The following is a 230686-nucleotide window of genomic DNA, read 5'->3' as shown; positions in this document are numbered from 1 at the left end:
GTGATGAACGGTACCAGACCTTCACTTTTCACCCGGGCCCGCAACTACAGCCTTTCGTCTATCATAATCCAGTTCCCCAGGCCTATGGCTGGGAAAATATTGCTGCCAGCAATTTTGGCTGGGATGCAGTGCTGGTAAAAGGACAGCTTTCTCTCTCTGCGGATTATTTCATTCGCAGGAACAGGGATATGCAAATGCCCAAACTGACCTCTTCCCTTACAGGTGCATGGCCCCTTAGCTACCATGAAGGAGAAATGCGTACAGAAGGATGGGAATTTAATGCAGGATGGAAAAGCCAAGCCAGTAAAGCATTTACCTGGTACCTGAATGCTAATATTTTCCATAGCAAGAATAAAGTATTGCGCAGCGATGGGGTTAGTCCGCAAGCTGGATGGAACCAGGGAGTACCGGGATACGCCTATTCTTCCCTCTTCGGTTACCAGGCAGAAGGCTATTTCCAGACACAGCAGGAAGTAAACCAACATGCGTTTCAAAACGCAGCCACAGGGCCTGGAGATATCAAATACAAGGATATCAACGGCGATCATGTGATCGACAGTAAAGATCTGGTATACCTTGGTACAACCGATCCACTGTATTCTTATGGTATAGATGCCGGGATCAGTTGGAAGGGTATTGAGTTGTCTGTATTCTTCCAGGGAGTGGGCAATCGCAAGGTTATGCCGGACCCGCGTTATAATATTCCTTTCAACAGCGGATGGCAGGAGCCCTGGAGCATCAATCAGGATTACTGGACACCGAATAACCCCAATGCATTATTTCCAAGACTATACTTGGGTGATCAGCAAAACACCGTGCCATCGAGTCAATGGGTGATGAATGGCGCCTATATCCGGCTGAAAAACCTGCAATTAGGATATACCTTACCAGCAGGATTACTGAAAGCTTTCCAGATCAAATTGCTGCGAATATACTTCTCTGGTCAGGATCTCTGGGAAACCAATAATATGAAGATCAAATACTATGATCCGGAGCAAGCCAGTGGCTATAACGGGAATGTATATCCATTTTTCCGGTCTTATACTTTTGGCTTAAATGTTTCCTTCTAATCATCTATTATTTCCAATTTTGCGCATCGGGACAATGGGTTTGTAATGCATTATAGGCGGCCGTTTTTCCAAACATAGCCTTTAATTGCTTTCTGAGCGGGGAAGAATAATTATCTCTCCAATGTTCCTGACTTGCATAACTGCCATGAGCAGCCTCATCACAAAGAGCCGCCATGATAGTTGCTTTTGCCTTTAGTTCCGGATCATTTACCGCATAGAATATGGCTTCGCGATAAAGTCTCGCTGCTTCGGAACAGTCATAATAGGCATTGCCATAACGGACCGTCAATGGCCAGGTGTTATACCAGAACTGGCTTCTCTCCTTGTTGGCATATATTTCACTGTATGATTTACCCCAGTTAATGAGTCCCCAGTTTTTCCCGTCATAGGTGATATTGTAATATGCATTTCCCAATTGCATGGCTGCTACAGCCTTCTCCGCAGCTGTCCTGGCTTCGCTCCTGGCTTTCTGAAGTCGCAATATATGATCCACCACCGCTTGTTTATCTTCTTGCTTATAGTTAGAATAGTGGTTGGTATCAATATGATGTAATGGTGTCACCGCTTCGATATTATTGCAAAGGTTATAATAATCGAATGGGGAGTTCTCCCAGTAGTTTTTCGGGATCTTTGCGAAGGTAGCAGAAGCCGCGGAGAATTGTCTGGCCCGTACCTGGAGGGTTCCTTTTACATCCAGCAATACATTTTCATCCACCAGGTTCATTGAATTGATGAGTTTTTCAAAGGAGGTTTTGGGCAATTTATGGTTAAAGGCAATGAGTGCATCTATATCAGCTGGGGATCCGTATTTTTCAAACCAGGCAATACTCGCGTAGCTGGTAATAGTGTCACTGTCCTCCCAGCCATAGTAGTTATCTACATGTATGCCATAGTGCCGTGCCTTCTGGAATGCAAGTCCGGCCTTCACCAACTCTCCATGTTTCATCAGTTGCTGGGACAGCACCAGGTACAATTGGGGCATCAGATCCAGCATAGGCCCATTGATAAGCTGATCTTTATATGGTGCTTCCCTCATCGTTTCCAAGAGATGAAATTGCTCATATATTTTCTGCTGTACGCGCGGATCGGCGGTATTGGATGCATACATGGTACCTAATACGGCAGCAATGGCTTTCTGACGAATATAACGGGGACGCCCCTTCGTATTTACTCTCTGGAGCCAGCTATCCGCTGTGGAATAATCACGGTCTATCTGACAGAGATGTGCAATAGCTAGGCCCAGCAAATCCTTATGAACAGTAGATTTCCTATAGAGTGAAATTAATTCCTGTTTCACTTCCTCCAGGTATTTAAGGTCTTTAATGCTGTTCTTACTCACAAAACCGCCGGTTCTCCATTGAGCTTCACTGTTGCCAAAGCCCAATAATTCCGGCGTAAGGAGCCAGTCTTCCAGCTTATTGATTTCCCTGCATATTATGAGCGGGAGAAACTGATCATTGGGGTCTATTGCTGCCACTCCATGAATATAAGGCAGTCCCTTATCCGGCGATTTGATACTTAGCACAGTGTAGGCTGTTTTGCGTAACGCTGTATCGGTGGCCGTTTCCAGGAGTTTTTTGATCTTCGCTTTTTCCAGTAAACGAAGTGTGTAATTTTTCTTTTCATCGGAGCGGGCAAAGCATTTCAGCCAGGCTTCTGTCTGACTAAGCTTCTCATTGGGCATCCAACCGTAGTAAAGTAGGCCCCAATCGGCCACTATACTTCTTTTATTGAGTAGTTCCTGCTCATAATAGTCTCCGAACAAGTGCATATCTGGCCATGACAAAGTATCATTTGTAAATATTTGATAGCTCAGTAATTTCAATCCCTGAAAAATATAACGTTGACGGATAAACGTTGGCAGATTGGCGTTGCACCTGGATTTTATCGTATCCATGATGGTTCCGAAATACCCATGATAGGCAGAGCTATCCACCCAGGGATCGTCCAGGTAGCCTGCATCGCCTTCGATATTTTTAGCAAGGATCATATAATCCATGGCCGATTTATGGGACGGTTGCTTCAACCATTTTAGAAAGCTGTTCTGCCGAAAGATGCCCTGCGGCGTATCTTGTACTGCCTGTAGAAAATCATTGGGTTGCATGGCATACTGTACTTCCATCACGTCCTTCCAGGAGGCGACGTTGCCGGTATATTGGCTCCATTCCTGGCAGTTTCTTTTTCTATCGTTTTGCTGAGGATCTGAGTCGAAGGCTGCCGGACCATCTGCATTAAAATACAGTGGTTCAAGATTATCGTGGCCGGCAATAGGTTGTCTGAACAAAAGGATTTGCTCCTGGTTCCGATACCAGTCCGGAGGACAGCTCTGGCTGCTGGTTATAAATAGCAGGCTGGCAGCTACCCCACTAATAATGATCAAAAGTTTCCTGGATGAGATGTGCATATTTTTTTGAGTTGTCCATATCCCAATGATAGAAAGCAATGGCGCCATGGCGCGGGATTTTGTTGGTTACATAGCTGATGATCTCCTGTAAAGCTGCGGGCTCCACATATTCCCTTCTCAACACATCTCCTTCGCGGATATAATGGTTATCGATTACCGTATCAGTTTTTGAAATAAAATTATTTGCCTGAGCCGGGTGGAAAACGCTCGTATCTTCAGTCAGACGCGCGTCTTCATAAACAATCTGTTGGAAATCATTATTTCTGAACCAGGCATACCAACCGAATACCGGAAATGCCAGATCTAACGGTAATGGATATACTATTTTCCCTGTGATATACTTTTGTAATTCTTCTTTGGTAACAATAGAGTTGTCGACTTCCTGCTTACTAATACTATTGATGTTATAGCACATGAGCATGCCTCTGTCGACCGGAGGAACGCCCATTTTCTGCGCATATTTATAGGGATACAGCCGTATGGTAGCAGACAGAACGGAATAGTTTTCATTGGCCCTGAAGGCGCGGATAAATGCGAAGTATTTTTCTTTCGTACGCAACGTCCAGTCGCAGTCAAACTGGATTTCAGAGATATTGCCTTTAATGGATAACTGCCTGGTTAATGTCCTGATTTTGCCACCGACTTTACGTGCAAAAACGGCGCAGGAATCGGCAGACAGCTTTTCAAACACCCGGTTCTCAATGTATATAACGGGCTTGACACTTGTTAACCGGTTCCAGTACCAATATCCGGATTTATCAGGACCAGAAACGGGTATTGGCATCTGGCGTCTTTCATCCCAGACCACATCAAAATAATGGAGGTAGATATGATCCGGTTTATAGTTGTACATGGCACTATGTTCCTCCTCGTTGCAGGTGGATTTCCAGAAATAGAATGCACGACTGGAATGCTGACTGCGCTTGCAGCTCAGGGCTGAAATAGAAATAAAAAGTAGTAGTAGGGAGATGCGGAAACGCATGTAGAATGAAATTACTGCAAAGCTACGAGCAGGGCATTATCCGAAAAAAATATCGTTCGTGTTAGTGATAAGAATAAAAAAAGCGGTAGTCTCCTACCGCTTTCCTGTTATGCGAAAGAACGTTTATAAGGTTTGTTTTCCTGCAAGCAGATAGAGCGCAGCCATACGGACAGCTACTCCATTTTCCACCTGATCGAGGATGATGGACTGACCGGAATCAGCTACATCTGAATTGAGTTCTACACCTCTATTGATGGGGCCCGGGTGCATGATAACGATCTCTTTCTGGAGACTGTCCAGCAGGGCGCGATTGATGCCGTATGCGATAGCGTATTCTCTCAGGGAGGAGAACAGTGGCGTATTCTGGCGTTCCAGCTGAATACGGAGCACATTGGCTACATCCGCCCATTGAAGGGCTTCGCGGATATCATAGGTAACGTTAACGCCTAATGCAGATTCCAGGTATTTAGGAATCAATGTAGGGGGGCCTACTACGGTCACTTCCGCACCAAGTTTTTTAAGACAGTAAATATTAGAAAGGGCCACACGGGAGTGCATGATGTCTCCGCAGATGGCGATTTTCTTTCCTTCTACTGAACCAAGTTTTTCTTTGATAGAAAAAGCATCCAGCAAAGCCTGAGTAGGGTGTTCGTTGATACCGTCGCCGGCGTTGAGGATGGGAACGTCGATGTGTTTAGACAAGAAATGCGGCGCACCGCTGGCGCTGTGACGCATTACCACCATATCCACTTTCATGGAGAGGATGTTATGCACCGTATCTATGAGGGTTTCCCCTTTAGATACAGAAGAACCGGAGGCGGAAAAATTGATAGTATCCGCGCCAAGTCTTTTTTCAGCGAGTTCGAATGAAATACGTGTGCGAGTTGAATTCTCGAAAAACAGATTGACAATAGTAGTATCGCGGAGCGTGGGAACTTTTTTAATTGGCCTTTGTAAAACTTCTTTAAACTGGCTGGCTGTTTGAAAAATAAGTTCTATATCCTGACGCTGCAGATCGCGAATTCCGAGTAAGTGTTTTACAGAAAGTGACATTAATGTGCAAATATAAAGGATGAAACCTGAATTGTAAAATTCAATTTGCTAATCTACCAGAACAACCTCATCTTTTCCATCTCTCTCTTCCCACAAGACCTTTACTTTTTGAGAGATAAATGCATCGATGGTTCTGCCGGTATAATCCGGCTGAATAGGCAACTGACGGCTGAAACGACGGTCAATCAATGCCAGCAGCTCAACAGCAGCAGGGCGGCCAAAATCTAACATAGCATCGAGTGCTGAACGGATCGTTCTACCGGTATACAAAACGTCGTCTATCAGTATGACTTTCTTATTCTCAATAGAAAAATCAATGCTTGTTTCATTGGGAACATGTAACCCCTTCCCTTTGTTGAAATCATCTCTATAAAAAGTGATGTCCAGTTTGCCATAACGGATATTGGCATCTGGCAGCAATTTGCGCAAAGTGCTGTAAATCCTGTCTGACAGAAAAATACCTCTTGGTTGTAGTCCTATCAATACCGTCTCCTCAAACTGAAGGTGATTTTCTATTAACTGGTGACAAAGCCGGTCTATTGTAATAGACAATTGCTTTCCGTTTAGTATGGTTTTCAAAACACGATGTTTTAGGGGCCAAAAATAACAATTAATGAGGCAGATAAAAAGTCAAAATATTCATTTGTCGCCTGGGATCATAAAAAAATACATTCCTCCTTAGTTATATGCAAAAATATTTACATAATTCACAAATCCCGTTACAAGTCTTACATTCGTAGTATAAGATATTGCTATGCGTACACTAAAATTATTTTTGTTTATGGCAATTTTACAGTTCTGGAGTCCTTCAGCGGATGCCCAGATAAAAACCGGAGACAAGGTGCCGGTATTTTCCCTTCAGGATCAGGATGGTAAAACCTTTGATCTGGCGAACTATGTGGGCAAGCAGCCCTTGGTGATATACTTTTATCCTAAGGATGAAACCAGTGTATGTACGAAAGAAGCTTGTTCTTTCCGTGATTCCTATGAGGAATTCAAGAAGCTGGGCGCGCTGGTTATCGGCATTAGTTCTGATAATGTGGCTTCGCATAAGAGTTTCGCGGCGCATCATCAGTTACCGTTTACGTTATTGAGTGATCCTGATCAGAAAGTACGGAAGCTGTTTGGCGTTCCGAAGACCTTCGTGATTCCGGGCAGAGTAACGTATATCGTGGATAAGAAAGGGATTGTGGTACATACGTTCAACTCCATGCGTGATGGAGAAAAGCATGTCACCGAATCGCTGGAAGCGCTGCGTAAGATGCAGTAAAATTAATGCGTTGTAAAAGTTTGCCGGATAAGATCCCGGTATTGATAAGTAACCGGCGGATTCCAATACCAGAAGGCAATCCGCCGGTATTTTATTTTTCCTGTTATATATTTTATGGCAGACGCCAGAACGGCTGGCTGCACCGTTTCTCTACTTAACAAATCATTTATCTTCAACGCAGTACCCTGATAACTGGTATCCTTCCGCACTATATATTGCCCCTCTCCCTGTGCTTTAAATAGCGAGGTATCTTCCCGGAAGAACTCGAACAGATAAGGATATCCTAGCTTCTTTCCATCCCGGTATTGCACCATCCAACCTGCCACAGGAAACGCCAGATCTAACGGTAAGGGATATACGTTATCTTTAAAATATCCTGCCAGGCTCTCTGGGTCAAGATTGACATTATTGCTACTGGTATCATTGCTTCTCCCTATATCATAACATTGCAACATCACCCTGGTTACGGGCGGCACGCCCATGGTTGCTTTTTCTTTGAATGCATAGAGATTGACAGTAGCGGAGAGTTCTTTCTGAGGCTGCAGTTGTTTCAGCTGCAGGAGGAGAACGAAATACTTTTCTTTAGTAGCGGGCGTCCAATTGCAATCTACCTGTATTTCATCCGCAGGTTTCACATTGGATTGTTGCAGAATTTTGGAAGACAACAGCTCCATTTTGCTATTCATTTTCGCTGCCAGTGGGGCCATGGAATCCATGGGTAGTTGCGCTAACACCCTGTTTTCGATATGTATTACTGGAGTAAACGGGTTCTTTCCATAGAAGGCCGAATCTGCAAACTGGTGTCTGAAGGAAGGTTTGGGGAGCGGAATATTATATTCATCGCTCCAGGTGACGTCGAAATAGTGCAGATAGAGGTGATTAAAGGCATCAGACGGTAGTTTAGCTATTGAATCGGCCGGCTGATAGAAGGCGGTCCAGCTATAGAGTGCATGGGTATTTTCCTGTTTCGATTTGCAGGACATACAGCAAAGTAGAACGACAATTGCAATGGGATGACGCATGGTAAAACAATGAAAGAATGAAACAGGAAGTTAATCAATACCGTGGTTTTCAGCAAAAAGAAAGGCGATGGATTTACTCCATCGCCTTTATATAGTGGTATTGTACAATGCTATGATTATGCCTCATTCAGGAATGGGTACCTGTAATCAACAGGAGGAACAAAAGTCTCTTTGATAGCTCTTGCACTCAGCCAGCGATAAAGGTTCAGCATAGAACCTGCTTTATCGTTGGTACCGGAAGCGCGTGCACCACCAAAAGGTTGTTGGCCCACAACTGCGCCGGTAGGTTTATCGTTGATGTAGAAGTTACCAGCAGCGTTCACCAGTTTTCTGGTTGCCAGTTCTACAGCATAACGATCCTGTGCGATGATAGCGCCTGTCAGTGCATATTCGGAAGTATGATCCAGTACTTCCATGATTTCTTCGAATTTCTCTGCATCATATACGTGGATCGTCAGCACTGGGCCGAAGATTTCCTCGCACATGGTTACGTATTTAGGATCTGTTGTTTCGATGACAGTAGGTTCGATGAAGTAGCCTTCTGATTTATTATAGTTACCGCCGGCGATGATTTTAGCAGCAGGATCTTTCTTTGCGTTATCGATGTACTGTGCGATCTTATCGAAAGAACGTTCATCGATTACAGCGTTGATGAAATTGCTGAAATCTTCGGTGGTACCCATTTTCATGGTTTTCAGATCTGCTACCAGTTTAGTTTTGATAGCTTCTGCGATGTTGCTTGGCAGGTAAGCGCGGGAAGCGGCAGAGCATTTCTGACCCTGGTATTCGAACGCGCCGCGAGCCAGTGCAGTGGCAGCGATCTCCACGTTAGCGGATTTATGGATGAGGACAAAGTCCTTACCACCGGTTTCCCCAACGATACGTGGATAGGTTTTGTATTTATGAATGTTTTCGCCGATGGTTTTCCACATGGTCTGGAATACGCCGGTAGAACCGGTGAAGTGAATACCAGCGAAGTGTGGATTTGCGAAGCAGATATCACCGATGAGTGGGCCGCTTGCGTATACCAGGTTGATAACGCCATCAGGCAGGCCTGCTTCGATGAGTATTTTCATAAACATCTCAGCGGCGAATACTTGTGTATTAGCTGGTTTCCAAACTACCACGTTACCGCACATAGCGGCGGAGGTAGGCAGGTTACCGCCGATAGCGGTGAAGTTGAAAGGAGTTACTGCCAGTACGAAACCTTCAAGCGGGCGGTATTCCATACGGTTATGGATACCAGGAGCACTAACAGGTTGTTGGCGGTAGATTTCGCTCAGGTAATGAACATTCCAACGGAGGAAGTCGATCAGTTCGCATGCGCTGTCGATTTCTGCCTGGAAAGCGTTTTTACTCTGTCCCAGCATGGTCGTAGCGTTCATGTGGTAGCGATATTTGGTAGCGATCAGGTCTGCGGCGCGGAGGAAGATACCTGCGCGTGCTTCCCAGTCCATGTTTGCCCATTTTTCACGGGCAGCCAGGGCTGCTGCGATCGCGTCGTTGATGTGGGAAGCATCTCCCTGGTGGAAATGACCCAGTTTGTGTTTATGTTCGTGAGGAGGACGCAGGTCAACAGTTTTGCCGGTGCGTACTTCTTTACCACCAATGTACATTGGGATGTCGGCAGATTCCGCTTTAAAAGCTGCCAGTTGTTTTTTGAGGGCAGCTCTTTCCGGAGAACCCGGCGCATAGCTAAGAACAGGCTCATTGGCTGGCGCTGCGTAATCAAAATATCCTGTATTCATCTGGTAAGATTTTGTTGTTTCGAATAAATAATATGCCTCTTGCAGTTTCCGCTGCAAAGGTACTTGTTGTAACCAGTTGAGGCTTATTAATTATTAGTGGATACTTATTAATTATTGTCCTCTTCCTTTTGCATCATGAGGTATGCCTTGATGAAACCGTTGAGTTCGCCATCCATTACCGGCCCTACGTTACCTACTTCGTATTCGGTACGGTGATCTTTAATCATTTTGTACGGATGGAATACGTACGATCTGATTTGAGATCCCCATTCGATTTTACGTTTGTTGGCGTTGGCGGCATTTTTCAGCTCTTCTCGTTTACGGAGTTCTTCTTCATACAGGCGTGATTTCAACATGGTGAGCGCTTTTTCGCGGTTCTCTCCTTGTGTACGTGCCTGTTGGCATTCGATGATGATTCCTGAAGGGACGTGTTTGAGTCGGACAGCTGTTTCCACTTTGTTTACGTTCTGTCCTCCCTTACCGCCGGAACGATAGAATTCCCATTCCAGGTCAGCAGGGTTTACTGCAATCTCGATGTTATCATCCACTAACGGATATACATATACGGAGGCAAAGGAAGTATGCCTGCGCGCATTGGAATCGAATGGTGAAATACGTACGAGCCTGTGAACGCCGCTTTCGGCTTTCAGGTGCCCATAGGCGAAATCGCCGTCAAACTCAAGGGTAGCGGATTTGATACCAGCGCCATCGCCGTATTGCGTATCAATCTCAGACACTTTCCAGCCTTGTTTCTCACCATACATACGGTACATACGCAGCAGCATTTCAGCCCAATCCTGGCTTTCAGTGCCGCCTGCACCGGAGTTGATAGTAAGTACTGCAGGCATTTCATCTTCAGGCTGGTTTAAGGTAGACTTAAATTCCAGGTCTTCCAATGCTGCCAATGCGGCTTGGTAGGCTTGTGTTACTTCCTCTTCAGTTGCTTCTCCTTCTCTGAAAAAATCGTTGAGCACACTACTGTCTTCTATGGCAGTATGCACATTGTCGTAAAGGTCAACCCAATATTTGTTTACCTTAATTTCTTTCAGGATGGAAGTTGCTCTGGCATTATCATCCCAAAATCCGGGGGCCAGGCTTAATTGTTTGTCATTTTCTATTTTGGCTAATCGGTCAGGGACGTTAAAGAAAACCTCCCAGGACGTGAAGACGATCCCTCATAGCTTTAAGTTGCTCTGCTGTCATAGGTCGCAAATGTAGTAAAAAATGTACAAATCTGCTAATGTAATACCGATTGATATATATACTGCAACAAATCTGCATGGTTAAACATGGTATTTAGCAAAATATTTACGAAATTTATTGATAACCAGGTTCTTCATATATAATCATTTGGTCATTTGTCTTATGCAAGCCCATGATACCCTCTATTACAGGAACAGGTCTATTTTCAACTCTATTGCCTTTTTGATACTGATCGTAGTGCATCTGCTGTCATGGTTATTACCCATTAACGGCATTAGCGCTACAGCGGTATCTGATTTATATCCCAGTTTGTTTGAGCCGGCAGGATTTACTTTTCACATCCGGGAATTACTTGATTTTAGTTTACTGGCATTTACTATTTGCCAGCAAATGATGGCATTTGCTCCTGAGGAAGAAGCGCGCCTGCGATATCACATGCAACGCATGCAGCATTGGTTCATTCTTAGTTGTATTTGTAATGCAGGATGGTTTTTCGCCTGGCATTATGAGTTGATTCCTTTGTCCATGTTACTGAAAGTAATATTGCTATTCTGTTTGATTCGTATTCATCAGAACTTTCAGATTTACGATCCGCAGGCTTCCTGGAAAGAAAAATGGTTTGTACATATTCCTTTTACCATTTATCTGGCCTGGATAACTATCACTACCTTAATGAATTTTGCCACACTGAGCACATATGAACAATGGATGCCCTCTCCTGTTGCGCAGGTGGGACTTGCTGTATGCTTGGTTAGTGTCTCTACTATCATCAGTATGTTAATGATTCTTTTTCGCAACAATATCCTGTTTGCGCTTGTTAATGTGTGGACGCTATACGGTATCTTGTATAAGAGGCAGATGACCGGTGCAGCAGAAGAATATGCCATTGTCCATGCCTGTATTATGGGAATCGGAATTATTGCGGTAACAATTTCATGGTATTTACTCAGGAAACAGAAATCATCCACCTAAAATATTAATTTTGGCGCGCATTAATATACACTACTATGTTCCCATCAATCAATCCTACTACTACCAAGTCGTGGCAGCAGTTACAGCAGCACGCTGAAGAAATGAAGAAGGTGCATATGCGTGCCTTGTTCGCAGAAGATAAAGAAAGGTTTAGTACTTTCTCGATTAAGTTTGAGGACATTCTCTTTGACTATTCCAAGAATATCATCACCGAGGATACGAAGAACATACTTCTGCAACTGGCGGCCGACTGCAAGGTACCTGATGCCATTAAGGCGATGTTCAACGCGGAGAAGATCAACGTTACTGAGAACCGTGCCGTACTTCATACTGCATTGCGTAATATTTCCGGCAAACCGGTCCTGCTGGACGGAAGAGATGTAATGCCGGATGTGGAAGCCGTACTGAACAAGATGGATCATATATGTCGCCAGATACATTCCGGCGAATGGAAAGGATATACGGGCAAGCCTATACGTTATATTGTAAATATTGGTATTGGCGGTTCTGATCTTGGTCCGGTGATGGTTACAGAAGCGCTGAAACCTTACTGGAAGGAAGGTATTCATCCTTTCTTCGTATCCAATGTGGATGGTACTCATATTGCGGAAACCCTCAAACAGATTACGCCAGACGAAACCCTGTTTCTGATAGCCTCCAAGACATTCACCACCCAGGAAACCATGACCAATGCCCTCACTGCGCGTGACTGGTTCCTGCAACATGCCAAGGATGAAAAGATGGTGGCCAAGCATTTTGTGGCGCTTTCTACCAATGAGAAAGCAGTAACCGCATTCGGCATTGACCCTAACAACATGTTTGAATTCTGGGATTGGGTAGGTGGCCGTTATTCTCTCTGGTCTGCGATTGGTTTATCCATTGCGCTGACAGTGGGTTATGACAACTTCACCCAGCTTCTGGCGGGCGCGCATGCGGTAGATAACCACTTCGCACAAACGCCGCTGGAGAACAATATTCCGGCTATCATGGCACTCATCGGCCTATGGTATGGCAATTTCTTCGATACTGCCACAGAGGCAATTTTACCATACGATCAGTACATGCATCGTTTCCCAGCCTATTTCCAGCAGGGAAATATGGAAAGTAATGGTAAACATACGGATCGTACAGGCGTTGACGTTAAATATGAAACTGGCCCTATCGTATGGGGAGAACCAGGGACTAACGGTCAGCATGCCTTTTATCAACTGATTCACCAGGGAACGCATATCATTCCATGCGATTTTATTGCACCTGCTATCAGTCATAATCCTATCGGGGATCATCACGTGAAATTGTTGTCCAATTTCTTTGCGCAGACAGAAGCGCTGATGAATGGTAAAACGGAGGCGGAAGTACTGGCAGAATTGAAGAGCGCCAATGCTTCTGAGGAGGAAATCAAACGGGTACTGCCTTACAAGGTATTCTCCGGCAACCGTCCTACTAATTCCTTCCTGGTGAAAGAGATAACGCCATATACCCTTGGCTCCCTCATTGCATTATATGAGCATAAGATATTTGTGCAGGGCGTTATTTGGAACATTTACAGCTTTGATCAGTGGGGTGTAGAGCTGGGCAAACAACTGGCCAGCAAGATCCTTCCTGAGCTGCAAAATGAAGATTTAGTCATTAACCATGACGCCAGTACGAACGGACTGATTAATGCTTTCAAAAGCATGAGAAAATAATTCAAGTTTAAGGCTTAAGCCTTTCATGGGTTTAAGTTCTGAGGTTGAAAGTTGTCCCGCACTTTTTAGTGCGGGAATTTTTTTTCTCGCAAAGGCGCAGAGGGGGCGCGAAGACGCGGGCGCCTGCGGCGCTGAGCGGAGTTGTTTGCTCGCAGAGCAGCATAGGCAGCAAAGCAGCAGTGAATTATGTTATGCTGTTGTTTATGTAATTAGAGATTGCTGATAGGAACCGTAACAGCATCCGTAAGCCATTTATGTCAATATTTTTATCTTCAACATCTTTGCTGCTTTGCTGCCTATGCTGCTTTGCGAGCTAATCTATCCCGCACCATTCTTTGCCCCTTTGCGTCCACCTTTGCGCCTTTGCGTGAAACCTCCGCGCATAAAAAAACCCCCGGAGAAATCCGGAGGTTGTCAGTGTATGATAAATAAATTCAGTTTACCATTTGTCTACATCATCGGCAGTATGTGAAGAAGGAGCAGCGGCTGCTTCTACCGGAGCTGCAACTGGGGCGCTTGTAATTTCAGCACCTTCTGCATCGTCCTGGTCTTCCTGCACATAATCGTGGTTGTAGGCATCAAAGTCAAAATCGGGCATCAACTCAGTTTTCACGTAGTTGATGGTTTCGGTCAGCGCGTTCAGGAACTTGTTAAAGTCTTCCTTGTACAGGAACACTTTGTGCCTGTCATAACCGTTGTCATTAAAACGTTTCTTACTTTCAGTGATTGTAAGAAAGTAATCATTTCCCCGAGTGGTCTTTACATCAAAGAAGTACGTTCTTCTTTTGCCCGCTTTCAATCGTTTAGAAAAGATGCTATCATTGTTTCTTTCCTGTTGATTGTTGTTTTCGTACGCCACAGTTGATAGATTTAAGTGTTAACGAATCAAATCCTGTTTCAATAAGGAACAAATATACTATTGTTTTACAAATATCAAAATAATTTTAAATGATTTTGAAAAATCATAAAACCGCCGCGTATACTGGCACTGCAGCGTATATGCAAGGACGTGATTCTTACTCAGTTAGTGGTTCTTCTTCCCCTGATTGCTGACGTGCATACAACTCGGCATAATAGCCGTTTAATGACAATAATTCATCATGCGTTCCTGCTTCTGCAATCCTTCCTTCATCCAAAACGATGATCTTATCGAACTCAAATAAGGCGAATATGCGATGGGTGATAATGATAGCAGTTTTATCTTTCAGATAGGCGTAAAGGTTGCCAATGATTTCCTTTTCTGTACGTGCATCTACGGCAGAAAGGCAATCGTCGAACAGGAGGATATGCGGATTTTTGATCAGTGCGCGGGCAATGGATATACGTTGCTTCTGGCCGCCACTGAGCGTAACGCCTCGCTCTCCTATCGTGGTTTCGAAGCCTTCAGAAAAGCCCAGAATATCCTTTTCCACAGAGGCTTGGCGGGCAGCTTGCTGCACCTTATTAATATCTGCGGTAGGGTCTCCAAAACGTATGTTATTGGCAATGGTATCGGAAAACAGGAATACATCCTGTGGTACATAGCTGATCTGTCCGCGCAAATTATCCAGTGGCATAGTGCCGATATTATGGCCATCCATCAGGATTTTACCTTCCTGCGGATCGAACATACGAATCAACAGCTGCGCCAGGGTGGTTTTCCCGGAGCCGGTCCGACCTATCACCGCCACTTTCTCTCCTGGCCGTATATGCAGGTTAAAGTCGCGGATAGCAGTTATACCAGTATGCGGATAAGTGAACGTTACATTTTCCATACGAATTTCGCCAGTAATGTCCACGGCTTTGGCATCCGCGGCATTACGAATCTCCGGCTGAATCTGTAAAAATTCGTTTATGCGTTGCTGTGAGGCAGCCGCTCTTTGAATCATGGACGCGACCATTCCTATAGAGAAGAACGGGAACATCAGCATATTTACATAAATCACAAACTCAGCCAGGTTCCCTACTGTAATATTACCGGCAATCACCTCCATACCGCCAATGAAGATGGTCAGAATTACGCTAAGTCCGATCATCAATGCCATAGTGGGCTGGAAGAGCGCGTCGGTTTTAGCCAGACTGATAGAACTCTGTTTATATTCTTCGCTGGCCTTTTCGAAGTGCCCAGCGCTCGCGTCTTCCTGGACATATGATTTTATAACACGGATACCAGAGTATGATTCCTGCGCAATAGAGGTTATCCCAGATAATTGCGCCTGGATGCGTTCACTTTTCTTATGTATAATCCGGTTGACGTAGTAAATTGTCAATGCCAGGAAAGGCAGTGGAGATAAGGTATATAACGTCAGCATGGGATTGACTTGTATCATCAGGTAGATGATGATAACAATCAGGAATAAAGTTCGGGAAGCATACATAATGGCCGGCCCTACGTACATGCGTACCCGTGATACGTCTTCTGTGATGCGACTCATCAGATCGCCGGTGCGATGCATCTTGAAAAAATTCAGATCCAGCTGCTGATAATGCTGATAGATTTCATTCTTCAGGCCGTATTCTATATGCCGACTCATCACAATCAGGGTTTGGCGCTGTAAGAACAGGAAAAAGCCGCTGAGCAGGGCAAACAGCAGGATACTGATGCCGTAGAATGCAAGTATTTGAGAAAAACTACCTCTGAATATATGACTCAGACCGGTATCTTCCAACAGCCGGTATTCATCCAGGTTATGAGAGAGCAAATCGAAGATCTGCCGGACCATAATGGGTTGGAAAACGCTAAAGACAATGGATATGGCGGTAAATAATAATCCGAGGATTAACCGCCATTTATTTTGGAGGAAATATTTATTCAGTGCCGCTAAATGTTTCAAAGCCTATCTGTTTATGGAACAAAAATAGGACTTTCTGCTATTCCCTATGCAGACAAATTACAGGCGGAAAAAACAGCCTGTAAACAGCAATGCCTCCTTCCTGAAGGAAAGAGGCATTGGCTAAATATTATATCCGGCATTATGCCATTTTCTGCAGCTCAGCATTGATTCTTGCTTCTGCTTCAGCAGGCGTAACGTCTTCTTTCACAAATTTCTGTCCGGTGATGTTTTCGAACAGTTCAATATAACGTTCGCTAACGCTATTGATGAATTCGTCAGTCATAGTTGGTACTTGCTGACCATCTTTACCCTGGAATCCATTTTCCATCAGCCATTCACGAACAAACTCTTTACTGAGCTGACGTTGTTGGATGCCGGCTTTCTGGTTTTCTTCGTAACCTTCTGCGTAGAAGAAACGGGAAGAATCTGGAGTGTGGATCTCATCAATTACATAAATCTGGTCACCGATTTTACCGAACTCGTATTTGGTATCAACGAGGATCAGGCCACGTTCAGCTGCCATTTCTTTACCTCTGGCGAAGAGCGCCAGGGTGAATTTTTCCAGCTGTTCGTAATCTTCCTTGCTTACCAGACCCTGAGCGATAATTTCTTCACGGGAGATATCCTCATCATGACCTTCATGCGCTTTGGTAGTAGGTGTGATGATTGGCTCAGGGAAGAAATCGTTTTCTTTCAGGCCTTCTGGCATAGTAACGCCACAGAGTACACGCTGACCGGTTTTGTAGGTTCTCCACGCATGACCGGTGAGGTTACCGCGTACCACCATTTCTACCGGGAAAGTTTCACATTTCAGACCGATAGTTACACTTGGCAGCGGCGTTGATTTTACCCAGTTAGGGACAATGTCTTTGGTAGCTTCCAGCATGATTGCAGCCACCTGGTTCAGTACCTGACCTTTGTAAGGGATCGGGCGAGGCAGTACTACGTCGAATGCAGAAATACGGTCGCTAACAACCATCACCATCAGTTTATCATTAATGGTGTATACATCACGTACTTTCCCTTTGTAGAAAGCGGTTTGACCTGGCAGGTTGAATTTTGACTCTAACATGAATAAAAATTATAAATTGAAGATGAATGACACTTTTACAGGGTGCAAAAGTAAACACGAAACACATGACTTGCTACACCAAACAAGATTTTTTTCTTATCATTCCCCGGGAATGCCCGTTGCATAAGGCCTCAGCAATCCAATAATCGTATCGTTCTCCGGATACGGCGTCAGAAATGAGCGGATGGCTTCCGGATCACTATGATCTAAATGTTCAGGGAAATACCCCATTCCATAGAATTTGCCCTTTTCCATCAGGATACAACTGCGTTCGCCCGGCTGCAAGCCTTTGTCTACAATAGTTACAGAAGGTTGTTGTTGCTGGAGATAGCGGATAGCTTCCATCACGCGATCATTATAAAGGATCGCATCTTCTTCCTGTTTGCATGCGCCATTGCAGGTTCCTGCCGTAATGCCGGCACATGTCCCCTCTCCTTTCTGCAGGAAACATAATTTTGGACACAGCTTAAACTCCTTTATGAGCGTGCGAAGCACCCGATGCCCATCAACCAGCAGATTAAAACAGTGAACAGGATGGGAATGTTTACGTTTCTTTTCGATGGCTATACGAAGATAGCCCTGCTGGTCTTCAAACAGGTAAAATCCGTATTTATACTCTACATGCTTCTGCGCCGCATTAAACGGAGGCCAGAGTCTTTTGATTTCTACCGATTCCAAAATAGAGGCCATCAGCTCCGTAGCGGTAGGCTGATAGGTAATACTATGAATGGTTCGCAGGAAATTCTGGCGTTGACGACCGGGGTTATTACCCGTGAAATGACTGTTTACGCGTTTTTTCAGATCCAGGGCCTTACCCACATACACTACTTTCCCTTTCTGATCATGAAAATAATATACGCCAGGTGCGCTGGGCAGATCTTTTACTTGCTCTGGTGGCAAGTTTGGCGGCAGAAACTGTTCTTTCGATCCGCCTTTCAACATACCGGCAATCGCCTGCGTATGATCATGCTGCAACATCAGCCCAAACAGCTTCATCGTGGCTTCTGCATCCCCGGAGGCCCTGTGACGGCCATTGATAGGGATTTCAAAATGACGACAAATATTCCCCAGGCTGTAAGAGGGTAATCCAGGGAAAATTTTACGGCCCAGGCGTACTGTACAGAGTTTTTTAGCCTGTAAGTCGTATCCTGCGGCCTCTAAATGATATTTTAAAAAAGAATAATCGAAGTTGACATTGTGGGCGACGAAAATATTGTCTTTCAATAGACTGAAGACCATCGGGGCCACGGCTTCAAAAGGAGGCGCATCGGCCACCATTTCATCGGAGATTCCCGTTAATACGGAGATATAATATGGGATGGGAACACCAGGATTGACCAGCGTTTCGTAATGCTGCACCAATTCTCTGCCATCATACAAATAAATGGCAACTTCTGTTATTCCGCTGGCACTGGCATGACCGCCAGTAGTTTCGATATCTACTATTGCATACATCCTGTAACAAAGATATTGCATTTGAGATTACCTCCGCCTATTCAAAATGGAGAGTCGCCATAAAGCGAGGGAAACATACATTATCCACAGCAACAGCAAATGGATAACGCTGGTCATATTATCGGCCAAACTCGCTCCTGTCTGCACGATCGCCACATAGATTTTCATAAAAGGAGTGGTGGGTAGCAAGGAAGAAAAGAGTTGCATGGACCTCGGCAGGGAATCATAAGGCCAGGCGAGGCCGCTCAACAGAAAAAATGGATAGGTGGAAAATACCATGAGTTGTGCCGTCAGCAGTTGGCCTTTGAAAAGCGTCCCCAGCGTGAACCCCAATGGAATCAAAGTAAATATAAAAATAATAAAAGCCACGGCTACATCCAAGGGATGCCCCCGGAAGGGAATGTCCAGGGTTCGGTAATTGACGGTCATGAAAAAGGCGGCGTATGCACAGAACAAAAGGAAATAAAACAATCCTTTGCCCCAAAGGGTCGTAGAGAGACTATTACCAGCCATTCCCACCAGTTGCGGAATCTGTTTGTTCTGACGATCTAATGCCACACTTTCCGCCAGTCCAATCAACAAGGTTTGCTGAAGGATAAGCGCCAGTAGTCCTGGTAACAGAAAGCCGCCATAGCTGGAACGGGTATTATACAAGGGTCTGTAATCAAAATTCACCGGCATTGTTTCCTGCATAGCAATGGTAGTCGTATTACCTTTCATCTGGTTATACCTGAGTCGTACCCCCGCTCCCACTGTCATTCCGATATTGGTAATAGCCATGGCCAGTTCGCTGGATGGCAGGAACCTGGCTCCATTCACGGCAAGCACCACGTCGGCCTGTTTTAAGTCCAGCAGCTTCTTTTCCATGCCTTTGGGTATTAACAGAAAACCCTGCATTTGTCCATAGTACATACTTTGCTGGGCATCCTCCATACTGGCAGCACGAACCACCTGCGCTACCTGCAGTTTGCTCACCTGTTCCACAAAGGTGCGTGAGAGGTTCGAGTTATCCTCGTCTACCACACCCAGCATTACCTTCTCTTCTACTTTATACATGTATATACTCCCATAAAAAAAAGCGTAGATCAGTGGCGCCAACAAGAGTGTCAGGAGCAGACTATGATCCTTTGCAACGAGCTTCAGTTCCCGCAGGAATAGCTGTCCTATATGTGAAAATACATTAGGCATGTTGTACCAGTGGTTTATTGAGCTTTCGCTGAAAGATGATAATCGCCACAGGATAAGTGACCACAATAAAGAGTAGTAACTGGGTTATTTCATGGTAGCAATATTTCAAAGGAAGATGCATAAAATACACTTTGAAAAACGAATCCAGGAAAGGCGTAAACGGCATCAGTTGCGCGTAGAACTGATCGAACCAGGGCATTCCCCAACGAGGAAAAGTAAATCCGCTAAAAACAAATGCCGGCGAAGTATAGAACAGGCCTATATCACAGGCTACCATCACATCGTTTACAACTGCCGAAACCATCATCCCCACGCCAATGCAGGCAATCGCCAACAAGGTATACATAAAAAACAACGGGTAATTTGACGCGATCAATCCATCGGCGAAGATGGGGAACATCACGCAGGTGACCAGCAAATAATTTACCCAGGCCATTGTCAGATGGGCCAGCATTTTACCGGTGATTACCACCGAAGCGGAACCGTTGGACAATTGCTGCAACTCCGCTATTGTACCGGTTTTGCGCTCATAATTGAGTACGAGAATTGCCACCATGATGATCATCATCTGCAGCGCAACGGCAATTAATCCAGGTACGAGATATGCCTGATAATCATATCTGGGATTGTACAATACCCAGGAATGTAAATTGACAGGGAGTACCAATGACATGGCCTGCGTGGCAGGCATGCCTGTCTTCACCATTTTTTGCAGTATTACGCCGGAACCTGCGGTGATAATTACCTGCGCAGCATCTTTGTAAATCAGCTTAGAAGTGACCATAGATGCAGCGTTCGCGTATAAGGTAACCGTTACAGGATGGCGACTTTTTATATCTTTATCCAGTGTGGCCGGGAAGTGCAGCGCGGCTAGTATCTCCCCGTTTTTCATCATTCTTTCTATTTCTTCATAATTATTTACCTGGTGGGTGATATGTATAGACTCGGTTTCTTCCAGCAGAAAAGTGAATTGGCGGGACAAAGGCGAATGCGCTTCATCCCAGATGGCCACCGGCAAATCTTTTGCGAACTTATTGTTGTAAATGGTAGCATAGATCACGCATACTATGGCAGGCATCACCAGGAGCACCACATAGTGCACCGGGAGGGTCAGTATACGTTTCCATTCCCGAATAAAAATCTTATAGATGGCGGTAATCATGGCAGTATTACTGATGCGGTCATACCTGGGCGCAATCCCTGGATAGCCGCTTCATTTACAGGTTTAAAATCCACTGTAAAAGTGCGCAGTTCAAAATCCCCTTTTGCTTTTACAGGTACCCAGTTGGCGAATGTCAGCGATGGAGCCACTTTATCCAGGCGGGCATCAAACTGTTGGGGTTTACATCCTGGCACTGTCATTTGCAGTACAGTTCCAGGTTTGAGGGTATTCATCTGATCCTGGCGGATATTAAAACGTATATGGTAGGTAGATGGCTTCTGCAATGTAATTAAGGGATATCCGATCGCAACGATTTCGCCTTCTTCAATCACCATCGACGAAATAATACCATCAGTAGGCGCATGGATGTAGGTGTTGTCGGCGAGCGCTTTTGTTAATTCATAACCTTCCCTCGCCTGGCGGAGAATGGCTGCAGCAGCCTGTATCAGCTCAGGGCGATTTCCTTTCTCCAGCATTTCCATATTCAATTTGGCGGTTTCCATTTCCTTTTTCGCTGCTTGCAATTTGAAATAGACCAGGTCTTTTTCTTGTCCGGAAATTACCTCATCATTGAAAAGATTTTCCATGCGCTTGTATGTTTTCTGCATGAGTTCATACTGGTCCTGTGTAATTTTATAGAGGTTATCTGCCGCTTTGATGACTTCCGGCCGAGCGCCTTTTTCCAGTAATGTCAACTGGCTCTGAGCAGCGTCTATGGCAGCCAGCGCCTGATTGCGGATAGCATTAATTTCGGTAGACCTTAGTACGCCGAGTAACTGTCCTTTGTGAACGGTATCGCCTTGTTGTACTAGCAGGCTATCCAGTCGCCCTGGAAATTCCGCAGCTACATCTACATAATCTGCGTCTACCATACCTATCACGCTGTTATCGTTTGCAGCAGGCTTCTTCACGAAGAATATCAGCGCGATGATAATGATGATAATGGGTACGAGTAAAGCCCAGTAGTTTTTAAAGAACGCTCTCATCGGTATGCATTTATTTCATTCCATCAATATAAGCGGCAAACTCTTCCGGAGTGCCCAGTATATTCCAGTATTCCGCCATGGCAAGGTAGTAGCCTAACACAGCGGTATAATATATTTTCTCCATTTCTTCTTCCTGCAATAAAGCCTCATTAACATCTTTAACGGAAGACAACTGATTTTCCATGCGGTCAGTGATCAATGCAGTAGTGAGGCGGGCTTGCTGACGTGCGCTGTCCAGGGATGCCACTTCCCGTTGCATAGCCGCCATTTTGTTTTTTGCGATGGCGAGTTGCAGTTCCAGGCCGGATTTGGTATTGAAGGCAGCCAGCCTGGCTTCTTCCACCAATTGTTCGCTGGCGCGGGTACGTTTCACGCGGGAGAAACCGTCGAAGATATTCCATTGCAGCTCCACTCCTACCAACCATGGCGGAATAGTGACGGGTAAGTCTTTTTGATAGACATTGACATTACCAATGGCGAAAATATTGGGCATGGACAAACTACGTGTAGCCTTCACCGCTACCTTCGCCTGATCAGTGGTATTTTCCACCAGTTGGTAGGTAGCATTATTCTCCAATTGTGTTGCTGGCGTATATGCCGTATCTAAATTGTAGTCATTATATCGAAGCGTATCATTAATCGCGATAGGCGTTCCCAGTGGCTGTCCCAGTAATTTATTCAGTTCCAGCAAAGCATTTTGTTTGTCCAGTTGCAGATTAGCATATCTGTTGGCCGCCTGTGTATAGGCCACATTGGCCCAGTTGAGCAGGTATGGCGGTAGTAATTGATTCTTTTTCAGAGAGGCCGCATATTCTTTGTTTTTGCGGAAAGCGTCTACCATGATGCTTTCATGAGAGAGGATAGTATTGAGATAGAGTATACGCAGGTATTGCGCGCTGATACCGAAGGTCAGTTCTTTTTCCACCAGTTGCTGGTTGAACTGGCCCGCTTTCACATTGGCTTTGGCGAGGTCCTGTGCGGCACTTATTTTCCCGCCCAGGTAGATAGGTTGTTTCACAAAAACGCCGGCGGTAAAATAAGATTGTTTGGCGAGTTGGGGGTTATAGTCGGGATACAAGGTATTGATGATTCCCTTGGTAGCATTATAAATTTTATCCTGTACCGGTTGTGGCAGATCAGCGCCGGTAATTTGATGAAATACTTCATTGGCGGTATTGACGCTTTGAGTAGAGGAGCCATTTACTACGCCATCTTTTACTTGTTGCAGGTTAATTTCCAGCGGTTTCCCGAGATAGTTATAGCCCGCCAGGAGGTCAACTTTTGGGAAATAGGCTCTGTTTTCAGCCTGGAGGGCGTATTCGCGGGCCTGGAGTGAGTGTTGCGCTTGTTGCACCACTGCATTTCCTTGTTTTGCTATGCGGTAACAATCTTTCAGCGACCACTCTTTTCCACCATTCTGGGCTTTTATGTTAACAGTATACAGCAATGTGATAATGATAACTGGAAATGGTTTCATAAGGTTCATATTTCGGTATGGCAGCGCTGAAGGTTACACCGATCAGATAAACAATCAATTATGCATAATGTTTGTAATATTTTTAAAAAAATAATGATTAATAAGGTATAAAGGATATCAGATTGAATTCCTTATCTTTAGTAACGCACAAATTGTACATCATTTTCCTTATTCTGTGCATTTGATCCCTTTTGGTAAAGCTTGACCTTTGTATGGTCTTATGAACAATAAAAAAAGCGGACTTGTTAAGCATTAAAGAGTAACGCAAACTGTTCACGGGCAGCAACTTATTTCAACCACATAAAACATTCACTTATGGCAAAAACAACATGGGTAGCAGACGCTGACCACAGCGAGCTTGGCTTTAAGATCAGACATTTGATGATTACCAACATCAATGGAAAGTTTAACACCTTCTCCGTTGACGCAGAAACAGATGATGAGGATTTCGCGAACGGTAAAGTGACAGCATCAGTGGATATTGATTCCATTAGTACCGGTAATGAGCAGCGGGATGGTCATCTGCGCAGCCCTGATTTTTTTGATGTCGACAAATATCGCTATATAAAATTTGTGGCCACTAAAACGGAAAGTGTGGATCATGATGGATCATGGACGCTTTGGGGAGATCTGACTATCCGGGACATTACAAAAAACATTAAGCTGGATGTGGAATTCGGCGGTGTGGTGAAAGATCCCTGGGGCAATACGAAGGCAGGTTTTACTGTACATGGTAAAATCAACCGTAAGGATTTCGGCCTGAACTGGAATGCGGTAACAGAGGCTGGTGGCGTAATGGTGAGTGAAGAAGTTAAAATTCACTGTGAAGTACAGATGTTAAAGAAATAATATTCCCGGTCCCGCCCCGCTGCGGGGCCTTTTAAAAAAAGAAGGTATATCATGAGCGCAATTACAGGCATACATCACGTAACGGCTATTTCCGGCAGCGCAAAACGTAATTTCGACTTTTATACGCGCGTGATGGGATTACGGTTCGTAAAGAAAACCGTCAACTTTGACGATCCCAATACATATCATTTTTACTATGGCGATGAAACTGGTAGTCCTGGTACTATTCTGACTTTTTTCCCCTGGGAAGATATCATGGCAGGGCGCCGTGGTACGCATATGGCCACAGAAATCGGTTATGCTGTACCCGATGGCAGTCTGGATTTCTGGCTGAAACGTTTCGAAAAAGAGAACATTATTTACAATAAGCCTTCGTCTAAGTTTGGAGAAGTATATCTTACTTTTCTGGACCCGGATGGGTTGAAAATAGAACTGACGGTACCCGAATTTCCGGACAACCGGGAACCATGGGAAACAGCAGAGATCAAAGATGAGCATGCGTTACGCGGCTTTCATCACGTCACCCTTACCCTCGATGACATCCAACCTACCGCAGATTTGCTGGTATCCGTTTTCGGTTATGAATTGAAAAAGAATCATACCAACCGGTATCGTTTTGCAGGTCCTGATGGCGAAAAAGGTGGATATATTGATCTGGTAGAAGCTAAGGGGGAGATGCGTGGTCATGTGGCTGGCGGCTCTGTACACCATGTAGCGTTCAGGGTTCCTGATGAGGCTGCACAGGAACATTTCCGCAAGATCCTGGAAGATCGTGGCTTGCATATCACCTCACAACTGGACCGAAAATATTTCAAATCCGTTTATTTCCGGGAACCAGGCGGCGTACTGTTTGAACTGGCAACAGATACACCCGGATTTACCGTAGACGAGCCTAAAGAGCAGCTGGGACAGCATCTGATGTTACCGCCTCAGTTTGAATCACAGCGTAGTGAAATTGAAAAGAAATTAATAAAGCTCGATTAATATGGACTTCCAACCAATGAAATATATCTGGGAACCTGCTGTTAACAGCAATGGCTATACGCTATTGCTGTTGCATGGTACCGGCGGAGACGAATCTCACTTGCTCCCTATCGGAGCGCGGATAGGCGCAGGTTTCAACATCCTCAGTCTGCGAGGCAACGTACTGGAACATGGCATGTCCCGGTTCTTTCGAAGACTAAGTATGGGCGTATTTGATGAAAAGGACGTTCATTTCCGCACCCATGAGATGGTACATTTCTTACAGGAACTTTCATTGGGACTGGGGTTTGACCCGGACAAACTGATAGCTGTTGGCTATTCCAATGGCGCTAATATTGCCGGTGCTACCTTAATGATTTATCCGGAACTCTTGGCCGGCGCCATATTGTTCAGGCCTATGCAGCCTTTACATGGACTGGAAACGGCCTTTGAAACAGAGAAGTCGCAGCCGGTTTTAATAAGTTCAGGAAAAGAAGATAGCACCGTAAATCCGGACGCTACAGCAGGTTATGCCAGTCTGTTAGAAGCCAATGGTTTTAAAGTAAGCACCGTGCAGGTAGAAGCAGGTCATAACCTTTCGCAACAGGATATCACCCTTGCCGGCAAATGGCTGAAAGATTCATTTTAAAATATTGATAAGGAAGCAGCATTATGACAATGGAAGAATCAGTAAAAGTATCAATTGGTAATATCCCTTACCAGGTATCTGTAGATACCCGCGGACACAGATGGTTATCAGATGAACCGGAAGATATAGGCGGCGGAGACACCGCTCCAAGTCCCGGAGAATTACTGCTCAGCAGTTTGGGTGCATGTACTGCTATCACAGTTAAAATGTATGCCAACCGGAAAAAATGGCCGCTGGAAGATGTAGAAATTGAACTCGCCTTTAATAGCGAATTGAAGCCAGATCCTTTGACCACCATCATAGAACGTAATATCGTCTTTAAAGGAGATCTTACCGATGAGCAAAGGGTGCGACTATTACAAATTGCAGATGCCTGCCCAGTGCATAAGGTATTGAGTAATCCTATTAAAATAATCACCCGTCAAGACTAAAAGGAGGATTTCAAAATGAAAGACATTACTAAGAAATACACTAACGGTGAGGTGACCATTGTATGGAAGCCGAATGTATGTGTGCATTCTGAAGTATGCTTCCATGGTTTACCGGAAGTGTTCAACCCCAATGAAAAGCCCTGGATTAAAGCAGAAGGGGCAGCTACAGACCGTATCATCTCCCAGGTAAAGCAATGCCCTTCCGGGGCGCTCACCTACTATCTGAATGCAGAAGTGGAAGCAGAAGGAGGCGTAGCCCCGGCAATTGATGCCGAGAGCATCGTGGAGCCACTGCCCAATGGCCCTCTGCTGGTGTATGGCAACATCGTCGTAAAGGATGCAGAAGGCCATGAAACGCATAAGAACAAGGTGACTGCTTTTTGCCGCTGTGGCGCTTCCAGCAATAAACCTTATTGCGATGGCACTCATGTAAAAATTCATTTCAGAGATAAACCTGAACAATAATGGAATTAACTATTCATCAAAATACCGCTCAACATCGGTTTGAGACCACCATCAACGGCTTTACCGCATTTATTCAATACCATCTTTTCCAGGGCGGCATCGCCTATGTGCATACAGAAGTTCCGCCAGAACTGGAAGGACAAGGAATTGCATCCCAGCTGGCTAAATATGTACTGGATTATGCCAGGACGGAGCATCTGAAGGTAAAACCATTATGCCCTTACGTGCATGCCTATATGAAAAGGCATCCGGAATACAACGACTTACTCTGATGAAAATAGGACCACCTATTTCACCACGGCTGGCAGGGAGATTTCCTGCCAGCCGTTTTTTTAATTCATTATCTTTATAAAAAACCATAATATGACACTCTTACAAGCCATGCTACAGCCCTGGCATTGGGCTATTGGCGGGTTCCTGATAGGTCTTACTGTTCCGTTGCTATTGTTGTTGGGTAATAAGGCCTTCGGCATCTCCTCTTCACTCCGACATATATGTGCCGCCTGCTTTCCGGCGGATATCTCTTTCTTCAAATACGATTGGAAGGCGCAGAAATGGAATTTATTTTTTGCCGGCGGTATCCTCATTGGCGCATTTATCGCTGCACATTGGATGCAGGGAAATGGTGAAATGGAGATTGCAGCGGCGACAAAAGTTAAACTGGAACAGTATCATTTACATAACTACCAGGGATTATTGCCTCATGAAATATTCAACTGGAGCAACGTGTTCACAGGGAAAGGATTGGTATTCTTTGTAATCGGAGGTTTTCTGGTTGGTTTTGGTACAAGGTATGCTGGTGGCTGTACTTCCGGGCATTCGATTATGGGGTTATCTAATCTGCAATGGCCTTCACTGGTGGCTACTATTTGTTTTATGGCAGGCGGGTTTCTTTCTGCCAATGTGATTGTACCCTGGTTATTTTCTATCCTTAATTAATGTATTATGAAAAATATGAAATACTTGCTGGCAGGGATATACTTTGGAATTGTGTTAGTGAAATCACAGGTCATTAGCTGGTTTCGGATACAGGAAATGTTTCAGCTTACCTCCTTTCATATGTACGGTGTCATTGGAACCGCTGTGATTACCGGAATGATTGCTGTGCAGTTGATTCGTCGGTTCGGGATTAAAACTTTTGAGGGAGCGCCTATTTCCATTGAGCCAAAGCAATTTGATAAGGGGCAGATTTTCGGAGGAATTATTTTCGGATTAGGTTGGGCGATAACAGGCGCTTGTCCGGGTCCTTTGTTTGCGCAGATTGGTAGTGGGTTTACCGTGGTGCTGATCACTTTATTGAGTGCCATTGCCGGCACCTGGGTATATGGTTTGGTGGAGAAGAAATTACCGCATTAAAAAAGGGCTGTCACTACTATGTAGCAACAGCCCTTGCTTTCATATAGCTTAATGTTGTTGTGACATCTGGTAGATGATAACGATGATCGCAAGAATTGCAATCACCAGTCCTGCAATCTTCACCCAGCTGTATGGTCTGTCGCCTGTTACTTCACCGGTAGTAGCATTTACCACGAAATGATATACCTTATCGTTGTATTTGTAGGCGCTGATCCAGACAGGGAGCAGTAAGTATTTCAGGCCAAGGTTGTTATACTGTACATCGTAATGGTCGATGATTTGTTCATCACCTCCGATATCATCGCAGATTTCTCCGCGAATGACAGGGTCCATTCTTTTCTGTGCCAGTACCAGTCCTTGTTCTGCATTCGTTTGATATATTTCCGCCCGGAAGCCGCTCAAATAGCGACCATCATAGCTTTTCAGCAGTTCCAGTTTCCATGGTTCCAGGATCACAGCCATTTTCTGTGGCAGTGAAGGGCTGGCGGAAACCAGTACATCACGGAAATCATTGCTAACGTGACCGGATGTACGATACCAGGCAGTGTGGCGTACCTGGCGGGTACGGGTCTCTTCCCTGCCGTTTACCGTTTCGGTGTAGGTTTCTGTCACGTAATAATATTCACCACGTTGACCAGTATACGAAGTGCTGGTATCTGTATCGTAGCTCCAGTGTGGGATGTAAACTCCTTTCAGTTGCTGGGAAGACCCATCTCTCACTTTTTTCACCAGGTCGGATGGAGCGAACCACAGTTTGCTCATCCAGTTCCGGAAGAATCCTAATGCTTCGCCGTCTTTAATGATAAATGGCAGCACATAATGTGGCTGCAGCATGGAGGTGGTCTGTGCATGGTCTATCACCAGTGGCGATGCACAGAACGGGCAGGAATCGGCCGTTACATTGGGCAGCAAAGTAGTGGATGCGCCGCAGTTGGTACATTTCACTACTACTGCCTCCTGAGTAGCAGAAGTATGTGCCTGTTCGGAGGCGATAAATTCCTGGTAATCGAAGGCATGCACCTCCGTTTCTGTTTCCTGCGAGATTTCGTTTACAGTTCCGCAGTAGTCGCATTTCAGGCTGTTGGTACCGGGTGCGTAGTGCAACACCGCTCCACAGTTCTGACACTTCAGAGAGGAGACCGTTTCACTTGTTTTGTCCTCAAATGACATAGGGCAATATTCAGTCAGTTAGATAGCAGTGCGGCACAAACCGCACTGCCCAATAAATTAAGGTAATGGCGGAGGAACGGTTGCGAGTACCGGCGCCATTTCTGGCACAGTGGAAGCGGCCGACCATGCAGCCATACCAGCTTTCCATACCAGGGTATCGCCTTTCAGCTGACCAGCAGCGGCCAGTTGACGCAACTGATCCAGTTCAAAAGGACCGGATTGTTTACCATCTACAGCCACGTAGAAAGCGACTGCAGCAGGTAATGGCGGAGGAACTGCGCCCGGGGTTGGAGCAGCAGCACCGGTTCCACTCTGGCCGGTTACCGGATTAAAAGTATTCTGCTGGAAAACATTACCTACCTGGCCCATCATTGCTGCGCCCATGCCCAGGCCCAGACCGGCGCCTGCGAGACCGCCGCTGCCTGGATTCTCTGCAGATTTTTCCATGGCATTGGCAGCCTGGAACTGTGCATATGCACCCAGATTACCAACGATACCCATGCTGCTGCGTTTGTCCAGCGCTGCTTCCACTTCTGGTGGCAGGGAAATGTTTTCGATCAGGAATTTAGTCAGTTCCAGACCCAGTTCATTGAACTCAGGGCTGATTTTATCGCCGATAATTTTGGAAACTTCGTCATAGTTTGCCGCCAGGTCCAATACCGGAATTCTTGATTCCGCAATGGCATCCATACCGCGGGAAACGGCCAGGTTACGGAGCTGTTCATTGATACCATCAACGGTAAACTCTGGGTTGGTCGCTGAAATCTCTTTCAGGAACTCGCCAGCATCTTTAATGCGGAATGCATAGCTACCGAATGCGCGTATACGCAGCGGACCAAATTCCGCATCACGCAACATAATCGGATTCTTGGTACCCCATTTCTGGTTGGTAAACTGGCGTGTGCTCACGAAGAAAACATCCGCTTTATAAGGGCTGTTAAAGCCATATTTCCAACCCTGTAAGGTAGCCAGGATAGGTAGGTTCTGTGTATTCAGTGTATACATTCCAGCCGGAAACACATCCGCAATCTTACCCTCATTCATAAACACAGCTACCTGTGATTCACGTACGGTGAGTTTGGCGTTTTGTTTTATCTCATTCTGATAGCGGGGAAATTTCCAAACAATAGTATCCGCGGACGTATCCGTCCATTCAATAATGTCAATAAATTCATTCCTGAGTTTATCTAATAATCCCATAATGACAGGTTTTTAATACGAGTTAATTGTCAGTCAAATCTACAGAAATATTTATTTGAATTGGAACTAATGATTTGTTATAATTTCAACAACTTTGCATTGATGGCAACTACCACAGTACTCACTGTCATTAATACCGCGCCTGCGGCCGGACTAAGTATAATCCCCCAGGGAGCTAAAATACCTGCTGCCAATGGCATGGCAATCAGGTTATAACCCGTTGCCCAGGCCAGGTTCTGGACCATTTTACGATAGGTGGCTTTTCCAAACCGAATGAGACTCACGATATCTGCCGGATTACTGTTTACCAATACAATACCGGCTGTTTCTGCAGCAATATCTGAACCGGAGCCCACGGCAATCCCAATATCCGCCTGGGCCAGGGCTGGCGCATCGTTGATGCCATCTCCGGTCATGGCTACGTATCTCCCCTCCTGTTGCAATTCCTTAATAGCATCCAGTTTCTGGTGCGGTAAAACTTCCGCAATCACCTTATCAAGATGCAGTTGTTCTCCTACTACTGCCGCTACTTTGCGGTTATCGCCAGTAAGCAGCACCGTAGTAATGTGATCCGCTTTGAGCGACTGCACCGCCCCCGCAGATTCGGGACGGACCTGATCAGACAACAGCAAATACCCCGCAGGCTGCCCATTTACAATGACATAAGAAAGCGTACCAGTATCGTCTGTTTGTACAGGCGGTAACTGGAAATGCTCGCGGGCATAAGCCGGAGACGCCACCAGTACTGTATCTTTCCCAACGGTTGCCTGAATCCCTTTTCCAGAAAGAGCTTGTACCTCACTGGCAGCAGGAATCTGCAAATGCAATTCGTTGGCTTTAGCAATAATACCGGTAGCAATTGGATGCTCTGACTGTTGCTCTGCGGATGCCGCCAACGCCAATATCTCCTCTTTACTACGGTCAGGCATATACGATTCCATAGCGGTTACTTCGAATCTGCCAACCGTCAGCGTACCTGTTTTATCAAATACCAGCGTATCTATTTTGCGTGCATTTTCAAAAGCTGTTCTGTTTTTGATAAGGAGTCCATGTTGCGCGGCAATGGTGGTAGATCTCGCTACCACCAATGGAATAGCAAGTCCCAGCGCATGCGGACAACATATCACAATTACTGTTACCATTCTTTCCATCGCGAAGGCCAAACTACTTCCAGTGAACCACCAGATGAAGAAAGTGACGATACCGGCAACAATCGCCACCAGCGTTAGCCAGCGGGCGGCTTTATCTGCCAGCAGTTGCGTACCGGATTTGGCCTGTTGCGCATCATTAACCAGTTTGATCACCTGCGACAAATAAGATCCTGCACTGTCGTGCGAAACGGTAATCTGCATAGCGCCATTTCCGTTGATGGAACCTGCAATTACTTTATCGCCCGTTTTTTTCTCCACTGGTTTGGATTCCCCTGTCAGCATAGATTCATTTACATAACTGCTGCCCTCTTTCACCACACCGTCTGCGGCTATTTTTTCACCGGGTTTGATCAGAATAACATCATTGGGTTGAAGACTGTCTGTTTTTACTTCTTGTATATCGTTGCCTTTTACGAGGTGAGCTTCCGCCGGCATCAATTTCACTAGCAGCTCCAACTCCCGTCCTGCTCCGGCAACAGCGCTCATTTCAATCCAGTGTCCCAGGAGCATGATAAGTATCAGGGTAGCCAGTTCCCAGAAGAAATCCATTCCTGCCAATCCAAAAAGTGTAGCGACACTATATACGAAAGCGACGGTAATAGCGAAGCCAATCAGTGTCATCATTCCCGGATTACGCTGCTTCATTTCCTGTGCCCATCCGGTGAGGAAAGGCCATCCCCCATAAAAATAAATGATGGTACTCAGGGCAAACAAGACATACTTTCCTCCGGGAAAATCAATCTGTAAGCCCAGCCATTGCTGAATCATATGTGACAATAGCATTACTGGAACGGTGAGTACCAGCACTACATAGAACCTTTTTTTAAAGTCATTGATCATAGCATTATGGTCATGTCCGCCATGGGCGCCATGACCGGCGTGCCCGCTATGGTTCATTGGCATCTTGCCATGATCCATTTCCTCCTGCTGATGCGCTTCATGCGTATTATTTTCACCTGCGGAAGGATGTTGATGTATATGTGTAGGGGTTGTCTGTTGATGAGCATGTTCGTGATGAGGGTCCATGATTCCGGGCTTTTATAGGTTAAAACAAGTGCCAGTTTGATTTGTTGGCTGTGATCCACGATCTATTAAGATACAAACATTCGGCTGATAATCACTTGAAAAGAATAAATTGCATGCTATATGCCGTTTTACTATTTTAGCTTTTGTTCCAGTGTTGAAAAATAATGACTGCCTACCTACAAACTGATGAGTTGCTGATTGAAAAACTGTCAAAAGATGACAGGAGAGCTTTTGAGGCAGTGTATAATCAATACTTCCTCCAGGTATTTCATTTCTCCCTGAAGTTTGTGGAAGACCGACAGATTGCGGAAGATATCACCCTGGAAACTTTTGTGAAGTTATGGGATAAACGCAGTGAGCTACCTCCTTCTTCCAATTTATCTGCTTTCCTTTGTACTATAGCCCGTAATGCATGTCTGAACCACCTGCGGGATGCTGAGCGCCTGCATAACCGGCATCAGGAACTGGCCAGACGCCAGGATAACGAACACTATACTTTCGAACTATACGCGGACCCACGCTCCGAGGTGTATAAACATTTATACCAGGAAATTGAAAAACTGCCGGGACGTATGGCAGACATACTCCAATTAAGCCTGAAAGGTTTGAAGAATGAGGAAATTGCAGAACATACCGGCGTCAGTGAAAAAACCGTTCGGAACCTGAAAACAGCCGCCATCAAGCAACTCCGTACTAAGCTATTGAAGAACGAATTGCTGCTCCTCATGTTACTCATCTCCCGTTAAAATATTTTTTAAAATTTTCGGGACAATTTCTTTTCGGCGGTGTCCTATAGTTACAACCAAAGAACTGTAGAATCGAATGCCATTGTCGCAGAAACAAATAACAGATTTACTACTGAAGCATTTATACGGTGAACTTACGGCTGAAGAAGCCGCCACATTGGAACAATGGAGAATGAGCAATGAAGAAAACAATGCCCTTTTCGCCGAGTTTTCAGATGAGGAAAAAGTAAAACAGGAGCTGTCAGCGCTATTGGCCACCAGGTCTCGCATCTGGGAGCAACTGGACGCGCATACCGGTTCCGTGCGTACATTACGCAGGAGCTACCAGCGACCATTGCTGGTGGCAGCCAGTATCAGCCTGTTGCTGATGGTAGCAGGGTACCTTCTCTGGAACCGGCCACCATCCAGCCATACACCCATTGCCAAGCATATGGCAGACATCCCCGCACCTGCAGCAAACAGGGCATTTATCACTTTGCGTAACGGCCAGAAAATTTATATAGATAGTCTGCAACCTGGCGCAGACGGACAACTCAAAGGAACAGGCGCACAAAAACTGGCAGCCGACCAATTGGTCTATAATGAAAATACTGATGGGAATCACCGACCGGAATTGAATACCATCACCGTTCCCAAAGGGAGTAAGCCATTACAGGTGACCTTACCTGATGGCAGCGACCTCTGGATAAACGTAGCCACCAGCGTATCTTTCATGGTACCATTTCCCAAAGATACACGAATGGTACATGTAACAGGAGAAGCCTATTTTGATGTAGCACAAAATGCCAGCAAACCTTTTACCGTACAGGTACGCAATGAGGTTATCCATGTTCTTGGAACTACATTTAATGTACAGTCATATGAAGATGAGTCTATCACAAAAACAACATTAGTAACCGGAAAATTACAGATCAACCAAACTAAAACAGGAACGATGAATGTGCTGAACAGTGGACAGCAGGCCATTACACAGTCCAATGACGCAGTTATCGTAAAGGATGATGCAGACCTGGAAGAAGTATTATCATGGAAACAAGATATGTTTCACTTCCGAAATGAGGAACTAAAATCCATCATGAATCAACTGGGTCGCTGGTATGACATCACTGTCGTCTATCCCCGTAATATTCCTAACCGCTTTTTTACTGCTAGTATTTCCAGAAGGAAAAGCTTGTCGGAAGTCCTGAAAATCATGGAACAAAATGGAATTCACTTTAAACTAGAAGGGAAAACACTCATGGTAATGCCATAACACAAGTATCACCAACAGCGCATGTAGTAAATGAAGCCGGAAGTCGTGGGGCGACTCCCGGCAGATTCAGGCATGTGCCAAAAAAACTCAATGTAAACCACGGCTTCCGGGGAAGGGGCCTTTTTTGTCACGCCTAAACAACAAAAGTATGATTTTAATGCATTCCTCTTACCAACGGGGATTGAACCAATGGTCTTTTCTAAAAAAGCTGTTGATCATGAAATTGATTACACTATTCTTATTATCCGTATGCCTCCATTTATCCGCCAAAACAAGTGGTCAACAAGTGACCATCAACGCCGATAAAGCATCACTGGAAAAGGTTTTACGATCTATCACCAAACAGACTGGGTACGACTTCTGGTTTGATAGTCATCTGCTGGCGCGTGCCAACAAAGTAAAAATAAACGTGCGGGAAATGCCCGTAGAAAAGGTGCTCGCATTGTGTTTCATAGACCAGCCCTTCGATTACAGGATTGTAGACAAAACAATTCTTATCCGGGAAAAGCCTATACCAGCCCTTGTTCCAGGCGCACTGGCGGATCTGGTGATTCGCGGACATATCACTGACGAAAAAGGCGGCGCATTACCTGGCGCCACTGTTGCATTGAAAGACTCCAAGCTGGGAACGGCGGCAGATGCCGCTGGTAACTTCACCCTGAAGATCCCGGATAAAGGCGGTATTCTTGTAGTAACTTTCATCGGCTATGAAACGCTGGAATTACCGGTATCACAGGCGGGAACTATAGACATCGTCCTGAAACCTGCAGATAAAAAAATAGATGAAATTGTGGTAGTAGGTTTTGGTACGCAAAAGAAAACCAATCTAACCAGTTCCGTAAACGTAGTTAAGATGGACGAACTGCTGGGAAACCGTCCGGTGAGTACCACCGGAACGTTGTTACAAGGCGTCGTGCCTGGCTTACAGGTAACAACAGGAACCGGCGAACCGGGCGGAGGTTTTACTTTTAATATCCGCGGTACCACCAGTATCAATGGAGGCGGTCCGCTCATCCTCGTGGATAACGTGCCTTTCAGCGGTGCGCTGAACCTGATTAATCCCAACGATATTGAATCCGTAACGGTACTGAAAGATGCCGGATCTGCCGCTATTTATGGCGCCAGCGCAGCTTTTGGCGTAGTGCTCATCACTACTAAGAAAGGGACTAAAAACAGTAAGATCAGATTGGATTACAGTAATAACTTTACCTTCTCCAAACCAAGTTCTATTCCCAAAGCTGCCAGTCCGATGGCAACCGTACAGGCCTACAAAGACATGGGCTACGGCGCTTACTGGACAGGCCAAAATGTAGACAAATGGCTGGCCTTCCTGCAGGATTATCAAGCCAATCCAGGCAAGTACCCACAAGGTTATACTACGGATGCCGGCGTAAGATATCAACTCGCCCAATCCGATGTAATCGGACAACTGTTTGATAACGCCGGGGTACAACAGATGCACGATTTTGCGATTAGTGGAGGAACTGAAAAAACAGTGTATCGTGTCTCCCTGGGAACAGTTAAAGAAGACGGTATAATGATTACTAATACCGATTCTTATAAACGTTATAACCTGAAATCCTATATCAGCACTGATGTCACCAACTGGCTGACGACCCAACTGGATGTGAGTTATTACAATTCCATCAAAACAGACCCTAACAGTTCCTGGCTCTGGAATATTGCCAGTAACAGCCCTTCTTACGTACCTACTGCCGATACAATGACCGTTAATGGCGTCTTGTATCCTGCCGGCACGCCTAAGAATTTATTGCTTAATACTTATCCTAATAAGGACAGGCTGGACAATATCCGTATGATGGGAAAAGTGGTGGCCAAACCTATGAAGGGACTGACGCTGCAGGGAGAATACCTATATGAAAATATCCGTGAAATTTATACCAGTTTCAACAAGCCATTTGATTATGCGGATATTTCGGAATTTGTTGTGAAGACAACCGTTCCCGCCGCCAATGCCGGTTTTTATAAATACCACAGAACAGATGATCGCAGAACATTGAATCTGTATGGTACTTATGCCCGTTCTTTAGGTAAGCACAATCTCAGTCTGATGGCTGGTTACAACCAAGATGAATTCCGTCGGGAAGCGCTTTCGGCAACCAAAACACAGATGATCTCCACAGATCTTCCTTCTATCGCTACAGCTGTAGGCACCCTGACAGGAACAGATGGTTATACTGAATGGAGTGTACAGGGATTTTTTGGTCGCTTCAATTATGACTATAAAGGTAAATACCTGTTGGAAGTAAATGGACGTACGGACGGTTCATCGAAGTTTCCTGCGAATCATCGTTGGGGCTTTTTCCCTTCTGCATCTGCCGGCTGGCGCATTTCTGAAGAACATTTCATGCAGCGCTTCAAACCCGTTCTTTCTGATCTGAAGGTACGCGCATCATTTGGTGAAGTGGGCAACCAGGATATTCTCCCTTATCGCTTCCTGGACGCCATGAATCCAACACTTACCAATTGGTTGGTGAGTGGTAGCAAACCTACTAGTCTTACCACCCCTGGTTTGGTGAGTCCTAATTTCACCTGGGAAACGGTTAGAACGCTGAACTTCGGACTGAATGTAGGTTTCATGGATAATCGTTTGAATTTGACAGCTGACTGGTACAGAAGACAAACGTTAAACATGCTGACCAGCGCCATTCAGCTACCAGCTGTAATGGGCACCGGAGCTCCGCTGCAAAACGCTGCCAACCTGCAATCCCAGGGTTATGAGCTGATGTTGGAATGGAGAGATAAAGTAGGTGATTTCAGTTACTATGTTTCTGCCAACCTGTATGATTTCAAATCCAAGATCACCAAATTTGATAACAACAAAGCGGGTTCATTAAATACTTACTACGTAGGCAAAGACATGAATGAAATTTGGGGATATACGACGGATCGCTTGTACCAGGAGTCAGATTTCAGCAATGGCGTTATCAAAGATGGCTTACCAAAGCAGATCAGAAATGGTTCCAATATGGTTACGCCTAACCCCGGAGACGTAATGTACAAGGATGTGGATGGCAACGGTATTATTACAAACGGACAAAATACACTGGCTGACCATGGCGATCTGTCTATTATTGGTAACAATCGCTTATCGCTGCAATATGGCGTCAATGGTGGCCTGGGATATAAAAACTGGAGCTTCTCCTTTGTTATTGCAGGTGTGGGCAAACGTGATCTCTGGATCAGTAACAACCTCACTTTCCCTTACAACTACGAGTTTGGTACCATCTATCAGAATGAGCTGGATTATTGGACACCTACCAATACAAAGGCACATTTCGCCCGTATATATGCCAAAGCTGCCGGCAACTCTGCTGTTAATAAACTGGTGCAGTCGAGATACCTTTCCAATGCCGCTTACCTGCGTATCAAGAATTTGAGCCTGGCCTACGCCTTGCCAAACGATCTATTGAAGCGTATTCATCTTAGCAGACTACAAGTGTTCTTCAGTGGCGAGAATCTGTTCACGTTCACCAAATTCCCTACTGGACTGGACCCTACCTCTACAGAAGACAAAGGCTATGGCATTAACTATCCAATTATGCGCATGTTCTCCTTTGGTATCAACGCTTCTTTATAATGTCTGACTGCTAAAATCTGTGTAATGAAAAAGAACATTTTACTGTTATCTACTTTAATCGCTGTTGCCTCCTGCAACAAGGATTATCTCAATAAATTACCATTAGACCAAATGACGGAAGCCACGTCATTTAAGACTTCCGACAATTTCAAAACGTATATGTGGGGCTGTTATGACTACCTGCCCTATTATGGTATTGATGTACCCGGTGGAGAATTCAACTCCGACAACATGGTGAATGGTTATAATGTGGCCAATAAATCGCCTTATGCTTTCCAGCTTAAGATTATCCCTACCGCTACCAGCAGTACTGCATGGGATTTCAGCTTTATCCGCAGGGTGAATATCATGCTGGATAATGTGGATCAATCATCCATGACACAGACAGATAAAGACCATTGGAGAAGTGTGGGATATTTTTTCCGTGCCTATCAATACTATGATCTGCTGGCCGCTTATGGCGATGTTCCATGGATTGAGCATAAGGTAACAGATACTTCTCTCAGTATATTATATGGCCCAAGAACGCCAAGAGATCAGGTAGCAAAAAATATTTTAGACAACCTGGTTTGGGCAGAATCTCACATCAAAACCAATGGAGACGGTCCTAATACTATCAACGTACATGCAGTGAGGGCGTTGCTTTCCCGCTTCGGCTTGTTTGAAGGTACCTGGCGTAAATATCATAATCTGCCGGATGCAAATACTTATCTGACCATCTGCAAGACCTATTCAGAGAAGCTGTTGGCCTCCTTCCCTACTGTGATGACCAGCTATGACGATGTCTTTAATACAGAAGATCTTGTTGGCAAGGCAGGAATAATATTAGCCCGTCAATATGTAACCGGGCAAACAGGCCACAACGCCACGCGTTATGTACGCACTTCTTCCTGGGGTACGGATCTCTCTAAAAATGCAGTAGAGAGCTATCTCTGCTCAGATGGCCGTCCGATATCGACTACTGCCAATAATTACAGCGATTCTACTATGAATGCGGAATTCAGAAACAGAGATCGTCGTTTATACTTCACCGTATTACCGCCTTATAAAGTGATTGCTTCCGGGCAGGTGACTACGTATACCCGTACCAGTGTGCCATCCGATAATGAGTACATCGATTTCATGGCCACTTTGCCCGGAAATGACGCTACCCGCAAGCGTTTGCCAGTGTCTAACTGGGCAGGATATTATCTGTATCGTGCCCCGCATTTCCTCAATGATAAGACCAGCGGCTCACAAGGGTTTATGAATACCTCTACCGGTTACTATTACTACAAGCCATATAACACCTTCACAGACGTGAGTACCACCGGGGTAGCTACCACCGACTTCCCCATCTTCCGTATTGAAGAAGTGATGCTCAACTATGCAGAAGCGATGTTTGAACTGAATGCCTTCAATCAGGGAATTGCCGACATGACCATCAATAAACTTCGCCCCAGAGCAGGGATACCTAATATGACGGTAGCTAATATTGACGGGGCTTTTGATACCCGCAGAGATCCAGCTGTGGACCCGGTGTTATGGGAAATTCGCAGAGAAAGAAGAGTGGAATTGATGGGAGATGGATTCCGTTTCAATGACCTGAAAAGATGGAGTAAAGGCGCTTACTTTAATACTCAGATGCTGGGCGTAAAAGTGAAAGTGACGGACTATGGAGCAGGCACGCCGATTACGCTGAACAGCAATGGACAGGTAGTCTTCTACCCGGTACCTGTAGGCTGGCTGGATAAATACTATCTGGAGCCTATTCCGCTGGAGCAGATACAGCTGAATAATAACCTTCAACAGACCACTGGTTGGAATTAAACCGAAACAAAAAGGCCTCCCTTTATTATATAGCGGGAGGCCTTTTTTATTTTGTATCGAATTGTTTCAGCCAGGTTTGAGCGAGCCCGGGCCAAACATCGGCGGCAGGGTTACCGGGTCTTAGCCCGTATCCATGTCCGCCTTTACTATAAAAATGTAATTCTACCGGAACTTTCGCATCTCTTAGAGCGCCAGCCATGACGAGGGCACTGTTGCTATATTGATCATCTGCTGTAGCAAAGAGAAACATAGGAGGCGTAGCTCCGTTCACTTTCAGCTCCGGTGTCAGAGCGCGATTTACGCCTTTATCCAGATAAGCCGGATAGATCAGCATTGCAAAAGCGGGTTTACAGCTAACACTGTCCGCTTTATCTACAGGCCTATATTGCTGCTCTTCATACAAAGTACTGGCACGGGCACTGAGAGAGCCACCTGCGGAGAAGCCCAGCAGTCCTACCTTATCGGGATTGTATCCGAATTCGGCAGCGCGACTTTTCGCTATCCGTATAGCGCGCTGTACATCCTGCAAAGCGCCCAGTTCTTTTTTGGGTACCCGATAGTGCAGCACAAATGCCGTATAGCCGAGACTGTTAAACCATTTTGCGATTTCCGTTCCTTCCAGATCGATGGCCAGTATACTATATCCACCACCCGGACAAATTACCACTGCCACATCCTTGCGGACTTGTAACGGCGCCGGGTATACGGAGATAAAAGGGTCCGTTACCTCGGCTATCCGGTGCACGCTCCGACTGGAGTCGGCCGACATTTTATAAGGCTGTTTGCTGGTTTCTCCAGGGACAGTGCCGGGCCAGAGGGGAATTGTCTTAATCTGCTGCGCCATCATATTTAAACCGGAACCCATCAAAAAGCAGAAGAGCATCCATTTTTTCATATGCAAGTTGAGGATTTAATTATTTAACACATTCCAGCCAGGCTTGCGCCATGAGTCGCGCTCCCGCCAGAGATGGATGAACGCCGTCACCCGTCCAGTAAGCAGCAGGGGCCGACTGTATCGCCTTATCAAAGATCGCCTGATAAGGAATAAACGTGGCTTTGTATTTATCAGCCATCTCTTTAGCGGCTGCTCTATACTCATTGAAAGTGGGATACCAGCTATCGTCTACGGCCTTCACGCCTTTGATAGCAAATGGTTCACCAATAATCAGTTGAATATCCGGGAATTGTTGGCGGGTGCGATCCAGGAGTTTATCATAGTCATTCCGGTACACTTTGGAAGTACCGTCATATTTGCCGGAGAGCGTATGCCAGTAATCGTTTACACCGATCAGAATACTGAGTACATTGGGTTTGAGGTCCAGGCAGTCTGCCTCCCAGCGTTCTGCCAGTTGGTATACCTTGTTTCCACTGATACCGCGGTTATAGATACTCAGATTTTTATCCGGATGCTGCCAGAGCAATTCTGAGGCTGCCAGGAAAGCGTAACCACCTCCCAGTGCGCTGCCGTTGTTTGGACCTGGGGCATCTCTTTTACGGCCTACATCTGTGATGGAGTCGCCCTGGAAGAGAATAACGGCATCTTTTTTCAGTTGGATTTTGGCGGGTTTAGGTCCTGTAGTGGCGGCGGCCACAATCTGCGGCAAACTGAGAGCAGCCAGGCTGCCCAGAGAAACATTTCTCAGGAAACTACGACGGTCCGATGTGTTCATAACGTTATTTTAGAATTTTAAAATTGATAGTGGAACAGCTAAAAATATAAAAAGAGAAATTTATCTCCTGATTTTTTTCTGAGGGTGAAATTTAGCTAGACAAAGGCACTATGGCCAGTAATTGCTCTTCCTACAATAAGGGAGTTTATTTCCTTCGTTCCTTCGTAGGAATAGATGGCTTCCGCATCGGCTACAAAGCGGGCCACATTGTATTCCAGGAGTATCCCGTTTCCACCCATTACTTCTCTGGCGCGGCCTACTATATCGCGGGTACGGAGGGTACAGAAGACTTTTGCGAGAGATGCGTGTTCATCTTTCAATCCTCCTTCGTCCTGGATTTCGGAGAGGCGGAAAACCATGGTCTGCATGGCAGTGAGGTTGGATAGCATTTCCACGAGATGCCCTTGTATGAGTTGAAAGGAAGCGATGGGTTTTCCAAATTGTTCCCTTTTCAGCGTGTATGCGAGCGCGTTCTCATATGCGCCTCTGGCGCAGCCAACGGCTTCCCAGGCAACGCTGGCTCTGGTCATACGGAGTACGCGGGCAGTATCCCGGAAACTGTTGGCATGTTGCAGGCGGTCGCTTTCTTCAATACGTACATCCTTGAGCGTTATAAGCCCATTCTGTACAATGCGGAGGGCCATTTTATCATGCATTTTCTCCACAGAGAAGCCAGGAGTACCTTTACGTAGCAGGAATCCTTTTACCTGGTTATCATCCAGATCTCTTGCCCAGATAACGATTACATCTGCGAATGTAGCGTTGCCGATCCATTTTTTCTGGCCATTGAGTACCCAGGTATCTCCTGTTCGTTTGGCCGTAGTGGTTAGTCCGCCTGCCGTACCTGAACCTACTTCTGGTTCTGTAAGACCAAATGCGCCGATAGTTTCCAGTTGCTGCATGCGCGGCAACCATTCATCTTTCTGGGCCTGTGAACCCAGCATATAGATAGATCCCATGGCCAGGCCACTTTGGACGCCGAAAAAAGTAGCGATACTGGCATCTACCCTGGCCATTTCCATGGCGATGATGCCTTCCATAAGATAGGAGCGGTTTGGACAACCATAGCCATCGTAGGTGACGCCACAGATATTGAGTTCCCGGAATTTAGGAATGATTTCAAAAGGGAATTCCGCTTTCAGCCAGTATTCATTTACTAGGGGCTGGATTTCGTTTTCCATGAAGGCGCGGACCTTCAGTTGCAGGGCACGGTCTTCTGCATTCAGTTGTGCAGATATATCATAGAAATCGCCATCAACGGGAGGTTGTTTCTTTTTGCCGCCGCGGGCAGTCAGCATTTTCATCAGTCCGTTCAGCTGGGTTTCATCCATCTGTGCAACGGAGGCCATAACTTTGGACAGATCCACCTTCTCGGAGAGCCTGGCCAGCATTTTAAAATCTATGCTTTTAAAAAGATGATAAGCATTCCTTAGCTTAGAGAAAGTACCTGCCATAATTTCCGTTTTGGATGAATTTACGAATTATTTCCCCGTAAATTTTCCATTCTGGGTAATTGTCAGGACCTTATCATTGATTTTAAGCGTGGCAGTTCCGATGAAGTTTCTTTCTCCTTTAGGCTGATGTTCGCCCTCTTCTTCAAAAGTAAGATGAGTAGGCATGGTGCCTGCATAGGAAGTATTTTTCAGGTTGCTGAAAATCACATAGCGGTCTGTGATATCCAGGTTCTGATTGGCGAGCACTACTTCTGCGAGGCGTTCTGTATTGCGATGGAAGATATGTACCGCAATGGCTACCGGATGTGGAAAGGGTATCCAGGAAATGCCTTCAAAGGAATGTTCTTCCCGGGATTCATCTGGCAGAATGGAGGAGAGCAAAGTTCGCATGGACTTCGCATCGAAGAAACGGCTGGCTATTTCCAGGCTGTTACGCGTTTCGACGAGTTCGCCCTCAGCATCCTGGCGAAGCGTAAGGTCCCAGATAAAGCGCCAGTCGTCTTGCTGATCCATATTATAAAATATAGGCTCCGCAAGAGTTTCTTTCATATGGATGGTACCATCCGCTGCAATGGTTGCATTTTCTGCCTGGGTATAATATCCTTCTGCATCTTCCCTACCCAGCAGCATTTTACGATCGATTTCTTTTCCTTCCGGCGTGTAAACTACCAAAGTATAACCAGGTGCAATCACGCCTTCCCCCTGCTCCATTTCATCGGTAGAATATAACAGCATAGGCATTTTGCCAGGAAGCATAATCTTGCCAAAGTGATAAAACTGTAGGGTATCAGCGAAAATATGTTGTTCGAAATTGAAGAAAGGAGTAAGAATAGAAACCGGTTTCAGTTTGCTGTTATCCGATACTTTATCCAATGCAATTGGCACTTTGACTTCTGGGAAGCGGTGCAGATAATCCTGGAAACTGATATTTTCCTGTGGCAGATGGGAGATCTCTCCTTTAGCATCTAACTTGATGAGCTTCAGTTTACCTTTGCTTTTGGGTTCGGATTCGTGATTGGTGGAATATACATACCACTGCGTACGTAGTTCGATAATGGAATCATTTTCAAAGAAAGGTTCCATTCTGGTATAGGAGTGTTCTGTTTTGCTTTCAGAGACGGCATTCATCCCAATCTCCTCTGTGGCTATCATTTTGCCTTTGTAATCAAAAGTGCCTAGTATCTGCCTAAACCAATTCTTGTTAACATTGGTATAGCATTTAAATACGATGGCCACGTAATGATTATTCCTAACAAAAATACCGGCCAATACTTTCTCAAACTTGTGACCATTGGGAGCGGGAATAAAGCTACTGCCACTGATATCTTTTAGTTTTTCATCAGCATCAGTGCGGTCTACCATTGGTAATGAATCAACCAGTCCGGGAAACCCCGGAATACTTTTAATTGTCACTCTGGCTGTATCGGCATCTGTATTGGTATTGCCATTGTTCTGGCATCCTGCTACTGCGATGGTCAGCAAAGCAACAGTAATATTTACCAGTGTTTTCATGGATTGTCGGGATGATTTGCGGGGCAAGATAATATAATTCCCTAAAAAGCAACCACCTGCGTCGGATATATCCGGCAGGTGGTTGAGCAACGATTTCTCACTGCGATTATTGTGCAGTGATGGCGCCATCTTTCGTGATAGCATAAGTTTTGTCGCCTATAGTTAAGGTTACCGGCCCTGAAACAGTGGCAAAACCTTCATATTCCGCATAGGCTTTGTCTATGGAAGAAGGCAGTTTCATCTGCGGGTCTGTAAAAGTATTATCCAGCATTACCGAGCCTAAAATTTGCCCGGCCTTGTTGGTGGTGATCAGTCGGATCGCTTGTCCGGACGCCTCCTGATAAGTATGCAAAAAAGCAGTGATATTCCAATCTCCCAATGATCCCAGACTTTCAACATTGGTATTGGAGGAAGTATTCTCCTGTCTGTTGGGTTCAAACTTATTCACCACCAATTTGATATTGGTATAGGTGCGGTTAAAATGGCCATCGCCACCAATACTTACCTTCACCATTCTTTCGTCTACTGCGTTTGCGAAGTTATCACTGTACTCACCAGCCTGAGAATTTTCCAGGTAAGTGATGGTCCCATCCTGGTCCATTTTGAAGGATTTATTCTCCGATTGATACCCTTCAGTAGCAAATGAGCCAGTTACCTCTATTCTATCTGTTTCAACACCTTGTTGGTTAAACGCAATCAGGATTAAAGAAGGGCCAAAGGAATCGATTTCTCCGGCTTCATAGACATCATTCCCTAACACTAATGTCATAGTTGGTTTACCAGGAATTTCAATCTTTCCCACCTTGTAGATGGCAGGAAAAGCAGCCGCCATAAAGCCGCCAAAGTCCAACCAGGAGCCTGTCTGTTTTAAACGTGAGAATTTTTTATGATCTGGCGTCTCTTCATAAGTCAGTGGCAGCGTCAATTTCGGGAACCCCGCAAGAAAGGTCTGATAGGTCTCCTTTTTCACCTCTTTCCATACTAGTTTACCCCCTTTCCGGATAGCCAGGTAGCGGATTTCCGATGGATGGTCTGCATTGAAGTTGATGGAAACACCATGCCCGTCCACATAGTACTTTCTGAATTCGACAATAGAGTCATTCTCCATTACCGCTTTGGTAACATATTTCGCTTGTCCGTCCGGGAATATTCTTTCTCCAATCTGTACCTGTTCCAACTTATTCCCATCAGGGCCGTAGGAAGTTATCCAATAACGTTTGGAGTTATCCTTTTCTCCAAAATAAACCACCACGACTGCATCCTGGGCTGTACGAATGCGACCGGCTTTCAGGTCATCATACTTGGTAAGCGTATCTTCAATCGTATGATTTTCTTTTAAGGAAGTCATATTATCCAGGCTTTCCAGCGGTGTTTCCACCAACGGCAGCGCCTGTACGAAAGCATGGAAGGCCGCTTTATCCACGGCATTTTCCTGTTGTTTTGGTTTGTTATCGCAGGCTGCGATCAAACCAGCAACAGCCAATATTAAATAACGTTTGTTCATAAAAGTAAGGGTATATAAAATGAGTTAATTATTGGGCATGAATACTCCCATCTTGGGCTATGGAATAGGTTTTGCCGGCAATAGAAACGGTAGCAGATCCTATCAGGGCTCCTTTTACTTCCTGCCTTATATACGCGGGATTCATGGTCTCCAGTGGCTTTACGTTTGTATTCCCGGTGGTATTATGCAAGACCATTGCACTCACCACCCGCCCGCTTGGACTGACGGTGAGCAACGAGATCACTTTGCCTGTTTTATTCACGTCGGTATGTATAAATACAGCGAGATTCCAGTCTTCTAAAGAGCCCAGGTAATCCACATCATCATATTCGGTAGTCCCTCCTTTAGAATTGTGCAGTTTCACCGGATCGAAATGATGAACGGTGAGTTTTACCGAGGTATAAGTCCTGATAAAACGACCCGCTTCATTCAAAGTACATTTCAAGTTTCTTTCATCAGCAATCGCCGAATATCCTTCGGTGGCATCCCCCTGACGGAGATACTCCGTTACTGTAAAATCACCGTTGGTTGCCATGTTGAACTGACTGGTGGCGGTTTGATAATTTTCCATTACATAACTTGCCGTTACATCCATTCTATCCGTTTCAATGCCCAGCTGGTTATAGGCCACCAACATCATGGTAGGGCCATAGGAGTCCGCATCTTCGCCTCCATCCAGGTGATCCACTTTCAAAAGTACCATGGCGGGTTTTCCGGGAATTTCCATTTTCCCTACCATATACAGGGACGCAAAATCTGATTGTAAAAGTGCGCCAAAATCAAACCAGGAAGTAGCTCGCTGCGCTAGTTTGAAATCATTTCGGGCAGGTGTGGAATCATACTTTAGTGGAGGCGTCAATTTCGGAAAGGATGCCAGGTACGTCTGGAATGATTCTTTCACGACAGGCTTCCAAACTAATTTCCCATTGGATTGAACCGCCAGCAGATGAATCTCTGAAGGATATTTTGTGTGATTTGTAAAGAAATTTCCTGTGTATTCTACATAATATTTTCTAAACTCAATTATAGAATCATTCTCCATCACCACTTTTGTGGCATATTTCCCCATCTGTCCATATGGATTAATAGACTCCCCTATCTGTACCTGATCTAATTTTGTTCCATCGTCGTGATAGGAAGTCACCCAGTAATGGCCATGGTCTTTTTGCTCACCATAGAAAAGTATAGCTACTACATCACTATTCGTCGAAATTCTGGCTGCCATTAACCGGTCGTAATGCGTAGCAGTGTCTTCAAACGTATGTCCCACAGCAATCGTCTGTAATGCATTTTTATAGGTGAATGGAATTTTCACTAACGGCAGCGACTGTACGAATTGCAGAAAGGAAGATATATCCTTCGGTGATTTCTCCGTTTCCTTTTTATTCTCCTTCCAGTTACAGGATATCATCACTAGTACAAGAAGTAGAAATAAATTACGTTTATACATAAAGGTTAGGCTATAAATAGTTTTGTGATTACTGCTTTACAATACTACCATCTTTTCCAATTGCATAAGTATTATCGGCAACTGTAACTGTAACAGGCCCTGTAATGACGCCCTTTTCAGGAAATTTCAGGTAATCAACCGTGATAGAAGTGGGTAATTTGATCTCATTCACAAAGGTATTCATCAGAATAGCGGAACCCATAATTTGCCCGGCTTTATTGGCGGTGATCAGTCGCATTATTTTATCATTCTTCACTACATAGGTATGAATGAACAAGGCCAGATTCCAATCTTCCAAAATACCTAGATATTCGCTATCGTCCGCTGGCTTAATATTACTTGTATCCATTTCGAAGGTAGCGGGTTCAAAGTTCCCAACTACAAATTTCACTGCGGTATAGTTCTTAATAAATCGTCCTTCCGGACTGACAGTATATTTAATAATTCTTTCAGCATTGACCGATCCAAAGTTATCACTGTTGTCACTCATAGTGGAGGACTTCATCAAACCAAAGCTTCCATCCTGTTCCATATTAAAATTAGTAGTGGCAGACTCAAAACCTTCCGTTGAATAAGTGCCCGTCACTTCCAGCCGATCAGTTTCCCTCCCGGCGGTATTATATGCGACCAGCATCAGGGAGGGGCCATAGGATTCCAGGTCGCCGCCGGTATCCATATCATTCACCTTCAGCAATACCATAGTGGGCTTTCCAGGGAGTTCCAGCTTCCCCATTTTTGAGACATTGGGAAAAGTGGTAGACAACAGTCCACCATAATCCAGCCAGGACCCACCCCTGTATGCTTGTTGGAAAGGAGACATTTCCGGTGTTGACTCATAACTGAGTGGCGTTGTTAATTTCTCAAAATTAGCCAGGTAGGTTTGGAAGCTTTCTTTCTCTGCTCGTTTCCATACCATCTTACCACCTGGCCTTATAGCCAGAAAGCGTACTTCAGAGGGTTTGTCAGGATCAAATGCATTGAAACTACCATCCATAACAGAATAGTATTTCCTACATTCAATAATGGAGTCGTTTTCCATGACTATCCGGTTCACATATTTAGAAGTCCCGTCTTCATCTATTTTCTCTCCAATCTCAGTCTGTTCCAGGATTGTACCCTCCGCATTATAGCTAGTCACCCAAAACCGACCCTTATGTTTTTTCTCCCCATAATAGAATATCACTATCACGTCGTCGGCCGTACGAATACGACCTGCCCTGAGATCTTCATAGTTGGTAGCGGTATCTTCTACCGTATGCAATTCTTTTATGAGTGACATATATTCCGGATGGGCCAATGGTGTTTGAACGTAAGGTAATGCCTGTACGAAAGCTTTAAATGCAGCAGGATCTACCTGACTCACCTGCTTCTTGGGTTGATCCTTGCAGGCGGCCATAATACATAGCAGGGCAAAAACGAAATAGCGTTTATTCATGAAGGTTAGGATATAAATAGTATTATAAAAGTATATACAAAAATGGGGTTATTGAGGCATAATGCTTCCATCGGCAGCAATATTAAAGGTCTTATCATTCAAAACCAGTCGTACAGGCCCTTTTAGATTTTTCCAGATAGATGCATCTATAGCAGGAGCAGATATCTTTTGGGGTAAGTCTGCCGATGTCGGCGCCTGCAGGCTCTTTAAGTCCAACACACCTAATACTTTACCTGCTTTATTGACCGTCAGTAGCTGAATACCTGTTCCATGCTCATTTGGGTAACTGTAAAACATCAACGCCATATCCCAACCATCCAGTAGTGTCAATAAAGACGGCGCTGTGCCTGGTTCCGTCTCTGTAACTTTCGCCGGATCGAAAAGAGGGAAACTGATCGTGTAATCCGCATAAATTTTGCTGAAAATTCCTTTTTCATTCCAGGTGACAGTAGTCTGCTTAACATATTCCATTATTCCCATGCACTCCGGGTTATCCCAGTAGCTCCCGCTTTCTTTAAAGGAAATGCCGCCATCTGTTGCGATGTTGAGATGAGAAAGCGTATCAGCGCTCGCTTCTGTGGAGTTATTGCCACAAACCCGCACTCTGTCTGCCTCTCTACCTTGGGCGTCGTAGGTAACCAGCAATAAAGCAGGTTCATAGTCGAATTCACCTTCGGTAACACTCAATCCCGTCGCTTTCAATAGGGCAGCGGGCAATTTACCAGTGATCGATATTTTTCCAACTTTATATACCAAAGGAAAATCGAAGAGCAATAATTTGCCGTAGTCAAACCAGGAATTACCTCTGGACGCCAGCGTAAGACTTTTATCTGTAGGCACATTATTATAGACTAATGGCAATGTTAATGCCGGTAAGCTGCTTAAAAATTCAGGGTATGTTTCTTTCTTTTCTGTCTTCCAGACCAGTTTTCCTCCAGGGCGCACGACCAGTTGTTTAATCGCAGAAGCATTAAAAGTTGCCCCCATCACTTTATCATATCCTTCATCAAAGTAGGAACGGTATTCCAGGATAGAATCATTCTCCATCAAGGCTTTCGTCACATATTTTGGCGTTTCATCCTGAAGGTCACGCGTACCAATGTCTACTTTATTGATTTGTTTTCCGGTGCTATCAAAAGAGGTCATCCAATAGTTGTAATTTTCTTTTTTCCTGCCGAAATACAAGATGACCACGGTACCATCAGGAGTATGCACTTTCGCTCCCCGGAGATCATCATACTTATTCCCCGGATCTTCAAAAGCGCAGCCACTCTTAATCACAGGCATCTCTTCCCCGTAATATTGAGGTATTTGCAGGAATGGAATAGAATCGATATAATTTTTATAGGCAGACACGTCTGCATTGGACGTCGATTGTTCTTTGGGGGATTGGTTACAGGCAGTTAACAGGGCTACCAGTACAATAAGGATATAGCGTTTAATCATAGTCGTTACTGAAGAATAACAACAAAGCTAAACATCCGGTATTACTTTAAAAAAAATAACCCCGGGAAGACCATCCCGGGGCGTTTTTGTAGGATATGGATAATATTACCTGTTAACGGTAATGGTCTTTTTCAGCTTGAGATCTTCAGAATTGCCACCCACTGCAATTTCAAATTCACCGGGTTCCACCGTCCAGTTCATATCCTTATCTAGTAAGGCCAGGTCGTCTGGATGCAACGTAAAGTGAAGGGTTTTGGTTTCGCCTGGTTTCAGGGTTACTCTTTCAAAACCGCGCAGCTGCCATACATAAGTGGTTACGCTGCTTACTTTGTCATGCATATAAAGTTGTACTACTTCATCGCCAGTACGTTTACCCGTATTGGTTACCTCTACGCTTACCTGGAAATCGCCCTGTTGGTGATTCTGTTCAGGAGTAACCGACAGATTGCCGTAGGAGAAAGTCGTATAGCTCAGACCGTAGCCGAAAGGATACAGCGGGCCGTTAACGCTCGTACGTCCGTAACCGTTATTACCACTGGAAGGCTGGTCTGCGTGAGAACCGGGCTTGTATGGAAAATTCAGTTCAATCTGACCAGTAGATTTAGGGAAGGTTACTGTCAGTTTACCACCTGGGTTATAATCGCCGAAGAGGGCTTCCGCCACCGCGATACCTCCCTGAGGGCCAGGGAACCATGATTCCAGGATAGCAGACAGGTTTTGATCTTCCCAGTTAATAGTCAGTGGCTGACCATTGATCAGCACCGCCACCACAGGTTTGCCCGTAGCATGGAGCGCCTGCAGCAATTGCAACTGGCGACCAGGGAGATCCAGACTGGTGCGGGAGAGACTTTCTCCAACTCGCTTATCATCTTCCCCTACCACGGCAATAATCACATCCGCATCTTTTGCTTTACTAACGGCATCGGCTATACTATCCTGTTCCGCCTGACTTAAAGGAGTCGGTACGATTTCAGTGCCAGGCCAGCCTGGGTTTACCACATCACAACCTTTAGAATAGGTAACATTGATACCGTTTCCAGCCAGTTTGCGGATACCATCCAGCACATTAATTACCGGATTGTTTGATGGACCATAGCGGCTGTTAGCGTGACTCTCTGCAGTGGCCAGCGGTCCTGTTACCAGGATTTTGCGAACAGCGGCCCTGTTCAGTGGCAGCGTATTTTTTTCATTCTTCAGCAGTACAAGGGATTCACGGTTGAGCTGTAATGCAAAGGAATCATCAGCAGCAGTGTGTACGCCTTTATCGGCCAATTTCTCATCTACATAAGGATGATCAAACAATCCCAGTTTAAATTTCACTCTCAGTACATCAGCAACGCGGCTATCAATTGTTTTCATAGACACGTTTCCTTCTTTCACCAATTGTCTTAATGGCATGATGAAATCTTCTGGTGGCGTGAAGTTGGTTCTAACGTTCAAACCAGCTTCCACCGCCTGACGTACCGCATCTTTATAATCCACTGCTACGTGGTGTTTGGAATAAATATATTCTACCGCATCGCTGTCGGATACCACATATCCATCAAATCCAAATTCCTTGCGGAGTAATTGGGTCAGGAAATAGTAGCTACCGGTTACAGGTTCTCCGTCCCAGTCGTTATAACTGCTCATCACCCCCATTGGCTTAGCTTCCTGGATTACGCGACGGAAAGGATACAGGTATAATTGGTGCATTTCCCTTGGCGCCACATGTGGATCTGTGCGGGCATTCCCGTCGCGTCCACCTTTAGGAATACTGTATACCGCAAAGTGTTTCAGCGTAGATGCCACGCCCTGGGATTGAATACCGTTCACCATTTCTTTACCCAGTTCCGCTATCAGGAAGGGATCTTCCCCATAGCATTCTACCACGCGGCCCCAGCGAGGATCGCGGGCAGGATCTAAAATCGGCGCATATACGTTCGTATAGCCGAGGAGTTTAGCTTCTCTGCCGGCTATTTGTCCTGCCTGCAATACCAGCGCGCGGTTCCAGGTACTGCCTATACCAATTGGCGCAGGTAAAGGCGTTGCGCGATCATGGTTCAGTCCATGAATACCTTCGGTAGTAAAATCCACCGGAATACCCAGTCGGGTTTCTTCAATGAACCAGCGTTGCACCGTGTTGATGGCAGCTGCGTGGCGATTGTATGGAAATGAATACTGTGTTTGCGCCTTTTTGTTATTGGCGACGCTGTTCAGTTCTTCATCGATATTGGCGATACCATCTTTCCAGACTTTATTCTTCCATTCCGGCGTTGGCATTTCATCTTTCAATACTCTTCCATAGCCGTACAGGGTAGCCATCTGGCAAGTTTTTTCGTCCAGTGTCATTTGTGACAGCAGGTCTTTAATACGTTCATCCACGGTACGGGAAGGATCTTCGAAAACATCCTTTTTGCCATTCTTGTTGAAATCAATCCAGCCATTCCGATAGATGGGCTGCTGTTTCTGAGCAGTAGCATATTGTACTGCCAGAACAGTCAGCAACCCGGTTGCAGTAATCCTGAGCTTCATTTGCTGATATTTATTTAACGCATAAAATTTATGCAATGGATTGCATAATGCCACCAAGATAAAATTATAATCTGAAAAGCAAGGAGAAAATATGAGATACGGCAAATCCTAAGAACTTGCCCTCCAACACATTAAAATGAAAATGGGATTATTTTTATATATAAAAACAGTACATTAGCATTATTCATCATCAAAACTATTGTGAAGGTAAAATGATTACTATGCCTTCTTATCAAGCATATAAGGATCTTTTCGAGTCATTGTACGGTGAATTGTGTAACTATGCTTACACTTTTCTGAACGACGATGCAGCAGCGGAAGATGTAGTCCAGGAAACGTTTATCAGGTTATGGCAGCGACATCAGGAGATGATCGGTATTCCCAATATCAAGCCTTATTTATATAGGGCGGTAAGGAATAATTCTATCTCTGCGCTCCGTAAACTGCAGGTGGAGCAGTCGCACCAAAAAGGCTTTGAACAACTCGCCGATACCAGTGAGGAACCTTCCGAACAGGAAAAACGCGAGGCAAAGCCGCATTACGAAAAATTAATATACGAAGCAATCGCCAATCTCCCGCCACAGTGCCGGGAGGTATTCACCCGTTGCCGGGTACAGGGCATGACGCATCAACAGGCTGCGAATGAACTGGGATTATCGGCAAAAACGGTGGAGAATTACATGGGGAGAGCATTAAAAATATTACGTAAGTACTTGGCAGACTATGGGTTACCGGTTTGTTTACTACTTATGGTAAATTTTATTAAGAACTAAATAGAGGGGAAAGGGTATCCCTGACGTTTTAAAGATAGAGTACACTGTAGTTTATGGAACCTACTAATTATGAACTGATCACGAAAAAACTGTCCGGTCAGATTTCCCCTGACGAGAACCTTGAATTGAGCAAATGGTTGGAGAATAAGGAGAATCAGGCAGAGTTTGAGCAACTCTCCAAAATCTGGAACGACAGTAAAGTACAGCCTTTAAAAAGGCAATACAATGCCAGCGCCGCTTGGGCTAAGGTAGATGCAGCCGTCCGACCTGTACAACAGGAAACTGCCCGCATCCGCCCTATGCGTTGGAAGTTTGCTGCTGCAGCTGCCGTTCTGGTAGTATTAACAGCTGCCGCCTGGTGGATGCTGGAATCGCCCTCCCGTTCCCATGGCCTGAAAGAAATCGCTGCCAATGAAGGTAAAATCCGTGCGCTCCAATTGGACGACCACTCCACCGTTACACTGCGCCCGGGTTCCAGCCTGAAATATACAGACAACTACGAAGGAAATAAACGCGTAGTAAACCTGCTCGGTGAAGCCTATTTCGAAATCACCACAGATGCTGCCCGTCCTTTCCTCGTTAAAACGCCCGACAATGCCGTAGTAGAAGTACTAGGTACCTCCTTCGCGGTAGAAACCTCCGACTCATCTACCATCGTTGTAGTTACAGAAGGTAAAGTGAAACTGAGTAGAATGGGAGAAGAAGATGCTGTTATCCTTACCAGTGGCCGAAAAGGAATCATTAAAAACGGACAGGTTTCCGCAATAGACAATGATAATCCTAACTTCCTGGCATGGAAAACAGGAACATTACAATTTAATGATCAGACTTTAGTTGATATTGTGCCACAATTAGCCGACTTTTACGGCAAAGAAATCAGGATAGAAGAAAGTTACCGGAATACAGCTGCCAAACAAAAAGCAACAATCAGCTTCCGGAACCAGTCCTGTGATGCTGCATTAAATGAACTACAACTATTGCTGGGCTTTAAATACAGGCAAGAAGGCGATTCTATTGTCATCAGCCAATAAAAATGTAAAACGACAGCCCCTACCGACGTATACTGCGTTAATATTATTGCTACTGATGCTGGCAGGCTTTAAAGCCCAATCCCAGCACAGTAGCGATTCTATTTTAAGCCGTCCCTTCACGCCCGACCACTCACAGGGTACCATTCTTTCCTTTATACAGGAAATACAACGCACCACCGGCATTGCCATCTCCTACAGCTCCAGCTTTCTGCACTTAAACAAAAAAGTACAGTTGCATGGTACTGAAAAAACCACCGGCACCGTCCTAAACGCCATACTCCAAGGTACTGGTATCCAGGCAGCCGCTGTTAATGGAAAAATTTTCCTGCTGCGGGAATCCTCGCAGACACAATACTACACACTCAGCGGCTTCGTTAGGGAGGAAAACAGTAAAGAGGTCATCATCGGGGCCTCCATCTATGATCCTATCACCCGCCGCGGAACAGTCAGCAACGCCTTCGGATTCTATACTTTGCAAGTACCCGATACCTGTAACCTCATCGTCTTCTCCCATGTGGGATATGAACCTGTTCAGCAAAAACTTCCTCCACCGGACGAAGGCCAACTGGATATTTATCTCTCCGCCCGAAATTTCTTACAACCAGTGGTCGTAAATGCCGGAACAGAAGATTCGATCGTATTGCATGCCGGCTACATCAATATGCCACTCTCCTATCTCAGCAGCTTTCCTACCTTGCTGGGAGAAAAAGATGTCCTGAAATCATTACAGTTCTATCCTGGCGCTGGCAGCTCCCTGGAAAGCAGCAGTAACCTCCTGATCCGCGGTGGTGGCGCAGACCAGAACTTATACCTCCTGGACGGCGTTCCCATTTATCATACGGGTCACCTGTTCGGACTCTTCTCTATTTTCAACGGAGATGCTGTGAAAGATGTTAGTCTTTATAAGGATGCATTTCCGGCCCGTTATGGAGGCCGACTTTCCTCTGTAGTGGACATACGCACCAAAGATGGTAGTATGAAAGAATGGCACGGCAAAGCCGTTGTCAGCCCCTTGTCCGGAAGCGCGGAAATAGATGGCCCGATTATAAAGGATCGTACCTCCATGTCTTTATCCTTCAGACGTTCGCTGGTGGATTATTTATATGGTAATAACTACCTTAAAAACTATGGTAACTATTACCTCTATGATATCAACCTGAAATTAACCCAGGTAATTAATGATAAAAACCGGCTCTATTTGAGCTTCTATAAAGGCCAGGACAAAATGCTCATCTCCAGCGATAATCCAAAAATCCTGCTGTTTGATGATTATGATTTTTCCTGGAGTAATATTACATCTGCCTTGAAGTGGGCCAGCGTTGTATCTCCGCGTATATTTACCAATACCACCGTTACTTACAGCCGCTTCTACAACCTCTTTACACAGAACTCTATGATCCCGCTGAGTTTTAATGACTCGCTGTATGTAAAGGGTCAAGGGGTGTCAAGAGTAAGGGATATGGCCATCAATAATGAGACAGAGTTCACCATTAACAACACGCATAAACTCTCCTTTGGCGGCGGTTATACCTATCATAACCTCGCTCCTACGGCCTACAGTACTAATATTGCCATAGGTATTGGCGTTAAAAGAGAAGCCCCGAAATATTTTATGTCGGAGCTAAACCTCTATGCGGAAGATCAGATGTCGCTCCTGGATGACAGGTTAATAGTAAGACCCGGATTGCACCTCGGCGCATTGATCCAGAAAGGCGCAGGCTACACCAGTGCACAACCACGCTTACTCGTAAGATGGAAGTTCAACCATGAACAGTATATAGAGGCTAGCTATTCAGCTATGACGCAGTTCGTGCATCAGCTGACTACTCCAGTAATCAACCTTCCTACTGATCTCTGGGTGCCCAGCACAGAAAATATTAAACCAGAACGCTCCTACTCTTACAGTCTCGCCTACGGAAAGAAATGGAACAATGACTGGAGAATGAGTATAGACGGGTATTACAAACAACTCAGCGATCTCGTTACCACCAACACAGTACTCAATATATTCGATAACTCCGATCTCTGGGAAAAGAAAGTAATCGCTGGTTCCGGTTATAACTATGGTGCAGAGTTTTTACTTGAAAAAACCAAAGGTCGGTTTACAGGCATATTTGCTTATACCTTAGCCTGGGCATGGCGACAATTTGATCGTATCAACGGTGGCCGCAGGTTTCCTTACAAAGAGGATCGCCGGCATACCCTTTCTCTTGCCATGAAATATCAGTTTAAGCCGAACTGGTCTTTCAGCGCTTCCTGGAAATTCGCCAGCGGCGCACCTTTCACGCTACCGCAACAAATTTACCCGGATCTGGACTGGGCGCGACATATCAATGGTTACCTGGATGAAAGGTATTCTCCTTTCTCCACCTACCAGGTTAATTACCTGCCGTTCTTTGCAGGGCTGAATAATTACCGACTACATCCGGTTCACCACCTGGATCTGGGCACAACGATCTATCTGGGTAACAAATCCCGCTTTAAACATATTATCAGCGCTGGTGTGTACAATATCTACAACAGGCCGAATCCGTTTATCGTGAGCTTTGACCAGTTTTCCTACTTCAATAATGACTTGATATATCCGTTACAGTTATACCAGTACAGCTTATTTAAAACCTTGCCGTACCTGAATTACACCTTTAAATTTTGATGAAGATGCGTTTGATGTATTTAACTGTGTTATCGATATTGCTGCTGACCGCATGTGAATCTGAACTCCCTTTACCGCCGGGCAATGGGCAGCCAAGAGTGGTGGTATATAGTGAACTGACTGCCGGACAAACAGCGGAAATTCGCGTTGGTAAAAGCAAAATAGTTCAACCAGGTGTGGATAATGCTTTTGACCTCGTACCTGATGCTGTTGTTCAACTCCTGAACCGGGACAGCTCATTAATAGAAACACTCGGCTTTGGTACAGATACCAGCAATCGCATGAGTGTTTATACAGGTAAAGTGAAACTTAACCCCAATACCTTTTACAGGGTTAAAGTGGACGTACCTGGCATGCGAACAGTTACTTCCTTCACTACTATTCCTAACAACTTCAAAGTGGACCTTCTGGATACCAGTCGTACCATTCTGAACGGCCGGCCGGTATTGCAGTTTCATCTCACGATACATGCCCAACCAGGACAACGGCAATATATTGTCATGGAAGCGCTGAAACAATCTGCCCAACTCGATTCTTTCTTTACGTATAATGGTGTACGTTATAGCGTTGCAGAATATGAAGATTTGTATGAACGAGTAAAAGACCAGCCTGGCGTGGTAATCACGAAAGATACTACCTTCCTCAATGATTACCTGCGTATCCCTGTTTATACCCAGGATGAGAATGCGGATAATAACCAGATAGGCGGATTAAACGAAAATTATAACAGTATCCTCTTTACCCAACTCGGTAAACCATTTACTACGAATTTGTATATCAACGCCACTGCACTGAGTTCTAATCAGGTGGAGGCTATTGCACCCAAAGGACGTGTACTCGTTTACGTTAAATCAGTATCCAAGGAATATTACGATTTCCTGCTGACGTATGAAAAGGTGAAACGGAATCCCGGATTGAACAGCCTTATTCAGGCCGTACAGTTACGTAATAATACAGTCGGTGGATTGGGAGTCGTGGGCGGTACGAATCAAATACTTTATCAATTGTATTACGACGTATTGTAAACCAAGCTACATCTATACAACAAAGGCGCAAAGCAGGGATTCCTTCTTTGCGCCTTTGTATTTCCGGGGGCATTGCCACCTCCTAATATTATTTCGGCATCGTATATACGTTATTGCTGGGATCAACATCTGCAGACCAGGTATTTCCCAGTACCACTTTGCTGATTTTTTTGGGAGACGTAAAGTCCACGCGGACAGTCTTCTCGCCATGCTCCCAACAGGCGATTGTCCGGTGCAGCTGTTGGGTAGATCCATCTGTGAAGTACAGGGTCAGATCAACAGGTATAGGTTTGGTTCCTATTGAAGTCACCACTACGGAACCATTTTTTCCTTGTTGGTTTACGGAAGTAATGGCCAGATCTGGGTAACCATCATCGAAGAACCAGCTTTTCCAGAACCAGTTCAGATTGCGGCCAGCACCGGCATTCATACAATTAAAGAAATCATATGGCTGCGGGTGTTTGCCATTCCAGGTAGCGATATAATGGTGTAATGCTTTCAGGAAAAGACTGTCTCCCAGTAAGTCTTTCACATAGAGATATCCTAATCCTGGTTTAGGGTAGGAATTCACCATATAGGATTCCGTCAGTTGATTGGAGGCAGTCATGATAGGCAGGTCCTGAGAACGGCCAGCAATGGTATTATAAGGGGCCATACCATAATTGTCAATGATAGTGGAATCAATCATTGGAGAGATCAGCCACTCACCGATAGTAGCCCAGCCTTCATCCATCCAGGCATACAGTGTTTCATTGGTACCCATGTAAAAAGGAAACATGGTATGCATGATTTCATGGTCTGTTAGTTCGATGGTTTGTTCTTTACTGGACAGTGGATTGTCATTGACCATCATGGGATATTCCATCTGATCCAGGCCGTCGAAAACGGTTTCATGGGAATATGGATAAGGCCAACGAGGAAAGCGATAGCTCATACTTTCCACTGTTTTCCTGGCGAAGGAAGGCACCTCGTGGAAGTCCTCATGCTGCGGGTTAAATACTGCATCTACGCGGGTTCTGCGTTTGGTTTTAGGATCTACCTCCACGCTGGAAGATTTCCAGATGTAGTGATTGCTCACCGCGAAAACAAAGTCGGTCACATTATTGGCCTCATAATGCCAGGTGTTGCTGGTACTGTTCTTTGTAATATTGCCAGCGGCCAGATCGGTATTATCAATGATGGTGATAATATCGTTGTTCTTTTCAGCTTGTGCAATGCGTTGCAAGTATTTTGCCTGCAGAACATCCGGGCCGTTTTTCAGGTCGCCGGTAGCCCAGGCCTGGTAATCGCCGGGCACGGTGATGGCTACACTAAAATTGCAAAAATCGTTATAGAACTCAGTAGTACCAATATATGGAATTCTGTCCCAGCCGTTGATATCATCGTATACGGCTATACGGGGAAAGAAATACGCAATAAAATGAGCGCCTGGATCTACCATGCCAGTGCGGATATGGGAAGTTTCATTGAGCGTATAGGAAAAATCGAGTTCCAGCTTCAATTGAGTTCCAGGCAATGTTTCGGGGATGTCCAACTGTAAGTTGGTACCAGCGGTTTTGAGGTTCCCTATCGAAATGCCGTTGACTTTCACATTTGCGAGAGCAACTCCATCTCCCATATCACTGGCAGCGATAGGCATACCACGGATACTGCCATGCTGGTAGAGATTCGGAAAAAGTTTGAGGGTGAGGTTGCGCAACGTATCCGGACTGTTGTTAGTATACATAACGGTTTCAGAGCCCGATACCAGTCTGCTTTTCGGCGCGAACGACACTTTAATATCATAATTGGCGCGGTTCTGCCAGTACTTCGGCCCCGGGGCGCCTGTAGTGCTGCGGGTTCCGTTTACATATGCCTGCCTGATATTCCTCGGCATATACAACTGCTGCGCAGTTGCCTGCTGGAACATAGTTCCCAGCAGAACGATAAATATTAATCTTGACTTCATATATTTCTGTCTGCAAGTCAAAATTAACAAATATGCAGCTACTGGATGGAATCTTTACGTGTGGGAATACTATCGGACACGGGAGTATGCGTAGCATTTGGCGGAGCGGCGTGTGAGCTATCGGATGACTGTGCCAGGGAATCGGCTGCAGGAGCGGACTTTTTAACAGGCGCTGTGGGAGCGGTATTTCTTTTTCGGGTATAATCAGAGGACAAACCTGTTCGTTTCATGTCTTTCATGGTCTTTTTATCGAACAGATATTGGGGATGTTTTTCTGGCCTCAGTCCGTCATCGAATTTAGATTCGGCGCCCATGGCCGGGGCCGTATAGACCTTACTGGAGGTATTACAGGCCAGCAGGAGACAGAGCGGAATTGTGTACAACTTTTTCATGCACTTTATGGGGGAAAAAGTGAGCATGGGCAAGGGAGCAGGACCTACAGACAATAACGGTATAGCTTACACGTTTATTATCCGGTTAACTAACGGTTGGGCATTTTGAAATTCAGATGACCTGTATTAAATTTAGTGTAAATTCATTGAATGCCATCCCCATTTGTCCTGAACATTCATAAATTTAATCTCTATTTTGTTATTATCACAACGCTATGAAAGTATCTACAACCAGCTTCCCCAGTGTGTTTGAGACCGCCTTTGGGAACACCGAAAACTCCAGTAAAGATTTATTGAACGGGTTAAAAATTAAAAAAGACGAGACCTGGTACCTGGTAGGTAACATGGCCAAACGTGGGGGTATTAATCCGGGCAGAGTGACGAATGCATCACCGCAGGAGGAAGACTATGAGATACTGTTTAAGGCAGCCCTGCTGAATACCATTGATAAGGTGCAGCAACCTATCTCTATCACCATGGGCTTCCCGTTTTCTACCTACAACATCTACAAAGCTGCTGCGGAGCAGTTTTTGAGCAAAAGACATTTCCTGGTGGACTATGATACTCAAACCTTTAACAATAAAGGCTCCTTTAAAAAAGGGATGTTTGATATTGAGCGGTATGAAGTCATTCCTGAAATTGTGGGCGGTATTATTGGGTTGAAAAAGACGATTCCGGAACCAATGGAAAACTTTATCGCTATCAGCTTTGGTTTTGGCACCATTGAAGGCGGTATGGCTACTGGCGACGGCCTTATTCACCGTACCTGTTTCAGTTCCCATGGTATTCGTTACGCGATCAATAACCTGACTCGTGAATTGAACCAGAAGCATTATCTGGAGATGAAAAATGAGCATCAGGTAGACGACGCCTTCATGAAGGGCTCTATCTTCACAAATCGTAAGCGCATAGACCTTCGGGATATGAGGAAAGGCGTACTGACACAATATTATAAGGAAGTGGTATCTCCACTGATGCGTAAATACTTTACAGATCTGGATTTTGAAACCTGCGAGAAAATTTACCTGATGGGTGGCGGCGCTCATTATAAAGAGCTGACAGATGCCTTTGTGGAAGAATTCAGAGATTTTATCCCGGTAGAAGTTGCTCCGGACCCTGAAAAACTCGTTAGTGTTGGTTATCTTTATAACTCGCTGCGCATTTCCGATAATAAGCCACACCGTAGTGTAGGTTTGGATTTGGGAAATGCCAGTTCCCTTGTATCCTATTTTGAGGATGAGAGTAAGCCAGCGCCGGTTACCAATACGCCAGCAGCTGATGCTACTACGATTCCGATTAACCTCTAAATTGTTTGTGTGATAAACGTTCAACATTTATTCCGTAACCTGATTCGTCCCGGCGCTTTCCGCATTCCAAAGTCTGTATCTGTCAACGGCGGTATAGACGCTACGATTTCCGGCCGTATAGATGGCCATGTGCGTGGGAATGTAAAGACGACCGGTAAGTTAATTATCAGTGAGAATGCCAGTATTAAAGGGCATGTGTATGCCACAGATCTGGTTATTTACGGAAAAGTGTTTGGCGACGTTTACATCAGCAATAAGGCATATGTCACCACCAAAGCCTATGTAAAGGGGGATGTCAATGCCATGATTCTTGAAATAGAGGAAGGCGCAGTAGTAGAAGGCGCCATCCGTAAAAATATCCAGGCAGTGCAGCAATCCGAAGAACCGGTTGTTGCATTGCCTGTAACTGAATCTACCCATTCCTCTACTGCGGCGATTGTGCCGCCTCCGCACCCTGAAGAAGAGCAACGCAGCTCATGGTTCTGAGTTATTTCTTCCCTTTGAGGGGCTCCAACAGATAACCCAGTCCGTTCATTTTTATCACCAGTAATGTTTCCAGGAGCATTCCAAGCTTTCCGGCAGGAAAACCTTTACGCTGAAACCATTCCAGGTAGCTAACTGGCAGGTCGCACAGTACGGTATTTTCATATTTGCCAAAAGGCATTTTCATCGTCACCAGCTGCTTCAGCAGCTCCGGGTTGGGTTGTGCCAGTTCCATGCTTATATTTTGTGCAAAGAAAGGAAAGTTTGCATAAAAAAAGTGCCGCATCCAGAATGATACGGCACTGATAAAAACAAACAACTGAAACTAGTATTATTGACTGAGCAAGCCTTCGTTTTGTAATGCATCTGCTACTCTTTTGGAGAATGCCTTACCAAAAGAAGCAAGACTGCTTGGATTTACGGTTTCTGATTGTCCGGACCAGATCAATCTGCCATCTTTGTTGAGGTCATAGAGATTGGATTCCAGGAAATAAGTTTTATCCGTTGTATAATAGCCAGGGCTGTAAACGGTGCCATACATATAACCATAGTATCCCCAAAAGCTGCCATACCAACCATAAGCAGGATAAGGCGCATACATCATGGTACCAGGCACATAGCGCGTTTCAGACTCTTTATTGATCAGAGAAGTGGTTAAGATAGCGGTATAACCGGCTGCACGGATCTTTTCTGCCATATCTTTACGGGACACTTCATTTTTAGGATCGAAATTCGGTGGGAACATATCCAGGCTTCTTCCTGTAACGAGCCCTTTCTGCGCTAAGGTAGCGGCCAGGTCTGTTTCTATGGTTTGGCGGGCGCCCATGTTGGAAGACAGGCTTGTAATGAGGATTTTATGATATCCTCCAGCCGGAGCATCCGTTGCTTTCCAGGTACCTGTCATATGCACAGTGGTACCGCAAGCCCCCAATAGTAAAACTACCAGGGCAAACGCCATCCATATCGGACCTTTCGCAAGCTGTTTGAAATATTGGGAATACATAATGAATTTTTTAAGGGTGAACAGTCACTGCACTGCCGTCACTACTATCTATGACCGGCATTCTACATTACAACAAGTGCCAGGGGAAAAAGTTCTGATGGAGATTCGTTTAAGCTTTGGCGTTAATGGATCAGGGGTAAAAATATTTAATATGGAGCCATTGTCAGAAAGATAGAATTTTGATATTTTTGCAAAAATTGTTTTATTTTTAGATAAAATCTAAATCCGATCGCCAAAATGAGCCACCAGTTAAATATTGACAAATTAGACTTACAAATAATATCTGAGATGTCCAATGATGCCAGCATTTCCTACGCTGAGCTGGGTAAGAAACTTTTCGTGTCCGGTGGCACTATCCACGTACGTATTAAAAAGCTGCATGAAATGGGCGTTATCCGCGGCACCCGTTTGCAGGTGAATCTCCGCGCCATTGGTTATGATGTATTGGCGTTTATAGGTATCTATCTGGAGAAAAGTTCCTTATATGAAAATGTTGCCAAGCAGTTGTTAAAAGTGCCACAGATTGTACGTCTGAATTACACTACAGGCGCCTACAGTATGTTTGCAGAAATTATTTGTAAAGACAGTGCGGAGCTGCGTAAGATTCTGCAGGATGATCTTCAGCATATAAAAGGAATAGAGCGGACAGAAACAATTATCTCTTTGGAAGAGAGTTTCAGCCGCCCTATTAATGTGAGTGCTGCCATGTAAGAACATGGTTCAGTTTTCAATGTAGCATTTCATTTCTGCTTTTACGTACCATTCTATGTGGACGATAAGCCAGCAGGCGTACATTTCTTTCGATTTCTGGATTGTGAATAACAGGGCGTGTTTCTGGAGCCAGTTCGTCTTTAACGGCCACAGTAAATGGTTTGCGGAAAAAATTGAATTTGAACATAGTACTGGTTTTGCCCTGCAACCGGCATCACCAGCGGAGGAGACGGTTACAGGAGATGAAATAATGTGTTTGTCGTTGCAGGATCTGAGTCCATGTATTTTTGTTTTGATACGACGCAAAGGTAAGAAGAGAAGTGATGCGAAACTGTTAGAAGCATTGTAAAAAGTTATTAGAATTCTCTTAGAAATACGAATCCCGGTACGCTAGTGGCATACCGGGATTTTATTTTTATTTTCAATATATCTATTCTGCGTTGTTGGCTTGCTTACGGGGATCTCTGGTACCTGCATACAGCTCATATTCCAGCAGGCGGCAATCCAGCGTACTGTTATAGAACTCAATACGTCTTTTCGCTTTCAGCCCTATTTTCTTTGCCAGGTCAAGGTTTCCAGTGAAAATATAGCCAAAATACCCACCACATTTCTGTTTCATGAAATCGCCGATCCGTCCATAAGTTTCTTCCAGCGCACTGATTTCTCCGAGTCGCAGGCCATATTCCGGGTTCATGAATACCACGCCACCGCCATTTTCAGGAATAGTGGTTGCGGCGAAATCACAGACTCTGAATGTAATCAAATCGTCTACTCCAGCGGCTCTTGCGTTTTTGCGGGCATTCTGTATTGCCTGTTCGCTTAAGTCGGTGGCAATGATTTTCAGCCCTGGAACTTCCACGATCTGTTTTTCCAGCAATCCTCTCTCCTCTTGATATACTTTATCATCATAACCATTGAGGTGCATGAATCCATAGTTTTCTCTGAACAGGCCTGGTCTGCTGTTGGTAGCGATGAGGGCAGCCTCAATGGCTACTGTTCCTGAGCCGCACATGGGATTGATAAAAGGCGATTTCCGGTCCCAGCGGGAAGCCAGGATGGTGCTGGCTGCCAAAGCTTCCAGCATAGGTGCTTTACCAGGAATTTTCCTGTAGCCGTGGCGGGCAAGCGAATCTCCGGAAGTGTCGATGAAAATCTCGGCGTCTTCGTTTTTCCAGAAGAGGTTTACTACTGCTCCAGTGAGTTCTGCGCCGGTAGATGGTCGTTTGCCGGTCTTTTCCCGAAGTCTGTCAACAATCGCATCTTTTACCCGCAGATTGGCGAACATACTGTTGTTGATGGTTTCATTCAGGACATTGCTGGTGATAGAAAAATAGCCATCTGCTTTGAGGATATTTTCCCAGGCATAGGCTTTCAGTTGCAGATAAATTTCATCTGCATCTTGTGCCTTGAATTGTTTCAAGCTATAGAGTACCTGGCTGGCGCAGCGCAGGTTCAGATTGAGCCGGATACAGTCGTTAATGGTTCCCTGTAAACGTACACCTGTTACAAAAGTATCTTCCAGGGTGAAGCCCAGATCTTTTACTTCCTGTTCCAGGTAAGGAGTCAGGCGCTTATTACAAGTGATGGTAATGGCGCCACTTTTTGTGTATAAAGACATAATGGGCGCAAATTACCAATTAATTCCAGATTTCGTTGGCGGCAGTCAGTATTACTGGTGCGCCATCGGTAATAATGATGGTATGTTCGTGTTGTGCAGTTACTCCGCCACGGTTGCCAGTGAGCGTCCAGCCGTCTTCTTCCTGGTTAGCGAAATTGGAGGCTGAAGAGATAAATGTTTCGATGGCTACCACTCCATTTCTTCTGAACCTGCTTTTGTTAGCGTGGTCGTAGCAATTGAGAATATCAGAGGGAGACTCGTGTAATTTTTTACCGATGCCATGTCCGCCCAGGTTACGGATAACGGTGTATCCGGCGCTGCGGGCTTCATTTTCTATCAGTCTTCCGATTTCACAAATGCGGATTCCGCTGCGAATGGCATGTATTGCTTTATGCAGGATTTGTTTGGATGCATCTACCAATGGCTGATATCCGTGAATGTCTTCTCCTAATACGAAGGAGCCGCCATTATCGGACCAATAGCCATCTAGTTCTGCGGAAACATCAATATTGATCAGGTCTCCTTCCCGAATGATCTTCTCTGCTGTTGGAATGCCATGAGCAATTTCGTGGTTGACGCTGATGCATGTCCAGCCAGGAAAGCCATAGGTAAGTTTAGGGGCAGATTTCGCCCCAAAACTGCGCAGTAGTTCTCCGCCATATTCATCAATTTCCCTGGCACTCATGCCGGGTTTGGTAAAATTTCGCATTTCTTTCAGCGTATGGGCAACTATTTCACTGATACGCTGCATACCGTTGAGGTCCGATTGAGACGTAATAGACATATTGTTTTGGTATTTTAACAGGTTTCCGAATGGGTCTACAAATCTAACGAAAGTTATGGGGGTAATCGATATACTTTTTCGGCACGGCATCTGTCAGCCATACATTATTTTCCGAGCACCAAAATACAAATCCGTCTGCATGCATTTCTCCGGTGCGGATAGTAAGGATAACGGGAACGCCATGTCTGCTGCCTACTTTGATGGCCGTTTCCTTGTCAATGCTCAGGTGCACATGCTGGCGGGACATCCGTTTGATACCCTCCTGTCTGATTTCTTTAATGGCACTGCCGGTGGTTCCATGATAGAGGAAAGCGGGCGGTACAGCTGGCGGTAGGGCCAGGTCTATATCTATGCTATGACCCTGGCTGGCGCGGATACGGGTTTTCGATTCATTGAATGCGAACCGTTTCTTTTCATTGGTATCCACAATTTCCTCCAGTTCTGCCATAGTGAAGCGGTTGCCGGCTTTGAGGATCAGTTCTGCCACATCGGCCCAACCCTGGTTGTCCAGACGCAAACCAATGGCGTCTGGACTATGTCTTAATATTTTACTTAAAAACTTACTATGTGTTTTCTTTTGAGCTTCGTTCATCTTTTATTAAATCTTTACAATAATATTCTTGCGATACATGATCGCTATTGGTATCCAGATAAGGAATACCAGGAACAGTGCACTGGCCAGGGAAGCATTGTATGGGGAGAAGATATTATTCCATACAGACTCATTTAACCAGGAACTGAGGGAGCCTTCGCCTATTGGTATCATGCTCATGAATTTCGGTACCAGAGCAGACAATACATAGGCTGTGATGGCGTTTCTGCCAAAGGCTACAAATGGGGTCAGGTATTTATTACGTTGTTGCACATCTATGAGCCAGTAGCTCATAGCCAGTGCCATTGTACCCAGACCGCCGGTATACAATACGAAGGAGCTTGTCCATAACGATTTATTAATCGGGAAGAAAGGGTCCCATATTAAAGCCAGGATGACAGCGATAAAGCCATATACAAACATCCAGGAAACCTTTACGGCATCATCTTTATCTTTTCTTCTCAACCAGGAGCCTACCATTACCCCAAACAAGCCGGTACTCACAGCAGGCATGGTACTTAGCAACCCTTCCGGGTCCCAGGTTTTACTTTGAGCCCAGAGATGCGACGGTGTGAAGATCAGTCTGTCCAGCCATGCGCCTAGATTCGCCTCTGGTTCAAGACTTGGTACTCCAGTACCAGGAACCGGAACGACAGTCATTAGCAGGCAATAGATGATCAACAGGGAGCCGAATACCCATTGGATAGTACGCTTGCCGGTTTTGATATACAGTATCGCAATCACGCCAAATACCAGACCGATACGTTGTAATACGCCTGGGAATCGCAATGTTGCAAAATCCCATTTAAACATAATGCGTAGCAGCAATCCGATAAGAATCAGGATAGCGGCTCTTCTGAGTGCGTGCAGGATAAGTGTACGGTGTTGGGTGGGATCTTCTTTTTTGGACCCCATAGCATACGGTACAGAAACGCCTACAATAAACAGGAAGAAAGGGAATATCAGGTCTGTTGGCGTACAGCCATTCCATTTACTGTGTTCCAGTGGGGCATACACATATTTCCAGCTGCCTGGGTTATTTACCATAATCATGGCGGCAACGGTGATTCCCCGGAAAAAATCTAGCGATAGTAATCGCGGTTTGGTTGAGTTAGTCATGCGGTTCTTATGATCCCCTCAATTTATATAATTTCCTGAGAGATTCATAAACAACCGGATGAACGTACTCATAACTACGCAGCCGGCGTAGCTTTCCGGAATTTCTTCACAAGGAACCAGGCCATAGCTCCCACTAGCAGGAATGGCCAGATAGTGATCAGGAATAACAATATGTTACGTAAGATGACTGCTCCATCATACAATGCATTTTTCAACTCTGTTCCAAAACCCGCCCTGGTAGCGGCGGCAGGATCCACTTCCACTACTACATCTGCCCTGTCTGGCTGGACCATGGCGATGGTAATCGTCGCATTATTCACATCATCCATCAGAGAAAGATTATTCAACTGACGGTCTATCACCTTTTCTGCCTTTTCATCTTTATACTTGGCGATATCCAGGGAGGTATGCTTTTTATTAGGCACCGGTGTTTGGGTAGCGATTTCATTACGCAGGGAATTAGATAAATACTGCATGGTTTTATCTTCATCTTTGAGCGTACGATGATCAATATAGGTAGCCATTCCGGATAATACGCGTACTACTGAATCCATCTGATTAACAGGTACACGTAACGTCAATTGTGCAACGGTACTGTACATACGAACATGCATCAGAGAATCAGCCGAATAGGGTACATACTTATCCTGACTCACCGTATTTTCCTGGTGACTCTCTGCTACAATCCCCTGCAAATCCTTTGTAACCCGCTCCAGCGCTGTAGTAGCATCGAATACATTTTTTACGCGGCAACGTACATCTGCGGTGCGTACACGCTTGCGGGAAGCTGCATTCAATGATTCAATATCTGATTCAAAATTGACGGAATCAGCTGCCTCCGTCAGTTTTCCAGTGGAAGCATTCGCCATCATTTCGGCGTTTGGAGATTGATTTCTTTCAGTTGCTACATTACAGGCAGCAAGGGACAGGGCGGGTAAGACCCACAGTGGAATGGACTTTCGCATGGATGATTCATTTTCCTTTTATACTAAAAAAACAACAGAGGTAACCCAAGGAGATGTTAAAAAAAATAAAAAGGGAATAGGTTTTTATAAAATGTTGATGTAGGTTTGCGCCTCGCAACTGGTTGTTAAAGTCGTACTGACTGTAACATTAAAAGGGAATCCGGTGCAATACCGGAGCTATCCCCGTAGCTGTAATCCTGTTTTCATTGCATGAAAACTTTTTTCGGAACTACCTCTGCCACTGTCTCTACTCCTTAGAAACGGGAAGGCCTCCGAAATGAAGGAAAGCCAGAAGACCTGCCCGCTGCATCCATCGTCCAGCACTTTCGGGAGAAAAGAAGGATGAAAGACATACAAATTTTGTATGCGCCATCATGATAAACAAGTTTGCTGCACGCAGTATCGCGAGCTGCGTTGCCGACTGTTTTTATATGTATCGTAAAAATCTAGAGAATGAAGAAAACTGTTCGAGTGATGCAAGTGCTGCGTCATATTAATTTCCGCAGCTCCCAACTGAAACGCCTATACGGCGCATTATTTCTCGCTGCTACCCTGACAATGGCCTCCTGTAAAAAGGAAGATAAAATTGCTACGCCTCCATCCAAATATAATAATGGATTCTTTGTTGCCAATGAAGGTTGGTTCGGTCATGAAACCGGAGATGCGCATTTCTATTCCTATTCCGGCGACTCTCTGACATGGAATGTATATAAAACATCCAATCCGGGCGATAGTCTGGGTTCCGCAGGTAACTCCCTGGAATTCGCCACTATCTTCAACAATAAAATGTACTTCGTGGTAAAAGCCGGCGGACCTTTGGTGGCCGCAGATCTGAATACGATGAAAGTATACCTCCGCAACAACTCCCTCCCTAAAAATGACGGTCATGCTTTCGCAGGTATTGACCAATACAGAGGCTTGCTGACCACCGGAGACGGAGTATATCCTGTAAGTCTTTCTACCCTGGCTATTGATAAAAAAATCGACAGCATCAGCGGTTATACCGGCGATGTGATCGTGGCTGGTAAATATGCTTTTGCGCTGAGCCAGACAGATGGTATCGTTGCATTCAATACTGCCGATTACAAATTTGCTAAACGCTTCGGAAAAGCTAACCAGGGCTTTGCCAGAGCAAAAGATGGCGATGTATACGCTGCTACAGCCGATTCTATGGTGCGTATCAACCCTAATACACTGGAAAGATCTACTGTGAATCTGGGCTTTAAAGTGGCTTCTCCATGGGGTGCATGGCGTCATGCGAGCATCTGTGCGAGCACGAAGGAAAATGCTATTTTCATCGCTCCTGGCTCAGGTTTCTCCGGAGGTACTAAAGCTTACCGTTATGTAATTGGCGATGCTTCCTCCCTGGCACAACCATTTATCACCTTGCCTACCGGTCAGTACTTCTATGGTTCTGCTATTGGCTATAATAAAGCAACCAACGAACTCATTGCACTAACAGTTAATGGTTCCATTACAGGCAATATCAATCGCATCTTATTCTATGATGCGACAAGCGGTGAACTGAAGAAAACAGTTACCTATAATGGCTGGTTCTTCCCTGCTATGCCAGTTTTCATGCCATAGTCGGATGACCTGGTTTTAATTAATAATGCGGTTATAAAATAGAAAACCCGGCAAGTGACTTGCCGGGTTTTCTATTTTATAACTTTATGCCCTGAAGGAATAATATCTTAATATACTTCTTTTCCAAACGGTGCGAATGTCAGTGTAAGTAGTTTAAAATGCTGTCTGGCAAAGGGAATCCCGATAATGGTAATGGACAACAGGAGGCCGAATATCAAATGGCCTAGAGCAATCCATATACCTCCGGTGAATATCCAGATGATATTGAATATGGTAGACAAACAGCCCACTGGCTGCTGCCTTTCCCTCACCTGGGAGCCAAAGGGCATTAGGGTCAGAAGTCCGATTTTAAAGCATTGTATACCAAAGGGTATCCCAATGATAGTTAGGCAATATCCAAAACCCACCACGAAATATCCCATGGCGCAGAAGAAGCCGCCGAAAATCAGCCAGATTAAATTTCCTATTAAACTCATTTGTTAAATTTCTTTCAGCATCCAGACAGTACAGGCAATATGACCTGAATTGCCTAATGGCGCCGGCAAATACTTGAATCCATTTTTTTCATACATCGCTACTGCCCTGGCCATTTCAGGAAATGATTCCAGGTACAGGGAGGTATAACCTGCCTTGCGGGCGGCTGCATAACTCTCCTCCAGCAATTTAACGCCTAAGCCCTTTCCTCTCGCCGCAGGCGACAGAAAAAAACGCACCAGTTCCGCACAACCTTCCGGTAATCCTGGCGTTGGGTAAATACCGCAACCGCCAATAACCGTGTCTCCCAATACTGCTACACAATAATAGGAACCTGGCGTTTGAAAAAGCTGAAACAGATTATCTGTAGTCGGATCTGAGTGAGCAGTTCCCTCTGTTGGCACATCAAACTCTTCTATCCCCCTGCGGATAATGCTGGCCAATAACGGATTATCCTCGGGAAGGATATTCCTGAATGTAATTTCCATCAGGCTACACTTATTTTAATTACTATTTTTTTAACGGCTACGGGACCGGCTATACGTAAATTTGGCATATGCAGATCAGTTGGAAAAAATACTGCAAACTGGCCCGCTTTCAGGTGCGTATAAAAGGATGGTTTCTCAGCAAACAGCATATAGTCTTCCGTTTCAGAATATGCTTTCGACGGACTTTTATCTCCCAAAAAATCATGTCCAATCCGCTCTTCGCCACTCACTACATATTGAATATCGATGTATTTACGGTGGGCTTCCATTTGTTCTCCTGCCTCTTCAATGCTGTCATATTCATTTACAATCGCGAAAATATGGTCGCCATCTATTTCGTATTTCCCTTTTTCTACTTTACTGAAATCTGTCTGGCGGAGATAGTCAAATGCTTTTTCAAATTTCGCTCCCAGCACATGATAAAGCGTAGCACGGTCTAATGTATCAAGAATCATAAAATAATTAAGTATGGGAGGAAAGATACATTAGTTTTTGCAGCATTGGCATGAAATTTTTTAAATTATATAGCTGGCAGGAAGACGTCGATCCGTGTGCCTGCTCCCACCTCGCTGGATGCATAGATCTTACCTCCGTGCATCTCGGCTATCCGCCGGCATACCGCCAGGCCTATTCCGTTACCAGTATAGCTTTCCTGGTGAGGTCCTCGGTAGAACCTTTCAAATATTTTTTCCGCGATATTGGGATCAAACCCTACGCCATTATCAGTAAATCTTAATCTAAGATAGCGAACGCCTGGTTCCAATCCAGGAACAGATAATTGCGCCCCATCTGTCAGTACCTGGGCGGTGACAGACAGTAACGGCTGGCGTTTGGAGAACTTCAGTGAATTACTCAAAATATTTTGAAAGAGTCGGTATAATGGTAGATGCATCCCTCGGATACATGGCAGGTTATCGCAGTGTATATCCGCTTTTCTCTCACTGATCATCGGCCCTAAATCCTGTAATACCGTTTCCATAATCTGTTGGAGATCTACGGTGGTCATGGCAGCATCTGTCTGTGGTAATCCAGACCAGGCCAGTACTTCCGCAATGAGGGCCGACATACGGTTGGCGGTCCCTGAAATCCTTTCCAGCCAGGGCATGGCCAACATTCCTGCTTCTTCCTGAGCTTTGCCTGCAGCAGCATAGGTTTGTATATTCTGGATGGGGATCTGCAGATCATGGCTGGCCAGATGGGCAAATTCCCGCAGTTCTTCATTGGAATGCTCCAGCATTTTGACGGTCCTTTCCAGTTCAATCGTTCTGCTACGAACGGTATCTTCCAGTTCTGCCGTCAGTTGATGCGTGAGGGTAATATCCAGTATAGTGCCTATTATGCGCTCTGCTTCTTCTCTTTCATTGAAGTAGGCGTGTCCGCGCATGTTGAGCCATCGGGTGGCGTTATCGTCATAGCGGTAAATAGGAAATGTTATATCAAAATAACCTTTCTTATTATCTGCAATTGCGGTAGCAACGGACTTTTTCACGACTGTCAGGTATTCCGGACAGATACGGCTGTACAGCATATGTAGGTTTACCGGCATAGTGGCAGAGAATCCGAAAGTGGCTCTGCCAACGGCCGAAAGTTGGAAATGCTCCGTCAGGAAATCCAGGTCCCAGGTGCCCAGGTTGGTAGCTGCTACCGCCTGACGAAAGCGCTCCTCTCCTTCCTGTACCAGTTGTTGTAAACGATTGATGGGAGTGAATTCCCGGGCAAAGACAGATACGCCTTGCAATTCTCCGGAAACGCGTATAGGCGATACAGTTAGTACCAGGTTCAGCGTACGACCATCCCGGGATAATCGTTTGGTAATATGGTGATTAATTTGCTCGCCCAGGGAGATTTTCAGTCGCAGTTGCTGGAATTCCGCTGCCTGGTCAGGAGGAATGATCATACTGATATGTTTGCCCAGTACCTCTGTTTCTGTATAGCCGAAAATCGTTTCTGCTCCTTTGTTCCAGGTAGTAAAGAACCCTTCCTGTGAGACACTGTATACGGCATCCGAGGTATCTGCTACAATCGCCGCGAGGAGGGAATGTTGGTCGTTATATATCGTTGCGGTGGGACTGGCAACACATAGCACCGCCACCGGCTGACGGTTATTCCCGCGTAACAGATGGGTGTTAATTTTCACCATTCTGCGGCTACCATCTTTCTTTTCCATGATGACCGCCTTTCCCTGACAGGGTTCCTGATGTAACCAGGTATAGGCTGCAGGGGTTTCCGCGGGCAATAATAATTTACCATTGGGGGAATAACTGCGGACGCTGATACACCATTGGTCTTCACCCAGCCGGGGCATTCTTCCGGCGAGACTTACCGCATGCCGGTTTATTACCCGTACAAATCCGTTACGGTCACATAGCCAGGCCGCGGCTGGAAAAGCCTCGAGAATAGCGTGACAGTCAATCCCTGCATTTTGCAGTTCCGCTTCGAAATGTGGTGGAATACCAGGTACAGTGGACGCTGTATCAAAATTATTTTCCATACGTGGGCAGATACATTCTCGGGTAAACCATCTGACACATGGGTTTACCTCAGTAAAAAATACAGGTTTAGCAGATATACGGTGGTATGGGAAGAAAGGGGGAGTGAGGGAAAGTTGTAACTGGCAGACGGTGCTCCCCGCCTGCCTGCACTTGATAATTCTGGAAGTTACTTAGCGAGTTTTACTCTTAACGCTACCGGACCTTTTGGACCATTGCCAACTTCAAAAGTCACTTTTGCATGCTCTTTAAGCTGATCCAGCGCTTCCTTAATGTGAACAAAGTAACTTTCCTGGCTGCGGGAATCTTTAATGAAGCCATAACCTTTTGACTCGTTAAAGAAAGTCACTACGCCATTGTGAATAGGATCTACCTCTTCTTCCACCTGTCTTGCTACACCAATTTGTATATCTTCAACGTTTACTTCCTTACGTTTAGAAGGATCAGGTGGCGTACTGGTGAGATTACCATTTTCATCCAGATAAGCCATCATATCTTCCAGGCTTTTTCCTTTGTTCTTGTTAGCCTGGCGTTCTGCCTTTTTCTCTTCCTTCTCTTGCTTTTTTTGCTGTTTCTTTTTCTCAAGATCTTTTTTGCCGAAGGTTTCCTGTGATTTTGCCATATGCATTGACCCTTTTTTTAACCGGGGAATTCGGGTCGGTACGAAGATAAGAAATTATCCGCCATACACCAGCAAAAACCACCGCCGGTAATAATAAGGTGACAATTCGGGTTTTTTCCCCGAAATTGGCAGGTAAATTATTCCATATGAAACTCTTCGGACGCGAACGCCCGACTACTGCTAAAAAGAAATCCGTAATACGGGAATGGCTCAATGCTGGCTTGTTTGCCATTGTTGCGGCTACCATTATCCGGATGTTTATTTTCGAAGCTTATTGTATTCCTTCGGGTTCTATGGAACGTACGCTGTTGATCAATGACTACCTTTTTGTTAGTAAAATTACCTACGGGCCACGTTTGCCGATGACACCCCTCGCTATCCCGCTGGTACACAACAAGATGCCTTTTACCACCTCCATGCCCTCCTATAGCACGGCATGGGAACTGCCATATAAACGTCTGCCAGGGTTTTCTTCTGTCAGCAGAAACGATATTGTTGTTTTCAATCTCCCTCCAGGCGATACAGTGGCCCTGGAAGTGGAACAAAGTACAAGCTACTACGAATTAGTGCGCCAGCTGGGCCGCGAACAAGTCTGGAACCAATTCCATATCCTCGTTAGACCGGTAGACAAACGTGAAAATATTATCAAGCGCTGTGTGGGTATTCCCGGAGACACTATTTCTATCGCCAATAGCGTGGTGAGTGTCAATCACCAACCTGGATTCAATGCTCCGACTGCGGAAATGCAATACCTGGTGCAGACCAGCGGCGAAGCGCTGAACCCCGTTCGACTGAAAGAAATGGGCATCATTGATGAACCTATGCCTACAGGGCAACCAGGTCAATATGTATGTAATCTCAGTACAACAGATGTTCAAGCCATGAAAAACTGGCCTGCTATACAAAACATTACACCTTATACAGACCAGTCCATAGCTGATCCGGCGCTGTTTCCAAACGATACCGCCCAGTTTCACTGGAACCTGGATAATTTTGGACCGGTGGTAGTTCCGGCCAAAGGAACAACCGTCCAACTTACCAGTGCTAATATGCCGTTATACCGCCGTATCATCCGAATATATGAACATAATGACCTGAAAGAAGAAAATGGTCAGTTCATTATAAACGGACAGCCTGCGACTTCCTATACTTTCAAAATGAATTACTACTGGGTGATGGGCGATAACCGCCATAATTCCATTGATTCCCGCTACTGGGGATTCTTACCGGAAGATCACCTGGTGGGTAAGGCATGGATTACCTGGATGAGTTATGATCCTGAAGGCATCCGCTGGAGCCGCCTGCTGAGAGCCATCCGGTAATAGCAAGCTAATTACGGAATCATGCTATTTTTTCCAAAGCCATTCTTCTGTTTGAGGAATGGCTTTCTTATTTTTACATACTGAAAATCAGATATATGCCTGCACCCCGCGATTATAATACTATTAGTCCATCTGCAAAAGGATTATTGTTCCTGAAAAGTGTGACAAAAATCCCTTATGCCCTGGAAGCAGCGACTCTCGTACATGCGCCTGAGCCCTTTACACCGGATTTTGAAGTAAAGCACCCCTACTTTTGGGGCAGGGTCATGCATTTTGAAGATCGCTATTGGAGTATCAACCAGCTATTGGAAGATCTGCCGATTCATAATATACTGGAACTCTCTTCTGGCTTCTCTTTCCGGGGATTAAAAACAGCGGAAAATTCGGAATATTTTTATATAGACACGGATCTGCCGGACCTCATTTCCACTAAGCAGGCACTGCTGGAACAGTTACATCCCGGCCCGCTGGCAGGCCACCTCGAAGTATTGCCACTGAATGCTTTGGATGAAATTGCTTTCGAAGCCATCGTTGCGAAATTCCCACCCGGTCCGCTGGTAATTGTAAACGAAGGCTTGCTGATGTACCTCGATCCGGAGGAAAAGAAACAGCTATGCCAGATCATACACCGCATCCTGCAAAAACGAGGCGGGTACTGGATTACGGCCGACATCTACACCCGCGATGAGCCAGCATTTACCGCCAAGTTGTACTCCCGCCCGGATGATCCGCTGATGGCCTTTCTGAAGGCGCACAATATTGAGGAGAAAAAATTTGAGACCTTCGAAAGTGCAAAAGAATTTTTCACGGAGATGGGATTTGAAATAGATAAAGAAGCAGAGAAAGACAGCTCCCGATTGAGCAGTCTCCCCTATTTCCTGAAATCTTTAACCCCGGAGCAAATGGAAAAGGTAAAGTCCAGGAAAAAATCCCGTGCTACCTGGCGATTAAAGCCTATTGGCTAAGACTTTACAGCTTTTGCCAACAACTGGACTACACTTACCAGTTCCCTGTTATTGAGCGAAGCGAAGCCAAAGCGCATGCCATTATGCGGTTTTGATTTATAGGCATAATGATAGCCATAGGTCATGGAAAGACCTAGTTCGGCGGCTTTGTCGGCTACTACAGGTAATTTCAGGTGTTTGGCAAATTGTAACCAGATAGCCATTCCTCCCTGCGGCAGCCGGAAACTCACCTCATCGGGCAGATGCCTGATAAGGAGTTCCCCAGCCAGATCCCGCCGTTCCCAATAGAGTTTGTTGGCTTTCTTCAGATGCCTGGTGATCGTGCCATTTTCCAGCATGCCGGCCAGGGCTTCTTCTACCAGATTATCGCCGCCAAGGTCCATTAATCTACGCAGTGCCGCTGTTTTCCGGATAAACTTTTCCGGCGCGATCATAAAACCGATGCGGAGAGACAGTCCGAGCGACTTGGTAAAGGAGCCTACATAGATTACATTTCCTCCATGGTCTGCACTGGCCAATGGCACTATGGGCGCAGCTGAGTAGTGGAAATCGAAATCATAATCATCTTCAATGACAGCCAGTTTATGTTTGCGGATGATCTCCAATAATTTCATCCTCCGTTCTGCGCTGAGGGTAACAGTGGTGGGATGATGATGATGACTGATGATATAGAGCATTTTAATTTTCTTAGTGCGGCATAACTGCTCCACCATGTCCGTGTCTATCCCATCCTCATCCACTGGCACTCGAATGATATGCGCCCCCAGTTGTTCAAATGCCAGGTCTGCATAAAAATAATTCGGACTCCCCACTATAATATGATCCCCTTTCTGGATAATCATCGCGGCAGCGAGATATATACTCATTTGTGCCCCTCTGGTGATCATAACATTTTCCTCGCGGATATTTAATCCTCTTGTATCGGCGAGGTATTTCAGCATTTCCTTCCGCAACCGCATATTGCCTTCTGCGGGACCGAAGGCCAGGTATTTATGATAGGCTGGTCGTTGAATAATGGACCTGCATTCACGGGCCCATTCATCCAGCGGAGCGAGTCGCGCATCCGGGAAACCATCATTGATCACCAGTTTTGAAGGCTGATTACTTCTTAGAACAGGTAATGTGGGTGCCTCATATATGGGAAACTGCGGTCCCTCCGCGTAGGCATGCAGTCCGTTATTATAAGAACGAGGTTTTATTTCCGGTAAATTCTCAGATACCATCATTCCTTTTCGGGGAATCGCGGTGATCCAATCCTGTGCCTGTAATTCGTCATAGGCAGCTATAACTGTTTTACGGTGCAGGTCCAGTAATTCCGCCAGCACACGACTCCCTGGCAGATAAGTTCCCGGTTGAATCAGGCCATCCTGGATCAGTCCAATGAATTGACCGGCGATTTGGAGATAAACCGCCTGACGACTGGATTTATCTATTCGAAGCAAGGTTTTATATGGCAGCATCTGGACTACTTATGAATTAATAAGTGGACTACCTGAATAGTCCAGATCAAATATACATTTGTATCATTAATTCATAAAACAAAAGACGAACAATAGTTATGGAAGCATTAAGATTCAATATGGCAAAAGTTTACCCTGAAGCCTATAAAGCTTTGTCTGCTGTAGAAGCATTACATGCCAACTCCAAATTAACTCCTATTCAGAAAGAATTGATAAAGATCCGGGCTTCTCAGATCAACAAATGTGCTTTCTGTATCAATATGCATACCGCAGATGCCCGCAAATATGGCGAAACGGAAGCCAGAATTTATTTACTCAATGCGTGGAGAGAAGCGCAGGTATATACCCCTGAAGAGCGTGCTATTCTTGCAATCACTGAAGAGATCACTGAAATCAGCAAGAACGGTCTGAGTGAAGCAACTTACCAGGAAGTAGTGAAATATTTTGATGTGGACGGAACTGCTCAAATAATAATGATGATTATCGCTATTAATAGCTGGAACAGGATTGCTATTCCCCTGCATTATCTGCCGGAGGTAAAATAATCGTATATGCGTAAAGTTTATTATGCCGATTCGGATGAAGCGATCATTGGCTGTATCGACGCTATCCTGGAATTGCGTCCAATGCTGCAACGGAACAAGGTACTTTCCCAGGTAAAGGATATGCAAACGGATGACGGGTATATGCTGATTTATGTTATGGCAGATGACGATCCTTCTAAAGTGGCTGCCATTGCAGGGTTTCGCCATCTCAACAAACTACTATGCGGCAAACATATCTACATAGATGACCTGTCTACATTACCGGAATATCGTGGTAAAGGATATGGCTCCTTATTACTGAACCATGTGAAAGACCTGGCTATCCGACAAGGACTGGGAAGTGTGCGGTTGAGCTCTGGCTATACCAACAATGATGCGCACCGCTTGTATTTACAACATGGGTATAAGATGTCGGCCCATAACTTCATGCTCCAACTCTGATATTTGATACATATAGATTGATACACAATGAGTTGTGCGCAGAATAATTCCTGTCGTCACAACTCATTTTAACTGTCGCATTACACCCGTTTAGGGTGTCGCAAACCACCCTCAAATTGACGTTTTCACACAGCATGGATGCAAAATGGTAAATGGATATTTGTGTTCTGAAAATCCATTTAACTATGCAAACGAAACACAAAGTAGTATCGCCAGCAGAATGGGATCTTGCCCGTAAAGCTTTGCTGGTAAAAGAAAAGGAATTGACCCGCATGCGGGACCAGGTGGCAAAGGAAAGAATGGCCCTGCCCTGGGAGCATGTAGAGAAATCCTACGAATTCAACGGACCACAAGGAAAAGAAACCCTCTCCGATCTGTTTGATGGCCGCAGCCAGTTGATCACAGTGCATTTCATGCTGGGTCCGGGATGGGCAGAAGGATGTCCGGGATGTTCTTTTAATGCCGACAGCATTGATGGTACTTTACCGCATCTACTCAACCATGATGTTAGTCTGGTAGTGGTTTCCAGAGCGCCATTAGAAGAAATCCAGCGTTTTCAGCAAAGAATGGGTTGGAAGTTTAAGTGGGTTTCCTCGAATGGCAGCGATTTCAATTATGATTACCATGTTTCCTTTACGCCGGAGGAATTAAATAATGGAGGGGTGTATTACAACTACGCCAAGATACCCAATAAGTCAGAAGAACTGCCTGGATTGAGCGCGTTCTACAAAGAGGAAAACGGAGAGATTTATCATACTTATTCCGCTTATTCAAGAGGAATGGATCAGATGATAAACACCTACAATTACCTGGATATTGCTCCACTCGGCAGGAATGAGGACGGGCCTCATACTATGGATTGGATGAAACATCATGACAAGTACGCAGTGCAGCCAGTCGCTACGGGCAACGGCAGCTGCTGTCACTAAATGTATTGCCATGCAACACTCCTGTAATTGCAACCGGGTGAGGAAAGTGCGCCGGCCGCTTATCCGGCGCCTCCTCCATTTCATTCGATGGGCCACGCCAGGCGTGGTACTGGCACTGATACCCAAGTGTCCTGTATGCCTTGCTGCCTATATAGCTTTAGCTACAGGTCTTGGTATACCGATTACAACGGCCAGGTACCTACGCTGGGGGCTTATCGTTGCCTGCATTGCGTCGCTGCTTTTTCTCTCCTTTCGGTATTTACAGTCCAGACGCCGACGCAGTTACTCTTAGCGGTGTGACAGTATAAGTATACTTTTCCTTCGCAGATGGCTTGATAGCCTTCAGGTTAATCCGGTAAATATTATCTCCCCATTTCTGTTTAATACCTTCATCCTCCATTTTTGTCAATGTCACTTTTTCTATGCTGGCATTGAGTTTAGCGGCAGGATAAGTCAGCTGATAATCGCGGCCTTCGCCGTGAATCACGAGGACGCCCGGAGATAGTATTTCTACTGGGAAGCAGGTCATGAGATGTTGAGTGAGACTATCGGTTTTCGTTAGTGCTACCTGGTCTTCAATCACCGCTTTCTGGTTTCTCTTCAGCTGTACCGTTCTGTTCCAGCTGCTTATTCCCGCTTCCTTAGGGTAGGCATCTGCGATATTTAATTGCATTGTACTGGCCCCTGTATTATTGGCGCTGCTCACCTGAGTAGCCTTATAGGCGGGGCCAGGTCTTTGCGTGTAGCCATTAACGGTAGGAAGGTTATGATAATCCGAACAGTTGAACCAGATATCATAGCGTTTGTCGGAGAAGGTTCGGGCGGTATAGGTACCACGACCTACATCTATGAGCACCGGCAGGCCGTCGTAGTATACGATGAAGTTGCCCACATCATTGTGGTTATGGCTTTCATCATTATTGCCACCTTTTGCGGCTACATAGAAACCTTTTGAATCGCCTGCTTTATCACGGGCTGTCATTACCTGGAGATCAGGCCACCAGGTATTTGCCAGCAATGGCAGCGATTTCTCTGCATGACTGAATTCATCTTGCATAAACAAGGAGAATAAGTTACGGTAATACATGTAGGTTCCTCTCCATGGCTGATGTTCTGTACGTACATAATACGCGCCGAAGCGCATCATATCCGGATCTTTCACATCCTTTCCAAAGCGGTATATCAAAGCGCCGTTCATACCCGGACGCGGGTCTGCGTCTGCAAAATCAATAAAATAATTTTCGCTGATCTGGGCTTTATATATAAACTGCGCCATATGCTTCACCTTTTCATCTGCCAGCACATATTGGAAAGCATTGCTGGTAGCCAGATTCAGCAGGCAGATATTGTCGTACAAAGAGGCCGCAGCGCCACTCCAATATCCAGGACCTTCATCACAACCGCCATCCTGCGGGTAGGGATTCAGGAATTGATCCAGGGTATGCAGGATTTTGCTGACAGCGGCTGCACGTTTATTTTCATCATGTTCCAGCAGTAACACGGCACAAAGCCAGTTGGAAGAAATCCATGGATTCCAGTTGTTCGGACGGCGTCCGCTGCCACTGTCGCCCATCCAGCCATGATGCTTTGTCATCAGTGGCGTAAATATTCTGCGATTGGTTTCGTCGTATATGCGTTTCCGTATTTGCGGAGAAACGGCATCCAGTTTATCGCCCATAAAGTAATCCACCCATCCGAGTAGTTCAGCCGTTTCCGCAGAAAACAGCTCTACGAAAGGATTAGCGGCATCTGCCAATCCACTGATTTCCTTCGAGCGCGGCAGATGCGCCGAAGCTCCCCAAAAGGTTTCTTCACAAACAGACCATATCCCGTTGATGATATCATCCGTAAAGCGACCTTTATCTTCATAAACTTCCGCCATCATCAGGGTGGCCAGGACCTCTCTTTTCTTGTTGGCAATTTCCTGATAATCCCTGCGGTTGCCAGTTCTCACGATCAACAACGAAGTGGTAGCCGGAATACCCGGCCATTCATAATGCAGGTAGGATGTTGCCAACTGAATCGTTTTTGCTGCCAGGGCAGTGTCTACAGTTGTCCAAACTTTCCGGTTAGAACGCCCGGGGAAAGGTTCCCAACGATCCCGCGGAATCAAACGGGTATGCAGGTCCTGCTCCGTATAACGGCCACTCATCAGGTTTTGAGCGGGTGAAACCAACGCTGCAAAGAGGCAGCATCCCAATAAAAACAGTTTCTTTTTCATACGCGACTAGTAAGTATATTTTCGTTCAGTACTGATATCTGTTTGTTGTGTATGCTGCCCGTTTAGAGAAAAGGTATTATTGGCAAATACCCCATTAACAGTAGCATAGGAGGCAATACCATAGCCGCCATTACATTGCAACACGTTATTATTTACTGTTACATTTTTGTTGGGTGTATGCAAGCAGGGGAACATCATTCCCCCCTTATCATTTGCTTCCAGCAACGATCCTTTTATTACCAGTTCGCTGCAATTCAATGCCAGCAAGCCATACATGGCATTGCGCCCCATCTCACAGTTCTCCAGTTTGACCTGACTGGATTTATCCAGTACCAGACCACAGCCATATGGGGAACCAACTAAACGGCTACTATCCATCTGCACATCTGTGGCATGCGTGATATGCAGGTTATGGAGTAACCCCGCTCCTGGTACCACGCTGGAGCCATTTTCATTAAAATCGCATCTTTTAATCCGGATATGATTGGCTCCAAAAATCTGTACGCCGGAGTAGGTAAAATTCTTTACTGTCAGGTATTCCAGGGAGATGTTACGGAAGAGCGCCGGCATTTCTGAGCGGAAAATAATTCCACCGCGACTCCCATTCGGTTTCCAGGAGCGGCTGCTGTTAGGATCATTGCCATAGTCCAAACTGGCCATACCATCCAGTACAAGGTTTCGGATCACTACGTCATGCATATCTGCGCTGGCATTGGTCATCGCGTCTCGTATCCCTGCCGTCGGATCTATATGCAGGATGGTACCAGTACCCTCTCCTACTATTGTTATGTTGCTAGGTATTTTTAGTGTAGCCGTTAGCGTATAAATGCCATTTTTCAGCAATAATATCCTTCCGGAACCGGCTGCTTTATCGATAGCATCCTGTAAACTATCAGCCGGTGTAACGGTGATTGGCAGACCTGCAATTCCTGGCTGTAAGCCCGTGCCAGCGCCAGCCATATAATTCATCAGAGAGATTCCAGGACTTAATTTTTTTTGAACAGACATAGGTTTTCGGGTATGCACCAAAATACTCCTGGAAGCGGTGAGTCGCACAGAATCCGCCACAGCGAATGTATTTGGGAAATTTGTTTTCATAGTGGCTGCATAGCTGACAGCAGGTTCATAGAAATCGCTGAATCGCATAGCGCGATCTGAAATTTTGCCATAGGCAGACACGTGTTTGCTCAGGAGGTAAGCGGCTGTATATTCATAGCCCAGGAGCATTCGATGGTTCGCCACTTCAAACAGATTCACGCCTTGTGTGAGGGCAATATGCGCTGCACCGGCAAACTCCCCGATACCTAGCTGCACATGTCCCTGATCGCGGAGGGTTTCCTGGCATTGTCCTGTAGGATAGATATAGCGACAGAGACTACCATTTACAGGTCCGTGGTAGTAATGATCTATTGCATTATTGAACATTTGACGATCGTCCAGGAATACTGCCATGGCTATTAGCGTATGAATCATGGCCGCATCCCAGTTACCATTGGCCTGCGGGTAGTAATCTTTTATAACAGGGTAATAAACGGTGAGCAGCATGCGTTTGAATGCATCCTGTTGTGCAGCAGGCCAGCCAGCGTCGGTATACTTCAGGATTTCCGCTGCATTGCAGAGTACATGGCCTGTCCAGGCGACCATTAGTCTGGCATCATTATAATCAAAATCCCACAAATTTTCTGACCATGCATTTATCAGTTGTATAGCATTGGCAGCATATTGTTTTCTGCCGGTAATGTACCAGGCAACAGCGTAATCGTATGCTAATCCTGCACTTTTGCTGAGGTCTACCCCACCAATATTAGGACGGCCATAAGGACCACGCATCACATGAGCAAAGGTTTTTACTTCATAAGTTGTATCCAGATCGGCCATCATTCGGTCGAAGGCTCCTTTCCATGGTTCTTTTCCAGCCAGGACCATGGATTTCATAAAGGTCATGTCTTCCGCAGACTGGTTAATACCTGGATGTTTGAATGTGGACTGTCCCATTAGGAGTGCAGGGAACAGGAGTAGCAACAAAAGTAGTTTTTTCATAACGGTTCCACTGTAAAAAAGCAACGGGGACTATTTTCATAATCCCCGTTACGTATAGTCATACAGGTTATTTCATTGTATAACGCTTGATACTGATGGTCATTCTTTTCTTCGCATCATCTACCACATTGAAGTAGATATATGCGCGGTATTTACCATCAGCTGTTTCCACCCATGCGCCGGCTTCTTGTTTAATATTCAGGAAGTAGTCGGGCATATTGGTGAAATTCTGTGCCAGGAAGTCCGGATCATCAATGAAGATACCGTATTGCTGGCGGGCCAGTTGCTGATCGCGGAGGTTAAAGGCTTTTACCAGGCGTACATCATTGGTGGCGTTGTTAGGTACCACAAAATCCGTCAGGTACTCCTTAGGAGCCGCAGGCGCTACCAGGGCATGTTTGAATGTAACCGTCGGAAAAGTGCGGTACATGTAAATCAGGTCGATTTTTGTAGGATCAACAGGCTGACTTCTGCGATAAACTTTCATATCTGCAATAGAGATATAGCTGGAATCCGCATCGTTTACCCCCAGGTCCAGCGCCATATCCATTTTTGAAACGGTATAAGGGCCCATTTTGTAGGTAACGGTTTCACCATTGCTGCTTTTAGCGGTGAAGGTGAAAGAAACCTTTTTACCACGCGCTTCTTCCGGTACCTGATAGAAGTATCGGAGTGTTGCAGCGTTGGTATCCACGGTGAAATTTGTCGTAGTGGCGTTACCGTTATTCACCGAAGGATCGCCGATTTTTACAGGAACATCCACGCCGCTGTTATTGGTGTAGAAGGATCTGTTTTCCAGGTAAGTACCTGCAGCGCCCTGTATGCTGGCTTCCACCTGTGCCGACACCAGTTTACCTCTTGTTTTAGGGAGCGCCATGGCGTAGGCAAATTCGATATTGCTGCCTACAAGATTTGGCCCCAGCGAGCGTTTGATACAATCGTTCTGCAGTTGATCCTTTGGAGTAGGCACTGCATAATCATCACTTTTGGAGCATGCTGTAAACAACAGCACGATTCCGGCGATGAATGGTATATATGATTTGAAATTGATAGTCATGGTTCAGCGTTTACCTTGATTGAACAGTAATGATTACTTTATAGGTTTTTCTGATCTGCCTGTTGCCGGAGATAACGGTGTATTGACGGGGATTAGCGAGATCAGAGAAATCAGTTTTACCGGTCACTTTCGGATCCAGTTTGCAGTCCTGTGCCAGGGAAAACTGTGGCCATACGCTGCGTAAATCAGTACCGTACAGTACTTCCTGACTGATGGTACAAGCGGTGGTATCAATCACTGGCGCTTTCGATCTGACAGTCTGGAAGTCGGGTCCCAGCAGCTCGAAATTGGACACATAGCAATCGGTACGGGTGGTGATCAACAGACCATCTTCATCTACCGGAAAATCATTCTTTTTACATCCAGACATGATACTGATGATAGCCATCACTAATGCACTGATGATGATATATTTTTTCATACAATTCTTTTTAGAAGGGTCTGTGAATTATAACCATGGAGTGTTCTGCGTCAGGTTCGGATTGCGGTCGCGTTCACCTTGTGGTATCTTGTAGATATATGCTCTGGTATAATCTCTGTCGATCGCATTATTATAGTAGCGATCGTTCTGAGCACCTTGCGTATCCAGCAGATAGCGTCCGGTGGCGCCTACTCCGCCCCAAATTCTTTCCAGCGCTCTCCAGCGACGGAGATCGAAACCACGTTGACCTTCCGCCAGCAGTTCCACGATTCTTTCCTGTTCGATAGCAGAGAAGAAAGTATTCTTATCCGCATATTTCGCACCCGTCAATGGAGGTAAGTTTCCACGATGACGCACTTTATTCACAAGGGCAACGGCATCAGCCTGCGGGCCATATGCTTCGTTGGAGGCTTCGGCATACATCAGGAATACATCTGCCAGGCGCATTACCGGATAGTTATAATCCCCATCGCTACGACCTTGACCAGCGTAGTTACGGATAAACTTACGGAAGACGTAACCCGTTTTAGTACCATCTGTGTTATAGGTGATGTAATTCACGCCACCGAGCGTAATTTGCGCGCCCCAGGTTTTATAGATATATGGCGCGAAGCCTGAAGATTTCAGGGAAGCCATACCGATGATTTTCTCGTAATCCCACAGCATGGTCGCTTTCATGCGGTAATCGCGGTTAGCGTAGCTGGCAGGGTTCACCGCGGAATTGAGGGTGGTTCTTGCGCCTGCTTTGGTGGGGTCCATCGGAATCAGTTTCGCTGCGAAATCGCCGGTGGTAGTCAGTTGATATTTGTCAGCAATTTCGTAGCGCGGATTCACCCAGCACTGTGCACTTTCCTGGGTACGACCACCAAAATCACGCATTAGTTCTTCACCTTGACCGGTATTGGTACCGCCGTGGGTGAAAGTCATGATCATCTCTGCATCGCCATTTGCGATTGGTTGGAAGAGATAAAAATAGTTAGGCAGAATATCCGCACCGCCCAAAGTATCGATGGCGCCAGGTTCTCCGCCACGGAAAAGGGTCAAGCCATAGTCATTGATAACGTGGCCGAAGTCGGCCGCCGCAGCTTTGTAAGCCTCCACCGCTGCAGCTGCATCCGGTTTGAAACCAGTGAGCTCAGGCCAGCCATTTTTATTCCAGCATGCCCAGAACAGTTGGAGCTTACCACGGAAAGCCAGGGCAGCGGGTTTTGCTGCGCGACCTATCTGGGTAGACTTCACCGGCAGGTTATCGAAAGCGTAGTTAAAGTCGGCCATAATGGAGTCTTTAATCTGCGCTATCGGCATACGTGACAGCGTAGCCACGTCGCTATTGGTGGTATTTACTTTTGTGAAGTAAGGTACATCGCCCCACATGGAGATCAGGCGGAAATAGGTCATGCCGCGCAGCAATTTTGCTTCCGCAATGATGCGTTGCAGGTTGGCAGCGTTGCCTATATTTCTGTTGATCAGGTCCTGGGTATTGACGATAACATAGTTCGCTCTGTTAACGGAGCCATAGAGCCCTTCGAAATAGTTATCGAATTTATCGCCGTACGACTGCGGAGAGTAACCGGCACTACTGGAAGGGTTATATGCAACAGCGTTGGTGGAAGTGGTAGAAGTACCACGTGTTTTCGTGTATTCGCCCTGGCCATCGAAGTAATAATCGCGGTCAAACACGCTACGGGTAGCGTTATAGGCGCCCATTACTGCATAGGTAGCATCATCTTCTGATTTCCAGAATTGGTCCACGTTTACTTCCGTGGTAGGCATCTGGTCGAGCAGATTTTTAGTACAACCGGTAGCGAAGACAGCGACAGCGGCCGCCACCAGTGTAGTTTGTATAATAGAGATTGATTTCTTCATGATAATAATTTTAGAATCCCACATTCAAGCCTACAGAATAAGATTTAAGCAACGGGTAAGCTGTATTCTTGTTACCACTCACTTCAGGGTCCAGGCCGCGGTAGCTGGTAATGGTAGCGATATTTTCTGCGGAGCCATAGATTCTGACACTGTTGATTTTCAGCAATTTCATCAGGTTCTGCGGCAGTGTATATCCCAATTGCAGATTTTTCAGACGGAGATAAGCCAGGTTGTCCAGCCAGAAGGTAGATTCATCGCGGTTTCCGCTGTAACCACCGAGGCGAGGCCATGCACCGTCTCTGTTATCGAGGCTCCAAGGATTATTCCAGTGGTCCCAGGTAGCAGCGTAACGTTGTGCAGAGAAGTTGGTGTTGTTATAGTTATTTAACCAGAAATCTTTTCTGCCTGCGGAACCTTGAAGCAGGAAGCTGAAGTCGAATCCTTTCCAACCCACATTACCACCTAATGAGAAGTTGGTAGTAGGGCGTTCGCGTTGGAAGTTTTTCTGAGCTACTTTATCGTTTCCATCGATGATACCATCGCCGTTTACGTCATTGCGGAGGATATCGCCAGGAGAGGCTCCTTGTGGGGTAGCATTATATATATCCTGCCATGTTTGGGCAATTCCTCTGTCGGTATAAGTATACACGAAGCGGTAAGGCATGTTTAAGAATTGATAGCCACGGCCCAGGTATTCATTCCATTTTTCCAGATTGGTGCGGTTATAGGAAGCGTTAGCAATGATGGAATAACGGAGGCCGTTGGATAATTTATCGGTCCAGTTCAGATTCAGTTCCACACCGCGGTTACGGAGGTTACCGATATTTTTACGGGGAGCATTGTAAGCGCCTGTCAGGAGGATAGACATATCAGAAGGTCTGTTCATGTTGGTGGTCAGACGATCATAGTAATCCAGTTCCGCATTCAGGCGGCTGTCAAAGAAACCGAGGTCCAGACCGAGGTTAAACACCGAGGTTGTTTCCCAGGTCAGATCCTGGTTTACCATTTTCTGGTATACCAGTCCTTTCTGGATATCTCTGTCGAGGAAATAGGTTGCCAATGCGAGCGTTTGCTGTTGTTCGAATCTGCCAACGCCGCTGTTATTACCCAATGTACCGTAGGAAGCGCGGAGTTTACCGTTGCTCAACCAGCCGTTGGTATATTGCTTGATAAAGTTTTCTTCAACGAATCTCCATCCTAGCGCCGCAGATGGGAAGAAACCGTATCTGTGGCCAGGGAGGAATTTGGAAGAACCATCGGTACGGAAGTTAACTTCCAGCAGGTATTTATCGTATGCGGTATAGTTTACGCGTCCGATATAGGAACGCAGACCTTCTGTGCTGGAGTTACCGCCTGCGCTCATGATACTGGTCAATGCACCGTCAATCTCATGCAGGTTGGGATACACGCGGTCGTTGCGGCTGGCGCTCAGATTACGTTCGTACCAATATTCCTCACTGTAAAGACCCAGAATGGTCAGGTCATGGTTTTTATTGAAAGCCTTGTGATAGGTCAGACCGCCATTCAACTGTGTTTTATAACCGGAAATGGAGGTATTGGAGATCCCGGCGTTTGAGCCATAGTAGGTACGGCTACCGTTTGACATTGTCTGGAAGTTGTATGCAATCGTAGGCATAGCAGCGCCGTAGGCAAACTGGTTATAGTAGCCCAGTGAGTAGTCTACTCTACCAGTGAGGCCTTTAATTGGCTCCCAGGTATAGTAAACGTTTGCATTCAATTGCTGGCGATTCTGGTTATTAGGCGCCTGCATATAACGCATATAAGGGTTGAATGCCTGTGGGTCTTCGCCATAAGCCATTACGCCTCCAAATTTGCCTGTAACAGGGTCGTAAGGGGTGATACCGGCGATCGCATACTGGAGATCCACGTTACCGCCATCCGCATCGGTGAAGCCTTCGTCCATGGCATACATATATTTAGACCATACGCCAGCGAACTTCATCCCCACGTTCATGTTCTTGCGTAACTTATAATCGAAGTTGAAACGGGCATTATAGCGTTTGTAGGTATTGTTGATCTGCAGCCCTTTTTCGTCCTGTACGCCAACAGAAGCGAAGAAGTTAGAAATATCATTACCGCCGCTGGCAGACAGGTTGTAGTTCTGGTTTACCCCATCGCGCATAATAATGCTCCACCAGTCTGTGTTAGGATAGCGCAGCGGATCGACCATACTCATTGCCATCCATTGATCAATGGTACCATCTTTAAAGTTGAGGAGATTACGAGCGGTACCTACTTGCTGGAGACGTTGTTCCAGCGTAAGTGCGCGGGCATAATCCGCCATAAAATCGTATGATTTGGTAGGTTGAGTGACGCCATAATATCCGGTGAAGTTGAAGAGTGTTTTTTTCTGGCCTTTACCGGATTTGGTAGTGATGAGAATAACGCCGTTTGCAGCGCGGGAACCGTATACAGAAGCAGAAGTGGCATCTTTCAGCACCGAAATGCTTTCGATATCATTCATATTAACGGTATTGATATCTACGTCTGGCATACCATCCACTACTACGAGTGGTTTGGCATTATTTACAGTACCCATACCGCGGATTACCAGGTCTGCACCGTTTTTACCTGCCATCCCGCTGGATTGGGTAGCGGAGAGTCCTGGTACCATACCGGAGAGAGCAGAGGAAGCATTGGAGACAGCGCGGCCGGCCATTTGCTCATCCACTTTGATAGCAGAAACGGCGCCTACTACGTTTACTTTACGTTGGGTACCATAGCCTACTACCACAACTTCACCGAGTGCTTTCTGGTCGGTGACCATTTGTTGGTTTAATGTTTTCTGGTTGGCAAATGCTACTTCTTTAGGAGTGAATCCCATAGAGGTGAATACGAGCACCGGCGATTTAACGGTATTGGGTATACGTAATGTATATGCGCCTTTTTCGTCTGTGACTGTACCATGGGAGGTACCTTTGATCGCAATGGTTACTCCTGGCACGGGTTGTGATTTTTCATCTGTCACAACGCCTGTTAAAACGTGGTACTGGGAAGGATCTTGCTGAAAGAATGCAGCGGCCGCATAACCGGATGCACCGGTCGCCGCCTGAGCAGGGGCAGTGTACATCAGCCCGGCTGCGGGTATCAGTGTCAGCATCATCCAGTGTAAACGTAGTTTACCCGATGAAGAACGTGGTAAATAGTGAATCATTAGGTATTAATTTTTAGCAATAAAAGGTCGTACCGGTAGCTACCAGTATATTACAGATGATAAATGCACGATAAAATAGCAATAGAAAGCCTAGCCGGTAGCCGACTAAATCGATTTTGGCAACAGCAAACGTTTGCATGGAAATAGGCATACAGCCCTCTTCTCTCGTTAATTAAATTTCATACGTGGGAAGATTTTAGTTGTTTCTCTTTAGTTGATTCAGTTGATGATGGAATTTATTGTATCAGTAAAACAGTACAATATCAAAAATACAAAAAGCAATCGATTGAAATAAATATTATTTTAACAAAATCTTGATCCCCAAGGCTCATTTTGATGGTTTCTAAAAAATATTGAGCTATTTGATAAAATTGTACATCAATTGACCAGAATAATATCAGGAAAAACTTAGCCCCTGAGATATAATTTTACGTTTATGCAAAGAAAGCAGCAAACGTTTCCGTTAAAATAGTGTCAAATTGTCTAGCATGAAATCATGCGAATATACTATCAGGAAGTTTTTCTATAGTTGATAACTGCCCATGTATTGAGCACTACTGCAAAAATAATTTCGTAAATAAATTCCATATGCACATCCTGAAACGTACTGCCCTTCAGCATTACCATGCGCACGACCTTCACAAAATGCGTAACAGGAATCAGACTGGAAATAGTTCTCGCCCAGGTTGGCATACTTTCAATCGCAGTAAACAACCCACTCATTAAAGCGAATATCATCATGAAGAAGAATGCAAGGAACATCGCCTGCACCTGGTTGGCACTATAAGTAGATACCAACAATCCAAATCCCAGCAAGGCTATCAGGTATACGGCCGCAAACAAATATAACAGCCCGATTGATCCTACTGATACAATACCATAAATTATATATGCCACCAGCAAGCCTATCGTGAAGATAATCATCCCTATCAACCAGAAAGGTATCAGCTTCCCGGCAATGAATTCCCATTTGCGTATAGGGGTCACGTTTATCTGCTCCATGGTACCAATCTCCTTTTCCTTCACCACATTCAAGGCAGAAAGAAAGCCGCCAATGAGGGTTAACAGGAGCACAAAAATTCCAGGAACCATATAATACTTATACTCTTCCCTTGCATTGTACCATATAGAATAATTCATTTGAATGACGGGCGTATTGGCAGTTACCGGATGCGCGTCTCTCACCACATCCAATGCTGTACTCTGACTGAAGTCATTAATAATATTGGTAAGATAAGCCCCACCAATAGAAGCTCTCGCACCATTAATAGCATCGATCGACAATGCCACCTGCTGCCGCCCCTCTCTGACCAGATTACGTTCAAAATGAGCTGGGATCTCCAGTACCACATCTGCCTCTTCCTGCTCCACATAAGATAATGCCTGCTGATAGGAACTGGCATAGCCCACTATATGAAAATAGCCGGAAGCGCCTATCTTGGAAAACATCCGGGCCGTCATGGAACTATGATCATTATCTACCACGACTATACGAATATCCTTTACTTCAAAATTTGCAGCCATGGGCATAATGATGAGCTGTATGGTGGGCATGGCAAATATCATCACCAGGATGATCCGGTCCCGCACAATCTGCCTGAATTCCTTTTGTAATAAAAATCCCAGCGTTTTCATGAGAGCCTGGTTTTAAATTTCAATAATGCCAGCGACAAGAGTACCGTTGTCATACCTACCAACACCAACGTTTCTTTCCAGATATAACTAAATCCAAGTCCTTTCAGCATCACAGCTTTCACAATGAGGTAATACCATCTGGCCGGTACTACATTGGAGATTAGCTGTAAAATATAAGGCATATTATCCAGCGGATACATGAATCCGGTAAGCAATAAAGTGGGCAACATCATGCCCATCATGGAGATCAACATGGCTGCCTGTTGGGAGTTAGCGATATTGGAGATCAATAGTCCCACCGATAAACAGGTAATGATAAACAAAGTGCTTTCTGCAAACAACAACAGGATACTCCCTTTGATAGCGATATCCAGGAAACCGACAGAGAGCACGAGGATAAAAGTAAAGTTCACCAAAGACAGCACCAGAAAGGGAATTGCTTTAGCAATCAACACCATGATCGGATGAAAAGGCGACACCAACAAAATTTCCATGGTTCCCAGTTCTTTTTCCCGCACGATGGAAACGGATGTCAGCGTGGAACAGACAATCATAAATATGAGCGCAATCACGCCTGGGATAAAATTCAAAGAACCGTTTCCCTCTGGATTATACAGCATCCGTAACTCCGGTACAATTCCAGGCGGCGCACTAGCCCCATCTGCCAGCGATTGCTGGTAGTCTCCCAATATTGCTGTCAGATAATTAATAATCGTTTTAGCGGTGTTCGGGTCTGCGCCATCCGCGACTATTTGTACGTTTGCTTTGCCTTTATGCTGCAGATCTTCACCAAATTGCGGCGGGAATATTAATACTGCCCTGACTACCCCCTTCCGGAAGGCTGCGTCTATCTCCTCTCCTGCCAATGATTTTACCTCGGTAATAAAATAGGAGGAAGATTGGATCTTGTGGATGATCTTAGTGGTATTGGCATCCATAGACTGATCGCTGATAATGATATGCGCGTTTTTCACCTCGCTGGTCAGCGCATAGCCAAACAGTAGTATCTGTGCCACCGGCAGCCCGAACATGATGAGCAGTGTACGCCGGTCGCGAAACACATGATAAAATTCTTTCCTGATAAATACCAGCAGCTGTTTCATAAATGTATCAGTCTGATGAACGTTTGGCGCCACGCGCCAACTGATAAAAAACTTCTTCCATATTATTTGCCTGGAAACGGGCCTTCAGGGCCTGCGGCGCATCCAGCGCTTCAATCTTGCCATCCACCATAATCGTTACCCGGTTACAATATTCCGCTTCATCCATGTAGTGAGTGGTTACAAAAACCGTAATACCGGAGGCTGCAGCGGCATAGATCATATCCCAGAACTGTCGCCTCGTTACAGGATCGACGCCACCAGTAGGTTCATCCAAAAACACAATCTGTGGCTGGTGGAAAATAGCCACAGAAAAGGCCAGCTTCTGTTTCCAGCCCAGCGGCAGCTCTCCTACCAGTTTACGCGCTTCCTGTTGCAGTCCCAGTTGATTGATGAGTTCATCACTGCGACTTCGAATAGTTTTGCGGGAGAGTCCATATACGCCCCCATAAAATTCTATATTCTCTAATACGGTCAGATTCTCATAGAGTGAGAATTTCTGACTCATATAACCGATATTACGTTTGATAGATTCCTGTTGCTTATATACGTCAAAACCCGCAACAGTAGCGGCGCCGCTGGTAGGATATGAAAGGCCGCAAAGTATACGCATGGCGGTTGTTTTGCCGGCCCCGTTGGCCCCCAGGAATCCGAATATTTCTCCACGGTTGACTTCAAAAGAAATCTTATTGACGGCCATGAAGTCGCCGAACCGCTTGGTCAGATCCTTGCATATGATTACCTGTTCAGCCATTTGTTTGTGCTTTACGGTTCATTAAACGGATAAAAGTATCTTCAATACCTGGTTCTATTTCTTTTACTTCCAGTCCCTGATGCCCATGTGAGATACCGTATTCCCGCAGTGCATCTATATCTCCGGGCTTATCTGCCTTCATAGTAAGGTGCAGGTATTCTCCAAAAGCATAACAGCTACTAACGGCATCGAGCATACGAAAATCCTGTACCAGTTTATAAATATTATCCGCCTTGGCAGCGTATAGTCGTACCGGATAGCTCCGGATAATTTGCTGCGGCGTATCCACTTGCATAATACTTCCTTCCTGCATCAAAGCGATACGTTCACACAAAATGGCTTCATCCATATAAGGTGTGGAAACCATAATCGTAATGCCCTGTGCTTTCAGTTGATTCAGAATATCCCAGAATTCGCGCCTGGAAACAACGTCTACACCGGTGGTGGGTTCGTCCAGGAAAAGTACTTCCGGCTTATGTATGAGGGCACAACACAATGCCAGTTTCTGTTTCATACCGCCGGATAGTTTGCCGGCGCGTCTGTCGTTAAACGGTTTTATCTGGTCATATATATCTTTTATCACCTCATAGTTTTCGGCGATCGTTGTACCAAACAAGGTGGCGAAGAAAGTGAGATTTTCTTTGACGGTGAGATCCTGGTAGAGAGAGAATTTACCGGGCATATAGCCGATCATATTACGGATCTTTCGATAATCCTTTACTACATCCAGTCCCTGAACGGAGGCCGTGCCTTTATCTGCCAGCAGTAAGGTAGTGAGTATACGAAAAATGCTCGTTTTCCCAGCGCCATCAGGGCCTATCAGTCCGAAAAGCTCGCCCGGCTTCACTTGCAGCGAAACATTGTCCACCGCCATTACATTTCCATCATCGTAGGTTTTAGTAATACCTTCCAGGATAACACTGTTCATGGACTGTTGTTTTTAGTGAGACCACAATGCTTCGCCGTACATACCTATTTTGATGTAGCCGTCGTTCACCACTTTGATTTTTACCGCATATACCAGATTGGCTCTTTCATTCTTTGTCTGAATGGTCTTAGGTGTGAATTCTGATTTATCGGAAATCCATGTAATCGTTCCTTTATAATTTTTATAATCCTTTTTACCCTGATCAATACGCACCTGTACTTGTTGTCCAAGGCGGATTTGTGGCAACTGCGTACCATCTGCGTACGCGCGAAGCCAGATAGTATCTGTATTTGCGATTTTATACAGTGGCTTGCCGATAGTAGCCAGTTCTCCTGCCAGCGCATAGCGCGTTAGAACTGTTCCATTGATGGGATTGATGATGAGTCCTTTCCGGATTTGTTCGGCGTATTGTGCCGCTGAAATTTCCAATGGCGCTTTCTCGCTCATGACCGTTCTGTTCTGAACACTGGTGTTGTAGTCGTCGAGCGACATCTGCTGTTTAGTGGCGCTGATTTGTTTGCGCATTTGATCTACCTGGCTGTTGAGATCATCCAGTTGTTTCCGCGTAGCGGCATCTTCCTTTACCAGATTGGTGGTACGTTGTTGTTCCCTCAACAGTTGCTCCAACTGCGATTCCTGTACCTCCAGTTGTTTTCGGACCAACAGATTCTTCTCCGCCGGAGTGCTGGTTTTCTGTTGCAGCGCCGCTATGGAAGCTTCCACCTGGTCTTTTTGCAGGGTGGGAATTTTCACGTCGATTCTACCAACGGTATCACCTATACGAAGAGTAGCGCCTTCCTGTGTTTGGAGGGAAAGAATTTCTCCATTCTGCTGGGCAGAGACGATCACTTCATCTGCTTCGAAATTACCGGCAGCATCATAGGGAACACCTTTATTTCCGCAGGAGTTAAGCAGGAGGAGGACGGCAGCCAATGAGAAAAATGATTTCATGCTGTATGAATTAATTACCAGAAGTAAATTTATACTGATAGCCTGCCTGCAACAGTTGCAGTTTATGCAGGATGAGTAATTGTTTGGCTTGATTTTCTGCGTTCAACTGAGCAATGTAATCATGCACGGTGATCACGCCATTGTCCAGTTGCGCTTTGGCAGATTGTTTTACGGCAGCCCGTAGGGAGATAGCCTCTTCATCTTCCACAATGATCTCTTTGTATTTACGAATGTCGCCGTCTTCCTGCACCATGGACAGGCGCGTATTAAAGAGAAATGTTTCTTCCTCTACCGCAATGGATTTGCGATTTTCTTCCAGTATCCGCCGGTTATTTTTGAGGCCGTATAAACTGCCCAGATTCCAGCTCATTCGCAAACCGGTAATATACCAAGGGCCAAAATCGTTACTCAGTATATTCAGCGTAGGGCGGCCATAAGCACCTTGGAAAAAGGCGCTGAACTTAGGCAGGTAATCCGCTTTCAGCTGCTTTTCTTCCGTGTCGGTTACTTTCCGGCGATATTTGTACCATTCCAGTTCAGGGCGATTAATTTCCGCTGTAGTAGCTTGTTCTGCAGGCATTTGGAGCTGTGTACTTTCCGGCAGTTCTTTTCCGACAAAAATACTCAGCATTTTCAGATAGGCGTTACGGTTAGCCCTAAAGGTTATATCCTGCGAACGGGCGGTTGACATTTCCGCTTTCAGTTCGTCCACATTACTTCTATAGGCAGTACCGTTACGATAGGATGCGCTAACTTTCTCAATCGCGTTATTGAGGTCAGAAATCTGAAGGGCGTTTTGTTTACGTTGTTCATCCATCAATAATACCGAGAAGTACAACTGATTGATGCGGTCCCTGATCGCATACATATTTACCGTTACATTCTGTTTATCCGCCGCTGCATTGGCACGGATATTCTCTTTCTTGTAATGCGCAGCGCTGCCATCGTAAATGGTTTGAGAGACCTCGCCGACTAATTTATACTGATCCTTGCTGAATACCGGTAACTTAATATTGGAACCGGGAGGCAGAATATCCGGGAACTGTACCACATCTGATTGATAAGTAGCAGCACCAGAAAAGCTGAGCTGTGGCAGATATACTTTGCCTGCATTTTCGAGGGAATACTGGCTGGTAGCCTTCACCAGTTCGTATCTTTTGATAAGGGGATAGTTTTCTCCGGCCAGACTGTAGCATTGTTCCAGGGTAAGTTCCTGCGCCTGCACCTGCAGGGCAGCAACAGGAAATACCAACAGCAACAGCCATGAAAGCTTGTATACCATGATACCTGAGATTAGTATATTGGAAAAAATGATCTGTTACATCATTGCTTTGATCCAGATGGGTACCTTTTTCTTTCGGTCTTCCATCATAGCTTTGAACATTTGCATATCCACTGCCCCCGATCGGATCAGGAGATGCCTGGCAACAAAAGGCAGGATCAGCATACTCATCATATTCATCACCAGGTGCAATGGTTCTATTTCCAGTTTGCCCTTGGCTCTTCTTTCCTGCAGTTGTTTCACGAAATAGGAGTTCAGCATCACGTTATTTTCCACCAGCTCCCGCCCTATATCCGGCGAGCTGTTGGCCACCCCGTTCATTACAAACAGCGGCAAATCCGGATGCATCATTAGCATATCCAGTAACTCCACACAAACGATATCGATCTTTTGTTCGGGAGTAGTGTGTTCATCATTGAGGTTTTTCTGCATACCGGACAATAACTGGCGTATGCCTTCTTTCATAATGATATCGAAGAGCTTCTCTTTACTACGGAAATAATAGTTCACCAAAGAGAAGTTGATATCAGCTTCCGCTGCAATATCCCGCACTGTGGTGGCAGCATATCCATTGCGTGTAAAAACGATTCTGGCAGCTTGTATAATTTTCTCCTCCGCAGATGCGTCGGCTACTTTTTTCTTTCTAACCGCTTTTGCCATTGTCCGGAATTTAACATCAAAAGTAGTGCTTTGTTTCAAATTAAACAAATGTATTAAACAATTGTTCAAAATAGTAAGACAAAAAGGCTTATGAAATCGATTAGTTATTTAAAAATCAAACAATTAGGAGCCTGTTATAGATTTGGTTTATGCTTTTTATAAAGCACATGTGGCATTAAGGGATGGCCTACAGGCAGACTTGGATGATCAAAGATGGTAACGAAGGTCATCCCGGCTTTCTGCATTATTCTTTCTGAGCGTTGATTGAGGACGGCGGTAAAGGATACAATTTCTTCCAGGCCGAGTTGTTCGAAGCCATACTGGAGGCAGCGTTTCGCTCCTTCTGTGGCAAGTCCTGCATTCCAGACTTCCGGACGTAGTCGCCAGCCTATTTCTACACAGGGAGTAAAGGATGCTTCAAAACGAGGATGGGAGAAGCCAATGAAGCCGATGAAAGCTCCGGTTTCCAGCAGATCCACCGCATAGAGACCGTAGCCTTGCTCCGAGAAGCGTTGTTCAATACGATCAATTAAAGCGCGTGTATCCGCAGGCGTTAGGGTATTGGGAAAGAATTCCATTACCGCCTCGTTGGCATTCATAGCAGCAAAGGGCGCTTCATCTTCCGGTAGCCAACGTCTGAAACCCAGGCGGGCAGATGTAAAAATGTACTCTTTCATAATTGCAAGATACATAAATCGGCGCCACAAACGGTCTAAACAAACAAAAGCAGCAAAGCACGAATGGCTTTGCTGCTTTTGTATAGCGGTTAAACGCTCAATTACCAACCAGGATTAGGTCCCAGTAGTTTATTCATATCTCTTTCTCCTTGTGGCACCGGCCAGAGGTAATCTCTGGGATCTATGAATACGCGCACTTCTCTTTTCATACGCTGCGCTGCGCTTGCAGTATAATCAGGAATATCATTCAGATCAGATTCCGCACCAGCGCTGCCGAAAGAAGGCAATGCAGCCGGGGTGGCTGCGGCGGCAGCCGCACCGTATACCGCCATATTCATGGCCAGTTTACCTGTTTTCCAGCGGCGCATATCAAACAGGTGAATCCCTTCTGTGGCCAGTTCCACGATTTTTTCGCGGCGTACGAGCTGACGCATTTTCTGCTGACTACCGGCTACCAGCGGGTCTACTACGGGCATGCCTGAACGCTGACGCACCCGGTTGATGGCATCCGTCACTGATGCGTCCAGCTGATTCAGTTCAATTTTTGCTTCTGCATAAGTAAGCAGGATTTCCGCATAACGCATGTATATGAAACCGGTTTTGGAAGTAAAAGCATCTTGCCCTTCATCCAAAGTATATTTTGCCCAGAGATAACCTACCCCATTTTTAACAGGGCCGTAGATATTTGACTGGTCGGCATTTGTAGCGCTATACCAGGTATTACTGGTGAAGTTGTAGAAGCTGGTGGAATCCTTGTAAATGCTGAATATGCATCTTCTCATTGCCCCACTCACCAGCATGGTAATGGTATCTCCATCCATGGTAACCGTATTCTTTAATCTCGGATCACGATTACGACTTGGTTTAGCAGGATCATACAGCGGAGATTCATCAATCCTTTTGCCATCAATGCACTCATAACGGTCTACCAGCGTTTGGATCGGGAAACGACCACTTTGCGCTGATAAGGAACGGGAGCCCTGCCCTACTGCCACAAGGCTGGTAGGATTGGCCTGATCATCCGGGAATGGCAGCATAAATAGAATTTCCTTACCGGCATTCGTATTCTGGCCCGCCTTCTTGAACAAGTTTGCAAATACAGGATTCAGGCCATACTGCGCACTTTTAATGACATCATTGGCTGCGGCGGCAGCCACGTCATAACGTTGAAGCAACAACGCTAATTTCGCTTTCAATCCCAATGCGGTTCCTTTATTCACTCTTCCCTGATCTGTCATTTGCCAGGGCAGCTTTGTGGCCGCACTGTCCAGGTCTGCCAGCAGGTAATCCGCAATTTTATTCTTATCTGTTCTTACCTGGTTATAGAATTCAGTAGGCAGCAGTGGCTTGGTATAGAACGGCACATCGCCATAAAGGCCAATCAGGTGATAATAGGCCCATGCACGTAAAACCATTGCTTCTGCCTGCATTCTGGCATACGTATCAGGCAACATATTGGCTTTGGCCCTTTGCATACCATCCAGGAGGTTATTGGCAAAGGAAACTGTTTTGAACATCAATTGCCATGCGCTCGAGATAGTGCCAGTGGTGGCATCATAATTACCCGCCGCGATCCCCGGATTACGTTCTACACCCAGCTCTGTGTACTGATCGAAAGAGATCTGGATGGGAATACTGTTGCTCAGGTTCCAGTAAGTGCTGCTGTACACGCCCGTCAGACCCAATGTAACCTGCGCCTCATTGGTGTAGTAGGTAGAGGAAGAAGGGCTGTCCAGCGGCTGTTTGTCGAGTTCCTTCTGGCAGGCACTTAGTGCAGCTGCCAGGAGTAAAAATATACTGATGCGTTTCATCGCAAAATAGTTTAGTGATTAGAATTTCAGATTCAGGCCAGCGGTATATGTTTTCATGATGGGATAAAAATCACCCGTAACATTATTGATTTCCGGATCGAATCCTGGCGCATATCTGGAGTGGGTAAGCAGGTTATTACCGCTTACGTATACACGCAGGGAATTAATCCTTGCGAACCGCAACTGTTTACCATTAAAGGTATATCCCAGTGCAATATTCTTGAGTCGGAAATAGGCGCCGTTCTTCATCCAGAAGGAAGAAGTTGGGAAAGAAGGATTCTCCGTCAAACGCGGATAAGCGGCATTAGGATTGGTTGGAGTCCAGAAATCTTTCTGCCAGGTATACATGGTAGCGATGAAATCGGCCGAGTAGAAAGCCCATGCACCGGTACCACTGACATAGTTATTTCGCTGAGCAACACCCTGGAAGAATATATTAATATCAAATCCTTTCCAGGCGCCGTTCAGGTTGAGACTATACTCATAGTGCGGCATATTATCTCCCAGTACAACGCGATCGTAGCCGTCGATTTTACCATCCGGCTTTCCATCGGGACCGCTGATATCCTTGTAGCGGATATCTCCTGGTTTAGTGGTACTTTGATAAAAAGGTCCTTTTGTTACTTCCGCATCATTCTGATAGTAGCCGTCTGCCTGGTAGCCATAATAACTACGTATAGGCGATCCCGGTGTAGTAATAAATGCGCCGTCAATAATATTCACACCGCCAAGGTCTTTCACCTTATTACGTACATCCGATAAATTCAGGCCTATATTATATCGGAATGAACCAATAGCGTCCTTCCAGCCTAAAGCAAGCTCCCAGCCTTTATTTTCCATGGAGCCGATGTTGACGTATGGGGCCGACAAACCTACATAATTAGGAATAGGTTTCTTCAGCAACATGGCGGATACTTCTTTTTTATAGTAATCGAAAGTTAGACTCAGCCTGTCTTTCAGGAATACCATATCCAAACCTATATCCTGTTGGGTAGATTTTTCCCATGAAATCTTTGGGTTAGCGGCTGCTGTCTGCGCTACGCCGGAGTTATTGCGACTATTGAAGTAGTAGTTATAATCGGTCGTATTCAGTGTGGCAACAAATGGATAGTATTCTGTCAGGGATTGATTGCCAAGGGAACCATAACTAGCTCTGATCTTTGCAAAGCCGATGGTATTTGTCAGCCCACTGAAGAAATTTTCTTTGCTCAGTATCCATCCTGCTGATACGGACGGATAATATCCCCATTGGTTATGAAACTCCTGGGAGAAACGGGAAGAGCCATCAGCCCTGCCATTCAGCTCCAGGAGATATTTTCCCTGGTAATTATAGTTGAATCTCCCAAAAAAGCTTTGCAGAAAATACTGACTTGCGCCACCGCTGTTGTTGAAGTTTTTCGTGCCAATCCCCATGTATGGATCATTAGAAGGGAAATCTGTACGGGAGGCACCTAGAGAAGAAACGCTGAAATCTTCTGCCTGGTAACCAGCGAGCAGTTTCACTTCATGACCACCAAAGGTTTTATTGAAGGTTCCCTGAATGGTATAGTAGTTCAGTTTATTATTGGAATAGCTTTCCTGCAACATACTCTGCGCAGGATAATAGCTATCAAACACCAGTTGTTTATTGGTATAATCCGGGCGATATACAGCGTAGTTCTGGGTAAATTTTTTATTGTGTGCGTTATAGGTGTTATTAGAGAACCATGCTTCAAATTCAAGTTCTTTTACAGGTTTGTACACCAGGGTCGCTTTCAAAATATTGGAAGGGGTTTCATTTAGGTTAAACCCACTTGCTTCGGCTTGTCCTACAGGGTTTCGTTTGGCACTTTGACCCGCGTCTCCATATTTCCCATCTGCAAATTTTCCGGCTGCATTCGCGGGCATCCCCAGCATCTGTTTAATAATAAACTCCGGAGTAGCGCCACCGGGTTCATTTCTGGCAGATTTATTATAAATAAAATCTCCTTTCATGCTGAGCTTCTCACTGATACGGATATCCGCATTCATGCGCAAATCATAACGGGAATAGTAGGTATTAGGCGTGAGTCCTTGTTGCTTCATATAGCTTCCGGAGGCAAAGAAGCGGATATTCTCACTACCCAGACTAAGGTTCAGGTTATGGTTCTGCATCATACCGGAATTGGTCAGGATCAGCTTTTGCCAGTCTGTATCAAAGTAATTGAAATTGTCGGCTGGATTATTTTTATATCTGTTGATCAATGCCGTATCGAAGGCAAAGGCGTTCGGATTATTAGTAGAATTTTGGCGGGCGATATTAGCATATTGCATATGCTCTACTGCATTCACTTTCTCCGGCAGGTTGGTGGCTGCCTGTTTCGAAACGAAGGCATTATATTGCATGGATAGTCCTGTTCCCTTTCCTCTGCGTGTGGTCACCAGGATGACTCCGTTGGTAGCGCGGGAACCATAAATAGCAGTAGATGCCGCGTCTTTCAGTACGGTGATACTTTCAATGGCATTCGGATCTATCTGATCCAGGTTCATTTGTACGCCGTCTACCAGGATGAGTGGACTGGAACCTGCGTATACAGAGCCTTCTCCGCGGATACGTATATTAGCGCCATCTGTACCTGGTTTGCCGGATTGCTGTGTCACCATGACGCCAGGCACTAAACCTTGTAGCAGATTAGAAGCGGAAGCCACTTGTCTTTTAGTAATCTCTTCTGTTTTCAGCACGGTAAGTGCGCCGGTAAGATTTGCTTTCTTCTGTGTACCATAACCCACTACTACCAGATCTTTCAGCGCGATAGCCTGACTGGTGAGCTGTATTTGCAGGTTGGTAGCAGTACCTACTGTTTGTTCTACCTGGTTATAGCCTACGATAGAACAGATCAGGATATCCTCTGCGCCGGCATTTAAAGAAAAGAGCCCTTTACCATCTGTTTGTACGGCGATGGATTTTCCTTTCACTCTGACAGTAACCCCTGGGAGAGGTTCACCGCTGTCATGGTCAGTGATCTTTCCGGCTATTTTTCCGGATTGCCCATGTACTGCGGTCGCAAATAGCATGAGCAGCATAAGACACGGGATAAGGAACCGTTCTTTCATATGCGTCTTTTTTTTGGTGATAGATAGCATCGTTGTGTTATTCAATAAGTGAAATGACAGTACTGATCCGGCCTATAGTATAGTCGGTCACGACGTCCATGGACGCCTGTTTAAATATTTATTTTCAGGAAAGTATATCTGCGACGATGTCCCCTGATATTTGGTTGATACTCTAAATACAGCGCAGTGTGAATATATATATTTTTATTAAACTACAATATAGTTAATATATTTTTTTATTAAGTTAGGATTATAGCAAACGGCGTGTTTATTGTCTCAATAATATTATAAATAATTAATAACCAATCTATATAGACATATAAACTGGTTATTATCTCTAAAGTAAATGGCAAAATAAATTTTAACAGAAGATTAAAAAAGTATCAAATGATATATAATTTTTTTAAAAAGATTAATTATTTCGAACGGCACTCACCCAGGATTTAATCATGGTTTGTTCCTGTTCAGACAGCGGATTTCCGTCTCCCATTGGCATTCTTTTCTTTACAAACACTTGTTGGTAGATGTCTGCCGCATTCGTGTCCATATTTTTCCGGTTAAAAACGCGGTAAGGGTTAGCAACGCGATGGCAATAGTTACATTTGGTTTCCAGGACCTGCAGTACCGCTTTTTTATCGGCGTCGGCGTTCATAGTAAAGAAGGCAGGTAATAAGAGCAGCAGTTTCATGTTCTTTTTTTATGTAAAACTACTTTGGCGTGGTCGCGGGAAATAGAACGAAACCGACAACCCGAAAAAAATGCAGATATGATCAAAATGATCTTTGTAAGATTGTTTTCTTTATCTTTAATGAATAATCGACCGCAAGACAGGTATTTTCCCCGAGAGCCCGAACGATATAATAACTCCAGAAGCCCTACTATAACCGCAGTAACTACCACCTATTCAATTTATTCTAACAATCGAAGTTTATGCGATACGTATTGTCATTGTCTATGCTCCTATGCGCCCATATTTTCGTTTCCGCCCAGCAACCGATAGCAGAGGCCGAGTTGTCTTTTGCCGCTATGGCACGGGATTCTGGCGTCAGATCTGCTTTTCTACATTACCTGGATACCGCTTCCGTTACCTTTTCCAAAGGAACCATACAGAATGGTCATCAACAGTGGTTGCAACTGCCTGAACAGGATATTCAACTCTTATGGAAACCTGTATATTATTATACTGCACTCAGTGGCAACACCGGTTTTACCACCGGCCCTTATGAAGTAAAAGCCTCCGGTAGTAATGATGTAAGTCAGGCTGGTCAATTTAGCAGCGTATGGCAAAAAGATGCGGCAGGTAACTGGAAAGTACTGGTGGATATTGGCGTGACTACCCCTACTTCCAATTATAATACTGCTACCTCCAGCCAGAAGGCCAAGGTAAATGGGCTTCCCTCTTCCATCGGCGATATCCGCGAAGTAGAGTCTTTATTTTTAAAGGCCTATCAGACTGCCGGCAATCTTGCTTTCAGCGACTATATCACAGATGCCACCTGGTTTAACCTGGAAGGATATCCTCCCTTGCACGACAGTACCAGTATTATGCAGGCCATGGGCCAACAACATGAGAATATTACCTTCAAACCGGTGTCAGGCGGACTTTCAGACGACAGAGATCTCGGCTACGTATATGGCTATACGTTAGAAGGCACGAAAAGGAATAATTACATGCGTGTATGGAATCATACCCGTGCAGGATGGAAAATTATTCTACAGATTATACAATGGTAATGCTGTAGGGAGACACGTAGCTCACTGACCAGCAGCAGCATTCTCCAAACCTTTAATATCCAGTTTGATCATATTCATCATAGCAGCCATTACTCTTGCTGCTTTGGTTCTGTCTTTATCCTCCAGCAGTTGTCCTAATTGCACCGGTACGATCTGCCAGGTAAGGCCGAATTTATCTGTCAGCCATCCGCATTGATTAGGCCTGCCGCCATCAGCGAGGAGCTTATCCCACAACTCATCTATTTCTTCCTGTGTAGTACAGTTTACAAACAGGGAAATAGCAGGATTAAAGGTATATGCCGGCCCGCCATTCAATGCATAAAAGGTTTGTCCTTCTATTTCAAAGATGGCAGACATTACACTTCCTTCCGGCCCCGGACCAGCGGAGGTGTACCTATTCATACTTAAAATACGCGCGTTTTTAAACACGGAAATATAGAAGTTGATGGCTTCTTCTGCCTGGTTATTGAACCAGAGAAATGGTATGATCTTTTGCATAACGAAACATTTTTATTCTTTCTGGTACAAACTTACTGTAGCATTCCATCAATAGCGCGGTGGTAAGCCGACATAATCGGGTGTAATCCCGACATTTCTTGTGGCACAGTTTGTTCATACCCCTATATTTGCGGTTATCAAACTAAATTTAACTGCTATGAAAAAGAAATGGTTCACCAGGAGTAATATTTTAAATGCCTTATTCCTGCTGATCCTGGTAGTTATTATCGTCAATCCGACAGCCAAATCCTATGTCATCAGGGGTTTGATGAAGGTGGGATTATTCCAGCCATCCGTACCAGGCAAAGCAGGCGAACGCATGCAGGATGCTGGTTTCCGTGATGAGGATGGCCAGACTATTACTATTTCAGGTTTGCAAGGCAAAGTGATTATCCTGAATTTCTGGGCCACCTGGTGCCCTCCTTGTCGCGCTGAAATGCCTTCCCTGGAATCTTTGTACCAGGAATTCAGTAGCCATCAGCAGCTGGAATTTATAGCAGTAGATGCAGACAGCGACCTGGCGAAGGCACGACAGTTCCTCCAGCAAAATAGTTATACCTTCCCGGTATATGCCGCCACCACAGATATTTCCCGCGAGGTGTACAATGGCACGCTACCTACGACTGTCATCATTGATAAGAAAGGATATATCCGTGCCCGTTATACCGGCGCTAAAGATTATACCAACAGCGATTTCAAAAAATTCCTGACAGGATTACTGGCAGAATAGACTGGTAAATACTACATCATTGATGTATATTAGCCACTGATTATTGGACCTTAAATGTAAATCATCATTTTATGGAATACAGAGTATTTGGAAAAACTGGCTGGAAAGTCAGCGAGATTGGATACGGTATGTGGGGAATGGCCGGCTGGACAGGCTCTGAGGAGAAGGAAGTCAACATCGCACTGGATCGCTCCATTGAACTGGGATGTAATTTCTTCGACACGGCCTGGGGATACGGCGAAGGCTTAAGCGAAGAAATACTGAATAAAACAATTCGTCGTCATCCCGGCAAACGCCTGTATGCAGCTACTAAAGTGCCGCCAAAAAACCGTAAATGGCCATCCAAACCCGAGTATAAATTATCAGATGTATTTCCAGCAGATTACATCATTGAATACACAGAGAAAAGTTTAAAAAACCTGGGGGTAGAGTGTATCGACCTGCAACAGTTCCATGTTTGGGAAGATAGCTGGGCACAACAGGATGAATGGAAAGAAGCCATCACTAAACTACAACAGCAGGGTAAAGTAAAACACTGGGGGATCAGCGTTAACCGCTGGGAGCCGGACAATTGCCTGGAAACCCTCCAAACTGGGCTGATAGATGCCGTACAAGTCATCTACAATATCTTCGACCAGGCGCCTGAAGATAACCTCCTGCCCCTTTGCAGGGAAATGAATATCGGCGTAATTGCACGTGTTCCTTTTGATGAAGGCACGCTTACCGGCACCTTTACAAAAGAAACCACTTTTCCGGAAGGCGATTGGCGCGCCAGCTACTTCGTTCCTGAAAACCTGAACAGCAGCGTGGAACATGCAGATGCACTGAAACCATTGATTCCGGAAGGAATGACAATGCCGGAAATGGCGCTGCGATTCATTCTCAGCAATCCTGATATCAGTACTACCATTCCTGGTATGCGCAAACTGAGAAACGTAAACGCCAACATGGCTGCCAGCGATGGAAAAGGTCTCTCACAACAACTTCTGCAAGAACTGAAATCGCACCGTTGGGACAGAACCCCAACCGGTTGGTCTCAATAAATTATTATTCCTGCAATAGTAACAGGCGCATTGAAAATTTCAATGCGCCTGTTTTGTTTATAGGTTCAAATATTATTGCAGCTTAGCCAGCCACAAAGATGCATTCAGGTGCAATGCCGGATGCGAAGTGTATCCGGAAGGTACATCTCCAGACCATCCATTATGTAAAGCGTCATTAGGATCGCCGGTACCATCATCAGCCGGCGAGCTGTCTCCGATGAATACCACTCTTCCATTACCATAGGTAGACAACAAGGCCATTACGCCGGTATTGCCATTCAGCGTGGCACTCATTCTCCAGAAAAGTCCCTGTACATTCGCATTTACAGCCGGATACAAAGTAGCGGTCGTTCCATTATAAAAGGCCAGTTTAGCAGCAGTACCCGCTACTCCGCCTAATACCTTCTGCGCATAGCTGTTTGTGCCTGTGTACACCTTGGTAGTAGGCTGTTCGTTTATATCTACAGAATCTACCACAAAGCCAAACGGCTTGTTGTTATTGACACCATTATTGCTCATGAAATCATTCCATACACGGGGACTATCATATCCATCGCCATCACGATCAGATGGATTATAGCCATTGGCATCTGCACCAGAAATATTCTGGCCCGTGTGATCAGCAATCATCATGAGTCCGCCTCCATTGGCGATAAAATTCATCAACGCTGTTTTTTCTGCAGCGGTGAACAAACGATTAGGCTCAATTACCACGAATACATCGTAGTTACTAAGATCCTGAGGATTGGTAGCATTGCCATAAGTGATCGCGCCGCCATTAGGTAATGATTCAACATACTGACCTCTCTTCACCAGTTCAATCGCCCAGGAGGAAGTAGCTCCTCTCCAATAAGTTTCGGGCGTACTGGCAGTAATGCCTGTGTAAGATGGCGTAGGGAAGCGCTGAGCGGCTGTTTCCACTGTTGTTCCACCGGTATAAACCGGTACATTTTCTGTGCCATCGGCATCAATCTGCCAATCGGCGCTACCTGCATTTTCTCTTTTACTGGCGTCGAAGAGGAATTTCTTTTCAGGCAATGGATTACCACCACCACCGCCAAAATCATTGATTACAATGTTATCAATGTTAATGCGATTGGTACCGCCACTTAGTTTACGGATTTCGATGCGCGCATTTCCGGAAACATTAATGGTAAACGTTTGCGTTTGTAGTGTAGCCGTAGACGTGATAGCAGCGCCGGATTGCGTCCAAGTGGTTCCCCCATCAGTGGAATACCAGAGGCCCCAGGTACTGGCGGCATCAGTGCCATACAAGCCATGTGCTACGGAAACGGTGCTGATACCGGTAGTCACATCAAACAACATCGTGATTTTACCGGTATTACGAACACGTGCAGACCAGCTACCTACTTTGAGGTCTGCAGCAAGATTGCCTATCAGCGCATCATACAGGTTCCATGAATTGGCGTGCAGGGTTACATTGTCGCCCGCAGAGGAACCTGCCGGGGCTACATCATAGGCCGTTTTGGGGCTGGTAGTACCTACTTCAAAATCTTCATTGAGTGTAACCGATTCCGTTACCGCATGTTTGACAGTAGTCTCTGTCTGTGGCGTAATGGGATTGGCACTCTTTTTACAACTAACGATCAGACTTACTGTGGCGACAGATAGCAGGAATAAAATCCTGAATGGAGTTTTAGACATAACAAATTGGAGTTTAGGTAAATTTCGATTTGGTTGTGAAAGGGTTATTGCAAGTACAATTTCAATGATCTATGTTAACTGGGAATGTCGGGTATGTTAACGCTGTATTATATCATCCAAAAAAAATCCCGGAGCAAATGCTCCGGGACTCATCATAGCCACTGTAAGCGATTACAACAGACTGTTTCCTTTCATTTTTATGGCAGAGAGAATTTCACGTATATGCGAGAGCGTTGTTAGCGGATTAAGAATTGTGAATTTCAGATAAAACTGACCATTCACTTTTGTACCCGCCAAAATGTAAGTACCATCAAAAAAGAGGGACTGCTTGATACTCAGGTTTAAGGCAGACAGCTCTTTTACTACTCCCGTAGGATTGAATCGGAATACCAGTACGCCCAGATCTGATCCGCTCAGTAGTTCAAAATCGGGATCTTGCTGCAATAAAGCAGCAGTAGCGGCTGCGGTATCGATCATCATATCTGTATACAGCCCCAGTTTACGTTTCCCTGTTAAACGCAGTGTACACCATAGTTTCAGTGCATCAAAACGCCGGGTACTTTGCGTGATGGATTTGTTAATCTGGGCAGGTAATTCCTCATAGTCCTGCTCTTCCGGGTTGAGATAGTCGGCATGATGTTTTATGATGTTCAGAGAAGCCGCTTCTTTCACAAGAAAGGCACTGCTGCTGATCGGCTGAAAGAACGACTTATGATAATCTACTGTAACAGAATCAGCCAAGGATATGCCATCCAGTAGGTGACGATGTCTGGAGGATAAAAGCAGACCGCAGCCATAGGCGGCATCTACATGCATCCACAGTCCGTAATGTGTTGCGATGGCGGATATTTCTTGCAGGGGATCTATATTGCCGAAATCAGTAGTTCCGGCAGTGGCCACTATTGCAATCGGTATATTTCCCTGCTGTAATTCCGCTTCTACGGCCTTTTTCAAAGCATCGGTATCCAGGCGAAACCTGTGATCTACCGCTACTTTAACAATTGCTTGCTCTCCTAACCCCATTAATGAGGCACTCTTTTGATTGCTGAAGTGTGCCTGTTCTGACACGAAGATGCGAAAGCGATTTGCCTGAGGAGGCAATCCATCATACTTAATGGAATATCCATATGTCCGCGCTGCAAAATGATCTCTTGCCAATAGTAGTCCCATTAAATTTGACTGAGAGCCGCCGGCAGTGAAAATACCATCTGCATCCATACCATAGCCAATTTCCTGACAAGTCCATTCAATCAGGCGTCTTTCGATGAAGGTACCGCCAGCGCTCTGGTCGTAGGTGTCCTGAGAAGAGTTGATAGCACTGATAATGACATCTGCCGCCAATGCAGGAATAACGACCGGACAATTCAGATGCGCAATATATTGGGGCAAATGAAAGGCAGTAGCATGGCGGATATACAGGTCGTCTACTTCTGATATCAAAGATTGATAATCTTTCAGCGGTTCTTCCAGGTCAATGGCTCCGACTGCCGCCTTCATGGTAGCAGGTCTGATACCGCTGAACGGCTGAGATGTCTGTTGGAGGAAGTCTGTAACTGCTACCCGCGCCTGTTCTATGGCTTGGTTATACTCATCGGCTGTGCCTTCATAAAAGATATCTTTGAATAGTTTATTATTACTAACTTCTGCCAACGGAGGAGGCGCTATCGTATTTGGTATTGCATGCATTGTTGATGATTTAGTGAGATGAATGTTGAAACTTACTGCCATAATGTTCTTCCATAATGAAATAGGGATCTTCCGTTCTGGTAAAGGCCCTGATACTGATCAAACTTGTTTTGCTCATCATGCGAAGCATCATTCTTCTTTCACAGGGTACCAGCACGCCTTTCTCTTCTCTGTAACCCGCCAGGAATGCGTTTCTGCCGTGCGCGCAAAGGTGATTATTTACAAAAATCAGATCGCCGGCTCCAGGAATGATATCGTTGCAGATATGTGTTTTAGCGACTTTCCAAAACTCCTCCAGGTAATGCATGGCTTCGGGAGATTGATTCGCCGTCGGATTATGAATTTGTTCGGCAGCATCGAAGCGGATAAAAGGATAGGTTTCATTACCATACAATACGGCCGTGGTTATCTCCTCTCCCGCCGCTGCTTCCCCACTGTAGTTAGCATCTTTGGGACATTTATAGAGTGGTCGGAAAAGGGGCCGCATGATGTCGTCTGTAGCGCCATGCGATCGAATGGAGTATAATGTAGACGGTACTCTTTCTTCATTTCGTAAGAACAGAAAACTGAGAAAATCTGCCTGATGAAAAAGAAAAGTATCTTCAGTATGTACGAATAAGTCGGTTCGGGAACCGCTACCTGTTTGCGTGTAGGACATGTTTTCATCCGGAATGATGGCATGCAGTAAACCGCCTCCTTTACGTTGGGCATAGTACTGCACCGGTTTACTGGGCACAGCCCCATGCATCAGACTACTGATAAAACCATATGCCAGCAACTTGTCATTTGCTGTTTCCTTCCAACTGGCCGGCGTCTTCCCTAACTCCTCCTGATCTACTTGTATCAATCCCCGGAAAACAATTGCGCCATACTGAGTAGAAGAATAATCTGTTCCAAAGTGGCTGAGGATACGTACAATCCGTTCAGGCAGTAATTGAAAGGCGTTCAGATGTAATGCATTAATAAATGCAGGGTTATCATAGCTGCCGTATTCCCGTATCAGCTGCTGTGCTATATAGTACAGCGCATTACATTCTCTGGCAGTAACTTCTACTATCAATGGTCCTGTAGGTACGCCGGTGGCAGACTTCCAGGGTTCCGGTTTTTCCGGTGTGGTTAATATTGCATTTTTCATGCTGAAGGGTTTAAATGGATTAATGATTTTTGTGTGTTTGTTTCTTGTAATGCCTCCCATCCTTCGGCTCTGTACTGCGCCGCATTCTTACCGCCGTTGATATGGTTCCATCCCGGGGGCATAAGGATATATTTCAATTTATTTTTCCAGCCTGGCGCATGCCGTATATCCGCCCAGAGGTCTATCCAGAGCCTAAGTTGCACCTGGAGAAGGTTTTTCCCGCTAATTTTATCATTCAGGATACCATATACTGGTTTCACTGCATCCAGCTCTGATTGGAAAGTGCCGAAGAACCGATCCCATATGGAAAAGGTTTCCCCATAGTTTCTGTCGAGATAAATGTTGTTGGTGGCATGATGGACCCGATGCACACTAGGCGTGACAAACAACCATTCGAGGAACCGCTGCTTGCCCACTATTTCATCGAAATGATCATTGACATGCTCGTAAAGGCCGTATAGCCTTGCAATGGCTTCCACGATGAAGATCATAAACGGGTCGAAGCCCAGTAATGGAAGTCCTATAACGGTAAGGGGTATATGAAGAAAACCCAGGAATGATCCTCTCACTGCCACAGTTAGTTTCATCTCTTCGGCGGTATGGTGAACGCCGTGAATGCACCAGAAGAAGCGTACTTTATGTCCGAGGAAATGTACCAGCCAGAACATAAAGTCATAAAGCAGATAGGCCAGAATCCATATATACCAGGCATATCCCAATGTGAATAGGCGGTGTTCATACAGCCACATCATCGTACCGAAAATGACTATCTTACCGAGGAAGAAATAAGGAAAACTATCCAGGACATAGGAGATGACATTCACCCAGCCTTCCCGGTTACTTTCCATTTTCCGGGAAATGACCAGTATCACCCATTCCAGGACGACCAGCGCCAGGACAATGTATCCAAACGTAGTCTGGAGCCGCCCCAACAGCTGTGGTAACAATGTGCTCATTGAAATTGATTTTTAGGATGAGTATATCAGTATCGCCATTCCACTTTCTGATCGATACCTTTTCTTCGTTTGGCGCATTGATAGGCTGCCCTGTCATAATAACCCATATAGAAGAAGCCCAGGCACCTTTCATGGGCTTGTAAGCCCAATTGTTGGGCATAGGCAATACATGCTGCGGAAGTATCCCAGTATCCGCCAATCTGATAGGCTTCACAAGTGAGTGCCATATTTTGTACGGCACAGCAAACAGCGGCCATCTCTTCCCATTCGCTGATCTCTAGCTTTTCATGACGCTGCATGATGATCACAATCATACAGGCGGCTTTAGACGGATAGTTGCGGGCTCTCTCTTCTCTTTGGGGCGGCCATTGGGCAGCTGGAAGGCGCTCCCGGTAATAGTCGGCTATGAAATCACCAAAGGGTTGACGTTGCTCATCTTGTAACACAATGAACCGCCAGGGTTGCGTCATTTTGTAAGTAGGCGCCCAGGTGGCATTGATGAGCACTTCCCGGATGATTTCTTCCTCAATAGGTTGATCGAGGTAATCGTCTGCATAAACACTTCGCCGGCCACGGATAATTTTCGTCAACATTTGTGGGCTCACAGCCACCCGTTCTTTCATCATCATGAGGATACTTCATTTGTGGCGAGTGTATTCGCCAGTGAAGCAGTGCGACGAAAACCAGCCACAGGGTTGCGTAACATACCGGCCAATTGCAGGCTGCCAGCAGGATCTGCGAGGTCTACCATCTGGCGATGATTGCGTAGCTGCAACCTGTTCAGGCAGGATAAAATGAATTCCGGCATGAAGATGTCGTACTGCCTGAATTTTTCTGAGAGTTCCGGATGTTCGTCCTGATAAGCATGGATACATGCTGCTACGTCTTGCCAGAAATCCTGTTCTTCATAATTGCAGTGCATCACCAGGATATTGGAAAGGAATCGGAAGAAGCAGTCGAATACATCTGTAAGAATACTGAGTATTTTCAGGTCTTCCGGCACGGTCACGCATATACGTCTTCCCTTCTCCGGGATATCCATATTCATCCGGAATACGCCGATTTCTTCTGTTATATCCTTCATGATCGCTTTAACAGGCACATGATTTTCCAACACCAGTATCAGGTTCTCGCCATGCGGCATAAAGACCAGATCGTGTACATAAAAACAATGCAGTAATGGGGTTAAATAAGCGCGCAGATAACTGGTCAGCCATTCTCTGATGGAGAGGCCAGAAAGCTTAATCAGGGCTGGCAGCAAGGCATTCCCCTGATAATCGATATGCAGCAAAGCAGCCATGGTCATTAAACGCTGGCCTGGTTGCAGCACTTTTGCAGGACTTTCCCGCCATAAACCCGCTAACATTTTATTATAGGCTACCTGTTTACCGAAAGGCTCATAGTAGAAATTTCGGTAACCTACAGTAGCTACTTCGCACAGCAGTGTAAATCCATTTTTTACCATGTAAGGATCTTCTCCTACCGCCTTTCGAATCCAGGAAGTAATGGCAGGCGTGCTATCCATATAATAGGGTGTCAGGCCGCGAACAAAGCCCATATTGAGGATAGACAGCGCTGTTTTTGTATAATGTTTATCTGGATGAGAAAGATTGTAAAAAGTACGAATGGATTGCTGAACACTGAAATGATCCGGGCCATATCCCAGGCAAACGAGGTGTTGATTCGCCAGATCAGGCGCACAAATCATAGCCAGTTTATTATACCATTGCCAAGGATGAACAGGGATAAAAATATACTCCTCCGGCGTCAGGCCTTTTTCTTGTAGTTGCTGCCGGAAGTCTTGCAGTGTGGCCGTTCCCAGCTCTTGTTCCATCAATTTATTATAGGGTAATTCTTCCACCGCATTATAGGCTGTTCTGCTCTTATGACCCGCCAGCCAGATCAGGTGCACAGGCTGGTCTGCCTCCGGGGCATATTGTGGGTAATCATTCGCATCAAAACCGATACGCCCATTGTTGGCGACGAAGCAAGGATGCCCGGCAGTCATGGCATGTTCAATAGTTTGGTAATCGGCCTGGGCTAAGTCCTCCATAGAGGGTTGCGGTCGAAACATCGTATAGGCGCTACCGTAAAGTGTGTTGGTGACTTCTTCCAGGTAAGCTGGTAAATGTTCGGTACTGATATTCAGTAAACTTTGAAATTCCTGGAAGAAAAGAATACTATCCAGTGGCATTTCTTTTCCATCCTGCATTTTACGAATGCTCGCTGTGTCCAGTGACCAGTGTTGCAGCTGGAGGATACGGGCATTGAAGTAGTATACGATGGCCGGATTTTCAGGAGAAGGGAGACGATAGGCAGACCAGTTGCCTTCATTACTGATTTGCTCGGGTGAAAGCAGCAGTTCATGCGAAAACTCACTGATAACTTTTGCTAAATGGAGTCGGTTGACACGTGCCCAAATATCAGATTGCAGATGGGCTGTCAATTGTTGAGGAGTATTCATAGTCGATTTGGAAGTATTCATGATTAATTATTTTTTCTGGAATTGAAATATTGTTGCCTGGTGCAAAAGGCCAGTGCGGCGGTTTTGTGAGGAAGTACCACTTCTCTGTCGTACACGAATCCTGCTTTTTTATTCAGACGATGGATTTTCTCATTTCGAATATCTGGTTCCACTACTACCCTGTCGTGCCAGGGGTTATCGAAAAGGAAATCCATTACTACTGAAAATATTTGCCAGGTGAAACCGTGTATGCGTTCTTTGACAGGAGCGATCAGTAAATGCATGCCTATATCTCCTGGTTCGGGTTCATAGTAATTGCTGATCAGGTCTTGCTCCGGATCATAGCATTCACAGAGGAAGGCGGGCTGTCCATTGATTTTACCGATGAGTGCATAGGCTCCATCGCTGCAATAAATAGCCTTATAGGCAGCATATACTTCTTCATAGCTGCTGTTGGTCATCCCCCAGTATTGTGCATACGGTTGCGTGACCCATTGATGGATAATGGGAGTATCCTTATGCAGGTCCATTGGCCATAGTTCTACCAGTCCCAGTGGATGATGCAAATCCTGATATACCGGCATGCAATGGAACAATGCAGTTTGTTTTTTCATTGTCAGATTGGATTAACAGGGCGCAAACGTATGCGGGCCAGTTGATAGTACATCGTTATCACCAGCAGGTATCCGGCAGTAGCCATCATAAACGGTACGTTTAGTGGGAAATATTCCACCAAAACGCCAGCCGACAATGAGGCTGCGAGCACGCCCAGGTTTTGAAAGAAATGTATCTTACTATATTCAATGGCATAGGAAGCAGGATCTGTTATATGAAACAGCAGGGCATCAAAACGGACGGCCGACTGAAAGAAGGCCCACCCGTACAGACATCTGCCTGCGATGATGGACGCCGTTGATGGATAAGATTGTAACATAGCCCCTGAAACGGCCAGGAACAATGCTGGTAGAATACCGTGCCAGGGAGATTCCGGGGCTTTCCTCCTTTGATTCATCCACAGCCCTGCAATGGCTACCAGTGCCGGGATCGCATATACGGCTCCGGAAAGTATACGGCTGTCTGAACCAGCTGTCATCTCCCAATATTTCACAAAAAACGGACGGATAATAAAATCACCATAATAAAAAAGCAGGGTGATCATACTTAGTTTCAGTACCATCCCGCCAGGGATCAGTTCCATCCAGTGTCGCGAAGTCTTCTCCGGAACTACGGCCGCCGGTTTCTCCATACGGGAAGACAACAATAAGTACAAGCTTATTCCTGCCTGAAAGAAATCGCCCGCCGCCATTCCAAAATAGATATACGCAGGCTGCATCCAGTCGATGATCATACCACCAAACACAGCGCCCATCACGCTTCCCAGGTGAATAATCACAGATAATATGCTGATTATCCGGATATGTGCTGCCGTAGGCGTTATTCGTAGAATGAACGGATATACGAGCAGGTAACTTCCTTTAAAGACAATCACCAGTAAAGACACGACCCAGAACAACGGCCAGGAATTGATAAAACTGCAGGATAATGCCAGGATACCAGCAATCGTTTGCGTAAATACAAGGATCTTCAATTCGTAAACATACCTGGAAACTATCGCCCACACGGGGAATGCGAACATGACTGTGGCGCATACCGCACTGAAATAAATACCTGTGATACGCGCATCCGTGATTCCAAATCGCTCTGCAAAAAAGATAGGATAGAATGGATGCATCAGGTAATCGCTCACTACCGCTACCAGCGTCATTAATATCAGGTAAAATCTGAGTCCCATATTAAATTAGCTGAGGGTTTGCAGGAATAAAGGCTTCTTCAGGGCTGACAGCAAACTGTTGGAAAGCAATCCGTTTTTCGATAGGATATACTTCTCTGCCTAACATCTCACGGATAATCCAGGCATTTCTATAACAGCCCATGCCTAAGTCGGGCGTAACAAAACCATGCGTATGCAATTCCGCATTCTGCACAAAGATGGAATTCCCATCGGAATCGATCGTATAGTTTCTGTTGACCAGGTAGCGACCTTTATCATCGAACTGAATGCGGTCCTTCACTGGCTCCAGGAAATCGGGGATCTTATAAGTATATCCAGTGGCCATGATCAAGCCTTCTGTGGTATGCTGATAGTGTTGTTCCTGTTCTGCCTGGAAAAACTGCAATTGAAATTTACCACCATTATCATTATACTTTACCTGGCGCAGATCAGCGTTGGTACGCAAAGAGATGTCGGGATTACATACCAGTTTCTTCGCATAGATGGTATCAAAAATGGCCGCAATAAGATCATTATTGATGCCTTTATACAAATGTTTCTGATGATGTATCAGATGATCTCTTTTATGTTGCGGAAGGCTATAGAAATAGTCCACATACTCCGGCGACGTCATCTCCAGAGTGAGCTTACTATATTCCAGTGGATAAAAACGAGGCGACCTGGTAATCCAATGCAGACCATACTGATGGGTATCAATATCCTGGAGCAAATCATAGAAAATTTCAGCAGCGCTTTGCCCGCTTCCCACAATGGTAATGGACTGGCACGATTGTAAATATTGCTTTCGTGTCAGGTAATCAGCAGAATGCACCACTTTATCTGCATACGGTTTACAACAGGAAGGGATATACGGAGTAGTGCCTGTGCCCAGTACCAGCTTCCTGGCTTTGATGACTTCCCGGCCAGCCGGCGTTACACAATCCAACAGATATACTTCCTGTGAGGCATCAAATTCAATTCTTTCCACACTAGTATTGAAATGCACATTAGGTAACCGGTTAATCGTCCACTGGCAGTATTGATTGTATTCATTTCGCAGTAGTTTGAAATTCTCGCGGATATAAAAAGCGTATATACGTCCCTGTTCTTTCATATAGTTGAGGAAACTGAAAGGACTGGTAGGATCGGCCAGGGTAACATGATCTGCCAGGAAAGGCACCTGCAGCGTCGTATCCTGTAGCAGCATACCCGGATGCCAGTTAAAGGTTTTTCGTTTGTCCAGGAAAATACCATTCAGGTCGGGAATAGGATGAGTAAGACATGCCAATCCAAGATTAAAAGGGCCAACGCCAACAGCCGCAAAGTCATAGATGATTTTGTTCATAGAATTTTCATTTTATTAATAGCAGGATGGTAAAAGTACATGTGTAAGAAAGGTTCGACAATCGCTTCTGCATGGTAAAATGATGGTAGGTAGTAAGTAGGAAATTACCAGAGAGATGGTAGCTACTGCAGGCAGATAACTGTAAAAAAAATCCCCGGAACCTCGCGAAGGTTCCGGGGATTTTCAGCACTGGCTGTGTTATTTAGGCGATTGTTCTCACGATACCATTGGCCAGTGCATAATTACATAACTCTACTGCGGAATGTAATTGTAGTTTACGCATAATATTGCGGCGATGGGTATGCACGGTATGTTGACTCAGATGCATATCTCCCGCAATTTCTTTGTTGGATTTTCCACTTACAATACGGCGAATAATGTCCATCTCCCTGGTAGATAGTACTTCTGTAGGTGTAGCTGTAATCAGTGGAGATTTTCTTCTGTCTGCCAATAGCACGTCCAGGGCGAAGGAGCAAAAGAACTTTTCCCCCCGGATAGCATATTGTATTGCCTGGCGTACATCCATTTTTCTGCATTCCTTGGTGAGAAAGCAATATACATTGCAGTCCAGTAGTCGAAGTACATCTACTTTTTCCCGTTGTCCTGAAATGATGATCACTTTACATTCCGGAATAACGGACAAGGTGCGGAACAATTCTTCTGCATCAAAATAGCAGGGATCGTAATCCAGGATGAGTAAATCCGGTTGAAAGGAAAGCAGGGCGTGTCGCAGCTCTTCGCTGTTACCGGCTTCTTCAATGCGATAATTCTGAGGATGATCTGTTAGCAGACTTTTGATTCCTTCTCTGAAAACAGGTTGAGCATCCGCCAGTATAATACGGGTTTTGTCTGTACTGTTCATTATGCTGATAACACTTTAAAATGATCTGCTTAGACCAGTAAGAATGTGGTTAATACAATGATGCGGGGTTAGCACACTCCGTTCAGGCTCTCTGTTGTTGCGGCATGGTGCGGCTTTTATAGGCCGGCTTTTTCTTATTTTTTCTTCCCCACCAGATATAAAAACCTGTAACGGGCAAAGATGCCGCGATCAGTGATGCCAGGAAGGCCAGTATTTTTCCGGGTAGTCCCATTACTGCGCCAACATGGATATCATAGTTCATAGCTTGTAAACGCTCTCCTCCGGTCATATCGGCAAAGGAGCGGCTCCATAATGGAGTGGCAGTATGCTGGTCATACTTCATACGAGTCGCGTGATACAAGGGTTTTCCGTCGCGGCGGGCGAAGACCGATACAACTGCATTTTTATCTTTTGGCAAAGTTATCAGTAATGTACTACCCTGAGGGACGCGGTTGTTAGCATTTGTGATAATATGATCCAGCGGCAATATCTGCGTAGCAGTGGTATCTGCAAACACGGCGGGTGGAGGCGTTGTCTTTTTACCGCCGTTGCCCAGCCATTGCACCGCATTACTAAACCATGGGTAAGAAATCACCAGTCCTGTGAGGGCAATAACTAACAAGATTAACATGGCATAGAACCCGAGAATATTATGCAGATCATAGTTCTTCCTTTTCCATTTGGTATCTTTTTTCCATCTGAAACGGAAGCGCTGTTTGGCGGCGGCTTTTCCGGCTGGCCACCAGAGTATAATTCCTGAAACCAGCATCACTATGAAAATGATCACTGACCAGTTGACGATGGTACCGCCTATTTTGGGACCTAATAGTAAGTTGATATGAAGATTTACAATGGTATTAAAAAACTCCCATTTCGTATTTTCCACTTTGAGAATTTCGCCCGTATAAGGGTTAACGTATACACGATAGAAATACTCCATATAAGTGGCATACAGCAACGCATCCGGATTTGTTTTAACAGCCCGGAACATGAAGCTGCGATTGGCTGCCTGTGGCACTTCTGCCAGTTGCAAGGGGTAGGTAATCCCTACAGCTTCCTGCGCTTTTGCTGTAATAACAGCGATGGGTAAACGTTGTTTATTTTCTGGTACTTCCACAAACAGCCGCTGATGATATACCACCGGTTTTATCTCTTCCATAAAAACGTATATGCACCCCGTAATACCAAGTATAAAAACAACCAGCCCGGACAATAGTCCGAGCCAGCTATGAATTTTCAGGATAGTCTTTTTAAGCGGCATATAGGTTAGTTTGTTACATCTTTACAATAAGTAACACAATGCCATACGCGTTCATATGGTTTCCCTTCATGTTCGCCTTTCTCCTCCTCGATGAAAGTCCCTTCCAGCAGGTATCTGCCACTCCATGCAGGCGTGTAGGCAAAGGCTTCACCTTTGTTGGAGGCTTTCATTTTCTTCGTCCAGCCTTCCGGCGATTGCACAGTTAACTCCGCATTTGGCAGGGTGGATTTGGACTGATGCAGCAGTGTCACCTGTTCTGCATTATTTTTCTTTCCCGTAGCGGTGTTAGCAGTTTGTACAATGAAAGTATTTTGTTTCAGATTACCTGTGCTTTTGTTATCATTTACCCGAACGAGACCTTGCGCATAGTAATGGATTTTACTGCCGCTGTATACTTCCTGTACTACATGATCGATATACAGCGTGTACACGCCATCGGATGTAGGCGTAAAAGTGGCCCTGAAATGATTACCAGCAGGGGTGCAGGAGAGTAACTGTTTTTGCCCGGAAGGATCTATAAGATATAGTTTAAAATCTCTCATATTGCTAAACCAGTGCTGGATAGAGTCGCGCTCGTTGTCGGCATATTCTCCCAGAAAGATTTTCACTTCCTGTGGTTGTCCTTTTTTACCATTGACTGCTGTTTCCATCCAAAGCGCATGGCCGAAGGCAGTGTACATGATGCAACTGAACAATGCGGAGAAAAATAGTTTTTTCATATGTTGTAAGGTTTAATTTAGAAACGATATCCCACGCTCATTCTCATATTACGACCGGGTTCTGTTTGCCAGTAGTAGATTTTATTGCCGTAATTATCTGCAGAAGGAGCGCCGGTAAACAGGTATTTGTCCAAGACATTATTGACAAGCAGGTTAATGCTGAACTTATCTATAACATATCCCAATCCCGCATCCATACGAAAGTAATCTGGCAGGAAGTTTTCACTTTTATCATATACCTGTCCTGCAATACGACCGGCCTGATATTGATATCCGAAATTCGCGCGCAGGCCTTTCAATGCGCCGTCTGTAAGGGTATAAGTCAGCCAGGTATTCTGGATATGTTTGGCGATACCTGGAATATAGTTACCTACCAGTTTAGGATCTGAATCTTTGGATACGATACCATCTGTGTAAGCATAATTCACTACCAGGTTCAATCCTTTTACAATTTCTCCCTGAAAATCAGCTTCCAGGCCCTTTACGCGTTGTTGTCCGTTCTGGCGATTGTAGAATTCGTTGGTAGCGGGATTTTTATGTTCGTAATCTGTTGCGAGCACGTTATTCTTGGTGATCTGGTATACTGCTACTGAGGAGGTGAAGCGACCACCGAACCAATCTCTTTTGATACCGAATTCGATGTTATCTCCGGTAGTGGGTTTGAAAGGTTTATTTTGCCAGTCGAGGCCAGGTGTCTGATTAAAGCTGACATCATATACGCCGTAAACGGATGTATTCTTGTCTAAAGAATAGCTGATACCAAAGCGCGGGGTAAATTTGCTGTCTTTATTGGTACCATCATAAGGACTCACCACATCATTGGTGGTGTATCTACCGGCAAGGGTTATACGTAACTGATCATTGAAGAGACCTATCTGATCCTGTAAGTATACTGCATTATAACCATAGTTATATTGAACGCCTCTGGTGCGGATATTTGTGGAACGGTCCCATTTAGGCATCGTTACGCCGCCATGTACGGGATTATAGATATTAAACAATGGGCCGAAATCAGCGGTCTGACCCCAGTCTGCATAATAATTACTATACTTCATATCTATCCCACCCAGGATTTTATGCTGAAGGGCGCCAGTCTGAAAAGTACCATTGATAAATACCTGTCCGGTTTTATTCAGACCCAGACCATCCCAAATATTGATATGTCGCTGCAGCAGGCTATCATTTCCTGGTACTGCGAATCCTGATGGCCACATGCTTTGTCCAATCTGGCTGTATCGGAAGTAGCCAAATTGCGCAGTCAGTTTCCAGTCCTGATTGAATTTATGTTCATAAAAGGCCATCAGACTGTTATCATTGATTTTGGTGGGGTCCATGTTACCTTCTATCGTGGTAAAGTTGATCGGGAGATCGCCGTAACCACGTTTGGAGAAGGAGTAATTTCCTCCAATCACAGGTAACTGCATAGATTGCAGGTTGTACTCCAGGGTAAAGGAATTGTTATCATCGATAAGATATTTTAGTACCGGAGCGATGCTATAGCGGTTGGTGTAGTCGAAGTCGCGCCAGCCATTCCTGGTTTCTCCTGCCACATTCAATCTATATAACAATTTACCATTCTTAGAGAGCTTACCATCCAGATCTAATGTGGCGCGGTAAGTATCATAACTGCCGAGCGAGAGCGATACTTCTCCCTGGTTATTGCCCGTGGGCTTTTTGGTGACTACATTGTAGGTACCGCCAGGCTCTCCGTTCGACAACATAAATCCTGCAGGGCCTTTGATAAACTCAATGCGGTCTACCATGCTCATATCCGGGGTCAGCGGACTCCAGTCGCTGATAAATACATTCATGCCATTACGCAGGCTGCTAGCACGGGAACCACGGATCTGGATATTGGAGTACATATCCCAGTGTCCCAGACGGGAAACCCCGCTCACATTACGGGTTACCCCTTCCTGCATATCAAATATCATCTGATCTGCCAATACCTCTTTCGTAATCTCTGTAATGCTCTGTGGTACTTCTACTAAAGGCATATTCAGTCGTAGTGAATTGGAGGGTGTAAGGACAGTATATTTATTATTCTCGCCTACAACAGTTACTTCCTTCATTTGCTGACCAGAAGCACCCAATTGCACCTGTAATTCAGTGGTCTCGCCTGATTCTACCAATATCTCTTTAGTAACGGTTGCATAACCCACCATGGAGATCAGGAGCGTATATTTACCAGGTTTAATTTTTTTTATAAAGAACTCGCCATTTGCGTCGGTTAACGCGCCGTGATTGGATGCTTCAATTCTTACAGTCACATATGGAGCAGGGCTACCGTCGGCAGCGATCACCTTTCCATGAATAGTTGATAAAAGATCGGTAGCTATGGCCTGTTTGCAGATAAAGAGACTCATTATCAGCAGTAAAAGCAAACTCCGGCAACGGTTGGGCCTATAGGATTGCATCATCGTTTTTTTTTGCCTGCAAAACTATAGGGAGATGGAAGGATTATGATTACGCAAACGGGAATTTGATTTGCGCAATCAGGAAAAATAAGGACAGCTGACTATCAATTAATAAAGAAGCCTGCTGCACCGAAGTGCAACAGGCTTTCATATGGCGGAATTAGGACTTGCTAGGGGAATATTTGCGCCAGCGTTTTTTGGAGGGACTCTCCTCTCAGCCCCATGGCAACAATTTTACCATTGGGATCGATCAGGAAATTCATGGGAACACCGGTAATCAGGTATTTCTTCGCGATCACGCTTTTCCAGCCTTTCAGTTCACACACATGGGCCCATTCCAGGCCATCATTTGCGATAGCATCCAGCCATGCCTGCCGTCCGTCCTCCCGATCGAGGGAAACGCTGAGTATTTCGAAATTCTTGTCTTTATATTGATGATAGGCCTTTACCACATTAGGGTTCTCCCCTCTGCAAGGAGCACACCAGCTGGCCCAGAAATCCAGTAGTACGTATTTCCCCCTGAAGTCGGATAATTTGACCAACTTCCCATTTTTATCAGGAGCTGCGAAATCGGGCGCTACCTGGTTTATATTAATACTGGCACTTTCGTTAATTATTTGTAATACCGCCTTACCCAGAACCGAATTTTTCAGGTCATTGGTAAAGGTGGAATAGACCATGCGTGCATGATCTACATCCTTTGCCCTGCCTCCTATCATATGGGAAAAGGTATGTAAACTCACGTAATAGTTAGGATGTCGGCGGATGTAATCTAACTTAATACTATCCTGTATAGCAAAATAATGATCCATTTCCTTTATACCGGCGCTGAACTGGGCTGAGTCGGCACGCATTCGTCTTAATTTGACTTTCCATTGGCTCAATACAGCTTCTGAAGGCGCCAACAGTTCCAGTAATTCATCCAGTTGTTTCGTATAGGCGGCCCCTTTAATCTCTGATCCAGCCAACACATTAGCGGAATCTTTTACCTGTGGTTGCCATAAGATCATTTTATCACCTGGTTTCATGAAAATTTTCCGGTAACCGGAAAATGCGTTGCCTTCCTGCTTCTTAATTACGGCGGAAATACTACCTGCGAAAGGTAGTGTGGACGTGTCTCTCAATAAAAATTTCCCGTTTTTGATCACAGCGGAATCCATCAAACTGGATCCTGAACGGCTGTTCTCCTTAAAAAGGTATACAGTGGTTCCATTTAACTTTTGCGGTACGGTACCAGATATAGTGGCTTTTGTTGTTTGGGAAAAAGCCTGGGGAGTAGAAAGAAGCGCAGCTGAAATGAGTGCCAGCAGTGCGGTTTGCTTACGAACTAAGTTCATGGTTGGTTTTTGATTAATTAGGTAGATACGATCTATTTGTCCAGCAGCCATTTATTCATTTGCAGATTCTTTATGGCATTGAAATGCGTCAATTTCTGAGAAATCACGCTATGCCTGTTGCCTGGATACAGTATCATTTGAAAATTGGTATTGCCTTCGTTCTCCAGTTTATCTACTAGCGATAGCGTGTTAATACTGTGTACATTATCATCAATACCGCCTTGCTGCAGTAATAGCTTCCCCTTCAAGTTTTTCGTATAGGCGAGCACGGAGCTTTTCTCATATCCTTCCGGATTTTCTGCGGGAGAATCCATATAACGTTCAGTATAAGGGCTGTCGTACATTCTCCAATCAATCACACTACCGCCTGCAATACCGAATTTGAAATATTCCGGGGCATGGGTTAATGCATAGCAAACCATGTAACCGCCAAAGCTATAACCGTCAATCAAAACTTTATCCGGATCTACCTGTGCATTGGCTATCAGCCATTTCACACATTGGATATAGTCTTTGATCGCCCATTCCCCCAGGTTACGGTGCATATAGTTCTGGCCGCGCTTACCAAATTCTTCACAACCACGGTGATCCATTTGCACCAGAATAACATCATCCGGCGGAAGGAATTTGGGATGAATGAAGCGGTTGAAGACACTATTAGAACCCGGGCCTCCGTAAATATTGACAGACACTGGATATTTCTTTCCAGGCTCCATATTTGCCGGATAACTAATGCTCAGTGGCAAGTTGAATTTATCATCTTCACTTCTTACAAATACAACCTGATGGCGTTTCTCTATGGTACTGTCGAAATCTGCACCGCGACTATCTCCCAGCTCACGAATAATTTTGCCGGTATTGGAGACAAGCGCAACTCTATCCGGCGTACCTGCATTGCTGTAAACAGTAGTAAAATAAGTACCGTCTGGAGAGAACTTAATGGTATGATTATATGGTCCAAAAGTGAGACGCTTCATGTTCTTACCGGAATAATCAACCCGGTAAAGGTTTTCCTGGCTGATCCCATCTTTATTTGCAGTAAAATAAATCACTTTATGCTGCTCATCTATTCTTTTGATATCCTTCACAACATACTCGCCGTTGGTTACCTGATTAGCCAATCGGCCATCTGTATGATGCAGATAGAGGTGTCTGAAGCCAGACTTATCAGACGCCAGCAGGAACTGTTTTCCCCCATTTACAAACGTTATATTGTTTTCATCGTCCAGGTTGATCCAGGTTGATTGTTTCTCCTCATACAGTAGTTTTTTACCGCCATTGGCAGCTACTGCATAAAGTTGATAGTGATCTTGTCCGCGATTCAACCATTGTACCATCAGGCTTTTCCCATCTGGCATCCAGTGAGGCGTACCAAAATACTGATCATCCTGTTCTTTGAAATCTGCCCAGGTAATCGTCCCGCCATTTGCCGGGACCATTCCTATTTTTACAGATGGATTAGGATCTCCGGGCTGCGGATAACGTTGCTTTTCCACGTAACCATGAAAGCCGCCGGCATCCGTCATAATGAATTCCGGTACCTTGCTGTCGTCAGTACGGAAGAAGGCTATCGACTGTCCGTCCGGGCTCCACCAGAACGCGCGATAGTCCATTTGCCGACCTAATATTTCTTCGTTGTATACCCAGGAGGAGTAGCCGTTCATGATCAATTCGGTTCCATCGGCAGTTAGCCTGGTTTCCTTACCAGTAGCCAGATGGAGGGTATACAGGTCGTGATTACGCGTAAAAGCAATCATAGCGCTATCGGGAGAGAAAGCTGGAGTAGCTTCAATTTCCGGCGTATGGGTGAGTTGACGCAGTTGTTTTCCTTCCTGAAGGAAAATATCCCCTTCTTTGATGATCAACTTTTTCCCTTTGGAATTGCTGTTTACCAATGGGCCAGTAAAGGCTGTTTCCTTGCCATTAGTTGCATCCAGTAGAAAGCGCTTCCATTGGTTATTTTCCATGCGACGAATAACAGCATGTTGGTTGTCTGTCCATTCTTCCACTACCGGTAACGGTACTACGTAATTCTTTGCAGGCTGCTGTGCATGCAGGTATCCACTATACAGGGATACCAGCAGCAAAGCATATTTGAATGGTTGGTTTATCATTTCCAGTTGGTATTTTGAATCATTAAACGATTGGATTGCAGTTCTGATGCAGGGATAGGGAACGTGTAATTTTTAATACCGAAATAGCGGGTTTCCAGTAATACTGGCGCTCCGAAAACCTTAGTACTACCAGACAGTTTAATATTGGCCCCATAGATAGTACGGTATGGTAATTGATCTGCCAGGTGCCAGCGGCGCAGATCCCAGAAACGCTGATCCTCGAATGCGAATTCAATGCGGCGCTCATGGCGGATACGCAGACGCATATCGCTCTGTGTGAGCCCGGAAGGCAGATCTGGCTGGCCCGCTCTGCGCCGAACACTGTTCACAGCATCGTACACTGTTTGGTCGGGGCCTGCATCTTCATTCTGCGCTTCTGCATAGTTGAGCAGAATTTCTGCATAACGGATCAGGAGCCAGTTTTGGTCGCTGCCATAGGTAGCATCTCCCAGGAAATTGAAGGACTCATTGCAGGCTTTGCGTACCAGATATCTTGTCTGTGTTTTAAACAGACCTGCATTTAGTATGTCAAAACCATTATCGTATAAGGTCAGTGTCTGCCCACGGTATACAGCGCCATCATAACCAACAGATATTGCAAAGCGCTTATCCCTGTTGGCATAAGGATTTTGAGGATCGTAGAGAGATGATGCCCCTGGCAGATTTCCGTCTGTCATCTCATAATCATCCACCAGGTTCTGGGTAGGACATTCTTTTGCCAAGCCAGACATAGAGCCATTGGCCACATCCTTATCATACGTGTGTCCACGTTCACTTGCGATGTTGTTATGTTGAACAGAGATGATACATTCCGTATTATTCTTTACGGTAAAGAGTCCTTTATAATCCGGATACAAGGAGTATTTACTCAGTGCCATTACCGCTTTTGATGCAGTGGCAGCAGCTTTAAACCGGCCGGCAAAGAGGAGCACACGGGCTTTCAGCGACATAGCTGCGCCATGGGTGATTCTACCGGAAGGATTTGTATAAGAAGCGGGTAATTGTGCCAACATAGTAGCTACCGCATCCAGTTCAGAAACGATGTAATCCACTGTTTGCCGACGGGTACTGCGTGCAATGGACAGGCTATCTTTTCCATACTCCTGTGCTTTTTCCAGTATCGCTACGCCTAACGCATCCTCGTAACCATCCACCAGTCCTGAAGGAGCAGCCGCACCACTAGCTTTGATAGGATCATCTCCAAAATAATTCAGCAATTCAGTATAGTAGTAGGCACGGAAAAAACGCACTTCCGCCTTCATTTGCTTTTTTAATGTAGAATCGCCGGCAACGCCATCTATGTGAGCAAGGAAATCATTTGCTTTACGGAGATTCTGATACAGACTCGTATACAGTCCATTAAATGGCGCGTTATTGGGATTCCAGCTGGCGTCCATCGTCAGCGGTTTGATAAAATAGATATCATTCGCCAGGCCATCCATGCCATTATCAGTGGCAGCGGAGAGATAATATGTTCTCTTGAAGCCACTTTCCATCGTAGAATAGAAATAGTTGACATAGTTACTCACCAGGTTGATATCATTCCATACCACTATTTCATTAATAGAATCCAGCGGTTTTCTATTCAGGATATCTTTGGCGCAGGCAGATAACATCAGCATACAACCCGCAACCAGACCTCTCTTTATATTGTATTTCATCATTTAATAGTTTTTTCGACGGTGATTAGAATTTCACATTCAGGCCTACACTATAGGTTTTCTGTGCACCATAAAACGAAGGATTATCATTCTCCGGATCTGTGAATTTCACTTTGGAAATAACGAACAGATTTCCTCCTTGCAGGTTGATCGTTACAGCGTCAAATCCTATATGCTTTATCCATACTGGCGCCAGTGAATAAGATAACCTTGCACTCCGCAGTCGCAGATAATTCCCATTCAGACCGTAAAAATCAGAGTTTCGGGAATCAGAAGCGATGGAACCTAATTTCGGCCAGGAGGCATTTGGATTATCGGGGGTCCAGCGATCCAGTTGACGGGTATCATAATTTGTCCATCTCTTACTACCGATGAGCGTTGTATAATCCCCTACTCCCTGGAATGTCAGATCCAGTTCAAACTGTTTCCAGGATCCGCCCAACGAAAGCGTATAATTAAACAAAGGCATTGCAGTATTATCTTTCACGATTACATCCTTCTGATCGATAACGCCATCTCCGTTCAGGTCAGCATATTTGATATCTCCCGGATTGATGGTAGCATTCTTACGGCCGTCCTGATCTGCCCAGTTATTGATTTCCTCGCGGGTCTGGAAGAGTCCCAGCGCATGGTATATGCGGGTATTATTAACGCCCCAGCCATTCTGCTGCCGTTCATCCCATGCAGGAAGACCTGATTGCTCTCCGGAAAAATCAATGATGGTTTTCGTATGCGCAGCGACAGCTGTTACATAGTAATTGAAGTTCTTACCAATACTATTGGTATGCGAGAGTTTCAGCTCATAGCCTGAAGTATGGCTGCGACCCAGGTTTACGCGAGGTGCAGTGGCTCCAAAGGTCAGAGGAACATTATTCGCTGAAGAAATGAGGACGTTTATATTATTTTTTCGATAGACATCAAACGATGCTGCGAATAAACCTTTCAGGATACTTACATTCAATCCTGCGTTGAAGGATTTAATTGTTCCCCAGGTGATATTCGTGTTTGGCGCGAGGGAGCCAGGATAGATAGAAGGCACATAGCTGCCATTAAAGATATACCCATACTTTCCTGTAGAAGAAGCAGGGCCGCTATTTTGACCTACAGAGAAATTATACAGATAAGAACTGTATCCTGCGCCGGTTTCATCCCCCGCCATACCATAGGAAGCGCGGAGTTTCAGTTCGTCCAGCCAGGAAGCATTTCCTTTCAGGAAGTTTTCCTCTGAAATACGCCAGCTAGCAGATATAGAGGGGAAGGTGCCCCAGCGATGCCCTTCCGGATAGTTAACGGAAGCTTCTGTACGGAAGCTGGCATCCAGGTAGTAACGTGCATTCCAGGAATAACCGAGTCGCCCGATATAACTTACCCTTCCGAATTCCTGTGCCGATCCGGAGTTGGTAAGACTCGCACTGGCATCACCGGCAAAGAGTTGATCCACACTTGGCGTAAAGAGGCTGCTACGGCCACCGCTTAAGGATTCCGAATAACTGCTGTTCAGGGTGTAGAGTAAAATTCCGGAAAGGTTATGGAGACCGAAACTTCTGTTGTAATTCAGTCCTAACTCCATGTTTGTATAGTTATTGCGGGAAGTTGCCTGTGTGAGGGAAGGCTTCAGATCAGCGCCTTTACTGTCTACCCCCATTACTGGTATATATACGCCCGCAGCATTTGCACGGTATAGTTTATAAGGAACGGTAAATGTTTTGCTCCCATAGTTATTGCGATCAAAAGAGGCCATGGCATGAGCTCCCAGTCCCTTTACCCATGGTATGGAATAATCCATCTTAAATTTCGCATTCAGGTAATTGGCATAATTACGGGCATAACCACTCTGATTCGCCATCAGAATTGGGTTCATTACAGATCCTGTATAATTTGCTGCTGGTAATCCATTACTGAAATAAACAGGTTGCAACGGCGAAAGCTGGTACAGATTATTCAAGATATTGTTTGCACCTCCAGCTGGCACGTCATTCACATTCTCATACACATAACGCATATCCAAGCCCATAGTCAGGTTCTTATTCAGACGCGCGTCTACGTTAGAGATAACGGTATAGCGTTTATAAGCATCATTCTTAATCAGAGAACCCTGATTATTATAGCCACCGGATACATAGTACTTTACGCCTGTATTACCTCCACTTACATTCAGGTTATAGTTTTGTCCTTTAGCAAATTTCAAAGTCCCCTCTTTCAGCCAGTCGGTATTGGCGAACTTGTCAGGGTTTAGTCCGAGGCGAATTGTATCCAGCTGTGCATCTGTATAAACAGGTATCTTACCGCTATTCACGGCATACTCATTCTCCAGCAATGCTTGTTGAAAACTACCTACAAACTTAGGTTGCTGTGTAGGCTGCGACCAGGTACTGTTGGCTAAAAAAGAGAATTTAGGCACTCCTTGTTTTCCTCTTTTTGTGGTAACAAGGATAACGCCATTACCACCCCGTGAACCATAGATGGCTGTTGCTCCCGCATCTTTCAATACAGTCACGCTCTCAATATCAGCAGGGTCCAAATCGCCGAGGCTCGCTTGGCCGGACATACCGCCAGTATTGGAATTTTCATTCAACGGCACTCCGTCGATAACAATCAATGCTGTTTTAGTAAAGTCAGAACCGCGAACAATCATCCGGCTTTGATCTCTTCCTGGAACACCGCTCATTTGTTTGCCAAATAAGCCAGGAACAGTGCCTATCAATGCATTGGAGAGAATCGGCGTAGGCATCTGTGTGATTGTTTTATTGCCAACAGAGGAAACTGCACTCGTAATGGCTTCTTTACGTTTAGTACCGTATCCTACTTCTACCACATTTACCTCATCGAGGGTTTTGGTATTCTGTTCCAGGGCTACGCCAAAGTTATTGCCAGTAAAGGGCTCTTGTCTCTGTACATAACCTACCATACTAATTACAATGTATTGCGTACCTGCCGGTACATGCGGGAAAAATACGCGGCCCGACTGGTCTGTTACCGCGCCAGTACCTACGGGCATCAATCGCACTGTTACACCTGGTAACGGCTCTTTTGATCCGGCATCTGCCACATATCCTATCAAAGTTTTATTTGCTGCATCTGTAGTAGCTCCTACCGTTTCCTGAGGAGTACTGGTCTCAGAAAGCACCTTCTTTACAGGACCGGCAGGGCGGTCAATAATCATATAGGTATTGCTGCTGACATAGACGAACAACAGGTTATTCGGATAGAGTACCTGTTTTAATACTTCTTCTACTGGCAAGGTTTTCGTGCCTGGTATGGCAGTCGCTGTTTTCTTGTTGATGAGCACATCTGCGCCATACACGAATTTCGTTCCATAGGTCCTGGTGATTTGCTCCAGCGCTTCTGTTACCGGCAACGCTTTTTGCTGCGCGTAGGTAACCAGACTGGCGAGCATAGTTAACGCCAGTACGCAAAATTTCAGAGAAAATTTTTGCATAGAAAATTAACGGTTAGTAGTTCTGATTTGGTTGGTTCTGTATCAGTTCCTTTGTTTAAAAATTATTAGGCTGTCCTTTCTTTCGATGTTGATCTGGAGTATGCCCGAAAGTACAAAGAGAATATTCCCTTCATTTTTCACTGGTATCACCCCTTGTATTTGTTTATTTAGAATGGTTGAATCTTCCACCTGAATATGATAGCCATAATTGTCTTCCAGCAACTGGATAATATCGCTTACTTTCATCTTATTCATCACCAGTTGATGATCTTTCCAGGAGATGATTGTCGACACATCTTCTGAAACCCTTTGCAGCTGGCCTGTTTGCTGATTCATACTGGCCACTTCTCCAGGAATCAACTGCATCGATTGCTGCGTAATCAGAGAGCGCAAGATCACAGCGCCGGAATAAAGTCCTACCTGCGTCATACCTCTGCGATCCTTGATATTGAAAGTGGTTCCCAATACTTCTACATCCATAGACTGGGTATGTACAATGAATCGTTCGGATGGTTTCAATGGTAAGGTATCCTGTTTGAGATGCGTTACATCAAAATAGGCTTCACCATCCAGCCAGACTTCCCTTGGTCCGTCTTTGGGCCATACCTTAGCATATTTCAGATGGCTACCAGCATTAAGCGTTACCTGTGAATGATCTGGCAGTACCAATGCCATCGTTTGACCATAGCGGGTTTGATAATTCCTGTTGCCTGTGCGCAGATGCCACCATCCGGTAGCCACCAGCAGTAATAAGATGGCCGCTGCGGCGGATGCATACATACGTCTGCGGCGAATACGCAACTGTAGGTCGTACTGACGTACATCTCCCAATATTCTGTTCCATACCACACCAGCTCTGTCTGAAGTAGGCGATATCCGACGGGCAGATAATAAAAGTTTTAATGTTGTTTCTGCCGACAACATTTCCTCCAGGTTGGCTGGCCTACCCGCTTTCCAACGGCCCCAAAAGGCCATCGCTGCCGGCGAAGTACCATTGACATATGCGATGAAAGAAGCATCTTCCAGGAAATCCGCCTTACCATAATTTAAATACTGCTCACTCATGACAACTCCTCATCACCACTTGCCTATAAAGGGTGATTTTTATGGTAAACACCGTGGGTGAGTTAAACACCCCACGGCACTCAAAAAAATTTTAAACTTTTTTCGGGGAGCAAAAGATGATGATAAAAAAATGGGGACTTTCAGAGGAGGTAACAACTATTTTGCCGCATGCGTTTTCAGTAACAGAATCACCGCAACCACAGACAGGCCTAGGATTCCACGAAGTGTATCCAGTGAACGGGCCGTTAATTTATAAGCCCCTTTCAAACTTATATCCATAATTTCAGTAATGTCTTTATAATCCAATCCCTGGTAGTAACGCAAGAAAATAATTTCCTTCTGGCGGGGAGTAAGTTGGTCCAACGCGGCCTGTAATGACCGGAGGCGTTCCGCATCGGTCTCTTTGCGGATCAGTAGCGATTCCGGAGAAAACTCCAGTTCAAAATCATAGTCGGCATCCAGTTCACTGATACGTTTACGTTTAGCGTCCCGGATTTTGTTATAGATCAGTGTGCGAAGAGAAAAAAGCAGGTATGGCCGGATACGGCGTACATTCGTCAGCGTGGCTTTATTGGTCCAAACCTTCACAAATAGCTGTTGGATGCTCTCTTCCACAAACGCTTCATCCCGTATAAAGCGCATTCCGTACTCATAAAGCGTGGGAAAGGCAGATTGATACACCTCCTCAAACGCGCGCTCATCGCCGCTTACCACTGCTTCCCACAAAAGTGTATCATCCGTTATTGCATACATGTCCAAAACAAAGCACTTTAAAACCAGCTGGAAAAATACAACCGATATTCAAAAAAGAGGATAAAATTTTAAAATTCCTCCCACAAAAGTTATATATTAAAAAAAATATTTCTATAACAAAAAAAGCTGGTTATCTTTACATCTGAGAACATCCGTCATTGGGTGAACCATTCCTGTACCGATGCCTATGAAGAACATCTACATTAAGAAAATAGCGCCATTGCTATTTGTGTCTGCGGCTGTCCTGATGTGCTGTCCTGTACCTGTGAAAGCGGCGGGTGCAAGATACAGCAGCACGATGGCGGCCCCTCCCAGTATTGATAACCAAACTTTTACCATTCGGGATGATAGTCCGCTGGGCGCCGTAGTAGGCCAGCTGACGGCGACCGGCAGCAATCTCCAGTGGATACTTGAGGATGATGGTAGTAAAGGGGCATTTGACCTGGATGCCAGCGGCCGACTGATAGTAAAGGACATTGCGCGCTTACAGGCCAACCGTGGAAACATCGTGAGTGTATATGTAATGGTGAGCGATGGCGTTTCCAACAGCAATATGGCAGAAATTACCGTAGCTATCCAGGACACTTATGTGAATATAGCTCCCACCCTGGACCCGATCGCTGATAAAGGCGCTTGCGCCGGCACTGCGGTAGATACTATATATCTGACGGGCATGTCGGCGGTAGAACCGGATCAGACCTACACTTTGGTCGCTGTGGCTGATGCGCCACTGCTACAGCAGTTGAATGTGACCCATGAAGGGGTACTCACCTATCAGTTGAAAGGAGGTATTACAGGCGGTAGTTGTATGATTACCGTTATGATCAAAGATAATGGCGGGATTCGCAATGGGGGCCAGGACACGCGTATACGTACTTTCACACTCACCGTGAACCGACTGCCTAATGTGAATATTACTTCTGATAAAGGAACGGTTATCGCTAAGGGCGATCAGCTGACCCTCACCGCTACTGGCGGCGATCAGTACCAATGGAGAGCCGCAGCTGGAATTGTAGGAGAAACAGCTACTGCCAGCATCCAGGTAAGGCCTACCACCAATACCCGTTATATCGTAGTAGCCACCAACAATGCCGGCGGCTGTACCGATACCGCTGCGATAGATATCCGTCTGCTGGGTGATTTTATTGTGAGAGCCAATAATGTGGTAAGTCCGAATGGAGATGGCCGCAATGACCTTTGGAAAATTGAGAATATCGGAGACTTTCCGGAAAATGAACTGACCATCGTAGACAGAGCCGGAAGAACGGTGTACTCGCAGAAAAATTACAACAATACCTGGAACGCATATATGAATGGACAACGTCTGGCAGAAGGCACCTATTACTATATCTTCAGAGTTAAAAATCCTGTGACCAAAACTACCGATATCGCCAGAGGATTTATTACTGTGGTTGTGGGCGATTAATCGCCACCTTCATTCCGTACAAACATAACAGCAATACCAATACAAAGGCCGCATGGGAAACTGTGCGGCTTTTTAATGTCCGTTACTGGGCCCCAGGATATGGGCGGTGAGGATACTCAGCGCCTTTTTCATTTCGTTGACCCAGGCCGCGGAAACAAGGTCGCGCTGCGACTTATACAATAATAAGGCATGACCATATTCCAGGATTAATTGATTGAAGTGGATTTGCCCTACCAGTACAGTGCCTACATATTCCTGGTACACGAATACCTCTGCAGGCTTCATTCTCCGGCCTTCGAAACGCTCCACCACATCTCTTTCCGCCAGATCCATGCAGTCATAAAATCTAAAATAAGCATACGAAAATCCCCAGTTCTCAGATTGACTAACCACAGTCATGAATTCCGGGAATAATTCATAATCTATTGTATAAATAGCAGTAACAAGTGGGTCAAACTCGGGTTTCATACGTAGTTCAACAGCATGCGGGTTATCAGTGCCATTGCTCTTTTTTAACACCCATTTCATCATGGCGTATCAACAGTTTGGCTTTACATTGAAATAATCATACCAAACATATGTTTACAACGGGTAAACAAGATTAGTTATTGCAGAATAGTTGTTGGTTCTTTTGAGTTGATAAGTTGAAAGATAGGATGCTATCAAGCTGGTTTCATATAGTCAAAAGCGCCCTGACGCAGATGGATACCGTATTCCAGCCATGCTTTCATACAGGCGAGGAAGTTAGCCCAACCTTCCGTATTCCCTCTTAACCATTTAATGCCGGCTTCTGTATTGGGCATATCGCCTTCAATAACTTTTACAACGGTGCTGTTACCCCCACGATCTTCCAGGTGAATTTCCACCTTCAGTTGATTACCCGGAGCGCCTTCCCATTCAAACACAATAGACACCGGCGCATGTACGGTCAATACCGTCACAGGAACTTTATCCGCGAATTCGGGGAATTTCCAGGTCACTGTTTTACCAGCTTCCATTTTACCGGTACTGGTTTCAATAAAATAATTAGACATCTCGCTCGGGTCAACGATCGCATTAAATACTGTTGCGATGGGCCGGGAAATCTGGATACCCGCTTTTGCCTGAAGTTCATTCATAAGACATGATTTTACTGTTGTCTAAATTAATGATTCTCACGCAAATGAAAAAGCGATCATTTTCCGGCGATGCCCGCTTCTAATCCTCTCAATTCAGCCAGTCCTTTTAGTCGCCCGATGGCAGAATAGCCAGGATAAGTCTTCTTACCCAGGTCATCCAACATCTGATGACCATGATCCGGACGCATGGGTATACGACGATTTTCCCGCTGCATCAACAGAACTACCTCACGCATCACAGCATACATATCTGTATTGCCTTGCAGATGATCCGATTCATAAAAGTTACCACTATGATCCGATTGCACATTCCGCAGATGGAGAAAATGAATACGAGGCCCAAAACGTTTAACCATATCCGGTAGTTCCGGTCCGGCCAGCACACCTAAAGAGCCCGTACAAAAACAAAGCCCGTTCGCTGTTGCGGGAACTGCATCCAGTATCAATTGAAGATCCTCGGCCGTACTCACTACTCTTGGCAAGCCCAGGACAGGAAAAGGTGGATCATCCGGATGAATGGCCATCCGGATACCCAACTCTTCCGCTGTTGGAATAATTGCTTGCAGGAATAACAGGAGATGCTGCCTTAGCGCATTTGCATCTATTCCTTCATAGGTATCAAGCGCTGATAGTATTTGCTGCCGCGTGAAATGCCCATCGGTGCCGGGCAAACCCAGCATGGCATTTTTAAACAGTGTCTCCCTGTTCTCTGTTGTCATTTGCTGTAATAATCTCACTGCTGCCGTAATATCATCCGGCTGATAATCCCCATCTGCTCCAGGCCTGCGCAAGAGAAAAACATCAAAAACAATAAAGGCCAGTCTTTCAAAACGCAATGCTCTGCTGCCATTTTCCAATGTCCAGTGAATATCCGTTCGTACCCAATCCAGCACCGGCATAAAGTTGTAGGTGATTACATCAATGCCACAAGCAGCCAGATTACGCATACTCTCTATATAATGGGCGATATGCTGCTGCCAGTTCCCCGATCTTCGCTTAATATCTTCGCTGACTGGCAAACTCTCTACCACAGCCCAACTCATGCCCGCCGCTGTAATCATCTCTTTTCGTTTATTAATCTCCGTTATAGTCCATATCTCTCCTGGCGGAATATGATGCAATGCCGTCACCACGCCTTCACAGCCTGCTTGCCGTAAAAAATGCAGCGTTACCGGATCGGTTGGCCCAAACCAACGCATCGTCTGTATTAATCCTCGCATATTTTAATTTTACTGTACAGTCAAAATCACCGACTGCGTATTATCGGAAGCGCCGCCCGTCATGATGGTGAATGTGCCTGGTTCCAATGTTCTTTTCATGTCCTTATTATAGAAAGACAGCGCTTCTTTATCCAATTCAAACTGTACCTGCTGCGATGCTCCAGGCTCCAGCCATATTTTGCGGAAGCCCTTCAGCTCTTTCACCGGCCGTGGCACAGAAGAATAATCATCTCGCACATAAAGCTGTACTACTTCCCCGCCCCGCAGTTTACCACTGTTCTTCACCTCCACCGTTACCGTTACCTTGTCTCCTGCATGTATCGATGCTTTAGATAATACCGGTGGTCCGTAAGTGAAGCTGGTATAACTGAGTCCATGCCCGAATGCAAACAGTGGAGATACGTCAAATCCAAGGTTATAGCCTCTTCTGGCAGAGGGTTTGTAATCATAGTAAGCCGGAATATGTCCCGCACTACGTGGAAAAGAGATCGGCAACTTACCACTAGGATTCACTATTCCAAACAGGGCATCCACCATGGCATAACCGCCTTCCTGGCCCAGATACCAGCATTGCATAACGGCGGGTAATGTGTTCGTCAATTCCCCGATACTTAATGGAGGACCGCTGTTCACAAAGGCACAGGTGGGCTTTCCAACGGCTGCTATCGCACGAATGAGCGCGGTCTGTTCATTTAACAGGTCTAATGTCGGCAGATCGCCAAGATGATTGGTACCCCAGCCTTCCCTGCTCATGCTCTCATTTCCTCCTACAAAGAGCACCACTACATCCGCTTTACGGGCCACTTCAACGGCCTCGGCTATACGTTGTTTAATCTGATCTTTCGATGCCAGGTTAATCGTATCTGCGTTCCAGTTATTAATGTCTGTGAGGGTAACGCCTTCTGCATAGAGGATATTCATAGTATTACCATATCTCTCTTTCAGCGCCTGTAGCGGAGAAGCGGTCTGACGGGGAATCCCCGAGTAACCGCCCAGCAAACACTTATCTGCATTAGGCCCTATAAAGGCTATTGTTTTAACTTTGTTCTTATCCAATGGCAAAAATTCATGCTCATTTTTCAGGAGCACCATACCTTCTGCGGCGGCCTGATAAGCAACTGCGCGCTGGGTTGCGCTACCCACCAACGTATCCGCGATGGCGGGGTCTACATACGGGTCATCAAATAATCCTGTTCTGAATTTATTGATCAGTATACGGGTCACAGCGGCATCTAATACGGTCATGGATACACGCCCCTGCTTTACCGCTGCTGCCAGATTTTTAAATCCATCCGGATCAGGCGTTTCCAGGTCTATCCCTGCATTCATAGCCAGCTCGCCAGCCTCATCCAACGAGGGTGTAATTTTGTGCAATGTTTGCAGGTCTCTTACGGCATAGTAATCAGAAACAATCACTCCTTTGAAATTCCATTCCTTTCTCAGCACATCCTTCAGCAGGAAGGTATTGATATGCGCAGGAATCCCAAAAACCTCATTATAGCAAGCCATTACATTCATGGGCGCCGCCTCTCTGATACATGCTTCAAACGGCTGAAAAAAGACTTCCCTGGCGGTACGTTCATCAATATTACTGGGGGATACATTCAAGCCTCCTTCACTCTGACCATGTATTCCAAAATGCTTAAGCGTAGCCGCCACTTTGTTCTTAGCCAGATACATCCCCTCGCCCTGATATGCTTTCACTTCGGCCACAGAAAGACGCGATACCAGGTAAGGGTCCTCTCCCAGCGTTTCTTCCGTACGGCCCCAGCGCGGATCTCTCGTAATATCCACCACCGGCGCTAATACCTGTTGCCCTCCTCGCGCACGCACTTCTGCGGCCACGCTGCTAAACACATCCGTCAGCAGCTTTTCATTCCAGGAACTGGCCAGTGCCATTGGCACAGGGAAATTGGTAGCATCCTGTGTTTCCTGCCCATGCAACGATTCTTCATGCACCATAACGGGAATGCCTAAACGCGTTTTCTCTATGAAATAACGCTGTATCTTGTTATACAGCGCAGCTTGCTCTTTTGGATGCCGGCCATGACTATTCGGACCACCTTTTTCGTTCAGGCGTGCCAGTTCTCCCATCCCGTTTTTCAATACATTGGCAGCCTTGACTTCATCAAACTCATCGCCTGCGGCATTCAGAATAGTGGATTTCTGTGCCCACAGACATTGCGTCTGCATTACCTTCTCTTCCAATGTCATCCTGGCAAGCAAATCTCTGGCGCGTACTTCCGGCGATAGCTTTCTGTTTTTATAAGGTACCTGCTGGGCAACGGCACTGCCTGTTACCGACAGTGCCGTACATATTAAAATCAGTCTAACGTTCATGATTATACTATTTTCCTTGTAATGCCTGTATTACCGCACCATAAGCGGGTTTCTTGTGATAATCATTATCATATAACAAAGGAAATTCGGTCCCGTTTTTATACAGCCAGCTATTCCGGTCGTTAATACCCCAGATGGTAATACCGGCCTGCTGTGCTTTAGGGATATACTTGACATAACTTGCCACTGCATATTTAAATGCTACCGCCTGGTATGCCAGTAATTGCGCCGTTGGTTGTCCGGCGGCACTTCCCGCCACCGTTTTTACATCCAGCTCAGAAATACGGATCTTCAGGCCACTGGCGGCCAGCTTGCGCATCATGATATCTATACCTCCCAGATTGGTCGTTCTCGAAATATGCATCTGCGTACCAATGCCATCTACTTTACATCCCCGCGCTTTCAACTCTTTTACGAAGGCCAGCAACGAATCCAGCTTTGCCTGATTGGATTCCAGGTTATAATCGTTGATATACAAATCGGCGGAAGGATCTGCTGCTGCCGCATATTTGAAAGCTTTATAAGCCGCATCACGCCCCATGTAATTAGACCATACCAGTACGTCTGTGGGACTGATATCGGTATTCACATTACTGCGCAATGCTACCGGATTATCGGAGAAGGGCTCGTTGTAAACATCCCAGGCATGCACCCGGTCTTTATAACGTGTAACCATTTTCGTTATGAAATCATTCAGCGCCGCATCTAGTTTTGCGCCGATCTGATCCTGTCCGGGCGCTACGACAGCCTCCTTCACACTTACGTCATCAATATAGTACGTGTTGGCCGCCTGTCCCATATCGAAGAGGAAGGTGGTAGATGCCAGCGATGCAGTTATGTTCCAGCTTACCTGTTGCCAGGTGGTACCAATCGTCTGATCTCCTTGATACTGCGCTGCGGTAGGTCCGGAAGAAAGACGAATAGAACCGCCTGCGTTCGCGGCTTTCACCCAATAAGAAATCACATAAGACTTCCCGGGCGTAGTGGCAAATGCCGCACTGGAAACCTGTACCTTCCATTGATTACCAGGATTGGCTGTGGGGTTGACTACTTTCATAGCTCCGCTGCCACTATGTACCTCTGTAGCCACATTGGTAGCGGTGATGGTGGCGCCGTTAGTATTGAAAATGCTCCAGTTGTTCAGACCGGATTCAAAACCTGGATTGGTAGCCAGTTCCGTGGCCGCCGGCACAATGATACCAGCATAATTTTTCAGATAAGTCGCATTCTGATTGGAATGCCAGCATAAGGTATGTCCGAAAACGGTGATATTGCCTAACTTGGCCAGCATCGCATCCACGGTATTGAAATTCAGACTACCATCGTTCTGTACTACGGCGCCGTGCTTCATTTCATAGCCGAAGGTAACGGAGCTGAAATCCCGTTGCGTAATGGCCAGGAAGGGCGCTTCCTGCAATGGGCCGTTATTAACGGCAACGCCTATAGGAAAATCGGCTGCCGTTTTCAATACGCCGGAAGTATCAGCGAAATTGCCGGTAGACATAATACCTATTTCAGGATGCTTGCTGCAAGCCATCAGGCTGCCCGCCGCTGCCAGGAGTAACAAGGAAAATATTCTGGATATGCCAGGCATATATGTTCGTTTTTAACTGTCAGAAATGAGATTAATAACCGGGATTCTGATACTGCGCTTTGTTATTGTCGGCCACAGCATCCAACTGACCTTTCGGGATAGGACGCAGCACATGGAAAGCCTTGATATTGGCGCCATCCGGATTAAACTGCTGCACACGTTGCACCAGTTTACCACGCACTGCCAGATCCGGCCAACGCATACTTTCCCCACATAATTCGCGGGTACGCTCATCCAAAATGAAGTCCAGCGTTACATCCGCAGGATCATTTACTTTGATGACATTATAGCGGTTGGTGATTTCGGCAGACGACAGTCCGGGACGATAAGCGGCCCTTAACTTCAACACATTGATCAATGTGACCGCATCAGCCGGATGATTGTCCTGTATAGCCGCTTCCGCTGCCAGTAAGTATACTTCAGAAAGCTTACTCACCACGAAAGGACGGCCTCCTTCATCATTGGCGGCCAGTTTCGCGGGGTCTTCGTATTTACTCAGACTAGGATACATATTCGCCGTTACCGCAGGGTCAATAGAACCGCCAATCATATAGAATTCTCTGGGCGCAATCACCCGATAAGGTTTTAATCGCGGTCCTGCCGGGAGTATACCATTCAGCGAATCTGCCTCCCTATTGGTTTTAGCTAATATAAAGGCCGTATCGGTGCTGGCAGTGAAGCCGCCGCCGGTTACGGAGGCGATATACACCGTCCGGAAAGTACCCTCATATCTACTGTCGTTATACTTATCTGCAAAAGCTACATTATACAGCCATGGCGTTGGGCAGAAACGACGGATAGGACGGCCATACGTTACTGTACGCGTGGCTACCGGCTGCGTGGATGAACTGGCCAGTGGCGCTTTTACCGAAGTGTAGTCTCCCACAAAATCATTATTGGCATCAATCCCTTTGGTACCGCCAATGCCAGTTGGGTTACCTACTTCATTGGCATTATTGTTTCCCGGAATACGCTCTACCGAATAAAGAATCTCACTATTGTAATCATTACCCGGTTTGTGCACATCTGCATAATTCTGTTGCAATGCCACTCCATATTTCGATTGATTATTGATCACCTCTGTGGCGGCAGCATATGCTTTGGTGAAATCGCCCGGCTGTTTGGCAGCAGAGTAACCTCGATGGATATACGCTTTTGCCAACAGATGAAAAGCAGCCGCTTTCGAAAGGCGGAATGCCCCCGTAGGACGCTGGTCTGGCAGATTCTGACTGGCATATGTCAGATCATCAATAATGACATTATAATCTTTTACCAGTACATCAGCGACAGGTAAACGATTAAAACCCTGGTAAGCCGTTTGATTGAATTTCAGATCTCCGCTGCCCAGATCTGTAGGCACCGCGCCAAACTGCTGTACCAGCAGCATATAGTATAAGGCACGCAGAAACCGGGCCTCTCCTACCACCACTGCCTTTTCAGCGTCCGGTATGTTTACCACCGGAGCAAATTGCACAACTGCATTGGCCAGATTGATATTGGAATAGTTGCGGTTCCAGGGAGTTTGTATCGCGCCATTGGCGAAATCCAGGGAATAGTTGCCCAGCGTCAGATAATCAGCCGTTCCGCCAGAACCATTGCGGGGCTCGGAGGCATACGTAAATTCATCCGTACCATCTACCGCAATACCTACGGCTCCTTCGGGACCATAATTATAACGCATGCCGGAATAAAGGGCATATACTGCATTGCGGAACCCTGCAGGAGTCTTGAAGTATTCCACAGAGAAGACCGTATAAGGATGCTCCTCCAGCTTTTTATTACAGGCACTGGTAATAAATAACGCAGTTCCTGCAGCGATAAGACAAAGTTTATGTACAATTTTCATCTTCTTTCTGATTTGACCTGTTAAAAGGATACGTTGGTACCGACCGTGAATGTTCTTGCTGGTGACGTTCCTGCGCCAATGGTAATGGTACCGTTTCCGTTATTATTGTTCCTGATATTACCAGGATTACCTACCCCCTGATTACCCACGCCTGTGCCTTCCGGATCAATGCCTGTCTGTTTGAAGTAAGGAGAAAACAGCGTTGCCACGTTGTCAACGGTGAAGTATAAACGAAGTTGTTGGGCCTTCCATCTCCTTAAAAGGTTATTGCTGAAATTATATCCCAGGTTAATACTTCTTATTTTCAGGAAAGTGGCATCATAATACCCGAGGGTAGTCCAGGCTGTACTGATCGTACTGATAGAGGTTTGCGGCATAGGGAACCAGTTGCTGGCATTGGTAGGCGTCCAGTAATCCACTTTAAGGCCATTTCTTTTACCATCCATTACGGTCAGGTAAGAGGCTACCGGCTGATGGATCTGACTCACTAATAATCCACCGAAACGTGCATACAGCACAAAGCTCATATCAAATCCTTTATAGGAGAACCGGTTGGTAAGTCCACCCTGCAATTTGGCATCCATATCGCCGATAACATAACGATCATAGAGTTCATTGATGACGCCATCGGGTTTTCCATTAGGCCCGGAATGATCTTCCAGCTTGATCTGCCCCGGTACAGCGCCATACCTGGCAGCCGCTTCTGCTTCATTGAGTTGCCAGATTCCTATTTTTTTATAATCATAAATGGCACTCATGGAATAGCCAACAAATAATTGATTGGCCACATCCTGCGTAACGCCATTGCTGAGTCGGAGAATTTTATTTTTGTTTACAAAGAGATTCAGGTCCGTAGTCCAGGTGAAGCCACTTTTGGAACGCACGTTTACAGAAGACAAACTCAACTCCACCCCTTTATTTTCCATCTCGCCCACATTGGTTACATAACTTCCTGCCACCCCTGAAGTTGGCGGCAGCGTTACGCCATAGAGGATCTTATTGGTTCTGGCATTATAATATTCCGCTGTACCGGAAAGCCGGTTATTCAATACGCTGAAGTCGATACCCAGATTAGTGGTTTTCGTATACTCCCATTCCAGTCCCGGATTGGGCAAAGACACTACCTGATAACCCGTAACAATGGTAGGTCCGAAGTTATAGCGGATCACATCTCCAGGCGCCGCGAGATAGTTATTATTGGTAACAAGACCCAGCGAAGAATAAGGCCCTACTGCCTGATTGGAAGTCTGTCCCCATCCTGCTCGCAGTTTCAGGTTATTTAACCAGGTAAACTGTTGCATGAAGGTTTCTTTGCTGATATTCCAACCCGCGGAAATGGCAGGGTATTTATGCCATTTATTACCTGGTCCGAGGCGACTGGAACCATCCATACGAGCAGTTAAAGTCAACATATATCTTTCATCGAAAGCATAGTTGATACGTGCCATATAAGATAACAGCGCCCAGGAGCTCTCATTACCGGCAACAACAGGAGCTGGTGTAGCATTGGATTGAGCGAGGTTGTAGAACTGTACGAAGTCTTCTGTGATAGAGTCTTTCCTCACGGAAGTATAATGCATATGATTTTCCTGTACGCTATACAATCCTGTGAAGTTCAGATGGTGTTTCTTCGCAAATGTTTTTTCATAAAAGAGGAGGTTTTCCAATGTATAGCCCCATGACTCATCGTTGTAGACATAGGCAGTATTGCCTTTGCCACCACGGAAATAGCTGGGATTACCAGGAGCGTCTGCACTCTGGAACTGGTCATTTTCCGCAGTGCGATAGCTGAGACCCAGGTTAGCGCGGTATTTCAGACCGTCGATAATTTCATATTCCGCATACATACTGTTGTTCGTCGTAAGCCGACGTTGCTTATCCACCCAGTTGTTGTTATTCCTTTTCAGCAAAAGGGGGCTGTACTGCGGCGCATTGTTATCATCGATATTACCATTCGGCTTTGGACGAATGTTGCCGGCACTGTCATACGGCGCCTCCAGCGGACTCATTGCCAGGATAGGGAACATGGTATTTCCCGATACGAACTGAGTGCCATGTGTAATCCCTAATTGATTGAGGGTAGTAACCCCTACTTTTACTTTCCGACCCACGCGGGTGTCGATGGTTGCGCGCACGCTATAACGTGTAAAATCCTGTCCGGGTAATACTGCGGCCTCCTGGTAGTAGCCGCCACCCAGACTAAAAGTATTTCCGTTGTTGCCACCGGAAACGCTGATATTATGATCGGTCCGATACCCATTACGGTACATCAGATCCTGCCAGTCGGTGCTCTTTCCACTGGCGATATATGCTTTTTCTTCCGGCTGATATCCCTGCCCCCAAGGAGAAATATTACGCATGGCCTGATATTCTGCCGCGTTAAAAACGGGGTACTTATTGGCAACGGTGCTGGTACCATGATAACCATTGTAGGAAACGCGGGTTTCGCCGGATTTACCTCGTTTGGTGGTGACCATAATGATACCGTTGGCGCCTCTGGACCCATAGATAGCAGTAGAGGAAGCATCTTTCAGGATATCGATAGAGGCAATATCATCTGGGTTAAGGTCATTGAGCGATCCTTCGAAGGGAATACCATCCACTACAAAAAGAGGTTCATTCTGACCTGTAATAGACCTGGTACCGCGAATCCTGATCACAGCGCCAGCGCCGGGAGTTGTGCCAGCACGCTGTATTTCAAGGCCGGCAGCTTTCCCCTGGAGGGCTTGCTGAAGGTTCGCGGAAGGCACTTCTTTCAGGGCTGTTTCAGAAACAGAGACCACTGCGCCCGTTACATCTTTCCTTTTCTGCGTACCATATCCAATTACCACTACTTCACTCATGTCTCTGGCCGCAGGTGCAAGATGCACGATTAGGTCTTGTTGTGTGGCGACCTGCATTTCTTTTTCGGAGAAGCCCATGCTGGATACTACCAGCACATTATTATTACGTACCTGAATAGAGAAGGTACCGTCTGGCGAAGTAACGGTACCAACAGATGTACCCTTGATCTGTATGGAAGCACCGATGACTGGGCCCCCATGCTCATCGAGTACTTTTCCTTTCAGGAGCCGGTCCTGCGCATATCCCGGCGAGGGTAGCAACAACTGGCATAAGAGCAATACCAATAGCAGGTATTTACACCATCCGCTGCCTTTACAGCATTGATAATTAAGGGTAAGCATTTTCTACAATTTGATTGATAAAATGAAATCGGTTGTATTAAACCCGAATTACTGTCTTTTCTATGGTAAAAATGGTTGCAAGTCGCAACAGGATACAATACAGTGCTTATTCTCGGGAAACTGATCCCGAAAAATGGTAACCAAAGGATTTCCGGCTGGCTGAGAAAACAGGCAATAGATGCCGCCTGTCCATTTGGTGCTGCTGCGTATAGGGGTACAGCAATGCAACAACAGGGGCATAAAGCCTGAAAAACCGGCATAAGGGCGATTGTTGGCAGCGTTATTCATAACGTATTATTCGTGGAACCCTCTTAAAATGTTATTCGTGGAATCGCTACACCGTCTTTTTCACAGAACGAATATAAGTGTCTTTTTTTAAAAAATACAACCGATTGTATTTTTTTAGCAAAATTATTATTCTTTTATTTGTACAGGGAAACCTAAAAGCATTATGTCAGAAGAAAAAGAAGTAACGATATACGATATTGCGAGACATCTGAATATCTCCGCCACTACTGTTAGTCGCGGCCTGAAAGATCATCCTACCATCAATATCAAAACACGACGGAAAATAGCCGAAGCTGCCAGGCAACTGGGATACCGCAGCAATACATTTGCCAGTAGCCTCCGTAGCAAACGCACTCAAACACTGGGGGTGATAGTACCGCGCCTGAATAGTAACTTCATGTCGTCTGTACTTGCCGGCATGGAGAACGCTGCCAGCAGAGAAGGCTACAACCTGATTATTGCACAGTCGCTCGAACGGGCCGATAAAGAGATGGATAACGCCCAAACAATGTTCAACAAAAGAGTGGATGGGCTGCTCGTTTCCCTCGCATACGGCACCGAAAGTATCCGCCACTTCGACGATTTCTTCAGCAGAAAAATACCTGTCATCTTCTTTGACCGCGTGGCCGTTCATCCGGAAAGCACCAGCATTATTATTGATAACCACGCCGCCGCCTACCAGGTGACCCAACATCTGATAGAACAAGGCTGCAAACGCATTATGCACCTCGGTGGCAACATGGCCTTAAACGTATATTCCGAACGTTTACGCGGCTATAAGCAAGCCCTCCGCGACCATAAAATTGCATTCGATGAGAAACTGGTTCTTACCGGCAACCTCTCCGAAGATTTCGGCGCCTCCACAGCCGCTCATATCCTTCAACTCAAACACAAGGAAAGACCTGACGCCGTTTTCAGCGCCAACGATACCGCCGCCGTATATTGCATGATTGCCCTCAAACAAGCCGGCCTCTCCATCCCCAAGGATATCGCCTTCGCCGGCTTCAACAACGACCCTATCAGCAAAGTGATTGAACCCAATCTCACCACCGTCAACTATCCTGGCTACAACATGGGACAAGCTGCCGTAAATACCCTCGCCAGTCACCTCAACGGCGAAACCAGCATCACGGATACAAATACAATCGTCCTCCGCTCAGAGCTGATCGTACGCGACTCCTCCCAGAAAAATATCCCCTCCCGGTAAAAAAAATTACGAAATTTACGCAACCGATTGTATTTTTAGATAGTTTAGCGCAACCTCCAACGTTATGAAAAAGACTAAGCTATTAATATTATTCCTCGTTTGCGTCCATGCAGCCCTGGCAGAAGATGGGTATAAAATGTGGCTCAGATACGCGCCCATACCCACTTCCACCCTGCTCCAGCAATACCGCCGGCAAATTACCGGCATCATTATATATGGTAACAGCCCTACCCTCCGTGCCGCCAGGGAAGAACTCAACACCGCACTCCCAGCCATGTTGCAGTCGCCCATTCCGGAAATCAAGACCCTCCGCAACGGCGCCCTCATTGCCAGCCCACTGTCTTCATTGCCTTCAGCACTGAAATCAATTGCAATAAAAGAAGTACAGCAACTGGACTCCACCGGGTACCTGCTGCTATCCACCACCGCCAATGGGAAACAAATCACCCTCATCACCGCCAAAGATGATATAGGCGTTCTCTATGGCGTCTTCGCATTACTACGTAAAATACAGACCCAACAAAACATACTACAGCTAAAGGAATGGTCGTCTCCCAAAATCAAACTCCGACTACTCAACCACTGGGATAACCTGAACAGATACGTGGAGAGAGGCTATGCTGGCATCTCCATCTGGAATTGGCATACGCTGCCTTCGTATATTGATCAACGTTATATCGACTATGCCCGCTTCAATGCATCTATTGGCATCAATGGGACTGTCCTCAATAACGTCAACGCCAACGCCACAGTACTCACGTCAGAATGGCTTCTCAAAGTAGCGGCTATCGCCAATACGCTCCGCCCCTACGGTATTAAAGTATTCCTCAGCGCCCGTTTCAGCGCTCCTATAGAAATAGGCCATCTCTCCACCGCCGATCCGCTCAACGATAGCGTCCGAGCCTGGTGGCAGCAAAAAGCAAAAGAAATTTATCAACTGATACCCGACTTTGGCGGATTCCTCGTGAAAGCCAACAGTGAAGGCCAACCCGGCCCACAATCTTATCACCGTACCCACGCAGATGGCGCTAATCTCCTCGCAGATGCCCTCGCGCCATACGGCGGCATTGTCATGTGGCGGGCTTTTGTCTATGATCCAAAAGCCACCGATCGCTTTAAACAAGCCTATGAGGAATTTACGCCACTGGATGGCAGCTTCCACTCCAATGTAATGGTACAGGTGAAAAATGGTCCAATTGATTTCCAACCCAGAGAACCATTCTCACCGTTACTCGGGGCGATGCCGAAAACCCCACTGCTGCCTGAATTCCAGCTAACACAGGAATACCTCGGCCAAGGCACACATCTCGTATATATGTCACCATTATTCCGGGAAGTACTACAGTCAGATACCTATTCCAATGGACCACACAGTACTGTGGCTGCCATTGCGGATGGTAGTCTCCTCCACCATCAACTCACCGCCATCGCCGGCGTTTCCAACATCGGTAATGAACGCAACTGGACAGGCCACCCCTTCGGACAGGCCAACTGGTATGCATTCGGGCGACTCGCATGGGATCATTCCCTCAGCAGCGAAAACATCGGCAAAGAATGGATTCAGCAAACCTTCGGCTGCAATCAGGCCACAGATACCATTCTCTCCATGATGATGGGTTCCCGCGAAACACTGGTCAACTATATGACACCCCTGGGATTACATCATATCATGGGCAACGGCCATCATTATGGCCCCGCACCATGGAGTAATCATGCGCCACGGGCCGACTGGGACCCCGTGTATTATCACCGTGCCGATAGCAATGGGATTGGGTTCGACCGCACCGCTACCGGCTCCGGAGCACTACTGCAATATCAGCCAGCCGTACAGCAACTGTATGCTGATAGTAACAAATGTGAAGACAAATTCCTCCTGTGGTTTCACCATGTCAGCTGGCAACACCGCATGCACAGCGGCAGAACACTCTGGCAGGAACTGTGTTTTAAATACAACGAAGGCGTAATGGGTGTCCGCCACATGCAGCAACAATGGAACAATATCAAACAATACATTAATCAGGAACAGTTTCACCAGGTAAGCCAATTACTGGCGTTACAAGAGCAAGAGGCCGTCTGGTGGCGGGATGCATGCCTGTCTTATTTCAGTACCATTTCCCGTTTAGCCATTCCCGTAGGAATGGAACAGCCTGCGCATTCATTACAATACTATCAGCAACTGCATTTTCCATATGCACCCGGAAACTAGAAAAATATAAATCAGGAAGATATGCTTCAAGCAAACAAACAAGTAGCGATTGTTACAGGAGGGGGATCTGGCATAGGACTCGCCATAGCAGCCAAATACGTCGGTCAGGGAATACATACCATCATCATTGGCCGCGACAACGATAAACTGGAAAAAGCCCGTCAGGAACTGGGAACATTATGCTATCCCATAGTACACGATCTCAGTGATCTGAGCAGTATTCCTGCATTAATCAACAATATCATGACCACCCATGGCCAAATAGATATACTCGTGAACAATGCCGGGATCAATATGAAAAAAGATTTTATCACCACTACAGATGAGGATTTCCAGCAAATCATTCATACCAACCTGATTGCCGTATTTGTACTTTCACGAGAAGTCATTAAACAAATGCAATTGCGGAAATCCGGCTGTATCATCCATATATCGTCAATGGCGGCCCAGTACGGCATGCCCCGGGTAATTGCCTACAGCGCCAGCAAAAGCGCTATCGACGGCATGACAAGAGCCATGGCAGTAGAACTCTCCGGACAAGGTATCCGCATCAACGCCATCGCTCCGGGTTTCATTGAAACGGCCATGACTGCCACCGCCCTTAACAGCGATCCCGAACGCAAACAAAAAGCACTGAGTCGCACTCCCATGGGACACATGGGAAAGCCCGAAAATATTGCCGATGCAGCCCTGTTCCTCGCATCCGATAGCGCCGCCTATATCACCGGTGTAATTCTTCCCGTTGATGGCGGGAACTCCATCGGATTCTGACCTTATTGCTAAAATTCCACGTTATGAAAACATTCTGCCTTTGCCTGCTGATTGCCTGTGGATACTCCCTCCACGCACAGATTCGACTACCCCGACTAGTCAGCGATAATATGATATTGCAACGCAACAGTCCTGTACGCATCTGGGGCTGGGCCAGTCCCGGTGAAAAAATACAGGCCACTTTTCATCATAAAAAATACGCCGCCCTCACCGGGAACGACAGCACCTGGTCATTCACCCTCCCACCCATGGCCGCCGGCGGACCTTATGAACTAGATCTTCGTGCATCCAATCACGTTAGTGTAAAAAATATTTTATTCGGAGATGTATGGGTCTGTAGCGGACAATCCAATATGGAGCTCTCCATGCAACGATTAAAAGACAAATACCCGGAGGTGATAAGTCATGCGGAAAACCCCTACATCCGCCAGTTCAGCGTTGCTTCCCGGGCCATCTGGACACATGCCGCGAATGATTATGAAACAGGTGCCTGGACAAGCGCCTCCCCTGCTACAGTATTATCTTTTAGCGCAGTAGGATACTTTTTCGCCAAAGAATTATATGAGCGCTATCATGTCCCCATTGGCCTGATCAGAGCCGCGGTAGGCGGTTCCACGGCGGAAGCATGGCTGAGTAAAGAGGCTTTGAAACAGTTCCCTCAATATGATCCTATCCTCCGCAATTATGAACGAACCACCTATACTGATAGTCTAAAAGCCAGAGAAAACACCATTAACACCGCATGGTATACAAGATTATGGCAGAACGACAAAGGTTTGCATGATACTCAACCCTGGTACGCCGAAAATTACAATTCCGAAAACTGGCGTCAGATAAGCGTTCCCGGATTTTGGGCAGATCAAACCAATGATAATGATCATGGCGTTCGCTGGTACAGAAAGGAAATCGTTGTCAGTAAAAATATGGCCGAAAAAGACGCTCAACTCTGGCTGGGAAATATTGTAGACAGAGACTCTGTCTATATCAATGGGCATTTCATCGGCACTACCGGTTATCAGTATCCCCCCAGAAAATACCCCGTTCCAGCAGGCATTCTACGTGAAGGGAAAAATAGTATAGTCGTAAGAGTTATTAATTACAGCGGCGAAGGCGGATTTTATAAAGACAAACCCTACTATCTATTTTCAGGGGCAGACACTGTTCGGCTGGATGGAGAGTGGCAATTTCGGGTTGGTGCTATACAGGAACCCATTGCTGCTATCAAACCTTATTACGAGCCACCAGCAGGACTCTTTCAGGGTATGATTACCCCCATGCTGCCATATGCCATTAAAGGCGTTATCTGGTACCAAGGAGAGGCCAATGCGAATAATCCTACGCCTTACCAGGAGATCTTCCCAGCTTTAATACAAGACTGGCGCCGGCAATGGAAAAATGATTTCCCTTTCCTTTATGTACAGCTGGCCAATTACATGGAAAGCAAACCTTTCCCTACAGAGAGTAACTGGGCCCGGCTAAGAGAGGCACAACTGAAGACCTTACGCGTCCCCAAAACAGGCATGGCGGTCATCATCGACATAGGCGAATGGAATGATATCCATCCACTAAATAAACTAGATGTAGGCAAACGTTTGTCCCTTCTCGCACAGTCCCTCGCTTATAATGAAAAAGGCGTAGAAACCTCCGGTCCGCTGTTCCAACAGTTACGTATAAACGAAAATAAAGCGGTTATCAGCTTTACGCATACCAGCAAAGGTTTGCATTGCAAAGGCGCGGCCTTACAGGAATTCGCCGTCGCTGGTCAGGATAAGAAATTCTATCCGGCACACGCGAAAATAAACGGCAATACCATCACCGTGTGGAGTGAACAGGTGCCGCAACCGGTAGCAGTTCGCTATGCATGGGCCAACAACCCCGCACATGCCAACCTTTACAACGGTACCGGCTTACCTGCCAGCCCCTTTAGAACTGATAACTGGTAAATATGCTAGCATCCTCGTTATTTTGTTTACCTTGAGTCGTCAACATATTATAAAAATAGATAAACTCAGGAAACTAATGGAACACCAGGAGGAAACGCCAGTTTATGCGCAGCTGACGCAGCTGTTGAAGGAGAAATTAATGGAGCAGCATTACCATGTTGAATTTAACCCCGAACGCATTAGTTTGACGGTGGACCAGCAGGTAGAAGTCATTGTCTCTGATGTGGTGAAAGAGGGACTACATCCCCATATGATGAAACAAGTCTACCTGATTACTCACCCGGAATACTTCCCGGATGGAATCGTGGAATACCTGGTAGGCGTAGGAACTACTCTACAAGAAAGGATGGAATCAGGTATTCTGAACTTTTTAGGTACCATCCTGCCTCCAATTTTGGACGGATTCAATGATACGCATGATCCGGAACTCGACTTCCATGACGACAATGGCGTTCTGTGGCATCCGAAACCTGGTCAGTTAGGTCTACAAGGCTCCTGGGAGGAAGAACCAACAACCGATGACCTTCGCGCAACCATCAATACGGCACTCCAGGCAGTCATCCCTAATCAGAAGTTCAACTGGCTGAAAATCTATGCTGCAAAGGATGGTCGAGGCAAAGTCACACTCGACTGTAACCTGAACAATGAACCCTGGGAAGCAGGCATTCAGGCGGTACTTGCGGTAGCAGAAACCTGGAAAACCCCGCCTATCTTCTGTGGCATGAAGCAATTCATTATGTACAGACGCTGCGACGCTTTCGATAATTAAAAGCTATTAGTCTGCTATAAAATAAAGGCGGCGCCATCCAGCGCCGCCTTTTTACATTTCCCGAATGAATAAAACCGAATAAGTGAACGATTTTTTTTCTCAAGAACATTCATAACACATCCGTTTTAATGCCATGAAAAAATAATATTGGGTAACTATTGATGAACTCCTTGCATTAAAAAATGGGGTCAATTTAGGAACCCGTGCGAGCCGATTTAATTATCTTTGCCGGATGGAAAAAATTGAAGTCATTCCCTACGAACCCCAATGGGCGGAACAATTCCAGTTACTGAAGGAAATTTACCTCCAGCACCTGCAAACGCTTCTGCCACGCATAGAGCACGTAGGCAGTACAGCGGTTCCGGGTCTGCCTGCCAAACCTATACTGGATATTGATATCATAATTCCATCGGCAGCACAGCTGCCAGTAGTAACCAGCGCACTGGAATCGTTGGGATATATATTCCGCGGGGATCTTGGCATAAAAGACCGTTATGCTTACGGCATAACATCTGCGTTCACACCAGATACCGGCGATCAAATGCCTCGCCCCAAACATCATCTGTATTGCGTCATTGATGGTAGTGTTAGTCTGCGTAATCACCTGCTGGTCCGGGATACACTGCGCGCAGATGCCCAACTCCGCGAAGCGTACGGCCACCTTAAACTAACGCTGGCCGCGCAGGTAGATAACATCGATGATTATGTAGAAGGGAAAAGTGCCTTCATCGGAAAAATATTATTAGAAGGCGGAATCGATGCAAACGATGTTGCAGACGTCGAAGAACAGAACCGTAAGAAATAAGATCTATTTTCTTCTCAGGCGCGACTGCATGGTGGTTAAGATATTAACGCTTTCCTGCAATCGCCCTGTATTGGCGCTACCATCAATGGCCAGGTCTTTTTTAGTTACTTCATAACCTGCCAGAAAAGCCTCCAGGTTGGAGAGATAAACCACCTGGTCTCCAAATAGCATATTATACATTTTCTCATTTAACCGGTCCCCTTCTGCACGGAGATCGTTATTGGTCAGATCCGTCACATCCCGCATACGCTGCATAATACCAGACATTTTCTCTTTCATTATTTCCAACGTTACCTCATCTTTCTTTCCCGGCGCAATGTTATGACGGAAAAGACTATCTGATAACCGTTTGCGGAACTGCATATAATCCGTAAGCTCTCTACTCAGATTGCCGAATTTATCATTCAGTTCTTCACTTTTTTCAGCAGTTGCATATTTGTCCAACCCCTTCTCTAAATGCTTCACCCATTCCAAAATAGAAACTGTGATATCAGAGACAGGCGCCTTACCGGCCGATTGCGCCATGACAGTTGCTGTAGAAGAAAGTAATAACAGACAGCCAACAATTCCACTAAAAAAATAACGTAAGGTATGTTTCATGGTAGTATTAAAATTCTCTTGTAAGAACGTTTAATATTACGGGATATTACTGAGACCAACACCTATTTTTTTCTCATAAAAAATGCAGCGGAGCAAAGGACATATTCCCCTTTGCTCCGCTGCACTTTTTGTTTATTGGGGCACTGTCCATGCCCCTTTTACAACAGCTTGCCCTTGTAAATAGCTGGTAGCTCCTGGAGTTTCACAGGAACGACAGCGCCAAATGCCTGGATGTAAGGCTGACTGTTATGCAGTTCGAGACCGGCAGCATCCTCCCAAATTTCATGGAAGGTGAAAATATTTTCATCTGTGGTTTCCTGATGCAGATCATATTGCAGACAAGCCGCTTCTTTCCTGCTATGCTGCACCATTTCCAACAACTGCGCTTTTACTTCTTCCCGGTATTCCGGCTTACTTTTAATAATGGCGGTTAAATAAATTTTCATCTTTGTATGATTAATTAAGCAATGATTCCTCTAAAATATTTTCAGTAGCAAACACTTCTTGCAAATGATGTGTATAGGCAGACACGTGTTTCTCTATCTGCACATGCTTCTCTACATCATGGAAATGATAACTTTTCAGTGGGGAAAGTCCCGCGAATGCATTCATCCGATGGAAACCAAACATCACTCCTTTATCTACGCTGGTCTGATCAAAAAACTCTCCCGGTAATGTAAACGCTGCCGCGGGCGCATTCCAACTACTGGTGAGCATATACTGCCTGCCATGCAACATACCTCCTGTCCCATAATTGATATCTGGATTAGCCGAAGAACGGCCATCGCTCTTATAGATACCCGTATTATGACCGGCAGAAAATACGTCGTCCAGGTATTTCTTAAAACCAAATGGTACTGAAAACCACCAAATGGGCGTATGATAGATAATGACATCCGCCCAAACAAACTTCTTCACTTCTTCCTGCGGATCATACTCCTCCGTCACATTAGTAATTTGCGCTACATATTCTTCTTTGGTATCAAAGAACTGCTTGGTAACTGCGGTAATGGTATTATTGAATTTGCCGCCGGAATGCTCAAACTCCTGGCCAGCATTGATAATTAATATCTTTTTCATATTCTTTTTCCTTTTGATAACACAAAGTTAGATGTCGCCATCCAATCAGAAAAAGAATATAACTTATAGGTAGCTATAATTAAAATAATGGATTAACGATTAAAAACGGGGATATTCGTATGGCCCCGACGCACTTCAGATTCATAATAAGTGCCCATCTCTTTGATATAACGGAGGTAATCGTACTCATTTTCGAAGCTCATCAGCATGGCATAAGTAGGCCGATACTCTACCATAAAGCTTTCCAGCAGCGGGGATTTCAGTCCTGTAATCTTCTGAACCAGGTCTTTATTGAAACGATGGTCCACATATTTCTCCTGCTCATCCCGTTGCAGGAACTTGCGGAACTGCTGCATACGCTTGATCTTCCCTATACTGAAGAGCGCATCAAGGTTAATACCCGCGCCTCCATTGCCGCTGGTAATATACTCCGGCTCAAAGTCGAAATACTTGCGGTATTCACGGCGGTTTTCCAGAGAATCATACTGGTAAGACTTAGGTTTAGCCTTTACTTCTACTGTGGCAAGGGTTTTAATCTCCACAAACAGCTTCATGTCGAACGGCCGGGTAAGATTAATTTCTTTCACGGCAAACTTTTGGGTCGACTTACCTTGATAAGAAAAGCTGAGAGAATCCGTTACCGGAATTTTGATATTATAGCGGCCCATGGAATCCGTAATGGCCCCTGCGCCGGAGTTGCTGTGCACACTCACTCCAGACAAGCCCATAGTGGCCGTCTTTTCGTAGACAGTTCCGCTGACTTGCACCTGTTGTGCCGCGACTACAAACCGCATCAGCACCAGCAATAGTATCAGTAACCCTTTTCTTACCAACGTAGATACACTCATTTGAACCACCAATCTAAGACAGCTATCAGATATAGACAAGTTTCGGACCTAATATTAACAAATCATTGCATTTGAACGACCCGGAATAATAAACCGATACAGGAGAATTATTAATAAAAGAAGTACAATTTTTCCCAAGGCTTTTTATATTTGGCTTGTCACATTTTTTTATCCCTATGAACACCGAAGAAACAACCTTATTCGACACATCATTTGAATCCACCACCCAACAAAGACGCTGGCATCTGCTCCCCTCCAATATTCATTTAATTAACTTATTCGGACTGCTGTTTGGCTTGTACTATTTAATTGCCATATTGGTAGAAATACCACATGTACTCCAAAAGACGGGATCTACGGGACAGATTGAAAATATGGTAATAGCTGTCATATGGATCACCGTAATCCTGAAACTTCTACCCATACTGTTGATGCATCTGTTACTGATATTTGAATGGAAATGGGCCATTCGGTTTTGTTGGGTCGGTTTGGGCGCTGTGGTACTATTAGTTTATACCGAAATAAAAGGAGCCAGCCTTGGCCTCATCAGCATGGCTATGTATATCGTTTACATCCACTATTTCATACAACTCTTTAAGGTCCGCCAAAAATGGGAAATGGCAGCCATAACAAGATGGAACAAAAAAGCAAAAAACTAACTTTATATCTAGTCATCTATGAACACTGAAGAAACAACCTTATTCGACGCATCATTTGAATCAACCATCAAACCGCTACGCTGGAGTATACTCCCTTTAAATGTACAGATCATTTGCTGGATCGGACTCTTTTTGGGGCTGTACCTGACTCTTACCTCACTGATGGCGCTTCCAGGATTAATACAGGCGACGCTAAGCGGAGATCTTGATTTGCTTACAATCCTGGTGTTATGGACCACCACCTTTTTAAAAATATTCCCAATTCCACTGATGCACCTGTTTGTATTAATTGAAAAAAAATGGGCTATTCGATTTAGCTGGATTGGACTGATAGCTTTAGCATTCCTGGCGGTATGCGACTTCACACGAGGCTTTATTTCGTTTTTCTCCATCATAATTTACTTGGTCTATATTATTTTCTTTGTGCAGCTCCTTCCACTTCAGAAAAAATGGGAATCAGGCGCTATTTCCACCATGGACAAAGTAAAAAGTAGCAAATAATTCAACTACACTTATCTTTAATAATACCTAAATGCATGATAGAATCAGAAGAAATCTCTGTATTTGACGAAGGTTTTGAGGAATTCACGAAGCCAAGGCGTCTCCACATCCTGCCAGGTTATTTGATAACTATGTCGGCCATAGGACTGTTTATAGGTATGGTGGTTTTTTGGGGGCTGTTTGAAGGGCTCAGTGGTGCATTATCAGCCAATGGCCATGGACTTGGTGCAGGCTATCGGCTGGGGATTTATATTGCACTTGGGTTTGGTTTTATGCTGGCATCATCCATCTTCCTGATGCATTTACTGGTGCTGTTGGAATGGAAGTGGGCCATACGGTTTCAGTGGGCAGGACTATTCACTGCCACAATTATCCTTGGTGGACTTTGTGTCGTCACTGAGAGTATGCCGTTCCTCTTTTTTGCAACTATTGTTTTCTATATTTTTTACTTTTTCAAGATATTCCCTTTAAAGAAGGCATGGGAAGATGCAGTGTCGTGGCGAAAGAAATAAATAATCATTTCAACGTATCTCTATGACAGACCCTCAATTCGAACACAAAGCTGATATCAGTAAAGGTTTCACGCATTTTAACGACTCCCGGATTATCCGCAGAAAATTGCTCACACAGTTTACCAAGGTGGTCAATGTCCTTGATCTGCTGGGCGGAATGCTTTGTATTACAGGCGCCGGATCTTTTCTCCTCAATACGATCAAAGATAGTCTCGATAGTGGGCCTGTAGCATATGATGTGCTGTTTATTGCCATCGCTGTGCAGTTGGCGGCAGTACTGTTCTTTGTGATGAATCTATTATTATTGTTAGGGCATAAATTAGCCATCCGCCTGGCTATAGCCAGTTTGACCATATTTATACCCATTGCGCTCCTTTTCAGTTTCATACTTGGTTTTATGGCCTTTACCATCTTATTGGTACTGGCAGCGCATGTGCCCTTTTACATGAATTTATGGAAAGTCAGGAAATATTGGGAGACAGCCAGCCCTCGCAATTCCGACATCTTTCCTGGTCAGTAATAAGGCCACCCGCGGGAATGTTTTTCCCTTTATGTGTCCATTTCTATTTTGAATGTTAATGTATAAAGAAGTCATGGGAGACGGCTGTCTCTCATGACTCAACAGTTATTTAACATTACGCAGGCTGCATTTCATCCTCCATACTACAATTTTCCCTGATAATCTGATAGGATGGATAATCAATTAAGCCAGTATCTCCTCCCTGGTAAAAGGTTTCCGGGTCTGCAGGGGCTAAAGGCAAATTGTACCGTATTCTCTCCACCAGGTCGGGATTGGAAATAAAAGGCCGCCCGAATGCGATGATATCCGCCAAACCTTCCTGCAGTCTGGCTTCTGCTGTTTCCGGCGTATAACCTCCCGCGAGTATGATCAACTGATGGAAACGTTCCCTGATATCCTGGAGATACCAGTATGGAATAGGCGGTTGTCCGTTAACAGACTGATCTGACAAATGGATATACAAGATGCCCAATTTATCTAATTCCTCTGCCAGGTATTGATGGGTAGCCACTTCTTCTGGATAAGGAGGCAAATCATTCAACCCAGAAAATGGAGACAAACGCAGGCCTGTACGTTCCTTTCCTATCGCATCCGCCACTCCTTCCATTATGTCCAGCAGAAAGCGGCTTCTGTTGATGATGCTACCGCCATATTTGTCCGTACGTTGGTTGGTAGCAGGATGGAGGAATTGTCCGGGTAAAAAGCCATGTGCGCCATGGATTTCCACCCCGTCAAAACCGGCTGCTATAGCCGCAATAGCTGCATCCACATGGGCTTGTACCATGGCGGCGGCTCCTGCCATAGTCAACATTTCAGGAGCAGGTAAGGGAACATGTAATCCACCTGGGATACCAACCTCACCGGCTGCGGCCACACCAGAAGCGGAAACGGTGGGTAATCCCTGCTGATTGGCGGCATGGCCAATACGGCCGGTATGCACAAGCTGGAGGAATATTGTACCTCCCTGCTGGTGCACTTCATCGGTTATTTGCTTCCATATTTCCTGCTGAGCTGCGGAGAAGATACCAGGCACCCGCAGGTAGCCTACTCCATTCGGAGCTACTGCGGTATTTTCTACTATTATCAACCCTGCACCGGCTCTCTGACCGTAATAAATACGCATATTATCTGTTGGCATCGCATCTCCTGTTGCTCTTCTTCTGCTCATAGGCGCCATCGCTATTCTGTTGCGGAATTCGTGTCCTCCCACCAGCAATGGGGCCAGTAATTTTGCTGTTGTCTTCATAGCTTCATCTGTTTTACTGACCCAAAGGTAGCTGCCCCAAGCACGGCAGAACAGTGATAAAAAAGGGTTTGTTTTGTACATTTACAGGTTATGACACAAAAATCGCTGCACAGTCCATTTGAAGTAGGCGTATCGGACCTGGAACACTGGAATGAAAGGCCATTGGTACATCATTTCTTTGAAATCGTTCAGGTGATGGAAGGAAATGGTATTCGTACTCTGAATCGTAATAAATACCCTTATACGAAAGGGAATATATTTCTTTATACGCCGCTGGATTGTCGTGGTTTTGAAAGCGAAACGCCGACGCAACTTTGCTCAATTCGCTTTTCAGAAGTCTTTCTCGGCAGTAGTAAATCACCCGCCGATAAAGAAAGAATCTTACAATGGTTGAAACAGCTGGAACATATATTCTTTCACCACAATCGCTTTCAGCATGTACAGATCACCCATACAGGTGATTGCCGTATGATTGGAGAATTTATCCGACAGCTGGTAAGCGAATACGAACAGCAGCGTGACTACCATGAAGAGAACTTACAACATCTTGTTACATTAATACTGAATATACTCACCAGGAATGTGGCAGGCGACAAACCCGCTACGGTGGCCAATACAGAGGAAGAGCCATTAATCAACCGGATGCTGATTTATATTCGTCAATATATTGGAGAGAGTGAAAAACTGAGAGTCGAGCATCTCGCTCAAACCTTCCATTTATCTGTAAATTATGTGGGCGAATACTTCAGAAAGTTTACTGGAGAGAGTTTACAACAATATATCTCACAGTATCGTAATAAGCTGGTACAGCAACGATTGGCACATAGTACCCTCACTATTGGTCAGATTGCCGAAGAACTTGGTTTTACAGATGAGAGTCATCTTAATCGTCAGTTCAGAAAATATAACGGTGTGAGTCCGCTCTCTTACAGAAAAAGTCTTATTTCAGAGAATATATAATTAGACTTTTCTTCAAAACCCTTTTTGCTGGCGTTTCTCAGCGACATATAACGTCAATGCACATACGAAAAAGTAGAACTACGTATACCATCCGTTTAAATACCTTTTAGCACCGTGTTTTCACCCTATTTTTGTGAATGCTCCGTTAACGAGTGTTAAAATCAAAAAAACACAATCCTCCAAAACAAGCCACCACAAAGCGTTTCACAAATAACATATCATTAACCGAAGATGTTTTTAACAAAATTTTAGAAATGGTGATGACGGTCATCAATCTGAAATATTAATAGCTCTAATATTGTGATCGTAAACCGCATGCAAATTGTTAAAATCAATTTCAGGTTTGTTTTTTACCTCAGAACTTAAAACCCAACAAAATGAAAGCTTTGTTCTTATCGGCTGCAATTGCCCTCGCATCCATGAGCTGCTTTGCTCAGGCATCAGATCACGCCACAGTGCACGTTGGTCTGCTTTTAACAAATGTTATTGACATCGACCCTCCAGTACAAGCAATGGGCGCTATCTTCGATGATGCTCATGACTACTGGCATGGTGAAGATCTCCGTGACATTCATGGACATCTGGACGCTGACTTCCATGTTAGTTCCAACCGTAACTTCAACGTTACCATCAAATCTGCATCAGCTACCTTCGCTTACCTGGGTACTGGTACTGGTAACAACGTAATGCCATGCAGCGTGCTGAAATATCACCTGCAATCTAATCTGACTGGCGGTACTAACGGTACTCCATTCTTCTGGAATGCACTTACAGTAGCTCCTGCTCCTTTGATCAACAATGGTATCGCAGGTGGTAACAAACAATTCTCCGTAAGATTCCGTGCAGAACCAGGATGGTCTTACACTGGCGGTCTGTATGGATTGGATGTAATCTTAACAGCAACACAGTTATAATTTCCGTCTCTACTACAGGTGAGCCTTTCTCGACGAAAGGCTTGCCTGTTTTGAAATTTTCAATGTACCCCAACCCCTTGAGATCATGAAATCTCAGTTAATCCGGCTATTGCTCATTGGACTATTTGTCATTTGCAATTTAAGCTGCGTAAAATTATTTGCGCAGTCCGGTGAATCTTTGATGGTACAGCACACTGATTCGCTGGCAGCCAATAAAGAAGCCCAATTCCTGTACAATAACTTTAAGATAACAAATAAACAAAACTCCGAGACCGAGTTTAATATATCTTTGCAGGTACCGGACAACTGGAAACTCCTGGCGCCCGGCCCGAAAGAACAGCAACGAAAGATTGGCCCCAATGCGACAATGACTATTCCAATCATTGTCATGAAGCAACAGCATTCTCCCGCTAAATGGCTTCCTGTTTTAGTAACGATTCGAGAATCTTCCGGAGTTCAACATGTTTATAAATATTACATCAAAGCTGATCCTGTCAGTATTTTCAGGGTTACTCCAATCACTGAAATAGTGCAGCTGCGAGGTACTGAACGAGAAGTATCTATTACTACCAGAGTCAAAAACTATGGTACTATCGATGGCGTTTACAATACCGAATTTAAAGACAATGCCATTGATCTGAACCACATCGTCAAATTTAAACTGGCGCCGGGAATGGACACTGTATTCACATACAAGTTCAAGTTGAATGAAAATCAATGGAACCGCCTAAAAACCGAAAAGATAGGCGTTACTGTTGAAGAAGCTTCCGGTGAAAGCTTCATGAATATTGTGACCATCGAGAAAGTCCAGAGTGAATTAAAATCTAATCCTTCCCCTTATCAAACCTTTCCTCTTTATTGGGAAGCAGGTTATGTTAACTGGGGTAACCAGCAAAGTTTTTATACTGGTATCAGTGGTAGTGCTGCATGGGGAGACCAGAGTCTTTCCTTCTACTACCGTACCAAACAGTATGGCATGGGTAATAACCTGGAAAAAAATGTATTCGGTATAGACTATAATATACCCAAGTGGAACTTCTATGCTGGTAACATGTCAGAAAGTAAGTACTTCTATCTTTACGGTACTGGCGGTAGAGTGACCTATAAATTTACACCAGACGCTTTCATTTCAGCCGCTGTATCCATTCACAGAGATATTCCGTTCTTCACAAGTGATAACGTGACTGTATCTGCTCAGTATCCAATTAAAAAGATAAAGATACTGCAGGCGGTATCACTCAATCATGATACATTATACAATTACAACAGTTTTATATTTAACAATGAGGCGACCATTTTCAACAAAGATGATTTAAAACTGCTGTTCAATGGCGCGATCGGAAAAGACTTCAGCATAGTTAGCATACCAGGGGCTCCGGCAGACGAACTCGGCTACGCTGCCGGATACCTCTTCTCTCTGTCCAGGAAAAAATTAAGCCTGTTCAGTCAGATGCAATACAATTCTGATTCTTATCCAGGATTATACAAAGGACTCAGGATTCAATCGCATACCATCACTTATAAAGTTGGTAAAAGTGGGCTGGGAGCCTTTTATCAGTACAACCGCTCCCCCATCAATACCCTTCGGGATACGGTTTATAATTCTGATATCCTCAATTATGATATCTCCAAATACGGGGTGACATACAGTTACGGGCTGAAAGGTGGTAGTGCGGCCATTAGCGTCGGACGTCTGGAACAAACTGCGGCATTTGTCAATACATTGCCGGAATACTCTCTGCTGGAATTACTGTACACCCAAAAATTCGACAGGACGGCAGGTATTTACTTCAATAGTATTAATGGATACAATAGCTCATATGGTACCAACAAAAAATCCATATTCCTGACCAATACGCTGCTTACAGCAAATTACAAATGGTTTGGAATTAAGGGGTACTATATGCAAACCCCGATGTTTGATCAGACGACCGATAAGAACTTCGTGAGCTACCAACAAACCATCCTGGCGGGCCCGAATTTCACCTTTACGTTGTTCAAAAGAATTAAAGCAAATCTTTTCTACAACTGGTCTAAAACATTATATGACAGTACGATATATAATATAATCGGTGGATATGTCACCTACAGTAATCCCAATAATGGCTTGGATATCCAGGTGACAGCCTCCATTCCGCTGGAGTCTACCCAAAGCGCAGCCCCCAGCGGTATAAACCAGAATTACGTGAGTGTAACTGCCAGGAAAATGTTCAATGTTCCGATTTTCTTCCATAGAAAATACTTTACACTCAACCTTTTACCATTTAATGATGTTAACGGGAATGGTATTATGGATCCCGGTGAGCATACCATCCAAAATCTGGAAGTTAGCATCAACGATATTCCGTTTATCTCGGATGCTTCGGGAAAAATTTCGTATAAAAATGTAGAGCCCGGCCCTTATAAGGTAGAGTTCCGAGCCTTCAATACGATCAAGGGGCTGATTCCCGCATCCGGAAATACACAAGTGATCCCAGTAACCAAAGACATAACCATTACGCTGCCATTCAAAAAAAGCAGCGTTATTTCGGGCTCTCTTAAGATCCTGACAGATTCGCTGGCCGGCACACGGGTACGGCTGGAAAACATTAAAGTAACCGCAACAGATAGTGCAGGGGTAAGTTATAGTACACTTACAGATCTGAAAGGTACATATTTCATCAATGTACCTGCAGGTAAGTATACTGTATCCCTTAACCCCGATGCATTTATTGATAAGATCAGACCAAAGGTGATGGCCTACCCTGTAGACCTGAGCCATGCGACAGAAGGAACAGCAAATTTTGAGATAGTGGATAAGAGTAGGGAAATAAAATTCTTTAAACCAAAACAAAACTAAAACGAACGGATACCCCATGAATTACTGAAACTACTGACCCCCAAACCGCGCTATTTTAAGCATAGCCATTTTTTGGCCCCCAAAAGATTCACCAAAAATTATTGACCATATCCCATTGATTGTTGATTAACCTTTTCAACAAAATCATACGTACGCCCTTAACTATTCTAATTTATGCTCATGATGAAAAAGGTAATGATCACAGACGAAGTTGAGCCAGATAACACTCCTGTTAATCCGGTAACAACTATCAACGAGCTGCTTCAGCTGCAAATGGATGAAGGCAATCTTTTACATCTGAAAAAGAAACGAATCATTTACAGCGAAGGCAAATCTGCAACCTGTATCTTCTATGTTCTCAAAGGCAAGGTGAAAACCAGCAAGTGGAATGAAGACGGTAAGGAGCTGATAACAGGACTCTTCAACGAAGGCGATTTCCTGGGATTTCAGGCCCTCATGGATGGCGGCCGACATCGGGAAACAGCAGAAGTGATGGAAGAAGCTGACCTCGTATTTATATCGAGAGAAGATCTCCAGTTCCTGTTTCGTTACAATAACTCCTTCCTGCTGGATATCATCAAAATCCTCACGAGAAATATTGCAGACAAACAGGAACAAATGCTTCGAATGGCCTACAGTTCCCTGCGGAAAAAAGTAGGAGAAGCATTACTCATCACGTATGAGAAATATAACCCCTCCGGGAGCATCGAATTCAGTCTCAATATCAGTCGGTGTAACCTCGCGGCCCTCGCCGGCGTAGCCAAAGAATCGCTCATTCGTACCCTCAGCGACATGCGCGATGAGCACATCATTGATATACAGGATGGGAAAATCATTATCCTGGATCATCATAAGCTGGAACGTATTATTTACAACGACGACCTCAGAAATGGTAACGCTTAAAATTCTATGATCATGAAAGGACTGCTGCTGGCCGTTCTTGTCGGCTTTCAATTGACTACCTTCGCGCAAGGGCAAGTTCCCGCTGCACCAGGTAAAGTACAACCCCAAACCCCTGCTCCCACTACCAATCCAAAATCGGTCAATGGTGTAGGAAAAGGAGAATCCCAAACATTGGCGCCTTCCCCGTCCGACTCCAGTCCGACGAAAAGATCCGGACTCCTCTTCCGACCGGCTACGATCGACTTTCGGCTGAGCCCGGGCCAGACCGGTATTGGCAAAGTGCTGATCACAAGTGCCATGCCAGTACATAAACAGTTTACAATTTATACCGCGGATTTCGTCAGGGATTCGGCCGGAGGGCATGTATACACTGCCGGAGGTTCTATCCCGCAAAGTTGTGCCAAATGGATCAAACTGGACAAAACCTTTTTTGAAATAGACTCTGGCCAGACGGTTGAACTACCATTCAAACTGGTGGCGCCGGAAGACTCACTCTCCAATGCAGAGATGAAATGGGCCATGATCTTCCTCGAAACTACCCAGGAACAGATTGTAGAAACAGCAGATGGAGTCAGAACCAAAGTGAATGGAAGAATGCGCGTAGGCGTACATATTTATCAAACCCCTCCTGGTATTACGGAGAAGGATGTTGAGATTCAAGGCTTCCAACTTCCCAAAGACAGCAACAGAGTCTGTCTGATCACCTGTAAAAACACGGGGAGAATGCAGCTGGAAATCAATAGCTACATAGAACTCTCCAATAATGCTACAAATGAACGAACGAAAGTATATTTTCCTTTATTCCCCATGTTTCCCGGACAAGTAAGAATAGTTCCATTCCAACTTCCGGATAATCTGCCTAAAGGAAAATATTCATTGATTGGTGTAATAGATGCAGGTGGAGATGTACCGATTGCCGCGGTGCAGGAGAATATAGATATGTAAGGATACCTGTTTTACTCCCCAGGAACGTTTCCACCTCAAGCCCCTCGCCAGCGCATGGCCGGGGGCTTTTTGTCTTACTCCTGGTACTGTTTTCCATTATCCCGGCACTGCTGGTAAGCAAGCTTACATGAAAACTTACGTCTGCAGGTCCTGATAACGGAAACCAGTTAGCAACCAGGTCTTTATCATGGTCGGAAGGATAGTTGATGTTCTATCCAATTAAAGAATATGCCAAATAACATTACACTATTTTACACTACCTTACACAGTAAAAATAATATTATATGTCCGATTCCGAACCAATGAACGTTCACTAACGAACTATATATCAAGGGATGCCAACCGTCTGCGGTATGATAGTAATTATGAAAATTATTACTAAATTACACCCTCCCCGAATCCTGCCTGAATAATATCAGGTTTTACTACAACAAATGTTACGTGTTATGAATACCTTTAGATACAAAATAACCCTGGATTTATCCAGTAATAAAAAACGTGCATCCCTCAAAACGAACTGAGATGTTGAAATTGATCCGGAAAATAATATTTGCCGGGGTGCCACCGGATGCAGGAAACAAGTATAACAGTGTGATTGTAATCAACGCGCTGGCTTTCCTCACCGCGGTATTTCTGGCTATCATTGGAACCTATTTTTACTTTTTGACCAACAGCATCTTCCTGATTGCAGGAGTAATAGTAGAATGTTGTTGCTTCGCTGTAGTGATATATTTCAATTACAAAAAATCCTACGAGTTTGGCACCCTTGGTACCGTATTGGTTCATACAGTATTCGCCTGTTACTTCGGAGCCCTGTTGGGGCCTGCCATGCCGGAAGCCCTGATCACCGCGTTCCTGCTCACCTTCTTAATCGGTTCTTCTTTCTCCGTCTACAGACGTTGGGGAGTACGTATTTTTAGTTTGATAATGGCGATGGTATTATTTGCACTCATCGCGCTGAACAACCGTTATCATTTCGTAGAACCGCTGGCCCTCAGCCCTGCTACGACAGATAATATCAAGGTGATTTGTTGGTTTGCCATGTTGGTACTGATTGGTTGCAGTACCTGGCTGCTGATCAATCAGAATGACCGATCGTTAAAAGAAGTACAGCGATTGAATGAAGAGAAAGCCATTTATCATGCGGAAATTAATCATGAACTCCGCAATACGGTACATACCATCTCTACTTTTGCAGATCTTATCGCTAATAATCATCTTACGCCGGAGGAACAAGCCCATATTGTAAGTTGCCTAAAAAGCTCTTCAGAACAAGCTTTGGATATCATCAATAATGGATTATTGCTGACAAAAATCGAGGCTGGCAAAGATGATCAGGCAGTGGAAAGTGTGGTAGACATTACGCCATTCCTCCAGGATAAGGTCAATATTTTCAAAGTACTGGGAGAACTGGAAGGCAAACAGATTAACCTGCATGCGGCTATTCAACCTGCTATCACTACAGACCGGCTTGCCCTCACTAAAATCGTCAATAACTTACTGACCAATGCCATCAAACACAGTGGCTACGGCGCTGTCATTGATGTACATGCAACTCTACAGGAACATGAACTACAGCTGCATGTCTGCAATCCCGGACATATTGACCAGTCCAGGCTCGCGCAGTTGTTCTTACCATTTGATTCAGAAAATCATTCCCGATATGACAGTACCGGACTGGGATTATATATCACCCATTACCTGGTGACAAGAATGAAGGGAACGATTGCAGTAACTGCTGAAAACGGGGTCATTACATTTACGGTCATACTCCCTGTAAAAGAGGCCCAGCAAACTATTACAACAGAAGAGCGTAAAGAAGAAATTGATTTATCGAGATACAATATCCTTGTGATTGAGGATGATCTGATGAACCAGGTAGCGCTGTCCCGTACCCTGAAGGATAAACATGCAGCCGTAACAGTTACTGGTAGCGCGAGCGAAGGCCTTCATCTTATCCGTGAGAACAAACCCGACCTGATCATCACGGATCTCAATATGCCTGACATGCTGGGAACAGATCTCATTTCCTATCTCCGGCAAGACGATGCGCTCCGGCATATACCTGTTATCCTGATTACTGGCCAAACTATAGAACTCCCTGCCAATGGGTATTCCAACGGCATTGTAAGATTACATAAACCCTTTAAAGTAAAAGAACTCTATCAGGCGGTTCAAACCCAACTCCGTTGCTGATATCCGACGACTGACACTCAGAAAACCCGACCTCACACTTCCCATTACGAACACTCCCCTTCTAATGTTATCGTGTCGCGATAAACAAAATCGCCCCCTGTAACGTTGCAGTTATACATTCCCCCTCAACAACACTAGATAAGTTTCAATCGGTTGACCTACCGCTTCGAATTTGCGGAAATCCCTGCTGTCTCCTAACAGGACTGATTTCTGCATGGCATAACACATTAAAAATAAATAACTTATTTACTGCGGTCACATTTCAGCCATGTTAGTGTAGAAGATTATTGCGCAAGCCACAAGATTAATATATTTATCATATAAGCTCTTAATTATTCTTTTATGCTAACTGTGAATGTACTATTTGAGATTCGTCTAATATGGCGTTTTGTCAAGAACGACCTTATGGACACAATTGTCCCTTGTTTCATCACTTTTCTCACGGCATGGTTTTATGAAGGCAGGCCGATGAGCGATTTGCCTCTGGCTATTTTCACTTGCACGTTGTATACGATGTTTTACATTCTCACATTTTGTGTAGCCAACCAGGTAAATTCGGAAGAAGAAGATGCTATCAACAAGCCAGACCGCCCCTTACCAGCAAAGCTGATTACGAGAAAAGCCGCTATTAGGCGATTAATCATTTACAATGTCCTTTTCATGGTGATTTCCTGGTTCCTGCATGTACTCTTATATGCGATTGCCTGGCAGGTGATTACCATTGTACTCTGTGGTTGGGGAAGTCGGCACTGGGTTACGAAGAACCTGGTCTGCATCTCTGCCGGCACAGTGGCACTGTTGGGAGCAGAATGGCAACTGGCCACTAACCACATCGGCCATAATGTATGGCTCTTTATTATTTTCCTCAGTGTCTGGGCTGGATTTGGTCTACCGGTGCAGGATCTGAGGGATCAGGTGGGAGATGCGGTCATGCATCGTAAAACATTGCCCTTACAGTATGGAGATGCCAGGTCCAGGAAGATGTTGTTTGTCTACTTCCTCACCATCTCCCCTTTACTATTCTGCCTGGCCATCGTCAGTCAGAATAATTATTCTGCCTGGGTGATTACCCTGATAGTGGCACAATACCTATACCATGCCATTATTGCCTTCAGAGTGGTAAAATACCGAACCAGCAAGGCGGACGACAAAACCTACCATTATTTCGTTTACATGTTCATCGCTACCATACCGATGATCTGTTTTCTGAAATAAAAAAAATTCCCAGTTGCAGAAAGTCTGCAACTGGGAATTACGTATATGCTTACTAGTTACTATGCGCTGGCTAATTCCAGCGCAGCGGTTTCCAGTTCCTGTATGATTCGTCCTTTCATGGTTGTATTGATATAATCCTCTGCTTCTGCATAGGAGATATCGTACTTGCGGGGAAGGTTCCGAAGATGTTCCGGGAATCGTTCCAGTTTCTTTTCGTAATACAGATCCAGCATTTCCTGTCCTGGCAGCTCGTACTTTAATTTCAGTTGAAAGCGACGCAGCAGTGCGGGATCGATCAGGTCATAGAAATTGGTGGCGCATACCAGCATGCTATCCTGAGGGAAATAATCCACCAGTTGCAACAGGGTATTGACGAGTCGGCGCATCTCACCAGAGTCATGATCGTCTGTGGAACGTAATTTCCCGATTTGATCAAACTCGTCCAGGAAGAGCACTGCTTTATCCCGGATGGCTTTATCGAAAACTGTTTTCAGGTTATGGGAAGTTTCTCCCAGTTTGGAAGAAACCAATGTACTCAGGTTCAGAATAACAATACTTTTGCCCAGGGCAGCCGCAATGGCTTTGGCGGTGGTGGTTTTACCGCATCCGGATTGCCCGTGTAACAGTATTTTGTTATCTACCGGAAGCTCATACTGCCGGAGGGCATCGATATGACGATGTTCCTTAATCACCTGTTCCAGGATGGCCTTATTGGCATCGCTGAAGAAAACATCTTCCAGGGCTATTTTCCTGGGATCAATAATTATCAGATCAAATATGCTCATCTCACTAAATCTGCACGCAGTTATGATTGGGGCTGTACCCAGTTTTCCCGCGTGATTTCATATACAAAATTATGTCTGTTCGGTTCTCCGTAATAGGCTACTTCCTGCTCGCCAACCTTCACTGCGCCAATGCGTTGAATCGCTATCTGAGAGCGAATATTGCTCGCTCCAATATGAAAATGCACCTTATCTACAAACTGAAAAATATAATCCAGCATTAGTTTCTTTACAGAAGAATTGATACCTGCGCCCCAGAAGGCAGTACCATAGAAGGTATAACCTATAAAGATACTGTTGGTTTCCGGATCATAATCATAAAAACGGCTACTACCGGCTACCTTTCCGCTGGTTTTATCAACGATTTTAAATGCGCCGCCACTTTTCATCGCCCCTTCAAAGAAGGACCGGAATACAGGTTCCTGCCAGCGGTCTTTATTGGGATGTTGTTCCCAGATTTTAGGGTCGGACGCTACTGCGAAGACCTCCGTAAAATCTGTTTCCTGCAACGGTACCAATTGGGCCCGCTCATTTTCCAGTGTGGGTTGTATGGAGAAATTCATATATAAAATAATAAGTTCAGGTTCACATCTTCGGACACAAAAATAAGTATTTACATCGGATGTATTTTCGTTTAGCCGAGTACGTAATTAGCCAGCACTTTCTGCACTTCGTAAACATCTACTGATTTAGTGAACTGTTTTACTACGCTGGGATTGGCTTCTGAGGACACCCAAATTTTCAGTTCTGCATCCAGATCAAAGGTACCTGCAGTTTCCACGCTAAACCGGGAAATGCTTTTATAGATAATACTGCGGTATTCAATTTTACTTCCTGTAAGTCCTTGTTTTTCTACCAGTATCAGGCGTTTGTTGGTAAAAAGAAAAACATCCCGGATCAGTTTGAACCCCATTTCTATGTGTTCGGTAGCGATCAGCAGTTTGCTGTATTCCTTCACCAGCTCTTCCTGGCTTACTGCGCCGGCATTGCCCATTAACCCTGAAAATAAACCCATATCGTTGTTGCTTTTGGTACCGGAAAGATAGGATAAATTCGTACATTCGGAAGCCATCTTATAAGAGGCTCATACCCAAATTCACAACAACTATTAGATCATGCTTCAACCAAAATTCAGGCAAGATTGCCAGCACCCTATGTGGTTCACCCTTCGCCAATTGCCATTCATCTTATTCCTGGTATTTTTTGCCGGCCTAGCAGCGGAAGCACAGCAAAGCCCCCCTGCAGTACGCTATGCTTCCGGACGAAAAGTAATTAAAGATATCAGTACTATCCTCAATCCGGATGGTATTCAGGAAAACTTCGAAGCGCCTATTGGTGGGATAAAGCAATGGGTATTTGTACGAGGTCAGGATACAAGTAATCCCATTATACTTTTTGTACACGGAGGTCCGGCTTCTCCTATGGCGCCAGTTATGTGGACTTTCCAACGTCCGCTGGAAGAGTATTTCACGGTAGTGCAATATGATCAGCGCGCAGCCGGAAGAACTTACCTGGCCAATGATACCGCCGGACTGGGCGCCACTATCCAGGTCAAAACTTATGTGGATGATGCTATCCAGCTGGCAGAAATGATTCGTAAGAAATATCATAAGAAAAAATTGATTTTGGTGGGACATAGCTGGGGCACCATTGTGGCCATGCATGCCGCGCTAAAACGCCCTGATTTGTTCTATGCCTATATCGGAATCGGGCAGGCCATCAATGTCATGGAAAATGAAAAAGTCAGTTTCGAATTCGGCATGCAGGAGGCTATCCGGACAAAGAATGATACTGCTATCCAGGAAATGAAAAGTATTGCGCCTTATCCGGGCAATAAGCCGGTTACCCGGGAACGTATTATCATTGCCCGCAAATGGCCGCAATATTATGGCGGATTGGCGGCCTATCGGCAGGAGCCGCAGTATTATTACAGTGCGCCATACCTTTCCCCGGAATATGCGCCGGAAGATGTTCCCGCCATCGATTTGGGCAGTATGTTCACGTTAGGGCGGGTACTGGATGAGTTCCTGACCACCGATTTCAATGGAGTAAAGGAATTCCCTATTCCTGTATTGATGTTTATGGGGAGACACGATTACACAACCCCCAGCGCCCCTACCGATCGCTGGCTGAAGGCGGTGAAGGCTCCCTACAAGAAAGGAATCTGGTTCGAACATTCCAGTCACCTCCTCCCGATGGAAGAACCAGGCAAACTACTGCTCTCCTTTATGCAGTATGTACGACCTCTGGTAAAATAATTTCCGTTCTGTTTTGAAAATACAATTAGTCTACATATTTTGTAGACTAATTGTATTTATCAACGATAAACAGACGGTTATGTCCAAGAAACCTTTACATTTCGACACCTTGCAGGTGCATGCTGGCTATCAGCCTGACCCAACTACTCATTCCGCAGCAGTTCCCATCTATCAAACTACCTCTTATACATTCGACAGTGCAGAGCATGCGGCTGATTTGTTTCAACTGAAGCAGTTTGGCAATATCTACACGCGCATCATGAATCCTACAACGGATGTATTTGAGAAGCGGGTAGCAGCCCTGGAAGGCGGCGTAGGCGCATTGGCGGTGGCTTCCGGGCAGGCGGCGCAGTTTATTGCGTTGCATAATATACTCTTGCCTGGCGATAACTTTGTCACTTCCTCCTATCTGTATGGAGGTACATATAACCAGTTTAAAGTAAGTTTCAAGCGTATAGGCGTGGATGCCCGTTTCGCGGACCTGGACAATCCTGCATCTTTCGAAGCGCAGATAGACGAGCATACGAAAGCCATATATGTGGAGACGATTGGTAATCCGGGCTTCGCTATTCCAGACTTTGAAAAGATCAGTGCCATTGCGAAGAAACATGATATTCCATTGGTAGTGGATAATACTTTCGGGGCGGCGGGCTTCCTGGCCAGGCCGCTGGAACATGGCGCTAATGTGGTGGTGGAAGCCGCTACCAAATGGATTGGCGGTCATGGTACCAGTATTGGCGGCGTCATTGTGGATGGCGGCAATTACAACTGGGGGAATGGCAAATTCAAACAGTTCAGTGAGCCGGATGATGCTTATCACGGTATGAAATTCTGGGAGGTATTCGGGTCTCACAGTCCTTTTGGCAATATTGCCTATATTATTCGCGCCAGGGTGGCTGGTTTACGTTCCTGGGGCCCTGCCCTCTCGCCACAGAACGCCTTCCTGTTTATCCAGGGACTGGAAACATTGTCGCTCCGCGTACAAAGGACGGTCGACAATGCGCTGGAACTGGCTAAATGGCTGGAGCAGCAACCGCAGGTCATCAGTGTAAATTATCCGGGGTTACCAGGGAACAAATACCATGATCTGGCGAAGAAGTACCTTCAGAACGGATTTGGAGGCGTGTTAAGTTTCAAGATAAAAGGTGGCCGAGAAGCTGCCGATAAGTTCGTACAGTCGTTACAGTTAATATATCACCTTGCCAATGTGGGCGATGCTAAAACCCTCATTATTCACCCGGCCACTACCACGCACCAGCAGCTCAGCGAAGAGGAGCAACTGAAGGCAGGCGTAGCGCCAGGATTACTACGGATTTCTCTGGGCCTGGAACATATAGAAGATATCAAAGACGATATATCCCAGGCATTTGCGGCCCTTGGATAACATTATACCGTGTGGAGCGTCGGTTGTCTCCCTACAGGAAACAACCGATGACTCCTTCAATCCGGCAAATTTGTCTATCTTAACGGCGTTGAAATAATGTACTGATGAGCGCTGGTCCTGATATACTCTCCAAATTCCGGGAAGAAAACCTTTTTGACAAGCCATTAACTCCTGCCCGAAATACGCTACTGACAAAGGCTGGCAGCGTAGATACCAATATTTACCTCGTGGAAGAAGGTAGCGTCAGACTCTTTATGGTGGATGGAGAAGAAGAACGCATTATTCGCTTTGGTTATCCTGGAAGTATCATTGTTGCATTAGATAGTTTTTTGACGGGCCGGGCATCTGGCTATTATTTGCAGGTAATCCGTAAAGCCAGAATTGGCGTCATTCCAAAATCCCGTTTCCAGGAATTTATACATGCCAGCGAGGACCATCTGGCTATGTGGGTGGCTATTCTGGAAGACCTGGTGCTGCAACAGTTGGAACGGGAAAAAGATTTACTGATTCAATCGCCCGGAGAACGCTATGCCAGGGTACTTCAGAGAAGTCCCCAACTATTTCAGCATATCCCGCATAAGTACATTGCCAACTATCTTCGTATGACCCCGGAAACATTATCGCGACTCAAAAAATCTTGATTTCAATCAAGATTCCGTAAGCTGAAAATGGGGAGTTTTGTAAAAAAATAGCACATGACCATTGCATCTTCAGCGTTAATAGCCTCCCTCCAGGAACTCACCCGTGAGCATATCAGCTTTGCACAAGCGCTTCAAAAGGAAGATCTTACCCGTTTGAACTGGCGTGAGCACAATAACAGCTGGAGTATGCTGGAATGTATAGCGCATCTTAACCGGTATGGCGACTTCTATCACCCGGCTATCAGCAAGAGTTTGCGGTTCTCTATCACCACTCCTGCCACTCTTTTCAAAAGCGGCGTTATTGGCAATTACTTTGTGAAATTAATCACCGCAGATAGTAAGATGAAAACGCCTAAACCGATGAACCCTATTCACCAGGAGCTTACAGTGGCCGTCATAGCGGAATTTATACAGCAACAGGAAACCATGTTAGCATTATTGGAGCAAGCAGCCTCTTTTGATCTCAATCGTGTACGCACCTCTATCAGTCTCACAAAATGGATCAGGCTTAAGTTGGGCGATACGCTTAGATTTGTTATTTATCATAACATGCGCCATTTAAAGCAAATTGAGCGCATACGTAATGTACAAGACAGATTATCAGCACGTTCCACCGAGGTTATTTAAAATTAATCTGGCAGCATAATACGAATAACCGCCAGGTCGTCCATGGGTTTTAATCCTGCCTGTTCCTGGATTTCAATCACCTTACGGTTAAGCATAAACGTAGTTTCACTGGCGTTTGTATCACGCAACAGGTAATCGGGAATATTGTATGCCGCTGCATATTCGCCGCGGTCAAAAGCGGCGAAGCTAAAGATGCCATCGCTGCACAGACTTAAATCCCGGAAACCTTTCACAGAAAGCAGTTGTTGCTGGGCTGCATACCAGGAATCGAAATCTTTCTGGAGATGATAAGCAGGATAATCCGGCCGGTTATCCTGGTCAAATTCATGATACTGGCCATCTATGTAAATCAGGCCATCCCCCAGGCAGATGATTTCCGCCTCGCCTGTATCTGTATTAACAATTGCCATGAGTAAGGTATGCAGCATTTCTTCCAACTGCAGTTGCAAATGATTTTTCATTGCTTTGAGTTCTTCAAAGAAGCGTTGCAGGAGCTGGCGTTGCAAAGTTTTCAAGGATGGCGTCTGTTTCTCCAGGAAGGATTTGTAGTTAAACTCGCGGGCAAGTTTCCTGAAAATCCGGGCAGAGAGCGCGGTAGCAAACTGGCTGTCGGTTCCTGCAGAGCAGCCGTCCATAACAACAAATAGATGGGTATTATCGGAAAGGGTATCTGTGAACAGGTAATCTTCACAATGATGGGTGTGATAGACGCCCATTTGAAGGGTGGTGTATACTCTCATAGAATAGCGATGAAAGATAATACATCCTTCGCGTTCAAAGAAAATTATTTCCGTTCTTGTGCCTGACCAATCATTCCCAAATGTGTGTGTTTGAAATCATCTTCGTATTTAAGGCCATATCCCAGCATGCGGTCAAAGGAGCTGTGAGCGAGGAGTAACAGTCCGGCAGTGAGTAACAATGGAATATTCAGCCAATAGCCTGCTGCGGCAATCAGAATAGCCAGGCCTCTGTGATGAAAGAGATTATATGAAAGTGCGCCTATACGCGGGCCGGCCAGGTAACCGAGCATGGATAAATCAGGGAGCAGGAAAAGTGGAATCCACAGCCAGAAAGAAATGCCTGGGGTAAAATGAACCATCAGGAAAACGGATAATGCTGTAAGGAGGATTTCTTCTGTTTGTAATGTCTTTTTCATTTGGCTTGTTTGTGGATGTAAAGGTATCCGGCAAACAGGCTCCTTTTCTTGACAAAAATCAAGAAGTTACATCAGTTGTTTTTTTCTGATTCTGCTAAGTGTTTCGGGTGTCATGCCTAACATAGAGGCGAGGAATTGCAGCGGCACCTGGTTGAATAAAGCAGGATGCTGCCCGAAGAGCCACTGGTAGCGTTGTTCAGCGCTCATGGCAAGGAGATTAAAAACACGGTCTTCCATATACGTAAAACAGCGGGCTATAAACTTCTTCTCCAGTTCATGCCAGGCAGGCATTTGTTCACCGAGGGCGAGATAGTCTTTTTTATGAATGGTAAACAGTTCACAGTCTTCCAGTGCTTGTATACTCCAGCGGGATGGTTTTCCAAACATGAGTCCATTCAAATCTGTCATAAAGTAGGCAGGGGTACCTATCCATTGCGTCACTTCTTTTTCCGGTAGTTGCACAAAAAATCTGGTCAGACCTGAATGTTGAAAGCTAAGCGTATCGCATACCTGACCTGCTTTGAGATAGTATTCCTGTTTGCGTAGTTGCTGTGGTTTAAAATAGCTGGAGATGGCGGCCACATCTTCTTCCGGTACGCCAAAGTAACTACTGATATATTGTTCTAATGCTGTCATATTCTTACTAGGAACGAAGATAGAAAAACCCTAAATTACAATAAAAAAATGCGGACCTGTTTAATCCTGGCGACCCTGTTTATTCTTTCCGGAAAACTCTATGCACAATCTGCTGAAGATGAAGTAAAAACAGCTGTTAATAAGCTTTTTATCGCGATGCGAACTTCGGACAGCGCCCTGCTAAGTTCTTGTTTCCATGCCAACGCCATAGTACAAACCATTGGAAAAGGCCAGACTGTAAAACCCGAATCTGTAGAACGTTTTGCCAGTGTAATTGGCCATGAAGTGAAAGGATCGCTGGATGAACGTATTTACTACAAGCAGATCAGTATAGATGGTAATTTGGCTAGTGTGTGGACTCCCTATCGGTTTTATCTAAATGATCGCTACCATCATTGCGGCGTTAATTCCTTCCAGCTGGTAAAAATCAACGGCGTATGGAAGATCCAGTACCTGATTGATACTCGTCGTATGGAGGACTGTGTGGAGGAAAGTATGGTCGTGTCTCCCGGAAAATAAATTTCCGTCAGAACAGCGACATCTGGGTTTCCTGCGTTGCGATGCCAAATACTTCTTTCACTTCTTTGTAGAAAGCGGCTTCATGTTCCCCTTCATGTACGTGAAGGAAGAAAAAGATGCGTTCCAGTCCGGCGGCTGTCCAGGCGTCCAGGCGCGGTTTCCATTCCAGCAGCCGTTTCAGGTCTGCAGGGTGATTTCCTTTTGTCACGAAGCGCAGGAAAACATCTGGAGTGGTGAGGCCCATATGGAGGCAATCGCGGCGGCCGGGCGTATCTGTGATAACAGCGCCGATGCACATTTCGCGGAGTGTTTTGAAATATTCTCTGAGTTCAGTTGGGTTATTGTACCAATCGGCATGGCGAACTTCCACGAAGAAATCGATGTCTTCCGGGAGGGATTCCAGGTATTTGAAAAGGGTGGCTTTTCGGGCGGGAGAAAACTGTTCTCCTAATTGCAGGAACACGGGACCTAGTTGGTTGCCGAAAGCGCGGATGCCATCTAAGAAAGCGTTTGTTTCATCTGTGGCATTGAGGAGGGAGCTATGGTGACTAATAGATTGCGGATATTTTGGGCAAAAGAGAAAATCTTTGTTTTTCACTTTCTCTACCCATTTCTGTACTTCTGCGGGAGAATAGATTTTGTAATGGGTGGCGTTGAGTTCCACGCATTGAAAGATGCGGCCGTATTCTGTTAATTGATTAGCGGTGCTGACGCCTTTGGGATAAAGCGTATTGGTATATTCTTTCCGCGTCCAGCCGGAAGAGCCGATCCTCAGCGTGCCGGGTCCGGGAATACCGGAGAGTGTGCGGGCAGTGATGGGATGATCCGGTGGCAGTGGAATGATAGCCTGATCGTAATGTTTCCAGTTCGCGCCAAAATCCATAGTAGTTAAAAATAAGTGTGCAAGATAGCCATAAAAGCGGTGTAATGCGCCATTACCGCAGTATACGGGTAATAAAAAAGGATTATTCACTTTTGTAAATAATCCTTTTCTCATACTCTCCGAGGATGACCTTGCCGTAGATCGTTCGCGTCCAGCCATTTTCAAATCCATGATTATTGGCGATCAGGTAGCCTTTGCCAGCGTCTCGCTTGATAATTTTATGGGCATCAATGTAGTGGCCTTTTACTTTACAGAATACAATATCGCCGATGTGGTATTCTGTTTCCTTTTTAAAAGTGAGGAGTGTGCCACTTTTCAATATTGGCAGCATAGATGATCCGAAAGCCTTCATACGGCCGGTTCCGAGGGTTTCAAGATCAGATTTCAAACGTTCAAATTTGTTCATAGTTCCTTTTTTTTTGACGTAGGTACGGTGAGACGCGTACCTGCATTCAGGGTTTAATTCATCATTGCACCGAGATATATCGTGCAAAAAATTTATTTCATTTTTGAATCGCTATACAGCGATGTTACGTAAGTGTAATAGGTTATATTCGCAATAGCGCGATGTTATTTTACACAAGGAAACTTATGCAGTAAACGCATGCGAATGTGCTAAAACAAGTTGTCAAAAAAAGCGATAGAAAAGGCAATGTGAGAAGAAGGTATGGACTGGGATCACAAACAATCTATCAAAATTTTCAGGTGCAAATATCTGATTTTTTTTGATAAAAAAGAAAAAGATAATGGTGGCACTTTAGCACCCGTCGGCATGCTGTTTGCTCTGTTCGCTATACAACTATTCACCGACTGAGTTGTTAGTTTTGGGTAGCTTTTTTTAGCAATCAAATTTTATCCTTATGACGACAAACCAAACAGTTAACAAGGATTGGAAACCCTTCCCTCAAAATCCAAATCAGCCACATGTACCGGACGAAAGTGGCGACAGTCTCTGGGACGCAGTACTTGCACAACCTGATATTCTGGATGAAGAAGAGGAAGAGGAAATGGAAACGCCCGCACCAAAAGAAACAAAAACAGGTGTATCGGAGCAATGAGAAAGTCGTATGATTTGCACGCACATACGACCATTCAATTAACATTCAAAATAAGATTATTGCTTATCAAATGACACTTGCCAATTGGTGTCACATTTACAGTTGAACCACATCACTAACGCAGGTACCTGCGTTAATGGAAAGTCTTGCTGCGGCGAAATCGCAGGGGCCGTTTTACGTTTCATGCGATGGCTTAATTTATCATTGATTAAGCGTTACAGCAGGATTTTCCAGAAAGGTTCAAAATGAATTGCTGCGAAGATCCTATCGTGGAAGTCTCCGTTTTTCCCATAGGAATTAACGGACATAATATCCTGTATGCTTCCGGGTAGATGCCAATGTTCATCCTTTACATGTTGCTGCCAGCCTTGTTTTCGCCAGATGAGTCGTTTAGCGTTCATGGCATGGGCCAGTTCGGTGGCTTGTAATTGTGCTGCTATTGGCAGGTCTTTTTCTATTGCCAGAACAGCCATCCATTCAAATGCGACAGGATTCCTGCCGTAGGCATCCCGTTCATTGCAGATGCTGAAATATACGTCAGGAGCCGCTTCCAGCTTGGCGCATACGCCTCTGGAGGGAGTCCATATATCCAGGTGATGAAAGCGTCGGAGGCCAGTATGTGCGTGCAGTGTCCATTTGTCATGGCCGCTGTCATTCCAGGTGAGCTTTCCTGTTTTGTAGGGTTCGAAATAGCTGGAATTAGGTTTAGGTACGTACTGCAAAGTACCTACGCCTGTTTTCTTATAGTGGATGGAGGCTTTTAGAATAACGTCCAAAACAGGCGCTATCTGTGTTTTCCATAGTTGCTGCTGCCAGGGTGCAGTGCTCCCTGTAGTGTCTCCGAAAAGGATAAAAAGATCATAGTTTCTGCTCCAGTTCATATTCTTAGCCGTTTGAGCGGGTAGTGACAGCGTGTGCTGGCTGTCTCCCTATCACTTATCATATACATAAATAAGCAGCATATCTGATGCGGAAATGCTGCAGTCAAATATCGTTTAATTATCTATATCAGGGTTATAGTTTGGCAGGAGGTTATATTCTCTCAAAATAGTAGCTACGTTTATGCATTCCTGTTACTGGAAAGATCCGTATCTTTCGTGCCCAAAAACGGAAAACGTGATGCACCTCATTCCAACTGAAGTAAGTAACAATGATGAACTGCAGCAGATTGCAGCGCTTTCTCTGGCCAATAGTGCCGCAGGCTTGACAGCGGAAGAAAAAGCAAGGGAAGGATTTCTTACCTGGTCTTATGAACTGCCGGTATTGCAGCAGTTGCATGCGATAGTTCCCAGTATCATAGTAAAAGATGGCGATAAAGTAGCAGGTTATGCGCTGGTGCTCACCCGCGATGCTGCGCCTGTATATGAGCCTTTACAGGATATGCTCCAAATGTTGGAACCCATTATTTATGCGGATAAACCGTTGTCTTTGCATGATTTCTATATCATGGGACAAATCTGTGTGCATCCGGATTACAGGGGGAAAGGCGTATTTCAGTTGCTGTATGATTACCACCGTGAGCAATATGCAGGTCGGTATAACTTTTTACTGACAGAAATTGCCGTCACCAATTTTAGATCACAACGGGCGCATGAAAAAATAGGGTTCCGCAAAATTCATACGCATACGGATAAACTGGGCGATTGGGATGTAGTGGTTTGGGACAGGGGTCATGGCTTTACCACGCGGAAACCCTGATTACTAAAGGAGGCGTGTGGGTTCACATTGCCGATATTTACAGAGTTGAAATAGTTGCAGGAGTTTTTACTGCACCACCAGGAACCTCCCCTGGCGTGAACGATTTTACTGTCAGGCTTATCCAGCGGGGCTTTGCCGGAACAGAATTCAAACACGTTACCATACACATCATATAATCCCCATGGATTCGGCTTGAAACTAGCCACTGGCGAGGTATACATGAAACCGTCGGAGCTGTCGGCTACCAGATGGTTTCGGCCATGCCAGATATTGGCGTATTTACTGATGGTTTCTTTTTTGTTGCCCCAGAAAAAGCGGCTTCCGCTTTTTCCAGCGCGGGAAGCGACTTCCCATTCATCCAGTGATGGTAATCTGTAGCCTGCCCAATGGCAGAAAGCCATAGCGTCTGTAAAGCTGATGGTCGTGACTGGATGGTTCATCTTTGCATCAATCCCTCCCCTGCTGATACCGTTGGGATAGCGCCAACAGGCGGTACTGTCTTCCAGCCAGCGGAACTCTTCCAGGCCAGGTGCAAATACCATCGCATTGTGTTTTCGTTCTGCTTCTGTCACATAGCCCGTTGCCGCCACGAAAGCGGCAAATTGTTCATTGGTAATTTCGGTAACGGATATACGAAAACTATCCAGCGTTACTGTACGTAAGGGATTGGAGAGATAGTTCTTCTCCCCTACCTGGTATTTTCCGGCTGGTACAGTATTAAAAACGGGAGGCCGCAGCTGCTGCGCCTGACAGCAAACCACTATCCATAACAGCAGCTGCAACAAGACCCATTTCATGCGATATTATTTACGGTAAGTTTTATAGAAATCGTTGATGCGTTGCAGTATCAGCGTTTCGTTGGCACTGTTGTAATCAATAAAGGAACTATAATCGGATCTTTCGCTGTATAGTTTCTTATAAGTTACAGAGGACAGGAAAGGCTGGTATTTATTGTTTTTCATGAACAGCAGAAAGATGGTCAGGATATCATGGTCCTTTTTATCGCGCAGATAAAATTCCTGGAGGAATGGAATCATCTGGACAGCGTTCATGTCTACGATGGCGGTTTTATAGTTGGTACCCAGGCGTTTACTACGCAATGTGGATTCTTTGATAATCGCCACTACAGAGTCTTCATTCTGTTGGAACCAATTGAACTGTCGTTCGCTCCATTGCATATCATTGAATGAATTGGGAATTTCACCGAAGATTTTCTTTTGTTCATCCATGATGGGGGGAATGGCATCGCAGTTCTGGGCGTAGGTTTCCGCGTGAATCATATGATAGGTGAATTTCTCGCGGAGGCTGAGGCCATTGTAAACTTTTGGGGCCAGGGCGCTGGTTTCATCATCCACATCTTTTATGTCAGCAATGAGGGCTTTCACTTTTGCAAGGCCATATGGCGGGATGGTCACCTTATTTCTGTAGTGATTGTATTCTTCACTTTCTTTGCTGGGTTCACGGTATTCCTGTGCGAGGGCCGTTGTCAATGGTAACAGCATCACGGCTGCTAAAAATATTCTTTTCATTCTAATTCATTATGATGGCAAATGTATTACTTATTCAGGAGATACCTAATATGATCAGATGAAAAAAGGGCCTGCGCTGAAGACGCAGGCCCATGCTACGGAATTTTATTACGGTCAGATTAATCCTGCATCTTTCAGCATTTCGTACACCATGGTACCTTTGCTTTTATCGATAGTTTTTTTCTCAATATATTTTACCAGCAGGGGAACTTTGATATCGAGTATTTTCTTGCCGTCCATGAGTCGCGCTGAGGAGCTGAGTAATGTACGTATATCAAATGCGGATGCAAAGACTTCCGGTACTCCCCTGTCTACATTCAGAAGCTGGTAAACGGCCTCCATGGCGGTACGTACGGAATACTCCGTGGTAAATACCGTATCTCTTTCTGTTTCCGCGAAATTCCCGATGAATGCCAGGTTAACGGCGCCTTCCGGCACTACTTGTGGCCGGTCGCCCAGTGCCCGGGGCATGAAATAAGACATCACATAGGGCATCATGCAAGGGATGGTATTGGCGGAGTTGGTGGCCAGTTCATTGATATCGGCGGGCGGAACGCCCATATGGTACAGCCATTCGGCGGCGATTTCAATGCCGTTGCATTCCTTCATTGTTTTTTTGATGAAATCCCCGGGTTTATCGGAGAAGAGGCCGTAGATCCAGCCTACCAGTTGATTTTTTCCCTGGGATTTGAAATGCGGTTGCCGGTTGAAGGTCCAGCTGAGCAGCCAGCTGGAATCCTTTACAGATACGATTCCTCCGGTCACCACTTTTCCGGCGAAAGGATCTCGCTGACAGATTTTCTCTATGTAGGGAGGTATTTTATCATCCAGTGTGGTGACAGTAGCGGAAACGAAATTTGTTTGCTGGATATTTCCGCAGAACTTCATGGGATTACCAAAAGCTTTATCCTGTTTCGCCAGGTTCATCCAGAGATTCCAGCTACCGCCGGGAGAATCATCTAATATGGCTGCATTATGCTGATCGCCGTAGGTGGAGCATTCTGTGATACTTCCATTGGTTACAAATACGAGGTCATTTTCTGTGAGGGCGATTTCTTTTTTGGTGCCGCCTTCTTCATAAATGATTTTACGGGCAATTTTTCTATTGTTAGACGTTTGTACTTCTACGTTTTTCACCTGGGCATCGTAGATAATATTCACGCCATTTGATTTGAGGAAGGATATCAGGGGAAGCACCAGCGATTCATACTGATTATATTTGGTAAACTTCAGGGCGGACAGGTCTGGTAATCCGCCAATATGATGGATGAAGCGCATGATGTATCTTCTCATTTCCATTGCACTGTGCCATTCTTCAAAGGCGAACATGGTGCGCCAGTAGAGCCAGAAATTGGAGTCAAAGAATTCCTGGGTGAACACTTCGTTGATGCGTTTATCGTTTAGCTGATCTTCTGCGGTGAGGAAGAGTTGAATGATTTCTTCAGTGGCTTTGTCAGAGAGCGTGAATTTTCCATCAGTGCGGGCGCTCTGGCCTTGCTTCATGGTGGCGCGCATCAGCGAATAATTCGGGTCTTTCTTATTTAACCAGTAAAATTCATCCAGTACAGAAGCATCTTTAATTTCCAGGGAAGGTATGGAGCGAAAGAGATCCCAGAGGCATTCAAAATGATTTTCCATTTCGCGGCCTCCGCGAATGATGAATCCTTCCTGTGGCTGGAAAATACCGTCCAGGCTACCTCCTGGCAATTTCAGTTCTTCGAAGATGGTAATTTTATCGCCTTTCATTTGTCCGTCGCGGATAAGAAATACCGCAGCGGCCATGGAGGCCAAACCGGCTCCAATCAGATAGGCGGATTTTAATTCTACATTCTCAGGTTTCACTGGGCGGGCGAACGCTTCATAGTTTCCGTTACTGTAATACATGGTTTTTCTTTGCGTTAAATAGTTAGCAAATAAATACGGGTTCTTCGTTGCAGATAAACAACAACCGCCAGATCGGGAATGTTCAACTGATAAATCCCCTTTTTCCGGGATTGCCACAGCTAAAAAGATGAAGTAATTTTAGAATGAACCTTAATCTGTACAATTATGAAAAAGAAAAACCATCCCAAACTGAAACTCACAAAAATCAAAGTAAGTGCGCTGAACAGTACGCCAACCGCCAAGCTGAAAGGGCAATCTTTGGTAACCACGCAGTTTATCAGTTGTGGCGAAACCTTTTGGGTATGCTAATTTCCGGCTGCTCTGTTGATTGATAATGCCCGCTGTTGTTTGTTACGGCGAATTTCTGCAGTAGTAAGTGCTGCAAACTAAAACAGCCCATTGGCGTATGCTAATGGGCTGTTTGATATATTAAGCAATAATGGAATTAGTACTTCACGCTATGAACGATATAACTGGAATAATCGTTAGGCGCGTACTGCACTTTTAATGCAAAATTAGGTCTGGGTTGTTTATCCAGTATTTGCGGCGCAGCGTTATATATTGAATCCAGTGTAGCTTTTACATTATCATTAGCGGGAATCAGTTTAGTGCTGAGGTATAGTAATGTTCCGTTTACTTTTCTCAGGAAGACTGCATCGCTTGGCGCTACAAAACCAAAAACCGGAAGCGTAAGGGTATCCTTTCCGACGTATTTTTCTTTATTCAGCGTAGCCTGATACTCAAACCAGTAGGAAGGGCCATCTTGCGGCGGCTGATTGGGTCTTACTACCTTAGCTTTGATAACATAGGTGTAACCAAGTTCCCGCTCAAAATTCTGCACATAAGTATTGAGCTTCACGTTCCTGTCTGTATTCAGGAAGTAGTGTCCATCTCCACCGGTAATGTAGTGGTCTACGAACAGACTTATTACCTGTCCGTCCTTAGGGCTATTCGCATCGAAATTTTCTTTACGACAGGCCACAAACAGCAAGGTCAGGGCTAGCAGCAGATAAAAAGGTTTCATCATAACAGTTTAACAAATTAAGAATTCAGGGCTTTTTTGCTGAAACGTATAGCCGTTATTAAAAGTTACTGTCATTGCAGACAAATATGCAGCATCTTATCATGTATTCGTCACTCGTTTCACTTTATTCCCGAATCGCAGGATCAAGTTATCCCACTCAGTGCGGTATTCCGGCGTATCATATTTTGCTTTTGCGTACTGGTAGGTTGTTGCAGAGAGATGCCAGCTAAAGACAGGCTCCAGGCTGTTGAAGCCACTGTCTATTACACTTTGCAACACGCGCTCTTTACTGATATTGGCGGATTGGCAATATCTGTCGAGCCACGCGCCACGGCCGATTTTCACATATTCCGCCATCAGTTCTTCTGTAATGTAAGCCACAGGTACATATTCCATCTGGAAATCTCTGTACCTGACGGATTGCAGAATAATGTCTGCATCATAAAATTGTTCTGGGATATCAGAACGCAGGAGGGCACCATGTTTTACGGCCAGGTGGCAAAGTTCGGATGTGATCAGTTCATCTGGCAAATACCGAAGGGCCATTCCATCGATGGCCGCTACTTCTACAGCCAGTGCTGGTGTGAGCATGGCTTGGGGGAAGTACTTGAGTGCGCCGATTCCTTTTTGCAGCGCAGCATGACAGAGTTCCGGCGTTTTATAAGTTGTAGGTACGCGTTTTAAGTCGTTGTAATTTCTTTGCACACGTTGAAGGTACCAGTTGGCATCACGTTCTACGGGCGCCAGCACTGTTTCCCCTGCTGCGAGGTCTTGTTGTATTTCTTCGAAGGTAGTGGTGAGTTGATCATTGAGCAGATGGGACAGGTTGGGTGAAATAACGTCGTCTCCATTATCATCTTCCTGACATTCATTTTCCGCGGGCATTTCCGGATCACGGTCGTTGTAGTAGAATTGGGTGATGTTTTTGTTGGCCTCCGGCAGATGATAGTCATTCACCACCATAACGGGTGCACGAAAAACGCCATCGCATTTCATCCAGCCATGGTTATAATGTAGCAGGATCATTTCCTTTGCGATGATATCGCCTGTTACGCGGGTGGGCGCTCCACCGATGAGGAGACTTTGACAGGTGATGTTTCCGGCTACATAGAGGACCGGGCCATAATCACCGATATCGTTGATGATATTTCCACTGACGTGGAGATCTCCGTCGATGATATACCCTTCTATATGTTTACCATCGGGCCCTTCGGGGAGGTTATCCAGTTCTATTACGAAGTGGCCGTTGATATTTAGATTTCCTTCATGAAGGTAGTACCAGGTATCCGGGTCTGTTAATTCATGAAAGGCTTCCGGGCTTTCAAAAATGCGGGAGTCAAGCTGGTAGCGGGTTATAACAGTCGTTTTGGGTACAAGTTGAAATGTATGCTGCAAGGTATTTCCGTTTGATGATGGCAGCAATAATACAAAAAGAAAAATACATCCGTTGCCACTGCCCGTTGTGACAACGGATGCAGTTTATTTCAACACCGATGCCAGCAGGGCATCCAGTCCTTCCATTGCCAATGCGAAGCCTTCTTTGAATCCCATTTGAATAGTGGCTTCCAGATCGGCGAGGTCATTGTAGGTGATGTCCACTGTAACGTGGGTGTGTTCTCCTTTTCCTTTGAAGTTCACTTCCCAGCTGGACTGTGGCATATCTGTTTTGATATTGCCTTTTTCGTCCGTGAAGGCGTCTTTGCTTTTGAATTGTTGTTGGTGAATGATTTTGCTGTAGGAGGCCATGCACCAGTGCGTTTCTCCTTCCGGGCCTACCATGGCGTATCGCCAGGTACCACCCTCTTTGAAATCCATGTGTTTGGTGTTGGCTTTCCATGGATGTGGCGCCCACCATTGGTCCAGGATTTCTTTTTTCGTATAGGCGTCCCATACGAGCGGCAGTTCTGCGGCAAAGTCACGCCCCACAGAAATGCGTTTCTGCTCTTTGTGGACCGTGAAATCGAAGTTCAGATTCCTGTTCATTGCGTTGTTTTTTTATGATGGATAATATTTCATCTCATTTCAATCTCGCAACCGTTCAGTTGCAAATATATGAAACTATTCGGTTGCGCAAATATTTTTATTTTTAAGCGCCAGATGATATATTTACAAAATCGATTTAGTTAATACATTCCACGTTATTGTTATGAAGCAGTTAATGTTTTCTTTTTTGTTGCTGGCACTGGCGTTCAGGGGATCAGCCCAGCAGGTTCCGCAGTATTCCGGCAATCCTGTATTTCCCGGCTGGTATGCCGATCCGGAGGGAACCATTTTCCAACAACAGTACTGGATTTATCCTACCTATTCTGATGCGTATGCCAGGCAGGTTTTCTTTGATGCCTTCTCTTCCCCAGACCTCATAAACTGGACCAAACACGCCCGCATATTGGATACGAGTGCTGTAAGGTGGGCCAGGTATGCCATGTGGGCGCCTGCGATTATTCAGAAGGGCAAACAGTATTTTCTCTTTTTTGGGGCGAATGATATACAATCGGATCAGGAAACCGGGGGTATTGGGGTAGCGGTGGCGGATGATCCCGCGGGGCCTTACCGGGATTACCTGGGTAAGCCATTGGTGGATAAATTTTACAATGGGGCGCAACCCATTGATCAGTTTGTATTTCAGGACAAGGATGGGCAGTACTATCTGATATATGGCGGCTGGAAGCATTGTAATATTGCCAGGCTGAAAGCAGATTTTTCGGGGTTTATTCCTTTTAAGGATGGTACAGTTTTCCGGGAGATCACGCCGGATAAGTATGTGGAAGGGCCTTGTATGTTTATGCGGAACGGGAAGTATTATTTTATGTGGTCTGAAGGCGGGTGGACAGGGCCGGACTATTGCGTAGCCTATGCGATTGCGGATAACCCTGCCGGACCTTTTACCCGTATTGGCAAGATATTACAGTCGGACCCCAAGGTCGCGAAAGGGGCCGGGCATCATTCGATTATTAAAGTACCGAAGGAAGACCGGTGGTATATTGTCTACCATCGGCGGCCACTGACGGAAACAGCGGCTAATTCCAGGGAAACCTGTATGGAAGAACTACGTTTTGATGAAAAGGGATTTATCCTTCCGGTGACGATCACCAATACAGGAGTGGCTGCACATCCCATCAAAAAATAACTGTGGCGGCCAGGAAAGAAGGTTCCATTGATTTACGTATAGTCGACACCGGGAGATCAGCATATATGTTGTCTCCCTAATATATAATATTGCTGAATGACAGGTCTTCTTTCCCCTCCAGGAAAGTTGTTATCCTTTTGTTATAAAATTGACATATTTCAATATTTCTATCTTTTAATCAAACCAATCCCCTACTTTCGTGCTCATATTTTCAAAAATAATCTATGAAGCACACAGTTCCTGCCCTCGCACTGCTTGTTGCATTAGCATCTTGTGGTGGTCCATCCAGCGACCAAGCGAAGACCGAAGAGAAAAAAGAAGCCGCAGTATCTGCAGGCAATACTTTTGCAATTGACACAGCAACTACTACTGTTGACTGGCGCGCTACTCACAAAGGTGGTATGGCTCCACGCTTTGGTACTATTAAAGTAACCAATGGTTCTCTGACCGTAGAAAACGGCGCTGTAGCTGCTGGTAACTTTGATGTGGACCTGAACACCCTGGCAGTAGATCCAGCTTCTATCACTGAGAAAGACAAAAAACCAGCTGACCTGGAAGGTCACCTGAAAAGTCCTGATTTCTTTGATGTTGCCAAACATCCACTGGCAAAGTTTGTGATCACTGGCGTTGCTCCTTACGACAGCACTAAACAGAAAAGTCTGCTCCCTGGCGCTACTAACCTGATCAGCGGTAACCTGACACTGAAAGACAGCACCCTGAACATCACTTTCCCTGCACAGATCATTGTGAATGGTAACGATGTTTCTGCTAATGCTAAATTCGTAATCGACAGAAGTGCATGGGGTATCCACTACAAAACTGAAGGTTCTCCAGAAAACTGGGTAATCAGCAAAGATGTAGAAATCGGCTTCACTCTGAAAGCGGTTAAGAAATAATATTTCTTACGATATTTTACCGGCCCGTCTCTACTAGGTAGTGACGGGCTTTTTCATGCGTCAATTTGTGCTGTATCCTAACTTTGCTGTTTAAAATTTAACCCTTAGATTTGAACCCATATTCCAATCCCAGCTTGGAGTAACATTTAACCCAAATATCTTTATTTAATCATGAATGATGTGAACACACTAGCAGACGCCCTGAAGAAAGGCCTGCTGGAAGATGCAAAACAACGGATTGACCAAGGTGAAAAACTTCCCAAAGATTTTCCTTCCCATGATCGCAGGTATGTGTATGACCAGCTTGCACGTGCGAAAGCCTATGATATTATGCTTGGTCTTGTAAAGAACAGAAGTATTGAAACGGACCTCTATGAATACGAGAAACTCGATGGTTCTGTATTTGAAAGCCTGTTTCGGAATATTGGTAATACTCCTGAGGATATTACTTTCCTGGAAACCTTTCTCCCAAAGGTGGACAATATCAATGACGCAGTTAACAACAAGACCTTATTAGCGCTGGCATTCTCCCTGAATGTTCCCCTGGAAGTTATTTCGGCATTAGCAGATGCCGGTTGCGATATCCGGTATCGCAATAATGCCGAGGAAAATTACCTGTATGGTATTGTGCAGGAGTTTAATATTAAGGAAGACACGGGTCTGGCTTACCTCTCCTGGCTCATCTCGCAGGGACTGGACCCCAACGAGGGTAATATCGTTCGAGAAACGCCGCTGCATCTTGCCATCGGAAAGAATAAGACTAAATATATTGAGTTGTTATTACAGCAGGGCGCCGATCCTAATCAGCCTGGTAAAGAAGATGAAACTGCTTATTATTACGCCCTAGTACACCAGGTTTGTGGCACAGCGATGTATGACAGGCTGGCGCAATATGCAACGCCTGATTTTGAAGTAGCGAATAAAAATAAGGAAACGATTTTTTGCGGCACATTGCGTATGAGGAGTCGCGTTACTGAATCGGATATTGCCGTTATAAAAGCCCTGTTGCGCGATGGAGCGGATATTTACCAGACTTCTCCTTATTATCAGCAACCCAAAGCGGCGATCGACTGGGTAGCGGAATATCCGGCAGACATGCTGGAAGCCATACTGGAAGCTGGCGTAGTGGAAATAGACCGTCGGGATGATGCGGGAAATACTTTACTGCATAAGGTTTGCGGCTACAATGTCAATTATGATCAGGAAGCGGCCCGGCAGTTGTACCGCAAAGTAAAGTTGTTGATCGAACATGGCGCAGATACTAATCTGACGAATGATCGTGATCAAAGCGCAATGGATCTTGCTGCACAGGACAATCTGAAGGCGAAGGCTGTTGAGTTACTGTTAAAACATAAAGTATAATACCATGTCCATGTCTTTTATTGTTGCCTGTGAAGGTGGCAAAAGAAAAATAGCAGAAATCCTCCTCGCCAACAACGAAGTGGATGTAAAATATACAGATGAAAAAGGAAGGACAGCGTTACATTATGCTGCGCATCATGGTTACCTGGATCTGGTAAAACTCTTGCTGGATGCCGGCTCCGATATGGACTATGAGGATCATAACGGAGAAACGCCTTTTTACTTTGCCTGTCTGCAAAAGCAAAAACAAACAGCCCTTTTCCTGCTGGAGAAAGGAGCTAGAACCAATATCAACGACTTGCAGGGCAATAGCTTGCTGCACTTAACTGCCCGGAGCGGTCAAAAAGAAATCATGGAAGCGCTGATCCAGCAAGGATCTGACGTCAACCTGGAAAATAACCAGGCCGAAACGCCTTTGTTGATAGCAGCATCCTGGCGGAACCGGGATATTGCCCAGCTACTCCTTGATAATGGGGCGCAGGTGAACAGCACCAGTAAGAACGGTGATAGTCCCCTTATCATTGCTGTACGTGCGAAGAACCCTACCATGGCTACATGTCTTATAGAAAACCAGGCAGATGTAAACCATACCAATCATGCGGGAGAATCAGCCTTACTGGTTGCCTGTTATGATACAAACAGAGCGCTTACCAACCTCTTAGTAGAAAATGGTGCAGATGTATTTACTACTTCTAAAGAGGGCTTATCGCCCATCTGGTATGCGTGTGCTAATAATCAGAAGGAGATTGTAGCGATGTTCCTGGATAAGGGAATAGACGTAAATTTCAGTCAGCCTTTATCTGGTGACACTACTACCATGAACAGTTATCTGGATTGGGTGGAAACTGCTAATAGTCTTACTATTACCAGTGCCTTCAGTTTTAATCATACTTACACTTATGGTGGCGAGAGTCTCCTCCATGTGGCCGCAAAGAATGGGCATCTCAGCATGGTGAAGTTACTCCTGGAGCGTGGCGCTAAGATCGATATACAGGACGAATCCGGGAATACCGCTTTGCACTATGCCACCTCTGCGGGAAAAAAGGATATTGTAAAATATTTGCTGGAGCAAGGCGCAGATGCCACGGTGGTGAATACCAAAGAGCAGAAGGCGATTGATTATGCCTCCATTAAAGGTTTTAATGAGATAGCAGCGCTCCTGCTCAGTTTTAATTCTCCTGCTGCGAAGGCTACTCCTGCCGCCCCAACCGCTGCTCCTGCTGCCGGCGGTAGTATCACCGACAAAAAGAAGGCGTTGCTGGATCTGAAAGAATTGCTGGACGCAGGCATTCTTTCCCAGGAGGAGTTTGACAAAGAGAAGTCAAAAGTATTAAATGGATAATCCCCGAATCGCCTTGCCTATGCAGGGCGATTACTTTCCGTATATCCCTTCCTGTTAGTTCATCCAACGCATATGCGACATTTATTTATCTTAATTTCTGTGTTGCTGTCATGGAATATGGCAGTAGCATCCACGCCTGAAGCAGATCTGGCAAGAACGCTGGATTCGCTCTCAGGTAATCAGAAAGCGTTATTATATCAATATGGCACCTTACAATCGTGGGCAGGCACTCCCGTTGCAGACAGCTTCTGGAATAGTCATCAGGCGGAATTAGGGCGGCTGAGTAAGGAAAATGCCTCCTTGCTGGCAGAGGAACTGTTGCATAATACTGACCTGGTGTATACTGTAAAGAAGCCTTCCCGGTTGCAGGCATTGCGCGGAGTATTTACTACCTCCAGGCTATTACTTGGACTGGCAGCGCTGATAGGCGCATTTGCAGCGATACAACTGCTTGGCAGGTATTTACCTGATTTTTACAGATGGGTCGTGCGGTATCTTTCACCGTTACTACGATGGCTCTTCTCTCCCATTGCATTGACCTGGGAGCTGCTGATACTTGGAATTACCGGCATTTTCCTGGGTCCTTATATTACGGATACGTCTATACGTACAATCGTTATTCATCTGGGCATATTCTATATTTGGTCGCAGCTAACGGCCATCACTACACGCCAATATCATATCAAATATTACAGCAAAGCTATATGGGATAGTATTGATAACTACAGGTTATCGCCATGGCAGACGCTCATACAAGTATCTTTTCCTGCGCTGGCAGCGGCAGCAGCCGTTTTATGGACCATGCAGGCCACCCATGACCAGTGGTATGCTTATGAAATGATTGTGCCATTGATGATCAGCATTTTTGCATTGCCTTTTCTCAGAAGAATGGAACTTTTGCTGAGCAGGGTATTATTCCCTTTTAGTAAAGTGGATCTCCGGGTGAAAGATCAGCGACTGGCCTCCTACGTGGTAATAGCCCTGATGGTTTGGGTGGCGATGTTGTTATTGCCGGTCATTATATCGGAATCCTTCATGGTATTGAGCGTTTTCTTGCTGTTGATGCTGATACTGTTCTCTATTGAGGACGTTACCCGATGTGGTATGAAGAACTACGTATGGCTGCAGTTACTTACACTATCGTTTTGTGTGGCTGTTATCCTTGCTGGCGCTCAGTTAAGCATGCTCATGATAACCTGGGCTGGTATGGGCGGGTTATTGTTGTTTGTAATGGTCAAGTATTGGGAGATACCCACTCTCTTTGGCTGGGAATGGAAAAACAAGAACAGAAAAGCCTGGGGCGCACTAGGAATGGCGGCTATTATATGGGGTATTGCTACAGTGATAAGGATGCACCCGGAATGGTTTACGGTTTTTCCCGCGCAGGGGTAATGGGCATTGGTTGAAATAATTGTAAAATACCCGCCTTCGTAAAACACAGGCGGGTATTCATTTTTATCACCCATTCAATCGATATAATTGTATTGGCGACAATAATTTTCTCAACAGCGCCAGTACGCCGGTAATCAACAGAATGATGATGATATATCCGCCGGCAAGCGTTTGTTGTCCTTCTATGTGAATCAGGCTAACCACCGCGTAGCTGGTGGCAGCTGTGACAAGATAGCCGCCGCCACTGGTGAATCCTCCTGCCGCGCCGGCATTTTCAGGGAAGCTCGTCAGGCAGTAAGTGAAGTAGATATTATATACAAAGCCCATCAGGAAGTGCAACCCTGCCACGAAACACATCATTGATAACAGGGATGCATAAACGCTGGCACTCGTATACATCATTACAGCCAATAACAATTGTATCAGGTTAGCCGTCCATAATTTAGGAAACATCTTGCGTTGTATCATACGCTTACTGAGTAAGCCTCCTAACAGCAAAGCAATACCGGAGGCCAGCGCACAATATCCTGTGACTACTGCGGAATAGCCAAAAGTATGTTCAATAAGAAACGGTGCGGACATTCCGAAAACGATAGACATGGAATAGCTGAAACCCAGTATCACCACACCAGGCATGAAGTCTTTACGACTCATAAAACGTCGGTAATTACCTAGTATGGTTTGTAATTTCCAGGGGACCCGTTGTTGAAGCGTTTCTCCTCCATATACCCATTCCAGTAATAACATTACCGCCCCATAGATACCCAGGAAAATAAAATTAGCTCTCCAGCCGAAGATATCCTGCAGATAGCCCCCGAGGAATGGCGCCAGGATTGGGGCTGCAGACCACACAACGGATAACAGACTGGTGTAATGTTTTCGTTGGTCGCCGCTGTATATGTCTACAAACAGAGAACGTTTTGCCACCATAATCAAAGATATCACCATCCCCTGTAAAATGCGGATGGCGAGGATCAGGTGGATATCATGGGTGAAGGCAATCACAAAGTTGCTCAACGTGAATATGGCAAGGGAGATCAGCCCTGTTTTATAGCGTCCGAAGCTATCCACTAGGCTGCCAAGAAATAATTGCGATAATCCATAACTAATCAGAAATACAGTGAGTGTAAGTCTTACAAGATCATTGCTTACACCCAGTTCATTTGCCATATGGGGAAAGGATGGTACGTATATATCCATGGCCAATCCGGAGATAGGTATTAGTATAAATGCTATCCACGTGGCGATTCGTTTATTTTCCGCTTTCAGGTGTTTCATAATTCCGGAGATTTGAAACCCAAAATTACGGCGTCGCTTAAGAAAGGGACTTCCGCTATTCAAACACAGAATTAAACAAATCAAATATTACGCTTCCTGTCGAAAAGCCTTGGGGCTTTTTCCGGTATGCTTTTTAAACAGATGATTGAAATGTTGAGGATATTCAAAACCAAGGCTATAGCCTATTTCGGCAATACTCCAGTCGGAATACCTCAGCAGGTCCGTAGCTTCGGCAATAATTCTTTCCTGGATCAGGCGGGAGGTGGTGTTGCCTGTGCTTTTTTTCAGGCAATAGTTGAGATAATTGACGTGCACATGCAGTTCCCGGGCGAAATCGTCTGGTCGGGTACGGATGGCGCTATTGTAGGGGGAATCCACTGGGAACTGATTGTTGAGCAATTCAAAGAAGGCATTTACCAGTCGGTCGCTGGAAGGATGGCCATTCCCTGCCGCCTGTGAGTACCTGATTTTAATCCCCAGGTGAACAATCAGCATGAGGATATGGTGGATCATTGCCTGCTTCTGATCGTAGTCGCTGTTATAGGTATCCTGGAGTAAGGTAAAGAGCTGGAGGAACTGTGTTTGTTGTGCAGGATCGAGGAACAGGAACGGATATACGTTGTCAGCAAATGCAGCTGCGAGTTGTTTAAGCTCTTTCTTTAAAACAGCGCTGATATACTTCTCGTTAAAAAGGCAGACGAACCCTTCCTGATCTTCTGTAATGGATTTCCAGCCGAATTCTCTATTGGGATTGGAAAAGAAGATGGCAGGTTTATCTATAGTAACTTCACCTTTGTCTGTAATGAGAATGGCCTTACCAATACTAATGCAGATTTTGAAATAATCTCTTCGTTGGTAAGGCAGACTAACCAGGCATTTCTTTCGTTTGAGAATATTGAAATGACTGGCATTGTTTTCCTTTGCATGCAGGAGATCTGATGGAATCTGCCGGTTAGTAGACTGATAATATTGTAGTATTGTTTCCGCCTTCTGCATACACTCAAAATTAAACAAATCAAAGATAAGTAAATTTTACTCATCCATGGGCTCACTGTCGTCTAACAGTTCTATATCTGTGGGGACATTTTCTTTGAACGCGACAGCAATTCCGAATGGGTCACAATTTTCAAACTTTCCTTCTGCGAAGCGGATGAGCCAGTCCCCTTCCTCTTCGTAGAAGGTCAGCTCCGGGAATTCCAGCGGAAAATCGGCTACATCCAGCGACAGGTAAGACAATTCATCTTCCCTGATATCATACATTTCAGGATATGCTTTAAAATTGTCCCGGATAAACTGGATTGCCAGCGTTAAGTAAACATCTGTTTGTTGCAGGATGCTGGCAACAAAATGAATCATTTGGGGAGACAACTCTTTAGCTGTAGTCAGTAAGTTCACGGGGATTGGATCAGCGAAAAGACTGCTCACATCATCGAAGACGGCCACCCAGTGGTGCATATTGTCTGGCGCAGCCTTGGGTTGGAGTTTTTCCAATACGGCAATGTATGGATTATTTGGAGCGTTCATAAGTGAATGTAATAGGTGGTAAAGTGATCAGATTAAATCATGTCTGCCTCAATATTTTGTGCAGACAGGTATGCTTTAATCTCCCCGAAATTATCTGCATAAAATAAATTCATGGATTGCAGATTCTTGAAATGGCGGACATCCTCAAAGTTTTGAATATTGAAGGTATCATCTTCGCCACTCCAGAAACGCAGCATGTTTAAGTAGATGTCGTCTCCCCCATCCTGCTGTATTTCCGTAATCTCATCTGCGAATTTCCTGTCAATCTCCAGCGATTCAAAATATGCGGTCACTTCAGGAATGAAGGCATATCCTTCTTTCTCTACATTGATTTTACGAGGCTGGTAGTTTTCTACAAACTCATACAAGTCAAATACTGGCTGGAGCAGGTTTTTCACGTACATCAACTGTTGAATTACGGCTAGCTTGAAGTTGAAATCCGTGAACTCCATTTTTTCTCCCTCAATGGGCTTGAATGCATATTTATCACTATATACTTTAGGCGCTGGGGCGATGTATTGTGTAATGGAAATGCTTTTGATGATATGATCCTCGATATCAAAAAACAAATCCAGTTCACCGAGGACCAGCGTACCGCTATCGTCCTCTTCAATGACCTTCCTGAGCGCTTTTGTATGCGATTGAAAATAGTCCGCATACATTATCTCATTCATCATAAAACTGGACTGGAAGGCCGTTTTAGGGGAAAAGTCATACTTCCCCGGATGAATATCCAGAACCAACCCTTCTACTTCTTTTCCATTCTGGGAATAGCCCAGGATACCGGCATCATCCCAAGTGTAGATATGATTATGTTTCTTTTTGACATGGCGGGCATTCCCTAATGCATCTGTGAGGCCGGACAAGGACAGTGGGAATGACATCTTCACATTATTCACCACTAACTGGTCTTCAATAATTGCTATCTGCATAACATTACAATGGTTTCGATAGCATTAAAGGTAAGTATTTCAAACAAAACAGGCTACCAGAAACCGGTAGCCTGCTCAGAGTGATAGTATTATTTATGGCTTACTTTGCTTCCACTGTAGTGGAGGAGCCTTGTAATCCTTCGTCCGTTTGTACGCTCACTGTAATCTTTCCGGGATGGCCTTTCTTTCCTTTTACAATTACCTGTGCCATACCATTGAAAGTGGGCCTTGCAGTACTGGAGAACGGTACAAATGAAGTAGCGTCGCCATTGTCTGTAGCCACGATTTCGCCAGGGCCTGTGATCGAGAATTTCAGGTTGACAGCCGATCTTGGAACGAGCTGATTATCGTTATCACATATACGAACAGTGATATAGCAGAGATCCGTGCCATCTGCCTGCAAGAAGTTCGTTTCCGGCTCCAGTGTTATTTTGCTCATTTTACCGGTGGTACGCACCACATCAGTCGCCCACTGTTGACCATTCTTATAGGCTACCACCTTTACTTCTCCCGGTTGATAGGTGATACTATCCCAAACCAAACGGAAATCTTCCCCAGGGCGTTTGGTTTTCTTACCCTGGCTCACCCCATTCACGAATAACTCCGCCATATCGCCGGAAGTGTAAACATGCACTGGTACGTTTTGTCCTATTCTTTCCGGCCAATTCCAATGTGGCATGATATGCGCCATAGGCAGTTCCGGACGCCAGTGCGCCTGGTAGTTATAGTATCTGTCTTTCGGAAAGCCGCAAAGGTCCACGATACCGAAGTAACTACTGCGGGAAGGAGGATTTTTCTTTCTGATGGCATCCAGCGCTGCTTCCAGTTCTTTTCGTTTGGAGGAATCCGTACGGAAATTCAGCAGGTTGGTTTCATCGGAGTTGAAAGGTGTAGGTTCGCCCAGGTAATCGAATCCTGTCCATACGAACTCGCCCAGCAGATGCGGATACTTTGCATTGGTACGGAATTGTTCATCCGGACTGCATCCCCATCCAGGCCATGCTTCATCATAGGAGGTTGCCTGGAAATGATCGTATTTAGTTCCGAAGAAATATTCTCCTCTGGAACTTACGCAGGAAGACGTTTCACTTCCCATGGTTGGTTTATCCGCATATCTAGGATCTGCATCCCACTTGGGTTGTTGGGAAAAGAAATAGTTGACGCCCATGATATCCAGGTAGGTAGCGGCGCCACTGGCTCTGCCTCCATCCGGATCATTGTAACCATTTGATACCGGGCGGGTGGGATCTGCATGCTGAACGATGGCTGCCAGTTCATGCGTCAGTGCCGTATCGCGTTGATCCATTACCTCATTACCGATGGACCAGATTATTACAGCGGGATGGTTTTTGTCGCGGTGGACTAAAGCCAGGAGATCTTTCTCATGCCATTCCGGGAACAGTTTATTATAATCATTTTTCAGTTTAGGTTTCTTCCAGGCGTCGAAGGCTTCATCCCATACGAGAAGGCCCATTTCGTCTGCCAGCTGGAGCAATTCCGGCGTAGGCGGATTGTGGGAAGTACGGATAGCGTTACATCCCATTTCCTTCATAATGCGCAACTGACGGCGTAAGGCAGTTATATTGACTGCTGCGCCGAGGGCGCCCATATCATGGTGCAGGCAAACCCCTTTGATCTCTGTTCTTTTTCCATTCAGCAGAAATCCTTGTCGCGCTGTAAACTGTAAGTGACGAATACCGAAAGTAGTGTAGTAGATATCGGGTTTGCTACCGTTGGTATGGACCGTGGTTTTAGCGATATACAACGCAGGCTTCTCCAGGGACCACAGCTGTGGTTGTTTCAAATGGATGGAGTTAGCAACAACAACAGCGCTGTCGGCTAATACCTTTACCGGCGTTTCCTGTATGGCGCCTACTTGTTGTCCGATTTGGGTACCATTGGTACACTCAAAGATCTCGGTGGTCACTTTGCTCTGAGCGGTTACTTTAGACTGATTGCTCACTTTCACTGCCACTTGTATAGTAGCAGCGGAATCGGTTACTTCAGGAGTGGTGATGGTGGTTCCCCAATGGTCGGTATGTACCGGCGCTGTTTTCACCAACCATACATGGCGGTAGATCCCTGCGCCAGGGTACCAGCGGGAATCCCAGGATTCTGTATCCAGGCGTACGGCGACAGTGTTGGTTTGGCCGGTTTTGACGAATGGGGTGATATCCATCCTGAAGGAGCTGTAGCCATAAGGCCAGGTACCTACATATTGTCCATTCACCCAAATTTTAGCGTAGGCCATTGCCCCGTCAAAATCCAGGAATATGCGATTTCCTTTATCTTTTTTATCGATAGTAAACTGTTTCCTGTACCAGCCGATCGCTTTCCAGGGCAGCTTTCCTGTTTTCCCCGCCAGTTCAATGCGGAAAGGCCCTGCGATGGCCCAGTCGTGTGGTAGATTTAACTTCGTCCAATCTTTGTCGTTCCACGCGGGTTGCTCCATTCCTTCCGGTTCCGGGCGTTTGGTTCCATCTGGCTGTAATCCATAGCGGCTGAATTTCCAGTTATCATCAAATAACTGAACGTTGGCATTCCCTTCTCTGATAATCGTCGTTTGTGCATGGGCGTTAACAGCGGCGGCAGACTGCATTAATACTAATGCGATGCCGGCTGCAAAGCGCTTCATCGTGCTTTTACAGGCATTCTGATTCATTCCTGATCTACTTTTGAATTTGTGCAGACCAAAGTACGCGTTATCAGGCTGATGTACCAAACAGTGAATTACCCATTTGTGAACGTAAATTCACCTAAAGGCGTAAAATTAACACTTATTCCACCTTCCCTACTGTAAGCAGCCCTGGATAAGGATATATAATGAGTATAAACCTACTTTGATTTATGCCGTTGCCTTTTCCTTTGTGAGTGTCCCAAATAAGATCAGAAAGACCATAAAACTCCATAACGTTGTTTCACGGAAGGAAAATACCTCTTTGCCATCCGTTGTTTTGATAAAGTAACCTTTGAGAGGACTATGCTGAATAGGTTCCAAACTGGTTAACGGAAAAGAAGTGCCATCCACCGTCAGGTACTTGCTGTTAAGCCCCAGTTGCTTTGATTGTGATTGCAGAAAAGTTTGTGTGGAGAGCGCAGTGAAGGAGTTTTTGAGCGCCGTTGCAGTAGTGATATAGTTAAACTGAATCGTTTCTCCTTCTTTCAGCTGCTGCAACAGGTAATCGCTTCTTTTTTGGGCATTGATATTTATTAAGGCTGCCAGATCACCTCCATGATGAATATTGATCAGCTCCCAGATATCGCTGCCAGCGCTTTTAAAAGCCAGGTTGTTTGGTGCGGGCGACTTTCCGGTAGTAAACAGGAAGAGATCATGCAGCCCTGCCAACGGCATAAAATAAGTCTGTGATTTATATTCCCGTTCAACGCCATTTTCATATAGGAGGTACGTGGGAATATTCATTTTCTTTTTGGCGCTAACATAAAAGAGAATAGCGATTACTAAACAAAAAACGAAAATGAATTTCCCGGCAAATTCTGCGCCTGGCAAGACGAAATTTAATACGATTCCACAAATGGCCAGCAATACAAAAAAGCCGATTAATAGTCCGTAAACGCCCCACATAGCTTTACTTGGCCGATACTCTTGAATGAGTTTTCCTTTGTCCATAGAGATATGATTATTAAAATAAAAAACTGGATTTGGGTTAATTGTCAGATCGGTTAATCAAACAAACTTTCGCGAAAGTAAATATTAATCTTGAAAATCCAACAAGGCTTCTGATTTTTAAGGACTTCTCAAAATTCATATTAATTTAATATATCCACAAGCATTTATTAGTCATTTTTGCAGCAGGCATCTATGCCGCCAAAGTCTGCACACCATGAAATTACTAATCATAGAAGATGAGCCATCGCTGACCAAAAGTATCCACAGTTACCTTTTACAAAGTAATTTCCTTTGCGATGCCGCCTATCATTATGAAGAAGGCAAGGAAAAACTGGATACCAATTCCTATGATTGCATTATCCTGGACATTACCCTTCCTGGTGGCAGTGGTTTGGATTTACTCCAGCATATGAAGCGGAGAAAAGTGGCAGCAGGCGTGATTATTATTTCTGCAAGAAATTCTCTGGATGATAAAATAGCAGGATTAGAATTAGGGGGAGACGACTATCTCACCAAACCATTTCATCTGGCCGAATTAACAGCCAGGGTGAATTCTATTATCCGCCGTAAGCAGTTTGAGGGTAACAATATTATTTCCTTAGACCGACTGAGCGTCAACATACTGGATAAGACGGTGAAATGCGGTACGGAGGAGATTCATCTCACTAAAAAAGAATATAAACTACTACTCTATTTTATAAGCAATCGCAATCGGATTGTCACGAAGGAAGCGATTGCAGAGCATCTATGGGAGGAACAAGCCAGTCTTGGTTACAGCTTCGATTTCATTTATACGCATATCAAAAATCTCCGCAAAAAGCTGATGGATAAAGGTTGTCCGGACTACATCAGAGCGCTTTATGGCATGGGTTATAAATTCGCCGCAGATGAAACTCCTATGGGATGAAGCTGATTGTTCATTATAACCGGCAGAATTTTTTAATCCTGACCTTACTGTTTATTTTGTCCGGTATCAGCAGTTACCTGCTTACCAAACAGGTACTTTTATATGAACTGGACGAAAGCCTGGAATCCTCTATGGACCGTGCAAAAGCATATGTACGTGTCTCCCAGAACCTTCCCTCCTCTACCGCTTACGACAATTTACGCATTGCCACCACAAAAACGGATAAAGCGGTAGACAGTCCTTACATTATTTATTCCGGAGAATATTATCCCGAAAACGGGCATTGGCACTTGGGGCGTACCCTGGAATTTACGGTATCCTTACATCAGCAGTTGTACAATATAAAAATCAGTAAGCCACTGGAAGGGATTCGGCATATTACCTATGCTGTCATGGCGATAACGATGGCCATGATACTCTTATTGGTGGTTATTCTTGCGGTCATCAACCGGTTCTTTATTTCCAGACTATGGAAACCATTTTATGACACTTTGTATATTCTTAAAAATTTCCGTTTGAGTAATCTGGGGGCGATTGAATTTAAGAAGAGCAAAATTGATGAATTCCGTATCATGAATGAGCACCTGACGATGGTTACATCCAATGCCAGCAAGGAATATCGTCTGTTGAAGGAATTTACAGAGAATGCCTCTCATGAGTTTCAGACACCGCTCACGATTATACGATCTAAGCTGGATGTATTAATTCAACAAGAGAATTTTACAGAAGACCAGGTGGAACTATTGACGGATGCTTATGGAGCCGTTACCAAATTATCGGCGCTCAGTCATTCTCTGCTGCTGCTGACGAAAATAGAAAACAATCAGTTCAGTCAGCGACAGGAAATCCAGTTAGAAGAAGTCATACAGCGGAAAGTGAGTCAGTTTGAGGAAATATGGGAAGACTGCCAGCTCTGCTACCAATTGCAGGCACATCCCGTAACGATGCAGGTCAATCCTGATCTGTTGGAAATCTTACTCAACAATCTCTTCAGTAATGCCACCCGGCATAATCATCCAGAGGGGCATATTCATATTCAGTTGGAGGATAAATTACTGAAAGTATCCAATACGGGGATCAATATCCCATTAGATGCAGAGAAGGTATTTTCCAGGTTCTATAAGAGCACCGTTAATAATAACAACAACGGACTTGGCCTCTCCATTGTACGCCAGATCTGCATTTCCTCTCAGATCACTCCTTACTATGAATATGGGGAAGGCCGGCATCATTTCATTTTCAGATGGCACTAACCCTATGATATTGCCCGCTTCAGAATGCTACCAGAATTGCCTGCTAAATTGCACCCCATAATATAGCGGAACATATGACCTTTAAGAAAATCGCACTGGCAATAGTACTTCTTTTATCATCGCATTTCCTTTACGCACAAACCGGAAAACCTGGCATCAAGGCAGTCGTCAAAGACGCTACCAGTCAACAACCTTTGGACAGGGCCACCGTGATTCTTTCCATTGCTGGAGGGAACACGAATATTCCTCCTGTATTCACGGATAGTACCGGCACTTTCCAGCTCAGCAACCTGGCGGCCGCCACTTATCAATTAACAGTGGGCTATGCGGGGTTTGAAACCTATCATGAACAGTTTACCATCAAAGCCACGGATAAGGGGCTGATAGAAAAAGTGATACTCCTGCATACCAATACCAAGATGCTGAATGGTATCCAGGTGACGGCGAAAAAGCAATTAGTAGAGAATAAAATAGACCGGCTTGTATATAATGTTGAAAGCGATGTAACCTCGCAGGGCGCTATGGTGGCCGATGTATTGCGAAAGGTACCACAGGTAACGGTAGATGCTTCCGGAAATGTAGAATTACTAGGCAATCCCAGCGTACAATTTCTCATTAACGGTAAGCCCTCTACGATGTTTGGTACGAACGTAGCGGATGTATTGCAGTCGATTCCTGCGTCCCAGATTCAGAGCGTGGAAGTGATGTCCAGTCCTGGTTCCAAATACGACGCCAAAGGTACCGGCGGTATTATCAATATTATCTTAAAAAAGAATAAATCCCAGGGATTCAGCGGTACTATCAATGCTACTGCTGGTACGCGACTGGAAAATGGCGCTGTCAATCTCTTTTACAAAGCAAATAATATATCCGTTACCGGTTACTTTAACGGTAGCGCACAAACGACAGTTCGTACGAAAACTACGGTGGATCGTTATGCGATAGATTCGCTTTCCAAAGACAAATACTATCTGCAACAAAATGGAGGGAACGACTTCAACAGAAGCAGCTACCAGACAGGATTAGGGGTAGACTGGACCTTAAGTAGCAGCGACAACTTAGCATTCTCTCTCAGCTATAATCATTTCAGCAACCGTAACGAAGGCAGCACGAATCAATATAGCAGTACCAGAGATATGAACGGAATTTTACTGGATGAAAGTTCGAATATCCGTGATGCAGGCACAAAAGTGAATAATTCAACGCTGGATCTTTCCCTGGATTATCGGCATAAATTCAAGCGGGATAAACAGGAATTGTCTGTTGTATTGTTTAACAGCAATGGAGACAACCATACCTCCTACTTTCAGACCCAACATGGAATTGGCGATCCAACTATACTTTCCGGCTCTCGCAGTCTGAATCCCGGCACTGATCATTTGTACAGCGTGGCGATCGACTATGCACAGCCTATTAGCAGTAAATTGTTGCTGGAAGCAGGTGTAAAAACAGAAGCAGAAACCTTATCCAGTACTGCCGGGGTATATACTTTTAGTCCAAAGGAATCCGGATTTGTGCATGATAATCAGCAGTCTTATAGTTCTGTATTTAAACGTCAGGTGTATGCCGGTTATGTTTCCGGTACTATGAACCTGTTTAATTATCTGAATGTGCTGGCGGGTTTCCGCTGGGAATATACCACTAATAAGTCTACTTATGATAAGGTAGGTCAGTCGAATGTACCAGACTACAGCAATGCGGGACCGTCGTTGACAGTGGCGCATACCTTTAAAGGGCAGCAAACATTATCATTCAGCTACTCTTACAGACTGGAACGTCCGGATTACAGGGATCTGAATCCTTTTGTAAACCTGACCGATCCGCATAATATCACCATGGGAAACCCGTTATTGAAGCCGGAAATCGGAAATGATTTTAAACTCGCTTTCAACCAGAATTTCAATGGCGACAATAACCTGAACATTGTGCTGCTGTATACACGTAATAGTCCGGATATCAAGTCCTATACTACCTTCTACGGAGATTATATGATTGGAGATTCTCTGTATAGTAATGTGAATGTGACGAAGAGGGATAACATTGCCGCAGAAACGAGGATAGGTACTAATATTTCCGGTACGGTATCCATTGGACGCAAAATCACTATCCGTCCGAATGTGCAGTTGTACAGGAGAGAAACGAACAATATATACTCCACCCCTACTCATATCAGCGGATTTGAATACCGTTTCAACCTCAATAGCAGCTGGCAGATTAACAAAGATCTGGTGGCAGAAGTCTTTGGGAATTATAAATCGGGGATCAGATGGCAGGGTCGCACAGCAGAATTCTATTCCTATACATTGGCTGTTAAAAAGCAACTGTTCAATAATAAAGGAAGTATTGGTTTGGTGGCAGTGAATCCATTTGCCAAATACCTGACACAAACTACCATACAGGAAACGGACTATCTGCATTCCACGAATCAGTTATACATTCCTTATCGTTCATTTGGTATCAATTTTATGTATAAGTTTGGAAAGATCAAAACCGCTAAATCCAAGGATACAGAGAATTTCCTGACGAAGCCTCCGGTGGAGAACTAATATATTTAGTTGCATTAAAAAAGGCAATGACGTTTGTGACGTCATTGCCTTTTTTAATGCAACTGCTGCTTCTACTTTGTAATTGTAAAAGTGTCCAGTTCTTTACCATCTTCTGCAATCTGGCGGAAGATCATTTTATTTCCGTCTACATCTGCTACCGTAAAGGAGTGCGTATGCGCGATGAATTTAAAGGTAAACTTCTGCCAGGAATCGGTGTCTATTTCCTGTTCTTCATTATACAGTTCCTGACCGCCGGCGCCAGTTACCAGGTAGATAATGCCATTGGGTTTGGTTTGTGACTTTCCATCAAATGCTTTATCCAGTGTCCATTTGCCTGGAACGACTCTACCACGGATGCTTTTATTGTCTTTACCACCAACGAGCAGCGTACCTTTTTTCTCTGGCTGGAAGGTAAGCGGGAAGCTGCGTTGATAGTTATGTACGTGTCCATTGAGCACAACATCTACTTTTCCTGCCTCGAAAACTGGCGACAGGAGGCGCATTTGTTGTTGTTCAAAATGATCAATGGAAGAGCTGAAACCTGGGTGGTGGAATACCACGATTCTCCAGGCAGCATCTTTAGACGCGGCTAAATCATCCGTTACCCATTTACGCAGCGTGCTGTCTGTCCAGTCCACATACGTATCAGAATCGATGAAAGTCCAGTGAACATTCCCATAGTTAAAAGAGAAATTGCCCATTACCGGATAAGCTTTACCAGCAGCTGTTTCGAAAGCCTTTCTATTTTCAGCGGTCGCTTTGATAGCTGGTACAACCGGGCCGCCTTCTACTGCTGGAAGGCCGTTCAGTGGCTGATCCCAGAAAGCATAATAAGCGAGAGCGTCCGGGTGGCTATTGAGATCTCTTGTATCGCCATCGTGGTTGCCCAGTGCGGCAACAAAGGGAATGGAACGCATTAATGGAGCGCCTTCATTGCTGATCGTATCAGCATTATAAACTGGCCAGAAGTTAGTGCGGTATTCGGATATCAGTCCACGTTCATATACGATATCGCCAGGAACTACTACCAGATCAGGATTTGCCAAGTGTGCCTGGCGGGCCAGTAATTTGGCGCTGGGAGTACCTGCACCGATATCGCCAAAAGCTACAAACCGGAAAGGTTGATCTTTTCTTTTCGGCGCTTTTCCCTGCGCGGAAAATAGCTGTTTTTTATTCTTCAGTACGCGGTACTGGAAGCTGTTACCGGAGGAGAGGTCTGACAGTAATGTTCTGTATACGAAGTGCGTATTTAGATTAGCCACTGCTACACGGGTCAGTTCCGGTTTACCGGCTTTCTTCCAGGTATTAGTACCTTCCGCTTTCACTTCTACCTCCCAGGTATTGCTGCTATCGGCGCTGTGCCACAGGAGTTCCATTGTACCTGGATTTGGCTGGTAGCCGATTTGCAGGTAGGGCGCTGCGATAAAATTTGTATTCGTCTGTCCTATCGATCCTTTTGAAAAAAGGAGTAAACCTAAAAATAAATAATAAGCCTTATTAATCATGGTAAGCTGAATTTCGAATTAGTGTTGATTGCCATAACCATTGTACTGATAGCAACCGATATCTTTTCCCGGAGGCGTGATGTCTGTAGCGCCATAGATCGGGTCTACTGGTACGTCTGCCCTTGGTGTGAAAGCGGTAAATCCTTTACCAATACATGGAGAAGTGGATTTCAGTCGGAAGTTATATTTACCTACAACCGTAATATCCCGCAGGTTAAGTCCGGCAGGTAAAGGGCAGGGCCCATCTACGAACTGCGGGTTATTAGCGCCTATAATGGCGGAATTTGCAGAGTAGGTACTGCCTGGCGTCCAGTTGGCCGGCAGGAAGGATGCAGGCGTAGGGATATCCGTAGCAGGCGCTTTGCTGATACATACGCTGATAGCCATAGAAGGATAAATATTATTTGCTACCGACATAGAATCGCAATACGTATAGTTGTAACCGTAAGTGAGGTTGGCTGTATCTGCAATCGGGTTTTGCACCACGCGTAATCCGAATTTACAGTTAATGATCAGGTTATTGAAAGCCATACCGCCAGCGCCTTCCTCAAAGTTAATGGAGCCGCCACGACCGGCAGAAGAGCGTCTGTAGCCACAGTTTACGATCGTATTGTTATAGATACGGAGATTACTGTTCGGCACACCGGCAATTGCTCCTGCATTCGACAGTTTAGGTCCGTTAGTAGCCATACCAATACAAAGGTTATAGGCGAAATCACCGATCAGACCTGCTTTTCCATTCAATGCCTCTCCTCCTGTATAGCCACATTTCTCGAATGTATTCCGCATGATGGATACTTTTCCGCCCAGTATACGCAGTGGATCATCCACGCTACCATAGATCCAGGAGTCTTCCATTACAAACACTCCGTGCGGGTTTTGGAAGAACAGTGGATAAGGGCTGGTATAGATCTGACGGATACCGCTGGCAGCAGGGATAGCAGCGCCTCCGAATTCAACACGTGTCCATTTCATTACCATCAGCGGGCAGGTAGGACCGCCGATGATACCGATCCATTTACCACGGAGTGCCGGATCAGCATTTGGATCAGCGCCGTAGGTATCTGTTTTGGTTACGCCCGGATAGGTAAACAGGTTTGGTTTTTCCTTAGTACCGAGGGAGATCAGGGTACCGCGTACACCGAGACCGTAGTTGCCTGTAAAGTTGATCGTTACCCCTTCCTGGATGATGAGCGTATCTTTTTCATTGACAAAAATATCTCCGCAAACGGTGTAGGTTTTTCCGGCCAGCATAGTTCCTTTGATCGCATTGTTGAGCGGATCGGAGCCAAGACAGCCCGTATCGCTTACCGGAGAGGCCACCGCTTTAGGCGCCAGGTAAAGTTCTTTCTTATCAGCCGTCTTGTTACATGCAACTGCACCTGCCAGCAATAACAAGCCTAAAAATTGATTGAAAATATGATGCTTCATGCGATGAGTTTTAAAGTTTGTATCTGAAACCAAACAGGAAAGATGTTTTATAATAGTCTTTCTGAACAATGATTCTGTTGTCAGTATCTGTTTGCTGGCTCAGTGGCACATTGGTTTTCTGGAGATAGTTATTGTACGACTGATGCATGCTGGTAATCGTCGGGGTATTCGTGAGGTTGACGATTTTTCCGTAGCAGGTCAGTTTATCGAACAGGCGTTGTTCAAAGGAAAGATCCACTTGCGTAGTAGGCTGCAACCAGTAATGGAGGCCAGCATAGGTATTCAGGATAGCGAGGCGCTCTCCGGTGTATACCACTGCCACCTGGAAATCTGTTCCTGATTTCGGGTTTTTATACAGCAAGGATAAATTCCCGATATGGTTTGCTTGTCCCTGCATAGGGCGGGTTTCAGCAACATATTTATCAGTGATACCCAGTTTAGGATCGCGGTATTTATAGAGCATGCTATCGTTCGTGATACGGGAATGGGTATACGTATAGTTGGCCGAGATACCAAATGATCCGATATACTTGATGAATACGGCTTCGAAACCATAGTTTGTAGCTGCAGTTCCAATATTCACGGGCTGGAATACCTGGGAATTGTAACCGAATCTTCTTACAGACAACTCAATAGGATCATCGATTTTCTTGTAGAATACGCCCAGCAACAATTGATCTGCTTTACCGGGGAAGAATTCATATCGGAGATCGAAGTTATTGGCAGTAGAATGTTGCAGGCCTTCCGGGTTACCTCTTTCTTTAAACAGTTCGTAGTTATCCGGGCCATCAGGAATCAGTTCAGAGAACTGAGGGCGCGCTACTGCTTTATAATAAGCGAATCGTAAAGCCTGGTTGTAATGCAGTTGGTATTTCAATTGCAGACTTGGGAGGAAGTCGGTATAAGTGATCGTGCCCTCTTTGTAATCTGCAGTAGGCGGTAATTGCGTATTGTAATGCTGATAGGTGTGTTCAACTCTCAGTCCGCCGAGGGCTTCCAGTTGTTTGGCCAGTTGCCATTTACCTTGGAGGTAGGCTGCTGTAATGATTTCTCTGAACGTATAGTTGTTACCGTTAAGTTGCGCAGTGGCATCGGAGCCGATGAAAGTGAATTTCGCATTATCTACTGTCGTAAACAACTGGTTAGAACCGCCTGTACGCAGGGGATTCAGGTTATAGTAGTTGTAGAAGTTATCGCGGTTTTTATTGCGGTACAGCGCACCACCTTTCCATTCAAAAGCCCTGTTGAGCAATTTCGTATCATGGGTATAGTTGGCATAGAAGGAAACGTCTTTATCGCTGTTTTGCATCCAGCTGCGGGTCATGGCGCTGAGGATATCATCGCCTACCAGGTTTACTTTGGGGCCGGTTCTGTCTACGCTTAGTCCCCCGTGGGTGAAGGCTGTCAGGTCCGGGATGCTGTTTTTTGCAATAGAATAGGCGGCCGACCAATCCAGTTTACTGTTATCTGTAACCTGGTGTTCGCCCTGGAGGGTAGTGTTGTAGATAGATTGGTATTGCCAGGTGGTTCTGGAAGAATAGGATAAAGTCTGGTTGATGGCATTGGTGGTATCGATAGAAGATCTTACCTGTTTATCATCCAGGTGTACATAGGTAGAGAATAGAGATATTTTATTTCTATTATTAAAATGATAATCCACCTTACCGGTAGCGCCTATACGTTGAGTATGGGTAGAATATTTTCTTTCTCTCAGGTATTCAAAAGACGGGATATCGTCTACGTTGGGAGTGGTAGCAGTGGTGAATACAGAAGTAGCGGTACCGCGGTATTGATCCTGGAAACTACCGGAGAGTATAACGCCGAGGTTTTTATTTTTACCAAATCGGTTGCCGATACTGATACCAGCATTGGTGTTGATAGGTGCGGATTTGGATTGATAGTTCAGGTGTCCCAGTGGAAACTCGGATTCATTGGCAGCGTAGGCAGCGCCATGGATCTGGTTGGGAGACTGTTTATTCATCGTGCTGGCGGAGAAGGATTGGAAGGGCTGGTCATTGAAGATGTTGTTATATCCGCCGCCTACATTTACCTGGAACAGTTTGGTGGCGGGGGCATCTTTCATCACCAGGTTGATGGTACCGCCGATAGCGTCGCCTTCCATGGATGGGGTCAGGCTTTTGCTGACTTCCAGTCGTTCCAGGAGTTCGGATGGGAAGAGGTCGAGCGGAATGAATCTGCTTTTATTATCCGGACTGGGGATTTTGATATTATTGACGAGGGTATTGATATAGCGTTTATCCATACCTCGGATGATGGGATATCTTCCTTCGCCGGAGCTACTTTTTTCTACGGTGACGCCGCTAACGCGTTGCAGTGCGTTAGCAACGGTGATATCTGGTAATAGTTGCAGTGTTTTGGAGGAGAGGATATTTACCAGTTGATAGGATTTTTGTTCCAGTCTTCTGGCGCTGGCATCTTCATTTTTGCCGGCTCCTACCACGGTTACTCCGGAGAGGTCGCTGGAGGTTGGTTTGGCGGGGATATCCACTTCCACGTTGTCGGTGGAGGATTTCAGGTGGAATGGACCTGCTTTGGATGTGGAATATCCGGTATAGGTAGCGACGAGTTCATAATCGCCTGGTTGAAGATTTTTGAAATGGAAGGACCCGTCCAGTTTAACGATTGCCTTAGCGGAAGCGCCTTTCAGGACAACGGTAGCGCCTACCAGCGGTTCGCCGGTGGTAGCGTCGGTAACGCGTCCTTTGATGGATTGGGCGTAGCTATGAACAGAGAGGCATACGAAAGTAGCTGAAAAAATTAGTTGGGTAAATTTTTTTGCAGTGGCCATAAATAAATTTTAGCGCTACAAAAATGAACAGTAAAAGTGGCATCCAACAGGGGTTTGATGCGAATTCACTTAAACATAATTTTTATATCATATTAGTTTAACAATATCTTCAGAAAGTAACCAGAATCGGGTGGTTTAGGGAGACACGAAGTATGCTGTCGGCCATTATTTCTTGTAGTAAAAATCGATGAACTTATTGCCTGTCAAGGCAGAACGTATACCCATAACAGATATGGCGGCTAAAACTCAGTTTTTCTTCAAAATTCAGGGGGATGGCTGTGATTTTTGGGGATGAGCAGCGAATAATAAATAAATGGTTCGTTCATCTTTGTTTATGGTCACTATGGAGTTATGCTGCAGTAAATAGCAGTTGTAACTGTATAGGCTATACGGCAAGGTTAACAAGTATCATAACCCAATTCAATATATATCCGGAGGCGGTATAGTGCCGCCTCCATCTATTAGCATTATAGATCATCGCTATCTTCTGTCAGTTCAATTTTTCTACCGTCCAGATCCTGGATGATGGCGGTATAGCCCCACTCCTGCTGTGCAGGTTCGGATACTATAGTGGCATCCATGCCGCGGAGGGTTTTTATTGTCTGCTCCAGGTTGGCTACAACGAATCCCAGGCGGTTCGTTATGTCAGGCGATGGCGTACCTTTTGGTAGTGGGTATAATTCCAATACCGGCGTACTTCCTACGCTTGAATAGTGTAGTGGGCCGTTGCCATGCTGATGGTAATCAAACTGGTAGCCCAGGGCAGCATAAAATTTGGATTGCTCCGATAATTTATCTGTCTTGATGACAATTAAATTTAAATGCACCATGTCTGAAAGGAGTTATAGATTAAAGCTAATCAAACCTGGAAATATTAGGTAATTTAATTCCAGGAAGGTAGGCGCCGTGGTAGGTCCAATGAGGGTGGTTCGGCGCAGGTCGATATATGTGAGAATATTTTTATATAAAAAGATCGTGGATTTGGCGGCTATTTGGGACATCAGTTAAAAACATTTTATAGCTGGCCAAATGCAGCTTTAAACGCATGAATATTAGCGCCGTCCTCCTTTCTGTCGAGCACTGCAAATACAACTGATTTGAAGCAGCGACTATATTTACCGCCGGGCGCCAGGTAGGTAGCGAAGTACGCTGCGATTTTCCGGGGATCATTTCTAAAAACGCCACAGCCCCATGCTCCGAGTAGCAGGTGGTCCATACCAGCATGATACATCAGTGCCAGTACTTTGTCCATTCGTTGCAGCATGACCGTTTCCGCAAAGGGTAATTCTTCCGGGCGTACATTCAATATAGCGCCTACATTGACCGCAGGACTGGTAACCACAGATACATGATAAGGTTGTTCCAGCAACTCACCATCATCATTACGAAAGAAGACTACATCCGGGCTCCAGATCATGTGATCAGAATACAACATCGTAGGTCTGTTCCTGTTATACTCATACATGTCAAAGTTTGCCATCAGGGTACTGTAAAGGGAAGAGGATAAAGCCAGACTTTCTTCCTGTGCCACTGCTCCTCCGAGGAATCCGCCGCCTGGGTTTTTCGCGGATGCAAAGTTAAGACAGCCCACTTTCCCTCCTTGCAATACCATGCTGCTGGCTGCTTTCAGGACTGTGCTATTCTGTACAATAATGCTTGTTTCCTGGTTTTCAGCGGCAATACGAGGGAGCATTTCTTTCATCAATGTATCCAGTTCATCTGGAGTGTACAATCTGCTTCCAGCCGTGGAAGCAGTAAGAGAATCATTGATCACAATTTTCCTGTCGTTTACATGGTAATAACCATGCTCCATAATTTCAAGCGTTTCTTTCGCTTTAGTAACGCGGGTTGATTTCTTCATATTCGGGTTAATAAACTTAATGGGGGCAAAGATAGCAGTTTTCAGAGAATAATATATGTGTAACTTACAGTATATTACACCGTTACCCAATCTTTATTCACCAAACCAGGTAATTATGTCTTTTCAAGCTTATCTCGACAACATTCAAAAGAAAACCGGAAAATCACCTGAAGATTTCAAAAAACTCGCCGATGCAAAGGGCTTTAGCGACAAAGGAAAATTAAAAGCAGGGGTAAAAGCAGGTGAAATTGTAGCCTGGCTGAAGGCCGACTTTGAGCTGGGGCATGGCCATGCTATGGCCATTTATGCATTATTGAGCGGAAAAAAGGAGTAGCGATAAAATCCAACAGGCCGGTAAGATTTACCAGCCTGTTGGATCTAACATCTACTTTATGGTCTGGATTTTTTCAGATCAATCACTTGTGTTTTCGGACCATCGATCATGTAAATGGTTGCAGGGAAGTGCTTCGCTTAAACTGACTATTAAATGGTATGTAGGCAGACGCCATCATCCCAGTCCACCATGGACACTCACAAAAATGATCATGAGTACGATCAGGGTGATTACTACATAAAGTCTATCCTTCTCCAGTATGAATCCGATCAGGGAAAATATGACCCGCATAATGGGTGTTGCGAATAAGAGCATTACGCCCAGCATCATAAAGGCAGTCCCTTTTCCAGCACTAATTCCTTGAAACACCTCCTGCAGAATTCCGGGCATATGATGATCTTGCTCCACAAATTTCGGATGGTGCACCGTTTCCAGTCCGTGGCTGGACAAATAAATAACCCCGCCAATAAAGGCGATGGCTAAGGAAGTCCATACCCCCCAGCGGAGCAGGTTCCCAATGATATATTGCAGATCTTTATCTTTAATGTTTGCCATTTTTTTCTTTTTGATGATATGGTTAAATCCTGCCGGTAGCGCCATTATAAATCATTTGCAGCGCCAGTAATGTGATGACGATAGCAAAGAATATCTTCAGTTTTTCCGGGGAAGAACGAATCAGGATTCTCGCGCCTGTCAGCGCTCCCAGTAAAACGCCTATGACTACGGGCATGCATATATCGGGTTGTATGTATCCGCGTTGCAGATAGACTACCGCGCTGGCAGTAGCGGTTACTCCCATCATGAAGTTACTCGTGGTAGTGGATACTTTAAAAGGAATGCGCATAATGTTATCCATGGCAATTACTTTCAGTGCGCCGGAACCGATGCCCAGTAAGCCGGAGAGAATACCTGCCACAATCATCATCACAAATCCGCCTGCTACGTTTTTGGTTCCATATTCCACTTCGCCGTTGGCGGTAGGATAACTGCCGTATAATTTGAGTCGCTGTGCCAGCGGACTGGATTCCTTTAACACATGTACTGCCTTTTTGCGGAGTGAGTTCATCGCAGAAAATATCAGGATACATCCAAAAAGAATTGCGATGAAATGGGTAGGTGCGATGGTGGCTAAAAGAGCGCCCACCACTGCTCCTACGGTGGTGGCAATTTCCAGGAACATGCCTATCCGCATGTTTGTGATACCTTCCCGCACATAGGCCGCAGCTGAACCGGAGGAGGTAGCAATCACAGATACTAATGCCGCTCCGATGGCATACTGAATATCTACTCCTAAAAAAACGCTGAGCAATGGAATAATTACCACGCCCCCTCCCAGTCCGGTCAAAGAACCAATCAGTCCTGCGCAATATGCTCCTGCAAACAGGATAAGTGTAAATGCTAATACCGTCATTTTGTAAGTCTTAAATTATGTTGTAAGAGGCTGTCGAGGCATTCGAGTGCCGCTTGTTCATCTTTATCGGCTACCGCCTGTAGTAGTTGTTCGTGCAGGGCATGGGTACGGCCAAACTGCGCCACGCTGCCTGCATCTCTTTGCTGAAAGGAGTTACGGAGTACGTTGGAAAAGCTGATGAAGAGATCCGCGAGTACGCTGTTGTGACTGGCCACTGCCAGTTTGGTGTGGAAAAGAATATCTGCGTCAATAGCGGCTGGGTAGTCGCCGGTACTCACCGCCTCCTTTCGTTTTTCCAGGGCTTGTTGCATTTCTTTTAACTGCGCGTGCTTCCGATGCACGACTGCCAGTCGGATAATCTCCCGTTCAAGGAGGGTACGCACCTGGTTCAGTTCTCTCTGTGCAGCCCTTCGCAGGCGCTGTTCCAGCGACTCTGTATCTGTGCTGATATCATTTACATAGGTACCTGAGCCTTGCTGGACCCGTAGTATGCCGTTCTGTGCAAGGGTTTTTATAGCCTCTCGAATGGTGGACCTGCCCACTTTAAACTGCTCCATTAATTCCGGTTCGGCTGGAATTTTCATTCCTTTTTTCCACTTGCCAAGGGAAATATGCTCTTGCAGCTTTTCAATAACTATATCCGCCAGTTTCTCTCGTTTAGACATAATTTCGAAACATCTGATGTTTCACAAATATAGTCATTCTACATTTAAAACATCAGATGTTTTAAAATAATTGACAGACAATGGTATTAATCAATTGATAATCATTTACTTTTTGATCCGTATTTTGTATATATTCGTCAAAATCAGATGTAATTATTTTTTATGAGAATATATGCGCTTTTAATGCTGCTGTGCTGCACAATTTCCGGCTTTGCTCAGAACACGATCAACAACTATAAATATGTGATCGTACCGGAGAAATTTGAATTCAGCAAAGAAGTTAATCAGTATGGCCTAAATACAATCGCTAAACTCCTGTTGGAACAGAAAGGATTTACTGCATTCGTAGCCAACGAGGAATTACCAGCCGATCTGGCTGCGAACAAATGCAATGCCCTCAAAGCAGAAGTAGTACAAAGGAAAGCCCTCTTCGTTACGAATCTTACCCTCATCCTGAAAGACTGCCAGGGAAATATTGTATACAAAGGGAAAGAAGGGAAAAGCAGAGAGAAAGAATTCGGCGTAGCATACAACGAAGCGCTCCGTGATGCCTTTACCTCTCTCAATAACGAACCATACAAATATAACGGTACCACCTATACGACACAACAGGTTACTGCCGTAGCGCCAGTGGCCACTCCTGCTCCAGTAGCGGCGCCAACTGCCAGCGCTCCAGCTCCGACGCCTGCCGCTCCGGAAGTGAAAGAAGCTGCCGGTACGCTATATGCACAGGCTACCGCCAATGGCTTTCAGTTGATAGACACTACGCCTAAAAAAGTATTGACTATGCTAAAAACATCTGTACCAGATTATTTTATTGCAGACAACGGCGCCAATAACGGCATCGTACTGAAGAAAGGCGGCGAATGGTATTTCGAGTACTATAAAGACAGTAAACTGATCTCAGAAAAACTGCTGATCAAGTTCTAATGATAATAACGTACTAAAGAAAAAAACCTCGTTCTCCTTAGTGAGAACGAGGTTTTTCAATTATAGCATGTCTTCCGTTAGTTACCATTTTCTCCGCCACCCACTTCTCTGTACGGAATTCTATCTACCTTTCTGTAGGCCCAGCCAAAAATGAGCGGGAACACCCACAACGAGAACACCATCGCGCAAAGAATACCGCCTATCACTACTCTTGCCAGCGGCCTGGAGCTCTCTGAACCGATGCCATGAGAGATAGCGGCCGGGAATAACCCAATAGCAGCCATCAATGCGGTCATCATCACCGGACGAATCCTCGTATTCACCCCTAGTTTTATCGCATTATACAACATGTCCTTCCCTCGCATGGTGGCCAGGTTCTCCTTAAACCGCGTTATAAGGATAATCCCATCCTGTATACAAATACCGAAGAGCGCAATGAAACCAATACCTGCAGATATACTGAAGTTCGTACCTGTAATATGCAGGGCCAGAATCCCTCCCACCAGGGCAAAAGGCACGTTGGTAAATACCAGCAGGGCATCTTTGAAATTGCCGAACATACTGATCAACAGCAGGAATATCAAGGATAAGCTAATGGGCACCACTAATGCCAATCGTTTCTCCGCCCGCTGCTGGTTCTCGAAATCTCCCTGGAATGCCATCGTATAGCCCCTTTTCAACTTTACCTTCTCCTTTACTTTCTCCATTGCCTCTGCAATGGTGCTTCCCATATCCCGCCCGCGAATGGAGAATTTCAATGCGGCATAACGCTGGTTATCATCCCGGAAAATCAACGCCGCTCCTGTTTTCTGCGTAATAGTGGCTATCTCTTTTATCGGCACCTTACTGCCGTTCTGGGTAGGCACCAGCAACTCCCCTATCTGTGCCGGCGTTCGTCGGAATTCTTCCGGCATTCTCACACGAATATCAAATATCTTGATTCCTTCATATAACTGACTGGCAGGCACCCCTCCCGGGCCCAAGCCCGTCATCGCCATACTGATAACAGCATTCGCCTGCGAAGTAGCAACGCCATACAAAGCCATCTTTTGCTGACTGAGATTGATATCCAGCTCCGGCTGACCAATGTTATGCATGATGCCCAAATCTTCAATACCCCTTACCTTCTTCAAAACATTAAAGTACTCCGACAGCTTCCCTTCCATATAGTTCAGCGAATCCCCGTAAATCTTTAATACAATACTTCCCTTTACCCCAGATACCGCTTCTTCCACATTATCCATGATAGGTTGGGAAAAGTTCAGATTCACGCCAGGAATAACCGCCAACGCCTTATTCATCTGATCTACCAGTTCTTCCTTACTGATTTTAGGCTTCCATTGCGATTCCGGAAACATCAGTACGTCAAACTCATTATTGTAATAACCCGTAACATCTGTTCCATCATCCGGCCTACCCGTTTGGGATACACAATATTGTACCTGCGGGAAGGTCATGATGATATCCCTTGCCCGCTTGGATATTTCCACTGATTTATTCAAGTCTATACTGTAGTTACCCTGGATACGTATCCAGATACTACCCTCATTCAATTCCGGCAGGAATTCCGACCCCAGGAACTTAAAGGAATAAATACCCAGGACCATCACAATGAGCGAGCATACCACTACCAATTCTTTGCGCTTGAATGATTTGACAAAACCCATCAGCATAAAGCCCATCATATGGTGCACAATAGGGTTATGCTTTTCCCTTACATTCTTACGCATCAACATACTGATCAGCACAGGTACCAGCGTCAGGGTGGTTATCAAGGAGCCGAGCAGCGCAAAACTGAGGGTATTGGCCAGTGGCGAGAACATTTTCCCTTCTACTTTCTGGAAGGCAAATATGGGCAGCAGGGCAGTGATGATGATTACGTTGAGATAGAACGGACGTTTCCCGATTTCTGCTGCATTCTTTCGGATCAATCCCACCTTACTCAACTTATTAAACCGATCCATCCCTATCTCTTTTGCCTTCGCGTCAAGGACGACAAAAATCCCTTCCACCATCACAATGGTTCCATCCAGGATAATCCCAAAATCCACTGCTCCCAGCGACAACAAGTTAGCGCTCATTCCCATTATACGCAGACATATGAAGGCAAACAACAACGATATAGGAATGATGACCGCCACAATTAAAGTAGCTCTCCAATCGAACAGGAATAATGAAATCAATATGATTACCAGCACAATACCCTCTATCAGGTTATGCAAAACCGTATGGGTCGCGTATTCTATCAGATTAGCGCGATCGTAGTATGGAACGATCTTCGTATCAGCAGGTAGTACAAAATTATTGAGGTAATCAATTTTCTTCTTCAGATTGGTGACCACTTCAGATGGATTCTCCCCTTTACGCATCACCACAATGGCCTCCACCACATCCTGCTGATCGGTCACGGTGCTCTTTCCATTTTTATCGATCACCCTGTCGCTTCTCCCCACCCATCCTAAGCGGGGTATATTGGAGATTTCAACTGTGGCCACATCCTTAACCAGTAACGGCACCCCGTTATTGTTCTGGATAATGATGTTCTTTATTTCTTCTATGTCGTTGAGTAACCCGATACCACGCACTACAAAGGCCTGGTTATTCTGGAAGATCATATCTCCCCCCACATTGATATTGGTATTCTGAACGGCTGTAAATACGTCCAGTGGCGTAAGTCCGATATTAGCCAGCTTACCTGGGTCTACCTTAATCTCATACGCTTTGGTTTTCCCGCCAAAACTATTGATATCTCCTACACCGGGTACGCTTCTCAGATGACGGTCTATTACCCAGTCCTGCATCGTTTTCAGCTCTCTCACATCCCGGAAGGTACTGGTAATCGTATAGCGGTAGATCTCTCCGGTGGGTCCTGTCGGCGGTTGTACAGAGGGTTGTATACCACCGGGCAGTGTGGCATTTGGCAGCAGGTTCATCACCTGCTGCCGGGCCTGCGCATCTTTGACATCATCATCGAAAATCAGTTTGATGTAAGAAAGTCCGAATATAGTAGTGCTGCGCAGACTAATTTTCTTCTGTACGGGATTCATCGCTATCTCAATGGGAATGGTCACAAACTTCTCCACTTCTTCCGCACTGCGGCCAGGCCATTGAGTAATGATGGTAATTTCTGTATTGGTAACATCCGGGAATGCTTCAATAGGCATATTGATGAAGGTGAATACCCCCGTGATGATGAGCAACACCGTGATAAATAAAATGAAATATTTATTCTTCAGCGAAAAGCCAATGATCCTTCTTAATATCTTCGTCATTGTATTGTATTAAAGGATTCTAAGAGTTTTGATTGCCAGTGTTGCCGCATCAACTATTCAGCGCTTCATAAATCAGGATCACATCATAGGCAATCACCTGATCGCCTTCTTTCACGCCGGCCGATATATAGGTTTCATTGCCATTGGAACCCAGCACCTGCACAGGCGTAATACGTACATCCTTGTTACTGTGATATATCAATACATAATACTGACTATGATCAAACATCAAAGCATGCGAGGAGACGGTCAGCGCTTTATGACCTAAAGGATTCAATACATTCACACTGGCAAACATCTGCGGTTTCAACAGGTATTCATCATTGGGAAGTACAATACGCACTTTCATGACCTTACTGGAAGGGTCCAGTACATTGAGCATCTTGTCTACTTTCCCTTTAAATACTTTATCAGGGTAGGATAATGTGGTCACATTCACTTCATCTCCTACGTGTACGCGACTGATATTGGATTCATAAACATTGGCCTGAATCCACACATTTTTGAGATCCGAAATGGTGAACAGATTGGTGCCATTATCTGTGCGTATAACGGTGTTGTTAGTGATATTCTTTTGAACGATAAACCCATTGATAGGAGATTTCACCATATATACTCCCTGGCGGTTATCGCCATTGATTTTCAGGATGCGTTGCTGCATCTGTAACTGCGCCAATGCCTGATCATAATTGGTTTGTGCGCTAGTTAGGTCCAGTTGCGAGGCCAGCCCGTTTTTGAAAAGATCTTTCGTAGCGTCCAGTTGCTTTTTGGTGCTGGTGACATTCGTCTCTGCTACTACCATATTGTTTTCATATCCTGCCATTTCAGAACTCTTCACCGTTGCCAGTACCTGTCCGGCTTTCACTACATCTCCTAATTGGGTACTCACATTCTGAACGATTCCGCTTACAGGTGGAAAAATATTCACCTGGTTATCCTGGTTAAAATCCACCATCCCTGTAAGGGTGATGGCATCCACGACCGGCGTCATTCGCACAGTGTCCAGCTTCAGGTGTTTCATCAGGGAATCCGGAATGACATAAGCTTCTCTTTCATTGCTCTTACTTTCATTCTTCGAACCACAGCCGAAAGCTGTTGCCATGGCTACGATTAGTAACAATCTTGTCAAATTGCGCATATTTGATATTGTCCGCATGGGGGTATGCATCTTTAATTATTAAAAAAACTAAAGCCTGTATAGAAGTTGATACTTTCCAAAGCATTCAGCTTATTCAACTGTATGCCATTAATCTGAAGCGTATTTTGTTTGTAGGAATCATAGAAGTCCAGAAAGTCCAGCAATCCAATCGTGCGTTTCTTGTATGCATCCAGGGCCGCTTGTATGAGGCGACTATAATCATTCTTAAAGCTGGGATCTATCTTCTGGTATAATTTATCTGCATCGATCGACTGTTGCAAGGCTCTGTACACATTCTCATCTACGGTCATGGCTACACTCTGTTCTGAGATCTCATTCATTTTGACCATCGCTTTCGCGGAACGGATATTTCCCTGATTGCGGTTGAATGCAGGGAGATCAATAGCTATCCCGGCCATGAACAGATCTTTGATGTAACTACCCTGTTTATCATAGTTCAGACTCAAGGTAGGGTCTGGCGCCGCCAGCGCTTTCTGATAGCTGTAATTCATGCGACTGATCTGTGTAGTGGTTTGGGCTATTTTCAGATCCGTCCGGCGCTGATAGGCGGAATCGATCAGTTCCGGCAGTGGATACTTCAGGGGATTGGCGACAGCCACCATATTAGTATCCAGTTGCGGCATTAAGTAAGTCAGGTGCTTTACCTGGAGGATTAACTTCAATTCGCTCTGGGTATTATTGATCTGATCAATCAGGCCCTGGTATTCACTTTGCAGACTATACAACTGTGCCTTTACGCGTACCATTTCCTTTTCAGAGATCCAGAATTTCTGTTCTTTCATCAGGTTATTATAAGCGTCTACCACCACTTGTAAGCCGTCTATTTCATCCTTGTAAACCTTTGCGCTGGCTTGCAGAAAGTATATGGTAAAGAAATCTGTTCTCAATGTATACTTTAATGTGCGCAGCAGATCGTAGAACTGGTATTCCGACAGCCGGGTGTTATACTGGGCGAGTTTAATCGCTTTATTACGTTTGCCTGCAATCACAATTTCCTGACTGATATTACCCGAAGCCTCCCCTGCATTGGAAAATGGAGAGGGAAACAGTTTATTGGATGGCGTAGGCGTAATATTGGGATCATGCCCTACTAAGGCAGTAGAAAAGGAGAAATTCGGATTGGGATATAATCTTGCCTGTACTTCCAGCGCCTTTTGTACATCGATATTATAGCGCTGGGCTAAGAGGGCAAGATTATTCTTTAAGAAAAGGTGCTCGGCACTATCCAAACGGAGATACATAGTATCCACGGCAGGAAGTGGATAGCCTTGCCGAGCTTTCGCCCCTAAGAAGCCCAGGCAGAGGAACATACAAACACGCAACATTTTAAATTGCATAGACGAAATATTAGGGAAACATTTATGGTGGAAAATTACAGAAATAGTCATTCCAGCCAAATTAAAAGATCATAAGAACCAAATTAGAAGGTTTTAATGTACAGTAACCGGCCATTATCAACAGCCACAGAATATGGATGGAGTCCTTATTACTCAGGGCGCTACTTGAAAAATGTGATCCATCCCTCACGCATATACGATATTTTGACGAAACGATTTACCTCTCTGCATATACGAAAATTTTAGGTATAACAGTTATAACAGGCAGCTTGTTTGTTAGGATAAAGAGTTTCTTTTCCTGCATGGCTCTCCCCTAAAAATAAAAGCGGGGCAAGTCTGCCGACCTACCCCGCTAATAACAAGCAGATGACGCATACACATTCAGAACTGATTGGTATTCATCTCCCTAAAATATATTAATTATACATATAGCTTCCCTCTGAAACCTCTGGCGGCGTAATAGGAATCCGCGCCATTATGATATATAAAAACGTGGTCATAGCGGCGATCACCAAACAAGGCGCCTTTCAGCTTACGGATGGCTTCCGGCGTTATAATCCAACTGGAGGTTTTAGTATCAAACTTTCCCAGCTCCTGCAAATGCCGGTATTCGGCTTCAGACAGCAATTCGACCCCCATCTCTGCAGCCGCGTCCATGGCCGAATTCGCCGGCTTATTCTCCTTTCTTCCGTCCAGCGCCACCCGGTCATAACAGTAGCTTCTGCGCTCCTTGGGCGATTCAGCGGAACAGTCAAAAAAGATATACTCCCCGGTTTGTTTATCCTGGCCTACCACATCGGGTTCTCCGCCTGTTTTCTCCATTTCATGGAGCGACCAGAGCTTAGCAGCGGCAGATGCCAGTCGGCCTTCCACATCTGCCCATTGAATATCTTTATGCCGCTGTTTATTTTTCTCGAAACGGTTCTTTAAGGTTTCCAGCAGTGCAGTCTGATCTGCGGACGATAACTTCCTGGTAGTGTTCTTCATAGCTTAGTTGCGTATAGCTATAAAGATAACAAGTAATTGCAAAAATTACAGTTGCCTGTCAGGCATAGAAATCACTGATATCGTAGCTCCCCGTCATTCTGTTGGGAATCAGTACCAGGTCTGCTTCGTCTAGATTATCATCCATAGACCGCAGCGCCACAGGCGCCGCCACCACAATTGATTTGGCATGCATACTCTTACAGAAATGAATGGCGGCAACGACAGAAGCACCCGACTTAATACCATCTGTTATCAGAATGGCATTTTTCCCTGTCAGATCCGGGAATTTTTCGCCAGCCCGCTGCTGTGCAATTTTCTGATGTATGTCCTGCCGGCTCTTTTCCCTTAAAAGTAAGTAAGATTCCAGCTCCTGAGGAGCCATCTGCGTCATTTCATACAGCTCTTCTTCTTCGCAGACAGCGCCCCATACATGGTCTTTATTTTGAGGATCAGTCAGCTTTTGTACGAACAGTTCCAGCGAGGGAATATTTAATATTTTACCGATGTAATTAGCCATAGCAGCCCCTTCGTCGTTGAGGCCAATGGCAATAGCATCTCCATCCATAAGGGAAGCCTGCAGTAAGATGGCCATGCTTTCTGCAGCCTGTTGCCTGTCTTTAAACAGAATATTTTTTTCCATATAACAACGTTTTTAAAGTAGTAAAAAAACAGCAGATTATACTTAAAAGAATCGCACACAATTTGTGCCATATCGCGCCTCAAACACGTTAAAAAAAAGGGAACAGCCATGCAGCTGTTCCCTTTTCTTACTATGATGAATACTATTTTATTCTGCGTCTTTCTTACCGCCATGCTGAGCATTCATGGCTTTCAACTGTGTAAGTTGATCAGGGGTAAGAATAGTCTGGAATTGTTGCTTGCGGTAAGCGGAGATATCTTTGAAACCATTACCGGCTTTATCGCCATTCGCCTTCAGGGCATCCTTGCGACGAATGCATTCTGTATTTACTGCCAGTACTTTTTTATACTGATCATCTGTCAGATGCAACTTCGTCTTTAATTCATCCGAATAAGCAATTGCTCTTTGTTCCGGAGCAGGTAATGCTTTGGGGGTAGCAGGAGCCTTAGCAGGCGCCTGTTTGGTTGCCGCAGGTGCAGGAGTAGCGGTTTGTGCAAAAACGGGAGACATTGCCATCATGACAACGATTGCAGCAATTAACTTTTTCATGTTTTTCATTTGTTTTTTTATTATGGTCGATAATTCAATATCCTTGCCATTAGGCCATCCGCACATTTAACCTGACTTAAAATCCCCTTAAAAAACCATTAAAAGCGGCAAACACCTTCTTCAAAAAAACGGGATCTAATTCTACATTAAGTTATAGCATTTTCGTCACAAAATCCGACCTGTTCAAAACATATTGTTGTTGGCGCAATAACTTATCTCATAATATTACGCTACCTAATAAAACCCGCTGTTATGCGACAATACCTTGTTGGAATATTATGCCTGCTCTCCTCCGCCATGAGTGCTCAAAGCCGGGATACCGCCCTTCAGACATACTTTGGTACTTTATCTGCCCACCATCTGTTTGATGGAAATATTACCCTCGCAGAAAAAGGGATGAAAGTCTATGCCTATACTGGTGGCTACGCGAACTATGCCTCCCACCAACTGAATACTGGACAATCCCGGTTTAACCTTGCCTCCGTTTCGAAAATATTTACATCTACCGCCATTCTTCAGCTAAAAGAACAACGCAAACTGAAACTGGAAGACGATGTAACTAAGTATCTTCCCATTTTTCCATTCAAGCGGATCACTATCCGTCATTTGCTTACACATACTTCCGGGCTGCCGAACCTGGAGCTGTATGAGGAGGTAGTCAAAAAATACCCGGATTCCGTTATTTCCAATGCTTCCATATTACCACTACTTCAGCAATGGAAACAAGGATTGTACTTCACTCCCGGCGACCAGTTTCGATACTGCAATACCAATTACACCTTGCTGTCGCTCATTGTAGAAAAGATTTCAGGCATTTCCTTCCCGGAATACCTGCGCAAGCATATCTTTCAACCCGCCGGTATGAAAGATACCTATGTAGCAATATACGGTGCCAAGCCCGATACGTTGCGGGTGCAACAACAAGTACTCCCCACCTGGTATGATTCTGTTTATGTACCAGCAGAACAGGTGAAACGGTATCGGTACACCGAATACAATAACCAGGCAAGCATAGGACCTTCCAATGTGATCACCACCGCAGATGACATGATCCGGTTCGACAATGCCTTCTTTAGTGGCAAACTCCTGTCCATGGCCACTGTGGAAGAGGCCATCACCCCTCTAAAGCTGAATAACGGTACCGTATATACGGAAGAGATGGATACCATGCAGGGAGAAGGTACCGGACATTACGGCCTCGGCTGGGAAATATTTCAGCAGCCCAAGTTTGGGCGTAGTGTGGGACATGGAGGATATAAATTCGGCATTGCTACATTTTATTTTCATAACCTGGATCGCAAACAAGTGCTGATAGCCTATACAAACGGTAACAGTAGATTCGGCGAGCAGGTTACATCTGCATTTCTTATGCTGAATAATATGGCCTGTAAATCGCCCAATATCAGGCAATCCGCCGTACGCGCATATGCCAAAGCATTGATTGCACAAGGTCCGGATCATGCCGCATGTATGCTGCATCTTTATATGACGGATACAACGCATTTCTATTTTAATAACCGGGAGATGAACTTCCTCGGTTATGATTTTCTTTATCAATGCGCCGCTCCAGGCCATCAGCAATGGTCGCTGGAAACCTTTAAACTCAATACATTCCTTGACCCCCACAATTTCAATACCTACGACAGTTATGGAGAAGCCCTCCTGGAAAGCGGGCACAAAGCAGATGCTGTTCATATGTATCAGCGATCATTAGAATTAAACCCCACCAGTGAAGATGGGATTAAAGCGATGAAAAAACTAGGATTGAGATGACATTCACTACGCATACCACCACCTCCAAAGACGGCGCCATTATCGGGTACAAACAAACCGGAGCCGGGAAAGGACTGATCATTTGCCATGGCGCCGCCCGCAGTTCGGCGCATTATGAAGACCTTGCACTGGCACTTGCCGACAGGTTTACCGTGTATATACCCGATCGCAGGGGAAGAGGATGCAGTGGAGACGAAGGCCCCCATTATGGCCTTCAGCAAGCGGTGGAAGATTTAGCGGCCGTGATAAAGGTGACGGCTCCCGACTTCATATTCGGCCATAGTGCGGGCGCTATGATTGCCCTGGAGACGATGTTAACCCATCCCGTGAAGCAACTGGCAATATACGAGCCGCCCATTTCTGTAGACCGTTCTTTCCCATTCAGTTGGATTCCGGATTTTGAAACTGCCTTGCGAAATGGAGATAAAATCAAAGCGATGGCCATTTCATTAAAAGGGTTGAATATAGTGGAGGGCATAGGAAAATTGCCAATTTGGGCGATTGTATTGTTCATCCAGGCACTCTCTTTTACAGAGGAAAAAGGCCAGCGGATGGTGGATTTAATTCCGACCCTGCGTGCGGATATTCACATGGCGGAACAACTGGATTCGCAGGTAGAACGTTACCGGGAAGTAACGATTCCTGTATGTCTGATGGCCGGCACTAAAAGTCCGGAATACTTTCATACCGGCTTAAAGGCTCTCTCAGCAGTACTTCCACAGTCAGACACCAAAATCTTTGACTGGATGGATCATTACTCGCCAGAAGGGAATGTTGTCGCGATAGCAAATCATTTAAAACGTTTCTTTTCAATGCATACTACGGTCGTGATTTCCTAAACGCAGACGGGGTCATACCCTTATACTTCTTGAAGGTGCGGTTCAAATGACTTTCATCCGTAAAACCCAGCTCATAGGCAATTTCACTGATTCTTAAAGCACTGTATTGCAAGCGAGTTTCTACCAGCCGCAGTTTATAATTTGTAATAAACTGTAACAGGTTTTCGCCCGTATGTTTCTTGAAATATTCGCTGATATAGTTTTGGGAAATATGAAAGTGCGCAGCCAGTTGTTCCGCCTTCAGTTTCTCCGGATGATAGATGTGCTGATGTATGTAGTGAATGATTTCCTGGGAAACTGCTGCGGAGGGTTCAGCGCCCGCTGCAATATGAGCGGATACATTCCTTGCTACAATGGTGATCAGCGTATTTACCAGCTGTTGTATTACTTCCTGCCGGAAGGGATGCTCCCCCAGCAACTCGCGGATAATGCCGTCTGTAATGGCTTTCACCAATGGCTTATCCTGCACTTGATGCAAAATACAACCAGGCCGGTGCGTATTATGCTGAAAGATATATTCAATGTTCCGAATCCAGTCATTCAGATTACTATACAAATCCTGTGATTGTTGCGCGCGCAGATAGATATCATTGAACTTCACGACAAGGAAGGTAGTAGTCGTCTTTACTTCAAAATGGTGCCGCGATTGTGGCGTTACTAGAAACAGATGGTCGCCACTATAAAGAAAACTATTGTCGTTTACATGTTGGACTCCTTCTCCCCGGATTATATAAATCAGCTCAAAAAAGGTATTCCGATGAAGTGCCAGCGGGCATTCATTTAGTTCCTTATATTCCACTTCAAAGGGCTGAAATAAGTTACTGATATACATACCCACAAATATACAGGAGAAACCAAAATTTGTACTGGAAACAAGCCGGTGATTGCCAGCAACTTTGCATAGTTAAAATATAAACTTATGAAGGCAATTACGTTACAAGCTGCCGGAGGCGTTGAACAGCTGGCGATTACCGACCTGCCGGTTCCATCTATAAAAGACGATGAAGTTTTAG

General features: G+C 45.3%; 199 protein-coding genes and 1 riboswitch (2 of these 200 only partly in view). Of the genes, 71 read left to right on the top strand and 128 right to left on the bottom strand.

Annotated elements, in window-relative coordinates; translation table 11 throughout:
• On the top strand, positions 1-1070 hold the final stretch of the coding sequence (locus tag CLV59_RS19040) for a SusC/RagA family TonB-linked outer membrane protein (protein ID WP_111593666.1). It extends 2320 nt beyond the left edge of the window; the window shows 1070 of its 3390 coding nt (coding positions 2321-3390); the start codon falls outside the window, past its left edge; it ends in the stop codon at positions 1068-1070.
• 7 nt (positions 1071-1077) lie between these two features.
• Here CLV59_RS19040 and CLV59_RS19035 read toward each other — a convergent pair whose 3' ends face one another.
• From CLV59_RS19035 to pyrR, 4 genes are all read right to left on the bottom strand, one after another.
• On the bottom strand, positions 1078-3474 hold the full coding sequence (locus tag CLV59_RS19035; RefSeq protein ID WP_146616245.1) for a hypothetical protein: 2397 nt from the start codon (positions 3472-3474) through the stop codon (positions 1078-1080).
• Complete coding sequence (locus CLV59_RS19030; protein WP_111593664.1) at positions 3437-4456, bottom strand: hypothetical protein; 1020 nt, start codon at positions 4454-4456, stop codon at positions 3437-3439. The genes CLV59_RS19035 and CLV59_RS19030 overlap by 38 nt, the downstream gene beginning before the upstream one ends.
• Positions 4457-4579: 123 nt before the next feature.
• Positions 4580-5509 (bottom strand): aspartate carbamoyltransferase catalytic subunit, encoded by a 930-nt coding sequence (locus CLV59_RS19025; RefSeq protein ID WP_111593663.1) that lies wholly within the window; start codon positions 5507-5509, stop codon positions 4580-4582.
• 48 nt (positions 5510-5557) lie between these two features.
• Positions 5558-6088, bottom strand: coding sequence for a bifunctional pyr operon transcriptional regulator/uracil phosphoribosyltransferase PyrR (gene pyrR / locus CLV59_RS19020; protein WP_111593662.1), 531 nt, complete (start codon positions 6086-6088; stop codon positions 5558-5560).
• Between the two features lie 202 nt (positions 6089-6290).
• Here pyrR and CLV59_RS19015 point away from each other — a divergent pair, with 202 nt between their 5' ends.
• Positions 6291-6779: a peroxiredoxin gene (locus CLV59_RS19015; protein ID WP_111593661.1), complete on the top strand. Its 489-nt coding sequence runs from the start codon at positions 6291-6293 to the stop codon at positions 6777-6779.
• Positions 6780-6781: 2 nt separating this feature from the next.
• Here the strand turns inward: CLV59_RS19015 and CLV59_RS19010 are convergent, their stop codons facing one another.
• From CLV59_RS19010 to prfB, 3 genes are all read right to left on the bottom strand, one after another.
• Positions 6782-7762 carry a hypothetical protein gene (locus CLV59_RS19010; protein WP_111593660.1) on the bottom strand — a complete coding sequence of 327 codons (981 nt, stop codon included), beginning with the start codon at positions 7760-7762 and terminating at the stop codon, positions 6782-6784.
• Between the two features lie 155 nt (positions 7763-7917).
• Entirely contained in the window at positions 7918-9549 is a 1632-nt protein-coding gene (pruA, locus tag CLV59_RS19005) for an L-glutamate gamma-semialdehyde dehydrogenase (RefSeq protein WP_111593659.1), read from the bottom strand.
• Between the two features lie 107 nt (positions 9550-9656).
• A protein-coding gene (gene prfB / locus CLV59_RS19000) for a peptide chain release factor 2 (RefSeq protein WP_111593658.1) occupies positions 9657-10752 on the bottom strand; the annotation gives its coding sequence in 2 pieces (ribosomal slippage) (positions 9657-10691 and positions 10693-10752; 1095 coding nt in all).
• A 162-nt stretch (positions 10753-10914) separates the two neighbouring features.
• Here prfB and CLV59_RS18995 point away from each other — a divergent pair.
• Together CLV59_RS18995 and pgi are read left to right on the top strand one after the other, a co-directional pair.
• The gene (locus tag CLV59_RS18995) at positions 10915-11724 is read left to right on the top strand and encodes a hypothetical protein (RefSeq protein WP_111593657.1); all 810 of its coding nucleotides are present in this window, start codon (positions 10915-10917) and stop codon (positions 11722-11724) included.
• Positions 11725-11759: 35 nt separating this feature from the next.
• Positions 11760-13412 (top strand): glucose-6-phosphate isomerase, encoded by a 1653-nt coding sequence (gene pgi, locus CLV59_RS18990; RefSeq protein WP_111593656.1) that lies wholly within the window; start codon positions 11760-11762, stop codon positions 13410-13412.
• Between the two features lie 439 nt (positions 13413-13851).
• Here pgi and CLV59_RS18985 read toward each other — a convergent pair whose 3' ends face one another.
• The 8 genes from CLV59_RS18985 to CLV59_RS18950 form a co-directional block, all read right to left on the bottom strand.
• Entirely contained in the window at positions 13852-14271 is a 420-nt protein-coding gene (locus CLV59_RS18985; RefSeq protein WP_111593655.1) for a DUF3276 family protein, read from the bottom strand.
• A gap of 157 nt (positions 14272-14428) precedes the next feature.
• Positions 14429-16225, bottom strand: coding sequence for an ABC transporter ATP-binding protein (locus CLV59_RS18980; RefSeq protein WP_111593654.1), 1797 nt, complete (start codon positions 16223-16225; stop codon positions 14429-14431).
• Positions 16226-16364: 139 nt separating this feature from the next.
• Positions 16365-17297, bottom strand: a complete 933-nt coding sequence (locus tag CLV59_RS18975; protein ID WP_111593653.1) for a phosphoribosylaminoimidazolesuccinocarboxamide synthase — start codon at positions 17295-17297, stop codon at positions 16365-16367.
• 99 nt (positions 17298-17396) lie between these two features.
• The gene (locus CLV59_RS18970) at positions 17397-18752 is read right to left on the bottom strand and encodes an exonuclease domain-containing protein (RefSeq protein ID WP_111593652.1); all 1356 of its coding nucleotides are present in this window, start codon (positions 18750-18752) and stop codon (positions 17397-17399) included.
• A 27-nt stretch (positions 18753-18779) separates the two neighbouring features.
• Complete coding sequence (locus CLV59_RS18965) at positions 18780-19940, bottom strand: ABC transporter permease (protein WP_111593651.1); 1161 nt, start codon at positions 19938-19940, stop codon at positions 18780-18782.
• A complete protein-coding gene (locus CLV59_RS18960) occupies positions 19933-21102 on the bottom strand; it encodes an ABC transporter permease (protein WP_111593650.1) in 1170 nt (389 codons plus the stop codon). The genes CLV59_RS18965 and CLV59_RS18960 overlap by 8 nt, the downstream gene beginning before the upstream one ends.
• On the bottom strand, positions 21099-22088 hold the full coding sequence (locus CLV59_RS18955) for an HlyD family secretion protein (RefSeq protein ID WP_111593649.1): 990 nt from the start codon (positions 22086-22088) through the stop codon (positions 21099-21101). The genes CLV59_RS18960 and CLV59_RS18955 overlap by 4 nt, the downstream gene beginning before the upstream one ends.
• A 10-nt stretch (positions 22089-22098) precedes the next feature.
• Positions 22099-23565 carry a TolC family protein gene (locus CLV59_RS18950; protein WP_111593648.1) on the bottom strand — a complete coding sequence of 489 codons (1467 nt, stop codon included), beginning with the start codon at positions 23563-23565 and terminating at the stop codon, positions 22099-22101.
• Positions 23566-23880: 315 nt separating this feature from the next.
• Between CLV59_RS18950 and CLV59_RS18945 the strand changes: the two genes are divergently transcribed.
• The 8 genes from CLV59_RS18945 (at position 23881) to CLV59_RS18910 (ending at position 28278) form a co-directional block, all read left to right on the top strand.
• Positions 23881-24414 carry a YceI family protein gene (locus CLV59_RS18945; RefSeq protein ID WP_111593647.1) on the top strand — a complete coding sequence of 178 codons (534 nt, stop codon included), beginning with the start codon at positions 23881-23883 and terminating at the stop codon, positions 24412-24414.
• A gap of 51 nt (positions 24415-24465) precedes the next feature.
• Complete coding sequence (locus CLV59_RS18940; protein WP_245950893.1) at positions 24466-25398, top strand: ring-cleaving dioxygenase; 933 nt, start codon at positions 24466-24468, stop codon at positions 25396-25398.
• Position 25399: 1 nt separating this feature from the next.
• The gene (locus CLV59_RS18935) at positions 25400-26026 is read left to right on the top strand and encodes an alpha/beta hydrolase (protein ID WP_111593645.1); all 627 of its coding nucleotides are present in this window, start codon (positions 25400-25402) and stop codon (positions 26024-26026) included.
• A gap of 29 nt (positions 26027-26055) precedes the next feature.
• Entirely contained in the window at positions 26056-26457 is a 402-nt protein-coding gene (locus CLV59_RS18930) for an OsmC family protein (RefSeq protein WP_211323973.1), read from the top strand.
• 15 nt (positions 26458-26472) lie between these two features.
• Positions 26473-26922: a (4Fe-4S)-binding protein gene (locus tag CLV59_RS18925; protein ID WP_111593643.1), complete on the top strand. Its 450-nt coding sequence runs from the start codon at positions 26473-26475 to the stop codon at positions 26920-26922.
• Positions 26922-27194 (top strand): GNAT family N-acetyltransferase, encoded by a 273-nt coding sequence (locus CLV59_RS18920; RefSeq protein ID WP_111593642.1) that lies wholly within the window; start codon positions 26922-26924, stop codon positions 27192-27194. The genes CLV59_RS18925 and CLV59_RS18920 overlap by 1 nt, the downstream gene beginning before the upstream one ends.
• A gap of 91 nt (positions 27195-27285) precedes the next feature.
• Positions 27286-27861: a YeeE/YedE family protein gene (locus CLV59_RS18915; protein WP_111593641.1), complete on the top strand. Its 576-nt coding sequence runs from the start codon at positions 27286-27288 to the stop codon at positions 27859-27861.
• 6 nt (positions 27862-27867) lie between these two features.
• Positions 27868-28278 carry a DUF6691 family protein gene (locus CLV59_RS18910; protein ID WP_111593640.1) on the top strand — a complete coding sequence of 137 codons (411 nt, stop codon included), beginning with the start codon at positions 27868-27870 and terminating at the stop codon, positions 28276-28278.
• A gap of 48 nt (positions 28279-28326) precedes the next feature.
• On the opposite strand, the gene CLV59_RS18905 is transcribed toward CLV59_RS18910, so the two are convergent.
• The 3 genes from CLV59_RS18905 to CLV59_RS18895 form a co-directional block, all read right to left on the bottom strand.
• Complete coding sequence (locus CLV59_RS18905; protein ID WP_111593639.1) at positions 28327-29448, bottom strand: zinc finger domain-containing protein; 1122 nt, start codon at positions 29446-29448, stop codon at positions 28327-28329.
• A gap of 57 nt (positions 29449-29505) precedes the next feature.
• A complete protein-coding gene (locus tag CLV59_RS18900) occupies positions 29506-30648 on the bottom strand; it encodes an SPFH domain-containing protein (RefSeq protein ID WP_111593638.1) in 1143 nt (380 codons plus the stop codon).
• A 77-nt stretch (positions 30649-30725) separates the two neighbouring features.
• Positions 30726-32825: a heavy metal translocating P-type ATPase gene (locus CLV59_RS18895; protein WP_111593637.1), complete on the bottom strand. Its 2100-nt coding sequence runs from the start codon at positions 32823-32825 to the stop codon at positions 30726-30728.
• A 164-nt stretch (positions 32826-32989) separates the two neighbouring features.
• Here CLV59_RS18895 and CLV59_RS18890 point away from each other — a divergent pair, with 164 nt between their 5' ends.
• From CLV59_RS18890 to CLV59_RS18875, 4 genes are all read left to right on the top strand, one after another.
• The gene (locus CLV59_RS18890) at positions 32990-33571 is read left to right on the top strand and encodes an RNA polymerase sigma factor (RefSeq protein WP_111593636.1); all 582 of its coding nucleotides are present in this window, start codon (positions 32990-32992) and stop codon (positions 33569-33571) included.
• Between the two features lie 82 nt (positions 33572-33653).
• Entirely contained in the window at positions 33654-34823 is a 1170-nt protein-coding gene (locus CLV59_RS18885) for a FecR family protein (protein ID WP_170137817.1), read from the top strand.
• 217 nt (positions 34824-35040) lie between these two features.
• Positions 35041-38424 carry a SusC/RagA family TonB-linked outer membrane protein gene (locus CLV59_RS18880; RefSeq protein WP_170137816.1) on the top strand — a complete coding sequence of 1128 codons (3384 nt, stop codon included), beginning with the start codon at positions 35041-35043 and terminating at the stop codon, positions 38422-38424.
• 24 nt (positions 38425-38448) lie between these two features.
• Complete coding sequence (locus CLV59_RS18875) at positions 38449-40233, top strand: RagB/SusD family nutrient uptake outer membrane protein (RefSeq protein WP_111593633.1); 1785 nt, start codon at positions 38449-38451, stop codon at positions 40231-40233.
• 46 nt (positions 40234-40279) lie between these two features.
• On the opposite strand, the gene CLV59_RS18870 is transcribed toward CLV59_RS18875, so the two are convergent.
• From CLV59_RS18870 to CLV59_RS18830, 9 genes are all read right to left on the bottom strand, one after another.
• Positions 40280-41128, bottom strand: a complete 849-nt coding sequence (locus tag CLV59_RS18870; protein ID WP_211323971.1) for an alpha/beta hydrolase — start codon at positions 41126-41128, stop codon at positions 40280-40282.
• A gap of 19 nt (positions 41129-41147) precedes the next feature.
• Positions 41148-41903, bottom strand: a complete 756-nt coding sequence (locus CLV59_RS18865) for an SGNH/GDSL hydrolase family protein (RefSeq protein WP_111593632.1) — start codon at positions 41901-41903, stop codon at positions 41148-41150.
• 95 nt (positions 41904-41998) lie between these two features.
• Positions 41999-43357: an acyl-CoA dehydrogenase family protein gene (locus tag CLV59_RS18860; protein WP_111593631.1), complete on the bottom strand. Its 1359-nt coding sequence runs from the start codon at positions 43355-43357 to the stop codon at positions 41999-42001.
• 27 nt (positions 43358-43384) lie between these two features.
• Positions 43385-45013 carry a hypothetical protein gene (locus tag CLV59_RS18855; protein ID WP_146616244.1) on the bottom strand — a complete coding sequence of 543 codons (1629 nt, stop codon included), beginning with the start codon at positions 45011-45013 and terminating at the stop codon, positions 43385-43387.
• Positions 44976-46373 carry a hypothetical protein gene (locus CLV59_RS18850; RefSeq protein ID WP_111593629.1) on the bottom strand — a complete coding sequence of 466 codons (1398 nt, stop codon included), beginning with the start codon at positions 46371-46373 and terminating at the stop codon, positions 44976-44978. Before CLV59_RS18850 ends, CLV59_RS18855 begins: the two co-directional genes overlap by 38 nt.
• A gap of 28 nt (positions 46374-46401) precedes the next feature.
• Entirely contained in the window at positions 46402-47823 is a 1422-nt protein-coding gene (locus CLV59_RS18845; RefSeq protein ID WP_146616243.1) for a hypothetical protein, read from the bottom strand.
• Positions 47824-47851: 28 nt separating this feature from the next.
• Positions 47852-49258 (bottom strand): hypothetical protein, encoded by a 1407-nt coding sequence (locus CLV59_RS18840; protein WP_111593627.1) that lies wholly within the window; start codon positions 49256-49258, stop codon positions 47852-47854.
• A gap of 48 nt (positions 49259-49306) precedes the next feature.
• A complete protein-coding gene (locus tag CLV59_RS18835; RefSeq protein WP_111593626.1) occupies positions 49307-50704 on the bottom strand; it encodes a hypothetical protein in 1398 nt (465 codons plus the stop codon).
• Positions 50705-50809: 105 nt separating this feature from the next.
• A complete protein-coding gene (locus CLV59_RS18830) occupies positions 50810-53218 on the bottom strand; it encodes a glycoside hydrolase family 3 N-terminal domain-containing protein (protein ID WP_111593625.1) in 2409 nt (802 codons plus the stop codon).
• Positions 53219-53439: 221 nt separating this feature from the next.
• Between CLV59_RS18830 and CLV59_RS18825 the strand changes: the two genes are divergently transcribed.
• From CLV59_RS18825 to CLV59_RS18810, 4 genes are read left to right on the top strand one after another with little or no spacing between them, the layout of a single operon-like run.
• Positions 53440-53991, top strand: a complete 552-nt coding sequence (locus CLV59_RS18825) for an RNA polymerase sigma-70 factor (RefSeq protein WP_170137815.1) — start codon at positions 53440-53442, stop codon at positions 53989-53991.
• Positions 53992-54044: 53 nt separating this feature from the next.
• Positions 54045-55022, top strand: a complete 978-nt coding sequence (locus CLV59_RS18820) for a FecR family protein (RefSeq protein WP_111593623.1) — start codon at positions 54045-54047, stop codon at positions 55020-55022.
• A gap of 55 nt (positions 55023-55077) precedes the next feature.
• Complete coding sequence (locus tag CLV59_RS18815; RefSeq protein ID WP_170137814.1) at positions 55078-57675, top strand: TonB-dependent receptor; 2598 nt, start codon at positions 55078-55080, stop codon at positions 57673-57675.
• A gap of 5 nt (positions 57676-57680) precedes the next feature.
• Positions 57681-58700 carry a DUF4249 family protein gene (locus tag CLV59_RS18810; RefSeq protein WP_170137813.1) on the top strand — a complete coding sequence of 340 codons (1020 nt, stop codon included), beginning with the start codon at positions 57681-57683 and terminating at the stop codon, positions 58698-58700.
• Between the two features lie 88 nt (positions 58701-58788).
• On the opposite strand, the gene CLV59_RS18805 is transcribed toward CLV59_RS18810, so the two are convergent.
• Complete coding sequence (locus CLV59_RS18805; protein ID WP_111593620.1) at positions 58789-60648, bottom strand: M1 family metallopeptidase; 1860 nt, start codon at positions 60646-60648, stop codon at positions 58789-58791.
• Positions 60649-60686: 38 nt separating this feature from the next.
• Positions 60687-61040 carry a hypothetical protein gene (locus CLV59_RS18800; RefSeq protein ID WP_111593619.1) on the bottom strand — a complete coding sequence of 118 codons (354 nt, stop codon included), beginning with the start codon at positions 61038-61040 and terminating at the stop codon, positions 60687-60689.
• Between the two features lie 215 nt (positions 61041-61255).
• Here CLV59_RS18800 and CLV59_RS18795 point away from each other — a divergent pair, with 215 nt between their 5' ends.
• On the top strand, positions 61256-62347 hold the full coding sequence (locus tag CLV59_RS18795) for a ParM/StbA family protein (protein ID WP_111593618.1): 1092 nt from the start codon (positions 61256-61258) through the stop codon (positions 62345-62347).
• A 9-nt stretch (positions 62348-62356) separates the two neighbouring features.
• Entirely contained in the window at positions 62357-62833 is a 477-nt protein-coding gene (locus CLV59_RS18790; protein WP_170137812.1) for a bactofilin family protein, read from the top strand.
• A gap of 1 nt (position 62834) precedes the next feature.
• On the opposite strand, the gene CLV59_RS18785 is transcribed toward CLV59_RS18790, so the two are convergent.
• Positions 62835-63065, bottom strand: coding sequence for a DUF3820 family protein (locus CLV59_RS18785; protein WP_111593829.1), 231 nt, complete (start codon positions 63063-63065; stop codon positions 62835-62837).
• A gap of 96 nt (positions 63066-63161) precedes the next feature.
• A complete protein-coding gene (locus tag CLV59_RS18780; protein ID WP_111593616.1) occupies positions 63162-63833 on the bottom strand; it encodes a hypothetical protein in 672 nt (223 codons plus the stop codon).
• Between the two features lie 237 nt (positions 63834-64070).
• On the opposite strand from CLV59_RS18780, the gene CLV59_RS18775 reads away from it, so the two are divergent.
• Positions 64071-64544, top strand: coding sequence for an Lrp/AsnC ligand binding domain-containing protein (locus CLV59_RS18775; protein WP_111593615.1), 474 nt, complete (start codon positions 64071-64073; stop codon positions 64542-64544).
• 16 nt (positions 64545-64560) lie between these two features.
• Here the strand turns inward: CLV59_RS18775 and CLV59_RS28960 are convergent, their stop codons facing one another.
• The 6 genes from CLV59_RS28960 to CLV59_RS18750 form a co-directional block, all read right to left on the bottom strand.
• Positions 64561-64731 (bottom strand): hypothetical protein, encoded by a 171-nt coding sequence (locus CLV59_RS28960; protein WP_170137811.1) that lies wholly within the window; start codon positions 64729-64731, stop codon positions 64561-64563.
• 243 nt (positions 64732-64974) lie between these two features.
• Positions 64975-66162, bottom strand: coding sequence for a THUMP domain-containing class I SAM-dependent RNA methyltransferase (locus tag CLV59_RS18770; RefSeq protein WP_111593614.1), 1188 nt, complete (start codon positions 66160-66162; stop codon positions 64975-64977).
• A 19-nt stretch (positions 66163-66181) separates the two neighbouring features.
• Positions 66182-66946 carry a type I methionyl aminopeptidase gene (gene map, locus CLV59_RS18765; protein ID WP_111593613.1) on the bottom strand — a complete coding sequence of 255 codons (765 nt, stop codon included), beginning with the start codon at positions 66944-66946 and terminating at the stop codon, positions 66182-66184.
• Positions 66947-66989: 43 nt separating this feature from the next.
• Positions 66990-67538, bottom strand: a complete 549-nt coding sequence (locus CLV59_RS18760; protein ID WP_111593612.1) for an RNA 2'-phosphotransferase — start codon at positions 67536-67538, stop codon at positions 66990-66992.
• A 6-nt stretch (positions 67539-67544) separates the two neighbouring features.
• Positions 67545-68657 (bottom strand): acyltransferase family protein, encoded by a 1113-nt coding sequence (locus CLV59_RS18755; RefSeq protein ID WP_111593611.1) that lies wholly within the window; start codon positions 68655-68657, stop codon positions 67545-67547.
• Positions 68658-68731: 74 nt separating this feature from the next.
• The gene (locus CLV59_RS18750) at positions 68732-69622 is read right to left on the bottom strand and encodes a DUF4349 domain-containing protein (RefSeq protein ID WP_111593610.1); all 891 of its coding nucleotides are present in this window, start codon (positions 69620-69622) and stop codon (positions 68732-68734) included.
• Between the two features lie 102 nt (positions 69623-69724).
• Positions 69725-69941: riboswitch (cobalamin riboswitch) on the top strand.
• A gap of 134 nt (positions 69942-70075) precedes the next feature.
• Between CLV59_RS18750 and CLV59_RS18745 the strand changes: the two genes are divergently transcribed.
• Positions 70076-71209, top strand: coding sequence for a DUF5074 domain-containing protein (locus CLV59_RS18745; RefSeq protein WP_111593609.1), 1134 nt, complete (start codon positions 70076-70078; stop codon positions 71207-71209).
• A 107-nt stretch (positions 71210-71316) separates the two neighbouring features.
• Here the strand turns inward: CLV59_RS18745 and CLV59_RS18740 are convergent, their stop codons facing one another.
• From CLV59_RS18740 to CLV59_RS18720, 5 genes are all read right to left on the bottom strand, one after another.
• On the bottom strand, positions 71317-71685 hold the full coding sequence (locus tag CLV59_RS18740; protein ID WP_111593608.1) for a YccF domain-containing protein: 369 nt from the start codon (positions 71683-71685) through the stop codon (positions 71317-71319).
• Between the two features lie 3 nt (positions 71686-71688).
• Positions 71689-72171 carry a GNAT family N-acetyltransferase gene (locus CLV59_RS18735; RefSeq protein WP_111593607.1) on the bottom strand — a complete coding sequence of 161 codons (483 nt, stop codon included), beginning with the start codon at positions 72169-72171 and terminating at the stop codon, positions 71689-71691.
• Positions 72171-72626, bottom strand: coding sequence for a YhcH/YjgK/YiaL family protein (locus tag CLV59_RS18730; protein ID WP_111593606.1), 456 nt, complete (start codon positions 72624-72626; stop codon positions 72171-72173). The genes CLV59_RS18735 and CLV59_RS18730 overlap by 1 nt, the downstream gene beginning before the upstream one ends.
• Before the next feature lie 65 nt (positions 72627-72691).
• Entirely contained in the window at positions 72692-74662 is a 1971-nt protein-coding gene (locus tag CLV59_RS18725; RefSeq protein WP_111593605.1) for a PAS domain-containing sensor histidine kinase, read from the bottom strand.
• A 167-nt stretch (positions 74663-74829) separates the two neighbouring features.
• Complete coding sequence (locus CLV59_RS18720) at positions 74830-75282, bottom strand: cold-shock protein (RefSeq protein ID WP_111593828.1); 453 nt, start codon at positions 75280-75282, stop codon at positions 74830-74832.
• Between the two features lie 146 nt (positions 75283-75428).
• Between CLV59_RS18720 and lepB the strand changes: the two genes are divergently transcribed.
• Both lepB and CLV59_RS18710 read left to right on the top strand, forming a co-directional pair.
• A complete protein-coding gene (lepB, locus tag CLV59_RS18715; protein ID WP_111593604.1) occupies positions 75429-76604 on the top strand; it encodes a signal peptidase I in 1176 nt (391 codons plus the stop codon).
• A 95-nt stretch (positions 76605-76699) separates the two neighbouring features.
• Entirely contained in the window at positions 76700-77569 is an 870-nt protein-coding gene (locus CLV59_RS18710) for a class I SAM-dependent methyltransferase (protein WP_111593603.1), read from the top strand.
• On the opposite strand, the gene CLV59_RS18705 is transcribed toward CLV59_RS18710, so the two are convergent.
• Positions 77566-79029 carry an aminotransferase-like domain-containing protein gene (locus tag CLV59_RS18705; RefSeq protein WP_111593602.1) on the bottom strand — a complete coding sequence of 488 codons (1464 nt, stop codon included), beginning with the start codon at positions 79027-79029 and terminating at the stop codon, positions 77566-77568. The genes CLV59_RS18710 and CLV59_RS18705 overlap by 4 nt on opposite strands.
• Positions 79030-79127: 98 nt before the next feature.
• Between CLV59_RS18705 and CLV59_RS18700 the strand changes: the two genes are divergently transcribed.
• The 3 genes from CLV59_RS18700 (at position 79128) to CLV59_RS18690 (ending at position 80944) form a co-directional block, all read left to right on the top strand.
• Complete coding sequence (locus CLV59_RS18700) at positions 79128-79574, top strand: carboxymuconolactone decarboxylase family protein (protein WP_111593601.1); 447 nt, start codon at positions 79128-79130, stop codon at positions 79572-79574.
• A gap of 6 nt (positions 79575-79580) precedes the next feature.
• Positions 79581-80015 carry a GNAT family N-acetyltransferase gene (locus CLV59_RS18695; RefSeq protein WP_111593600.1) on the top strand — a complete coding sequence of 145 codons (435 nt, stop codon included), beginning with the start codon at positions 79581-79583 and terminating at the stop codon, positions 80013-80015.
• A 185-nt stretch (positions 80016-80200) separates the two neighbouring features.
• On the top strand, positions 80201-80944 hold the full coding sequence (locus tag CLV59_RS18690; RefSeq protein WP_211323969.1) for a DUF899 domain-containing protein: 744 nt from the start codon (positions 80201-80203) through the stop codon (positions 80942-80944).
• A 259-nt stretch (positions 80945-81203) separates the two neighbouring features.
• Here CLV59_RS18690 and CLV59_RS18685 read toward each other — a convergent pair whose 3' ends face one another.
• The 17 genes from CLV59_RS18685 to CLV59_RS18605 all read right to left on the bottom strand — a co-directional run bounded on the left by CLV59_RS18685 (position 81204) and on the right by CLV59_RS18605 (position 105282).
• The gene (locus CLV59_RS18685; RefSeq protein ID WP_111593598.1) at positions 81204-83165 is read right to left on the bottom strand and encodes a heparinase II/III domain-containing protein; all 1962 of its coding nucleotides are present in this window, start codon (positions 83163-83165) and stop codon (positions 81204-81206) included.
• Positions 83166-83171: 6 nt separating this feature from the next.
• Positions 83172-85205 (bottom strand): right-handed parallel beta-helix repeat-containing protein, encoded by a 2034-nt coding sequence (locus CLV59_RS18680; RefSeq protein WP_111593597.1) that lies wholly within the window; start codon positions 85203-85205, stop codon positions 83172-83174.
• Between the two features lie 67 nt (positions 85206-85272).
• On the bottom strand, positions 85273-86262 hold the full coding sequence (locus CLV59_RS18675; RefSeq protein WP_111593596.1) for a DUF4466 family protein: 990 nt from the start codon (positions 86260-86262) through the stop codon (positions 85273-85275).
• A 10-nt stretch (positions 86263-86272) separates the two neighbouring features.
• Entirely contained in the window at positions 86273-86683 is a 411-nt protein-coding gene (locus CLV59_RS18670) for a DUF5018 domain-containing protein (RefSeq protein ID WP_111593595.1), read from the bottom strand.
• 27 nt (positions 86684-86710) lie between these two features.
• The gene (locus CLV59_RS18665) at positions 86711-88549 is read right to left on the bottom strand and encodes a RagB/SusD family nutrient uptake outer membrane protein (RefSeq protein ID WP_211323967.1); all 1839 of its coding nucleotides are present in this window, start codon (positions 88547-88549) and stop codon (positions 86711-86713) included.
• A 10-nt stretch (positions 88550-88559) separates the two neighbouring features.
• Entirely contained in the window at positions 88560-91724 is a 3165-nt protein-coding gene (locus CLV59_RS18660; protein WP_245950892.1) for a SusC/RagA family TonB-linked outer membrane protein, read from the bottom strand.
• Positions 91725-92234: 510 nt separating this feature from the next.
• The gene (locus CLV59_RS18655) at positions 92235-93359 is read right to left on the bottom strand and encodes an ABC transporter permease (RefSeq protein WP_111593592.1); all 1125 of its coding nucleotides are present in this window, start codon (positions 93357-93359) and stop codon (positions 92235-92237) included.
• Positions 93356-94462, bottom strand: coding sequence for an ABC transporter permease (locus tag CLV59_RS18650; protein WP_111593591.1), 1107 nt, complete (start codon positions 94460-94462; stop codon positions 93356-93358). The genes CLV59_RS18655 and CLV59_RS18650 overlap by 4 nt, the downstream gene beginning before the upstream one ends.
• A gap of 7 nt (positions 94463-94469) precedes the next feature.
• The gene (locus CLV59_RS18645; protein WP_111593590.1) at positions 94470-95213 is read right to left on the bottom strand and encodes an ABC transporter ATP-binding protein; all 744 of its coding nucleotides are present in this window, start codon (positions 95211-95213) and stop codon (positions 94470-94472) included.
• Positions 95206-96141, bottom strand: a complete 936-nt coding sequence (locus CLV59_RS18640) for an ABC transporter ATP-binding protein (RefSeq protein ID WP_111593589.1) — start codon at positions 96139-96141, stop codon at positions 95206-95208. The genes CLV59_RS18645 and CLV59_RS18640 overlap by 8 nt, the downstream gene beginning before the upstream one ends.
• A 12-nt stretch (positions 96142-96153) precedes the next feature.
• The gene (locus CLV59_RS18635) at positions 96154-97092 is read right to left on the bottom strand and encodes an HlyD family secretion protein (protein WP_111593588.1); all 939 of its coding nucleotides are present in this window, start codon (positions 97090-97092) and stop codon (positions 96154-96156) included.
• A gap of 10 nt (positions 97093-97102) precedes the next feature.
• Positions 97103-98374, bottom strand: coding sequence for a TolC family protein (locus CLV59_RS18630; RefSeq protein ID WP_111593587.1), 1272 nt, complete (start codon positions 98372-98374; stop codon positions 97103-97105).
• Positions 98375-98410: 36 nt separating this feature from the next.
• Positions 98411-99034, bottom strand: coding sequence for a TetR/AcrR family transcriptional regulator (locus tag CLV59_RS18625; RefSeq protein ID WP_111593586.1), 624 nt, complete (start codon positions 99032-99034; stop codon positions 98411-98413).
• Between the two features lie 134 nt (positions 99035-99168).
• A complete protein-coding gene (locus tag CLV59_RS18620; protein WP_111593585.1) occupies positions 99169-99711 on the bottom strand; it encodes a GNAT family N-acetyltransferase in 543 nt (180 codons plus the stop codon).
• 101 nt (positions 99712-99812) lie between these two features.
• A complete protein-coding gene (locus CLV59_RS18615; protein WP_111593584.1) occupies positions 99813-101522 on the bottom strand; it encodes a RagB/SusD family nutrient uptake outer membrane protein in 1710 nt (569 codons plus the stop codon).
• Positions 101523-101540: 18 nt separating this feature from the next.
• Entirely contained in the window at positions 101541-104594 is a 3054-nt protein-coding gene (locus CLV59_RS18610; RefSeq protein ID WP_111593827.1) for a SusC/RagA family TonB-linked outer membrane protein, read from the bottom strand.
• Between the two features lie 412 nt (positions 104595-105006).
• Complete coding sequence (locus CLV59_RS18605; protein WP_111593583.1) at positions 105007-105282, bottom strand: hypothetical protein; 276 nt, start codon at positions 105280-105282, stop codon at positions 105007-105009.
• A gap of 242 nt (positions 105283-105524) precedes the next feature.
• Between CLV59_RS18605 and CLV59_RS18600 the strand changes: the two genes are divergently transcribed.
• Positions 105525-106328, top strand: coding sequence for a Cif family virulence factor (locus CLV59_RS18600; RefSeq protein ID WP_146616242.1), 804 nt, complete (start codon positions 105525-105527; stop codon positions 106326-106328).
• 21 nt (positions 106329-106349) lie between these two features.
• On the opposite strand, the gene CLV59_RS18595 is transcribed toward CLV59_RS18600, so the two are convergent.
• On the bottom strand, positions 106350-106826 hold the full coding sequence (locus CLV59_RS18595) for a VOC family protein (protein ID WP_111593581.1): 477 nt from the start codon (positions 106824-106826) through the stop codon (positions 106350-106352).
• Between the two features lie 157 nt (positions 106827-106983).
• On the opposite strand from CLV59_RS18595, the gene CLV59_RS18590 reads away from it, so the two are divergent.
• Positions 106984-107556 carry a TlpA family protein disulfide reductase gene (locus CLV59_RS18590; RefSeq protein WP_111593580.1) on the top strand — a complete coding sequence of 191 codons (573 nt, stop codon included), beginning with the start codon at positions 106984-106986 and terminating at the stop codon, positions 107554-107556.
• Between the two features lie 71 nt (positions 107557-107627).
• Positions 107628-108599, top strand: coding sequence for an aldo/keto reductase (locus tag CLV59_RS18585; RefSeq protein ID WP_111593579.1), 972 nt, complete (start codon positions 107628-107630; stop codon positions 108597-108599).
• Positions 108600-108671: 72 nt separating this feature from the next.
• Here CLV59_RS18585 and CLV59_RS18580 read toward each other — a convergent pair whose 3' ends face one another.
• The 19 genes from CLV59_RS18580 to CLV59_RS18490 form a co-directional block, all read right to left on the bottom strand.
• On the bottom strand, positions 108672-110264 hold the full coding sequence (locus CLV59_RS18580; protein WP_111593578.1) for a hydrolase: 1593 nt from the start codon (positions 110262-110264) through the stop codon (positions 108672-108674).
• Between the two features lie 171 nt (positions 110265-110435).
• On the bottom strand, positions 110436-111950 hold the full coding sequence (locus tag CLV59_RS18575) for a pyridoxal phosphate-dependent decarboxylase family protein (RefSeq protein WP_111593577.1): 1515 nt from the start codon (positions 111948-111950) through the stop codon (positions 110436-110438).
• A 10-nt stretch (positions 111951-111960) separates the two neighbouring features.
• Complete coding sequence (locus CLV59_RS18570) at positions 111961-113085, bottom strand: Fe(II)-2OG oxygenase family protein (protein WP_111593576.1); 1125 nt, start codon at positions 113083-113085, stop codon at positions 111961-111963.
• Positions 113082-114041 carry a sterol desaturase family protein gene (locus CLV59_RS18565; protein WP_111593575.1) on the bottom strand — a complete coding sequence of 320 codons (960 nt, stop codon included), beginning with the start codon at positions 114039-114041 and terminating at the stop codon, positions 113082-113084. The genes CLV59_RS18570 and CLV59_RS18565 overlap by 4 nt, the downstream gene beginning before the upstream one ends.
• Before the next feature lie 26 nt (positions 114042-114067).
• The gene (locus CLV59_RS18560) at positions 114068-114670 is read right to left on the bottom strand and encodes a nitroreductase family protein (RefSeq protein ID WP_111593574.1); all 603 of its coding nucleotides are present in this window, start codon (positions 114668-114670) and stop codon (positions 114068-114070) included.
• Complete coding sequence (locus tag CLV59_RS18555; protein WP_111593573.1) at positions 114667-116526, bottom strand: IucA/IucC family protein; 1860 nt, start codon at positions 116524-116526, stop codon at positions 114667-114669. Before CLV59_RS18555 ends, CLV59_RS18560 begins: the two co-directional genes overlap by 4 nt.
• Positions 116527-116528: 2 nt before the next feature.
• Positions 116529-117119 (bottom strand): GNAT family N-acetyltransferase, encoded by a 591-nt coding sequence (locus tag CLV59_RS18550; protein ID WP_111593572.1) that lies wholly within the window; start codon positions 117117-117119, stop codon positions 116529-116531.
• A gap of 2 nt (positions 117120-117121) precedes the next feature.
• Positions 117122-118297 (bottom strand): MFS transporter, encoded by a 1176-nt coding sequence (locus tag CLV59_RS18545; RefSeq protein ID WP_211323965.1) that lies wholly within the window; start codon positions 118295-118297, stop codon positions 117122-117124.
• Position 118298: 1 nt separating this feature from the next.
• Positions 118299-119621 carry a lysine N(6)-hydroxylase/L-ornithine N(5)-oxygenase family protein gene (locus CLV59_RS18540; protein ID WP_111593571.1) on the bottom strand — a complete coding sequence of 441 codons (1323 nt, stop codon included), beginning with the start codon at positions 119619-119621 and terminating at the stop codon, positions 118299-118301.
• A 202-nt stretch (positions 119622-119823) separates the two neighbouring features.
• Entirely contained in the window at positions 119824-120483 is a 660-nt protein-coding gene (locus tag CLV59_RS18535; RefSeq protein ID WP_111593570.1) for a response regulator transcription factor, read from the bottom strand.
• Between the two features lie 82 nt (positions 120484-120565).
• Positions 120566-121744 carry a PepSY-associated TM helix domain-containing protein gene (locus tag CLV59_RS18530; RefSeq protein ID WP_111593569.1) on the bottom strand — a complete coding sequence of 393 codons (1179 nt, stop codon included), beginning with the start codon at positions 121742-121744 and terminating at the stop codon, positions 120566-120568.
• A gap of 5 nt (positions 121745-121749) precedes the next feature.
• Positions 121750-122463, bottom strand: a complete 714-nt coding sequence (locus CLV59_RS18525; RefSeq protein ID WP_111593568.1) for a hypothetical protein — start codon at positions 122461-122463, stop codon at positions 121750-121752.
• Between the two features lie 17 nt (positions 122464-122480).
• Positions 122481-124829 carry a TonB-dependent receptor gene (locus tag CLV59_RS18520; protein WP_211323963.1) on the bottom strand — a complete coding sequence of 783 codons (2349 nt, stop codon included), beginning with the start codon at positions 124827-124829 and terminating at the stop codon, positions 122481-122483.
• A 221-nt stretch (positions 124830-125050) separates the two neighbouring features.
• Positions 125051-126217 (bottom strand): TlpA disulfide reductase family protein, encoded by a 1167-nt coding sequence (locus CLV59_RS18515; RefSeq protein WP_170137810.1) that lies wholly within the window; start codon positions 126215-126217, stop codon positions 125051-125053.
• Between the two features lie 32 nt (positions 126218-126249).
• Positions 126250-128331 (bottom strand): S9 family peptidase, encoded by a 2082-nt coding sequence (locus CLV59_RS18510; RefSeq protein ID WP_111593565.1) that lies wholly within the window; start codon positions 128329-128331, stop codon positions 126250-126252.
• Positions 128328-129992, bottom strand: coding sequence for a RagB/SusD family nutrient uptake outer membrane protein (locus tag CLV59_RS18505; protein WP_170137809.1), 1665 nt, complete (start codon positions 129990-129992; stop codon positions 128328-128330). The genes CLV59_RS18510 and CLV59_RS18505 overlap by 4 nt, the downstream gene beginning before the upstream one ends.
• Positions 129993-130017: 25 nt before the next feature.
• A complete protein-coding gene (locus CLV59_RS18500) occupies positions 130018-133431 on the bottom strand; it encodes a SusC/RagA family TonB-linked outer membrane protein (protein WP_111593563.1) in 3414 nt (1137 codons plus the stop codon).
• A 42-nt stretch (positions 133432-133473) separates the two neighbouring features.
• Positions 133474-134496 (bottom strand): FecR family protein, encoded by a 1023-nt coding sequence (locus tag CLV59_RS18495; RefSeq protein WP_111593562.1) that lies wholly within the window; start codon positions 134494-134496, stop codon positions 133474-133476.
• A gap of 156 nt (positions 134497-134652) precedes the next feature.
• Positions 134653-135249, bottom strand: coding sequence for an RNA polymerase sigma factor (locus CLV59_RS18490; protein ID WP_111593561.1), 597 nt, complete (start codon positions 135247-135249; stop codon positions 134653-134655).
• A gap of 187 nt (positions 135250-135436) precedes the next feature.
• Between CLV59_RS18490 and CLV59_RS18485 the strand changes: the two genes are divergently transcribed.
• Complete coding sequence (locus CLV59_RS18485) at positions 135437-136675, top strand: gliding motility-associated C-terminal domain-containing protein (protein ID WP_170137808.1); 1239 nt, start codon at positions 135437-135439, stop codon at positions 136673-136675.
• Between the two features lie 72 nt (positions 136676-136747).
• Here the strand turns inward: CLV59_RS18485 and CLV59_RS18480 are convergent, their stop codons facing one another.
• From CLV59_RS18480 to CLV59_RS18450, 7 genes are all read right to left on the bottom strand, one after another.
• Complete coding sequence (locus tag CLV59_RS18480) at positions 136748-137206, bottom strand: hypothetical protein (protein WP_111593559.1); 459 nt, start codon at positions 137204-137206, stop codon at positions 136748-136750.
• A gap of 131 nt (positions 137207-137337) precedes the next feature.
• Positions 137338-137793: an SRPBCC domain-containing protein gene (locus CLV59_RS18475; RefSeq protein WP_111593558.1), complete on the bottom strand. Its 456-nt coding sequence runs from the start codon at positions 137791-137793 to the stop codon at positions 137338-137340.
• 56 nt (positions 137794-137849) lie between these two features.
• On the bottom strand, positions 137850-139013 hold the full coding sequence (gene uxuA, locus CLV59_RS18470) for a mannonate dehydratase (protein WP_211323961.1): 1164 nt from the start codon (positions 139011-139013) through the stop codon (positions 137850-137852).
• Positions 139014-139022: 9 nt separating this feature from the next.
• Positions 139023-141353, bottom strand: a complete 2331-nt coding sequence (locus tag CLV59_RS18465; protein WP_111593556.1) for a glycoside hydrolase family 3 N-terminal domain-containing protein — start codon at positions 141351-141353, stop codon at positions 139023-139025.
• Positions 141354-141360: 7 nt separating this feature from the next.
• Complete coding sequence (locus tag CLV59_RS18460; protein WP_111593555.1) at positions 141361-142947, bottom strand: endo-1,4-beta-xylanase; 1587 nt, start codon at positions 142945-142947, stop codon at positions 141361-141363.
• A gap of 31 nt (positions 142948-142978) precedes the next feature.
• Entirely contained in the window at positions 142979-144793 is a 1815-nt protein-coding gene (locus CLV59_RS18455) for a RagB/SusD family nutrient uptake outer membrane protein (protein ID WP_111593554.1), read from the bottom strand.
• A 20-nt stretch (positions 144794-144813) separates the two neighbouring features.
• On the bottom strand, positions 144814-147978 hold the full coding sequence (locus tag CLV59_RS18450; RefSeq protein ID WP_111593553.1) for a SusC/RagA family TonB-linked outer membrane protein: 3165 nt from the start codon (positions 147976-147978) through the stop codon (positions 144814-144816).
• Between the two features lie 451 nt (positions 147979-148429).
• Between CLV59_RS18450 and CLV59_RS18445 the strand changes: the two genes are divergently transcribed.
• From CLV59_RS18445 to CLV59_RS18420, 6 genes are all read left to right on the top strand, one after another.
• Positions 148430-149473, top strand: a complete 1044-nt coding sequence (locus CLV59_RS18445; protein WP_111593552.1) for a LacI family DNA-binding transcriptional regulator — start codon at positions 148430-148432, stop codon at positions 149471-149473.
• A 64-nt stretch (positions 149474-149537) separates the two neighbouring features.
• On the top strand, positions 149538-151679 hold the full coding sequence (locus tag CLV59_RS18440) for an alpha-glucuronidase family glycosyl hydrolase (protein WP_111593551.1): 2142 nt from the start codon (positions 149538-149540) through the stop codon (positions 151677-151679).
• Positions 151680-151700: 21 nt separating this feature from the next.
• Entirely contained in the window at positions 151701-152450 is a 750-nt protein-coding gene (locus tag CLV59_RS18435; protein ID WP_111593550.1) for an SDR family NAD(P)-dependent oxidoreductase, read from the top strand.
• 23 nt (positions 152451-152473) lie between these two features.
• Positions 152474-154393, top strand: coding sequence for a sialate O-acetylesterase (locus tag CLV59_RS18430; protein WP_111593549.1), 1920 nt, complete (start codon positions 152474-152476; stop codon positions 154391-154393).
• A 76-nt stretch (positions 154394-154469) separates the two neighbouring features.
• On the top strand, positions 154470-155162 hold the full coding sequence (locus CLV59_RS18425; protein ID WP_146616240.1) for a DUF6348 family protein: 693 nt from the start codon (positions 154470-154472) through the stop codon (positions 155160-155162).
• Positions 155163-155394: 232 nt separating this feature from the next.
• Positions 155395-155967 carry a GrpB family protein gene (locus tag CLV59_RS18420; RefSeq protein WP_111593547.1) on the top strand — a complete coding sequence of 191 codons (573 nt, stop codon included), beginning with the start codon at positions 155395-155397 and terminating at the stop codon, positions 155965-155967.
• 3 nt (positions 155968-155970) lie between these two features.
• On the opposite strand, the gene CLV59_RS18415 is transcribed toward CLV59_RS18420, so the two are convergent.
• The 4 genes from CLV59_RS18415 to CLV59_RS18400 all read right to left on the bottom strand — a co-directional run bounded on the left by CLV59_RS18415 (position 155971) and on the right by CLV59_RS18400 (position 158495).
• Complete coding sequence (locus CLV59_RS18415) at positions 155971-156567, bottom strand: hypothetical protein (RefSeq protein ID WP_111593546.1); 597 nt, start codon at positions 156565-156567, stop codon at positions 155971-155973.
• 158 nt (positions 156568-156725) lie between these two features.
• Positions 156726-157013, bottom strand: coding sequence for a putative quinol monooxygenase (locus tag CLV59_RS18410; RefSeq protein ID WP_111593545.1), 288 nt, complete (start codon positions 157011-157013; stop codon positions 156726-156728).
• A 10-nt stretch (positions 157014-157023) separates the two neighbouring features.
• Positions 157024-157647, bottom strand: coding sequence for an NAD(P)H-dependent oxidoreductase (locus CLV59_RS18405; RefSeq protein WP_111593544.1), 624 nt, complete (start codon positions 157645-157647; stop codon positions 157024-157026).
• A 92-nt stretch (positions 157648-157739) separates the two neighbouring features.
• A complete protein-coding gene (locus tag CLV59_RS18400) occupies positions 157740-158495 on the bottom strand; it encodes a carboxypeptidase-like regulatory domain-containing protein (RefSeq protein WP_146616239.1) in 756 nt (251 codons plus the stop codon).
• A 176-nt stretch (positions 158496-158671) separates the two neighbouring features.
• Here CLV59_RS18400 and CLV59_RS18395 point away from each other — a divergent pair, with 176 nt between their 5' ends.
• From CLV59_RS18395 to CLV59_RS18380, 4 genes are read left to right on the top strand one after another with little or no spacing between them, the layout of a single operon-like run.
• Complete coding sequence (locus CLV59_RS18395; protein ID WP_111593542.1) at positions 158672-159154, top strand: hypothetical protein; 483 nt, start codon at positions 158672-158674, stop codon at positions 159152-159154.
• 18 nt (positions 159155-159172) lie between these two features.
• Complete coding sequence (locus CLV59_RS18390; RefSeq protein WP_111593541.1) at positions 159173-159655, top strand: hypothetical protein; 483 nt, start codon at positions 159173-159175, stop codon at positions 159653-159655.
• Between the two features lie 35 nt (positions 159656-159690).
• Complete coding sequence (locus CLV59_RS18385) at positions 159691-160167, top strand: hypothetical protein (RefSeq protein WP_111593540.1); 477 nt, start codon at positions 159691-159693, stop codon at positions 160165-160167.
• A 22-nt stretch (positions 160168-160189) separates the two neighbouring features.
• Entirely contained in the window at positions 160190-160687 is a 498-nt protein-coding gene (locus CLV59_RS18380) for a hypothetical protein (protein WP_111593539.1), read from the top strand.
• Positions 160688-160802: 115 nt separating this feature from the next.
• Here CLV59_RS18380 and CLV59_RS18375 read toward each other — a convergent pair whose 3' ends face one another.
• On the bottom strand, positions 160803-161933 hold the full coding sequence (locus CLV59_RS18375; RefSeq protein ID WP_111593825.1) for an alkene reductase: 1131 nt from the start codon (positions 161931-161933) through the stop codon (positions 160803-160805).
• Between the two features lie 90 nt (positions 161934-162023).
• Here CLV59_RS18375 and CLV59_RS18370 point away from each other — a divergent pair, with 90 nt between their 5' ends.
• The 7 genes from CLV59_RS18370 (at position 162024) to CLV59_RS18340 (ending at position 171905) form a co-directional block, all read left to right on the top strand.
• On the top strand, positions 162024-162893 hold the full coding sequence (locus CLV59_RS18370) for an AraC family transcriptional regulator (protein WP_111593538.1): 870 nt from the start codon (positions 162024-162026) through the stop codon (positions 162891-162893).
• Between the two features lie 377 nt (positions 162894-163270).
• On the top strand, positions 163271-163807 hold the full coding sequence (locus tag CLV59_RS18365; protein ID WP_111593537.1) for a hypothetical protein: 537 nt from the start codon (positions 163271-163273) through the stop codon (positions 163805-163807).
• Between the two features lie 85 nt (positions 163808-163892).
• Positions 163893-166646: a hypothetical protein gene (locus CLV59_RS18360; protein ID WP_146616238.1), complete on the top strand. Its 2754-nt coding sequence runs from the start codon at positions 163893-163895 to the stop codon at positions 166644-166646.
• A gap of 180 nt (positions 166647-166826) precedes the next feature.
• Complete coding sequence (locus tag CLV59_RS18355) at positions 166827-167549, top strand: Crp/Fnr family transcriptional regulator (RefSeq protein WP_170137807.1); 723 nt, start codon at positions 166827-166829, stop codon at positions 167547-167549.
• Positions 167550-167561: 12 nt separating this feature from the next.
• Positions 167562-168494 carry a hypothetical protein gene (locus tag CLV59_RS18350; RefSeq protein ID WP_146616237.1) on the top strand — a complete coding sequence of 311 codons (933 nt, stop codon included), beginning with the start codon at positions 167562-167564 and terminating at the stop codon, positions 168492-168494.
• 522 nt (positions 168495-169016) lie between these two features.
• A complete protein-coding gene (locus CLV59_RS18345) occupies positions 169017-170690 on the top strand; it encodes a response regulator (RefSeq protein WP_111593533.1) in 1674 nt (557 codons plus the stop codon).
• A 405-nt stretch (positions 170691-171095) separates the two neighbouring features.
• Entirely contained in the window at positions 171096-171905 is an 810-nt protein-coding gene (locus CLV59_RS18340; protein WP_170137806.1) for a UbiA family prenyltransferase, read from the top strand.
• 59 nt (positions 171906-171964) lie between these two features.
• Here the strand turns inward: CLV59_RS18340 and CLV59_RS18335 are convergent, their stop codons facing one another.
• The 3 genes from CLV59_RS18335 to CLV59_RS18325 all read right to left on the bottom strand — a co-directional run bounded on the left by CLV59_RS18335 (position 171965) and on the right by CLV59_RS18325 (position 173702).
• Positions 171965-172690, bottom strand: coding sequence for an AAA family ATPase (locus tag CLV59_RS18335; protein WP_111593531.1), 726 nt, complete (start codon positions 172688-172690; stop codon positions 171965-171967).
• A gap of 20 nt (positions 172691-172710) precedes the next feature.
• On the bottom strand, positions 172711-173250 hold the full coding sequence (locus tag CLV59_RS18330; RefSeq protein WP_111593530.1) for a GNAT family N-acetyltransferase: 540 nt from the start codon (positions 173248-173250) through the stop codon (positions 172711-172713).
• Between the two features lie 71 nt (positions 173251-173321).
• Positions 173322-173702 (bottom strand): PH domain-containing protein, encoded by a 381-nt coding sequence (locus CLV59_RS18325; RefSeq protein ID WP_111593824.1) that lies wholly within the window; start codon positions 173700-173702, stop codon positions 173322-173324.
• Positions 173703-173802: 100 nt separating this feature from the next.
• On the opposite strand from CLV59_RS18325, the gene CLV59_RS18320 reads away from it, so the two are divergent.
• The 4 genes from CLV59_RS18320 to CLV59_RS18305 all read left to right on the top strand — a co-directional run bounded on the left by CLV59_RS18320 (position 173803) and on the right by CLV59_RS18305 (position 177597).
• Positions 173803-174945: an alpha/beta fold hydrolase gene (locus CLV59_RS18320; protein ID WP_211323958.1), complete on the top strand. Its 1143-nt coding sequence runs from the start codon at positions 173803-173805 to the stop codon at positions 174943-174945.
• A 79-nt stretch (positions 174946-175024) separates the two neighbouring features.
• On the top strand, positions 175025-176329 hold the full coding sequence (locus CLV59_RS18315) for an O-acetylhomoserine aminocarboxypropyltransferase/cysteine synthase family protein (RefSeq protein WP_111593528.1): 1305 nt from the start codon (positions 175025-175027) through the stop codon (positions 176327-176329).
• Between the two features lie 104 nt (positions 176330-176433).
• Positions 176434-176970, top strand: coding sequence for a Crp/Fnr family transcriptional regulator (locus CLV59_RS18310; protein ID WP_111593527.1), 537 nt, complete (start codon positions 176434-176436; stop codon positions 176968-176970).
• A gap of 54 nt (positions 176971-177024) precedes the next feature.
• On the top strand, positions 177025-177597 hold the full coding sequence (locus tag CLV59_RS18305; protein ID WP_111593526.1) for a DinB family protein: 573 nt from the start codon (positions 177025-177027) through the stop codon (positions 177595-177597).
• 2 nt (positions 177598-177599) lie between these two features.
• Here the strand turns inward: CLV59_RS18305 and CLV59_RS18300 are convergent, their stop codons facing one another.
• The 3 genes from CLV59_RS18300 to CLV59_RS18290 form a co-directional block, all read right to left on the bottom strand.
• Positions 177600-178337, bottom strand: a complete 738-nt coding sequence (locus CLV59_RS18300; RefSeq protein ID WP_111593525.1) for a protein phosphatase 2C domain-containing protein — start codon at positions 178335-178337, stop codon at positions 177600-177602.
• A gap of 44 nt (positions 178338-178381) precedes the next feature.
• Positions 178382-178753, bottom strand: coding sequence for a DUF4260 domain-containing protein (locus CLV59_RS18295; RefSeq protein WP_111593524.1), 372 nt, complete (start codon positions 178751-178753; stop codon positions 178382-178384).
• A 66-nt stretch (positions 178754-178819) separates the two neighbouring features.
• On the bottom strand, positions 178820-179389 hold the full coding sequence (locus tag CLV59_RS18290) for a Crp/Fnr family transcriptional regulator (RefSeq protein WP_111593523.1): 570 nt from the start codon (positions 179387-179389) through the stop codon (positions 178820-178822).
• Positions 179390-179437: 48 nt separating this feature from the next.
• On the opposite strand from CLV59_RS18290, the gene CLV59_RS18285 reads away from it, so the two are divergent.
• On the top strand, positions 179438-179908 hold the full coding sequence (locus CLV59_RS18285; protein ID WP_111593522.1) for a nuclear transport factor 2 family protein: 471 nt from the start codon (positions 179438-179440) through the stop codon (positions 179906-179908).
• A gap of 7 nt (positions 179909-179915) precedes the next feature.
• Here the strand turns inward: CLV59_RS18285 and CLV59_RS18280 are convergent, their stop codons facing one another.
• A complete protein-coding gene (locus CLV59_RS18280) occupies positions 179916-180905 on the bottom strand; it encodes a DUF72 domain-containing protein (RefSeq protein WP_170137805.1) in 990 nt (329 codons plus the stop codon).
• Positions 180874-181197, bottom strand: a complete 324-nt coding sequence (locus tag CLV59_RS18275) for a S24 family peptidase (RefSeq protein WP_111593520.1) — start codon at positions 181195-181197, stop codon at positions 180874-180876. Before CLV59_RS18275 ends, CLV59_RS18280 begins: the two co-directional genes overlap by 32 nt.
• Before the next feature lie 454 nt (positions 181198-181651).
• Here CLV59_RS18275 and CLV59_RS18270 point away from each other — a divergent pair, with 454 nt between their 5' ends.
• Entirely contained in the window at positions 181652-181849 is a 198-nt protein-coding gene (locus CLV59_RS18270; protein ID WP_111593519.1) for a hypothetical protein, read from the top strand.
• A 215-nt stretch (positions 181850-182064) separates the two neighbouring features.
• Here CLV59_RS18270 and CLV59_RS18265 read toward each other — a convergent pair whose 3' ends face one another.
• A complete protein-coding gene (locus CLV59_RS18265) occupies positions 182065-182730 on the bottom strand; it encodes a hypothetical protein (protein ID WP_111593518.1) in 666 nt (221 codons plus the stop codon).
• A 238-nt stretch (positions 182731-182968) separates the two neighbouring features.
• On the opposite strand from CLV59_RS18265, the gene CLV59_RS18260 reads away from it, so the two are divergent.
• Positions 182969-183547 carry a GNAT family N-acetyltransferase gene (locus tag CLV59_RS18260; protein ID WP_245950909.1) on the top strand — a complete coding sequence of 193 codons (579 nt, stop codon included), beginning with the start codon at positions 182969-182971 and terminating at the stop codon, positions 183545-183547.
• On the opposite strand, the gene CLV59_RS18255 is transcribed toward CLV59_RS18260, so the two are convergent.
• The 3 genes from CLV59_RS18255 to CLV59_RS18245 form a co-directional block, all read right to left on the bottom strand.
• Entirely contained in the window at positions 183520-184344 is an 825-nt protein-coding gene (locus CLV59_RS18255; protein WP_111593516.1) for an SUMF1/EgtB/PvdO family nonheme iron enzyme, read from the bottom strand. The genes CLV59_RS18260 and CLV59_RS18255 overlap by 28 nt on opposite strands.
• Before the next feature lie 6 nt (positions 184345-184350).
• The gene (locus tag CLV59_RS18250) at positions 184351-185076 is read right to left on the bottom strand and encodes a hypothetical protein (protein WP_111593515.1); all 726 of its coding nucleotides are present in this window, start codon (positions 185074-185076) and stop codon (positions 184351-184353) included.
• A 114-nt stretch (positions 185077-185190) separates the two neighbouring features.
• Entirely contained in the window at positions 185191-186960 is a 1770-nt protein-coding gene (locus CLV59_RS18245) for an oleate hydratase (RefSeq protein WP_111593514.1), read from the bottom strand.
• 165 nt (positions 186961-187125) lie between these two features.
• On the opposite strand from CLV59_RS18245, the gene CLV59_RS28955 reads away from it, so the two are divergent.
• Positions 187126-187269 (top strand): hypothetical protein, encoded by a 144-nt coding sequence (locus tag CLV59_RS28955; protein WP_170137803.1) that lies wholly within the window; start codon positions 187126-187128, stop codon positions 187267-187269.
• Between the two features lie 136 nt (positions 187270-187405).
• Here CLV59_RS28955 and CLV59_RS18240 read toward each other — a convergent pair whose 3' ends face one another.
• The 3 genes from CLV59_RS18240 to CLV59_RS18230 all read right to left on the bottom strand — a co-directional run bounded on the left by CLV59_RS18240 (position 187406) and on the right by CLV59_RS18230 (position 189967).
• Positions 187406-187987, bottom strand: coding sequence for a hypothetical protein (locus CLV59_RS18240; protein WP_111593513.1), 582 nt, complete (start codon positions 187985-187987; stop codon positions 187406-187408).
• Between the two features lie 96 nt (positions 187988-188083).
• Positions 188084-189379: a bactofilin family protein gene (locus CLV59_RS18235; protein ID WP_111593512.1), complete on the bottom strand. Its 1296-nt coding sequence runs from the start codon at positions 189377-189379 to the stop codon at positions 188084-188086.
• A gap of 84 nt (positions 189380-189463) precedes the next feature.
• The gene (locus CLV59_RS18230) at positions 189464-189967 is read right to left on the bottom strand and encodes an SRPBCC family protein (RefSeq protein WP_111593511.1); all 504 of its coding nucleotides are present in this window, start codon (positions 189965-189967) and stop codon (positions 189464-189466) included.
• Between the two features lie 163 nt (positions 189968-190130).
• On the opposite strand from CLV59_RS18230, the gene CLV59_RS18225 reads away from it, so the two are divergent.
• The 5 genes from CLV59_RS18225 to CLV59_RS18205 all read left to right on the top strand — a co-directional run bounded on the left by CLV59_RS18225 (position 190131) and on the right by CLV59_RS18205 (position 196103).
• On the top strand, positions 190131-191111 hold the full coding sequence (locus tag CLV59_RS18225; RefSeq protein ID WP_111593510.1) for a glycoside hydrolase family 43 protein: 981 nt from the start codon (positions 190131-190133) through the stop codon (positions 191109-191111).
• 224 nt (positions 191112-191335) lie between these two features.
• On the top strand, positions 191336-192007 hold the full coding sequence (locus CLV59_RS18220; RefSeq protein WP_111593509.1) for a YceI family protein: 672 nt from the start codon (positions 191336-191338) through the stop codon (positions 192005-192007).
• A 180-nt stretch (positions 192008-192187) separates the two neighbouring features.
• Complete coding sequence (locus tag CLV59_RS18215; protein WP_170137802.1) at positions 192188-193369, top strand: ankyrin repeat domain-containing protein; 1182 nt, start codon at positions 192188-192190, stop codon at positions 193367-193369.
• A gap of 10 nt (positions 193370-193379) precedes the next feature.
• Positions 193380-194711, top strand: a complete 1332-nt coding sequence (locus CLV59_RS18210; protein WP_211323956.1) for an ankyrin repeat domain-containing protein — start codon at positions 193380-193382, stop codon at positions 194709-194711.
• Positions 194712-194783: 72 nt separating this feature from the next.
• Positions 194784-196103, top strand: a complete 1320-nt coding sequence (locus tag CLV59_RS18205; protein ID WP_146616236.1) for a hypothetical protein — start codon at positions 194784-194786, stop codon at positions 196101-196103.
• Positions 196104-196169: 66 nt separating this feature from the next.
• Here CLV59_RS18205 and CLV59_RS18200 read toward each other — a convergent pair whose 3' ends face one another.
• The 6 genes from CLV59_RS18200 to CLV59_RS18175 form a co-directional block, all read right to left on the bottom strand.
• Positions 196170-197381 carry an MFS transporter gene (locus tag CLV59_RS18200; protein WP_245950891.1) on the bottom strand — a complete coding sequence of 404 codons (1212 nt, stop codon included), beginning with the start codon at positions 197379-197381 and terminating at the stop codon, positions 196170-196172.
• 87 nt (positions 197382-197468) lie between these two features.
• Positions 197469-198377, bottom strand: coding sequence for an AraC family transcriptional regulator (locus CLV59_RS18195; protein WP_111593505.1), 909 nt, complete (start codon positions 198375-198377; stop codon positions 197469-197471).
• Between the two features lie 36 nt (positions 198378-198413).
• Positions 198414-198905: a hypothetical protein gene (locus CLV59_RS18190; RefSeq protein WP_111593504.1), complete on the bottom strand. Its 492-nt coding sequence runs from the start codon at positions 198903-198905 to the stop codon at positions 198414-198416.
• A 32-nt stretch (positions 198906-198937) separates the two neighbouring features.
• Positions 198938-199837, bottom strand: coding sequence for a DUF6892 domain-containing protein (locus CLV59_RS18185; protein ID WP_111593503.1), 900 nt, complete (start codon positions 199835-199837; stop codon positions 198938-198940).
• A 100-nt stretch (positions 199838-199937) separates the two neighbouring features.
• Complete coding sequence (gene galB / locus CLV59_RS18180; protein WP_111593502.1) at positions 199938-202499, bottom strand: beta-galactosidase GalB; 2562 nt, start codon at positions 202497-202499, stop codon at positions 199938-199940.
• Between the two features lie 183 nt (positions 202500-202682).
• Positions 202683-203465 (bottom strand): hypothetical protein, encoded by a 783-nt coding sequence (locus tag CLV59_RS18175; protein WP_111593501.1) that lies wholly within the window; start codon positions 203463-203465, stop codon positions 202683-202685.
• Positions 203466-203679: 214 nt separating this feature from the next.
• Here CLV59_RS18175 and CLV59_RS18170 point away from each other — a divergent pair, with 214 nt between their 5' ends.
• The 3 genes from CLV59_RS18170 (at position 203680) to CLV59_RS18160 (ending at position 208171) form a co-directional block, all read left to right on the top strand.
• Positions 203680-204372, top strand: coding sequence for a response regulator transcription factor (locus CLV59_RS18170; RefSeq protein WP_111593500.1), 693 nt, complete (start codon positions 203680-203682; stop codon positions 204370-204372).
• Entirely contained in the window at positions 204369-205625 is a 1257-nt protein-coding gene (locus CLV59_RS18165; protein ID WP_111593499.1) for a sensor histidine kinase, read from the top strand. The genes CLV59_RS18170 and CLV59_RS18165 overlap by 4 nt, the downstream gene beginning before the upstream one ends.
• Before the next feature lie 74 nt (positions 205626-205699).
• Positions 205700-208171, top strand: coding sequence for an outer membrane beta-barrel family protein (locus CLV59_RS18160; RefSeq protein WP_111593498.1), 2472 nt, complete (start codon positions 205700-205702; stop codon positions 208169-208171).
• Positions 208172-208242: 71 nt separating this feature from the next.
• Here the strand turns inward: CLV59_RS18160 and CLV59_RS18155 are convergent, their stop codons facing one another.
• The 5 genes from CLV59_RS18155 to CLV59_RS18135 form a co-directional block, all read right to left on the bottom strand.
• The gene (locus CLV59_RS18155; protein WP_211323954.1) at positions 208243-209547 is read right to left on the bottom strand and encodes a metallophosphoesterase; all 1305 of its coding nucleotides are present in this window, start codon (positions 209545-209547) and stop codon (positions 208243-208245) included.
• A 147-nt stretch (positions 209548-209694) separates the two neighbouring features.
• Positions 209695-211107 carry a hypothetical protein gene (locus CLV59_RS18150; protein WP_111593496.1) on the bottom strand — a complete coding sequence of 471 codons (1413 nt, stop codon included), beginning with the start codon at positions 211105-211107 and terminating at the stop codon, positions 209695-209697.
• A gap of 10 nt (positions 211108-211117) precedes the next feature.
• Entirely contained in the window at positions 211118-213916 is a 2799-nt protein-coding gene (locus tag CLV59_RS18145; protein ID WP_111593495.1) for a TonB-dependent receptor, read from the bottom strand.
• A 467-nt stretch (positions 213917-214383) separates the two neighbouring features.
• Entirely contained in the window at positions 214384-214746 is a 363-nt protein-coding gene (locus CLV59_RS18140) for a VOC family protein (RefSeq protein ID WP_211323952.1), read from the bottom strand.
• A gap of 185 nt (positions 214747-214931) precedes the next feature.
• Positions 214932-215777 (bottom strand): TIGR02452 family protein, encoded by an 846-nt coding sequence (locus CLV59_RS18135; RefSeq protein ID WP_146616235.1) that lies wholly within the window; start codon positions 215775-215777, stop codon positions 214932-214934.
• A gap of 115 nt (positions 215778-215892) precedes the next feature.
• Between CLV59_RS18135 and CLV59_RS18130 the strand changes: the two genes are divergently transcribed.
• Positions 215893-216111 (top strand): DUF4287 domain-containing protein, encoded by a 219-nt coding sequence (locus tag CLV59_RS18130; RefSeq protein ID WP_111593493.1) that lies wholly within the window; start codon positions 215893-215895, stop codon positions 216109-216111.
• 174 nt (positions 216112-216285) lie between these two features.
• Here the strand turns inward: CLV59_RS18130 and CLV59_RS18125 are convergent, their stop codons facing one another.
• From CLV59_RS18125 to CLV59_RS18115, 3 genes are read right to left on the bottom strand one after another with little or no spacing between them, the layout of a single operon-like run.
• Positions 216286-216666 (bottom strand): DUF1634 domain-containing protein, encoded by a 381-nt coding sequence (locus CLV59_RS18125; RefSeq protein ID WP_111593821.1) that lies wholly within the window; start codon positions 216664-216666, stop codon positions 216286-216288.
• Positions 216667-216688: 22 nt separating this feature from the next.
• On the bottom strand, positions 216689-217522 hold the full coding sequence (locus tag CLV59_RS18120; protein WP_111593492.1) for a sulfite exporter TauE/SafE family protein: 834 nt from the start codon (positions 217520-217522) through the stop codon (positions 216689-216691).
• Complete coding sequence (locus tag CLV59_RS18115; RefSeq protein ID WP_111593491.1) at positions 217519-218187, bottom strand: FadR/GntR family transcriptional regulator; 669 nt, start codon at positions 218185-218187, stop codon at positions 217519-217521. The genes CLV59_RS18120 and CLV59_RS18115 overlap by 4 nt, the downstream gene beginning before the upstream one ends.
• Positions 218188-218349: 162 nt before the next feature.
• Between CLV59_RS18115 and CLV59_RS18110 the strand changes: the two genes are divergently transcribed.
• On the top strand, positions 218350-219117 hold the full coding sequence (locus CLV59_RS18110; protein ID WP_111593490.1) for a hypothetical protein: 768 nt from the start codon (positions 218350-218352) through the stop codon (positions 219115-219117).
• A gap of 77 nt (positions 219118-219194) precedes the next feature.
• On the opposite strand, the gene CLV59_RS18105 is transcribed toward CLV59_RS18110, so the two are convergent.
• The 6 genes from CLV59_RS18105 to CLV59_RS18080 form a co-directional block, all read right to left on the bottom strand.
• Positions 219195-222389 (bottom strand): efflux RND transporter permease subunit, encoded by a 3195-nt coding sequence (locus CLV59_RS18105; protein WP_111593489.1) that lies wholly within the window; start codon positions 222387-222389, stop codon positions 219195-219197.
• Positions 222390-222438: 49 nt separating this feature from the next.
• Complete coding sequence (locus CLV59_RS18100) at positions 222439-223518, bottom strand: efflux RND transporter periplasmic adaptor subunit (protein ID WP_211323950.1); 1080 nt, start codon at positions 223516-223518, stop codon at positions 222439-222441.
• 41 nt (positions 223519-223559) lie between these two features.
• A complete protein-coding gene (locus tag CLV59_RS18095; RefSeq protein ID WP_170137801.1) occupies positions 223560-224885 on the bottom strand; it encodes a TolC family protein in 1326 nt (441 codons plus the stop codon).
• A 420-nt stretch (positions 224886-225305) separates the two neighbouring features.
• Positions 225306-225872, bottom strand: coding sequence for a DUF4256 domain-containing protein (locus CLV59_RS18090; protein WP_111593487.1), 567 nt, complete (start codon positions 225870-225872; stop codon positions 225306-225308).
• Between the two features lie 58 nt (positions 225873-225930).
• Entirely contained in the window at positions 225931-226512 is a 582-nt protein-coding gene (locus CLV59_RS18085) for a phosphoribosyltransferase family protein (protein WP_111593486.1), read from the bottom strand.
• 147 nt (positions 226513-226659) lie between these two features.
• Positions 226660-227061: a hypothetical protein gene (locus CLV59_RS18080; protein WP_146616234.1), complete on the bottom strand. Its 402-nt coding sequence runs from the start codon at positions 227059-227061 to the stop codon at positions 226660-226662.
• 252 nt (positions 227062-227313) lie between these two features.
• Between CLV59_RS18080 and CLV59_RS18075 the strand changes: the two genes are divergently transcribed.
• Complete coding sequence (locus tag CLV59_RS18075) at positions 227314-228834, top strand: serine hydrolase domain-containing protein (RefSeq protein ID WP_111593484.1); 1521 nt, start codon at positions 227314-227316, stop codon at positions 228832-228834.
• Positions 228831-229673 carry an alpha/beta fold hydrolase gene (locus tag CLV59_RS18070; RefSeq protein WP_111593483.1) on the top strand — a complete coding sequence of 281 codons (843 nt, stop codon included), beginning with the start codon at positions 228831-228833 and terminating at the stop codon, positions 229671-229673. Before CLV59_RS18075 ends, CLV59_RS18070 begins: the two co-directional genes overlap by 4 nt.
• On the opposite strand, the gene CLV59_RS18065 is transcribed toward CLV59_RS18070, so the two are convergent.
• Entirely contained in the window at positions 229654-230505 is an 852-nt protein-coding gene (locus CLV59_RS18065) for a helix-turn-helix domain-containing protein (RefSeq protein WP_111593482.1), read from the bottom strand. The genes CLV59_RS18070 and CLV59_RS18065 overlap by 20 nt on opposite strands.
• An 87-nt stretch (positions 230506-230592) precedes the next feature.
• Between CLV59_RS18065 and CLV59_RS18060 the strand changes: the two genes are divergently transcribed.
• A protein-coding gene (locus CLV59_RS18060; RefSeq protein ID WP_111593481.1) for an NADP-dependent oxidoreductase crosses the window boundary here: on the top strand, positions 230593-230686 show its beginning. Its footprint extends 869 nt past the window's final position; the window shows 94 of its 963 coding nt (coding positions 1-94); it begins with the start codon at positions 230593-230595; its stop codon lies off the right edge, out of view.

Source organism: Chitinophaga dinghuensis (assembly GCF_003259435.1).
Taxonomy (GTDB): Bacteria; Bacteroidota; Bacteroidia; order Chitinophagales; family Chitinophagaceae; genus Chitinophaga; species Chitinophaga dinghuensis.
This window is presented reverse-complemented; position numbering and strand designations above follow the sequence as displayed.

Coding starts and splice junctions, on each gene's coding strand:
- CLV59_RS19035 (WP_146616245.1), bottom strand. CDS start 3,474: ATGCACATCTCATCCAGGAAACTTTTGATCATTATTAGTGGGGTAGCT.
- CLV59_RS19030 (WP_111593664.1), bottom strand. CDS start 4,456: ATGCGTTTCCGCATCTCCCTACTACTACTTTTTATTTCTATTTCAGCC.
- CLV59_RS19025 (WP_111593663.1), bottom strand. CDS start 5,509: ATGTCACTTTCTGTAAAACACTTACTCGGAATTCGCGATCTGCAGCGT.
- CLV59_RS19015 (WP_111593661.1), top strand. CDS start 6,291: ATGGCAATTTTACAGTTCTGGAGTCCTTCAGCGGATGCCCAGATAAAA.
- CLV59_RS19010 (WP_111593660.1), bottom strand. CDS start 7,762: ATGTCCTGCAAATCGAAACAGGAAAATACCCATGCACTCTATAGCTGG.
- pruA (WP_111593659.1), bottom strand. CDS start 9,549: ATGAATACAGGATATTTTGATTACGCAGCGCCAGCCAATGAGCCTGTT.
- CLV59_RS18995 (WP_111593657.1), top strand. CDS start 10,915: ATGCAAGCCCATGATACCCTCTATTACAGGAACAGGTCTATTTTCAAC.
- pgi (WP_111593656.1), top strand. CDS start 11,760: ATGTTCCCATCAATCAATCCTACTACTACCAAGTCGTGGCAGCAGTTA.
- CLV59_RS18975 (WP_111593653.1), bottom strand. CDS start 17,297: ATGTTAGAGTCAAAATTCAACCTGCCAGGTCAAACCGCTTTCTACAAA.
- CLV59_RS18970 (WP_111593652.1), bottom strand. CDS start 18,752: ATGTATGCAATAGTAGATATCGAAACTACTGGCGGTCATGCCAGTGCC.
- CLV59_RS18965 (WP_111593651.1), bottom strand. CDS start 19,940: ATGCCTAATGTATTTTCACATATAGGACAGCTATTCCTGCGGGAACTG.
- CLV59_RS18960 (WP_111593650.1), bottom strand. CDS start 21,102: ATGATTACCGCCATCTATAAGATTTTTATTCGGGAATGGAAACGTATA.
- CLV59_RS18955 (WP_111593649.1), bottom strand. CDS start 22,088: ATGAGAGCGTTCTTTAAAAACTACTGGGCTTTACTCGTACCCATTATC.
- CLV59_RS18950 (WP_111593648.1), bottom strand. CDS start 23,565: ATGAAACCATTTCCAGTTATCATTATCACATTGCTGTATACTGTTAAC.
- CLV59_RS18945 (WP_111593647.1), top strand. CDS start 23,881: ATGGCAAAAACAACATGGGTAGCAGACGCTGACCACAGCGAGCTTGGC.
- CLV59_RS18940 (WP_245950893.1), top strand. CDS start 24,466: ATGAGCGCAATTACAGGCATACATCACGTAACGGCTATTTCCGGCAGC.
- CLV59_RS18935 (WP_111593645.1), top strand. CDS start 25,400: ATGGACTTCCAACCAATGAAATATATCTGGGAACCTGCTGTTAACAGC.
- CLV59_RS18930 (WP_211323973.1), top strand. CDS start 26,056: ATGGAAGAATCAGTAAAAGTATCAATTGGTAATATCCCTTACCAGGTA.
- CLV59_RS18925 (WP_111593643.1), top strand. CDS start 26,473: ATGAAAGACATTACTAAGAAATACACTAACGGTGAGGTGACCATTGTA.
- CLV59_RS18920 (WP_111593642.1), top strand. CDS start 26,922: ATGGAATTAACTATTCATCAAAATACCGCTCAACATCGGTTTGAGACC.
- CLV59_RS18915 (WP_111593641.1), top strand. CDS start 27,286: ATGACACTCTTACAAGCCATGCTACAGCCCTGGCATTGGGCTATTGGC.
- CLV59_RS18910 (WP_111593640.1), top strand. CDS start 27,868: ATGAAAAATATGAAATACTTGCTGGCAGGGATATACTTTGGAATTGTG.
- CLV59_RS18905 (WP_111593639.1), bottom strand. CDS start 29,448: ATGTCATTTGAGGACAAAACAAGTGAAACGGTCTCCTCTCTGAAGTGT.
- CLV59_RS18900 (WP_111593638.1), bottom strand. CDS start 30,648: ATGGGATTATTAGATAAACTCAGGAATGAATTTATTGACATTATTGAA.
- CLV59_RS18895 (WP_111593637.1), bottom strand. CDS start 32,825: ATGGACCCTCATCACGAACATGCTCATCAACAGACAACCCCTACACAT.
- CLV59_RS18890 (WP_111593636.1), top strand. CDS start 32,990: ATGACTGCCTACCTACAAACTGATGAGTTGCTGATTGAAAAACTGTCA.
- CLV59_RS18880 (WP_170137816.1), top strand. CDS start 35,041: ATGAAATTGATTACACTATTCTTATTATCCGTATGCCTCCATTTATCC.
- CLV59_RS18875 (WP_111593633.1), top strand. CDS start 38,449: ATGAAAAAGAACATTTTACTGTTATCTACTTTAATCGCTGTTGCCTCC.
- CLV59_RS18870 (WP_211323971.1), bottom strand. CDS start 41,128: ATGAAAAAATGGATGCTCTTCTGCTTTTTGATGGGTTCCGGTTTAAAT.
- CLV59_RS18865 (WP_111593632.1), bottom strand. CDS start 41,903: ATGAACACATCGGACCGTCGTAGTTTCCTGAGAAATGTTTCTCTGGGC.
- CLV59_RS18860 (WP_111593631.1), bottom strand. CDS start 43,357: ATGGCAGGTACTTTCTCTAAGCTAAGGAATGCTTATCATCTTTTTAAA.
- CLV59_RS18855 (WP_146616244.1), bottom strand. CDS start 45,013: ATGCTATCACGAAAGATGGCGCCATCACTGCACAATAATCGCAGTGAG.
- CLV59_RS18850 (WP_111593629.1), bottom strand. CDS start 46,373: ATGAACAAACGTTATTTAATATTGGCTGTTGCTGGTTTGATCGCAGCC.
- CLV59_RS18845 (WP_146616243.1), bottom strand. CDS start 47,823: ATGTATAAACGTAATTTATTTCTACTTCTTGTACTAGTGATGATATCC.
- CLV59_RS18840 (WP_111593627.1), bottom strand. CDS start 49,258: ATGAATAAACGCTATTTCGTTTTTGCCCTGCTATGTATTATGGCCGCC.
- CLV59_RS18835 (WP_111593626.1), bottom strand. CDS start 50,704: ATGATTAAACGCTATATCCTTATTGTACTGGTAGCCCTGTTAACTGCC.
- CLV59_RS18830 (WP_111593625.1), bottom strand. CDS start 53,218: ATGAAGCTCAGGATTACTGCAACCGGGTTGCTGACTGTTCTGGCAGTA.
- CLV59_RS18825 (WP_170137815.1), top strand. CDS start 53,440: ATGCCTTCTTATCAAGCATATAAGGATCTTTTCGAGTCATTGTACGGT.
- CLV59_RS18820 (WP_111593623.1), top strand. CDS start 54,045: ATGGAACCTACTAATTATGAACTGATCACGAAAAAACTGTCCGGTCAG.
- CLV59_RS18815 (WP_170137814.1), top strand. CDS start 55,078: ATGCTGGCAGGCTTTAAAGCCCAATCCCAGCACAGTAGCGATTCTATT.
- CLV59_RS18810 (WP_170137813.1), top strand. CDS start 57,681: ATGCGTTTGATGTATTTAACTGTGTTATCGATATTGCTGCTGACCGCA.
- CLV59_RS18805 (WP_111593620.1), bottom strand. CDS start 60,648: ATGAAGTCAAGATTAATATTTATCGTTCTGCTGGGAACTATGTTCCAG.
- CLV59_RS18800 (WP_111593619.1), bottom strand. CDS start 61,040: ATGAAAAAGTTGTACACAATTCCGCTCTGTCTCCTGCTGGCCTGTAAT.
- CLV59_RS18795 (WP_111593618.1), top strand. CDS start 61,256: ATGAAAGTATCTACAACCAGCTTCCCCAGTGTGTTTGAGACCGCCTTT.
- CLV59_RS18785 (WP_111593829.1), bottom strand. CDS start 63,065: ATGGAACTGGCACAACCCAACCCGGAGCTGCTGAAGCAGCTGGTGACG.
- CLV59_RS18780 (WP_111593616.1), bottom strand. CDS start 63,833: ATGTATTCCCAATATTTCAAACAGCTTGCGAAAGGTCCGATATGGATG.
- CLV59_RS18775 (WP_111593615.1), top strand. CDS start 64,071: ATGAGCCACCAGTTAAATATTGACAAATTAGACTTACAAATAATATCT.
- CLV59_RS28960 (WP_170137811.1), bottom strand. CDS start 64,731: ATGTTCAAATTCAATTTTTTCCGCAAACCATTTACTGTGGCCGTTAAA.
- CLV59_RS18770 (WP_111593614.1), bottom strand. CDS start 66,162: ATGTCTTTATACACAAAAAGTGGCGCCATTACCATCACTTGTAATAAG.
- map (WP_111593613.1), bottom strand. CDS start 66,946: ATGTCTATTACGTCTCAATCGGACCTCAACGGTATGCAGCGTATCAGT.
- CLV59_RS18760 (WP_111593612.1), bottom strand. CDS start 67,538: ATGAACGAAGCTCAAAAGAAAACACATAGTAAGTTTTTAAGTAAAATA.
- CLV59_RS18755 (WP_111593611.1), bottom strand. CDS start 68,657: ATGACTAACTCAACCAAACCGCGATTACTATCGCTAGATTTTTTCCGG.
- CLV59_RS18750 (WP_111593610.1), bottom strand. CDS start 69,622: ATGCGAAAGTCCATTCCACTGTGGGTCTTACCCGCCCTGTCCCTTGCT.
- CLV59_RS18745 (WP_111593609.1), top strand. CDS start 70,076: ATGAAGAAAACTGTTCGAGTGATGCAAGTGCTGCGTCATATTAATTTC.
- CLV59_RS18740 (WP_111593608.1), bottom strand. CDS start 71,685: ATGAGTTTAATAGGAAATTTAATCTGGCTGATTTTCGGCGGCTTCTTC.
- CLV59_RS18735 (WP_111593607.1), bottom strand. CDS start 72,171: ATGGAAATTACATTCAGGAATATCCTTCCCGAGGATAATCCGTTATTG.
- CLV59_RS18730 (WP_111593606.1), bottom strand. CDS start 72,626: ATGATTCTTGATACATTAGACCGTGCTACGCTTTATCATGTGCTGGGA.
- CLV59_RS18725 (WP_111593605.1), bottom strand. CDS start 74,662: ATGGAAAATAATTTTGATACAGCGTCCACTGTACCTGGTATTCCACCA.
- CLV59_RS18720 (WP_111593828.1), bottom strand. CDS start 75,282: ATGGCAAAATCACAGGAAACCTTCGGCAAAAAAGATCTTGAGAAAAAG.
- lepB (WP_111593604.1), top strand. CDS start 75,429: ATGAAACTCTTCGGACGCGAACGCCCGACTACTGCTAAAAAGAAATCC.
- CLV59_RS18710 (WP_111593603.1), top strand. CDS start 76,700: ATGCCTGCACCCCGCGATTATAATACTATTAGTCCATCTGCAAAAGGA.
- CLV59_RS18705 (WP_111593602.1), bottom strand. CDS start 79,029: ATGCTGCCATATAAAACCTTGCTTCGAATAGATAAATCCAGTCGTCAG.
- CLV59_RS18700 (WP_111593601.1), top strand. CDS start 79,128: ATGGAAGCATTAAGATTCAATATGGCAAAAGTTTACCCTGAAGCCTAT.
- CLV59_RS18695 (WP_111593600.1), top strand. CDS start 79,581: ATGCGTAAAGTTTATTATGCCGATTCGGATGAAGCGATCATTGGCTGT.
- CLV59_RS18690 (WP_211323969.1), top strand. CDS start 80,201: ATGCAAACGAAACACAAAGTAGTATCGCCAGCAGAATGGGATCTTGCC.
- CLV59_RS18685 (WP_111593598.1), bottom strand. CDS start 83,165: ATGAAAAAGAAACTGTTTTTATTGGGATGCTGCCTCTTTGCAGCGTTG.
- CLV59_RS18680 (WP_111593597.1), bottom strand. CDS start 85,205: ATGAAAAAACTACTTTTGTTGCTACTCCTGTTCCCTGCACTCCTAATG.
- CLV59_RS18675 (WP_111593596.1), bottom strand. CDS start 86,262: ATGACTATCAATTTCAAATCATATATACCATTCATCGCCGGAATCGTG.
- CLV59_RS18670 (WP_111593595.1), bottom strand. CDS start 86,683: ATGAAAAAATATATCATCATCAGTGCATTAGTGATGGCTATCATCAGT.
- CLV59_RS18665 (WP_211323967.1), bottom strand. CDS start 88,549: ATGAAGAAATCAATCTCTATTATACAAACTACACTGGTGGCGGCCGCT.
- CLV59_RS18660 (WP_245950892.1), bottom strand. CDS start 91,724: ATGATTCACTATTTACCACGTTCTTCATCGGGTAAACTACGTTTACAC.
- CLV59_RS18655 (WP_111593592.1), bottom strand. CDS start 93,359: ATGAAAACGCTGGGATTTTTATTACAAAAGGAATTCAGGCAGATTGTG.
- CLV59_RS18650 (WP_111593591.1), bottom strand. CDS start 94,462: ATGAAACAGCTGCTGGTATTTATCAGGAAAGAATTTTATCATGTGTTT.
- CLV59_RS18645 (WP_111593590.1), bottom strand. CDS start 95,213: ATGGCTGAACAGGTAATCATATGCAAGGATCTGACCAAGCGGTTCGGC.
- CLV59_RS18640 (WP_111593589.1), bottom strand. CDS start 96,141: ATGAACAGTGTTATCCTGGAAGGTATTACTAAAACCTACGATGATGGA.
- CLV59_RS18635 (WP_111593588.1), bottom strand. CDS start 97,092: ATGAAATCATTTTTCTCATTGGCTGCCGTCCTCCTCCTGCTTAACTCC.
- CLV59_RS18630 (WP_111593587.1), bottom strand. CDS start 98,374: ATGGTATACAAGCTTTCATGGCTGTTGCTGTTGGTATTTCCTGTTGCT.
- CLV59_RS18625 (WP_111593586.1), bottom strand. CDS start 99,034: ATGGCAAAAGCGGTTAGAAAGAAAAAAGTAGCCGACGCATCTGCGGAG.
- CLV59_RS18620 (WP_111593585.1), bottom strand. CDS start 99,711: ATGAAAGAGTACATTTTTACATCTGCCCGCCTGGGTTTCAGACGTTGG.
- CLV59_RS18615 (WP_111593584.1), bottom strand. CDS start 101,522: ATGAAACGCATCAGTATATTTTTACTCCTGGCAGCTGCACTAAGTGCC.
- CLV59_RS18610 (WP_111593827.1), bottom strand. CDS start 104,594: ATGAAAGAACGGTTCCTTATCCCGTGTCTTATGCTGCTCATGCTATTT.
- CLV59_RS18605 (WP_111593583.1), bottom strand. CDS start 105,282: ATGAAACTGCTGCTCTTATTACCTGCCTTCTTTACTATGAACGCCGAC.
- CLV59_RS18600 (WP_146616242.1), top strand. CDS start 105,525: ATGCGATACGTATTGTCATTGTCTATGCTCCTATGCGCCCATATTTTC.
- CLV59_RS18595 (WP_111593581.1), bottom strand. CDS start 106,826: ATGCAAAAGATCATACCATTTCTCTGGTTCAATAACCAGGCAGAAGAA.
- CLV59_RS18590 (WP_111593580.1), top strand. CDS start 106,984: ATGAAAAAGAAATGGTTCACCAGGAGTAATATTTTAAATGCCTTATTC.
- CLV59_RS18585 (WP_111593579.1), top strand. CDS start 107,628: ATGGAATACAGAGTATTTGGAAAAACTGGCTGGAAAGTCAGCGAGATT.
- CLV59_RS18580 (WP_111593578.1), bottom strand. CDS start 110,264: ATGTCTAAAACTCCATTCAGGATTTTATTCCTGCTATCTGTCGCCACA.
- CLV59_RS18575 (WP_111593577.1), bottom strand. CDS start 111,950: ATGCATGCAATACCAAATACGATAGCGCCTCCTCCGTTGGCAGAAGTT.
- CLV59_RS18570 (WP_111593576.1), bottom strand. CDS start 113,085: ATGAAAAATGCAATATTAACCACACCGGAAAAACCGGAACCCTGGAAG.
- CLV59_RS18565 (WP_111593575.1), bottom strand. CDS start 114,041: ATGAGCACATTGTTACCACAGCTGTTGGGGCGGCTCCAGACTACGTTT.
- CLV59_RS18560 (WP_111593574.1), bottom strand. CDS start 114,670: ATGATGATGAAAGAACGGGTGGCTGTGAGCCCACAAATGTTGACGAAA.
- CLV59_RS18555 (WP_111593573.1), bottom strand. CDS start 116,526: ATGAATACTTCCAAATCGACTATGAATACTCCTCAACAATTGACAGCC.
- CLV59_RS18550 (WP_111593572.1), bottom strand. CDS start 117,119: ATGAAAAAACAAACTGCATTGTTCCATTGCATGCCGGTATATCAGGAT.
- CLV59_RS18545 (WP_211323965.1), bottom strand. CDS start 118,297: ATGGGACTCAGATTTTACCTGATATTAATGACGCTGGTAGCGGTAGTG.
- CLV59_RS18540 (WP_111593571.1), bottom strand. CDS start 119,621: ATGAACAAAATCATCTATGACTTTGCGGCTGTTGGCGTTGGCCCTTTT.
- CLV59_RS18535 (WP_111593570.1), bottom strand. CDS start 120,483: ATGAACAGTACAGACAAAACCCGTATTATACTGGCGGATGCTCAACCT.
- CLV59_RS18530 (WP_111593569.1), bottom strand. CDS start 121,744: ATGCCGCTTAAAAAGACTATCCTGAAAATTCATAGCTGGCTCGGACTA.
- CLV59_RS18525 (WP_111593568.1), bottom strand. CDS start 122,463: ATGAAAAAACTATTTTTCTCCGCATTGTTCAGTTGCATCATGTACACT.
- CLV59_RS18520 (WP_211323963.1), bottom strand. CDS start 124,829: ATGAGTCTCTTTATCTGCAAACAGGCCATAGCTACCGATCTTTTATCA.
- CLV59_RS18515 (WP_170137810.1), bottom strand. CDS start 126,217: ATGAACTTAGTTCGTAAGCAAACCGCACTGCTGGCACTCATTTCAGCT.
- CLV59_RS18510 (WP_111593565.1), bottom strand. CDS start 128,331: ATGATAAACCAACCATTCAAATATGCTTTGCTGCTGGTATCCCTGTAT.
- CLV59_RS18505 (WP_170137809.1), bottom strand. CDS start 129,992: ATGAAATACAATATAAAGAGAGGTCTGGTTGCGGGTTGTATGCTGATG.
- CLV59_RS18500 (WP_111593563.1), bottom strand. CDS start 133,431: ATGCAAAAATTTTCTCTGAAATTTTGCGTACTGGCGTTAACTATGCTC.
- CLV59_RS18495 (WP_111593562.1), bottom strand. CDS start 134,496: ATGAGTGAGCAGTATTTAAATTATGGTAAGGCGGATTTCCTGGAAGAT.
- CLV59_RS18490 (WP_111593561.1), bottom strand. CDS start 135,249: ATGTATGCAATAACGGATGATACACTTTTGTGGGAAGCAGTGGTAAGC.
- CLV59_RS18485 (WP_170137808.1), top strand. CDS start 135,437: ATGAAGAACATCTACATTAAGAAAATAGCGCCATTGCTATTTGTGTCT.
- CLV59_RS18480 (WP_111593559.1), bottom strand. CDS start 137,206: ATGATGAAATGGGTGTTAAAAAAGAGCAATGGCACTGATAACCCGCAT.
- CLV59_RS18475 (WP_111593558.1), bottom strand. CDS start 137,793: ATGAATGAACTTCAGGCAAAAGCGGGTATCCAGATTTCCCGGCCCATC.
- uxuA (WP_211323961.1), bottom strand. CDS start 139,013: ATGCGAGGATTAATACAGACGATGCGTTGGTTTGGGCCAACCGATCCG.
- CLV59_RS18465 (WP_111593556.1), bottom strand. CDS start 141,353: ATGAACGTTAGACTGATTTTAATATGTACGGCACTGTCGGTAACAGGC.
- CLV59_RS18460 (WP_111593555.1), bottom strand. CDS start 142,947: ATGCCTGGCATATCCAGAATATTTTCCTTGTTACTCCTGGCAGCGGCG.
- CLV59_RS18455 (WP_111593554.1), bottom strand. CDS start 144,793: ATGAAAATTGTACATAAACTTTGTCTTATCGCTGCAGGAACTGCGTTA.
- CLV59_RS18450 (WP_111593553.1), bottom strand. CDS start 147,978: ATGCTTACCCTTAATTATCAATGCTGTAAAGGCAGCGGATGGTGTAAA.
- CLV59_RS18445 (WP_111593552.1), top strand. CDS start 148,430: ATGTCAGAAGAAAAAGAAGTAACGATATACGATATTGCGAGACATCTG.
- CLV59_RS18440 (WP_111593551.1), top strand. CDS start 149,538: ATGAAAAAGACTAAGCTATTAATATTATTCCTCGTTTGCGTCCATGCA.
- CLV59_RS18435 (WP_111593550.1), top strand. CDS start 151,701: ATGCTTCAAGCAAACAAACAAGTAGCGATTGTTACAGGAGGGGGATCT.
- CLV59_RS18430 (WP_111593549.1), top strand. CDS start 152,474: ATGAAAACATTCTGCCTTTGCCTGCTGATTGCCTGTGGATACTCCCTC.
- CLV59_RS18425 (WP_146616240.1), top strand. CDS start 154,470: ATGGAACACCAGGAGGAAACGCCAGTTTATGCGCAGCTGACGCAGCTG.
- CLV59_RS18420 (WP_111593547.1), top strand. CDS start 155,395: ATGGAAAAAATTGAAGTCATTCCCTACGAACCCCAATGGGCGGAACAA.
- CLV59_RS18415 (WP_111593546.1), bottom strand. CDS start 156,567: ATGAAACATACCTTACGTTATTTTTTTAGTGGAATTGTTGGCTGTCTG.
- CLV59_RS18410 (WP_111593545.1), bottom strand. CDS start 157,013: ATGAAAATTTATTTAACCGCCATTATTAAAAGTAAGCCGGAATACCGG.
- CLV59_RS18405 (WP_111593544.1), bottom strand. CDS start 157,647: ATGAAAAAGATATTAATTATCAATGCTGGCCAGGAGTTTGAGCATTCC.
- CLV59_RS18400 (WP_146616239.1), bottom strand. CDS start 158,495: ATGAGTGTATCTACGTTGGTAAGAAAAGGGTTACTGATACTATTGCTG.
- CLV59_RS18395 (WP_111593542.1), top strand. CDS start 158,672: ATGAACACCGAAGAAACAACCTTATTCGACACATCATTTGAATCCACC.
- CLV59_RS18390 (WP_111593541.1), top strand. CDS start 159,173: ATGAACACTGAAGAAACAACCTTATTCGACGCATCATTTGAATCAACC.
- CLV59_RS18385 (WP_111593540.1), top strand. CDS start 159,691: ATGATAGAATCAGAAGAAATCTCTGTATTTGACGAAGGTTTTGAGGAA.
- CLV59_RS18380 (WP_111593539.1), top strand. CDS start 160,190: ATGACAGACCCTCAATTCGAACACAAAGCTGATATCAGTAAAGGTTTC.
- CLV59_RS18375 (WP_111593825.1), bottom strand. CDS start 161,933: ATGAAGACAACAGCAAAATTACTGGCCCCATTGCTGGTGGGAGGACAC.
- CLV59_RS18370 (WP_111593538.1), top strand. CDS start 162,024: ATGACACAAAAATCGCTGCACAGTCCATTTGAAGTAGGCGTATCGGAC.
- CLV59_RS18365 (WP_111593537.1), top strand. CDS start 163,271: ATGAAAGCTTTGTTCTTATCGGCTGCAATTGCCCTCGCATCCATGAGC.
- CLV59_RS18360 (WP_146616238.1), top strand. CDS start 163,893: ATGAAATCTCAGTTAATCCGGCTATTGCTCATTGGACTATTTGTCATT.
- CLV59_RS18355 (WP_170137807.1), top strand. CDS start 166,827: ATGATGAAAAAGGTAATGATCACAGACGAAGTTGAGCCAGATAACACT.
- CLV59_RS18350 (WP_146616237.1), top strand. CDS start 167,562: ATGAAAGGACTGCTGCTGGCCGTTCTTGTCGGCTTTCAATTGACTACC.
- CLV59_RS18345 (WP_111593533.1), top strand. CDS start 169,017: ATGTTGAAATTGATCCGGAAAATAATATTTGCCGGGGTGCCACCGGAT.
- CLV59_RS18340 (WP_170137806.1), top strand. CDS start 171,096: ATGGACACAATTGTCCCTTGTTTCATCACTTTTCTCACGGCATGGTTT.
- CLV59_RS18335 (WP_111593531.1), bottom strand. CDS start 172,690: ATGAGCATATTTGATCTGATAATTATTGATCCCAGGAAAATAGCCCTG.
- CLV59_RS18330 (WP_111593530.1), bottom strand. CDS start 173,250: ATGAATTTCTCCATACAACCCACACTGGAAAATGAGCGGGCCCAATTG.
- CLV59_RS18325 (WP_111593824.1), bottom strand. CDS start 173,702: ATGGGTTTATTTTCAGGGTTAATGGGCAATGCCGGCGCAGTAAGCCAG.
- CLV59_RS18320 (WP_211323958.1), top strand. CDS start 173,803: ATGCTTCAACCAAAATTCAGGCAAGATTGCCAGCACCCTATGTGGTTC.
- CLV59_RS18315 (WP_111593528.1), top strand. CDS start 175,025: ATGTCCAAGAAACCTTTACATTTCGACACCTTGCAGGTGCATGCTGGC.
- CLV59_RS18310 (WP_111593527.1), top strand. CDS start 176,434: ATGAGCGCTGGTCCTGATATACTCTCCAAATTCCGGGAAGAAAACCTT.
- CLV59_RS18305 (WP_111593526.1), top strand. CDS start 177,025: ATGACCATTGCATCTTCAGCGTTAATAGCCTCCCTCCAGGAACTCACC.
- CLV59_RS18300 (WP_111593525.1), bottom strand. CDS start 178,337: ATGAGAGTATACACCACCCTTCAAATGGGCGTCTATCACACCCATCAT.
- CLV59_RS18295 (WP_111593524.1), bottom strand. CDS start 178,753: ATGAAAAAGACATTACAAACAGAAGAAATCCTCCTTACAGCATTATCC.
- CLV59_RS18290 (WP_111593523.1), bottom strand. CDS start 179,389: ATGACAGCATTAGAACAATATATCAGTAGTTACTTTGGCGTACCGGAA.
- CLV59_RS18285 (WP_111593522.1), top strand. CDS start 179,438: ATGCGGACCTGTTTAATCCTGGCGACCCTGTTTATTCTTTCCGGAAAA.
- CLV59_RS18280 (WP_170137805.1), bottom strand. CDS start 180,905: ATGAGAAAAGGATTATTTACAAAAGTGAATAATCCTTTTTTATTACCC.
- CLV59_RS18275 (WP_111593520.1), bottom strand. CDS start 181,197: ATGAACAAATTTGAACGTTTGAAATCTGATCTTGAAACCCTCGGAACC.
- CLV59_RS18270 (WP_111593519.1), top strand. CDS start 181,652: ATGACGACAAACCAAACAGTTAACAAGGATTGGAAACCCTTCCCTCAA.
- CLV59_RS18265 (WP_111593518.1), bottom strand. CDS start 182,730: ATGAACTGGAGCAGAAACTATGATCTTTTTATCCTTTTCGGAGACACT.
- CLV59_RS18260 (WP_245950909.1), top strand. CDS start 182,969: ATGCACCTCATTCCAACTGAAGTAAGTAACAATGATGAACTGCAGCAG.
- CLV59_RS18255 (WP_111593516.1), bottom strand. CDS start 184,344: ATGAAATGGGTCTTGTTGCAGCTGCTGTTATGGATAGTGGTTTGCTGT.
- CLV59_RS18250 (WP_111593515.1), bottom strand. CDS start 185,076: ATGAAAAGAATATTTTTAGCAGCCGTGATGCTGTTACCATTGACAACG.
- CLV59_RS18245 (WP_111593514.1), bottom strand. CDS start 186,960: ATGTATTACAGTAACGGAAACTATGAAGCGTTCGCCCGCCCAGTGAAA.
- CLV59_RS28955 (WP_170137803.1), top strand. CDS start 187,126: ATGAAAAAGAAAAACCATCCCAAACTGAAACTCACAAAAATCAAAGTA.
- CLV59_RS18240 (WP_111593513.1), bottom strand. CDS start 187,987: ATGATGAAACCTTTTTATCTGCTGCTAGCCCTGACCTTGCTGTTTGTG.
- CLV59_RS18230 (WP_111593511.1), bottom strand. CDS start 189,967: ATGAACAGGAATCTGAACTTCGATTTCACGGTCCACAAAGAGCAGAAA.
- CLV59_RS18225 (WP_111593510.1), top strand. CDS start 190,131: ATGAAGCAGTTAATGTTTTCTTTTTTGTTGCTGGCACTGGCGTTCAGG.
- CLV59_RS18220 (WP_111593509.1), top strand. CDS start 191,336: ATGAAGCACACAGTTCCTGCCCTCGCACTGCTTGTTGCATTAGCATCT.
- CLV59_RS18210 (WP_211323956.1), top strand. CDS start 193,380: ATGTCTTTTATTGTTGCCTGTGAAGGTGGCAAAAGAAAAATAGCAGAA.
- CLV59_RS18205 (WP_146616236.1), top strand. CDS start 194,784: ATGCGACATTTATTTATCTTAATTTCTGTGTTGCTGTCATGGAATATG.
- CLV59_RS18200 (WP_245950891.1), bottom strand. CDS start 197,381: ATGAAACACCTGAAAGCGGAAAATAAACGAATCGCCACGTGGATAGCA.
- CLV59_RS18195 (WP_111593505.1), bottom strand. CDS start 198,377: ATGCAGAAGGCGGAAACAATACTACAATATTATCAGTCTACTAACCGG.
- CLV59_RS18190 (WP_111593504.1), bottom strand. CDS start 198,905: ATGAACGCTCCAAATAATCCATACATTGCCGTATTGGAAAAACTCCAA.
- CLV59_RS18185 (WP_111593503.1), bottom strand. CDS start 199,837: ATGCAGATAGCAATTATTGAAGACCAGTTAGTGGTGAATAATGTGAAG.
- galB (WP_111593502.1), bottom strand. CDS start 202,499: ATGAATCAGAATGCCTGTAAAAGCACGATGAAGCGCTTTGCAGCCGGC.
- CLV59_RS18175 (WP_111593501.1), bottom strand. CDS start 203,465: ATGGACAAAGGAAAACTCATTCAAGAGTATCGGCCAAGTAAAGCTATG.
- CLV59_RS18170 (WP_111593500.1), top strand. CDS start 203,680: ATGAAATTACTAATCATAGAAGATGAGCCATCGCTGACCAAAAGTATC.
- CLV59_RS18165 (WP_111593499.1), top strand. CDS start 204,369: ATGAAGCTGATTGTTCATTATAACCGGCAGAATTTTTTAATCCTGACC.
- CLV59_RS18160 (WP_111593498.1), top strand. CDS start 205,700: ATGACCTTTAAGAAAATCGCACTGGCAATAGTACTTCTTTTATCATCG.
- CLV59_RS18155 (WP_211323954.1), bottom strand. CDS start 209,547: ATGGAACTCCTGTGGCACAGCGCCGATAGCAGCAATACCTGGGAGGTA.
- CLV59_RS18150 (WP_111593496.1), bottom strand. CDS start 211,107: ATGAAGCATCATATTTTCAATCAATTTTTAGGCTTGTTATTGCTGGCA.
- CLV59_RS18145 (WP_111593495.1), bottom strand. CDS start 213,916: ATGGCCACTGCAAAAAAATTTACCCAACTAATTTTTTCAGCTACTTTC.
- CLV59_RS18140 (WP_211323952.1), bottom strand. CDS start 214,746: ATGGTGCATTTAAATTTAATTGTCATCAAGACAGATAAATTATCGGAG.
- CLV59_RS18135 (WP_146616235.1), bottom strand. CDS start 215,777: ATGAAGAAATCAACCCGCGTTACTAAAGCGAAAGAAACGCTTGAAATT.
- CLV59_RS18130 (WP_111593493.1), top strand. CDS start 215,893: ATGTCTTTTCAAGCTTATCTCGACAACATTCAAAAGAAAACCGGAAAA.
- CLV59_RS18125 (WP_111593821.1), bottom strand. CDS start 216,666: ATGGCAAACATTAAAGATAAAGATCTGCAATATATCATTGGGAACCTG.
- CLV59_RS18120 (WP_111593492.1), bottom strand. CDS start 217,522: ATGACGGTATTAGCATTTACACTTATCCTGTTTGCAGGAGCATATTGC.
- CLV59_RS18115 (WP_111593491.1), bottom strand. CDS start 218,187: ATGTCTAAACGAGAGAAACTGGCGGATATAGTTATTGAAAAGCTGCAA.
- CLV59_RS18110 (WP_111593490.1), top strand. CDS start 218,350: ATGAGAATATATGCGCTTTTAATGCTGCTGTGCTGCACAATTTCCGGC.
- CLV59_RS18105 (WP_111593489.1), bottom strand. CDS start 222,389: ATGACGAAGATATTAAGAAGGATCATTGGCTTTTCGCTGAAGAATAAA.
- CLV59_RS18095 (WP_170137801.1), bottom strand. CDS start 224,885: ATGCAATTTAAAATGTTGCGTGTTTGTATGTTCCTCTGCCTGGGCTTC.
- CLV59_RS18090 (WP_111593487.1), bottom strand. CDS start 225,872: ATGAAGAACACTACCAGGAAGTTATCGTCCGCAGATCAGACTGCACTG.
- CLV59_RS18085 (WP_111593486.1), bottom strand. CDS start 226,512: ATGGAAAAAAATATTCTGTTTAAAGACAGGCAACAGGCTGCAGAAAGC.
- CLV59_RS18080 (WP_146616234.1), bottom strand. CDS start 227,061: ATGAAAAAGTTAATTGCTGCAATCGTTGTCATGATGGCAATGTCTCCC.
- CLV59_RS18075 (WP_111593484.1), top strand. CDS start 227,314: ATGCGACAATACCTTGTTGGAATATTATGCCTGCTCTCCTCCGCCATG.
- CLV59_RS18070 (WP_111593483.1), top strand. CDS start 228,831: ATGACATTCACTACGCATACCACCACCTCCAAAGACGGCGCCATTATC.
- CLV59_RS18065 (WP_111593482.1), bottom strand. CDS start 230,505: ATGTATATCAGTAACTTATTTCAGCCCTTTGAAGTGGAATATAAGGAA.